General features: G+C 64.2%; 212 protein-coding genes, 7 tRNA genes, 1 other RNA gene and 1 pseudogene (2 of these 221 running past the window's edge). 66 read left to right on the forward strand and 155 right to left on the reverse strand.

The features are described from left to right. The 5 genes from ACOGJC_RS10525 to ACOGJC_RS10545 form a co-directional block, all read right to left on the reverse strand. Nucleotides 1-377, reverse strand: partial view of an N-acyl-D-amino-acid deacylase family protein gene (locus tag ACOGJC_RS10525; RefSeq protein WP_419844955.1) — the 5' end (the start) only. 1,312 nt of this gene lie to the left of the window's left edge; 377 of the gene's 1,689 nt are visible here — the first part of the coding sequence; the start codon lies at nt 375-377; its stop codon lies beyond the left edge, outside the window. A gap of 71 nt (nt 378-448) precedes the next feature. Further along, the gene (locus ACOGJC_RS10530) at nt 449-7,342 is read right to left on the reverse strand and encodes a leucine-rich repeat domain-containing protein (protein WP_419844956.1); all 6,894 of its coding nucleotides are present in this window, start codon (nt 7,340-7,342) and stop codon (nt 449-451) included. 397 nt (nt 7,343-7,739) lie between these two features. Further along, the gene (locus ACOGJC_RS10535) at nt 7,740-7,940 is read right to left on the reverse strand and encodes a hypothetical protein (protein WP_419844957.1); all 201 of its coding nucleotides are present in this window, start codon (nt 7,938-7,940) and stop codon (nt 7,740-7,742) included. An 89-nt stretch (nt 7,941-8,029) separates the two neighbouring features. After that, the gene (locus ACOGJC_RS10540; protein ID WP_419844958.1) at nt 8,030-10,108 is read right to left on the reverse strand and encodes a hypothetical protein; all 2,079 of its coding nucleotides are present in this window, start codon (nt 10,106-10,108) and stop codon (nt 8,030-8,032) included. A 266-nt stretch (nt 10,109-10,374) separates the two neighbouring features. Beyond that, the gene (locus tag ACOGJC_RS10545) at nt 10,375-10,851 is read right to left on the reverse strand and encodes a hypothetical protein (RefSeq protein ID WP_419844959.1); all 477 of its coding nucleotides are present in this window, start codon (nt 10,849-10,851) and stop codon (nt 10,375-10,377) included. A 134-nt stretch (nt 10,852-10,985) separates the two neighbouring features. On the opposite strand from ACOGJC_RS10545, the gene ACOGJC_RS10550 reads away from it, so the two are divergent. Genes ACOGJC_RS10550 through ACOGJC_RS10565 form a run of 4 tightly spaced genes read left to right on the forward strand, consistent with a single transcriptional unit; the run spans nt 10,986 to nt 13,298 of the window. Beyond that, on the forward strand, nt 10,986-11,375 hold the full coding sequence (locus ACOGJC_RS10550; protein WP_419844960.1) for a nuclear transport factor 2 family protein: 390 nt from the start codon (nt 10,986-10,988) through the stop codon (nt 11,373-11,375). A gap of 26 nt (nt 11,376-11,401) precedes the next feature. After that, entirely contained in the window at nt 11,402-12,175 is a 774-nt protein-coding gene (locus ACOGJC_RS10555) for an SDR family NAD(P)-dependent oxidoreductase (protein WP_419844961.1), read from the forward strand. A 14-nt stretch (nt 12,176-12,189) separates the two neighbouring features. Continuing rightward, complete coding sequence (locus ACOGJC_RS10560) at nt 12,190-13,032, forward strand: TauD/TfdA dioxygenase family protein (RefSeq protein ID WP_419844962.1); 843 nt, start codon at nt 12,190-12,192, stop codon at nt 13,030-13,032. 38 nt (nt 13,033-13,070) lie between these two features. Continuing rightward, entirely contained in the window at nt 13,071-13,298 is a 228-nt protein-coding gene (locus ACOGJC_RS10565) for a MazG nucleotide pyrophosphohydrolase domain-containing protein (RefSeq protein WP_419844963.1), read from the forward strand. Here the strand turns inward: ACOGJC_RS10565 and ACOGJC_RS10570 are convergent. Then, entirely contained in the window at nt 13,295-14,269 is a 975-nt protein-coding gene (locus ACOGJC_RS10570; RefSeq protein WP_419848225.1) for an aspartate-semialdehyde dehydrogenase, read from the reverse strand. The genes ACOGJC_RS10565 and ACOGJC_RS10570 overlap by 4 nt on opposite strands. Before the next feature lie 86 nt (nt 14,270-14,355). Next, nucleotides 14,356-15,570: an aspartate kinase gene (locus ACOGJC_RS10575; protein WP_419844964.1), complete on the reverse strand. Its 1,215-nt coding sequence runs from the start codon at nt 15,568-15,570 to the stop codon at nt 14,356-14,358. Nucleotides 15,571-15,648: 78 nt separating this feature from the next. On the opposite strand from ACOGJC_RS10575, the gene ACOGJC_RS10580 reads away from it, so the two are divergent. Together ACOGJC_RS10580 and aat are read left to right on the forward strand one after the other, a co-directional pair. After that, on the forward strand, nt 15,649-17,040 hold the full coding sequence (locus ACOGJC_RS10580; RefSeq protein WP_419844965.1) for a peptidylprolyl isomerase: 1,392 nt from the start codon (nt 15,649-15,651) through the stop codon (nt 17,038-17,040). A gap of 34 nt (nt 17,041-17,074) precedes the next feature. Next, nucleotides 17,075-17,749: a leucyl/phenylalanyl-tRNA--protein transferase gene (aat, locus tag ACOGJC_RS10585; protein ID WP_419844966.1), complete on the forward strand. Its 675-nt coding sequence runs from the start codon at nt 17,075-17,077 to the stop codon at nt 17,747-17,749. Here aat and ACOGJC_RS10590 read toward each other — a convergent pair. Continuing rightward, nucleotides 17,746-18,312: an MOSC domain-containing protein gene (locus ACOGJC_RS10590; protein ID WP_419844967.1), complete on the reverse strand. Its 567-nt coding sequence runs from the start codon at nt 18,310-18,312 to the stop codon at nt 17,746-17,748. The genes aat and ACOGJC_RS10590 overlap by 4 nt on opposite strands. Before the next feature lie 205 nt (nt 18,313-18,517). Then, the gene (locus ACOGJC_RS10595) at nt 18,518-20,059 is read right to left on the reverse strand and encodes an acyl-CoA carboxylase subunit beta (protein WP_419848226.1); all 1,542 of its coding nucleotides are present in this window, start codon (nt 20,057-20,059) and stop codon (nt 18,518-18,520) included. A gap of 66 nt (nt 20,060-20,125) precedes the next feature. Between ACOGJC_RS10595 and ACOGJC_RS10600 the strand changes: the two genes are divergently transcribed. Further along, nucleotides 20,126-20,701: a TIGR00730 family Rossman fold protein gene (locus tag ACOGJC_RS10600; RefSeq protein ID WP_419848227.1), complete on the forward strand. Its 576-nt coding sequence runs from the start codon at nt 20,126-20,128 to the stop codon at nt 20,699-20,701. Here ACOGJC_RS10600 and ACOGJC_RS10605 read toward each other — a convergent pair. Then, nucleotides 20,683-21,819, reverse strand: a complete 1,137-nt coding sequence (locus tag ACOGJC_RS10605) for a nitronate monooxygenase (RefSeq protein WP_419844968.1) — start codon at nt 21,817-21,819, stop codon at nt 20,683-20,685. The two genes, ACOGJC_RS10600 and ACOGJC_RS10605, sit on opposite strands and share 19 nt — an antisense overlap. 14 nt (nt 21,820-21,833) lie before the next feature. Beyond that, nucleotides 21,834-22,709, reverse strand: coding sequence for a 5'-3' exonuclease (locus ACOGJC_RS10610; protein WP_419844969.1), 876 nt, complete (start codon nt 22,707-22,709; stop codon nt 21,834-21,836). A gap of 52 nt (nt 22,710-22,761) precedes the next feature. Here ACOGJC_RS10610 and ACOGJC_RS10615 point away from each other — a divergent pair, with 52 nt between their 5' ends. After that, nucleotides 22,762-23,940, forward strand: a complete 1,179-nt coding sequence (locus tag ACOGJC_RS10615) for an acetyl-CoA C-acetyltransferase (RefSeq protein WP_419844970.1) — start codon at nt 22,762-22,764, stop codon at nt 23,938-23,940. A 146-nt stretch (nt 23,941-24,086) separates the two neighbouring features. Here the strand turns inward: ACOGJC_RS10615 and recR are convergent, their stop codons facing one another. The 3 genes from recR to ffs form a co-directional block, all read right to left on the reverse strand. Then, on the reverse strand, nt 24,087-24,698 hold the full coding sequence (recR, locus tag ACOGJC_RS10620; RefSeq protein WP_419844971.1) for a recombination mediator RecR: 612 nt from the start codon (nt 24,696-24,698) through the stop codon (nt 24,087-24,089). A gap of 11 nt (nt 24,699-24,709) precedes the next feature. Beyond that, the gene (dnaX, locus tag ACOGJC_RS10625) at nt 24,710-26,644 is read right to left on the reverse strand and encodes a DNA polymerase III subunit gamma/tau (RefSeq protein ID WP_419844972.1); all 1,935 of its coding nucleotides are present in this window, start codon (nt 26,642-26,644) and stop codon (nt 24,710-24,712) included. A 133-nt stretch (nt 26,645-26,777) separates the two neighbouring features. After that, nucleotides 26,778-26,876, reverse strand: an RNA gene (gene ffs / locus ACOGJC_RS10630) — signal recognition particle sRNA small type. Nucleotides 26,877-26,973: 97 nt separating this feature from the next. On the opposite strand from ffs, the gene ACOGJC_RS10635 reads away from it, so the two are divergent. Continuing rightward, nucleotides 26,974-27,058 (forward strand) — tRNA-Ser (locus ACOGJC_RS10635). Between the two features lie 168 nt (nt 27,059-27,226). Here ACOGJC_RS10635 and ACOGJC_RS10640 read toward each other — a convergent pair. The 6 genes from ACOGJC_RS10640 to ACOGJC_RS10665 form a co-directional block, all read right to left on the reverse strand. After that, a complete protein-coding gene (locus ACOGJC_RS10640) occupies nt 27,227-34,099 on the reverse strand; it encodes a leucine-rich repeat domain-containing protein (protein WP_419844973.1) in 6,873 nt (2,290 codons plus the stop codon). 395 nt (nt 34,100-34,494) lie between these two features. Further along, on the reverse strand, nt 34,495-37,578 hold the full coding sequence (locus tag ACOGJC_RS10645) for a hypothetical protein (RefSeq protein ID WP_419844974.1): 3,084 nt from the start codon (nt 37,576-37,578) through the stop codon (nt 34,495-34,497). 246 nt (nt 37,579-37,824) lie between these two features. Further along, nucleotides 37,825-39,114 carry an IS256 family transposase gene (locus tag ACOGJC_RS10650; protein ID WP_419844975.1) on the reverse strand — a complete coding sequence of 430 codons (1,290 nt, stop codon included), beginning with the start codon at nt 39,112-39,114 and terminating at the stop codon, nt 37,825-37,827. A 283-nt stretch (nt 39,115-39,397) separates the two neighbouring features. Next, nucleotides 39,398-41,338, reverse strand: coding sequence for an ABC transporter ATP-binding protein (locus ACOGJC_RS10655; protein ID WP_419844976.1), 1,941 nt, complete (start codon nt 41,336-41,338; stop codon nt 39,398-39,400). Continuing rightward, entirely contained in the window at nt 41,335-43,068 is a 1,734-nt protein-coding gene (locus ACOGJC_RS10660; RefSeq protein WP_419844977.1) for an ABC transporter ATP-binding protein, read from the reverse strand. Before ACOGJC_RS10660 ends, ACOGJC_RS10655 begins: the two co-directional genes overlap by 4 nt. A gap of 63 nt (nt 43,069-43,131) precedes the next feature. Then, nucleotides 43,132-43,902, reverse strand: a complete 771-nt coding sequence (locus ACOGJC_RS10665; protein WP_419844978.1) for an SDR family NAD(P)-dependent oxidoreductase — start codon at nt 43,900-43,902, stop codon at nt 43,132-43,134. A gap of 282 nt (nt 43,903-44,184) precedes the next feature. On the opposite strand from ACOGJC_RS10665, the gene ACOGJC_RS10670 reads away from it, so the two are divergent. Beyond that, complete coding sequence (locus ACOGJC_RS10670; protein ID WP_419844979.1) at nt 44,185-44,448, forward strand: response regulator transcription factor; 264 nt, start codon at nt 44,185-44,187, stop codon at nt 44,446-44,448. 44 nt (nt 44,449-44,492) lie between these two features. Here ACOGJC_RS10670 and ACOGJC_RS10675 read toward each other — a convergent pair. Together ACOGJC_RS10675 and ACOGJC_RS10680 are read right to left on the reverse strand one after the other, a co-directional pair. Next, a tRNA-Ser gene (locus tag ACOGJC_RS10675) sits at nt 44,493-44,579 on the reverse strand. 43 nt (nt 44,580-44,622) lie between these two features. After that, nucleotides 44,623-45,267 carry a nitroreductase family protein gene (locus ACOGJC_RS10680; protein ID WP_419844980.1) on the reverse strand — a complete coding sequence of 215 codons (645 nt, stop codon included), beginning with the start codon at nt 45,265-45,267 and terminating at the stop codon, nt 44,623-44,625. A 93-nt stretch (nt 45,268-45,360) separates the two neighbouring features. On the opposite strand from ACOGJC_RS10680, the gene ACOGJC_RS10685 reads away from it, so the two are divergent. Further along, nucleotides 45,361-45,451, forward strand: a tRNA-Ser gene (locus ACOGJC_RS10685). A 54-nt stretch (nt 45,452-45,505) separates the two neighbouring features. After that, nucleotides 45,506-46,261: an SDR family NAD(P)-dependent oxidoreductase gene (locus ACOGJC_RS10690; protein WP_419844981.1), complete on the forward strand. Its 756-nt coding sequence runs from the start codon at nt 45,506-45,508 to the stop codon at nt 46,259-46,261. On the opposite strand, the gene ACOGJC_RS10695 is transcribed toward ACOGJC_RS10690, so the two are convergent. Continuing rightward, complete coding sequence (locus ACOGJC_RS10695; RefSeq protein ID WP_419844982.1) at nt 46,258-47,388, reverse strand: hypothetical protein; 1,131 nt, start codon at nt 47,386-47,388, stop codon at nt 46,258-46,260. The genes ACOGJC_RS10690 and ACOGJC_RS10695 overlap by 4 nt on opposite strands. A 105-nt stretch (nt 47,389-47,493) precedes the next feature. Here ACOGJC_RS10695 and ACOGJC_RS10700 point away from each other — a divergent pair, with 105 nt between their 5' ends. Then, the gene (locus tag ACOGJC_RS10700; protein ID WP_419844983.1) at nt 47,494-48,858 is read left to right on the forward strand and encodes a KamA family radical SAM protein; all 1,365 of its coding nucleotides are present in this window, start codon (nt 47,494-47,496) and stop codon (nt 48,856-48,858) included. Nucleotides 48,859-48,870: 12 nt separating this feature from the next. Here ACOGJC_RS10700 and guaA read toward each other — a convergent pair whose 3' ends face one another. The 11 genes from guaA to ACOGJC_RS10755 all read right to left on the reverse strand — a co-directional run bounded on the left by guaA (nt 48,871) and on the right by ACOGJC_RS10755 (nt 59,325). Beyond that, entirely contained in the window at nt 48,871-50,424 is a 1,554-nt protein-coding gene (guaA, locus tag ACOGJC_RS10705) for a glutamine-hydrolyzing GMP synthase (protein WP_419848228.1), read from the reverse strand. Between the two features lie 29 nt (nt 50,425-50,453). Beyond that, entirely contained in the window at nt 50,454-51,617 is a 1,164-nt protein-coding gene (locus ACOGJC_RS10710; protein WP_419844984.1) for a GuaB3 family IMP dehydrogenase-related protein, read from the reverse strand. A gap of 91 nt (nt 51,618-51,708) precedes the next feature. Beyond that, the gene (locus tag ACOGJC_RS10715; protein ID WP_419844985.1) at nt 51,709-53,103 is read right to left on the reverse strand and encodes a pyridoxal-dependent decarboxylase; all 1,395 of its coding nucleotides are present in this window, start codon (nt 53,101-53,103) and stop codon (nt 51,709-51,711) included. A 66-nt stretch (nt 53,104-53,169) separates the two neighbouring features. Further along, a complete protein-coding gene (locus ACOGJC_RS10720; protein WP_419844986.1) occupies nt 53,170-53,733 on the reverse strand; it encodes an NUDIX hydrolase in 564 nt (187 codons plus the stop codon). Between the two features lie 163 nt (nt 53,734-53,896). Then, nucleotides 53,897-55,552 (reverse strand): chaperonin GroEL, encoded by a 1,656-nt coding sequence (groL, locus tag ACOGJC_RS10725; RefSeq protein ID WP_419844987.1) that lies wholly within the window; start codon nt 55,550-55,552, stop codon nt 53,897-53,899. 5 nt (nt 55,553-55,557) lie between these two features. Beyond that, nucleotides 55,558-55,848, reverse strand: coding sequence for a co-chaperone GroES (gene groES / locus ACOGJC_RS10730; protein WP_419844988.1), 291 nt, complete (start codon nt 55,846-55,848; stop codon nt 55,558-55,560). 152 nt (nt 55,849-56,000) lie between these two features. Beyond that, the gene (gene tsaD / locus ACOGJC_RS10735) at nt 56,001-57,029 is read right to left on the reverse strand and encodes a tRNA (adenosine(37)-N6)-threonylcarbamoyltransferase complex transferase subunit TsaD (protein ID WP_419844989.1); all 1,029 of its coding nucleotides are present in this window, start codon (nt 57,027-57,029) and stop codon (nt 56,001-56,003) included. Beyond that, a complete protein-coding gene (rimI, locus tag ACOGJC_RS10740) occupies nt 57,026-57,520 on the reverse strand; it encodes a ribosomal protein S18-alanine N-acetyltransferase (RefSeq protein WP_419844990.1) in 495 nt (164 codons plus the stop codon). Before rimI ends, tsaD begins: the two co-directional genes overlap by 4 nt. A gap of 8 nt (nt 57,521-57,528) precedes the next feature. After that, on the reverse strand, nt 57,529-58,236 hold the full coding sequence (gene tsaB, locus ACOGJC_RS10745) for a tRNA (adenosine(37)-N6)-threonylcarbamoyltransferase complex dimerization subunit type 1 TsaB (protein ID WP_419844991.1): 708 nt from the start codon (nt 58,234-58,236) through the stop codon (nt 57,529-57,531). Then, a complete protein-coding gene (gene tsaE, locus ACOGJC_RS10750) occupies nt 58,212-58,715 on the reverse strand; it encodes a tRNA (adenosine(37)-N6)-threonylcarbamoyltransferase complex ATPase subunit type 1 TsaE (protein WP_419844992.1) in 504 nt (167 codons plus the stop codon). Before tsaE ends, tsaB begins: the two co-directional genes overlap by 25 nt. 37 nt (nt 58,716-58,752) lie before the next feature. Beyond that, the gene (locus ACOGJC_RS10755) at nt 58,753-59,325 is read right to left on the reverse strand and encodes a uracil-DNA glycosylase (protein ID WP_419844993.1); all 573 of its coding nucleotides are present in this window, start codon (nt 59,323-59,325) and stop codon (nt 58,753-58,755) included. A 153-nt stretch (nt 59,326-59,478) separates the two neighbouring features. On the opposite strand from ACOGJC_RS10755, the gene ACOGJC_RS10760 reads away from it, so the two are divergent. From ACOGJC_RS10760 to ACOGJC_RS10775, 4 genes are all read left to right on the forward strand, one after another. Then, the gene (locus ACOGJC_RS10760; RefSeq protein WP_419844994.1) at nt 59,479-60,606 is read left to right on the forward strand and encodes a DUF1295 domain-containing protein; all 1,128 of its coding nucleotides are present in this window, start codon (nt 59,479-59,481) and stop codon (nt 60,604-60,606) included. Between the two features lie 39 nt (nt 60,607-60,645). Further along, nucleotides 60,646-61,782: an ergosterol biosynthesis protein gene (locus tag ACOGJC_RS10765; RefSeq protein ID WP_419844995.1), complete on the forward strand. Its 1,137-nt coding sequence runs from the start codon at nt 60,646-60,648 to the stop codon at nt 61,780-61,782. 54 nt (nt 61,783-61,836) lie between these two features. Further along, nucleotides 61,837-62,721, forward strand: coding sequence for a P1 family peptidase (locus tag ACOGJC_RS10770; RefSeq protein ID WP_419844996.1), 885 nt, complete (start codon nt 61,837-61,839; stop codon nt 62,719-62,721). Between the two features lie 82 nt (nt 62,722-62,803). Next, nucleotides 62,804-63,667, forward strand: a complete 864-nt coding sequence (locus ACOGJC_RS10775) for an SDR family NAD(P)-dependent oxidoreductase (protein ID WP_419844997.1) — start codon at nt 62,804-62,806, stop codon at nt 63,665-63,667. A gap of 9 nt (nt 63,668-63,676) precedes the next feature. Here the strand turns inward: ACOGJC_RS10775 and alr are convergent, their stop codons facing one another. From alr to rplC, 36 genes and pseudogenes are all read right to left on the reverse strand, one after another. After that, complete coding sequence (gene alr / locus ACOGJC_RS10780) at nt 63,677-64,786, reverse strand: alanine racemase (protein ID WP_419844998.1); 1,110 nt, start codon at nt 64,784-64,786, stop codon at nt 63,677-63,679. Further along, the gene (locus ACOGJC_RS10785) at nt 64,783-66,195 is read right to left on the reverse strand and encodes an NAD(P)H-hydrate dehydratase (protein ID WP_419844999.1); all 1,413 of its coding nucleotides are present in this window, start codon (nt 66,193-66,195) and stop codon (nt 64,783-64,785) included. Before ACOGJC_RS10785 ends, alr begins: the two co-directional genes overlap by 4 nt. A gap of 23 nt (nt 66,196-66,218) precedes the next feature. Beyond that, a complete protein-coding gene (locus ACOGJC_RS10790; RefSeq protein WP_419848229.1) occupies nt 66,219-69,620 on the reverse strand; it encodes an SIS domain-containing protein in 3,402 nt (1,133 codons plus the stop codon). Nucleotides 69,621-69,766: 146 nt separating this feature from the next. Next, complete coding sequence (gene glmM, locus ACOGJC_RS10795; RefSeq protein ID WP_419845000.1) at nt 69,767-71,077, reverse strand: phosphoglucosamine mutase; 1,311 nt, start codon at nt 71,075-71,077, stop codon at nt 69,767-69,769. Nucleotides 71,078-71,120: 43 nt separating this feature from the next. Then, nucleotides 71,121-71,513 (reverse strand): 30S ribosomal protein S9, encoded by a 393-nt coding sequence (gene rpsI, locus ACOGJC_RS10800; protein WP_419845001.1) that lies wholly within the window; start codon nt 71,511-71,513, stop codon nt 71,121-71,123. Next, nucleotides 71,513-71,971 (reverse strand): 50S ribosomal protein L13, encoded by a 459-nt coding sequence (gene rplM, locus ACOGJC_RS10805; protein WP_419845002.1) that lies wholly within the window; start codon nt 71,969-71,971, stop codon nt 71,513-71,515. The genes rpsI and rplM overlap by 1 nt, the downstream gene beginning before the upstream one ends. Before the next feature lie 92 nt (nt 71,972-72,063). Beyond that, on the reverse strand, nt 72,064-72,813 hold the full coding sequence (gene truA, locus ACOGJC_RS10810) for a tRNA pseudouridine(38-40) synthase TruA (RefSeq protein ID WP_419845003.1): 750 nt from the start codon (nt 72,811-72,813) through the stop codon (nt 72,064-72,066). Nucleotides 72,814-72,829: 16 nt separating this feature from the next. After that, a pseudogene (gene rplQ, locus ACOGJC_RS10815) lies at nt 72,830-73,180 on the reverse strand (50S ribosomal protein L17); the annotation flags it as partial. Nucleotides 73,181-73,193: 13 nt separating this feature from the next. Further along, nucleotides 73,194-74,135, reverse strand: a complete 942-nt coding sequence (locus tag ACOGJC_RS10820; RefSeq protein WP_419845004.1) for a DNA-directed RNA polymerase subunit alpha — start codon at nt 74,133-74,135, stop codon at nt 73,194-73,196. 79 nt (nt 74,136-74,214) lie between these two features. Next, a complete protein-coding gene (gene rpsD / locus ACOGJC_RS10825) occupies nt 74,215-74,832 on the reverse strand; it encodes a 30S ribosomal protein S4 (RefSeq protein WP_419845005.1) in 618 nt (205 codons plus the stop codon). Between the two features lies 1 nt (nt 74,833). Then, nucleotides 74,834-75,232 carry a 30S ribosomal protein S11 gene (gene rpsK / locus ACOGJC_RS10830; protein ID WP_419845006.1) on the reverse strand — a complete coding sequence of 133 codons (399 nt, stop codon included), beginning with the start codon at nt 75,230-75,232 and terminating at the stop codon, nt 74,834-74,836. A 37-nt stretch (nt 75,233-75,269) separates the two neighbouring features. Next, nucleotides 75,270-75,650, reverse strand: a complete 381-nt coding sequence (gene rpsM / locus ACOGJC_RS10835) for a 30S ribosomal protein S13 (protein ID WP_419845007.1) — start codon at nt 75,648-75,650, stop codon at nt 75,270-75,272. A gap of 3 nt (nt 75,651-75,653) precedes the next feature. Beyond that, complete coding sequence (rpmJ, locus tag ACOGJC_RS10840; protein ID WP_419845008.1) at nt 75,654-75,767, reverse strand: 50S ribosomal protein L36; 114 nt, start codon at nt 75,765-75,767, stop codon at nt 75,654-75,656. A gap of 34 nt (nt 75,768-75,801) precedes the next feature. After that, the gene (gene infA / locus ACOGJC_RS10845) at nt 75,802-76,026 is read right to left on the reverse strand and encodes a translation initiation factor IF-1 (RefSeq protein WP_419845009.1); all 225 of its coding nucleotides are present in this window, start codon (nt 76,024-76,026) and stop codon (nt 75,802-75,804) included. 112 nt (nt 76,027-76,138) lie between these two features. After that, on the reverse strand, nt 76,139-76,696 hold the full coding sequence (locus ACOGJC_RS10850) for an adenylate kinase (protein ID WP_419845010.1): 558 nt from the start codon (nt 76,694-76,696) through the stop codon (nt 76,139-76,141). Further along, complete coding sequence (gene secY, locus ACOGJC_RS10855; RefSeq protein WP_419845011.1) at nt 76,696-78,045, reverse strand: preprotein translocase subunit SecY; 1,350 nt, start codon at nt 78,043-78,045, stop codon at nt 76,696-76,698. The genes ACOGJC_RS10850 and secY overlap by 1 nt, the downstream gene beginning before the upstream one ends. Before the next feature lie 36 nt (nt 78,046-78,081). Next, a complete protein-coding gene (gene rplO, locus ACOGJC_RS10860; RefSeq protein ID WP_419845012.1) occupies nt 78,082-78,567 on the reverse strand; it encodes a 50S ribosomal protein L15 in 486 nt (161 codons plus the stop codon). Next, nucleotides 78,564-78,749 (reverse strand): 50S ribosomal protein L30, encoded by a 186-nt coding sequence (gene rpmD, locus ACOGJC_RS10865; protein ID WP_419845013.1) that lies wholly within the window; start codon nt 78,747-78,749, stop codon nt 78,564-78,566. Before rpmD ends, rplO begins: the two co-directional genes overlap by 4 nt. A 5-nt stretch (nt 78,750-78,754) precedes the next feature. Beyond that, entirely contained in the window at nt 78,755-79,348 is a 594-nt protein-coding gene (gene rpsE / locus ACOGJC_RS10870; RefSeq protein ID WP_419845014.1) for a 30S ribosomal protein S5, read from the reverse strand. Next, on the reverse strand, nt 79,348-79,710 hold the full coding sequence (gene rplR, locus ACOGJC_RS10875) for a 50S ribosomal protein L18 (RefSeq protein ID WP_419845015.1): 363 nt from the start codon (nt 79,708-79,710) through the stop codon (nt 79,348-79,350). Before rplR ends, rpsE begins: the two co-directional genes overlap by 1 nt. A gap of 15 nt (nt 79,711-79,725) precedes the next feature. Then, nucleotides 79,726-80,265 (reverse strand): 50S ribosomal protein L6, encoded by a 540-nt coding sequence (gene rplF, locus ACOGJC_RS10880; RefSeq protein ID WP_419845016.1) that lies wholly within the window; start codon nt 80,263-80,265, stop codon nt 79,726-79,728. Between the two features lie 10 nt (nt 80,266-80,275). After that, entirely contained in the window at nt 80,276-80,680 is a 405-nt protein-coding gene (rpsH, locus tag ACOGJC_RS10885; protein ID WP_419845017.1) for a 30S ribosomal protein S8, read from the reverse strand. Nucleotides 80,681-80,692: 12 nt separating this feature from the next. Then, entirely contained in the window at nt 80,693-80,878 is a 186-nt protein-coding gene (locus tag ACOGJC_RS10890; RefSeq protein WP_419845018.1) for a type Z 30S ribosomal protein S14, read from the reverse strand. A 4-nt stretch (nt 80,879-80,882) separates the two neighbouring features. Beyond that, complete coding sequence (rplE, locus tag ACOGJC_RS10895; RefSeq protein ID WP_419845019.1) at nt 80,883-81,452, reverse strand: 50S ribosomal protein L5; 570 nt, start codon at nt 81,450-81,452, stop codon at nt 80,883-80,885. Continuing rightward, nucleotides 81,452-81,760 (reverse strand): 50S ribosomal protein L24, encoded by a 309-nt coding sequence (gene rplX, locus ACOGJC_RS10900; protein WP_419845020.1) that lies wholly within the window; start codon nt 81,758-81,760, stop codon nt 81,452-81,454. Before rplX ends, rplE begins: the two co-directional genes overlap by 1 nt. Nucleotides 81,761-81,765: 5 nt before the next feature. Beyond that, nucleotides 81,766-82,134 carry a 50S ribosomal protein L14 gene (rplN, locus tag ACOGJC_RS10905; RefSeq protein WP_419845021.1) on the reverse strand — a complete coding sequence of 123 codons (369 nt, stop codon included), beginning with the start codon at nt 82,132-82,134 and terminating at the stop codon, nt 81,766-81,768. Continuing rightward, nucleotides 82,131-82,433, reverse strand: coding sequence for a 30S ribosomal protein S17 (gene rpsQ, locus ACOGJC_RS10910; RefSeq protein ID WP_419845022.1), 303 nt, complete (start codon nt 82,431-82,433; stop codon nt 82,131-82,133). Before rpsQ ends, rplN begins: the two co-directional genes overlap by 4 nt. Further along, nucleotides 82,426-82,650 carry a 50S ribosomal protein L29 gene (rpmC, locus tag ACOGJC_RS10915; protein ID WP_419845023.1) on the reverse strand — a complete coding sequence of 75 codons (225 nt, stop codon included), beginning with the start codon at nt 82,648-82,650 and terminating at the stop codon, nt 82,426-82,428. The genes rpsQ and rpmC overlap by 8 nt, the downstream gene beginning before the upstream one ends. A gap of 2 nt (nt 82,651-82,652) precedes the next feature. Continuing rightward, nucleotides 82,653-83,069, reverse strand: coding sequence for a 50S ribosomal protein L16 (gene rplP / locus ACOGJC_RS10920; protein WP_419845024.1), 417 nt, complete (start codon nt 83,067-83,069; stop codon nt 82,653-82,655). A gap of 6 nt (nt 83,070-83,075) precedes the next feature. Then, nucleotides 83,076-83,978, reverse strand: a complete 903-nt coding sequence (rpsC, locus tag ACOGJC_RS10925; protein ID WP_419845025.1) for a 30S ribosomal protein S3 — start codon at nt 83,976-83,978, stop codon at nt 83,076-83,078. Then, nucleotides 83,978-84,781: a 50S ribosomal protein L22 gene (rplV, locus tag ACOGJC_RS10930; RefSeq protein ID WP_419845026.1), complete on the reverse strand. Its 804-nt coding sequence runs from the start codon at nt 84,779-84,781 to the stop codon at nt 83,978-83,980. Before rplV ends, rpsC begins: the two co-directional genes overlap by 1 nt. Beyond that, a complete protein-coding gene (gene rpsS, locus ACOGJC_RS10935; protein WP_419845027.1) occupies nt 84,781-85,059 on the reverse strand; it encodes a 30S ribosomal protein S19 in 279 nt (92 codons plus the stop codon). The genes rplV and rpsS overlap by 1 nt, the downstream gene beginning before the upstream one ends. A 28-nt stretch (nt 85,060-85,087) precedes the next feature. Beyond that, complete coding sequence (gene rplB, locus ACOGJC_RS10940; protein WP_419845028.1) at nt 85,088-85,924, reverse strand: 50S ribosomal protein L2; 837 nt, start codon at nt 85,922-85,924, stop codon at nt 85,088-85,090. 8 nt (nt 85,925-85,932) lie between these two features. Next, a complete protein-coding gene (rplW, locus tag ACOGJC_RS10945) occupies nt 85,933-86,223 on the reverse strand; it encodes a 50S ribosomal protein L23 (protein WP_419845029.1) in 291 nt (96 codons plus the stop codon). Beyond that, a complete protein-coding gene (rplD, locus tag ACOGJC_RS10950) occupies nt 86,220-86,885 on the reverse strand; it encodes a 50S ribosomal protein L4 (RefSeq protein ID WP_419845030.1) in 666 nt (221 codons plus the stop codon). Before rplD ends, rplW begins: the two co-directional genes overlap by 4 nt. Continuing rightward, a complete protein-coding gene (gene rplC, locus ACOGJC_RS10955; RefSeq protein WP_419845031.1) occupies nt 86,882-87,526 on the reverse strand; it encodes a 50S ribosomal protein L3 in 645 nt (214 codons plus the stop codon). Before rplC ends, rplD begins: the two co-directional genes overlap by 4 nt. A 246-nt stretch (nt 87,527-87,772) precedes the next feature. On the opposite strand from rplC, the gene ACOGJC_RS10960 reads away from it, so the two are divergent. Continuing rightward, entirely contained in the window at nt 87,773-88,936 is a 1,164-nt protein-coding gene (locus ACOGJC_RS10960) for an AI-2E family transporter (protein ID WP_419845032.1), read from the forward strand. A 14-nt stretch (nt 88,937-88,950) separates the two neighbouring features. On the opposite strand, the gene tpx is transcribed toward ACOGJC_RS10960, so the two are convergent. The 21 genes from tpx to ACOGJC_RS11065 all read right to left on the reverse strand — a co-directional run bounded on the left by tpx (nt 88,951) and on the right by ACOGJC_RS11065 (nt 108,888). Continuing rightward, nucleotides 88,951-89,451, reverse strand: coding sequence for a thiol peroxidase (gene tpx / locus ACOGJC_RS10965; protein ID WP_419845033.1), 501 nt, complete (start codon nt 89,449-89,451; stop codon nt 88,951-88,953). 75 nt (nt 89,452-89,526) lie between these two features. After that, nucleotides 89,527-90,396 carry an HpcH/HpaI aldolase/citrate lyase family protein gene (locus tag ACOGJC_RS10970; RefSeq protein WP_419845034.1) on the reverse strand — a complete coding sequence of 290 codons (870 nt, stop codon included), beginning with the start codon at nt 90,394-90,396 and terminating at the stop codon, nt 89,527-89,529. Nucleotides 90,397-90,407: 11 nt separating this feature from the next. Continuing rightward, complete coding sequence (gene serB, locus ACOGJC_RS10975) at nt 90,408-91,580, reverse strand: phosphoserine phosphatase SerB (protein ID WP_419845035.1); 1,173 nt, start codon at nt 91,578-91,580, stop codon at nt 90,408-90,410. A gap of 25 nt (nt 91,581-91,605) precedes the next feature. Then, nucleotides 91,606-91,926, reverse strand: coding sequence for a 30S ribosomal protein S10 (gene rpsJ / locus ACOGJC_RS10980; protein WP_419845036.1), 321 nt, complete (start codon nt 91,924-91,926; stop codon nt 91,606-91,608). A 5-nt stretch (nt 91,927-91,931) separates the two neighbouring features. Continuing rightward, complete coding sequence (gene tuf, locus ACOGJC_RS10985) at nt 91,932-93,122, reverse strand: elongation factor Tu (protein ID WP_419845037.1); 1,191 nt, start codon at nt 93,120-93,122, stop codon at nt 91,932-91,934. 38 nt (nt 93,123-93,160) lie between these two features. After that, complete coding sequence (gene fusA, locus ACOGJC_RS10990) at nt 93,161-95,239, reverse strand: elongation factor G (protein WP_419845038.1); 2,079 nt, start codon at nt 95,237-95,239, stop codon at nt 93,161-93,163. Between the two features lie 21 nt (nt 95,240-95,260). Beyond that, nucleotides 95,261-95,731, reverse strand: coding sequence for a 30S ribosomal protein S7 (rpsG, locus tag ACOGJC_RS10995; RefSeq protein WP_419845039.1), 471 nt, complete (start codon nt 95,729-95,731; stop codon nt 95,261-95,263). 2 nt (nt 95,732-95,733) lie between these two features. Next, the gene (gene rpsL / locus ACOGJC_RS11000; protein WP_419845040.1) at nt 95,734-96,105 is read right to left on the reverse strand and encodes a 30S ribosomal protein S12; all 372 of its coding nucleotides are present in this window, start codon (nt 96,103-96,105) and stop codon (nt 95,734-95,736) included. A 66-nt stretch (nt 96,106-96,171) separates the two neighbouring features. Continuing rightward, nucleotides 96,172-100,104 (reverse strand): DNA-directed RNA polymerase subunit beta', encoded by a 3,933-nt coding sequence (locus ACOGJC_RS11005; protein ID WP_419845041.1) that lies wholly within the window; start codon nt 100,102-100,104, stop codon nt 96,172-96,174. Further along, nucleotides 100,105-103,689, reverse strand: a complete 3,585-nt coding sequence (locus ACOGJC_RS11010) for a DNA-directed RNA polymerase subunit beta (protein WP_419845042.1) — start codon at nt 103,687-103,689, stop codon at nt 100,105-100,107. A gap of 208 nt (nt 103,690-103,897) precedes the next feature. Further along, nucleotides 103,898-104,290, reverse strand: coding sequence for a 50S ribosomal protein L7/L12 (rplL, locus tag ACOGJC_RS11015; protein ID WP_419845043.1), 393 nt, complete (start codon nt 104,288-104,290; stop codon nt 103,898-103,900). 68 nt (nt 104,291-104,358) lie between these two features. After that, nucleotides 104,359-104,940 carry a 50S ribosomal protein L10 gene (rplJ, locus tag ACOGJC_RS11020; RefSeq protein ID WP_419845044.1) on the reverse strand — a complete coding sequence of 194 codons (582 nt, stop codon included), beginning with the start codon at nt 104,938-104,940 and terminating at the stop codon, nt 104,359-104,361. Between the two features lie 188 nt (nt 104,941-105,128). After that, nucleotides 105,129-105,830 (reverse strand): 50S ribosomal protein L1, encoded by a 702-nt coding sequence (rplA, locus tag ACOGJC_RS11025; RefSeq protein WP_419845045.1) that lies wholly within the window; start codon nt 105,828-105,830, stop codon nt 105,129-105,131. A 99-nt stretch (nt 105,831-105,929) separates the two neighbouring features. Next, nucleotides 105,930-106,355, reverse strand: a complete 426-nt coding sequence (rplK, locus tag ACOGJC_RS11030; RefSeq protein WP_419845046.1) for a 50S ribosomal protein L11 — start codon at nt 106,353-106,355, stop codon at nt 105,930-105,932. Nucleotides 106,356-106,395: 40 nt separating this feature from the next. Beyond that, the gene (nusG, locus tag ACOGJC_RS11035; RefSeq protein ID WP_419845047.1) at nt 106,396-107,325 is read right to left on the reverse strand and encodes a transcription termination/antitermination protein NusG; all 930 of its coding nucleotides are present in this window, start codon (nt 107,323-107,325) and stop codon (nt 106,396-106,398) included. Then, nucleotides 107,322-107,627 carry a preprotein translocase subunit SecE gene (gene secE / locus ACOGJC_RS11040; protein WP_419845048.1) on the reverse strand — a complete coding sequence of 102 codons (306 nt, stop codon included), beginning with the start codon at nt 107,625-107,627 and terminating at the stop codon, nt 107,322-107,324. The genes nusG and secE overlap by 4 nt, the downstream gene beginning before the upstream one ends. A gap of 45 nt (nt 107,628-107,672) precedes the next feature. Continuing rightward, nucleotides 107,673-107,745, reverse strand: a tRNA-Trp gene (locus ACOGJC_RS11045). Nucleotides 107,746-107,817: 72 nt separating this feature from the next. Beyond that, complete coding sequence (locus ACOGJC_RS11050; RefSeq protein ID WP_419845049.1) at nt 107,818-108,003, reverse strand: hypothetical protein; 186 nt, start codon at nt 108,001-108,003, stop codon at nt 107,818-107,820. Next, nucleotides 108,000-108,605 (reverse strand): RNA polymerase sigma factor, encoded by a 606-nt coding sequence (locus ACOGJC_RS11055; protein WP_419845050.1) that lies wholly within the window; start codon nt 108,603-108,605, stop codon nt 108,000-108,002. The genes ACOGJC_RS11050 and ACOGJC_RS11055 overlap by 4 nt, the downstream gene beginning before the upstream one ends. A 91-nt stretch (nt 108,606-108,696) precedes the next feature. Continuing rightward, nucleotides 108,697-108,773, reverse strand: a tRNA-Met gene (locus tag ACOGJC_RS11060). A gap of 42 nt (nt 108,774-108,815) precedes the next feature. Beyond that, a tRNA-Thr gene (locus ACOGJC_RS11065) sits at nt 108,816-108,888 on the reverse strand. Nucleotides 108,889-108,987: 99 nt separating this feature from the next. On the opposite strand from ACOGJC_RS11065, the gene ACOGJC_RS11070 reads away from it, so the two are divergent. Next, nucleotides 108,988-109,497 carry an N-acetyltransferase family protein gene (locus ACOGJC_RS11070; RefSeq protein ID WP_419845051.1) on the forward strand — a complete coding sequence of 170 codons (510 nt, stop codon included), beginning with the start codon at nt 108,988-108,990 and terminating at the stop codon, nt 109,495-109,497. 34 nt (nt 109,498-109,531) lie between these two features. Here ACOGJC_RS11070 and ACOGJC_RS11075 read toward each other — a convergent pair whose 3' ends face one another. From ACOGJC_RS11075 to ACOGJC_RS11100, 6 genes are all read right to left on the reverse strand, one after another. Then, nucleotides 109,532-110,776, reverse strand: a complete 1,245-nt coding sequence (locus tag ACOGJC_RS11075; protein ID WP_419845052.1) for a DUF222 domain-containing protein — start codon at nt 110,774-110,776, stop codon at nt 109,532-109,534. Between the two features lie 311 nt (nt 110,777-111,087). Continuing rightward, a complete protein-coding gene (locus tag ACOGJC_RS11080) occupies nt 111,088-114,156 on the reverse strand; it encodes a type I restriction endonuclease subunit R (RefSeq protein ID WP_419845053.1) in 3,069 nt (1,022 codons plus the stop codon). Next, nucleotides 114,153-115,025, reverse strand: a complete 873-nt coding sequence (locus ACOGJC_RS11085) for a restriction endonuclease subunit S (RefSeq protein WP_419845054.1) — start codon at nt 115,023-115,025, stop codon at nt 114,153-114,155. The genes ACOGJC_RS11080 and ACOGJC_RS11085 overlap by 4 nt, the downstream gene beginning before the upstream one ends. Nucleotides 115,026-115,438: 413 nt before the next feature. Next, the gene (locus ACOGJC_RS11090) at nt 115,439-117,547 is read right to left on the reverse strand and encodes a type I restriction-modification system subunit M (RefSeq protein WP_419845055.1); all 2,109 of its coding nucleotides are present in this window, start codon (nt 117,545-117,547) and stop codon (nt 115,439-115,441) included. A 61-nt stretch (nt 117,548-117,608) separates the two neighbouring features. Then, nucleotides 117,609-119,768: an N-6 DNA methylase gene (locus tag ACOGJC_RS11095; protein ID WP_419845056.1), complete on the reverse strand. Its 2,160-nt coding sequence runs from the start codon at nt 119,766-119,768 to the stop codon at nt 117,609-117,611. Beyond that, nucleotides 119,765-120,235, reverse strand: coding sequence for an NYN domain-containing protein (locus ACOGJC_RS11100; protein ID WP_419845057.1), 471 nt, complete (start codon nt 120,233-120,235; stop codon nt 119,765-119,767). The genes ACOGJC_RS11095 and ACOGJC_RS11100 overlap by 4 nt, the downstream gene beginning before the upstream one ends. A 315-nt stretch (nt 120,236-120,550) precedes the next feature. On the opposite strand from ACOGJC_RS11100, the gene ACOGJC_RS11105 reads away from it, so the two are divergent. The 4 genes from ACOGJC_RS11105 to ACOGJC_RS11120 all read left to right on the forward strand — a co-directional run bounded on the left by ACOGJC_RS11105 (nt 120,551) and on the right by ACOGJC_RS11120 (nt 124,040). Next, on the forward strand, nt 120,551-122,194 hold the full coding sequence (locus ACOGJC_RS11105; RefSeq protein WP_419845058.1) for a hypothetical protein: 1,644 nt from the start codon (nt 120,551-120,553) through the stop codon (nt 122,192-122,194). A 117-nt stretch (nt 122,195-122,311) separates the two neighbouring features. Then, a complete protein-coding gene (locus ACOGJC_RS11110; protein WP_419848230.1) occupies nt 122,312-123,076 on the forward strand; it encodes a TIGR04255 family protein in 765 nt (254 codons plus the stop codon). Further along, nucleotides 123,073-123,645: a hypothetical protein gene (locus ACOGJC_RS11115; RefSeq protein WP_419845059.1), complete on the forward strand. Its 573-nt coding sequence runs from the start codon at nt 123,073-123,075 to the stop codon at nt 123,643-123,645. Before ACOGJC_RS11110 ends, ACOGJC_RS11115 begins: the two co-directional genes overlap by 4 nt. Then, on the forward strand, nt 123,642-124,040 hold the full coding sequence (locus ACOGJC_RS11120) for a hypothetical protein (RefSeq protein WP_419845060.1): 399 nt from the start codon (nt 123,642-123,644) through the stop codon (nt 124,038-124,040). The genes ACOGJC_RS11115 and ACOGJC_RS11120 overlap by 4 nt, the downstream gene beginning before the upstream one ends. A 30-nt stretch (nt 124,041-124,070) precedes the next feature. Here the strand turns inward: ACOGJC_RS11120 and ACOGJC_RS11125 are convergent. Together ACOGJC_RS11125 and ACOGJC_RS11130 are read right to left on the reverse strand one after the other, a co-directional pair. Further along, nucleotides 124,071-124,153: transfer RNA gene (locus ACOGJC_RS11125), tRNA-Tyr, on the reverse strand. A 75-nt stretch (nt 124,154-124,228) separates the two neighbouring features. Continuing rightward, nucleotides 124,229-124,417, reverse strand: coding sequence for a hypothetical protein (locus ACOGJC_RS11130; protein ID WP_419845061.1), 189 nt, complete (start codon nt 124,415-124,417; stop codon nt 124,229-124,231). A 117-nt stretch (nt 124,418-124,534) separates the two neighbouring features. Between ACOGJC_RS11130 and ACOGJC_RS11135 the strand changes: the two genes are divergently transcribed. Together ACOGJC_RS11135 and ACOGJC_RS11140 are read left to right on the forward strand one after the other, a co-directional pair. Next, on the forward strand, nt 124,535-125,023 hold the full coding sequence (locus tag ACOGJC_RS11135; RefSeq protein ID WP_419845062.1) for a YajQ family cyclic di-GMP-binding protein: 489 nt from the start codon (nt 124,535-124,537) through the stop codon (nt 125,021-125,023). Between the two features lie 88 nt (nt 125,024-125,111). Beyond that, entirely contained in the window at nt 125,112-126,248 is a 1,137-nt protein-coding gene (locus tag ACOGJC_RS11140; RefSeq protein WP_419845063.1) for an SGNH/GDSL hydrolase family protein, read from the forward strand. 54 nt (nt 126,249-126,302) lie between these two features. Here ACOGJC_RS11140 and ACOGJC_RS11145 read toward each other — a convergent pair whose 3' ends face one another. The 4 genes from ACOGJC_RS11145 to acs form a co-directional block, all read right to left on the reverse strand. Further along, entirely contained in the window at nt 126,303-127,163 is an 861-nt protein-coding gene (locus ACOGJC_RS11145; protein ID WP_419845064.1) for a M48 family metalloprotease, read from the reverse strand. Between the two features lie 68 nt (nt 127,164-127,231). Further along, the gene (locus ACOGJC_RS11150; protein WP_419845065.1) at nt 127,232-129,256 is read right to left on the reverse strand and encodes an RCC1 domain-containing protein; all 2,025 of its coding nucleotides are present in this window, start codon (nt 129,254-129,256) and stop codon (nt 127,232-127,234) included. A gap of 110 nt (nt 129,257-129,366) precedes the next feature. Next, a complete protein-coding gene (locus ACOGJC_RS11155) occupies nt 129,367-129,855 on the reverse strand; it encodes a hypothetical protein (RefSeq protein WP_419845066.1) in 489 nt (162 codons plus the stop codon). Beyond that, nucleotides 129,852-131,810, reverse strand: a complete 1,959-nt coding sequence (acs, locus tag ACOGJC_RS11160; protein WP_419845067.1) for an acetate--CoA ligase — start codon at nt 131,808-131,810, stop codon at nt 129,852-129,854. The genes ACOGJC_RS11155 and acs overlap by 4 nt, the downstream gene beginning before the upstream one ends. Nucleotides 131,811-131,925: 115 nt before the next feature. Between acs and ACOGJC_RS11165 the strand changes: the two genes are divergently transcribed. Next, entirely contained in the window at nt 131,926-132,339 is a 414-nt protein-coding gene (locus ACOGJC_RS11165) for a DUF6941 family protein (protein WP_419845068.1), read from the forward strand. 6 nt (nt 132,340-132,345) lie between these two features. Here ACOGJC_RS11165 and ACOGJC_RS11170 read toward each other — a convergent pair whose 3' ends face one another. After that, nucleotides 132,346-133,263 (reverse strand): SAM-dependent methyltransferase, encoded by a 918-nt coding sequence (locus ACOGJC_RS11170; RefSeq protein ID WP_419845069.1) that lies wholly within the window; start codon nt 133,261-133,263, stop codon nt 132,346-132,348. 166 nt (nt 133,264-133,429) lie between these two features. Between ACOGJC_RS11170 and ACOGJC_RS11175 the strand changes: the two genes are divergently transcribed. Next, on the forward strand, nt 133,430-134,194 hold the full coding sequence (locus ACOGJC_RS11175) for an acetoacetate decarboxylase family protein (protein ID WP_419845070.1): 765 nt from the start codon (nt 133,430-133,432) through the stop codon (nt 134,192-134,194). Between the two features lie 5 nt (nt 134,195-134,199). On the opposite strand, the gene ACOGJC_RS11180 is transcribed toward ACOGJC_RS11175, so the two are convergent. The 22 genes from ACOGJC_RS11180 to ACOGJC_RS11285 all read right to left on the reverse strand — a co-directional run bounded on the left by ACOGJC_RS11180 (nt 134,200) and on the right by ACOGJC_RS11285 (nt 159,789). Beyond that, nucleotides 134,200-137,724 carry an ABC transporter ATP-binding protein gene (locus ACOGJC_RS11180; RefSeq protein WP_419845071.1) on the reverse strand — a complete coding sequence of 1,175 codons (3,525 nt, stop codon included), beginning with the start codon at nt 137,722-137,724 and terminating at the stop codon, nt 134,200-134,202. A 37-nt stretch (nt 137,725-137,761) separates the two neighbouring features. Next, a complete protein-coding gene (locus ACOGJC_RS11185; RefSeq protein ID WP_419845072.1) occupies nt 137,762-138,232 on the reverse strand; it encodes a hypothetical protein in 471 nt (156 codons plus the stop codon). Between the two features lie 15 nt (nt 138,233-138,247). Then, entirely contained in the window at nt 138,248-139,198 is a 951-nt protein-coding gene (locus ACOGJC_RS11190; RefSeq protein ID WP_419845073.1) for an SDR family NAD(P)-dependent oxidoreductase, read from the reverse strand. A 93-nt stretch (nt 139,199-139,291) separates the two neighbouring features. Beyond that, entirely contained in the window at nt 139,292-140,764 is a 1,473-nt protein-coding gene (locus ACOGJC_RS11195) for a sulfatase (RefSeq protein ID WP_419845074.1), read from the reverse strand. A gap of 108 nt (nt 140,765-140,872) precedes the next feature. Next, nucleotides 140,873-142,120, reverse strand: a complete 1,248-nt coding sequence (locus ACOGJC_RS11200) for an alkyl sulfatase dimerization domain-containing protein (protein ID WP_419845075.1) — start codon at nt 142,118-142,120, stop codon at nt 140,873-140,875. Between the two features lie 35 nt (nt 142,121-142,155). Further along, nucleotides 142,156-143,421, reverse strand: a complete 1,266-nt coding sequence (locus tag ACOGJC_RS11205; RefSeq protein WP_419845076.1) for a sulfotransferase family protein — start codon at nt 143,419-143,421, stop codon at nt 142,156-142,158. A 76-nt stretch (nt 143,422-143,497) separates the two neighbouring features. Beyond that, entirely contained in the window at nt 143,498-144,397 is a 900-nt protein-coding gene (locus ACOGJC_RS11210) for an Fpg/Nei family DNA glycosylase (RefSeq protein WP_419845077.1), read from the reverse strand. Nucleotides 144,398-144,448: 51 nt separating this feature from the next. Next, on the reverse strand, nt 144,449-145,663 hold the full coding sequence (locus tag ACOGJC_RS11215; protein WP_419845078.1) for a cytochrome P450: 1,215 nt from the start codon (nt 145,661-145,663) through the stop codon (nt 144,449-144,451). A 10-nt stretch (nt 145,664-145,673) separates the two neighbouring features. Further along, nucleotides 145,674-147,173, reverse strand: a complete 1,500-nt coding sequence (locus ACOGJC_RS11220) for an NADH-quinone oxidoreductase subunit N (protein WP_419845079.1) — start codon at nt 147,171-147,173, stop codon at nt 145,674-145,676. A gap of 9 nt (nt 147,174-147,182) precedes the next feature. Continuing rightward, complete coding sequence (locus ACOGJC_RS11225; RefSeq protein ID WP_419845080.1) at nt 147,183-148,754, reverse strand: complex I subunit 4 family protein; 1,572 nt, start codon at nt 148,752-148,754, stop codon at nt 147,183-147,185. 15 nt (nt 148,755-148,769) lie between these two features. Next, entirely contained in the window at nt 148,770-150,974 is a 2,205-nt protein-coding gene (locus ACOGJC_RS11230) for an NADH-quinone oxidoreductase subunit L (protein WP_419845081.1), read from the reverse strand. A gap of 7 nt (nt 150,975-150,981) precedes the next feature. Next, entirely contained in the window at nt 150,982-151,281 is a 300-nt protein-coding gene (nuoK, locus tag ACOGJC_RS11235; protein ID WP_419845082.1) for an NADH-quinone oxidoreductase subunit NuoK, read from the reverse strand. Continuing rightward, nucleotides 151,281-151,796, reverse strand: a complete 516-nt coding sequence (locus ACOGJC_RS11240; protein ID WP_419845083.1) for an NADH-quinone oxidoreductase subunit J — start codon at nt 151,794-151,796, stop codon at nt 151,281-151,283. Before ACOGJC_RS11240 ends, nuoK begins: the two co-directional genes overlap by 1 nt. Then, nucleotides 151,793-152,326, reverse strand: a complete 534-nt coding sequence (locus tag ACOGJC_RS11245) for a NuoI/complex I 23 kDa subunit family protein (protein ID WP_419845084.1) — start codon at nt 152,324-152,326, stop codon at nt 151,793-151,795. The genes ACOGJC_RS11240 and ACOGJC_RS11245 overlap by 4 nt, the downstream gene beginning before the upstream one ends. 9 nt (nt 152,327-152,335) lie before the next feature. Next, nucleotides 152,336-153,370 carry an NADH-quinone oxidoreductase subunit NuoH gene (gene nuoH, locus ACOGJC_RS11250; RefSeq protein ID WP_419848231.1) on the reverse strand — a complete coding sequence of 345 codons (1,035 nt, stop codon included), beginning with the start codon at nt 153,368-153,370 and terminating at the stop codon, nt 152,336-152,338. A 14-nt stretch (nt 153,371-153,384) separates the two neighbouring features. Further along, on the reverse strand, nt 153,385-154,530 hold the full coding sequence (locus ACOGJC_RS11255) for an NADH-quinone oxidoreductase subunit D (protein WP_419848232.1): 1,146 nt from the start codon (nt 154,528-154,530) through the stop codon (nt 153,385-153,387). Nucleotides 154,531-154,559: 29 nt separating this feature from the next. Beyond that, nucleotides 154,560-155,213 (reverse strand): NADH-quinone oxidoreductase subunit C, encoded by a 654-nt coding sequence (locus ACOGJC_RS11260; RefSeq protein WP_419845085.1) that lies wholly within the window; start codon nt 155,211-155,213, stop codon nt 154,560-154,562. Continuing rightward, entirely contained in the window at nt 155,200-155,658 is a 459-nt protein-coding gene (locus ACOGJC_RS11265; protein WP_419845086.1) for an NADH-quinone oxidoreductase subunit B, read from the reverse strand. The genes ACOGJC_RS11260 and ACOGJC_RS11265 overlap by 14 nt, the downstream gene beginning before the upstream one ends. A 50-nt stretch (nt 155,659-155,708) precedes the next feature. Beyond that, nucleotides 155,709-156,074 carry an NADH-quinone oxidoreductase subunit A gene (locus tag ACOGJC_RS11270; RefSeq protein WP_419845087.1) on the reverse strand — a complete coding sequence of 122 codons (366 nt, stop codon included), beginning with the start codon at nt 156,072-156,074 and terminating at the stop codon, nt 155,709-155,711. Nucleotides 156,075-156,118: 44 nt separating this feature from the next. After that, nucleotides 156,119-156,958, reverse strand: a complete 840-nt coding sequence (locus ACOGJC_RS11275; RefSeq protein WP_419845088.1) for a DegV family protein — start codon at nt 156,956-156,958, stop codon at nt 156,119-156,121. A 10-nt stretch (nt 156,959-156,968) separates the two neighbouring features. Continuing rightward, a complete protein-coding gene (locus ACOGJC_RS11280; RefSeq protein ID WP_419845089.1) occupies nt 156,969-159,074 on the reverse strand; it encodes a DUF6049 family protein in 2,106 nt (701 codons plus the stop codon). Then, nucleotides 159,064-159,789 carry a GNAT family N-acetyltransferase gene (locus ACOGJC_RS11285; RefSeq protein WP_419845090.1) on the reverse strand — a complete coding sequence of 242 codons (726 nt, stop codon included), beginning with the start codon at nt 159,787-159,789 and terminating at the stop codon, nt 159,064-159,066. The genes ACOGJC_RS11280 and ACOGJC_RS11285 overlap by 11 nt, the downstream gene beginning before the upstream one ends. Before the next feature lie 86 nt (nt 159,790-159,875). On the opposite strand from ACOGJC_RS11285, the gene ACOGJC_RS11290 reads away from it, so the two are divergent. Both ACOGJC_RS11290 and ACOGJC_RS11295 read left to right on the forward strand, forming a co-directional pair. Then, nucleotides 159,876-160,874, forward strand: coding sequence for a histone deacetylase (locus ACOGJC_RS11290; protein WP_419845091.1), 999 nt, complete (start codon nt 159,876-159,878; stop codon nt 160,872-160,874). Continuing rightward, complete coding sequence (locus ACOGJC_RS11295; RefSeq protein ID WP_419845092.1) at nt 160,871-162,097, forward strand: CCA tRNA nucleotidyltransferase; 1,227 nt, start codon at nt 160,871-160,873, stop codon at nt 162,095-162,097. The genes ACOGJC_RS11290 and ACOGJC_RS11295 overlap by 4 nt, the downstream gene beginning before the upstream one ends. Here the strand turns inward: ACOGJC_RS11295 and ACOGJC_RS11300 are convergent. The 3 genes from ACOGJC_RS11300 to ACOGJC_RS11310 form a co-directional block, all read right to left on the reverse strand. Beyond that, on the reverse strand, nt 162,090-163,169 hold the full coding sequence (locus ACOGJC_RS11300; protein ID WP_419845093.1) for an inositol-3-phosphate synthase: 1,080 nt from the start codon (nt 163,167-163,169) through the stop codon (nt 162,090-162,092). The genes ACOGJC_RS11295 and ACOGJC_RS11300 overlap by 8 nt on opposite strands. A gap of 43 nt (nt 163,170-163,212) precedes the next feature. After that, on the reverse strand, nt 163,213-163,803 hold the full coding sequence (locus ACOGJC_RS11305; RefSeq protein ID WP_419845094.1) for a PadR family transcriptional regulator: 591 nt from the start codon (nt 163,801-163,803) through the stop codon (nt 163,213-163,215). Between the two features lie 67 nt (nt 163,804-163,870). Next, on the reverse strand, nt 163,871-164,392 hold the full coding sequence (locus ACOGJC_RS11310; protein WP_419845095.1) for a nuclear transport factor 2 family protein: 522 nt from the start codon (nt 164,390-164,392) through the stop codon (nt 163,871-163,873). Between the two features lie 25 nt (nt 164,393-164,417). Between ACOGJC_RS11310 and ACOGJC_RS11315 the strand changes: the two genes are divergently transcribed. Then, the gene (locus tag ACOGJC_RS11315) at nt 164,418-166,115 is read left to right on the forward strand and encodes an N-acyl-D-amino-acid deacylase family protein (protein WP_419845096.1); all 1,698 of its coding nucleotides are present in this window, start codon (nt 164,418-164,420) and stop codon (nt 166,113-166,115) included. Nucleotides 166,116-166,124: 9 nt separating this feature from the next. On the opposite strand, the gene ACOGJC_RS11320 is transcribed toward ACOGJC_RS11315, so the two are convergent. The 3 genes from ACOGJC_RS11320 to ACOGJC_RS11330 are packed head-to-tail and all read right to left on the reverse strand — an operon-like array spanning nt 166,125 to nt 167,266. Then, the gene (locus ACOGJC_RS11320; protein ID WP_419845097.1) at nt 166,125-166,529 is read right to left on the reverse strand and encodes a PIN domain nuclease; all 405 of its coding nucleotides are present in this window, start codon (nt 166,527-166,529) and stop codon (nt 166,125-166,127) included. Beyond that, a complete protein-coding gene (locus ACOGJC_RS11325; RefSeq protein WP_419845098.1) occupies nt 166,526-166,750 on the reverse strand; it encodes a type II toxin-antitoxin system VapB family antitoxin in 225 nt (74 codons plus the stop codon). Before ACOGJC_RS11325 ends, ACOGJC_RS11320 begins: the two co-directional genes overlap by 4 nt. A 54-nt stretch (nt 166,751-166,804) precedes the next feature. Next, a complete protein-coding gene (locus ACOGJC_RS11330; RefSeq protein WP_419845099.1) occupies nt 166,805-167,266 on the reverse strand; it encodes a nuclear transport factor 2 family protein in 462 nt (153 codons plus the stop codon). A gap of 264 nt (nt 167,267-167,530) precedes the next feature. Here ACOGJC_RS11330 and ACOGJC_RS11335 point away from each other — a divergent pair, with 264 nt between their 5' ends. After that, on the forward strand, nt 167,531-169,009 hold the full coding sequence (locus ACOGJC_RS11335; protein WP_419845100.1) for an acetyl-CoA acetyltransferase: 1,479 nt from the start codon (nt 167,531-167,533) through the stop codon (nt 169,007-169,009). Here ACOGJC_RS11335 and ACOGJC_RS11340 read toward each other — a convergent pair. From ACOGJC_RS11340 to ACOGJC_RS11360, 5 genes are all read right to left on the reverse strand, one after another. Further along, nucleotides 168,902-170,059 carry a mechanosensitive ion channel family protein gene (locus ACOGJC_RS11340; RefSeq protein WP_419845101.1) on the reverse strand — a complete coding sequence of 386 codons (1,158 nt, stop codon included), beginning with the start codon at nt 170,057-170,059 and terminating at the stop codon, nt 168,902-168,904. The genes ACOGJC_RS11335 and ACOGJC_RS11340 overlap by 108 nt on opposite strands. 53 nt (nt 170,060-170,112) lie before the next feature. Next, nucleotides 170,113-171,282 (reverse strand): amidohydrolase family protein, encoded by a 1,170-nt coding sequence (locus tag ACOGJC_RS11345; protein WP_419845102.1) that lies wholly within the window; start codon nt 171,280-171,282, stop codon nt 170,113-170,115. A gap of 25 nt (nt 171,283-171,307) precedes the next feature. Further along, complete coding sequence (locus ACOGJC_RS11350) at nt 171,308-172,444, reverse strand: acyl-CoA dehydrogenase family protein (protein WP_419845103.1); 1,137 nt, start codon at nt 172,442-172,444, stop codon at nt 171,308-171,310. Nucleotides 172,445-172,454: 10 nt separating this feature from the next. Then, on the reverse strand, nt 172,455-173,276 hold the full coding sequence (locus ACOGJC_RS11355) for a methyltransferase domain-containing protein (RefSeq protein ID WP_419845104.1): 822 nt from the start codon (nt 173,274-173,276) through the stop codon (nt 172,455-172,457). 100 nt (nt 173,277-173,376) lie between these two features. Further along, complete coding sequence (locus ACOGJC_RS11360; RefSeq protein ID WP_419845105.1) at nt 173,377-174,294, reverse strand: 3-keto-5-aminohexanoate cleavage protein; 918 nt, start codon at nt 174,292-174,294, stop codon at nt 173,377-173,379. Nucleotides 174,295-174,318: 24 nt separating this feature from the next. Here ACOGJC_RS11360 and ACOGJC_RS11365 point away from each other — a divergent pair, with 24 nt between their 5' ends. From ACOGJC_RS11365 to ACOGJC_RS11375, 3 genes are all read left to right on the forward strand, one after another. Continuing rightward, the gene (locus ACOGJC_RS11365) at nt 174,319-175,665 is read left to right on the forward strand and encodes an MFS transporter (protein ID WP_419845106.1); all 1,347 of its coding nucleotides are present in this window, start codon (nt 174,319-174,321) and stop codon (nt 175,663-175,665) included. A 67-nt stretch (nt 175,666-175,732) separates the two neighbouring features. After that, nucleotides 175,733-178,216, forward strand: coding sequence for an ATP-dependent chaperone ClpB (gene clpB / locus ACOGJC_RS11370; RefSeq protein ID WP_419845107.1), 2,484 nt, complete (start codon nt 175,733-175,735; stop codon nt 178,214-178,216). 60 nt (nt 178,217-178,276) lie between these two features. Next, the gene (locus ACOGJC_RS11375; protein ID WP_419845108.1) at nt 178,277-179,587 is read left to right on the forward strand and encodes an N-acetylmuramoyl-L-alanine amidase family protein; all 1,311 of its coding nucleotides are present in this window, start codon (nt 178,277-178,279) and stop codon (nt 179,585-179,587) included. 22 nt (nt 179,588-179,609) lie between these two features. On the opposite strand, the gene ACOGJC_RS11380 is transcribed toward ACOGJC_RS11375, so the two are convergent. Then, the gene (locus tag ACOGJC_RS11380) at nt 179,610-179,975 is read right to left on the reverse strand and encodes a carboxymuconolactone decarboxylase family protein (RefSeq protein WP_419845109.1); all 366 of its coding nucleotides are present in this window, start codon (nt 179,973-179,975) and stop codon (nt 179,610-179,612) included. A 22-nt stretch (nt 179,976-179,997) separates the two neighbouring features. Between ACOGJC_RS11380 and ACOGJC_RS11385 the strand changes: the two genes are divergently transcribed. The 9 genes from ACOGJC_RS11385 to ACOGJC_RS11425 all read left to right on the forward strand — a co-directional run bounded on the left by ACOGJC_RS11385 (nt 179,998) and on the right by ACOGJC_RS11425 (nt 188,161). Further along, nucleotides 179,998-180,642 carry a histidine phosphatase family protein gene (locus tag ACOGJC_RS11385; protein ID WP_419845110.1) on the forward strand — a complete coding sequence of 215 codons (645 nt, stop codon included), beginning with the start codon at nt 179,998-180,000 and terminating at the stop codon, nt 180,640-180,642. A 61-nt stretch (nt 180,643-180,703) separates the two neighbouring features. After that, a complete protein-coding gene (locus tag ACOGJC_RS11390; RefSeq protein WP_419845111.1) occupies nt 180,704-181,885 on the forward strand; it encodes an imelysin family protein in 1,182 nt (393 codons plus the stop codon). 51 nt (nt 181,886-181,936) lie between these two features. Beyond that, nucleotides 181,937-183,280, forward strand: a complete 1,344-nt coding sequence (locus ACOGJC_RS11395; RefSeq protein WP_419845112.1) for a di-heme oxidoredictase family protein — start codon at nt 181,937-181,939, stop codon at nt 183,278-183,280. 14 nt (nt 183,281-183,294) lie between these two features. Beyond that, on the forward strand, nt 183,295-184,323 hold the full coding sequence (locus ACOGJC_RS11400; protein WP_419845113.1) for an imelysin family protein: 1,029 nt from the start codon (nt 183,295-183,297) through the stop codon (nt 184,321-184,323). After that, nucleotides 184,295-185,707, forward strand: a complete 1,413-nt coding sequence (locus tag ACOGJC_RS11405; protein WP_419845114.1) for an HTTM domain-containing protein — start codon at nt 184,295-184,297, stop codon at nt 185,705-185,707. Before ACOGJC_RS11400 ends, ACOGJC_RS11405 begins: the two co-directional genes overlap by 29 nt. A 115-nt stretch (nt 185,708-185,822) precedes the next feature. Further along, nucleotides 185,823-186,125: a hypothetical protein gene (locus tag ACOGJC_RS11410; protein ID WP_419845115.1), complete on the forward strand. Its 303-nt coding sequence runs from the start codon at nt 185,823-185,825 to the stop codon at nt 186,123-186,125. Further along, the gene (locus tag ACOGJC_RS11415) at nt 186,125-186,322 is read left to right on the forward strand and encodes a (2Fe-2S)-binding protein (protein WP_419845116.1); all 198 of its coding nucleotides are present in this window, start codon (nt 186,125-186,127) and stop codon (nt 186,320-186,322) included. Before ACOGJC_RS11410 ends, ACOGJC_RS11415 begins: the two co-directional genes overlap by 1 nt. A gap of 46 nt (nt 186,323-186,368) precedes the next feature. Further along, nucleotides 186,369-186,839, forward strand: coding sequence for a bacterioferritin (bfr, locus tag ACOGJC_RS11420; protein ID WP_419845117.1), 471 nt, complete (start codon nt 186,369-186,371; stop codon nt 186,837-186,839). Between the two features lie 59 nt (nt 186,840-186,898). Next, nucleotides 186,899-188,161, forward strand: coding sequence for a glycerophosphodiester phosphodiesterase family protein (locus ACOGJC_RS11425; RefSeq protein ID WP_419845118.1), 1,263 nt, complete (start codon nt 186,899-186,901; stop codon nt 188,159-188,161). A 15-nt stretch (nt 188,162-188,176) separates the two neighbouring features. On the opposite strand, the gene ACOGJC_RS11430 is transcribed toward ACOGJC_RS11425, so the two are convergent. The 6 genes from ACOGJC_RS11430 to ACOGJC_RS11455 all read right to left on the reverse strand — a co-directional run bounded on the left by ACOGJC_RS11430 (nt 188,177) and on the right by ACOGJC_RS11455 (nt 193,899). After that, nucleotides 188,177-189,091: a TIGR03619 family F420-dependent LLM class oxidoreductase gene (locus ACOGJC_RS11430; protein ID WP_419845119.1), complete on the reverse strand. Its 915-nt coding sequence runs from the start codon at nt 189,089-189,091 to the stop codon at nt 188,177-188,179. A 53-nt stretch (nt 189,092-189,144) separates the two neighbouring features. Continuing rightward, complete coding sequence (locus tag ACOGJC_RS11435; RefSeq protein ID WP_419845120.1) at nt 189,145-189,939, reverse strand: ABC transporter permease; 795 nt, start codon at nt 189,937-189,939, stop codon at nt 189,145-189,147. Beyond that, nucleotides 189,936-190,745 (reverse strand): ABC transporter ATP-binding protein, encoded by an 810-nt coding sequence (locus tag ACOGJC_RS11440; protein ID WP_419845121.1) that lies wholly within the window; start codon nt 190,743-190,745, stop codon nt 189,936-189,938. The genes ACOGJC_RS11435 and ACOGJC_RS11440 overlap by 4 nt, the downstream gene beginning before the upstream one ends. Continuing rightward, a complete protein-coding gene (locus tag ACOGJC_RS11445) occupies nt 190,742-191,524 on the reverse strand; it encodes a nucleoside phosphorylase (RefSeq protein ID WP_419845122.1) in 783 nt (260 codons plus the stop codon). The genes ACOGJC_RS11440 and ACOGJC_RS11445 overlap by 4 nt, the downstream gene beginning before the upstream one ends. Nucleotides 191,525-191,608: 84 nt before the next feature. Continuing rightward, the gene (locus ACOGJC_RS11450; RefSeq protein ID WP_419845123.1) at nt 191,609-192,709 is read right to left on the reverse strand and encodes an ABC transporter substrate-binding protein; all 1,101 of its coding nucleotides are present in this window, start codon (nt 192,707-192,709) and stop codon (nt 191,609-191,611) included. A 47-nt stretch (nt 192,710-192,756) separates the two neighbouring features. Next, complete coding sequence (locus tag ACOGJC_RS11455; protein ID WP_419845124.1) at nt 192,757-193,899, reverse strand: substrate-binding domain-containing protein; 1,143 nt, start codon at nt 193,897-193,899, stop codon at nt 192,757-192,759. 136 nt (nt 193,900-194,035) lie between these two features. Here ACOGJC_RS11455 and ACOGJC_RS11460 point away from each other — a divergent pair, with 136 nt between their 5' ends. Continuing rightward, entirely contained in the window at nt 194,036-195,565 is a 1,530-nt protein-coding gene (locus ACOGJC_RS11460) for a class I adenylate-forming enzyme family protein (RefSeq protein WP_419845125.1), read from the forward strand. Here the strand turns inward: ACOGJC_RS11460 and ACOGJC_RS11465 are convergent. Further along, nucleotides 195,562-196,572 (reverse strand): DUF445 domain-containing protein, encoded by a 1,011-nt coding sequence (locus tag ACOGJC_RS11465; protein ID WP_419845126.1) that lies wholly within the window; start codon nt 196,570-196,572, stop codon nt 195,562-195,564. The two genes, ACOGJC_RS11460 and ACOGJC_RS11465, sit on opposite strands and share 4 nt — an antisense overlap. Then, entirely contained in the window at nt 196,548-197,279 is a 732-nt protein-coding gene (locus ACOGJC_RS11470; protein ID WP_419845127.1) for a hypothetical protein, read from the reverse strand. The genes ACOGJC_RS11465 and ACOGJC_RS11470 overlap by 25 nt, the downstream gene beginning before the upstream one ends. Here ACOGJC_RS11470 and ACOGJC_RS11475 point away from each other — a divergent pair. Beyond that, a complete protein-coding gene (locus ACOGJC_RS11475; protein ID WP_419845128.1) occupies nt 197,260-198,183 on the forward strand; it encodes a formylglycine-generating enzyme family protein in 924 nt (307 codons plus the stop codon). The genes ACOGJC_RS11470 and ACOGJC_RS11475 overlap by 20 nt on opposite strands. Before the next feature lie 28 nt (nt 198,184-198,211). Beyond that, nucleotides 198,212-199,345 (forward strand): LLM class flavin-dependent oxidoreductase, encoded by a 1,134-nt coding sequence (locus ACOGJC_RS11480; RefSeq protein WP_419845129.1) that lies wholly within the window; start codon nt 198,212-198,214, stop codon nt 199,343-199,345. 195 nt (nt 199,346-199,540) lie between these two features. On the opposite strand, the gene ACOGJC_RS11485 is transcribed toward ACOGJC_RS11480, so the two are convergent. Then, nucleotides 199,541-200,953, reverse strand: coding sequence for a hypothetical protein (locus ACOGJC_RS11485; protein WP_419845130.1), 1,413 nt, complete (start codon nt 200,951-200,953; stop codon nt 199,541-199,543). Nucleotides 200,954-201,067: 114 nt separating this feature from the next. Between ACOGJC_RS11485 and ACOGJC_RS11490 the strand changes: the two genes are divergently transcribed. The 3 genes from ACOGJC_RS11490 (at nt 201,068) to ACOGJC_RS11500 (ending at nt 202,816) form a co-directional block, all read left to right on the forward strand. After that, nucleotides 201,068-201,385 (forward strand): hypothetical protein, encoded by a 318-nt coding sequence (locus ACOGJC_RS11490; protein WP_419845131.1) that lies wholly within the window; start codon nt 201,068-201,070, stop codon nt 201,383-201,385. Between the two features lie 431 nt (nt 201,386-201,816). After that, nucleotides 201,817-202,167 carry a hypothetical protein gene (locus ACOGJC_RS11495; RefSeq protein ID WP_419845132.1) on the forward strand — a complete coding sequence of 117 codons (351 nt, stop codon included), beginning with the start codon at nt 201,817-201,819 and terminating at the stop codon, nt 202,165-202,167. 28 nt (nt 202,168-202,195) lie between these two features. Further along, on the forward strand, nt 202,196-202,816 hold the full coding sequence (locus ACOGJC_RS11500; RefSeq protein ID WP_419845133.1) for a hypothetical protein: 621 nt from the start codon (nt 202,196-202,198) through the stop codon (nt 202,814-202,816). 135 nt (nt 202,817-202,951) lie between these two features. On the opposite strand, the gene ACOGJC_RS11505 is transcribed toward ACOGJC_RS11500, so the two are convergent. The 6 genes from ACOGJC_RS11505 to ACOGJC_RS11530 all read right to left on the reverse strand — a co-directional run bounded on the left by ACOGJC_RS11505 (nt 202,952) and on the right by ACOGJC_RS11530 (nt 208,120). After that, nucleotides 202,952-203,347 (reverse strand): type II toxin-antitoxin system VapC family toxin, encoded by a 396-nt coding sequence (locus ACOGJC_RS11505; protein ID WP_419845134.1) that lies wholly within the window; start codon nt 203,345-203,347, stop codon nt 202,952-202,954. Next, complete coding sequence (locus tag ACOGJC_RS11510; protein WP_419845135.1) at nt 203,344-203,580, reverse strand: CopG family transcriptional regulator; 237 nt, start codon at nt 203,578-203,580, stop codon at nt 203,344-203,346. Before ACOGJC_RS11510 ends, ACOGJC_RS11505 begins: the two co-directional genes overlap by 4 nt. Nucleotides 203,581-203,683: 103 nt before the next feature. Continuing rightward, on the reverse strand, nt 203,684-204,865 hold the full coding sequence (locus tag ACOGJC_RS11515) for an amidohydrolase family protein (protein WP_419845136.1): 1,182 nt from the start codon (nt 204,863-204,865) through the stop codon (nt 203,684-203,686). Nucleotides 204,866-204,914: 49 nt separating this feature from the next. Next, the gene (locus ACOGJC_RS11520; protein ID WP_419845137.1) at nt 204,915-205,298 is read right to left on the reverse strand and encodes a hypothetical protein; all 384 of its coding nucleotides are present in this window, start codon (nt 205,296-205,298) and stop codon (nt 204,915-204,917) included. A gap of 12 nt (nt 205,299-205,310) precedes the next feature. Beyond that, nucleotides 205,311-206,555, reverse strand: a complete 1,245-nt coding sequence (locus ACOGJC_RS11525; RefSeq protein ID WP_419845138.1) for an acyl-CoA dehydrogenase family protein — start codon at nt 206,553-206,555, stop codon at nt 205,311-205,313. Between the two features lie 8 nt (nt 206,556-206,563). Further along, entirely contained in the window at nt 206,564-208,120 is a 1,557-nt protein-coding gene (locus tag ACOGJC_RS11530) for a class I adenylate-forming enzyme family protein (protein WP_419845139.1), read from the reverse strand. Between the two features lie 61 nt (nt 208,121-208,181). On the opposite strand from ACOGJC_RS11530, the gene ACOGJC_RS11535 reads away from it, so the two are divergent. Both ACOGJC_RS11535 and ACOGJC_RS11540 read left to right on the forward strand, forming a co-directional pair. After that, nucleotides 208,182-208,628, forward strand: a complete 447-nt coding sequence (locus ACOGJC_RS11535) for a VOC family protein (protein ID WP_419845140.1) — start codon at nt 208,182-208,184, stop codon at nt 208,626-208,628. After that, entirely contained in the window at nt 208,625-209,671 is a 1,047-nt protein-coding gene (locus tag ACOGJC_RS11540) for a phosphotransferase family protein (RefSeq protein ID WP_419845141.1), read from the forward strand. The genes ACOGJC_RS11535 and ACOGJC_RS11540 overlap by 4 nt, the downstream gene beginning before the upstream one ends. Nucleotides 209,672-209,698: 27 nt before the next feature. Here ACOGJC_RS11540 and ACOGJC_RS11545 read toward each other — a convergent pair whose 3' ends face one another. Then, entirely contained in the window at nt 209,699-210,898 is a 1,200-nt protein-coding gene (locus ACOGJC_RS11545) for an LLM class flavin-dependent oxidoreductase (RefSeq protein ID WP_419845142.1), read from the reverse strand. A gap of 2 nt (nt 210,899-210,900) precedes the next feature. On the opposite strand from ACOGJC_RS11545, the gene ACOGJC_RS11550 reads away from it, so the two are divergent. From ACOGJC_RS11550 to ACOGJC_RS11575, 6 genes are read left to right on the forward strand one after another with little or no spacing between them, the layout of a single operon-like run. Continuing rightward, the gene (locus ACOGJC_RS11550; RefSeq protein WP_419845143.1) at nt 210,901-212,589 is read left to right on the forward strand and encodes a class I adenylate-forming enzyme family protein; all 1,689 of its coding nucleotides are present in this window, start codon (nt 210,901-210,903) and stop codon (nt 212,587-212,589) included. Then, nucleotides 212,579-212,995 carry a hypothetical protein gene (locus ACOGJC_RS11555; RefSeq protein ID WP_419845144.1) on the forward strand — a complete coding sequence of 139 codons (417 nt, stop codon included), beginning with the start codon at nt 212,579-212,581 and terminating at the stop codon, nt 212,993-212,995. Before ACOGJC_RS11550 ends, ACOGJC_RS11555 begins: the two co-directional genes overlap by 11 nt. Further along, entirely contained in the window at nt 212,992-214,116 is a 1,125-nt protein-coding gene (locus ACOGJC_RS11560) for an isochorismate synthase (RefSeq protein WP_419845145.1), read from the forward strand. The genes ACOGJC_RS11555 and ACOGJC_RS11560 overlap by 4 nt, the downstream gene beginning before the upstream one ends. Beyond that, complete coding sequence (menD, locus tag ACOGJC_RS11565) at nt 214,113-215,774, forward strand: 2-succinyl-5-enolpyruvyl-6-hydroxy-3-cyclohexene-1-carboxylic-acid synthase (protein ID WP_419845146.1); 1,662 nt, start codon at nt 214,113-214,115, stop codon at nt 215,772-215,774. Before ACOGJC_RS11560 ends, menD begins: the two co-directional genes overlap by 4 nt. Next, nucleotides 215,771-216,523 carry a 2-succinyl-6-hydroxy-2,4-cyclohexadiene-1-carboxylate synthase gene (gene menH / locus ACOGJC_RS11570; RefSeq protein WP_419845147.1) on the forward strand — a complete coding sequence of 251 codons (753 nt, stop codon included), beginning with the start codon at nt 215,771-215,773 and terminating at the stop codon, nt 216,521-216,523. Before menD ends, menH begins: the two co-directional genes overlap by 4 nt. Continuing rightward, on the forward strand, nt 216,508-217,494 hold the full coding sequence (locus ACOGJC_RS11575; protein WP_419845148.1) for a mandelate racemase/muconate lactonizing enzyme family protein: 987 nt from the start codon (nt 216,508-216,510) through the stop codon (nt 217,492-217,494). The genes menH and ACOGJC_RS11575 overlap by 16 nt, the downstream gene beginning before the upstream one ends. Here ACOGJC_RS11575 and ACOGJC_RS11580 read toward each other — a convergent pair. Continuing rightward, on the reverse strand, nt 217,491-217,853 hold the full coding sequence (locus ACOGJC_RS11580; protein WP_419845149.1) for a hypothetical protein: 363 nt from the start codon (nt 217,851-217,853) through the stop codon (nt 217,491-217,493). The two genes, ACOGJC_RS11575 and ACOGJC_RS11580, sit on opposite strands and share 4 nt — an antisense overlap. A gap of 77 nt (nt 217,854-217,930) precedes the next feature. Between ACOGJC_RS11580 and ACOGJC_RS11585 the strand changes: the two genes are divergently transcribed. The 9 genes from ACOGJC_RS11585 to ACOGJC_RS11625 form a co-directional block, all read left to right on the forward strand. Then, nucleotides 217,931-219,121, forward strand: a complete 1,191-nt coding sequence (locus ACOGJC_RS11585) for an MFS transporter (RefSeq protein ID WP_419845150.1) — start codon at nt 217,931-217,933, stop codon at nt 219,119-219,121. Nucleotides 219,122-219,214: 93 nt separating this feature from the next. Beyond that, a complete protein-coding gene (locus ACOGJC_RS11590) occupies nt 219,215-219,406 on the forward strand; it encodes a hypothetical protein (RefSeq protein WP_419845151.1) in 192 nt (63 codons plus the stop codon). After that, nucleotides 219,403-220,098, forward strand: a complete 696-nt coding sequence (locus ACOGJC_RS11595) for a hypothetical protein (protein ID WP_419845152.1) — start codon at nt 219,403-219,405, stop codon at nt 220,096-220,098. The genes ACOGJC_RS11590 and ACOGJC_RS11595 overlap by 4 nt, the downstream gene beginning before the upstream one ends. A 164-nt stretch (nt 220,099-220,262) precedes the next feature. Beyond that, nucleotides 220,263-220,604, forward strand: coding sequence for a hypothetical protein (locus ACOGJC_RS11600; RefSeq protein ID WP_419845153.1), 342 nt, complete (start codon nt 220,263-220,265; stop codon nt 220,602-220,604). Between the two features lie 7 nt (nt 220,605-220,611). After that, complete coding sequence (locus ACOGJC_RS11605; protein ID WP_419845154.1) at nt 220,612-222,648, forward strand: ATP-binding protein; 2,037 nt, start codon at nt 220,612-220,614, stop codon at nt 222,646-222,648. Beyond that, complete coding sequence (locus tag ACOGJC_RS11610; protein ID WP_419845155.1) at nt 222,645-223,985, forward strand: DNA cytosine methyltransferase; 1,341 nt, start codon at nt 222,645-222,647, stop codon at nt 223,983-223,985. The genes ACOGJC_RS11605 and ACOGJC_RS11610 overlap by 4 nt, the downstream gene beginning before the upstream one ends. Before the next feature lie 116 nt (nt 223,986-224,101). After that, nucleotides 224,102-226,483 (forward strand): N-6 DNA methylase, encoded by a 2,382-nt coding sequence (locus tag ACOGJC_RS11615; RefSeq protein ID WP_419845156.1) that lies wholly within the window; start codon nt 224,102-224,104, stop codon nt 226,481-226,483. Beyond that, on the forward strand, nt 226,476-227,666 hold the full coding sequence (locus tag ACOGJC_RS11620; RefSeq protein WP_419845157.1) for a restriction endonuclease subunit S: 1,191 nt from the start codon (nt 226,476-226,478) through the stop codon (nt 227,664-227,666). The genes ACOGJC_RS11615 and ACOGJC_RS11620 overlap by 8 nt, the downstream gene beginning before the upstream one ends. Then, nucleotides 227,663-230,158: the 5' portion of a type I restriction endonuclease subunit R gene (locus ACOGJC_RS11625; RefSeq protein WP_419845158.1), read on the forward strand. Its footprint extends 744 nt past the window's final position; only the first 2,496 of its 3,240 coding nucleotides appear in the window; its start codon is at nt 227,663-227,665; its stop codon lies beyond the right edge, outside the window. Before ACOGJC_RS11620 ends, ACOGJC_RS11625 begins: the two co-directional genes overlap by 4 nt.

Here is a 230,158-nt window from a genome sequence, read left to right on the forward strand (position 1 = left end):
TCCCATTCGATGCCCTCGGCGAGGGCCGCACCGGGGATGTCCTCCACGCCTTCCATCAGGCCGATGAGCCACTCCTCGGAGCCGGGGCGCACCGGGGCGAAGCCCACACCGCAATTGCCCATCACCACGGTGGTCACCCCATGCCACACCGACGGGGTCATGTCGGGGTCCCAGGAGACTTGGCCGTCATAGTGGGTGTGGATGTCGACAAAGCCGGGGGTTACCAAGAGGCCGTCGGCGTCCAGTTCCTGACGAGCTGGGCCGACGTTCTTGCCGATATCGGTGATGATGCCGCTATCGATGGCGATATCCGCGGTGAACGGTGCCTGGCCGGTACCGTCGACGACTGTTCCGGCGCGGATTGCGAGGTCGTGCATGTGGTGAGGTTAGTTCGTTTGCCGTTACCGGCCTTCGGTGTGGCGGCGAGCTGTTGCTTTTGCCCGCGGGTTTAGGTGTAGAGGAATTTGAGGGTGGGGTGGTTGTTGAGGGGTGTGGTGTCTGCGATGGGGTTGTGGGTGATGTGGAGGAACCAGAGGCGGGGGAGTGTGGCGATGGGGGCGATGTTTTTGATGTTGTTGTGGGAGAGGCGGAGGTGGGTGAGTTGTTGGAGTCCGGCGAGGGGGGCGATGTCTGTGATGTTGTTGAGGGTGAGGCGCAATATGGCGAGTTGTGTGAGCCCTGAGAGGGGGGAGATGTTTGCGATGTTGTTGTGGGACAGGGTGAGGCGTTTGAGGTTTGTGAGCCCGGCGATGGGTTCGAGGTCTGTGATTTGGTTGGAGGAGGCGCTGAGGCGTTGGAGTTGGGTGCGGTTGCGGAGCGGTTCGAGGCTTTGGATGCGGTTGATGTCGATGAACAGGGTTTCGAGCCGGGGCAGTGGGGGCAGGTCGGCGATGTCGGCGAGGTCGTTGAGGATCAAGTTGAGGTGCTCGAGGCGGCTGAGGCCCGCAAGGGGGGCGAGGCTTTGGACGCGGTTGGATTGGAGGTCGAGTTCGCGCAGCTGGGCGAGCGCTGAGATGGGGGCGAGGTCTGTGATGTGGTTGCCGGGCAGCTCGAGGGTTCGAAGGGCGGTGGCGTGTTGGAGGCCGTCGAGGCTGCGGATGGGAGCAGGGTCGTTTCGGCGGGCGGCTCGTTTGAGGGTTTCGAGTCCGGCGAGCTGTCCGGCGGTGGGGTGCTGGTCGGGGCGCAGGCCCAGCGCGTTCCGGACCGCGGCGAGAAGCGACGCGTCGGCGATCAGCGAAGGCGCGAGGCTCTGGGGGCGGGCATGCACGGTGCTGGTCAGCGCGTCGAGGGGCGAGGTGTCGGCGATGAGGTTGTAGCGCACGTCCAGATAGCCCAGCCCCGACAAGCCGCCCAGCGTGTTGGCGGCGGCGATCCGGTTGCCGTCGGCCCACAGGCTGCGAAGGCCCGACAGGCCGGCGAGGGGCGAGGTGTCGGCGATGTCGTTGTCGAACACATACAGCGCCCCCAGCGCCGACAGGCCGCCCAGCGCCGACACATCGGCGATCCGGTTGCCGCCCAGGCCCAGCGAAGTCAAACCGCTCAGGCCCCGCAAAGGCGAGACGTCGGAGACCTCGTTGAACGACACGTCCAAACCGGCCAGCCCCGACAGGCCCGACAGCGCCGAGACATCGGAGACCTCGTTGGCGTGCAGCCGCAAAGACCGCAGCCCCACCAGACCCGACAACGCCGACACATCCGAGAAGTCGTTGCCGCCCAGGCCCAGCGCGGTGAGTCCGGTCAGGCCCCGCAGAGGCGACACGTCTGAGATCCGGTTGGCACCCAGCTCCACCGCCGCCAGGCTCTCCAGACACGACAGCGGCTCCAGATCGGCCACGTCATGGCCATACAGGTCCAGCACCCGCAGGCCCGAGGCGTGCTCGAGCCCCGACAGATCCGACACCCGCCCCCCGCCGGAGGCAGACGACAGCCCGCCCGCGGGAAGCGACAGCTCACCGAGCGCGCCCAGCTCCGCTGCGGTCACCGCCTCGCCCGCCGCCTTGCCCAAAGCCCGCTCGATCCCCGCCCGCAGAACCGCGTCGCCCACCGCCACCGCCTCGGCGCCGCCGACCGCCCCGGGGCAGGCGAACCCCCCGCCGCCGGGCCCCGCAACCGCGCCCGGCGCGCCGCCCTGCTGCGGGGCGCCGGCCCCGGGCGGCCCGCTCACTGTGTCGGCCAGCGGGTAGGCCCGGGCCGGGGGAATATAGCCGCGGGGCTCTTCTTGCCGGTCGAGCAGGCGCTGCTGCTCTTCCTCGAAGCGCTGCTGCTCTTCGAGCAGGTGCTGCTGCTCGGCGCCGGCTTCGGAGTCCTCGGCCTGCCCGCCGACACTGCCGGACCCCCCACCGGCACCGGTTGTCTGGCTGTTCGAAGCGGGACTGCTGGTTTGGGGGCGCGGCGGCCGTGGCCGGACGACGGAAACCACATAGCTGGCTGCGGTGCCGACGCCCAAACGGGAGATCGCAGCAGGGACTTGTGGGCGGACACGGATCGTGACGATGTGCCGTTTTGCGGGTTCCAGGGTGCGAGAGCGGGCCCCCCAGCACACCGCCGCTTGGTCGGCTTTGATCCCGCAGGAGTGATCCTTGCCGGCGGCAACTGTGGTGAACTTGCCGGCCGGCGCGGCCAACTTGCCGGAATCGTGGTCTCCCCAGCACACCGCGCTCTGGTCGGTCTTGATCCCGCACGAGTGGTAACGGCCGGCGGACACAGCGGTGAACTCGCCTGTTGGAGCGGTCAACCGGCCGTAGCTCAACCCGCCGATGGTATTGGGGCCCCAGCACACCGCGCTCTGGTCGGCCTTGATCCCGCAGGTGTGCGAACTGCCTGCGGACACTGCGGTGAACTCGCCGGCCGGGGCGTCGGTTTCACCGTTGGGGTTCCAGCCCCAGCACACCGCGCTCTGGTCGGCCTTGATCCCGCAGGTGTGCGAACTGCCTGCGGACACCGAGGTGAACTCGCCGGCCGGGGCGTCGGTCTGGCCGGAGCGGTTGGAGCCCCAGCAAACCACGCCGGAGTCGCTGGCTTTGATGGCGCAGGAGTGCGAACTGCCCGCCGAGATCGCGGTGAATTTGCCGGGCGGCGCGTCCGACTGGCCGTGGCGGTTGGAGCCCCAGCACACCGCGCTCTGGTCGGCCTTGATGGCGCACGAGTGGACCCCGCCGGCGGACACTGCGGTGAACTCGCCTGCTGGGGCGTCTGACTGGCCGTCGTTGTTGCCTCCCCAGCAGACCGCGCTGCCGCCGGCCCGGATTCCGCACGAGTGCTCATTCCCAGCTGCTATCGAAGCGAGCGGCCCCGACGGCGCGTCCTGCTGCCCCCAATCATCGTCTCCCCAGCACATGACTGCGCTATCGGTCTTGATCCCGCAGGTGTGGGCCCAGCCTGCGGACACTGCGGTGAACTCGCCGGCCGGGGCGTCGGTTTCACCGTTGGGGTTCCAGCCCCAGCACACCGCGCTCTGGTCGGCCTTGATCCCGCAGGAGTGCGAACTGCCGGCGGACACCGAGGTGAACCTGCCGGCCGGGGCAGCGCTCCTCGAGCCGCCGATCCCCCAGCAGACCGCGCTCTGGTCGGTCTTGATCCCGCAGGAGTGCGAACTGCCGGCGGACACTGCGGTGAACTTGCCGGGCGGCGCGTCGGCCTGGCCGGAGCCGTTGGAGCCCCAGCAGACCGCGCTCTGGTCGGTCTTGATCCCGCAGGTGTGGTCCCTGCCGGCGGACACTGCGGTGAACTTGCCGGGCGGCGCGTCCGTCTGGCCGGAGCCGTTGGAGCCCCAGCAGACCGCGCTCTGGTCGGTCTTGATCCCGCAGGTGTGGTCCCTGCCGGCGGACACTGCGGTGAACTTGCCGGGCGGCGCGTCCGTCTGGCCAAGGTGGCCGAGGCCCCAGCAGACCGCGCTCTGGTCGTCTTTGATCCCGCAGGTGTGGTCCCGGCCTGCGGACACCTGGGTGAACGACCCCGGCGGCGCGTCCGACCGCCCATGGCTTTGCCATGAGAAACGCTTGTCCCAGCATGCCGCGGTCTGGTCGGTCTTGATGCCGCAGGTGTGGTAACTGCCTGAGGAGATCTGGGTGAAGCCCCGGTCGGTGCTGAGGGCGATTTGGTGGCCGGGGGTGTCGGGGTCGGCGTCGGGGGGTGTGGTGGTCGCGCCGCCGCCGGTCGCGGTGAGCGACACGGTGATCTGGTTCCAGTGGGCCGGGGCGGTCGCTCTGTAGTAGCCGGTCTCTGAGTCGAATGCGGGGTCCAGTTCCAGTTCGGCACAGGATCCCGCGGCCAAACAGACGGTGCCGTATCCCGGCCCGTAGATCCGCAGCGACTCCAGGCGGGGCGACTCGATGGTGTGGATGCGGTAGGCGCGCTGCTCGCCGTAGCCCCACAGCGACTCGACGGTGATCGTGATCACCTCGTCAGACGGCAGGCGGACCTGGTGGCCCGGCGCGCCCGCATCCGCGTCCCCAGGGAAGATTCTCACCACGTCGGACGCGGCCGCCTTTTGTGCTGTCAGCGTCCCGGTGCCCCGCGGGGTCTCCGCCACATAGTCCGCCTTGTTGGTGTTGAACACCGGCCCGAGCAGTTCTTTGCCGGCTGGGCTGGTCAAAGACAGGTCTCTCAGCGCGGCTGTGGAACCCCGGCCGAAGCTGTGGTCGCCCCAGCACCGCACGCCTCCGGTGGGGTGCCCGATGCGCGACGCCACGAGGCCGCAGGTGTGCGCGAACCCCGCCGACACCTCGGCGAACGATCCGGCGGGCGCGTCGGCTTGGCCGTAGCCGTTGTAGCCCCAGCACACCGCCACGGCGTGCTCGGACCCCGGCAGTATGGTCTGGGTCTCGTTTCGCATCCCGCAGGTGTGCGCGAACCCTGCGTCCAGCGACTGGAACCCCAGCGAGGCGGGCATCCCGGCGATCGCGGCGGCGTCGCCCCAGCACAGCACCCCCGTCAGGTTCGTCACCCCGCAGGTGTGGCGGCCGCCCGCCGAAATGTCTTTGAACAGCGCCCCCGCAGGAACTCTGGCCTGCCCATAGTCGTCGTTGTCGTCATAGTCGTCGTCGCCCCAGCACACCGCGGTGTAGTTGTCCCGCAGCGCGCACCAGTGGTTCCAACCCCCCGACAGCTTCTCGAATTCGCCCGACGGCACTGCGGCCATGCGCACCCCGGTCTTGTTGTGCCAGCACACCGCCTCGCCCCCAGGGCGCAGCCCGCAGGTGTGCGACTGTCCGGCCGCGATCTGGGTGAACGCCCCCTGCGGCGCGAACCTCGCCACCCGCGAGTCCGCTCCCGACCAGCACAGCACCGTGCCCCGCTCGTCGCCGGGCCCAAGCGGTCGCAAACCGCACCCGAAACCGAGCAGGCCCACCGGCGCAGAGATCTGCGAGAACGCCTGGCCCACGGGCACCGCCGCGACCAGATCCCCGTCGCCCCAGCACCGAACCGCCTTGTTCGCGAACAGCCCGCACGAGAACGCACCCCCCGCCGCAACCGAACTGAACCCGCCCAAGTGCTCCGGAACCCGCTGAGCGCCCAGAATCTTGCCCAGCTCGTCCACCGCCCACGCCGGATCCACGATCCCGTGGCCGAACTCCTTTGACGGCGGACCCGCCGCAGGGTCGCCGGCGCGCCGCCGCGGCGTCCATCTCGCCGCATCTTGCGGTGACGGCGGCTGGGAGATGTGGTTGGCGGACCTCTCCAAAGCGGCCCGCACCTGGCCGACCGTCGCCTCGGGATGGCGGTTCAGCATGTGGGCCACCACCCCCGACACGAACGGCGCGGCTGCTGATGTTCCCGATCTTGTCTCTGTGCCGCAGCTGTTGGCGGCGGTGCATTTTTCGGTGGACCGGATCAAATCGCCTGGCGCGGCGATGTCCACCAGCGTGTTCACAGAGCTCATCTCAAGGCGGTATCCGCCGTGTTTGACCGCGGCGACTGAGATCACGTCCTGGTACACAGACGGGCTTTGGACGAAGTTGTGCTCGGGGCAATCCACCCACTCCCACCTTTTCTTCGTCACTTTCTGGGTGACGCCGTCGACCTCTTTATTCCTCGTCTCGTCGCTGTCGTCGCCGCAATTGCCGGCGGAGGTCACCGGCACCACTCCCAGCATCGACGCGGCGCGCAGCGCAGCCTCGAAGCTGTCCTCGCCTTTGGAGCCCGTCGGCACCCCGCCCACATCGACGCCGTCACGCTCACCGGTATTTAAGCGGAACGACATGTTGATCACCCGGGCCCCGGCGTTCACCGCCGCCGCGACCGCCGCCGTCGCCGTCAAACAAGCCCCCCCGGGAATCATCCGCACCGGCAAAAGCCCCGCACTAGGAGCCACCCCGGCCACCCCCACATCATTGCCCGCCTCGGCTGCCACAATCCCCGCCACATACGTCCCGTGCTTTTCTTCGGGGGCGCCTGGATCAGCATGACAGCCCCCCAACCCCGCACCAACACGACCAACAAGATCAGGATGACGCACATCCACAAACTCATCCAACACCGCCACCGTCACCGGATTGGCCACAACCCACCCCTGCCACAAACCGTTCTTTGCCACCCTCACGTTCCCCTGCCTATCCAATTCGAACTCCCCGGTGATGTCGGGGGTGAGGTGCCACTGCCCGCAGCACGGGCCGCTGGGCTCGCGGTCTTTTTCGGTGTCGTCGTAGTGGCCGGTCTGGTCGGTCTTGTCGGGCATATTCTTGGGCGGCGGCGGGTGGGTGTAAGCCGGATCGTTTGTGTCGTGGTCGGGGACGATGCTGCGGATGGGCTCGTCTACGGCGAACACCGTGGGGTCTGAGGCGAGCAGGTCGCGCACCTGGCCGATGGTTCTTCCGGCGAGGTCGGCGTACTCGACGAGCAGGCAGCCGCCGGCGATGCGGACAACCTCGGCCACCGTCAGTTCCGCGTCCGGGTCGCCGAGGTCGGCGGGCGGGGCGACGATGGTGATGCCACCTACATCGAGGGCGGGGGCCGCTTCGCAGTCGGCCCGGCCCGGCGTGATCGTGGCGGCGGCCTGACCGAGGCGCTCGAGGTCGATGCCAGAGCGCGTCGGGGCGGTGAACGGGTCGAACACCGGCTCGGCGGCGTCGGGTTCGGCTGCGAACGCGGGCACGGCGACCTCGAAGCTCTCCGACCACTCCGACAAACCCCAGGGGTTGCGGGCCCGCACCGCGAACCAATACGACCCCTGATCCTGCGGCAGGCCGGCCACCACCGCCGAGGGCCCGTCGAGCTCCACAGCCACGCCGCCCGCGGGCTCGCGCTCTGACAAAAGCGCCCACCCATCGGGGCTGCGCCACATCACCTCGTAGCCGGACGCGCCCGCCGTGTCGTCCCACTCCAGCCACACCGCGCCGGGCACCGCCCACTCGCCGCCCGCCGAAAAACCCCCGGCCAGAACCGGCGCCGCACCAGCAGCGCCGCCGTCTACAACAGCGGCACCGGCCGAACCCGCCAGCTCGGACTCAAACGCCGAAGACGCCGGGACTGCGGAAGATGGGGGGGGGTGACTGCGGGCCCTCGCCGGGCAGGGCCTGCACAGACTCCGGCGCCACCAGCCCCGCCGACAACACCGCAGCTGCGAGAACAAGACGAACAACCGCCCGCCCGCGCCGCCCAAACAGCCCGACACCTCTTCGACACAACCCACTCATAGTCAGCGCAGATGCTGGCCGCCCCAACCAGAGTGCGCCAAATCGCCCGATCACAGACAAGGCACTCCGCCGGGCCGGGCCCGGCGCTCAGGCTCGCTGTCTGGCTCAGTCGGGTCGGTCGGTTTCCGGCTGCTCTACCGGGGCAGCAGACGGCTCAGGCATCACCTCGATCCCGCCGGGCGCGGCCGGTGAGATGGTGTCGCCACCATTATGCTGCACCACCCGTATCGCCGCAGCTGCGCACTCAGCAGCGATTATCCGCCGCTGGGTTCCCGGCCGAGCAGTTGTGAATGACGACCGCTGCATAGCCGGACCGGACCGTGGCGGCGGTGGGCGGGCTGGTTCGAATCAGGTTTTTTGGCGAATGGTTCCGGCCGGTGGGAGGGTTCGTTGGCTCAGCCGGGGCATCCTCCGTGTTTTTCGACGGTGCAGACCCGGTCTATGTCCCAGTGGTAGGGCTGGTCGTGGCTGTGGCCCCAGCACACTGCCCGGCCGGTTGCTGTGATGGCGCAGGCGTGCCGCGGGCCCACGTCCACGGCCGTGTATTGGCCCGCGGGCGGATCGACTTTGTCGCCGGCTCCGTGGAATGGCTCCCCGCCGAAGCCAAGGCCGACGGGATCCCAGCCGCTGTTGACCACATAGTGCCCTGACCAGAAGTCCTCGCCGACATCGGCGAAGCGGCCCGAGCAGACCATGTCCCGTCCGGTGCCGATCGCGCACACCGCCCCGCTAGGGCCCACCGCCACGTCGGCGAATCCCGACTCGAATCGGCTGTCTAAAGCGATGGCCGCCCGGCGGTCCCAAGGCCAGCACACCACCGCCCCGCCCGCCGCCGAGACACCGCAGAACACCCCGGCGCTGGCCGACACCCGGACCAGCGGCAGAGCGCTTGCAGGCGGATCCCCGACCAAACCGGTCATGTCAAACGACCAGCAGGAGACCTCGCCGCCGTCGGCCGACACCCCGCACCGCCCACGGCCGTCGACATCTGCGAACCGGCCATCAGGACTCGACATCGTCATCGGTCCGATCTGGGTCGTCTGTCCGGTCATGGAATCATCGCTGAGGCGGTCATAGGCCCAGCACTCCACGGATTGGTCGGGGCGCAGCCCGCAGAACTCCAACTCGTGTTGGTGCTTCCAGGGCCTCCCGTCGAAGAGCCGGGCGAATGTTCCCTCGGGGACATCCGACAACTGGCCAAAGAACTTGCCCCAGCACACCACGGATTGGTCGGGGCGCAGCCCGCACACCAATTCTTCGCCGAACGCCACGATGTGGGCGAGTTGCCTGTCGCCATGGCTCGCACCCAGGTCCCCGAAGTCTCCGTTGGCCACGGACAGATCAGCGTCCCAGCACACCTGCTCATCGTGGCGGCGCTCGCAGAACTGGTGGATGTCGGCCGGTATCTCATACAGCCGTTTTGACCCTCCCCAGCACACCTGCTCGCCGCCGGGACGCAATCCGCACGAACTAACCGACCACCGGGCCGACACTTGGGCGAACTCCCCGTTTGGAGGGTCGGCTTTGCCGTAGCTGTTGTCGCCCCAGCACACCGCCTGGCCGCCGGTGTCGAGGGCGCAGGCGTGGTCCACGCCCGCGGATACCTGGGTGTAGCGGCCTTCGGGGGGGTCGGCTTGGCCGTGTTGGTTGTCGCCCCAGCACTCCAGCTCGCCTCCGGGTCGCACCCCGCAGCCGTAGGCCAAACCGGCGGACGCGTCGGCGAACGCCCCTTGGGGAAGCACGGCGGCGGGTTCTCCCCCGGAGCAGTCGAACCCGCCTCCGGGGTGCAGCGCGCACACCTCGTAGTCCACCACGAGCGAGGCGACTCGGCCCTCGGCCGGCTCTTTGCCGCTCCAGCACGCCGCCAACCCGTCGGCTCGCATCCCGCACACCCCTGCTGGGCCCGCGGCGATGTCGACGAAGCCCTCCGACCAGGCCGAACCCCCGGCGGTGCGCAGCTCCCATCGGCGGGCCTCGCCGCTGTCGGCCGCCGCCACCACTTGCGCGGCGCCCGCGTCGTCGAGCCTGAGACCCCAGCACACCACCACCTTGTCGGAGCGCAGCGCGCACACATGGTCTTCGAGGTAATAGCTGTCGGGGCTTTGCCACACCTCCACCGCCAAGAACTCCCCATCCAAAGGCGCGTAGTCGACAGCCCGGTCATATCCCCAGCACACCACCCGACCGTTGTCGCGTATCCCGCAGCTCGAAAAGCCGCCCACCGCGACGTCCACAAACACCCCTTCGGGCGCGTCCAACCGGCCCAAACCCGGATACAAGCTAGCCGTGGACACCACCGGCTCAGGCGACACCGTCGCCTCAACACCGCCCTCAGGTTCCACCGACCCGCCAACACCGTCCTCAGGCTCCACCGACCCGGCCGGGGACCCCCCGCCGCCCCCGCAGCCGCTGGCCACCACCGCCACCGCCAACACCACCGCGGCCAGCCAGACCTGGTGCCTAACCGAACTCAACCACACCACCCCCACAAACCAAACACTCCGCAACCATCACCGCCCGATCCTAACCAGACGCCCGACACCCGCACGATCGGCACAACATCCGAAGACGGCGCGCAGACCGCACTCTGGCCTGTCGTAGCCGCCTGTTGCGAAGAATCGGGTGTACGCGCCGTGCTTTGGACAACGCCCCGGCCAAATCGTTCTTCTCCACACTCCAACATGAGTTCATCTCACACCGGGCCCGGACCACCAGAGCCCAAGCCCAACGAGAAATCTCCCTATGGCTCCACATCGGGGGCGTAGCCGTATGCGGGCTCGGAAACGGCGAACACGGTGGGGTCTTGTGCGAGGAGGTCGCGGAGTTGGGCGATGGTTCTTCCGCCGAGTTCGGCATATTGGACTAGCAAGCAGCCGCCGGTGATGCGGACTACCTCAGCCACCGTGCCGGCGTCGGCCGAATCCGGCGGCGCGTCGGCTAAGGCGATGCCGGCCACATCGGTGGTGGCGGCCGCGGCGCAGTCGGCTTGGCCGGGGGTGATCGACGCGGCGGCCTCGCCGAGGCGCTCCAAATCGATGCCGGAGCGGGTCGGAGCGATGAACGGGTCGAACAGCGGCTCAGGCGACACCGTCGCCCCAGCACCGCCCCCAGGTTCCACCGACCCGGCCGGGGACCCCCCGCCGCCCCCGCAGCCGCCGGCCACCGCAGCCAACGCCACCACCGCGGCCAGCCAGACCCGGCGCCTAACCGAACTCAACCACACCACCCCCACAAACCAAACACACCGCAACCATCACCGCCCGATCCTAACCAGCCGCCAAACCCCGACGCACAGCACCCGCCGCCCATCCCGGGGGGAACCTCAAGAAGCTCAGTGGTTAGTCTCTCGGCATGAGTGATGATGCTGCGATCAGGAATGTTGTTGCCCGGTTGGCGATTTTGGCGGATGAGGGGGATTTGGAGGAGTACGTGGACTTGTTCACCGACGACGCTCGCTGGGATATGCCGGGGGGAGAGTTGCAGGGCCGGGACAACCTCTTGGCCGGGGCAATTGAGCGGCGCGCCGCAGGCACCGTGGGGCCGGGGAGCAATACGCGGCACGTGATCACAACTCAGGCGGTGTCGGTGGACGGCGATGAGGCTGCTTCTGATGCCTATTTCCAGTTTTGGGTGAACACGGCCGCTGAGCCTTCGATCGCGTTGTTTGGGACGTATCAGGATCGCTTGGTGCGGACAGGCGGCGGGTGGAAGCTGGCCCACCGCACGATCTCATTCGGATAAGGCTCATTCGGCTAGGGGTGCCAAAAATGTCTGTGCTTGAAGACCGGGTGGCGGTGGTCACCGGTGGGGGTCGGGGGATTGGGCGGGCCATCGCGGTGGGCATGGCCCGGGAAGGGGCGACGGTGGTGGTTTCGTCCCGGACCCGACAGCAGCTTGACGCGGTTGTTGCCGAGATTGAAGCCACAGACAGCCAGGGGCTGGCGGTGGTGGCGGATGCGTCCGATGAAGATGATGCACGGGCGCCGGTGCGGGCGGCGATGGCCGAGTTCGGGCGCGTCGACGTGCTGGTGAACAACGTGGGGGGCTCGTCGGGAGGCAACCATGATCCGTTTTCAGGTGACGCCGAGGCGTTCATGGGGACTTTGCGGCTGAACCTGATTTCGGCCTTTTGGACCAGCCAGGAAGCGCTGGCCCCGATGCGAGAGCAGGGCTATGGCCGCATTATCAACATCGGCTCGGGTGCGTCCAAGCGGGCGGCGGCCAGCGTGGCCTACACCGCGGCCAAGCACGGACTCGTAGGCCTCACCAAGCAGCTGGCCATGTCGGCGGCACCGCACGGGATCACGGTGAACTGCCTCTGTCCGGGATGGACCAACACGGCGCTAGTGGACTTCGAAAAGCTGGCCTCGGCCAAGGGGATCACCGCGGCCCAGGCCGAAGCCGACGCCCATGCCGACAGCGCCCAGCGCCGAGTCTTGGAGCCCGAAGAGCTGGCCCCAATGGCCGTGCTACTGGCCTCAGAAGCTGGCGCCGGCATCACCGGACAGGTGATCAGCGTGGATGGCGGCTACCGTCTCTAAGGAGAGGTGGTCATATGGCCTTAATTGAGGTTGTCGATGATCTGAAAGTCACGCCGATCACTGGGGTGGTGGGTGCCTATATCGAGGGCGCGGATCTGGTCCAATGGCTGGAGGATACGGCCGGGCCAGACCGACTGAGGGAGTTGCTGTTCACCTATGGGGTGATCGCTATTCGGGATCAGAGCCTTTCACCTGTCCAGCACAAGGCCATTGGAGAAATATTCGGGCCTCTGCACACTCATCCGTTCGCAGTCAACATGCCCGAACATCCCGAGATCCTCGTCTTGGAAACCACCAAGATGAACAAGGTGCTGAAATGGCACGCCGACGCGTCTTTCGAAGCTGCACCGCCACTGGCGTCGTTCCTCTATGCCTTCGAAGTGCCACCGGTGGGTGGGGACACCCTGTTCACCAGTGCTCAGGCGGCCTATGAGGGCCTGTCACCGGAGTGGCAGCAGCGCTTGGAGGGGTTGCGGGCGGTTCACTCCAGCACGGCAACCTTCGGGCCCAAGGGCACATACAAGCGCCACTGGGACAAGCCCCGCCACGAACATGATGACGTGGAGAACTTCCACCCGATTGTTCACACCCATCCCTACAACGGCCGCCGAGGGCTCTACGTGAACTCGCAATTCACCGTGGCCATTGAAGGCATGGACCCGGCGGAGAGCCAGTGGCTGCTTGAGTTCTTGTGGGATCACATCGCCAGCATTCAGTTCCAATGCCGGGTGAATTGGGAACCAGGAACCCTCACCATCTGGGACAACCGGGCAGTACAGCATGCCGCGGTTCCCGACTGGAGCGAGGGGCGTCGTTTCATGCAACGGGTCACCGTGATCGGTCCTCCAATCGAGTAAACAGAGCCGCAGTGGAGATTGCGGCGTTCCAACATCTCATGGATGACCTTTACGGTCCCCAAGACCGCGAGCGGGGCATCCCGGCAACTGTGGCTTGGCTGTGCGAGGAGTTGGGGGAGCTAGCGCAGGCGGTGCGCAAGGGCGATGACGCGGAGCGGCTGCACGAGCTGGGCGATGTGCTGGCCTGGTTGGCGTCGTTGGCGAATCAGTTGGGGCTGAGCTTGGAAGAAGCCGCCTTGCGATACCGCGACAACCCGCCCCGCTAGGCGGGGAGCAACGCTTCCGCGATCTGGATGGCGTTGAGGGCGGCGCCTTTGCGGAGGTTGTCACCGGCTACGAAGAGGGACAGGCCGTGTCGGACGGTGGGGTCGACGCGGATACGGCCGACCAAGGTGGGGTCGATGCCGGCGGCGGCCAGCGGGGTGGGAACGTCGTCGACCACCACGCCGGGAGCGGCCGACAGCAACCCGGTGGCCCGCTCGGGACTGATGGGGCGATCGAACTCGGCGTTGATGGTCAGGCAGTGACCGGTGAACACCGGCACCCGCACGCAGGTGGCGCTCACCGCCAGATCGGGGAGCTCCAGGATCTTGCGGCTCTCCTCCACCAGCTTGCGCTCCTCGGAGGTCTCCCCGGAATCGTCGTCGATCCAAGAGCCGCATTCGGGGACCACATTGAAGGCGATGGGGGCGGCGAACACCGACGGTGCTGGGAACGAAACCGCTTGGCCATCGTGGGTGAGGCCAATGGCATCGTCGGCCACCTTGCGCACCTGCTCGTCCAGCTCGGCCACGCCGGCCAGACCGCCTCCCGAAACCGCCTGATAGGACGAGATCACCAGACGGCGCAACCCGGCCTCGATGGCCAACGGCTTGAGCACGGGCATGGCCACCATGGTGGTGCAGTTGGGGTTGGCCACGATTCCCTTGGGAATGTCAGCCAGGGTGTGGGCATTGACCTCGGGCACCACCAGGGGCACATCGGGGTCCATCCGCCAGGCCGAGGAGTTGTCGATCACCGTGGCTCCGGCTTCGGCCACTCGGGGGGCGAGTTCCCGAGAAGTAGCTCCGCCCGCGGAGAACAAGGCGATGTCCACCCCTCGGTAGTCGGCGATAGCGGCATCCTCTACGACGAGGTCTTGATCCCGCCACGACATGGTGCGGCCCGCGGAACGGGCCGAGGCCAGCACCCGCAGCTCGTCAACCGGGAAATTGCGCTCATCCAACAGGCGAAGCATCACTCCGCCCACCTGACCGGTGGCCCCGAATACTGCGACTCTCACCGCGATAAGCCTACTTTCGGTGCGGCAAAAAACCGGTGCCGTTATCGGGACAGGCCGAACGCCTCGTGCAGCGCTTGAGTGGCCTTATCAGCATGTTCTTGGCGGATCACGCAGCTGATGCGGATGGGAGACGTGGAGATCATCTCGATGTTGACCTGGTTTTCCGACAAGGTCTCGAACATGGTGGCGGCCACGCCGGGGTGCGACTTCATTCCCGCACCCACCAGGCTGATTCGGGCGATGTCTCGGTCGGCGGTCACGCCGGTGGCGCCGATCTCGGCGGCCACTGTCTTGGTGATGTCAGCGGCCGTGTCGACATCACCGTCGGGAACGGTGAAGGAGATATCGGTGATGCCGTGCTCAGAGGCATTCTGCACGATCATGTCCACGTTCACGCCGGCGTCGGCCAGCTGACGGAACATGGCCGCGGCCACACCGGGACGGTCGGCCACACCGGTCACGGTGATCTTGGCCTCGGAGGTGTCGGGGGTGACTGATCGGATGATGGGTTGCTCCATGGAGGGCTCCTCTTTGACCACCCAGGTTCCCTGCTCCCAGGTGAATGCGGATCGGATATGCAGCTTGACCCCGTAGTTCTGGGCGACCTCGACGGAGCGCATCGCCGGCTTGGGGCAGCCCACCGCGGTCATCTCCAGCAGTTCGTCGAAGGAGATGCTGCTCAACTTGCGGGCGTCGGCGCATACTCGGGGATCGGTGGTGAACACCCCGGACACGTCGGTGTACAGCTCACAGGCGTCGGCGCCCAGGGTGTGGGCCAGCGCCACCGCGGTCGTATCGGAGCCGCCCCGGCCCAAGAACGTCACGTCGTTCTCGGTGCTCACCCCTTGCGACCCGGCCACCACCGGCACCCGGTTGGCCTCCAGCGCGGCCTGAACCCGTTCAGGGGTGATCTCCAGGATCTTGGCGTTGCCGTGATTGGTGTCGGTGATGAAGCCGGCCTGGCTGCCGGTGAAGGAGTCGGCGGGCACTCCCAAATCGTGGAGAGCCATACATACCAGGGCGCAGGCCTTGCGCTCGCCCGCGGTGATGAGCATGTCCAATTCCCGGCCCGGCTGGGTGTCGGACACCGCCGAGGCCAGCCCCAGCAGCTCGTCGGTTTCCTTGCCCATGGCGCTGATCACCAGCACCACGTGATCGCCTCGAACCCGGCATCGGCGCACATGGTCGGCCACCTCGCGGATGCGGTCGGCGTTGGCCACCGACGTCCCGCCGAACTTCTGTACCACTAAGGCCACGACATAAAACGCTACCGGCCCTTAGTGGGTACTTCGGTGGTTGTATTGCGAGTTTTTGGGACCGCTAAGTTTCTGGCAATGGCCACGAGCAAGAGGCAGCGCCAGCGTGATCGTCGGCAGGTGGCCCAACAGCGGGCCAAAACAACTGCAGTCCGCGGTCGGATTCGCTCTCGAGGAGCGCGGATCGCCCTGATCACCGCGGCGATTGTGGTGGCCGTGGTGATCCTGTGGCTTTGGGCTCGAGGCAGCGACGACGAGAGTGCCCCAGATGTGGGCGAAGACGTGGTGTTTCCTGAACTTCCCCCGCCCCCGGCTCCCGGTGGAGAGCGGACACTCGCATCGGCTCCAGAGCAGTCCCTTGATCCGAGTATTCGGTATTCGGCGGTATTCGATACCAGCGTCGGGATAATCCGAGTGAGGCTCGACCAAGGGCTGTCCCCGGAGGCGGTGAACGCCTTCGCAGCCTTGGCGGAGGAGGGCTATTACGACGGAACGGCCATCTTCTACACCGATGACGTCGGCGGGTACATCCAGGGCGGATCGCCCCACACCAACTCCGCCGACGATCCTGGCCCAGGATTCACGGTGACGCCGAGTGGGTCGGCCGACTACGAAGCTGGCCAGCTTCTGTGGTCGGCCGAGGGTAATTCGACCGGACAGTTCCTCTTCTTAGCCCGGGACGGGTTTCAGCCTTCCCAAGCGGTTTCCGGCCTTACGGTCGTGGGCGAGATCGAGGACAATAGCCTGAATTTGGTCCGGACCATTTTGAACAGCCACGTTGACAACCCCGACACTGCTTTCGGCGGACGGCCGGCGGAATCGGTCATCGTCAACTCAATCGACATACAATCCACCGACTTCACCCCTGAAGGGAGCATTGACTTGAGCGGATGTCCGCCAGCAGACGGTTCGGGACCCCAGGTTCTGGATTTCGACGGTCCCCACCCCATGTGCCTGGACGTGTCCAAGCAGTACACCGCGGTGTTCGACACCACCTCCGGTGAGATGCGGATCGACCTCGACGTGACCAACACGCCGATCACGGCCAACAACTTCGCGGTGTTGGCCCGATACCACTACTACGACAACACGCTGTTGTTCCGGACCGATCCGAGCATCGGCATTATCCAGGGCGGGGCGCCCCACACCAACTCCCCGTCTGATCCCGGCCCGGGCTACACCATTCCCGACGAAGGCTCGGGGTTCACCTATGAGCCGGGCCAGATCGTGATGGCCCGCACCGCGGCGCCCAACAGCGCCAGCGCCCAGTTCTTCTTCGCCGTCAACGAGAACACCGCCCTGCTCAACAACCAGGGCACTTACGTGGTGTTCGGCCAGATGGACGATGCCGGCCTGGCGGTGGCGGAGGCCATTTTGGCCAGCCACGTTGACCAGCCCGGCAACCGGCTGGGCGGGGGTCCTGATCCCCAGGTGATTGTCAACTCGGTCACCATCGAAGAATCCGGCTAGCCCCGCAGCCCCGTCTTTCTCGGTGGGGCAGAGTATGGGGGTGAGGCTTGTTCCCGAGCCCAGCCAGTGGGAGTTTCCTCCTGCGGAGTCGGCTGATGAGCATGGCTTGGTAGCAGTGGGGGCCGACTTGGCCCCGGGCACGCTGCTGGCCGCCTATCGATCCGGCTTGTTCCCGATGCCATTGGGGCGCACCGACAAGCTGGGATGGTGGTCGCCCGATCCTCGGGGAGTGATCCCGCTCGACGATCTCCGGGTGACCCGCTCGCTGCGGCGGTCGCTGCGGCGCTATCGGATCACCACCGATGTTGCCTTTGCCGATGTCATCGACGCTTGTCGAACCATCGAGCGGCCCCACGGATGGATCTCGCCGGACATCCGGGATGCTTATGTGCGGTTGCACGGCCTGGGTTGGGCACACAGCGTGGAGGCGTGGTCGGAGGATGGGGAGTTGGTGGGCGGGCTCTATGGGGTGTCGATCGGCGGGCTATTTGCCGGGGAGTCGATGTTCCATGTGGATCGCGACGCGTCCAAGGTGGCGCTGGTGTCTTTGGTGGGGAGGTTGAATCACGGTGGTGTTGCTCGGCTGCTGGATGTGCAGTGGGCGACGGAGCACATGCAGAGCTTGGGTGCGGTGGAGATTCCTCGGAGTGAGTACCTGGCGCGTTTGAAAACCGCGATAAAGCAGCCTTCGGCGCCGTGGGGGGGTTAGTTGAGGCGGGTAACTGTGTTGCCGGTGTGGATGGGGCCGGGGGTAACTACTCGGGCGTTTATGCCGCGGAGGTTTAGGGCTCGGCCGGTGGGGGAGTTGACGAATCGGAGGGCGTCGAGGCCGAATCGGCTGGAGAACTTGCCACAACCTGTGTGGGGTTCGGCGGTGACTTCGATGACGGCTTCGCCGATGGCGAGCTGGGTGCCAGCCGGGAGGGTTTCCAAGCTGATGTCGAGGTCGATGTAGAGCTGGTCGCCAGCGAGGGCCCACCGTTCAATGGGCCCGGCCACCGCGGCCGCGGCTCGGGCGTTCATGATGTTGAGCTGGGCGTCGAGGAGGGGACCGCCGTCGGGGGTCTTGGTTGAGCTCCGCTGGTTCCAGGTGTCGCCGACCAAGCCTTCGTCCAGGCTGAGCATCCCGGTGTCCAACACCTCTCGCTCGTCCACTGCCGGTCGGCGCACGATCAGCTTCAGCGTGCCGTGGTCGGCGGGGGCTTGGCGTATGTGGTCGAGCGCGCCTTCCAGCTCTTCGGGAGTTCGGTGGCGGGCGGGATCGGCGGTCATCGTTTCAGAGTCAGCCGCCGTCTGCGGGTTGCTGCGGGTGCGCTCCACCAGCGACCGCTGAACCGCCAGCGGGGCGCGTGAACAGCGGGCGGCTCGTCGGTGGCGGGACGGGGCCAAAGAGCTTCATGGGCCGCCAATATGGCAGCCACCTCGGCTTCGGTTGGCTGAGGAGTGATCTGGATGATGCTCATGTCTTCAAGGATCGTTACAGCGGGATAACCCCGTGCTTGCGGGGCAGCAGCTCCTCCCGCTTTGAGCGGAGCATCTCGAATCCGGCGATCACCAGCCGGCGGGTGTCGGCGGGGTCGATCACGTCGTCGATGTAGCCCCGCTCAGCGGCGATGTAGGGATTGGCGTAGCGCTCGGTGTAGTCGTCCACCAACTCGGCCCGTCGAGCGACGGGGTCGGCGGCCGACTGGAGTTCGCGACGGTGGATGATCTCCACCGCCCCCTGCGGGCCCATGACGGCCAGCTCGGCCCCTGGCCAGGCGAACGACAGGTCGGATCCCACCGATTTGGAGTCCATCACCACGTAGGCCCCGCCGTAGGCCTTCCGGGTGATGACCTGGATGCGGGGCACGGTGGCCTCGCAGTAGGCGTACAGCAGCTTGGCCCCATGGCGGATGATGCCGCCGTGCTCCTGGTCGACGCCGGGCAGAAAGCCGGGGACGTCCACAAAGGTCAGAAGCGGGATGTTGAAGGCGTCGCAGGTCCGCACGAAGCGAGCCGCCTTGGACGACGACTCGATGTCGAGCACCCCGGCCAGCACCATCGGCTGATTGCCCACCACACCGACGGTGTAGCCGTTCAATCGGGCGAAGCCGCACACGATCGACTGGGCCCAGTGGGCGTGGTACTCCATGAACTCCCCGTCGTCCACCACGGCACCGATCACTTTGCGCATGTCATAGGGCAAGTTGGGGCTGTCGGGCATGATGTCCCGCAGCTCAGGGGCCAGCCGCTCGGGATCGTCGGTTGCGTCAACCTGGGGAGGTTCCTCGAGGTTGTTGGCCGGCAGGTGGCTGACCAAAAAGCGGACCTCGTCCAGCACCTCCTCCTCAGTCTGGCCCACGAAGGTGGCCACCCCCGACTTGGTGGAGTGGGAGCGGGCCCCACCCAGATCCTCCAGGGTGACCTCTTCGCCGGTGACCGTTTTCACCACGTCGGGGCCGGTGATGAACATGTGCGACTTCTCGGCCACCATGAACACGAAGTCGGTCATGGCCGGGCTGTACACCGCCCCCCCTGCGCACGGACCCAAGATCACGCTGATCTGGGGGATGACGCCCGAAGACTTGACGTTGCGGTGGAAGATGCCGCCGTAGGAGTCGAGCGATACCACCCCCTCTTGAATGCGTGCGCCAGCGCCGTCGTTAAGGCCGATCATGGGCGCGCCCACCGACAGGGCCAGGTCCATCACTTTGTGGATCTTCTCGGCGAACACCTCCCCCAGCGCCCCGCCGAACACGGTGAAGTCTTGGGCGAACAGGAACACCTTGCGGCCGTCGATGGTGCCCCAACCGGTAATCACGCCATCGGTGTACGGGCGTTCCTCGATACCGCTGTCCAGCGCCCGATGGCGGGCCAACATGTCCAGCTCGTGGAAGGAGCCGTCGTCGAGGAGGTACTCGATGCGCTCCCGAGCCAGCATCTTGCCCTTGTCGTGCTGGCGGTCGACCGCTCGCTGGGGTCCAGCGTGGAGCGCCTCGTACTTGCGACGCTCCAAGTCGTTGAGGCGGTCTTTCATCGAGTGCTCGGCCATTGTGGTGACAGGCTACATGGGGTTCGGGTCGGTAGCCTCGTTCTCATGTCGATGGATTCCGGGCCGGCACAGAGGCGCGTGGCGGTGTTTTGCAGTTCTTCTTTGGGTACTGAGGCGGGGTTTTCGGAATTGGCGGCTGATTTGGGGCGGCGGTTGGCTGACGAGGGCATTGGGGTAGTGTTCGGCGGGGGTCGGGTGGGGCTTATGGGGGTGATGGCCGACGCGGCCATGGCCGCGGGCGGTGAGGTGATCGGGGTGATCCCGAACTTTCTGGACGAGATCGAAGTGGCCCATCAGGGGCTGACCGAGCTCCACCTGGTGGCCGACATGCACGAGCGCAAGCAGCTCATGTATTCGCTGTCCGACGGATTCTGCGCGCTGCCGGGCGGGTTGGGGACCCAAGAGGAGCTGTTCGAGGCCGCCACCTGGACGCAGCTGGGGCTGCACGAGGGCGGGCGGTACAAGCCGGTGGTTCTTCTGGACCGAGACGGGTTCTGGAAGCCGTTGGCCGCGTTTCACCGACAGCTTGTCGATGTTGGGTTCATAAAGCCGAGCAAGGCCGAGATCATCAAACGGGCTGAGTCGATCGACGAGGCCCTGGAGCTGCTCTACCCGTCTTCGAGTTGAGATTGGAGGCCTTCCACGGCCTCGATGAACTCTTCAACGAGGTTGTAAACCACTTGGCGGGCGGGGAGGGATTGGTTCATGGCACCCACGATTTGGCCGACGAAATAGTTCGTCAGCTTCTCGGCACCGCTGCCGGGGTGGTGGGCCACCCGGTCGATGCGGCGGCGGGGCTCGCCGGTCAGCATGATCTGAAGCGGCATGGGGAGAGGGTCGGGGGTATCGGACCGGTTCCACTCCTCGGTCCAGGCCGAGCGCAGCATCCGGGCCGGCTTGCCGGTGATAGTGCGGGACCGCTCGGTGTCAGACGATCCAGCAGCCAGGAACTTCTGCTTGACCGCGGGGTGGGTTTCAGCCTCCTCGGTGGTAAGCCACACCGAACCGCACCATGCCCCCTGGGCACCGAGGGCCATGGCTGCGGCCATTTGGCGCCCTCGGCCGATACCCCCCGCGCCCAACACCGGCACCGGGGCCACTGCGTCCACTACCTCGGGGATGAGAACCATCGAGCCCACCTCTCCGGTGTGGCCGCCAGCCTCGTATCCCTGAGCGACAATGATGTCCACGCCGGCGGCCACATGGCGCTCGGCGTGGGCGGCCCGGCCAGCCAGGGCGGCTACCCGGGCGCCGGCGGCGTGGCTCTGGGCGATCATCTCGGGGGGAGGCGGGCCCAGCGCGTTGGCCACCAGGGCAGGTTGGTAGGCCAAGGCGATCTCGAGTTGGCGACCGGCGCGGCGGTCCGACAGCGGGGCCGCGGGACCCCAGTCCCGGGGTGAGCTGTCGTCGGGTGGTAGCGGCGGCACTTCATAGCGCTCGAGCATCTCGTCGAGAAATCGCCGGTGCTCGTCAGGGATGAGTGCGTAGGCCTGCTCGACATCCAGCCCGCCCTGTTCGACACCCTCGTAGCGAGCGGGAACGACAAGATCGACGCCGAAGGGGCGGTCGCCGACCTGCTCTTGGATCCAAGCCAGGTCGGTTTCCAGATCTTCCTCGGTGTGTCCGACAACGCCCAGCACACCCAATCCACCGGCCCGGCTGACCTCGGCGGCCACATCGCGGCAGTGGGTAAAGGCCAGGATCGGGAACTCGATGTCAAACATCTCGGTGACCGCAGTACGCATATCTGGTCTTCCTTTCAGGTCTTTCCCAATCGGCGCTTCAAGTTGTCGGCCCGCTCAACAAGATGGTCGCCGCCCAATCTGCCTATCAGCTCGGGGAACTCCGGGGTGGGGCCGGCCCACTCTAATTCGTCGAGGCCATCAAACGTCGGGGCGTCGTCGGCGATGGTAGCCACCTCCCGGAAGAGCATGGCCAGGTCCCGATTCTCGGTCAAGGTAGCGGCCAGCTTGGCCGATCCCCGCACGCTCACTTCCCACTGGCCCACGGCGTCGGGGATGTTCTCCAGGTGTATGTAGTGGGACAGCACCGTCGCGGTGGAGCGGGCGCCCCAGCCGGGCAGGCCGGGGAAGCCGTCGGCGGTGTCGCCCACCAGGGCCAGGTAGTCGGGGATGGATTCGGGCGCCACGCCGAATTTGTCCACCACCCCTTGGTGGTCGATGAGCTTCTGTTGGCGGCGGTCGTACTGCACGATGCGCCCGTCAGCGGTGACGCATTGGGCCAGGTCTTTGTCGGGAGTGCAGATCAGCACCTGCTCAACGCGTGGATCGAGGGCGGCCTTGCGGGCGGCGGCGCCCATAGCGTCGTCGGCCTCGTGGCGCACCATGGGCCAGACGCAGAAACCGGCGGCGGCCAACGCCTCCTCCACCAGGGGAAATTGGCCCATCAGCTCAGGGGGCACTCCCTCACCGGTCTTGTAGTCGGGCCACAGCTCATTGCGGAACGACTCGATCACTTGGTCGGTGGCCACCCCGATGTGGGTAGCTCCGTCGTCGACCAGCTGGAGCATGCTGTGGACCACTCCTCGGGCCGCACCGTGCTCGGGGTCGCGGTTGCCGGGGGAGAAGTGATAGCGGAACAGCTCATATGTTCCGTCAACAAGGTGGACCCGCACATCGCGACCGTATCCTGTTCGGCATCGAAGGCGAACAGGCAAAGGGGAAGCAATGAGCGAGACGGTGATCTTGGCCGGGGCCCGCACGCCCATCGGGAAGATGTCGGGCGGGCTGGCGTCGTTTCGGGGGACCGAACTGGGGGCGCTGGCCATTCGAGCCGCGCTGGAACGGGCGGGGGTGGTTCCCGAGCAGGTGGATTACGTGTTCATGGGCCAGGTGCTTTTGGCCGGGGAAGGCCAGGCCACGGCCCGTCAGGCCGCGGTGGGGGCGGGCATCCCCATGACGGTGCCGTCCACCACGGTGAACAAGGTGTGCTTGTCGGGCATCAACACCATTTATCTGGCCCACCAGATGATCTCGGCGGGCGATGCCGAGATCGTGGTGGCCGGGGGGATGGAGTCGATGACCAAGGCGCCCTACCTGTTGACCAAGGCCCGGGAGGGGTATCGCCTGGGCGACGGCGACTTGGTGGACTCCATGATGTACGACGGGCTGTTCTGCGCCTTCGACCACTGCGCCATGGGTACCGGTACCGAGAAGTACGCGGCCTCCAGCGGGCTGGCCCGCGAGCCTCAGGATGCGTTCTCGGCTCAGTCGCACCAACGGGCCGGGGCCGCGGCGGCTGCGGGGCTGTTCGACGATGAGCTGGTGATGGTGGAGGTGCCTCAGCGCCGGGGCGATCCGGTGCTGGTTTCGGCCGACGAGGGAGTGAGGTCGGACGCCACCGCCGAGTCGCTGGGCCGGCTCCGTCCGGCGTTTGCCGAGGCGGGCAACATCACCGCGGGCAACGCCTCGCAGATCTCCGACGGGGCCAGCGCCCTGGTGGTGGCCAGCCGGGAACGGGCCGAACAGCTCGGGGTGACGCCGCTGGGAACCTATGTGGGCTACGGACAGGTGGCCGGGCCTGACCCATCGCTGCTCACCCAGCCGTCGCGGGCCATCTTCCAGGCGCTCAAGTCGGCCGAGTTGGGCCTGGGCGACGTGGACTTGTTCGAGATCAACGAGGCGTTTGCCGCGGTGGCGCTGGCATCGATGGCCGATCTGGGGATCTCCGACAACGTGGTGAACGTGAACGGCGGCGCCATCGCCTTGGGCCATCCCATCGGCGCCAGCGGGAACCGCCTTGTCCTCACGCTGTTGCACGAGCTGCGCCGCCGGGGAGGCGGTGTGGGCGCGGCCGCGTTGTGCGGGGGCGGAGGCCAGGGCGATGCGCTGTTGGTTCAGGTTTGATTGTTACAGTTCAGTAATGACTTGACTTTGTTTCGTCATCTTCGTAATGTAAATGCAACAAACAAGCACCGCCTCATGTGCGTCGGTTCCATTGCCCCCCGCCCGACTCGCTGAGGCGGTGTCTTGCTTAACGGGATTCAGCTAGCTCAGGTGGCGGAGATCCGCTGGCGTCCCTCCAATGCCCGGCTGAGGGTGAGCTCATCGGCATACTCCAAGTCGCCACCCACCGGCAGGCCGCTGGCGATTCGGGTAACGGCCACACCCAGCGGCTCGATGAGCCGGGCCAGGTACATGGCGGTGGCCTCGCCCTCGATGTTGGGGTTGGTGCAGCAGATGACCTCGGTGACGTTCTCGTCGTCGATGCGGGCCAGCAGTTCTTTGATGCGGAGCTGATCGGGTCCGATGCCTTCGATGGGGTTGATGGCGCCGCCGAGCACGTGGTAGCGGCCTCGAAAATCCCGGGTCTTCTCCAGGGCCACGATGTCGCGGGGCTCTTCCACCACGCACAACAGGGCCGGGTCCCGCCGATGATCAGAGCACAATTCGCATTCGGAATGCTCGCTGAGGTTGAAGCACCGCTGGCAGAACTGGATTCTGGCTTTGGCCTCCTTTATGGCATCAGCCAGGCGCACGGCGTCGAGCTCGGGCAGTTTCAGGAGGTGGAAGGCGATGCGCTGGGCCGACTTGGGGCCAATGCCCGGCAAGCGTCCCAGCTCGTCGATCAATACCTGGACCGGGGCGGAGTAGACGCTGCTCACGCGGGGCCCGACTATCCCTGTTGGCCGGAGGCGGTGGGCGGATCGAAGGTGACCAGCTCGGAATCAGGGAAAGCCGCCATGATGTTGGAGATGGCCTCCTGGGTAACGGTTTCCTCGTCCACGAGTTCTTTGGGGTCGATGGCCTCCTGGTGATCATCGGCGGCCGGAGCGGAGCGGGCGGGTGTGGGCTCAAGGTCGGGGGGCGGGGCAGTGCTTTCGTCGTCAAGAGCCAGCCGCAGGGGCACAGCCCGGCCGAAGTGCTTACGAAGGGCGGTGTCCACTGCGTCGCGGACTTCCTCGCATCGGTCTAGCTGGATTTGATTGGGGAGGGCGAATACCGCAGTGCTGGGATCGTTGGTCAAGAATCGACCGGCCTGAAATCGGACTCGGGCCCTGTTCGGGAGATTGGCCAATATGGAGTCTGCCCAGGCCAGGACTATCTCCTCGCGGCTGGGCAGCGACGCCTCGCTCTCGACGGGGGCGCCATCAGGTGGGGCCGGGGAAGCCGTCTCCGGTGGGGTCGGGGAAACGTCTGGCGAAGCCGCCTCCGGGGCTGGGGAAACGTCTGGCGAAGCCGCGGTGGAGGCCTTTTGTGCCCGCATGGCCCCCAGGGTGGGCCGCGGGGCCCGGTCTTGAGCCGGGGGTGCATCGGCTTCGGCGCTGGGGGCGGGCTCGGGCGCAGTCGGGACGCGTCCTTCCGCTCCCGCCGTTCTAGCCCTAATTTCGGCGGCCGCGGCGAGGGCCCGCTCATGCCCGCCGGTCGGTGCGTCGGCCTGCCGGGGAGCAGACGAGGCCGCAACGTCTCCCGCCGGTTTGGAGCCAGCACCAGAATCGGCCGGCGCGCGGATGCCGCCACGCTCCAGGCGTTCGATGCGCTCCAGCAGCGCGCTGACGTCGGTGTCGAGATCGCGGCGGGTGAGCCGGGCCAGCGCCACCTCCAGGTCCACCCGAGGGTCGGGGGCTTGGCGCATGTCCACCAAGGCGGTCCCCAGGACCTCGAGGGCTCGGGTGAGCCCCGCCGGCGGGATCTGATCGGCGGTGGCCCGGGCCTCAGCTTGCTGGGCATCGGTGAGATAGCTCAGATCGGCGCCCATGGCGCACAAAAAGGCGTTGCGCAGGCGGTCGAGCAGGGCTTCGCCGACGATCCTCGGCTCCCGCCCCGACCGCAGTGTCTCGTTTACGGCGACGAGGGCGGGGCCGTAGTCGTGGCTGCCCAAGGCCTCGACGATGGTGTTGACCTCTTCGAGCCGGTCGGCCACACCGCCGGCTGCGGCGATCTGGTCGAGAGCCGACAGGGTGTCGCGAGCCGACCCGGCCCCCCGGTGGACCGCGTGTTCGATGGCGTCGTTGTCCACCTCCAGTTCGGCCTGCTCGACCACCCATCGGACATGGTCGGCCAGCACGTCGCCGTCGATGAGGTTGAACTCCAGGTGCTGGGTGCGGCTTCGAATGGTGGGCACCACCTTGTGGGGCTCGGTGGTACACAGCACGAACACCACATGGTCGGGGGGCTCTTCGAGCGTCTTCAGCAGGGCATTCTCTGCGCCGGGGGTGAGCATGTGGACCTCGTCGAGCACGTACACCTTGGCCTTGCCGGGCGAGCCCATCGCCACCCGGGAGATGAGGTCGCGAACATCGTCCACCTTGTTGTTGGAGGCGGCATCGAGCTCGATCAAGTCGTAGGAGGTGTTGTTGGCGATGTCCAGGCACGACTGGCAACGACCGCAGGGCTCCCCGTCGTCGCCCAGATCGGTGCAGTTGAGGGCCTTGGCCAGGATGCGGGCGGTGCTGGTCTTGCCGGTGCCCCGCGGGCCGCTGAACAGGTAGGCATGGCCGACGCGCCCCTGTTGAACCGCATTCTGAAGGGCCCGGACCACGGGTTCTTGCCCGCGCAATTCGGCGAAGCGACCCGGTCGGTAGCGTCGATACAGTGCCTGGAGGGCCATTGCGCCGACTTTACTCAGGCTGAGCGACAACAAGGCTGAGCCAGGCGATGCAGTCCCGGTCTCGATGTACCTATTGCAGCCGGCAAGCTTCACCAGAGAGTCAAGCTGGCCTCACAGTCCCGGTCTCGAAAGTGATGGCCAGGCGATCTGCGGCACACCCCAGGATCCGCTGAGAGCTGCTGCCTCCCGGCCCTGACTCGGTTCACGGGCTGGCGTTGCACAGGACCCGACCATCACATTCCAAACCGGGCACACGGCCCGGATGCAGTCAGGATAGCGCCAACCGGTGCGGGACCGCCCGTCGGTGTGCGGTAAATTCCCTAACTCCCGGAGGGGTGCGAGAGCGGCCGAATCGGCACGCTTGGAAAGCGTGTGTGGCGCAAGTCACCGTGGGTTCGAATCCCACCCCCTCCGCAAATTTGTATGCGCCTTGGCCAGGTTCTCAGACTCGATTCCTTTCACCATCCTTGAGAAGCAGCAAGATCGGTTGCTGGGTCGTCGCATTGGAAGGAAGGCCAAGTGAAGGTGCGGGTGGCTGATAGATGCGTCATCAGGTCCCAATTGGCTGAGAAGCCTGCGGGTTTAGGTGTAGAGGAATTTGAGGGTGGGGTGGTTGTTGAGGGGTGTGGTGTCTGTGATGTTGTTGTGGGTGATGTCGAGGAACCAGAGGCGGGGGAGTTGGGCGAGGGGGGAGATGTCGGTGATGTTGTTGTGGGCGAGGCGGAGGTCGGTGATCTGTGTGAGCGGGGCGAGGGGGGAGATGTCTGCGATTTGGTTTTGGGTGAGGCGGAGTATGGAGATTTGTGTGAGCCCTGAGAGGTGTTGGATGTTTGTGATGTGGTTGTGGGACAGGGTGAGGCGTTTGAGGTTTGTGAGCCCGGCGATGGGTTCGAGGTTGGAGATTTGGTTGGAGGAGGCGCTGAGGCGTTGGAGTTGGGTGCGGTTGCGGAGCGGTTCGAGGCTTTGGATGCGGTTGATGTCGATGAACAGGGTTTTGAGTTGGGGCAGTGGGGGCAGGTCGGCGATGTCGGCGAGGTCGTTGAGGATCAAGTTGAGGTGCTCGAGGCGGCTGAGGCCCGAAAGCGGGGCGAGGCTTTGGATGCGGTTGGATTGGAGGTCGAGCTCGCGCAGCTCGGTGAGCGCGGTGATGGGGGCGAGGTTTGTGATGTGGTTGCCGGGCAGCTCGAGGGTTCGAAGGGCGGTGGCGTGTTGGAGGCCGTCGAGGCTGCGGATCGGGTTGGGGTCGTTTCGGCGGGCGGCTCGTTTGAGGGTTCGTAGCCCGGCGAGTTGTTCGGCGGTGGGCTGCTGGTCGGGGCGCAGGCCCAGCGCGTTCTGCACCGCGGCGAGAAGCGACGCGTCCGCGATCAGCGAAGGCACGAGGCTCTGGGGGCGGGCGTGCACGGTCCCGCCGAGCGCGTCGAGGGGCGAGGTGTCGGCGATGAGGTTGTAGCGCACGTCCAGATAGCCCAGTCCCGACAAGCCGCCCAGCGTGTTCGCGGCGGAGATCTGGTTGCCGTCGGCCCACAGGCTGCGAAGGTTCGACAGGGCGGCGAGGGGCGAGGTGTCGGCGATGTCGTTGTCGAACACATACAGCGCCCCCAACCCCGACAGGCCGCCCAGCGCCGACACATCCGAGACGCCGTTGCCGCCCAGGCCCAGCGACGCCAGACCGCTCAGGCCCCGCAAAGGCGAGACGTCGGAGACCTCGTTGAACGACGCGTCCAAACCGGCCAGCCCCGACAGATGCGACAGCGCCGACACGTCGGAGACCTCGTTGGCGTGCAGCCGCAAAGACCGCAGCCCCACCAGACCCGACAGCGCCGACACATCGGCGATGTTGTTTCCGCCCAGCCCCAGCGCGGTGAGTCCGGTCAGGCCCCGCAGCGGCGACACGTCTGAGACGCGGTTGGCGCCCAGCTCCACCGCCGCCAGGCTCTCCAGACACGACAGCGGGCCCAGGTCGGCCACGTCATGGCCGAACAAATCCAGCACTCGCAGGCCCGAGGCGTGCTCGAGCCCCGACAAGTCCGACACCCGCCCCCCGCCGGAGGCAGACGACAGCCCGCCCGCGGGAAGCGACAGCTCGCCGAGCGCGCCCAGCTCCGCTGTGGTCACCGCCTCCCCCGGCGCCTTGCCCAGAGCCCGCTCGATCCCCGCACGCAGGACCGCGTCGCCCACCGCCACCGCTTCGGCGCCGCCGCCCGCCTCGGGGCAGGCGAACCCCCCGCCGCCGGGCCTCGCCACCGCGCCCGGCGCACCTGTCTGCTGCGCGCCGGCAGGGGGCGGCCCGCTCACCGTGTCGGCCAGCGGGTAGGCCCGAGCCGGGGGAATATAGCCGCGGGGCTCTTCCCGCTCCTCCAACAGGCGCTCCTCCTCCAACAGGCGCCGCCGCTCCTCCTCAAAGCGCTGCTGCTCTTCGGGCAGGCGCTGCTGCTCGGCGCCGGCTTCGGGGCCCTCGGCCTGCCCGCCGACACCGCCGGACCCTCCGCTGGCGTTGCTGGTTGGGGGGCGCGGCGGCTGCGGCCGGGCGACGGTCACCACATAGCGGGCCGCGGCGGCGCCGATGCGCGAACCGGAGATTCCCGCGGGGATCTCTCGGCGGACCCAGACCCAAACGGTGTGCGGCCCCGCGGGCTCCAACTCGGGAGAGCGGGCCCCCCAGCACACCGCGGCCTGGCCGGTGGTGATGGCGCAGGTGTGGTGTTCGTTGGCGGACACTGCGGTGAATCTGCCGGGCGGGGCGTCCAACTGGCCCCAGTAGTTGAAGCCCCAGCACACCACGCCGGAGTCGCCGGCTTCGATGGCGCAGGAGTGGTAGCGGCCGGCGGACACTGCGGTGAACTGGCCGGCCGGGGCGTCCGACTGGCGAGAGTTCTTGTCGCCCCAGCACACGACGCCGGAGTCGCCGGCCTTGATGGCGCACGAGTGCGAACTGCCGGCGGACACTGCGGTGAACTGGCCGGCCGGGGCGTCCGACTGGCCGGAGCGGTTGGAGCCCCAGCACACCGCGCTCCGGTCGACCTTGATGGCGCACGAGTGCGAACTGCCGGCGGACACTGCGGTGAACTGGCCGGTCGGCGCGTCGGTTTCACCGTTGTTGTTCCTGCCCCAGCACACCGCGGTGTGGTCGGTCTTGATGGCGCAGGAGTGCAACCAGCCGGCGGACACTGCGGTGAACTGGCCGGCCGGGGCGTTCGACTGGCCGTTGGAGTTGGAGCCCCAGCACGCCGCGCTCTGGTCGGTCTTGATGGCGCATGAGTGGCGCCCGCTAGCGGACACTGCGGTGAACGCGCCGGCCGGGGCATCTGACTGGCCGTCGTCGTTGCCTCCCCAGCACACCGCGCTGCCGCCGGCCCGGATCCCGCACGAATGCGCATCCCCAGCTGCTATCGAAGCGAACAGCCCCGACGGCGCGTCCTGCTGCCCCCAGGCATCATCTCCCCAGCACACCGCCGCACCGCCAGATCTCACCCCGCACGAGAAGCCGAAACCGGCCGACACCGAGGTGAACGGCCCCGACGGCGAGACAGCCTCACCGGCGTAGTTGCCGCCCCAGCACACCGCGCTCTGGTCGGCCTTGACCCCGCAGGAGTGCCAAAAGCCTGCGGACACTGCGGTGAATTTCCCGGCCGGGGCAGAGATCCTCGAATCGCCGAGCCCCCAGCACACCGCAGCACCGCCGGTTTTGACCCCGCAGGAGTGGTGGTCGCCGGCGGACACTGAGGTGAATGTGCCGGCCGGGGCGTCCGCCCGGCCGCGGCTGTTGTCGCCCCAGCACACCACGCTCTGGTCGGCCCTGATCCCGCAGGAGTGGTTACGGCCTGCGGACACTGCGGTGAACTTGTCGGCCGGCGGGTCCGACTGGCCGTTGGAGTTGTCGCCCCAGCACACCGCGCTCTGGTCGGTCTTAACCCCGCAGGAATGGTCCTTGCCGGCCGATACCTGGGTGAACGAACCCGACGGCGCTGTGGTTTCCCCATAATAGCCCGAACCCCAGCACACCGCAGCCCCGTCGCTCCTCACTGCGCAGAAGTGGCCTTCGCCCGCCGACACCTGGGCGAACGACCCAGAAGGGGTTCGATCCCGGACCCACGAGTACCGGCCCCAACAGGCCACCTCGCCGCCGGTCTTGATCCCGCACGAGTTCGAACTACCGGCATCGACCGACACGAACCCCCGGTCGGTGCTGAGGGCGATCTGGTGTCCCGGGGTGTCGGGGTCGGCGTCGGGGGGCGAGGTCGTCGCGGTGCCGCCGGTCGCGGTGGGCGACACGGTGATCTGGTTCCATTGGGCCGGAGCGACCGCCTCATAGTCGCCGGTCTCCGAGTCGAACGCGGGGTCCAGTTCCAGCTCGGCGCAGGATCCCGCGACCAGACAGGCCGCGCTGAATCCCGGCCCGTAGATCTCCAGCGACTCCAGGCGGGGCGACTCGACGGTTTGGATGCGGTAGGCGCTCCGCTCGCCGTAGCCCCACAACGACTCGACGGTGACCGAGATTACCCTGTCAGACGGCAGGCGGACCTGGTGGCCCGGCGCGCCCGCATCCGCGTCCCCAGGGAAGACTTTCACCACGTCGGACGCGGCTGTTTTTCGCGCGGTCAGCGTCCCGGTGCCCCGCGGGGTCTCCGCCACATAGTCCGCCACGTCGGCGTCGAACACCGTGCTCAATAGTTCTTTGCCGGCCGGGCCGGTCAAAGACAGCCCTCTCAGCGCGGCTTTGGAACCCTGCCCGAAGCTGTGGTCGCCCCAGCACACCACCCGTCCGGTGGGGTTTTCCTGCTCGGCGGGGTTTTCCTGCTCGGCGGGGTTTTCGGCGGGCAGCGACTCGAGTCCGCAGGTGTGGCGCCATCCGGCTGACACCTGGGCGAACGGTCCGGCGGGGGCGTCGGTTTGGCCGTGGCCGTTCTCGCCCCAGCACACGACCACGGTGCGCTGACGCCCCGAGAACCTGGTCCCGGTCTCGTCTTGCACCCCGCAGGTGTGCGCGAACCCGGCGTCCAGCGACCGGAACCCCAGCGCGTTCGCGGGCGGCGCGCCGGCGATCGCGGCGGCGTCGCCCCAGCACAGCACCCCCGACAGGTTCGTCACCCCGCAGCTGTGGCGGCCGCCCGCCGCGATGTCGGTGAACAACTGCCCCGTAGGAGCAGTGGCCTTGCCTTGGGTGTTGTCGCCCCAGCACACCACGGTGTAGTTGTCCCGCAGGCCGCACCAGTGGTTCCAACCCCCCGACAGCTTCTCGAATGTGCCCTCGGGGACTGCGGCCATGCGCGCCCCGGTCTGGTTGTGCCAGCACACCGCCTCGCCCCCAGGGCGCAGCCCGCAGGTGCGCAAACGGCCCGCCGCGATCTGGGTGAACGCCCCCTGCGGGGCGAACCCCAACACCCGCCCGGGATCGGCCGACCAGCACAGTACCGTGCCCCGCTCGTCGCCGGGCCCAAGCGGCCGCAAGCCGCACCCGTAATCGGCGGTGCCCGACACCACATAGCCCACCGGAACAGAGACCTGCGAGAACGCCTGCCCCTCGGGCACCGCTGCGACCAGATCCTCGTCGCCCCAGCACCGAACCGCCTTGTTCGCGAACAGCCCGCACGAGAACCGGCCCCCCGCCGCAACCGACATGAACCCGCGCCGCTGCCCCACAACCCGCTGAGCGCCCAAGATGTCGCCCAGCTCGTCCACCGCCCCCAGCGGATTCACGATCCCGTGGCCGAACTCGTCGTCGCGGCCCGGGCTGCCCCCATCGTCAGCCGACCGCTCCAAAGCGGCCCGCACCTGGCCCGGAGTCGCCTGCGGGTGGCGGTTCAGCATGTGGGCCACCACCCCCGACACGAACGGCGCCGCCATCGACGTGCCCGACTTCTCCGTAGTGCCGCACACCAAAGCAGCGGGAAGAACCGGCGCCAGCTCGCACCGGTCCGTGGACAAAACGCCCTCGCCGGCAATCTTCTCCCGTTTCTCGTTGAGGTTCCCGCCGGGGGCGGCGACGACCACATAGCCGTTGGCCGTGCTGAAGCCGCTGCGCGTTCTTTCGTGGGACACCGACGCGACCGCGATCACGTCGCCAGCGACCAAGGCGGGCTCCGCGGTGCCCGCCAACTCGAAACTCCCAGAAAACCCGGCCGGCAGCCGCACCGCGTTGTGGCTAGGACAGTCGCTCTCTTTCCAATTGGGAGTCCCGTCGCCGTCGCCGTCGCGGTCGTCGCCGCAGTTGTCGGCCGCGGCGACGGCGACTGCGCCGAGCATCGACGCGGTGCGAAGCGCCGTCTCATAGGTATCCGCCTGGGGGATCTCTATGCCGCCGGCGTCGAGACCCGCCGTGTTGTGGCGGGAGGTGCCTGAGAACGACATGTTGATGACCCGCGCCCCCCGGTTCACCGCCTCGGCCACCGCGGCGGGCGGCGACAGCGGCCCCAGGCCGGCCCCGGAGTCGGCGCAGGTGTTGCCGTCCATGGCGACGCTGACCGGCAGGATCCGCGCGTTCGGGGCCACGCCGGCTGTGTTGATTCCGTTGTCGGCCTGCGCGGCCACGATCCCCGCCACATGGGTCCCATGGCCATGCGGGTCTTTGCCGTGGCAGCCGCCCGCCCGGCCCGCCGCGAGCTGGTTTCGCAGATCGGGATGGCGCACGTCCACCCCGGTGTCCAACACCGCCACCGTCACCGTATTCCCAGGCAACCACCCCTGCCACAAGTCCCCGGTGATGTCGGGGGTGAGGTGCCACTGCCCGCAGCAAGCGCCTTTGTTTGGGTTTGGCTTGTGGTCGTCGGTTGTGTCGTCGTAGTGGCCGGTGTCGTCGTCGTTGCCGGGGTGGGTGTAGTTCGGATTGCTGGTGTCGTGGTCGGGGGAGTAGCGGTGGGCGGGCTCGGAGACGGCGAACACGGTGGGGTCTTGGGCGAGGAGGTCGCGTAGTTGGTCGGTGGTTCTTCCGTCGAGCTCCGCGTATTGGACGAGCAGGCAGCCGCCGGCGATGCGGACAACCTCGGCCGCTGTCGGTGCCGCGTCCGGGTCGCCGAGGTCGGCGGGCGGGGCGACGATGGTGATGCCGGCTGTGTTGAGGGCGGGGGCTGTTTCGCAGTCGGCCCGGCCCGGCGTGATCGTGGTGGCGGCCTGGCCGAGGCGCTCGAGGTCGATGCCAGAGCGCGTCGGGGCGGTGAACGGGTCGAACACCGGTGCCGCGTCGTTGGGGGAGGACGCGAAGTCGGGCACGGCGACCTCGAAGCTCGCCGACCACTCCGACAAACCCCAGGGGTTGTGTGCCCGCACCGCGAACCAATACGACCCCTGGTCCTGGGGCAGGCCGGCCACCACCGCCGAGGGCCCGTCGAGTTCCACAGCCACGCCGCCCGCGGGCTCGCGCTCTGACAAAAGCGCCCACCCGTCGGGGCTGCGCCACATCACCTCGTAGCCGGACGCGCCCGCCGTGTCGTCCCACTCCAGCCACACCGCGCCGGGCACCGCCCACTCGCCGCCCGCCGAAAAACTCCCGCCCAGAACCGGCGCCGAACCAACAGCACCGCCGTCTACACCAGCAGCACCGCCCGGACCCGCCGCCCCGAACTCAAACCTCGGAAACCCCGGAAACCCCGGAAACCCCGGGCCTGCCGAAGCTGCCGGGGGGGGGGGGTAACTGCGGGCCCTCGCCGGGCAGGGCCTGCGCCGACGCCGGCATCACCACACCCGCCGACAACACCGCAGCAGCGAAGACAATACGAGCAGCCGCCCGTCCGCGCCGCCCGCCTATCTCAACACCTCTTCGACATAATATCCTCATAGCCGGCCCAGATGCTGGCCGCCCCAACCAGACTGCGCCAAATCGCGGGCCGGCCTGTGCCGTGTGAACCCGGGGCCGCTTACTCCAAAGGGGTGGGCATCCAATCGTCTTCGCTGAAGTAGCGGGAGCGAGCGCCGGCGCCGTCGTGTTCGTGGCCCCAGCACACCGCGCCCCCATCGGTTCGGATACCGCAGGCGTGGTGGCGGGCCACGACCACCTGGGCGAGCTCCCCGCCGGGCGGCGCGATCGGCCCGGCGACGTCGAGCGCGCGGCCGAAGTTGTCGAGCATCTGGGTGGACTCCCCGCCGGGCGGCGCGATCGGCGCCGAAAGGGCGCCCTCCAAAGCGACGAAGTCCCCCCAGCATCCCAGGGTGTGGTCGGCGCGGATCGCGCACCCCGACCCGTTGGGGGCTACCGACACGTCTGAGAACTCGCCGGCGAACCCCTCGCCCAAATCGAGGGGTTGTTGGGTGTGGGTGTGCCAGCACACTAGCGATCGGTCGGCTGATCTGATGCCGCAGCCGCGGCCGCCGCCGACCGACGCGGCGGCCAGCGGCCCGGCGCTGTGGGGCGGCCGGGCCGAGACGGTGTGCTCCCAGCAGGCGATTTCACGGGTTGCCGACACGATCCCGCACGGGCCCCGGGCGTCGAGGGCCGCGAACTCCGCTGTCGGAGCGGCCATCGCGGCCCAGCCGGGCCCGTCGGCGGTGTGCCGCCAGCACTCGACGGCGCGGTCGGCCCGCAGCCCGCACACCACGCCGTCGCCGTGCAGGCTCGACGTCGACACCGAGGAGTACCCGCCGCCGGGAACCTCCTCGAGATCGGCCCAGGTCTCCAGCACCGAGGAGTACCCGCCGCCGGGCACTTCCCCCGGGCCCCGGTTCTCGCCCGGGAACCAGCACACGGCAATACCGTCGGCTCTCAGCCCGCACACCATGTCCCCATACGCCGAAACCTCGACGAGGCCCGCTTCGGCGGCCGGGTCAGACGGGTCTGGCCCGCCCGCGCCTTGCGGGCCCGCGTCGGGCGCCAGGACGTGCTCCCATCTGGGGCCCCGGCAGATCGCTGCGCCGTCGCGGCGCAGCCCGCACACGAACATGTCGCCCACCGCTACACGGGGCCGGCCGTCGGGGTTGTGGCCCCGGCACACCGCGCTCAGGTCGGCTCTGACGGCGCAGGAGTGCAGAGCGTCGGCGGACACCGCGGCGAACTCGTCGGGCGGCGCGTCGGCCCGGCCGTCGGGGTTGTGGCCCCAGCACACCGCGCTCAGGTCGGCTCTGATCCCACAGGAGTGCAGATCGCCGGCGGACACCGCGGCGAACTCGCCGAGCGGCGCGTCCCACTGGCCGTCGGGGTTGTGGCCCCAGCACACCGCGCTCAGGTCGGCTCTGATCCCACAGGAGTGGAGATTGCCGGCGGACACCGCGGTGAACTCCCCGAGCGGCGCGTCGGCTTGGCCGTGGGGGTTGTGGCCCCAGCACACCGCGCTCAGGTCGGCTCTGATCCCACAGGAGTGGAGATTGCCGGCGGACACCGCGGTGAACTCCCCGGGCGGCGCGTCCCACTGGCCGTCGGGGTCGCGGTCCCAGCACACCGCGCTCAGGTCGGTTCTGATCCCACAGGAGTGGTTACCGCCGGCGGACACCGCGGTGAACTCGCCGGCCGGCGCGCCCGTCCCGTGGACGTTGTGGCCCCAGCACACCGCGCTCAAATCGGTTCTGACCCCACACGAGTGCAGAGCGCCGGCGGACACCGCGGTGAACTCCCCGGCCGGCGCGTCCGCCTGGCCGGCGCCGTTTTGGCCCCAGCACACCGCGCTCAAATCGGTTCTGACCCCACACGAGTGCAGAGCGCCGGCGGACACCGCGGTGAACTCCCCGGGCGGCGCGTCCGCCTGGCCGAAGACGCTGGAGCCCCAGCACACCGCGCTCAAATCGGTTCTGATCCCACACGAGTGGCCGCGCCCAGCAGACACCGGGGCGAATCCGCCGGCCGGCGCGCCGGTGAACACCTCCCCGAGGAACGGCGCCGGCGACCGGTCCTCGTTGCCCCAGCACACCACAATCCCGCCGACGCGCACCCCGCACGAGTTGGACCAGGCGACAACAACCTGCTCGAAGCGGCCCTCAGGCGCATCGGCCCCGTCACCCCAGCACACCACCTCCCCGCCGCCGCCCGCTTTGACGCCGCAGCCGTGTCCAAAGATCCCATACCACCCGCTGGTCACCGCGACCTCGGAGAACCCGTCGTCCGGGACATCCACCCTGGCCGAGACCGGCTCATACACCTTGGACCGCCGGTCCCAGCACACCGGCTGCCCGCCGCCGGCTCTGATCGCGCACCCACCCCCCGCCTCGGCCGACACATCTGAGAACACACCGCCGGGCAAACCCGAACCCTCCCCCGACACAACCCGGGCCCAACACCCGAACCCCGCCCCAGAACCCACCCCGCACACCTCGCCGTCCCCCACCACCAAACCAGACAACCCGCCCGGCACACCCGCATCAACCCACCGCCGCCCATCCCAACACGCCACCGACCCGCCGGCCCCCAAACCGCACACCCCGCCTGCGCCCGCGGCGATATCCACAAACCCCTCCCCACGCTCATCAGAATCGGCCCGCAACTCCCACACCAGCGGATAACCGAATTCGTTGACTGAGACCGCCACCGCATCGCCCAACCCCGAAAAACCCTCGCCCCAGCACACCACAACCCCATCGGAGCGCAAACCGCACGCATGGTCCCCTTCGATATTCCAATCGGGTGCACTGCTGCCCGCGCTGCTCCACAGTTCCACCCTGGAGAACTCCCACTGAACCGGCGCATTGCGAACCACCCACCCCCAGCTCGCCGCCTCTGCATCCTCTTCGCCCCAGCACACCAACTCCCCGCCGGCCCGCACCCCGCAACTCGCCAACGTGCTCACTGCGATATCGACAAACACCCCGCCAGGCGCATCCAAACGCCCCAAACCCGGATGCCAAACCACCGGCTCAGACACCACCGGCTCAGGCGACACCGTCGCCCCAACACCGCCCCCAGGCGGCGCCGCCCCGCCCGAGGACCCCCCGCCGCCCCCGCAGCCACCGGCTACCGCCGCCAACACCGCAACCGCGACCAGCCAGGTCCGGCGCCTACCCGAACGCAACCACATCATCCCCACAAATCAAACACACCGCAACCATCACTGCCCGATCCTAACCAGCCGCCCGACACCCACAGCACCCGGCTGGTGGCCATGGCTGCGATCCCAACTACCCCACCCGCCCCCGACTAAAGCGCGGTTAGGGCACAAATAGCGGGACAGCGGTCGGGCCATCGCACCGATGGCGGCCACCACCCCAGGCGGGACTGTCAGATTTTGGGTCTGTCAGATTTTCTGTGTAACCGGCCGTGATGGTTTTCATTTGATGTGGTCGGCGATTCTGTCGCCGTAGTGGACGGTCAGTGTGTTCAAGATGGCTTTCCAGCCGTTGGTCTTGCCGGTGAGGTTGCTGCGGTTCTTGCGCCTGGTGGTGGCGACAAGATAGAGGATCTTCATGGCGGCCTGCTCGTTGGGGAAGTGCCCGCGGTGTCGCACGGCTCGTCGGAACCGGGCGTTGAGGCTCTCGACGGCGTTGGTGGTGTAGACGACCCGGCGCAGCTCGGCGGGGAACTCCAGGAAGGGTGTGAACTCGTCCCACACGTTGCGCCATGAGCGGATCATGGCCGGGTAGGTGTCCTCCCAGTCTTGGGCGAACGCCTCGAAGCGGGCCTCGGCGGCCTCGACGGTGGGAGACGTGTAGATGTCCCGCATTGATCGGGTGATGGGCCCCCAGTGGGTTTTGGACGCGTAGCGGAGGCTGTTGCGGACCATGTGAACCACGCAGGTCTGCACCACGGCGTCTGGCCAGGTGGCGCGGATCGAGTCGGGCAGGCCCCTCAGCCCGTCGCAGCACACGATCAAAGCGTCGGCCAGGCCCCGGTTGCGGAGCTCGCCCAACATGGCCGCCCACTGCTTTGCGCCCTCGCCGCCCGTGGGGCCCAGCCACAGGCCCAAAACGTCGCGCTCGCCGGCCAGATCGACGCCGATGGCGACGTAGACGGGCCGGTTGGCGACCTGGGAGTCGCGGACCTTGATGGTGATCGCGTCGATCAGCAGCACCGCGTACACGGCATCGAGGGGCCGGTTCTGCCACACGGCCATGTCGGCGACGATCTCGTCGGTGATCTTGGAGATCGTCTCCCGGCTCACCGACGTGTCGTAGATCTCGGCGAGGTGAGCATGGATCTCGCCGGTGGTGAGCCCCTTCGCGTAGAGGCTGATCACGTTGCCCGAAAGGCCGTCGAGGCGGCGCCGGTGCTTGGGCACCGTTACGGGCTCGAACGTCCCCGCACGGTCACGGGGCACCGCCAGATCGATCTCGCCGATCTCGGTGGTTACCCGCTTGGGCGACGAGCCGTTGCGAGAGTTCCCCGACCCGCGGCCCCCCGGATCGTGGCGCTCATAGCCCAAATGCTCGGTCATCTCGACCTCGAGGCCGGTCTGGAGCACCTGGCGCACCAGCCCGGTCAACAAGCCGCCGTCGCCGGTCAGCTCCACTCCCTCGGCCCGGGCACGCTCAACGAGGAGCTCAGCCCAGTCCTGCATCGCCGCCTCGCCGGCGGCCTCTTCCGCCGGCACAGCCGGCATATCCTGATCAGTCACAGACATGATCCTTCCCGGCCCGCAGCACCCGGCCGCGGACCCTCAGATCACGCCCGATACACAAAATTCCTGACAGACCACCCCAGGCGCTTTGCCGGTGCCACAACGACGAAACTGGTGTGGCTGGCCCGCCCGAAGGCTGTCGACTTGAGCGCTGTTTAGTTACATGATGTGTAGCCATATCGTTATGCAACCAACTGCCATATTGTTAGATAAAGCCCGCTGATTACATCATCAGACACTTCGGTGCCGGTCGGGTGGGACGAGTGCTGATGCGGCCGATCGAGAGTCAGGTGGTTTGGCCGGCGAATTGGGCGGTGTGGAGGTTGGCGTAGGGGCCGGCGCGGGCTAGGAGTTCGTCGTGGGAGCCTTGTTCGGCGATGCGGCCGCCGTCCATGACCACGATGGTGTCGGCGCCGCGGATGGTGGAGAGGCGGTGGGCGATGACGAAGCTGGTGCGTTCGGCTCGCAGGGCGTTCATGGCCTCTTGGATGAGCACCTCGGTGCGGGTGTCCACCGATGAGGTGGCCTCGTCGAGAATGAGGATGGCCGGGTCGGCGAGGAAGGCCCGGGCGATGGTGAGAAGCTGCTTTTGGCCCGCGGAGATGTTGTCGCCCTCGTCGTTGATGACGGTGTCGAAGCCGTCGGGCAGGGAGTGGACGAAGCGGTCCACGTAGGTGACCCGGGCGGCTTCGAGGATCTGGGCGTCGGTGGCGTCGGGGTTGCCGTAGCGGAGGTTCTCCCAGATGGTGTCGCCGAACAGCCAGGTGTCTTGGAGCACCATGCCGAACTTCGACCGCAGCTCGTGGCGGGGCAGGGAGGTGATGTCGCGCCCGTCGAGGGTGATCTGCCCCCCGTCGAGCTCGTAGAACCGCAGCAGCAGGTTCACCAGCGTGGTCTTGCCCGCCCCGGTCGGCCCGACGATGGCCACCGTCTGGCCCGGCTCCGCGACCAGGTCGAGCCCGGTGATGAGGGGCTTTTCGGGTTCGTAGGAGAAGTGGACATCGTCGAACACCACCCGTCCCCGGGTGGGCGGTGGGTCGGGTACCGGCTCGGGATCAGCGCTGATCTCGTCCACATCGAGCAGCTCCACCACCCGCTCCAGCGAGGCGATTCCCGATTGGAAGGTGGCCGCCATCGAAGCGACCTGCTGGACGGGCATGGCGAACTGCCGGGTGTACTGGATCATGGCCTGCATGTCGCCGATGGTGATCGCCCCGCTGGATATGCGCAGCCCGCCGACCACGGCGACAGACACGAACTGGAGGTTGCCCATCAGCATCATCACGGGCTGCATGGCCGACGACAGGAACTGGGCGGCCCGACTGGAGTCGTAGAGCTTGGCGTTCTCCTCGGCGAACCGCTGGCGCTCCTGGTGCTGGCGGCCGAAGGCGGTGACGATGGCGTGCCCGCTCACCACATCCTCGGCCTGGGCGTTGAGCGTGCCGGTGGTGCGCCACTGGCGGAGGAACCGGGGTCGGGCCCGGGTGGCGAAGATCCGGGTGGCGAACACCGAAAGGGGCACGGTTATGAAGGCCACCAGCGCCAACAGGGGAGAGACCGTGAGCATCATCACCGTCACGCCGACGAGGGTCAACACGGCGGTGAGCATCTGGTTGATGGTCTGCTGGAGGCTCTGGGAGAGGTTGTCGATGTCGTTGGTCACCCGGCTGAGCAGATCGCCCCGAGCGTGCTGGTCGACGTAGGACAGGGGAAGGCGGTGGAGTTTGGCCTCGATGGTCTCTCGCAGTCGGAACATCGACCGCTGGAGCGCCCCGCTGAGGAGGTAGTTCTGGACATGGCCCAGCGCCCACGCCACAGCGAACACCCCGCCGATGAGGAGAAGCCGATCCCGGAGCCGGTCGGTGTCGATCCCGCCTTGGCTCACGCCGCTCACGATGATGTCGGTGGCCCCGCCGAGGAGCCAGGGGCCGATCACCGTCAGGCTCACGCTCATCACCGCCAACACCATCACCAAGATCAAAACCGGGGTCTCCCGGCCGGTGATCTTGGCGAGTTGGCGAACGGTGCCCCGGAAGTTGCGGCTCGTCTCCACCGGCAGCGGTGCGCTCATGCGGCCCGAGAAGCGCAACGCCTCGCGGCCGTAGGTCTGAAGAGCCTCTTGATCCTCGTCTTCTTGGCTGTCGTCGCCACCGACGTCGCCGCCCGGCTGGGGGTCCTTCGGCCCGGTACTTTTCGGCTCAGGGTCGCCCGGAGTGCGCTGGTTCATGCCGTCTCACCTCCTCTCTGGGAGGAGACGATCTCGGCGTAGGTGGGGCAGGTGTCCACCAACTCGTCGTGGCGCCCTTGGCCGACGGTGATGCCGCCTTCCAGCACGATGATCTGATCGGCGGTCTCGATGGTCGAGATCCGCTGGGCAACGACCAAAACGGCGGCGTCGCGGGTGCGGGGTTCGAGGGCCTGGCGCAGTCGGGCCTCGGTGGCCAGGTCGAGGGCGGAGAAGGAATCGTCGAACAGATAGACCGCCGGTTGGGCCACCAAGGCCCGGGCGATGGACAGCCGCTGGCGCTGGCCGCCCGACACGTTGGTGCCGCCCTGGGCGATGCGGCTCTCGAGCCCGTCGGGCATCGATTGCACGAATCCCGCGGCCTGGGCCACTTCCAGGGCCTCCCAAAGTTCCTCGTCGGTGGCGTCGGGGCGTCCGTAGCGGAGGTTGGAGGCCACCGTGCCGCTGAACAGGTAGGCCCGCTGGGGCACGTAGCCGATGGCGCCCCACAGCAAGGCCTGGTCGAGTCGGCGGACATCGATGCCGCCCACAAAGACCCGCCCGGAGGTGGCATCGGCCAGGCGGGCGGCCAGCGTCAACAGCGTGGTCTTGCCCGCGCCGGTCGACCCGATGATGGCCGCGGTCTCGCCGGGCACGGCGGTGAACGACACGCCCTCGAGCACCGGGTGGTCAGCGCCGGGATATCGGAAGCCGACCTCTTGGAACTCCACCGCCCCGGGCCGAGTGAAGTCGCGGATCGGGGTGCTCGGGGGGCCCACCGATGATTCGGTGTCGAGCACTTCCATGATGCGTTCGGCGGCCACCGCAGCCCGGGGGATCATCGACACCATGAACGCGGCCATAGTCACAGCGAGGAGAATCTGGAGCAGATAGGTGAGATAGGCCACCAGCGACCCGATCTGGGTGGACCCGGCTTCGATCCGGTCGGCGCCGATCCACAGCAGCGCCACGCTGGACAGGTTTACCAGCAGCGTGACCGCGGGGAACACGGCCGCCATGAGCCGCGCCGCCCGCAGCGAGGATTCGGTGAGGCGGTGGTTGGCCTCGGCGAACCGGGCGCTCTCGGTCGGCTCCCGGGTGAAAGCCCGCACCACTCGCACGCCGGTGATCTGCTCGCGCAGCACGGCGTTGATCCGGTCGATGCGCTCCTGCATCTGCTGGAACGCCGGGGACATGGCGGCGATGATCGCGCCCGTCACCACGATCTCGAGGGGCACGACCACCAGCAGCAGCACCGACAAGCCGGCGTCGGTGCGAATGGCGAGCACCGTGCCGGCGATCATGGTGAGCGGAGCGGTGATCATCATGATCACCACCAGGGCGGTCAATGTCTGGATCTGGTGGGTGTCGTTGGTGATGCGGGTGATGAGCGAAGGGGTGCCGAATCGGCCGACTTCCCGGGTGGAGTAGCGGGTGACCCGGTCGAACACGTCGCGCCGGATGTCGCGGCCGAACGCCATGGCCACCTCCGACCCGTACCAGACCGCCACGGTGAGCAGCACCACCTGGATGAACGAGACCAACAGCATGATCCCGCCCATCCGCCAGATCACCGACTGGTCGCCGAGCAGGACGCCGTCGTCGATCAAAGTGGCGTTCAGCCCCGGCAGCAGCAGCCCGGTGGTGGTCTGGCCGGCCTGGAGGATCAAGACGAGCACGATGGCCCGGCGGTGGGGGGCCAGATGGCTCTTGAGGAGTCGTCGCAGGCTCATGGGTAGATGTGGCGGCGGCTCGCTGCCGCGAACTTCAGGTTATTGCCCGGTGTGGTTGCGGGGTCAGACGATGACCCGTCCGCCGTTGACCCCGAGCACCTGCCCGGTGATGTAGCCGGCGTCGTCGCGGCACAAAAAGGCGCAGGCCGCGGCGATGTCGGCGGGCTGGCCCACTCGGCGCACGGGGGTGGTGGGGATGTGCTGATCGATTCCGCTTCCGAGTTGGCCGCTATCGGCAGCCCGGTGAAGCGAGGGAGTCTCGATGAAGCTGGGGGGGACGGCGTTGACGGTTATGCCCTTGTGGCCGAACTCTTTGGCCAGCGACCTGGTCAACCCGATGACCGCCGCTTTGGAGGCCGAGTAGTGCGTGTGGCCGAAGTTGCCGGTCTGGGCGCTTGACGACGAGATGTTGACGATGCGACCCCAGCCCTCTTCGATCATGTGGGGGATGACCACCTGGCAGAACTCGAAGGTGCCTCGCAGGTTGACGGCCATCACTTGGTCGAAGGACTCCCGGGAAATGTCCAGGAACCGCCCAAACGGTGTGATGCCGGCATTGTTGATCAGAATCGTGGGGCGGCCGAGCTTTTGGACTGTCTCATCGACTCCCGATTCGATCGATGTTCGATCGGCGACATCGCAGGCTATTGCGATGGCGCTTCCCCCGTCTGCTTCGATGGCCGTTGCGGTTGCTGTGGCCCACTCGTCGTTGAGGTCAAGAACGGCCACGGCGGCGCCGTCGGCGGCCAATCGCCGGCTGACGGCCGCGCCGATGCCGGATCCGCCGCCGGTCACGATGGCGACGCGCGGTTGGGACCAAGCAGAAACGGTCATTGTCTTGGACCTCTCCTTCTTCGCAGTTTCGCCAATGTTACGTGATTGTTTGTGAAGGGCATCACTGGATAGATCGAGCTTATGACATGCTCATAGAAACATCATTTTGCACTTATTAGTAGACTGCTTGATTGATTTGTCCACGGAGCAGTGAATAAGAGTCGAAATTGTTTTTTTACCAACGGATATCGCAGAATTCAAGCGTCAAACTTCTATTTCATCAGCACCTTTTGGTTAACATCTTTCTTTTTTCATCTTATAGTTCTTCGTAGGTGAGTACCCGTGGCCATTGATGACGCGTCCCAATCTGACGATCCGATGATCATTGCCGACCCATCGGGAGCGGGGAAGCTCACACCGCGGGAGGTGGAGGTATTGCACTTGGTGTCGCTCGGTTGGGAAACCGCCAAGATTGCGGAAGAACTCGGCGTCAGCGAGCACACCGTGCTCAACCACATCCGCAATTTCCGCCAAAAGCTCGATGCTCAGAACAAACTGCAAGCCGTGATCGCCGCGGTGCGCCTCGGCATACTGAAGTGGCAGTAGGCGCAGATCTTGCCGCTTAGGCCCCATTCTTGACACGCCACTTGCGGAGGGAGGGGGATTCGAACCCCCGGGACCCCGGAAGGCCCTACGGCTTTCAAGGCCGCTGCAATCGTCCGCTCTGCCATCCCTCCGAGGGGGAGGATAGTGGTGGGCAGGCGGTGCTGAGGAGGCGGTTTAGGTCCAGGTGTTCCAGGCGATGATCTCGTCGGGGTCCTTGCGGGCGGGGGGTTTGAGGTCGTCACCCCGCAGGTAGGCCACCGGGATGAGGCATGTCTGGAGATAGTCGTCGGGGATGTTCAGCAGAGCGGCAACCTCGCCAGCGGCCAGCAAATGGGCGGTAGTGAAGGTGGAAGCTAGGCCCCGGCTGTGCAGGGCGAGCTGGAAGTTCCACACCGCGGGCAGGATCGAGCCGAACAGGCTGGCGGTCCAGGCGAGATCAAGCTCGGGGTCGAGCTGGCCCCGGATGCAGGGAATGACCAGGGCGGGCACTTCGTGGAATCGTTCGGCCAGGTAGAGCACGGCCTCAGAGTGGCGGACGCCAGCGGGGTCTCCGTCGGCCCGGCGCCGGTCGAGCAGCTCGTGCATGGGCGGCACGATGCCCGCTCGGTAGACCTCGGCGATGGCCGCCCGGGGCTCGGGATCGGTCACAATCAGCCAGCGCCAGTCCTGCGCGTTGGAGGCGTTGGGGGCATAAGCGGCCAGCGTCACGCAATCTCGCAAGATGTTTGGATCCACCGCCCGGTCGAAGTCCAACCGACGCCGCACCGACCGAGTGGTGGACAACAGCCGGTCAATCGCATCGGTGTCGAACGGGGTCATTGCTCACGATCTCCCATGGCCCCGGATGGTAGGCGCGTAGCTGGGCTATCCATGAGGTCGGGACAGGAGCGATTCGCTAGGGTGGGAGGGCCTGGAGAGGTGGCCGAGTCCGGTTGAAGGCGCTTCCCTGCTAAGGAAGTAACTGCCGCAAGGTGGTTCGTGGGTTCGAATCCCACCCTCTCCGCTCATTGCCGGTCGCTCGTGGATGGAGTGGTTTACCGGGATAGGGTTCGACCCCATGGGAATGCTTGACGGGAAGACGGCCATCGTTACCGGCGGGGGCCAGGGAGTGGGCCGGGGGATCGCCTTGGCGCTGGCCGCTGAGGGAGCCGGGGTCACGGTGGCGGCCCGCACCGAATCGAAGGTGCAGGCGGTGGCGGCCGAGATTGCCGAGCGGGGCGGTTCGGCGCTGGCGCTGGTGTGCGACGTGAACGAACTGGACGACATCCAGGCGTGCGTTGACCGCACAGTGGAGCACTTCGGCACCGTCGACATCTTGGTGAATAACGCCCAGCAGGTGCCCCACGGGCACTTGCTGGAGGTCAGCGATGAGGCCTGCATTGCGGCGTGGACCTCGGGGGCGCTGGCCTCCATCCGCTTCATGCGGCTGTGCCACCCCTATTTGAAAGATGGTGGGGTCATCATCAACCAGGGCTCGGGGTCGAGCCTCAAGACCGACCCCAGCGGCATGGGGGTGTACGCCGGGGTGAAGTCAGCCATCCAGTCGATCACCCGGGCCGCGGCCATGGAATGGGGCGCCGACGGCATCCGGGCCATCACCCTGATGCCGGTGGCCATGTCGCCCGCCATGGAGGATTGGAAGGGATTCAACCCCGAGGGCTTTGCCGCGCTCCAAGAGCGCTTTGCGCTGAAACGAGTGGGAGACGCCGAGATCGACATCGGCCGCGTCGTGGCCTTCCTGTGCAGCGACACCGCCAGCTACATCACCGGCACCACCGTCAACATCGACGGCGGCGACGCCTACCTGCGCTAGCCGGCCGGGGCTATGTGGCCTTCTAGGTTGTAGGGGCGGTAGGGGCCGAAGATGGACTGCTCTAGGACGCCGATGCCTTGGCGGTCGCCCATGCGGACCTTCATGAGGTGCTGGACGTGTTGGTTCTCGAAGGCGGTCTCGTCGATGTCGGCCAGCTTCCAGCGCTCGGAGTCCATGGCTAGTTCGCCCTTCCAAGTGCCGTGCGACCAGGTTGGGTGGCTGTAGCCGATGCCCTTCATGCGGTAGGTGAACTGCTTGTCGAAGGTGATCTCGTGGCGGGTGTCGTCTTCCAGTGAGGTCATGGCCAGCGTGGCGCTCTTGATCATGCGGCTGCCGGGTTCGAACTCGAGCTGGTGCTCGAGGCGGTGCATGGGCTCCACGCCGGGGTCCTCCACGCCGGGGTTGTCGGCGAGGGATTCGTAGGCGGGCAGAAAGGCGCCCACGTGGAATCGGGGCCGGCCCAGAGTGTCCTCGAACAGCTGGTAGTGGCTGCACATGTCGTCCCAGTGCAGGGGGGCCCATAAGAAAAACAGCCCCATGGCCCGCGGCGCCTGCGGAGCGCCCCGGTTGTCGCCGCCGGCCACCGGGCGGACGCCCCAGGAGCGGTCCTTGGTGCCATAGGTCTCTGTCCGGTCGATCTCCATGCGCTGGCCGTCGTATTCGATCCAGCCGTGCCAGCGGCCGAACTGGGTGAACCGGGTGGTGTCCATGATCCGGCGGCTGCCGTCGGACCAGTGATGGCGGGGCTCCTCGATGGCCGCGGTGCGGGCCTCGAAGGTGAGATCGGCGGCGAAATCGGTGTCGTTTGGTTCCAGCACCACCCGACAGGCCTTCATGGGCTCGGTGATCTCCAGGTTGAACGGGCCCACGCTGAGGTCGGAGGGCTCGGGGTTGGCCCGGGCCGAGGCGTGGAAGGCGTGCTGCACCCCGTTGTGGACGATGCTGATGCCGCAGTCCTGGATGTCGAGGTGGGGATAGCGGGCGGTGCCCACGCCGAGGTACATGTCGCCGATCTTGGAGTAGCCGTTGAACCAGTAGCGCTCGTAGAAGTCCTTCTCCCCGGTGGAGGGAGTGGCTATGGGGTCGGGAGTCTGGTGGATGGGGAAATCGTCGAATTTGGTCAGCACGTGCCTATGGTGGCAGACCGCGTCTTCCCGACGATTGTCGGAGGGGCTGGTATCATCGGCTGTATATCGAAATCTGGCTGAGCATTCGATTGTGAGGACCCCACTATGAGTACCGGCAACGGCGAACAGCACACCTTCCGCACCTTCCAGCTCCGCAACCTGGAAGACACCCCCGGCTTCGACCGCCTGAGCGACCACCAGAAGATGGTGACCCGCGTGGTGGGTTCGGTGCTCCCGTTCAAAACCAACAACTACGTGTGCGAGGAGCTCATCAACTGGGACAACGTGCCCGACGACCCGATGTTCCAGCTCACCTTCCCCCAGGAGGGCATGCTCGACCCCGAGCACTTCTCCCGCATTGCCGATCTGATCAAGGCCGAGGTGCCGGCCGCCGAGCTCAAGGCCGCCGCTCGGGAGATCCAGCTGAGCCTCAATCCCCACCCCGCCGGGCAGGTGGAAATGAACGCCGGATACCTGGAGGAAGAGGTGGTGCAGGGCGTGCAGCACAAGTACCGGGAGACGGTGCTGTTCTTCCCCACCCAGGGCCAGACCTGCCACGCCTACTGCACCTACTGCTTTAGGTGGCCGCAGTTCGTGCAGCTCGACGATCTCAAGTTCGCCAGCAAGGAGATCGACCGGCTGGTGTCCTACCTCAAGCTGAACCCGACGGTGTCGGATGTGCTGTTCACCGGGGGCGACCCGATGATCATGCGCACCGAGCTCATCCGCCGCTACGCCGAGCCGCTGATGGACGACGACCTTGAGATCAGCACCATCCGGTTCGGCACCAAGGCGCCGGCCTACTGGCCCTACAAGTTCACCGAGGGCGAGGAGGCCGACGACCTGCTGCGGCTGTTCGAGGAGATCGTGGCCTCCGGGCGCCACCTGGCCATCATGGCCCACTACTCGCACCCGGTGGAGCTGGCCACCGACGCCTCCCGAGAAGCGCTGCGGCGCATCATCGAGACCGGCGCGGTGGTGCGATGCCAGGCCCCGCTGATCCGCCACGTGAACGACAGCGCCCGGGCCTGGGCCGACATGATCACCACCGAGGTGTCCCTGGGTGCGGTGCCCTACTACATGTTCGTGGAGCGCGACACCGGGGCCAAGCGGTACTTCGAGGTGCCGCTGGTGGAGGCCTACCAGATCTACACCGACGCCTATAAGCAGGTGTCGGGGCTGGCCCGCACCTGGCGGGGGCCGTCTATGTCGGCCACTCCGGGCAAGGTGCTGGTAGACGGCATCGTCGAGGTCGGCGGCGAGAAGGCGATCGCCCTGAAATTCGTCCAGGCTCGCGACCCCGACTGGGTGAACAAGATCTTCTTCGCCGCCTACGACGAAGAGGCATCGTGGCTCGACGAACTGCGCCCGGCGTTCGGCGAGGAGAAGTTCTTCTACACCGACGAGCTGAACAACATGAAGACCGACACCCCCCAGCGGGTGCAACTCATCACCACCCGGGCTGCCTAGTTTCGGCTGAGCTCACTCCCACTCGATGGTGCCGGGGGGCTTGGAAGTGATGTCGTAGGCCACCCGGTTGATGCCGTCCACCTCGTTGATGATGCGGCTCGACATCTTTTCCAGCAGATCATAGGGAAGCCGGGCCCAGTCGGCGGTCATGGCGTCTTCGCTGGTCACCGCTCGGATGACCGCGACCTGGCCATAGGTGCGCTCGTCGCCCATCACGCCCACGGTGCGGATGTCGGGCAGCACGGCAAAGGTCTGCCAGATCTCCCGTTCCAGCCCAGCGGCGGTGATCTCGGCTCGAACGATGGCGTCGGCTTTGGCCAGCAGGGCCACTTTGGCCGGGGTGACCTCGCCGATCACCCGCACACCGAGGCCGGGGCCGGGGAAGGGGTGGCGCCACACGATCTCATCGGGCAGTCCCAGTTCGTGGCCCACGGCCCGCACCTCGTCTTTGAACAGGTCGCGCAACGGTTCGACCAACTCGAAGTCCATCTCCTCGGGGATGCCGCCCACGTTGTGATGGCTCTTGATTTTGGCCGCGGAGTCGGAGCCCGACTCGATCACATCGGGGTAGAGCGTGCCCTGCACCAGATAGGCCGCCCCATCCACCTGATTGGCGGCCTCCTCGAAGATGCGGATGAACAGCTCGCCGATGATCTTGCGCTTCTCCTCGGGGTCGATCACCCCGACGAGGGCGTCGAAGAACCGGTCGGCGGCGTCCACCGCGATCAGGTCGATGCCCTGGGAACGGCGGAAGGTGTCGATCACCTGCTGGCCTTCGTTTTGGCGCATCAGACCAGTGTCCACGAACACGCAGGTGAGCTGAGGGCCCACCGCCCGGTGCACCAAGGCAGCGGCTACCGCGGAGTCGACCCCGCCCGATAGGCCGCACACTGCTCGGCCGTCACCGATCTGAGTGCGGATGGCGGCCACCGCCTCGTCGATGAACGACTCGGTGGTCCACGACGGAGCCAGGCCAGCACCCTGGTACAAGAACCGCTCCAGCACCGCCTGCCCGCCGGGGGTGTGGGCCACCTCGGGGTGGAACTGGACCCCGAAGATGCGCTGGGCGGGGTTCTCCAGGGCGGCTACCGGGGCTTGGGGGGTGGAAGCGGTGACCACAAAACCGTCGGGCGGGGTGGCGATGGAGTCGAAGTGGCTCATCCACACCGGGCGCTCGGTGTCTTCATCGGGGCCGAACAGCGTGCCGGGATCGCTGACGCTCATGGCGGTGCGGCCGTACTCGCCGATGCCGGTTCGGGACACTTCCCCGCCGAGCTGGGCGGCGATGAGCTGGGCGCCGTAGCAGATTCCCAATATGGGAATACCCAGTTGGTAGATGTCGGGATCGATACGAGGCGAACCCTCGACGTGAACCGACTTGGGCCCGCCGGAGAAGATCACCGCCCCAGGCCGGCGGGCCTCGATCTCGTCGGCGCTGATGGAGTGGGGGACTATCTCGCTGTAGATGTGGGCCTCGCGTACCCGCCGGGCGATGAGCTGCGCGTACTGGGCGCCGAAGTCAACCACCAAGACCGGGTGGTCTCGGCTGGCGGTGGCGGTGACGATGGCCGCCGATAATCCGTCGGCGCTGGTATTCAACGGCCCATTCCGATGCCCTGGGAGCGCTGGAGGGATTTGCCCTCGGTTTGCAGGGCGGGGGCGATCATGATGTCGGCCTTTTGGAACTCTTTGAGCGTCTCGTATCCGCAGGTGGCCATGGAGGTGCGCAGGCCCCCGAACAGGTTGAGGCGGCCGTCGTTCTCCCGGGCCGGACCCACCAGAATCTCCTCCAGGGTTCCCCGGGGGGTGGTCTCTACGCGGGCGCCTCGGGGCAGGGTGGGGTGGAAGGTGGCCATGCCCCAGTGGTGACCTCGCCCGGGCGCCTCGTGAGCCGCAGCCAGCGGAGAGCCGATCATCACCGCGTCGGCCCCGCACACGATGGCCTTGGCGATGTCGCCGCCGGTGGCCATTCCCCCGTCGGCGATGATGTGGACATACACCCCGGTTTCATCGAGGTGGCGCATCCGGGCGGCCCGGGCGTCGGCGATGGCGGTGGCCTGGGGCACGCCGATACCCAGCACGCCCCGAGTGGTGCAAGCCTGGCCCGGTCCGACGCCCACCAGGATGCCGGCGGCCCCGGTGCGCATGAGGTGAAGCGCCGCGTCGTAGCTGGCGCAGCCGCCCACTATCACCGGAATCTCCAGGCGGCGGACGAACTGCTTGAGGTTCAGCGGCTCGTGGTTCTTGGACTTGTGCTCGGCGGTGACCACCGTGCCCTGGATGACCATGAGGTCAAGTTCGGCGGCCAGCATGTGGGGGGCCAGTTGCTCGGTGCGCTGGGGGGTGACCGACGCGCAGGAGATCACCCCGGCGTCTTTGATCTGACGGATGCGTTCGCCGACCAATTCGGGCTTGATCGGCTCGGCGTACAGCTCCTGCATCCGCAGCGTGGCCTTTTCCGGGGACTGGGCGGCGATCTCGTCGAGGACCGGCTCAGGGTCCTCATAGCGGGTCCAGAGCCCCTCGAGGTTGAGCACTCCCACCCCGCCGAGCTGCCCGATAGCGATAGCAGTATCGGGGCTGACCACGCCGTCCATGGCTGAGGCCATGAGGGGAAGGTCGAAGCGGTAGGCATCGATCTCCCAGGCGATGCTCACGTCCTCGGGGTCGCGGGTGCGGCGGGTGGGCACGATGGCGATGTCGTCGAACCCGTACGCCCGCCGTGCGGTCTTGCCCAGCCCGATGTCAATCTCGGCCATCACGACGCCCCTTTTGCTTGGAAACCAGGAATTCTAAAGCCTTCAGGCTTGCTATAGGGGGATTTACTCCCTCACCAGGAGGTTGGCGAAATCAGGCGGCCGATTGGATCAGATTCCAGAGCTCTTGCACGTGATGGCCCTCGGTTTGGGGACTGCCGATGGCCACCCGGAGGGTGAGCTGGCCGTCGAGAGTGGTCGAGGTGAGATAGGCCCGGCCGGACTGGTTGACCGCCTCCAAAACCCGCTGGGAGGCCTTGTTGCCGTCGGCGTGGCGGAAGCACACCAGGCTGACCACGGTGGGGGCGGCCAACTCGAACCGGTCGTCGGCCTCGACCCACTCGGTGAGTTCGGCAGCCCAGGCGATGTGGCGGCGGATGTGGGCCCGCAACCCCTCGAGGCCGTAGTGGCGGAGCACGAACCACAGCTTCAGGGCCCGGAACCGCCGGCCTAAGGGCACTTGCCAGTCGCGGTAGTCCACCACCGCCCCCGACTCGCTGGCCGGGTTGCGCAGGTACTCAGGAGTAATCGACAAGGCGTCGTTGAGGTTGGTTCGATCGGCCACGTAGAACGCCGAGCAGTCGAAATTGGTGAGCAGCCATTTGTGGGGGTTGAACACATAACTGTCGGCGGTCTCCAAACCGGCATTGAGAAACCGCATCTCCGGGCACAGGGTGGCGGACCCGGCAAAGGCGGCGTCCACGTGCAGCCAGGCCTCGAAGTTGTTGGCCACCCAGCCCACCTCGGTCACCGGGTCGATGGCGGTGGTGGAGGTGGTGCCCACGGTGGCGGCCACAAAGAACGGGATCAGATCGTCGTTCCTGTCCTTGACGATCTCGAAGGCCAGGTGGTCGGCTCGCATGGCGAAGTCTGGGGTGGTAGCGATGGAGCGCACCCGCTCGTCGGGGATTCCGGCCACTCGCAGCCCCTTGGCGATGGACGAGTGGGCCTGCTCGGAGGTGTAGGCCACCAGATTGGGGAGGGCGTCGATGCCGCCGGCCCGGTGCCGGGCGGCCAGGATGGCGCACAATGTGCTGCTGGACGCGCTGTCCTGGATGACGCCGTTGCCCCGGAACTTCTCGGGCAGGTCCATCTCAACAGCCAGCCAGTCGAGCACGTGCTGTTCCAGCTCGGTTACCGCGGGGCCGGTGTCCCACAGCATGCCCTGGGCGCCGAGGCCCGACGACACCAGGTCGGCCAGCGCGGACGGTCCGCTGGCGTTGGCCGGGAAGTAGGCGAAGAACCCCGGCGCCTGCCAGTGGGTGATGCCCGGCAAGATCACCCGGTCGAGATCGGCCAGCACGTCGGCGAAGTCTTCGCCGTGGTTGGGGGCCGCTTCCGGCAGCATGGCCCGGAGATCGCCCGGCTCGACCGAGGCCTTTACTGGGAGATCACCGAGGCGGGCCATGTAGTCGGCCACCCAGTCCACCGCCTGGTACCCCCGCTGCCGGAACTCCTCGGAGCTCATGTGGTTCGGTCGCTCAGCCATGGGTGTCATTGTGGCCGACAGGTCTCAGAGGAGTTGCGGCGGAGACTCGTGAAGAGGGGGATTTTCTCAGAGGGTGGTGGCGATGGTCAGGAGCTGGCGGAGCATGGCGGCGGTGGCACCCCAGACGGTGTCGCCGTGGAGTTCGAAGAAAGTGATAGCCCGATCGGCGCCGTTGATGGCCCAGATCTCCTCCCGCCAGGCTTCGTCGGAGAGCAGCTCGGCGGTGGATACCAAAAGGATGCGTTCCACTTCGGCGGGATCGGGGACCAGTCCAGTGGGTGGGCCGGGCAGGATTCCGACGAAGGGATGGACCAGCGATCGGCTGCCCACGGTGACGTAGCGGTCGAGCTGGCCGATGATGTCCACCTGGCCGGTGTCCAAGCCGATCTCCTCGCGGGTCTCGCGTTGGGCGGTCTCGAGCAGGGTGGCGTCGCCGGGTTCTTGGCCTCCGCCGGGGAAGGCCACCTCCCAGCTGTGGGAGCGGAGGTGCCGGGCGCGGCGGATGAGAAGAACGAAGACGTCGCCGTGGTCGGGATACAGCAGAGCGAAGACCGCGGAGCGCCGTTCCTCTCCAGTGGGTGGAATGTCGCCCCAGGTGGCCTGCGGTCGGCAATCGAGCGCGGTCCGCAACCGGTTGAGGTCAACCCGTCGGCCAACTGGGTCGAGGCCAACCCACGGGGGCGGCCCGCCGGGGCGCCACTGGTCGGGGCGGGGAATGAACTGGGGGCCACCCCGCTTGCTTGCGATGGCGGCCCCCAGGCTCGGTTCTTGGGTTGTTGATGCGGCCGGTCGGCTACATCATGCCGCCCATGCCGCCCATTCCTCCCATGCCGCCCATGGGGTCGCCACCGGGGGGCATCGGGGGGCCGGGGGGCTCGGGCTTGTCGGCCACGAGGGCTTCGGTGGTCAGCAGCATGGCGGCGATGGAGGCCGCGTTCTGCAAGCCGGCTCGGGTCACCTTGGCCGGATCGATGACGCCTGCGGCCACTAAGTCTTCGGTGACGCCGGTGGCGGCGTTGAACCCGATGGTGCCTTCGGTTCCCTCGATGTCGCGCACCACGATGGAGCCCTCGAATCCGGCGTTGGAGGCGATGAGGGAGCAGGGCACGGTCAGCGCCTCGAGCACGATCTTGGCCCCAGTAGCCTCGTCGCCGCTCAAATTGTCGGCCGCTTCGGCCACCGCGGGGCGGGCCCGTAACAGGGCGGTGCCGCCGCCGGCGACCACGCCTTCTTCGATGGCGGCCCGAGTGGCGGAAAGCGCATCCTCGATGCGGTGCTTCTTCTCCTTGAGCTCCACCTCGGTGGCCGCGCCAACCTGGACGACGGCCACGCCGCCAGCCAGCTTGGCCAAGCGCTCTTGAAGCTTCTCCCGATCCCAATCGGAGTCGGTGTTGTCGATCTCCTGGCGGATCTGGGCTACCCGGCCATCGACGTCGGCCTTGGTGCCAGCACCCTCCACGATGGTGGTGTCGTCTTTGGTGACGATCACCTTGCGGGCGGTGCCCAACAGGTCGAGGGTGACGCCCTCCAGGTTGAGGCCGACCTCCTCGGCCACCACCTGGCCGCCGGTGAGGATGGCCATGTCTTGGAGCATGGCCTTGCGACGCTCGCCGAAGCCGGGGGCCTTGACGCCCACCGAGTTGAACGTGCCCCGGATCTTGTTCACCACCAGGGTGGCCAAGGCTTCGCCCTCCACGTCCTCGGCGATGATCAAAAGCGGCTTGCCGGTTTGCATGACCTTCTCCAGCACGGGGAGCAAATCCTGCACCGAGCTGATCTTGCCCTGGTTGAACAAGATGTAGGGCTCGTCGAGGACGGCCTCTTGGCGCTCGGCGTCGGTCACGAAGTAGGGAGACAAGAAGCCCTTGTCAAACTGCATGCCCTCGACGAAGTCGAGCTCCATGCCGAAGGTGTTGGACTCCTCCACGGTGACCACGCCGTCTTTGCCCACCTTGTCGATGGCGTCGGCGATCACATTGCCGATGGCCTGATCGGCGGCCGAGATGGAGGCCACCTGGGAGATCTCCTCTTTCTGGGAGATGTCCTGGGCCTGGTCGGCCAGCGAGTCGACCGCGGCGGCCACTGCCTTCTCGATGCCCCGCTTGAGGCTCATCGGGTTGGCGCCGGCAGCCACGTTGCGCAAGCCGTGGCGGACCATGGCCTGGGCCAGCACGGTGGCGGTGGTGGTGCCGTCACCGGCGATGTCGTTGGTCTTGGTGGCCACCTCTTTGATGAGCTGGGCGCCCATGTTCTCGAACTTGTCGTCGAGCTCCACCTCGCGGGCGATGGACACGCCGTCGTTGGTGATGGTGGGGGCGCCGAACTTCTTGTCGAGGACCACGTTGCGGCCCTTGGGACCAAGGGTCACTTTGACCGTGTCGGCTAGCTGGTTGACGCCGGCTTCGAGGCCCTGGCGGGCATCTTCCCGGAATTTGAGGATCTTCGTCATCGTGGCTACTTGACGATGGCGAGCACGTCGCGGGCCGACAGGATCAGCAGATCCTCGCCGTCAACGGTGATCTCGGTGCCGCCGAACTTGCTGTAGACCACGGTGTCGCCGACGGAGACGTCCACCGGGATCGCTTCGCCGGTGTTCTCCGACCGCTTGCCGGGGCCAACGGCGAGGACCTCGCCCTGCTGGGGCTTCTCTTTGGCGGTGTCGGGGATAACCAAGCCGCTGGCGGTCATCTCTTCGGACTCGCCGGGGCGGACAACAATCCGGTCATCAAGGGGCTGTAGAGCCATCTTGGCCTCCAAGGGGTTGATATTTGAGCGTTAGCACTCTCGATAGGCGAGTGCTAAGAGTAGGCCGTGAACGGCTCGGAGGCCAATTCAGGCTGCCGGTTCGCCGGGCAGAATGCCTCGGTCAAAAGACAGGCCGACCGCTGTCTGGGCCCTTAGATGAAGGGAAGGGGGAGGTTGGGATCGGCCCCGACTTCCAGGGAGGAAGGGCCGTCGAGCTGGAGCCGCTGCCAGCCGGCCGCGGCCACCATGGCCGCATTGTCGGTACACATGGAGCGGCTGGGCAGAAATCCGCTGATGCCCGCGGCCACGCAGGCATCGAGCAGGCGCTCCCGCAGTGAGGAGTTGGCCGCCACTCCCCCGGCCAAACAGAGCCCTTTGGCCCCGAATTCCTCGGCGGCCTTGCGGGCCTTGTGGACCAGCACATCCACCACCGCTTCTTGGAAGGAGGCCGCGATGTCGGCTACATCATCGTCGGGGTGGGCTCGAACGTGGTTTACCACCGCGGTCTTGAGGCCGCTGAAGGAGAAGTCGTAGCCGTCGTTGCGCATGGGGCGGGGGAATGCCACCGCCTCGGAGTCGCCGGTCATGGCCAGGCGGTCGATGACCGGGCCGCCGGGGTAGCCCAAGTCCATGAAGCGGGCCACCTTGTCGAAGGCCTCGCCCGCGGCGTCGTCCAGGGTCTGGCCGATGAGCCGGTACCGGCCGAAGGCCTCCATCAGCACTAACAAGGTGTGGCCGCCGGAGACCAGCAGCACCACCACCGGCAGCTCCAAGTCAGGCTCCTCCAGGAACGAGGAGTACAGGTGGGCCTCCAGGTGGTTCACCGCCACGAACGGCACGTCCCAGGCCAGGGCCAGAGACTTGGCTGCGCTCACCCCCACGAGTAGGGCACCGATGAGTCCGGGTCCGGCGGTGGCGGCCACCGCCTCCACATCGTCGTCTCCCAAGCCGGCTTCGATCACCGCTTGGGCGACCACCGGGGTGAGCATCTCCACATGGGCTCGGCTGGCGATCTCAGGGACCACCCCGCCATAGCGGGCGTGTAAGTCTACCTGGCTGCTGACCACCGACGACAAGATGTCGGAGGGGCCTGACACCACGGCCGCCGCGGTCTCGTCGCAGGAGGTTTCGATGCCCAAGATGATGGCGGGAGTCTCTGGGGGAACTTCCTGGGTGGTCATGCGTAATCCAGTTCTACCGCGATGTTGATGAGGCGGTTGGCGTAGTCGGGTTGGTGGATGCCGTCGGCTCGCATCACGATGGCATCGGGCGACAGGCCCATGTCGGCGTAGTACCCCCGTTGGATGCCGACGGGAGCCAGTCCGAAGCGCCGGTACAGAGACTGAGCGGCGGGATTGTCGACGGCCACTTCGAGGGCCAGGCTCGTGTTGCGGCGGCGGGCGGCCAATGCGAGGGCCAGGAACAGCCGGGCGCCGATGGCTTGGCCCCGGCAATCGGGGGCCACCGTCACGGTGGTGATGTGGGCTTCGTCCTCCTCGAAGGCCACGCCGCCGTGGCCGGCTATCCGGTTCTTCTCGGCAGTGAGTCGGGCCACCAGATAGAGCCGGTCGTCGGGACGGGACAGTTCAGCCTGGTAGACCTCCCGGGACCAGGGAATGGGATAGCACTGGGCGTCGATGGCCATGACTTCGGGCAGGTGATCGGAGGTCATGGGAACGATCATCGGGTGTTCCAGTTCACATCGGCGTCGGGAATCCGCAAGTAGATCGGCCGCAGTTCCCACGGCTTGACGAACTCCTCCCGCAGCGCCCGGGCATGGGCCAGTTGTACCAGCGATGCGGCCGAGGGATGGGCCAGGCCCTGCTCGGCGATTTCGGTCTTCTGGAGCCCGGCGAACACATCGGCGTAGCGGCGGGCCCCGTCGCCCACCAGCAGCATCTCTTCACCGGTGGCTAGCAGCTCGGAGGCCAGATCGTCGGGCGTGCCCACTTGGGCCTCGGACACCCGCTGGACCCCGCCGGGCACTTGGCGGTAGAAGGCATAGAAGAGCTCGCTGCGCCGGGCGTCGATGGCGGCCACGATCAACCGGTTGGTGTGGCGCACCGCGAAGGCCAGCAGGTCGAGGCTGGACACCCCGATCATCGGGACACCCAAGGCGTAGGCCATGGCCATGGCGCTGGAGATGCCCACCCTCAGACCGGTGTACAACCCGGGGCCGAGATCCACGGCCACACAACCCACATCTTTGAGGTTGATGCGGGCTTGGCGAGCCACGAACTGGATCTGCGGGGTGATGGACTCCGCGTGGCGGCGGCCCCGGGCGCTGTGGGCCGAAGCCAGCACCCCCTCGTGTCCGCCGAGAGCGCATCCCACCTGCTGGGTGGCCGATTCGATGCCCAAGATCAACACGGGGTCTTCTCCACCCACGGTTCGACCGCGGCGGCCAGCGTCTCGTTTCTGGCTTGCCAGCGGGGTCCAACTGGAGTCAGGACCACTACCCGCTCGTCGGGAGGGCTGGGCTGACCATCGACAAAAGTCAACGCCACTTCGAGACAGTCATTGGGCAGGGCTTGGCGAATGGCATCGCCCCACTCGATGAGGATGACCCCCTCGCTGTCAAGCAGTTCGGGAAGGCCCAGGTCGAGCACTTCGGAGATCTGGTCGAGCCGGAAGACGTCGAGGTGATGGAGCAGCAGCCGTCCGTGGTATTCCCGGGCCAGGGTGAACGTGGGGCTGGTCACCTGCTCGCTGATGCCCAAGGCGGCGGCGAATCCCTGGGCGAAGGTGGTCTTGCCGGCACCCAAGTCGCCCACCAACAACAGCAGGTCGCCCGGTCGGGCCAACTCGGCCAGGTTGGCGGCCAGGTTCTTGGTGTCCTCGGGTGAGCGAGTGCGGGCTTGAATCATGGGGATGTCGGGGCGTCTTCAGGCGGATTTGCGAGAATCATCCGGAAATCGCCATGCGGGCTCGAACCAGGTCGGAGCGCATCTGGGCCTCTTGGAGGCCTCCGCCCCGCAACACCGCGGCTGGGTGATACGTGGGGATGATCACCGTGTTGACGCTGATCATGCCTTCCATCGGATAGCTCTGACCTCGCAGTTTGGTGATGCCGGTCTTGGTGTCTATGAGCAGCTTGGAGGAGAAGTTGCCCAGGGTGACAATAACCGTGGGGGCAATGAGCTGAATTTGGCGCTCCAGCCACGGACGGCAGGCGGCCACCTCCTCAGGCTTGGGGTCCCGGTTGTCGGGAGGACGGCACTTGACGACGTTGGCGATATAGCACTGATCGCGGGCGAGCCCGATCTCCTCGGCCATCAGCCGGTCGAGCAGCTTGCCCGATCGGCCCACAAATGGAAGCCCCTGCTTGTCCTCTTCGGCACCCGGTCCCTCCCCCACGAACATCAGGTCGGCGCTGGGGTCGCCCATGCCAAACACCACCTGGGTCCGCCCCTGGGCCAGCCCGCACTTGGTGCAGCCCGCCGCCTCAGCGGCCACCTCGCCCAACGTCGAACTCACAGGCCAAGAATACGCCCCCCACCTGCAGATTCGATAGGGGAATTGCAAGTTATGGACTTGGGCGGGTGCTGCGCCGCCGGAGCGCCTCGGTCCTAAACCGCTGACGGCAATACTGGTATTCTGCGGAGGCAGGCGCGGGGAGGGGTGCAGATCATGATCGACTGGCTTGGCATCGACCATCTGTTCAAGTTGTCCGGCGGCGAGGTGGTGCTGGGATTCCTCACGCCGCTGTTCGTCTGCGTTGCGATCTTCGTAGCGCACATGATCTTGCCCGGGAGGCGGGTGCCCGGCTACGCCACCGACCGCGAGACCGGCGAGCCCCGCAAGTACCGGCTCAACGGAGTGGCGGTGTTCGTGCTTGCGCACATCGTGTGGGCATTCGCGATGCCGCGCGACTGGTTCTACCGGTCGACCATGTATGCGATAGCGGGCGGCGTGGTGATCGCGATCATCGCCAATACCATCGTGGTGTTCTCCCAGCCCGAAGGCGAACAGAAGAACCCCCTGCTGGCCTGGTGGTTCGGACGGGCGCAAGAGCTGCAATTCTTCAACGGCCGCCTCGACCTCAAGATGTACTTCTACATGGTGGGCGGCACGATGCTGTCGCTCAATGCGTGGTCCGCCGCCGCATGGCACAACGACAACGTTGCCGATGCCAACCCTGGCCTGTTCCTCTACGCCGCCATCAGTTGCTTCTACGTCTTCGACTACTTCGTCTGGGAACGAGTGCAGCTCTACACCTACGACCTCATCCACGAGAACGTCGGATTCAAGCTCGTTTGGGGCGGGCCGTTCGTGTGGGGCTGGATGTTCGTGCTGCCGCTGTGGGGGTTGGCGCCAGTCGCCGACCCAGGCATCTCAGGCGGCTGGATGTACTTCTGGCTGATCGGCAGCGCAGCACTGTTCTTGGTGGGCTGGACGATCTCCCGCGGCTCCAACATGCAGAAGTACACGTTCAAGCGCTGGCCCGAGCGCAAGTTCCTCGGCATCATCGAGCCGGAGTACATCGAAGCCGGCGAGCGCAAGATTCTGGTCAGCGGGTTCTGGGGGAAAGCACGGCACTTCGGCTATTTCGGCGAAGGCCTGTACGGAATTGCCGTGGCGCTGACCTTTGGGCACTTCTCCGACCTGTGGGCCTGGACGTACGGGGTGTTTATCGTTGCGTTTTTCGTTCCCCGTCAGTTCGAAGACGACAAGGCCTGCGCCGAGAAGTACGGCGAAGAGAAGTGGGCCGAATACCAGGCTCGGGTTCCGTACCGGATCATCCCCGGCATCTTCTAGCGTCGAGCGGCTGAAGCGGTATCGGAGAGGAGGCCACTGATGTTCGAGTGGCTCGGTGTCGGGCACCTAACTGAGTTGACTGCGGGCGAGGCGGTCCTGGGGTTCTTCACGCCGCTGTTCGTGATGGCCGCCTTCCTAGTGCTCCAACTGATCCTGCCGGGCAGGCGCGTGACGGGCTACGTCGTCGACACGGCCACCGGCCAGCCCCGCAGCTACCGCCTCAACGGTCCGCTGGTGTTCGCCGTGGCCCAAGTGCTGTGGTGGTTCGAGCTCACCGGCATGCCGCGGGACTGGTTCTACCGGTCGTCGTTGTACGCCGTGGCCGGCGGAACGGTGCTCGCCGCCATCCTGACCGCGATAGCGGTGTTCACCCAGCCCGAAGGCGAGGTCAAGAACCGTCTCCTGGCCTGGTGGTTCGGGCGGGCCCCCGAGATGCAGTTCTTCAACGGCCGCCTCGACCTCAAGATGTACTTCTACATCGTCGGCGGAACCATGCTGTCGCTCAACGCGTGGTCCGGCGCAGTGTGGCACCACGACAACATTGCCGACCTCAATCCGGGCGTCTTCGCATTCGCGGCTTTCGTCACCGTCTACGTGCTCGACTACTTCGTCTTCGAACGGACGATGCTTTATACGTACGACATCATTCACGAACGGCTCGGCTTCAAGCTGTTCTGGGGCGGGCTGATCGTTTACGGCTGGGTGTTCATCATTCCGATGTGGGGTTTGGCGGCTCACCCCGACCCAGGGTTCTCGGGCGGATGGCGCGTGTTGTGGCTGATCGGTGTGCCTGCGCTGTACGCCGCAGGATTGTGCATCACCCGTGGCGCCAGTTTGCAGAAGTACACGTTCAAGCGCTGGCCCGACCGCACGTTTCTCGGTGTGTTCGCGCCGGAGGTCATCGAGGCCGGCGATCGCAAGATTCTGTGCAGCGGCTTCTGGGGCGCTGCCCGGCATTTCAACTACATGGGCGAGTGGTGCTTCGGCCTCGCCATCGCCCTGGTCTGGGGTCATTTCGGCATCTTGTGGGCATGGGTCTACTTCGTCTACGTCATCGCGTTGTTTCTCATCCGCCAGAGGCAGGACGACCGGCATTGCGCGGTCAAGTACGGCCCTGAGAAGTGGGCCGAATACCGGCAGCGAGTTCCCTACCGAATCGTTCCCGGCATCTACTGATCCAGCTCGCGAGCCGATGCGCGGTTCAGTGAGGGTGCGGTACGGTCGGCGGTGATGTTGGGAGTCGGCGAGGGTGTGTTGGTGGGGCACTGGACCGACGAGGTGGCCCGCACGGGGTGCACGGTGGTGGTGTTTCCCGAGGGCACAACGGCGTCGGGGGAGATTCGGGGGGGCGCGCCGGCCACCCGGGACTTCGGGTTGCTGGCCCCGGAGCGGACGGTGAGCCAGGTGGACGCGGTGGTGCTGTCGGGGGGATCGGCGTTCGGGTTGGCAGCGGCTGATGGGGTGATGCGGTGGTGCGAGGAACAGGGCCGGGGGTTTGAGACTCGGGGCGGCCGGGTTCCCATCGTGGTGGGTCTGTCGCTGTACGACTTGACCGAGGGCGACGGTTCGGTGCGGCCCGGGCCCGAGGCCGGTTACGCCGCGGCTCAGGCAGCCCGCGAGGAGGATCTCCCGCGGGGGAGGGTGGGGGTCGGCACCGGGGCCACCATGAACAAGTGGCAGGGCGCGGAGAACCGCCAGCCGGGTGGACTGGGAGGCGCCCTGCTTCAGGTGGACGATGTGCTGGTGGGCGCGCTGGTGGCGGTGAACGCCTCGGGGTCGATCAACGACGGTGGGGTGCAACAAGCGCTGACCGATGGCACCTATCAGCACCAGCCCGCCGATCCGTTTGCTGGCGAGGACGATTCCCAGGAGTTGGCCAACACCACCATCGGCGTGGTGGCCACCAACGCGGCCCTCGACAAGCTGGGCTGCTACCGGGTGGCCCGCAGCGGACACAGCGGCATGGCCCGAGCCCTGTTGCCCGCCCACACCGACGGCGACGGGGATGCCCTGGTGGTAGGGGCCACCGGCCAGGTTGAGGCCGATTTCGGGCTGGTGCGGCTGATGGCCGCAGCCGCCGTGGAGACAGCAATCCGCTCGGTGGGCCGGCATTGATTGCGTTTGAGCGCGATGGGAAAAGAAAGATCTCGGTGGGCCATGATGTCGGTGACTGATTGCGATCAAAAAGGGGGTTGACATGAAGGACTTGGCCGGGAAGGTGGCGGTGATCACCGGGGCAGCCAGCGGCATGGGCCGGGCCATGGTGCGCAAAGCCGCCGCCGAGGGGATGCACGTCTTAGCCGGTGACATCGACGAGGCCGGTTTGGCCGAGACCGTGGGGGGCCTGGAGAACGCCCAGCTCATGTTGACCGATGTGACCAGCCCAGATGCCAACGAGGCGCTGGCCAACGCGGCCCTGGAGCGGTTCGGCGGCATCCACCTGGTGCACCTCAACGCCGGAGTGCTCACCGGTGGATTCACGTGGGAGAACACGGTGGACGATTGGCGCTGGGTGCTGGACGTGAACCTGTGGGGCGTGATCCACGGCGTGCGCAGCTTCATTCCCCGGATGTTGGAGAAGGGCGAAGAGGGCCACGTGGTGATCACCGCCTCGGTCGGCGGGCTCACCTCCGGGGGCCTGCTCGGGCCTTACAGCACCTCGAAGTATGGAGCGGTGGCCATTGCCGAGTCGCTCCATCGAGAGTTGGACATGATCGATGCGCCAATCGGGGTGTCGTGCCTGTGCCCCGGCCCGGTGGCCACCGGGATCTTCCGGGCGGAGCGCAACCGACCCGACACCTACGACGACACCTGCGGCCCCATGTCGGCCGACGCCGAGGCGGCCGCCTTTCACACCGCCTTGATCAATGCCATTGACGAGGGCACCGACCCGACCGAGATTCCCGAGCTGGTGTTCGAAGCAGTGCGTGACGACAAGTTCTGGATCTTCCCCCATCCCGATTTCAAAGAGAGGATCGCAGCCCGCACCGAGTCGATCATGAATGAGACCAATCCCGAGTACACCGTGGGGCTGCCGAACGCAATACCGCCGTCTCGGTAGAGCTTTCCGTTACTGATAGCGCAGGGTAACGCGGCGACCGAGGTTGCAGACTACCTCGTAGGCCACGGTATCGAGGCGCTCGGCGATCTCGGTGGCGGTGATCTCGTCATCGCCTTGTCGGCCCAGCAAGATCACCTCGTCGCCGGGAGACACCGGATAGTCGAGGCCGCAGTCCACCATTGTTTGGTCCATGGTCACTACCCCGGCGATGGGCCGTCGGTGGCCGCCGATCAGCACTTCGCCTCCGGTCATGCCGAGGCGGCGGGTCCAGCCGTCGGCGTAGCCGATGGGGATGGTGGCCAACTGGGTGTCGGCGGGGGTGGTGTAGTGGTGGCCGTAGGACACGGGGGTGCCGGCGGCGATGGTCTTGACCATGGCCACCTCGGTGCGCAGGGTCATGGCCGGCTGAAGCGGTAGGCAGCCGGCCAAGGCCGGCGACGGCGGAATGCCGTAGATGGCGATGCCGCAGCGCACCATGTCGAAGCGCCCGGCAGGGTGGGCCATGGCCACCGCCGAGTTGGCCAAGTGGCGGCTGAAGTCGTGATGGCTAGCCAGCCGTAGCCGGGACAGCAGGTGGTTGAATTGCTCGATCTGGTAGGCGGTAAACGGGTTGTCGGGCTCGTCGGCCACCGCGCAATGGGTCCACACTCCGGCCAGCTCCAACGTGTCCCGGTCGGCAATGGCATCGGCCAGCATCATGACTTCAGCCGGTGGCGCGCCTACTCGGGCCATGCCGGTATCGACCTTGAGGTGGACGGGTAGCCGCTGGTTGGCTGCGGCGGCCGCGGCTGCGGCGGCCGCCAAGCCCACGCCCTGGTACACGGTGGGGATAAGCCCGAATTCGACCACCTGGGCAAACTCATTGGGCCGAGGCTCCGACAACAAAAGGATGGGGGTGTCGATGCCGGCTTCTCGGAGGTGGACGCCTTCGTCCACCAGCGCCACGGCCAAGGTGGTCGCGCCCGCGTCCACCGCGGTTCGGGCCACCGGGATCATGCCGTGCCCGTAGGCATCGGCTTTGACCACCGCGCAGAGCTCGGCCGGTTGGGCGAGTTCAGTCAAGAGCCTCACATTGTGGGCGATGGCAGAAAGATCGATGTCAGACCAGGTTGGCCTCATCTCACCGCTCTTTGTTGGACGACGGCTTCCCAAACTCTGGGCAGGGAAGAAAGCAGATCGGACGCCGCCATGGCGGCCAGTGGGCAGGCGGTGGCCGCCTGGCCGTGGAGCCAGGCGGCGGTGGCGGTGGCGTGCATGGGCTCGGCACCGGTGCTGAGCAGGCCGCAGATGAGACCGGCCAACACGTCGCCCGTGCCGGCGGTGGCCAGCCGGGCGTCACCGCTGGTTACGGCTAGTGCGTCTCCGCTGGGATGAGCCACCACGGTGGTGGGGCCTTTGAGCAGAACGAGGGCGCCGGTGGCGGCGGCCAGCGAGCGGGCGGCGGCGAATCGGTCGGCATCGGGCGCCGTACCGGTGAGGATGCGGTATTCCCCATCGTGGGGGGTGAGCACGGTGGGAGCGGTGCGTTGGGTCAACAGATCGGGCGCGTCAGGACCCAGGGCGCTGAGGCCGTCGCCGTCCACTACCAGAGGGAGCGGAACTTGGGCAACGAGGTCGCGGACTGCTTGGACGGTGCTGGGGTGTCGGCCTAATCCGGGCCCGACCAGCACGGACTTGAATCGGGCCAGTTCGTCGGCGTCCACCACCGAGGCCCAATCATCGGCCGGCAGGGGCCAGCCGACGGCCTCGGTGGGGGCAGCGGAGCCGGCCAGAAGATCAGCAGCGTCGAGGCCGGGCGTGCTGAGCCGAACGTAGCCCGATCCGCCTCGCAGGGCGCCGGTGGCGGCCAAATGAGCGGCCCCGGTCATGCCCGGCGACCCCGCGATGACCCAGCAGGCGGTTTTCCACTTGTGGGCCACCGCGGGCCGCACCGGCAGCCAGCGGCCCACATCGTCGGCGGTCACCAGATGGGTTCGGGCTCTTGACACGTCGAGGCCGATAGGAGCCACCGTGATTCGGCCGCAGTGCTGTGCGCCGGGATGAAGGATCAACCCCGGCTTGAGTGCCCCGAAAGTCACAGTTTGGGCCGCAGCCCAGGCGTGCCCGGGAATCTCACCGGTCAAACCATCTACTCCCGAGGGGATGTCGGCGGCCAGGATCGGAGCAGCCTGATCGGGGTTGTCGAGCGAAGACGCTGGTTCGGGTGGGGAATAGGGCCGGCGCAAGCCGGTGCCGTAGGCGGCGTCTATGGCCAAGTGGGCCGCGGGCAGCGAGTCGGGGGCGTCGGCGGCATCGACCACCGCCACTCGGACACCGCGGCGGCGCAACCGCTGGGCTGCGGCCCGTCCGTCGGCGCCGTTGTTGCCCTTGCCGGCCAGCACCGTCACCCGTCGTCCGTATCCTCCCCCCATCATGTCCAGCGCCGTTCGGGCCAGTGCGGCCCCGGCCCGCTCAATCAACTCCTCGACCGGCTCCGGGGCGGCCGCATCGATGACGGCCATCTCAGCCGGGGTGACGATGGGGGTCATGTCAAAGGCGTACCTGAACACCACTAAGGCCGCCAGCGATCGGCCAGCTCGGCCATTGGCTCCAGCAGGAGGTCTTCGGTGCTGATATCGCCCAGTCGGTCGAGGCGGAAGTCGGGTTCGGTCTCGGTGACCTCGTCGCGCAGGGCGGCGAATCGGTTCCGATAGCCCTCCAGCACCTGTTGGGCCGTCTCTGGTGAGAGGCTGGGCCGGAACCGCACATGCAAGAGGGTGAGGCCAGTGGTCTGGCGGTCTTTGACCTCGGGGATCAGCACGATGGTCCGGCCGTCGGAGCGCCCTCGAGCAGCTTGAACCTGGCGCTCGATTGCCACCAAGTGCTTGCTGCCTCGCAGGGTGGGATCGCGTTCGGTGCGGGAGGCCAGCCCCACGGTGATGCCGCCCCGATCGATCACATGGATGGTGGTGCTGGGTACTTCGGGATCGCCGTTGATGCTGTAGCGGATGTACCCGGTGACCTCGGCCACCGCGGGGTCGAGAGCGGTCAATGTGCGCAGGGTTTGGTAGCTGAGCTGGTGGCGGGAGGCCCCGGCGTCGAGGACGGCCCGGATCAGCGGCAGCTCCAGCAGCGACTCCTCGGCCCGGGAAATACCCACCGTGACGGTCTTGGCCTGATGGCGGATGGCGTCAACCGGTCGGGTCAGCTCGCCCACCGCCACGGAGAGCATGGCGGTGAGGTCTTCCAGCACCACGGCGGGCGTGCCCACCCGACCCCGTTCGAGTTGGTAGGCATCCAGCGGGGCGATTCCCAGCGCGTAGCGATACATGGAGGCCATTTCGGCCGCGGTACCGGCTTCGAGGCATCCGTTGTAGCGGCCTTGGCGCAGATCTTGGAAGAACTGCTGGGCCGCGGGGGTGAATTGAGAGCGGAGCTTTTCCAGCATCTGCTGGCTGTCGGTGCCCGCGCCGCCATCAGCACTGCTGCTAGCCACCTCGGCTTCGATGGCCGCCCGGGTCTCCCGCAGAGGCTGGGCCAATTCGTCGATGGCCAGCGCCGACTCGTAACCGAATAGGTGGCCCACCATGGTGGCCAGAACGAAGGCCAGTTCAGGCGAGGCAGTGGTGGGGGTGGCGATGACTTCGGCGGCGGCATCGAACCGGGCTTCGGTTCCGCTGGTGATCACGATGGGAGCGGCCTTGTGGGCCCGGAAGATGGCCACTTCTTTGGCCACGTCGTGGGCTGTGGAGTCGAGCAGCCCGGCGGCGCACACAAGGATCATCGGCTCTGAGGACAGGTCGATGTGCTTTTTGTCCTCGGTGGTATCGCAGGCGATGGACTTGTAGCACAGCTCCGAGAGCTTGATCCGGACTTCCTCGGCGGCCACCCGGTTGAGGCCGTTGCCCACCACGGCCCAGTACGTGCGGCCCAACGCGTGGCGCCGGACAATGTCGGCAATGCGGGTGTGCAGGCCGAGCACCTCGGCCATGGCATCGGGAAGATCGCGCAGCGAGGTCAACAGCTGCTGGCGGCGCTCGTGGTGGCGGCCAACGGTTGGACGATCGCCGTTGGCGGCGTCGGCTAGGGCCACGGCCAGCAGGACCCCGGCGGCCACTTGGGCATAGAACGCCTTGGTGGAGGCCACGCTCATCTCCACGTCTCGGCCGTCGGAGGTGTAGAGCACCCCGTCGGCCTTGTCGCAGAGGTCGCTGTTGCGCCGGTTGACGATGGCGACGACTGCTGCTCCCCGGCGTCGAACGAGATCGACGGTGCGATTGGTGTCGGTGGTGGTGCCCGATTGGCTGATGGCGATGACCAGGGTGTCGCTCATATCGGTCTGCAAGCCGAACCCCGACAACTCGGTGGCCTGAACCGAGCTGACGTGGCGGTCGGGCAGCTCGTGACGCAAGAAGTGGGCCAAGCTGTGGGAGGCCACCGCGGCGGTGCCCTGGCCGATGACGATGAAATTGGCGATCTGCCCGTTGGCGAGCCGCTGCACCAGGGAGTCGGGCAGTGTCTCGGTCCCCAGCTTCACCGCCAAGCTCGGGGAGCCCTGCTCTCCCTTTGTGGTGACGATTCGACCCCGCAGGGTTTTGCGGAACGACTCCGGCGACTCAGTGATCTCCTTCAACAAGAAGTGGGGGAAGCCTCGGCGGTCGACGTCCCGGGTAGTGATTTCGGCGTCGACGACGTCGGTGTCTCCTACCGGCAGCGGTGTGCCGTCATAGGAGTAGCGCTTGGCAGCAGTGAGATCTCCGGCGTGGTCGCGGTTGAGAACCACCACTTGGCCCCGGCTGGCGTCGGCGTTGTTGGGGTCGGATGGAGTCTCGCCGTCCATGCGCAGATAGCGGTTGGATTGCTCCACCAGGCCGTAGGGCTCGCTGGCCACCACGTAGGCATCCTCGGCGGTGCCGATGTAGAGGGCCTGGCCGCTGCCCCGCAAGGCCAGCAGAAGCTGGCTGGCGTGCGCTGCGGTCTGACCGGCGATGGCCACCGAGCCGGTGAGGTCGGCCACCGTCCGGCGAAAAGCATCGATGGTCGTCTCGGGACTGTCGGAGCCTCCAAGGCGAGCCGACCAGAGGGCGGGTATGACCTTGGCGTCGGTCGTGATGCCGGTGTGCCAGTCCAGGTTGTAGTCGGCCACTAGATCAGTGTGATTGTCCACGTCGCCGTTCAGCGCGCCGATGGCGTAGGGCAGGGAGGGGTTATCGGCCAGTTCGGAGTTGAGCGGATGGGCGTTGGCCTCGTTGATCATGCCCACACTGGCCCAGCGGGTATGCCCGATGACCACCGCAGAAGCATCCGGGGCGTCCACCGCGGCGGCCAACAGCTCGTCAGCGGCGATGGCGGCTCGCAATGCAGCGGTATTGTCGCCGAGTTCTCCGATCTCCGCGGCCGCCTTGTACACGAAGCTCAAGCAGTTGTCGGCCCAGCGCACCGAACCCGTCCGGAACTGGGGATCACCGGCCCGCTCGGCCAGTGCGGCGGCTACCGCCGGGTCGGCAGGGTCGAGGGCGTGTCCGCTGACCATCACATGTAATCCGGCGGAGTCCCGGCCCCGAACTTCCAGCCGATCCAGCGCCGATAGGGCGATCTGCACCGAGCTGAATGCCGACAAGGTCGCCACACCGGCGTTGGGTCCGGCCAACTCGGCCACCGCATCGGCGGTGTTCAGCCGGTCGTTGCCGATGGCCCACACGGAGTCCTTCATCTGAATCAGCGCGGCGTTGACCGCTTCGGTGGCCCAGTCGCTTCCCGACCGGTCAAGATCGGCTTCCAGTTGGCCAATCAGCCGGTCAATCTCGCTCAACGTGGCTCGGATGGTGGCTCGCAGCGGCTTTTCGGCCAACAGCGCTTGAAGCCCCGCGGTGCCCTGGAGCAGGCGGTCGGCCTGAGTCAGGTTGGCCGCCGCGGCCCCGATTCCCCCCGCCAGATCACCGGTGCTGCTTAAGTCGCGCAGAGACACGACCACCGGGCTCAAAAGGTCAAGGACCTCGGCCGAGGTCGGGGGAACACGCCGTGACCAGCGCCGGACCACCGCGACAATGCCGCACATCTCTCCCCAGGTTAGTGGCCAACCCGTGAAATGACTTGCCGAGCGCCCTCAGGCCGCAGGGTTCAGGTGCCTATCGCCTTGGCGACGTTGGCGGCGATGGATTCTGCGATCTGCGAGGTTTCGGCTTCGACCATTATTCGGATGACGGGTTCGGTGCCGGAGGGGCGGACTAGGACTCGGCCGCCGGTGCCGAGTTCTTGTTGGGCGGCGGCGGCGGCGGCCGACAGGCGCTGCTCGTCGATGGAGTCGGGGTCGATGGCCACGTTGTGGAGGACCTGGGGCATCTTGGTCATGGCCTCAGCGGCCAAGTCCCTGAGCGGCAAGCCTCGGCGGGCGACCACGTCGAGGAGCTGCAACGCGGTGACCAGGCCGTCGCCGGTGGTGGCCAAAGCGGGGAAGATCACGTGGCCCGATTGCTCGCCGCCCAGCGCCCAGTCGCCGTCTTGGAGCGCAGCCCAAACATGACGGTCGCCCACCGGGGTAGTCACCACGTTGATGTCCTGTTGGGCCATGGCCCGGTGGAAGCCCAGGTTGGTCATCACCGTTACCACCACGGTGTCGCCTGGCAGCCGACCCTGTTGGTGGCGGTCGGCCGCGCAGATGGCGATGATCTGATCGCCGTCGACCAGTTCGCCAGTGTGGTCCACCGCCAACACCCGGTCGGCGTCGCCGTCGAAGGCGAGGCCCAAGTCGGCCTTCTGCCGGCGAACTGCCTTGGCCACTGTTTCAGGGCGGGTAGAACCGCATCGGTAGTTGATGTTGCGTCCGCTGGGGGATGAGTTGATGACGGTGACGGTCACACCGTGAGCCTGGAGCGGACCGGGGACCACGGTGGTGGCTGAACCGTGGGCCGCGTCCACCACCACACTGAGGCCGCGTCCGTCAAAATCAACGGTGTCGGCCACTGCGTCTTGGTAGTCCTGCAACAGCTTTGAGCCATCGGAGGTTCGCGGCGGAGCGCCGAGCGCGGTCACTGTGCGGCGATCGGAATCGTCCAGGGTGGACTCCAAGGCAGCTTGAGACTCGTTGTCGAGCTTCAGGCCCTCGGGGCCGAATAGCTTGACGCCGTTGTCGTGCCACGGATTGTGCGATGCCGAGACCATGGCCCCGGGGGAGCGGTTTCTGGCCGCGGCCCACGCCACCGCCGGAGTGGGGGCAACCCCCAAGTCAATGGTGGGAACTCCGACCACGCTGAATCCGGCGGCCAAAGCCGCGGCGAAGTCTGGGCTGGACTCTCGGGTGTCGCGGCCGATGATTACCGGGCCAGAAGGATTGAGGACTTCGGCCGCCGCTTGGGCCAGCCGAACGATGTCGTCGGGTAAGAGCTCTTCATAGGCTCGTCCCCGAACCCCGTCGGTTCCAAAGCGCAGCACGGGAGGGCTTAGCTCCTGGAAAGCAGGCCGCTGGCCATCCCGCTTAGCGCTTGGAGTACTGGGGTGCCTTGCGGGCTTTCTTCAGGCCGTACTTCTTGGATTCCTTCTTGCGGTCGTCGCGGGTCAGGAATCCCTCCTGCTTGAGCACTTCCCTCATCTCAGGGTCCAAGGCCACCAGCGCCCGGGAAATGCCCAATCGCAGGGCTCCGGCCTGGCCGTTGGCTCCGCCGCCGTGCATGTTCACGTCGATGTCGTACATCTCGGCGGTGTTGGTGACCCGAAGGGGGGCCATGTACGCCATTCGATGGCTCCGGGAGGGGAAGTAGTCGTCGTCCTTGCGCCCGTTGACGGTCACCTGTCCGGTGCCGGGGCGAAGCCGGACGCGGGCCACAGCTCGTTTGCGGCGTCCAGTGGCCTGGGTCAAAGGGGCGGACATCACGAGTCTCCGATGTGAGATCGAGCACCAGCAATCTCCAAAGGCTGGGGCTTCTGGGCTTCATGGGGATGGAGTGGTCCGGCGTAGACCTTGAGCTTGCGGAGCATTTGGCGGCCGAGACGGTTCTTGGGGAGCATCCCCCGCACGGTGCGGCGCACGGCCTCGGCGGGCTGGGTCTCCAACAGGTGTCCGTAGCTGGTTTGGCGCAGACCGCCGGGAAAGCCGGAGTGGCGGTACACCTGCTTGTCGGTGGTCTTGCTGCCGGTGAGCACCACCTTCTCGGCGTTCACAATGATCACGTGGTCACCGGTGTCGAGGTGGGGCGTGAACCCGGGCTTGTGCTTGCCCCGCAAAACGCTGGCCACCTCGGTGGCCATCCGACCGAGGATGAGACCCTCGGCGTCCACGACGTGCCACGCGCGTTCGATGTCTTTGATTTTCGGGGTGTAGGTGGGCATCGGGTTTCCTTCGGACGCGATCCCGGAAAGGCAATGATACGGCCCACACCGGGAGAGTGACAACTGCCCCAGCGAGGGTTGCGCCCAACGATTTACGGATAGGAGACCGACCACAGGCAGAGGCCGTGAGGCGGGGCCAGGTTGGGGACTTCGGCGCGGTCTTTGGCGGCCAGGATGGCGGCCATGGCTTCGGGGGGGCGGCGAGCGGCGCCGATATCCACCAGGGTGCCGGTGATGGAGCGGACCATCTGGTGGCAGAAGGAGGAGGCCTCGATTTCGAAGCGCACCAGGCCTTGGTCGGCTTTGTGCCACTTGGCCCGACAGACATTGCGCACCCGGGACTTCTCCGTGCCGTCGGCGGTGTGCTGGCGGCGGCAGAACGAGGAGAAGTCGTGCTCGCCCACAATGGCAGTGGCCGCCTCGTTCATGGCGTCGATGTCCAACGGCTGGGGGCAGTGCCAGGCGGTGCCGGCCAGAAACGGATCGGGCACGTCCCGGTTCAAGACGGTGTAGTGGTAGGTGCGACTGTTGGCGTCGAAGCGAGCGTCGAAATTGTCGGCAGCGGCCTCTATGTCGCGTACCACGATGGCCGGGGCCAACATGCGGTTTACCGCGGTATGAGCACGGAGGAGGTCGGCGTCGTCGGGAGCGTCGAAGCTCACCACCTGACCCCAAGCATGGACGCCGGTGTCGGTGCGGCCAGCGCAGGTCAGCTCGACCGATTGGCGCAGGCAGCGGGAAAGGGCATCGGTGAGATCGCCCCCAACCGTGCGGACTCCTTCGTTGACGGCGAATCCGTGGAACGACTCGCCGTGGTAGGCGACCGTTGCTCGTACCCGCACGGCCGCTGGGGAGCTAAACCAGCTCGATGCGGGCCATGGGGGCGTTGTCGCCATAGCGGGGCCCCAGCTTGAGAATGCGGGTATAGCCGCCGGGCCGGTTGGCATAGCGGGGGCCGATGTCCACCATGAGCTTGTCGGCGATCTCCGGGTCCCCCAGGTGGGCCAGGATCTGACGGTGGTTGTGCTGTCCGCCCTTCTTGGCCTTGGTGATGAGCTTCTCCGCCACCGGGCGCATGGCCTTGGCCTTGGCCTCGGTGGTGGTGATGGCCTCGGCGGCGATCAGCGAGGCCACCAAGTTTGCCATCATCAGCTTTTGGTGCTGCGAGCTGCCGCCGAAGCGGCGTCCTTTGCGGGGTCGTCCGGGCATGGTGTTCCCTGTTCTACGACCGGGGGCCGGCCAGGGCGAGGCCCCGCTCGTCCAATTTCTCGTTGACCTCGTCCAGCGATTTCTGGCCAAAGTTGGTGATGGCCAGCAACTCGTCCTCGGTGCGGGCCAGCAATTCGCCGATCATGTTTATCTGGGCTCGCTTGAGGCAGTTGCGAGGCCGTTCGGAAAGCTCCAGGTCTTCGATGGGCAAATCCAGGTCGGGGGCGCCGGCGAGAGCACTGCCCGCTTCTGCCATGCCCAGCCCCTGGGGCTCGTCGCTCATCTCCTCCACCAACTGCACCAGGGTGCGCAGGGTGGCACCGGCCGAGGCCAGAGCATCCTGGGGTGTTATGGAGCTGTCGGTCTCGATGTCGAGAACCAGCCGGTCGAACTCGGTGGACTGCTCCACTCGGGTGGGTTCAACGTTGTAGGTCACCCGGCGCACGGGGGAGAAGATGGAGTCGATGGGGATGACCCCGATGGTGGAGTCCTCCTTGTTGGTCTCGGCTGAGACATAGCCCCGTCCCTGGGAGACGGTGATGTCCAGGGCCAAGCGGGCCTTGTCGTTCAACCGGGCGATGACCAGTTCAGGGTTGAGCACCTCGACATCGGGGTTGACGGCCAAGTCCGACCCGGTGAGCTCGCCGGGGCCCCGCTGGTCGATGCGGAGCTCAACCGGTTCTTCGCTGTGGCATCGCAGGACGAGATCCTTCAGGTTCAAGATGATGTCGGTTACGTCCTCAGCCACACCGGTGATGGTGTCGAACTCGTGGAGGGCGTCGTCGAAACGCACCCGGATCACGGCCGCGCCGGGGATCGACGACAGCAGTGCTCGGCGCAGCGAGTTGCCGAGGGTGTGCCCGAAGCCAGGCTCCAGTGGGCCGATGGCAAACCTCTGGCGATTGTCTTCCGGCTCGGTAACGGACTCCACGGTGGGTCGTTGCATTACCAGCATGATCCGGCTCCCTCAGTTCTTGGGCTTGAAGTAGTGATGGTCAACTTGCTCGGTTATTGGAATGGCGGTCGAATTTGGCTTACTTGCTGTAGAGCTCGACGATGAGCTGCTCTCTCACGGGCACATCGATCTGCTCGCGCAGCGGGGCGTCTCGCACGGTGGCTTCGAGGCCGTCGTCGCTCCGGCTCAGCCAGGCGGGCGGAGTGCGGTCGAGCACATCCAGGTTCCACGTCACCACGATCATCTCCTTGGCCTTGTCCCGCAGCGACAGCACGTCGTCCTTGCGGAGCCGGTAGCTGGGGATGTTGACCCGGCGGCCGTTCACGTTGATGTGGCCGTGGGAGACGAACTGGCGGGCCTGGGGGCGGGTGGCGGCCCAGCCGAGGCGGTACACCACGTTGTCGAGCCGCAGCTCCAAGAACCGCAGCATGTTCTCGCCGGTGACCCCCTTGTGGCGGGCCGCCTCCTTGAAGATGTTGCGGAACTGGCGCTCGTTGAGGCCGTAGGTGTACCGGGCCTTCTGCTTCTCCTGAAGCTGGAGCAGGTACTCGGACACGTTGCCCCGGCGCCGGGACCTTCCGTGTTCGCCCGGGGGATAGGGGCGCCGCTCCAGGGCGATGGTCTCGCCCTTGGTGCCCCATACGTTCACGCCGAGGCGCCGGGACACCCGGGATCGCGGGCCGGTGTAGCGGGACATGTCAGACCCTCCGCCGCTTGGCCGGGCGGCAACCGTTGTGGGGAATGGGGGTGACGTCTTTGATGCCGGTTATCTCGATGCCCACTCCCTGAAGCGACCGGATGGCGGTCTCGCGGCCCGAGCCCGGCCCGCGGACTTCCACGTCTACTTTCCGTACCCCGTGCTCCATGGCCTTGCGGCCGGCCTGCTCGGCGGCCATCTGGGCGGCGAACGGGGTGGACTTGCGGGACCCCTTGAATCCGACATTGCCGGCTGAAGCCCAGGAGATGACGTTGCCCTGCTGGTCGGCAATGGTCACGATGGTGTTGTTGAAGGAGCTCTTGATGTGAGCCACCCCGTAGGAGATGTTCTTGCGCTCTCGACGGCGGGGTCGACGCCCTGCGGCTGATGGCTTGGCCATTAGCGAAAAATCCCTTCTCGTCTCACTTCTTCATCGCTCACTTCTTCATAACCTTTTTCTTGCCGGCGACGGTCTTCTTCGGGCCCTTGCGGGTCCGGGCGTTGGTATGGGTGCGCTGGCCGCGCACGGGGAGCCCCCGGCGATGGCGCAGCCCCTGATAGCAGCCGATTTCCATCTTGCGCTTGACGTCTTGGCTGGTCTCCCGGCGAAGGTCGCCTTCCACCCGGAGACTGCCCTCGATGTAGTTGCGCAGTCGGGCCACCTCTTCATCGGTGAGGTCGCGCAGTCGGGTGCTCTCGTTGATATCGGTCTCGGAGCAAACCTGGCGGGCCAAAGACGGCCCGATGCCATAGATGTAGGTAAGCGAAACCACGGTCCGCTTCTCCCTCGGGATGTCGACGCCGGCGATACGAGCCACAGTTCAGCCCTGCCGCTGCTTGTGTCGGGGGTTGGAGCAGATCACCCGCACTCGCCCATGACGGCGTATGACTCTGCACTTGTCGCAGATTTTCTTGACGCTGGGACGGACTTTCACGGTGTGCCTTTCGATGATCCGTTGTGCTGGCTGGCTATTTGTATCGGTAGGTGATCCGGCCCCGCTGAAGGTCGTAGGGGGTCAATTCCACTTGGACCCGGTCGCCGGGGAGGATTCTGATGTAGTGCATCCGCATCTTGCCGGAGATGTGGGTCAGCACCTTGTGCCCGTTCTCGAGTTCGACCCGGAACATGGCGTTGGGAAGAGACTCGGTAACCGTCCCTTCCATGATGATGGCGTCTTCCTTGTTTTTCGCCAAGGGCGACCTCTCCTGACGTCTTGGCAAGCTGGTGCGGCGAACCGCGCGAATATCGGCCCACTAAGAGAGCCGAATGACTATGCTATCTGGCCCTTTCGATGCGAACAAACTGCTAGAGAGCATCGATGACCTCGGCGAGGCGGGCAAACACCTCGTCTTCAGTGCCCAGCCCGTCGACCACGGTCAAACTCCCCCGCTCCTTGAACCAGGCCAGCAATGGAGCGGTTTCAGCCTCATAGAGCTCCAGCCGGCGGGCGATGGTCTCGGCGGTGTCGTCGGCTCGGCCCCGGGCCAACATCCGCTCGGTGACCTCGTCACTGGGCACGTCGAGGTTGATGGCCAGGTCGGGCCCGTTCCCGCCGGTGATCTCGGCCAGGGCGTCGGCCTGGGCGGTGGTGCGGGGGAAGCCGTCCAACAGCACACCGTTGGCACCGATGTCGTCGTCGGCCAACCGTTCATCGACAATGCCGATCATGATGTCGTCGCCCACGAGGTCGCCGGCATCCATCACCGCCTTGGCCCGCAGACCCAAATCGGTGCCCGCGTCCACTGCGGCCCGAAGCATGTCGCCGGTGGATACGTGGATCACGCCATAGCGTTCCGCCAGCAATGCGGCCTGGGTGCCTTTGCCTGACCCTTGACGCCCCAAAATGACCAAGACTTTGGGCATTACTTCAAGAAGCCCTCGTAGTTTCTCATCATCAGCTGGCTGTCGATCTGTTTCATGGTTTCCAGCGCCACGCCCACCGCGATGAGCACGGAGATGCCGCTGAAGCTATAGGCGGTTGCGCTCTGGCTGGGGATGTACTGGGAGAGGGCGATGGCGGGGATGACGGCCACCGCGGCGATGAACAGCGCCCCGGGCAAGGTGATGCGCGACAGGATGCGGCCCAGGTAGCGCTCGGTCTGGCGGCCCGGTCGGATGCCGGGGATGAACCCGCCCTGCTTGCGTATCTGGTCGGCCTGCTTGACCGGGTCGAAGGTAATGGCGGTGTAGAAGTAGGCGAATCCCACGATCATCAGGGCGAATACGATCAGGTACACCGTGTCGGCCGGATCGCCCAAGTGGGTGTTCACCCAGCTCTGGACGCTTTCTCCCCAGGTGTTGTGGTCGGGGTTGGAATCAGACGGCAGCACCGCGGCCAAAAGGATCGGCAGGTACAAGACCGAGCTGGCGAAGATGATGGGGATAACACCCGACTGGTTCACCTTTAGCGGGATGTAGGTGCTCTGGCCGCCGGCCATGCGCCGGCCCACCACCCGCTTGGCGAACTGCACCGGTATCTGTCGCTGGCCGTTCTCCACGAACACGATGGCTACCAAGAGGGCCAAGTACATGAGGGCGATCACGAACACCGCGCCCCACCCCTCGGACGCCTTCACCAGCGAGAACTGGTTGGGGATGGTGGACACCACCGAGGCGAAGATGATCAGCGACATGCCGTTGCCGATGCCCTTTTGGGTGATGAGTTCGCCCATCCACATCAACAGAGCGGTGCCGGCGGTGAGGGTGAGCACCACCAGGAATACCCGCGGGGCGGTGAAGTTGGGCAACAGGTCGATGGCCTGGTTGGCGTTGCCGCCCGTCAGGCTGAGCCCGCCGCCTCCGTTGTGGAACAGGAAGGAGAACGAGGTGGCCTGGATGATGGCGATGGCGATGGTCAGGTACCGGGTCCACTGGGTGATCTTGCGCTGGCCCACCGCGCCCTGGTTCTGCCACTGCTCGATGCGGGGGATCACCACGCCCAGCACCTGCATGATGATGGATGCGGTGATGTAGGGGAAGATGCCCAGGGCGAAGATGGCGAACTGCGACAAGGCACCGCCGGAGAAGAAGTTCAACAACCCGGTAACGCCGCCGGCATCAGCCTGGTTGCGGAGCTGATCGACGGCGTCGAGGTCGACGCCGGGCGAGGGGATGGCCACGCCGAGTCGGAAGATGACCAGCATCGACAGGGTGAACAGGATCTTGTTCCGAAGATCTGCGACCCGGAACATATTCGTCACCCTGGTGAGCACGGCGTCTCCTACCCCATCGACCTTGTCAGGCTTCGGCTATCGGTTGGTTAGGGCGTTGCCCTTGGCCGGGGGCCGCCCGGTGAAGGGCTTGGGCAACACCTCTACGCTACCGCCTGCGGCGGTGATGGCCGCTTTCGCCGACTCGGAGAATCCGTGGGCCTTTACGGTGACCGCTCGGGTCAGCTCACCTCGGCCCAGCACCTTGGCCAATGCGCCCTTGTGCAAAAGCCCGTGCTCGTGCAGGACTTCAGGAGTGATCTCGTCGAGCCCGGTGGCCTCGATCACGTCCAGGTTGATGGCCTGGTACTCCACCCGAAACGGGTTCTTGAACCCCCGCAGCTTGGGCACCCGGCGGGCCAGTGGCATCTGGCCGCCCTCGAAGCCGACGGGGATCTTGCTCCGAGCCCGCTGGCCCTTCATGCCCCGGCCCGCGGTCTTCCCGCCCTTGCCGGCGATGCCCCGAGCTTTGCGCTGCGGCCGCTTGCGAGAGCCGGGAGCTGGTTTCAGATCGTGGACCTTCATGATTCGTCGGTCTCCTCCCAAGAAATCAGGTGGGCCACCTTGTCGATCATCCCCCTGATCTCAGGGGCGTCCGGCAGGGTGTTGGTCTGCCCGATGCCCCGCAAGCCCAATGCCCGCAGCGTGCCCCGCTGCTTGGGCCGTGTGCCAATCTGCGAACGAATCTGGGTGACCTTGATAGCCATGGCGCCTACTCCTCGTCTTCCACCGCGGCGGCGGCCGCGGCGGCGGATGTGCGCTCCGATTCCCGATAGGCGGCCAGCAGTCCGGCGGGCACGAACTCGTCGGCCGGAATGCCCCGGTGGCGGGCCACCTCGTCGGGGCGCTTGAGGGCCTTGAGTCCGGCAATGGTGGCTCGGGCCACGTTGATGTGGTTGGGCGAGCCCAGCGACTTGCACAGCACGTCGCCGATGCCAGCCTCTTCCAAGATGGCCCGAGCGGCGCCACCAGCAATCACGCCGGTACCGGGGGCAGCCGGCTTGAGCAGCACCCGCCCGGCCCCCATCTCGCCGATAACCGGATGGGTGATGGTGGAGGAGGCCAGCGGTACCCGGAACAGGTTGCGGCGGGCTTCCTCGGTGCCCTTCTGAATGGCCAGGGGCACCTCTTTGGCCTTGCCGTAGCCCAGCCCGACCCGTCCCGCGCCGTCGCCGATCACCACCAGGGCGGTGAAGGAAAACCGGCGTCCGCCCTTGACCACCTTGGCCACCCGGTTGATGTTTATGACCCGAGAGTCGCGCAGCTGGGCGTCGCCGGTTGGAGTTGGGGTTGAGGTATCAGTCATCAGAACTCCAGTCCAGCTTCTCGAGCTGAATCAGCCAGGGCGGCAACTCGTCCGTGGTAGCGGAAGCCGCCCCGGTCGAACACCACCGCAGTGATGTCCTTCTCTTTGGCCCGTTCGGCGATGAGCTTGCCCACCACCGCTGCCCCGGCCATGTTGCCAGTCGGCCCGGACCGCAGCTCAGACTCGGTTGTGGAGGCCGACGCGATGGTGTGGCCCGCACCGTCGTCGATGAGTTGGGCGATGATGTGGCGGTTTGACCGGTACACGGCCAAGCGGGGACGTTCGGCGGTGCCTTGGATCTTCTTGCGGACCCGGCGATGGCGCCGGACCCGGCTCTGGTGCTTGTGCTTGACGCTGCTCATGTCTCTTCCCGTGCCCTACTTGGCCGCTTTACCGGCTTTTCTAATGATCCGCTCTCCGGCGTAGCGGATGCCCTTGCCCCGATAGGGCTCAGGCTTGCGGATGGACCGGATGTCGGCGGCCACTTGGCCGACTGCTTGTTTGTCGAAGCCCAGCACGTGGATGCTCGTCTGGTTGGGCACCTCGAACGTCACGCCGTCAGGCGCCTCGACGTACACCGGGTGGCTGAACCCCAACTGCAACTCGATCTTGCCGGCGCCTTGGGCGATAGCCCGATAGCCCACCCCCACGATCTCGAGTTCTTTGCGGTAGCCCTCGCTGACACCGGTGACCATGTTGGCCAACAGCGACCGGCTCAGCCCGTGCAGCGCCTTGGTATTGCGCTGCTCGTCGGCCCGCTCGACGACGACGAACCCGTCCTCGATTCGAGCCGAGATGGTCTCGGGAAGGTCGTGCTCCAGTGAGCCTCGTTTGCCGGTAACCGTGACATGGGCGCCGTCGATGGCGATGTCCACGCCGTCGGGCACCGGTATGGGGTTCATTCCAACTCGTGACACCGCGGGCCTCCTACCAGACCACGCAGACGACTTCGCCGCCGATGCGGCGGCGGCGAGCCTCGCGGTCGCTCATCAATCCCTTGCTGGTGGACACGATGGCCACCCCCAGCCCGCCGAGCACCCGGGGGATGCCGTCCGACTTGGAGTAGACCCGCAGGCCGGGCTTGGACACCCGGGTGATCCCGGAGATGACCCGCTCCCGCTGGTCGGAGTACTTCATGTCGATGGTGAGGGTCTGCCCGGGGCCGCGCTCGGCCTCGGCCACCTCGAAGTTGTCGATGTAGCCCTCTTTCTTCAGGACGCCGGCCAGCGCCACCTTCATCTTGGAGGACGGCATCTTCACCTCGTCGCGCATGGCGGTGTTGGCGTTGCGGATGCGAGTCAACATGTCGGCGATGGGGTCGGTCATAGTCACAGTCGCATCACCTCACCAGCTCGCTTTGGTCAGGCCGGGGATCTCGCCGGCGTGGGCCAGCTCCCTCAGGCATACCCGGCAGAGGCCGAATTTGCGGTACACAGCCCGGGGGCGGCCGCAACGGCGACAACGGGTGTAGGCCCGCACCTTGAACTTGGGCGTTCGCTGTTGTTTTTGGACAAGTGCCTTTTTTGCCATTGAGTTACTGTTCCTCGGCTTGGAATGGGAACGAGAAGGCCTCGAGCAGCGCTCGGCCCTCCTCGTCGGTGCTTGCGGTAGTGACGATCGTGATGTCCATGCCCCTGACGGTGTCGATGGAGTCGTAGTCGACCTCAGGGAAGATGAGCTGCTCGGTGACCCCGAACGAGTAGTTGCCGTTCCCGTCGAAGGATCGGGGCGAGAGGCCGCGGAAGTCCCGGATGCGGGGAATGGCCAGGTTGATGAGCCGGTCCAGGAATTCCCACATGCGGGGACCTCGGAGGGTGACCTTGGCCCCGATGGGGTTCCCCTCGCGGATCTTGAAGTTGGCGATGGACTTCTTGGCCCGAGTGATAATGGGGCGCTGTCCGGCGATGATGGTCAGGTCGGCCACCGCTCCATCGAGCAGCTTGGCTTGGGCCACGGCTTCGCCCACGCCCATGTTCAAGACGATCTTCTCGAAGCGGGGCACCTGCATGACGTTGTCGAGCTCTAGATCCTCTTTGAGCTGGTCGCGGATCTCTTCCCGGTACAGGGTTTGGAGCCGGGGGGCGGCTGCGGTTGCGGCGGCCATTACAGATCAACTCCGGTACGACGGCAGACTCGGATCTTTCGGCCGTCGGTGTCGAAGCGGTATCCCACTCGGGTGGGGCGGCCGTCGGCGGGGCTGATCACGGCCACATTGGAGACCTTGATGGGCATCTCCTTGTCGATGATGCCGGTCTGCATGATCCCCTGGCGGGGACCCTGGTGCTTGGTGGCGATGTTCACGCCGTCCACGATCACCGTCCCCTCAGTGGGAAAGGCGAACATGACTTCGCCTTCCTTGCCCCGGTCTTTTCCGTTGAGCACCCGGACTCGGTCTCCTTTGCGAATCTTCATGGCAGCTACAGCACCTCCGGTGCGAGCGACACAATGCGCATGAACCGCTTGTCCCGCAGCTCCCGCCCCACCGGGCCGAAAATGCGGGTTCCCCGCGGCTGGAGCTGATCGTTGATGAGCACGGCGGCGTTCTCGTCGAAGCGGATGTAGGAGCCGTCCTTGCGCCGCTTCTCCTTCTTGGCCCGGACCAGCACGCAGCGCACCACGTCGCCCTTGCTGACTGCGGCACCGGGCATGGCGTCTTTGACGGTGGCCACAAACACATCGCCGATGGTGGCGTAGCGCTTGCGGGAGGAGCCCAGCACCCGAATGCACAGCACCTCTTTGGCCCCGGAGTTGTCGGCCACTTTAACCCGGGTTTCTTGCTGGATCATCGTGCCCGCTCCACTACTTCGAGTAGCCGCCACCGCTTGTTCTTGGACAGCGGACGGGTTTCCTGGACCCGCACCCGGTCGCCCACCGCGAGCTGGTTGGTCTCGTCGTGGACGTACAAGCGGGTGGTACGCCGCACGGTCTTGTTGTATCGGCGATGGCGGACGCGATCGGTAGTTGACACCACCGCGGTCTTGTCCATGGCAACCGACACCACCATTCCCTCCCGCACCTTGCGGCCGTTGGGCCGGGGGGCGGGCTGCGCTTCCGTCGTCGGATCAGAAATTGTGGGGTCAGACATTTTCAGCCTCCAGGGCTTCGGCAGCTTCGATCTCCCGCATGCGCAACTCGGTCATGGCCCGGGCCACTTCCTTTTTGGCCTGCTTAAGGCGGGCGGTGTTGTCCAAACGACCGGTGACGATTTGGAAACGGAGCTTGAACACCTCTTCTTTGGCCTCGTCCAGCCGCTCGATGAGCTCGGCGTCGCTGAGGCCTTGCCAGGTCGCTTTGCGGGCCATCGCTACCACCCTTCCCGGCGCTCGACGAAACGAGCCTTGACGGGGAGCTTCTGGATTCCCCGCTCGATGGCCGTGCGGGCCATCTCTCGGTCGTGGTAGGAGAGCTCGAACAGGATGCGGCCGGGTTTCACCACGGCCACCCAGCGCTCCGGGTTGCCCTTGCCCGAGCCCATGCGGGTCTCTGCCGGTTTCTCGGTAACCGGCTTGTCGGGGAAGATGTTGATCCAAACCTTGCCGCCCCGGCGGATGTGCCGGGTGATGGCGATACGGGTGGCCTCGATCTGCCGGGCGGTGATCCACCCCGGCTCCAGGGCCTGAATGCCGTACTCACCGAAGTTCACGCTGGTCGCACCCTTGGCGTGGCCCTTGGTGCGGCCGCGATGGTGTTTGCGGTGCTTGACCTTCTTGGGCATCAACATGGCTCGTCAGTCCCCATCGCCTGGCCGGAAGTGCGGTGTCTCGCGGTGCTCGCGAGTGGTGCGGAGGATGTCCTCCTCCTCCTCGAGCAGCTTCTCGAACTCGGGGTCGGCCTCTTTGATCAACGGGGCGGGCTCTTCGGTTTCCTCAGGGCGGTCCACATCCCCCTGGCGCCGGGCCGCCGCCGACGACACCACAGTCCGGGGCCTCTGCGAGCCGGAGGCTTCCCCGACTGCCATGGCCGCCTCGCGGCTGATCTTGTCTTCGGCCTGAGTCTTGTAGGGCAATATGTCGCCCTTGTAGATCCACACCTTCACCCCAATGCGGCCGTAAGTGGTGTGAGCCTCTCGGAAGCCGTAGTCGATGTCGGCCCGCAGGGTGTGCAGGGGAACTCGGCCTTCCCGGTACCACTCGGTGCGGGCCATCTCTGAGCCGCCCAAGCGGCCCGAGCACTGCACCCGAATGCCGAGAGCTCCGGCCTTCTGGGCATTTTGGACCGCTCGCTTCATGGCCCGGCGGAAGGCCACTCGGTTGGCCAGCTGGTCGGCCACTCCCTGGGAGATGAGGGCGGCGTCCAACTCGGGCTGCTTGATTTCCTGGATGTTGAGCTGCACCCGGTTGTTGCCGGTGATCTTGGCCAGGCCGTTGCGGAGCCGGTCGGCTTCGCTGCCTCGCCTACCGATGACGATTCCCGGCCGGGCGGTGTGGACGTCTACCCGCAGTCGGTCGCGGGTGCGCTCGATTTCGATGCGGCTGATGGCGGCGTGAGGCAGCTCCGACATCAAGTAGTCGCGAACCTTCCAGTCCTCGATGATGAAGTCGCCGTACTCCCGCCGGTTGGCGAACCAACGCGACTTCCAGTCGGTGGTGACCCCGAGTCGGAACCCGTAAGGATTGATCTTCTGGCCCATCAGGATTCCTTCTCGTCTTCTTCTTCGGCTTCGGTCTCGGTCTCGTCGTCTTCTTCGGCGACAGCTTCGGCGTCGGTCTCGGCCTCTTCAGTCTCTTCTTCGACGACAGCTTCGGCGTCGGTCTCGGCCTCTTCAGTCTCTTCTTCGACGACAGCTTCGGCGTCGGTCTCGGCCTCTTCGGTCTCTGCTTCAGAGACAGCCTCGCCTTCATCCTCGAACGCCTCTGCGTCCTCGTCGAGCTCTTCGAAGTCGTCTTCGAAGTCGTCGACGTCGTCGGTCGCCTCGAGATCGTCCTCGTCATGATCTTGGTGTTCGGCCCGCTCGGCGTCGCGCTCTCGGCTGGCCGCCACCCGCCGCCGGCGAGCTTCGGCGGCCGAGCTGCGCCGACCGGTGCCCTTCAGGGCCATGCGGGCGTCGATGGCAGCCAATTCCTCATCGGAGTAGCGGGCCACAACCACGGTGATGTGGCAAGTCCGCTTGCGAATGCGGGTGGCCCGGCCCCGGGCTCGGGGCCGCCAGCGCTTCAGCGTGGGGCCCTCGTCGGCGTAGCAGGCGGCGATGAACAGCTCGTCGCCGTCGAGCTCGTCGTTGTGCTCGGCGTTGGCCACCGCGGAGTCGAGGCACTTGGCGATGGTGTCGGAGATGCGCCGCTCCGAGAAGGTCAGAATCTCCCGGGCTTCGGCGTATGACTTCCCTCGCACCAGGTCGAGCACTTCCCGGGCCTTGAAGGCCGAGGAGCGCACGTACTTGGCCACTGCCCGGCTGCCCGGCCGGGTCTCGGCGCCCACGGTGACCGCGGTCATCAGCGACGGACTCCCCGCTCTTGGCCGGCGTGGGCCCGGAATGTGCGGGTGGGGGCGAACTCGCCCAGCTTGTGACCCACCATCGACTCGGTGATGTAGACCGGCACGTGCTTGCGGCCGTCGTGGACCGCGATGGTGTGGCCCACCATGTCGGGGATGATGGTGGAACGGCGGGACCAAGTGCGGATGACCTGCTTGGTGTTCTCGTCGTTGAGCGCGTCGACTTTGCGCAGTAGGTGGCCGTCGACGAACGGGCCTTTCTTCAAACTCCTGGGCATAAGGGGTCCCTCCTTTCGGTCTCGCGTCCTAGCGACGCCCGCCGCGGGTGCGGCGCCGTCGGATGATCATCTGTTGCGACTTCTTCTTCTTGTTGCGGGTGCGGCCTTCGGGCTGGCCCCACGGAGACACGGGATGGCGTCCGCCCGAAGACTTGCCCTCGCCGCCGCCCAATGGGTGGTCAACCGGGTTCATGGCCACGCCCCGGGTCTGCGGTCGCACTCCCTTCCAGCGGGCGCGGCCAGCTTTGCCCAGCTTGACCAGCTCAGCCTCGGCGTTGCCCACCGATCCCACGGTGGCCCGGCAGTCGATAGGCACTCGGCGCATTTCAGTGCTGGGTAACCGGATGGTGGCGAAACTGCCCTCTTTGGCCACGAGCTGGGCGCTGGCGCCGGCGGAGCGAGCCATGCGAGCACCCCCGCCGGGTTTCAATTCCACTGCATGCACGGTGGTGCCCACCGGGATGTAGCGCAGCGGTAGGGCGTTGCCTGGCCTGATCTCAGAACCGGGGCCATTTTGCAGAACATCGCCCACGCCGACGCCTTCCGGGGCCAACACGTAGCGCTTTTCTCCGTCGTGGAAGTGGAGCAACAGGATCCGGCAGTTGCGGTTGGGGTCGTACTCCACCGAGGCGACCGTGGCCGGGACGCCGTCTTTCGTCCGCTTGAAATCAACGATCCGGTAGCGCTGCTTATGGCCTCCGCCCCGATGGCGGGCGGTCTTGCGACCATGGTTGTTGCGACCGCCGGTGCTGGACTTCTTGGCCACCAACGACTTCTCGGGCTTCGAGGCGGTGATGCTGGAGAAGTCCGACACCGTCTGAAAGCGGCGTCCGGGGCTGGTGGGATTGCGTCTACGTACTGCCATGGCGTTCCCTAGAGGTCGAACAACTCGATTTGGTCGCCTTCAGCGAGGGTGACCAATGCCCGCTTGGTGTCGGGCTTGCGGCCGAAGGTGGGACTGCGCCGATTGCGGCGGCGCTTACCCTTGCGATTCATGGTGTTGACCTTGACGACGGTGACATCGAACAAGTTCTCAATGGCGTCTTTGATCTCAGGCTTGGAGGAGTCGGGGTGAACCCGGAAGGTGTAGACGTTGGACTCCAGCAGCTCGTAAGACTTCTCGGAGACCACCGGGGCCAACACGACGTCGCGGGGATCCTTCATGATTCATCCCCCTCGTCGGCGACGGGTTCGCCAGCCTCGACCTCGGCTGGCGCAGTGGAGGGCAGGGTGTCGAGGGTGAACACGACCACATCGGACACCAACACGTCGTAGGCGTTCAGCTCTTCGGGGCTGATGAGGTGGACTTGGGGCAGATTGGCGAAGCTCTTCCACACTTCCCGCTCATCGCGTTGGGCCACCAAAAGAACCCGTCCTTCGGCCTTCAACGCCGCGAGCGCAGCGACTGCGTCCTTGGTGCGTGGGGATTCGAACCGCCAGCGGTCCACCACCACCACCTTCTCGTCGCGGGCCCGATCAGACAGTGCCGATCGAAGAGCTAGGCGGACCATCTTCTTAGGCGTGCGCTGGCGGTAGCTCCGCGGCTTGGGTCCGAGGGCAACGCCCCCTCCCCGCCATTGGGGATTGCGAGTCGAGCCGTGACGGGCCCGGCCAGTGCCCTTTTGACGCCACGGCTTGCTGCCACCGCCCCTGACCTCAGATCTGGTCTTGGTGCTCTGGGTGCCCCGGCGCCGGGCCGCCAACTGGGCGGTGACCACCTGGTGCATCACGTATACGTTGGGCTCGATCCCAAATACCTCGGGGTCCAAGTCCACCGACCCGGTTTTCCGCCCAGAAGAGGGGTTGCGAACGGTGACGGTGGTCATTTCGCTCCGTTCTTGATTGCGCTGCGGATCAACACGGTGGATCCTCTTCGCCCCGGAACCGACCCCTTCACCAGGATCAAATCGTTCTCGCTGTCTACCCTCACCACCTGGAGGTTGAGCGTGGTGACCTTCTCGGCGCCCGCCCGCCCGGGCATCTTCTTGCCTCGGAAAATCCTGGACGGCGTGGCGCACTGGCCCACGGCGCCGGGCTTGCGGTGAACTTTGTGGGCACCGTGGCTAGCCTTTTGACCGCTGAAGTTGTGCCGCTTCATCACGCCGGAGAAGCCCTTGCCCTTGCTGACGCCGGTGACATCCACCAGCTCGCCCCCGTCGAACACGTCGACCCCGATCTCCTGGCCGGCTTCGTAGGTGCCCACGTCGTCGAGTCGCAGCTCAACAAGCGTGCGGCCCGGGGCAACCCCGGCCTTGGCCAAGTGGCCTCGCTCCGGTTGGGTCAGCCGATCGGGACTCTGGGTTCCAAAGGTCACCTGAAGGGCGGAGTAGCCATCGGTCTCCGGCCGTTTGACCTGCACGATGCGGCAGGGCTCCACCCGCAGCACGGTGACGGGAACGACGCGGTCGTCCTCGTCCCATACCTGGGTCATTCCTAGTTTTTCGCCGACAATCGCCTTGGCAACCATCGCGACCCTGCCTTCACGCGAACGCTCCGCACGGGTGCAGACCCATCATGTGGGACTTTCCGGCGGAGCGGGCTTCGGTTGTGCCGTCCGGTTCCCCGAGCAGGGTGATTGTCCCTGCAGGCCTAGACGGACGTCGTTTGACACGAACAGTGCCGACCGAAGCCGGCACGAAATAGAAATGATAGCGGTCGCTGGTGGAATGGCCAAATCCCCGATTGGGCAAAAGGCGACGATTAGCGTGAAAACGTGGACGAAGTTTCGTCCGAGGAGACACCGTCCCAGAAAGTCCCGCCGTGGCTGTTTCGGGCGATCCTGACTGGTGCGGCAGCTCTCGGTGGGCTGTACGTGCTCGCGTGGCTCGTCGAGCAGTTGAGGACGCTCATCGTGATCGTGCTGGTGTCGTTCTTCTTGTCGTTCGCCCTAGAGCCTGCGGTGAACCGGATGGAGAGAACGGGCCTTCGCCGGGGGGTGGGCACCGGCGTCATGTTCGTGGCATTGCTGGCCGCGGTGGGGTTGTTTCTGTGGGCCATTGGCACAGTTCTGGCCGACCAAATCGGTGAGTTTGCCGACGACGCCCCCGGCTACATCAACGACATCGAAGACTGGGTGGAGGACGCCTTCGATATCGAGATTGACGCCCAGGGGCTGCTTGATGAGTTTCAGGAGGGTGGAGCGGTCGCCAATCTGGCCACCCGGTTAGCCGACAATCTGATCAACCTTGGCGCCACGGTGCTTCAAGTGCTGTTCCAGATCCTGACCATCGTGCTGTTCACGTTCTATCTGGTTGCTGAAGGACCGAAGCTGCGGCGCAACATCTGCTCCCTGCTGTCGCCCGAGCATCAGCGTCAAGTCCTGAGCATCTGGGATCTGGCCATTGACAAGACCGGGGGGTACATCTACAGCCGACTCATCTTGGCGGTGATCTCGTTCTTGGTCCACTGGCTGGTGTTCTGGCTGGTGGGGGCGCCCTTCCCTGTTCCCATGGCTATGTGGGTGGGGCTGGTTTCGCAGTTCGTCCCCGTCATCGGCACCTATATCGCCGGAGCGCTGCCGGTGCTGATCGGGCTGTTGGACAAGCCGTCGATCGGTTTGGCCATCCTGATTGCCATCGTGGTCTACCAACAGGTGGAGAACTACCTGCTCCAGCCCAAGGTGACCGCCCACACCATGGAGATCCACGTCACCGTGGCCTTCGGCGCGGTGATCGCCGGCAGCCTGCTCTTGGGAGCGGTGGGGGCGCTACTGGCCCTTCCGGCCGCCGCCACCATCCAGGCCTTCTTGTCCAGCTACGTCGAACGCCATGATGTGGTGCAAGAACTCGAAGACGCCGAGGCAGCCCAGCATCCTGAGCGCGATCCCATGAGTCAGCGCATCCGTCAAGTGGTGCGCCGGGTGTTCACTCCCAAGTAGCGAGTTGACTCCGCTCAGGAGCAGGCGGTGAGAGCGGCGTCGTAGTCGGGTTCGGTGGCGATGGCGCCCACCAGCTCGGTGTGGGCCACGGTGCCGTCGGGGGCAATGACCACCACGGCCCGGGCGGTGAGCCCGGACAGGGGGCCGTCGACCATTTCCACCCCGTAGTCGTCCAAGAACTCCCGGTTGCGGAAGATAGACCCGATGGTCACGTTCTCGATGCCCTCGGCACCGCAGAAGCGGGAACCGGCAAACGGCAGGTCCATCGAAGCGCAGACCACGGTGGTGTTATCGAGACCGGCGGCCCGCTCGTTGAAGGCCCGCACGCTGGCCTGGCACACCCCCGTGTCGATGCTGGGGAAGATGTTGAGCACCACGTTGCGGCCCGCCAAACCTTCCAGCGTGACGTCTGAGAGGTCGCCGCCGGTCAGCGTGAATGCCGGTGCCGCCGACCCCACCGCCGGGAGGTCGCCGCCGGTGTTGATTGTCGTGTCTCCGAATGTGGTCTGTCCCATAGCCGTTTTGTACCACTTCGGTGGCTTGTTTCTGCTGCCGAGGAGCGAATCCCCTTCGTTAGATGAGATTGAGCGTTAGATGAGATTGAGTCGCTCAGCGCGGGTGAGGTTTTGTTGGGCGGTTAGGAGGTGGGCGTGGTCGATGAGGCGGCCTTGGTGGCGGAAAGCGCCGATGCCTTGGGCCTCGTGCTCCTCCACGGTTGCGATGAGTTGGCGCCAGGCGGCGATCTCTTCGGGGGTGGGGGAGAAGATCTGGTTGATTATGGGAAGGTGGCTGGGGTGGATCGCCATCATCCCCTCATAGCCGAGCTGGCGGGTTTGGGCGGCGAACGTGGCGAGGCCGTCGAGGTTGTTCACGGAGCCCCACAGCCCGGACAGTGGGTTGGGCACCCCGGCGGACCGTACGTCGATCAGCACCTTTTGGCGCAGGTACAGAGTCTCGATGCCTTCGGGAGACCACTGGAAGCCAACGGAGCGGCCCAGGTCGCCCTGTTGGGACGTGGCGCCGCCCATGTAGGCCACTCGGTCGGAGGCAGTGGCCAGCTCGTAGGCCATGCGAACGGCAGATGCGGTCTCCACCAGCGGCATGATCCGGGCTTCAGTGCCCGCTAAGGCGGCATCGGCAGCAGCCACTTCTTCGGGTCCGGTGACCTGGGGCAGCATCAGCGTGGTCAGCGATGGGTGTCGGCAGGCGTCGGTGTCGAGGGCGAAGTCGGCCGTTCCCACGGCGGAAACCCGCACGAACACCGCCGGTTGATCCGGAGTGTGGGATTCCAGGGCGTGGCGGACGTAGGCTCGGGCCTCTTCAGCCGCTCCCCGGGGGATGGCGCTCTCCAGGTCGAACACCACCCCGTCGGCCTCGGTGGCCAGTGCCTTTTGCATTCGGTCGGCCCGATTGGCGGGGACGAACAACAAGCTGCGGATCGGGGGCGGGTCGGTGTTCATCGCAGCCGCAGTCAGATTCCCTCGGCTTCGACTTCCTCGCGGCTCACGCCCAGAAGGAACAGGACCGCGTCCAAGTAGGGGACGCTTACCGCGGTCTCGACTTCTTGGCGCACCTTGGGCTTGGCGTTGAAGGCGATGCCCAGCCCGGCGGCGGTGAGCATGTCGATGTCGTTGGCGCCGTCGCCCACCGCCACTACCTGCTCGGAAGACACGCCCTCGGCGGCCGCCACTTCGTGAAGGATTTCGGCCTTGCGGCTGCGATCCACGATTGGGCCCTCCAGGTTGCCGGTGAGCTTTCCGTCGACCATCTCCAGGGTGTTGGCGAAGGCATAGTCGAGGTCGAAGTTCTGCTTGAGTCGGTTGCAGAATCGGGTGAAGCCGCCGCTCACGATGGCGATGGCAAAGCCGAGCCGCTGGAGGGTGGTAAGAAATGTCCGAGCTCCGGGGGTGAGGGTTACCTGGTCCCATACCCGTTCCAACGCCGCCTCGTCTAAACCGGCCAAGAGGCGGACGCGGTCCCGCAGGGCGGTCTCGAAGTCGATCTCGCCGCGCATGGCCTGATCGGTGAGCTTCTGGCACACCTCGCGGCATCCCGCCTCGGCAGCCAACAGGTCGATCATCTCGTCTTGGATGAGGGTGGAGTCCACATCGAGCATGGCCACCCGCTTGGCTCGCCGAGCCAGACCTTCACGCTGGATGGCCACATCGAACTCGGGGTTGGCTCCGGCCACCGACAGCAGATTGCGCCGGATGGCGTCGGCGTCGCCGCCCTCCACCAGCAGCTCATAGCTGTAGATGGGATAGCGGGACAGGCGCACGATGCGGTTGATGTTGCCCCCGCCTTCGGCGATGGCGGTGGCGGTGGTGGCCAGCATCGCCGGGGTCAGCTCTTGGCCCAGCACGGTGACGGCATAGGCGCCCATGTGGGCAGAAGGGGTGGGGTCGACCACGTCGAACTCCACAGTGACCCGTTGCTCCCAGCCGAACAGCAACAGGTCTTTGAGGAGATCCTGGCCGGGGGGAACCTCCATCACAATGCCCAAAGTGAGTTGGCGGCGGATGACCACCTGCTCCACGTCCTGGATGTGGGCGCCGCCCGTGGTCAGCACGCCGAGCAGGGCGGCGAACAGCCCGGGTCGGTCGGGCCCGGAGACCCGGAGCAGGATTACTTGGGAGGAGGCCATGGCTCGCTCCCGCTCCGGTTGGGCCTCAGCCGTGCTGGAGCTTGATCTCGATGTCCACGCCGGCGGGCAAGTCCAACCGCTGGAGGGAATCCACGGTTTTGGGGCCGGGGTCCACAATGTCGAGCAGGCGCTTGTGGATGCGGATCTCGAAGTGCTCGCGGCTGTCCTTGTCCTTGTGGGGCGACCGGATCACCGTGAAGCGGTGCTTCTCGGTGGGCAGCGGGACAGGTCCCCGCAGGTCGGCCTGGGTGCGCTTGACCGTCTCCACGATCTTCTTCGTGGATTGGTCGATGATCTCGTGATCGTAGGCCTTCAGCCGAATGCGGATTTTCTGTCCTGCGGCCATGGGAGCTACTTGAGGATCTTGGTGACGGTGCCCGCGCCCACGGTGCGTCCGCCCTCGCGGATGGCGAAGCGCAGTCCCTCGTCCATGGCAATGGGGGCGATCAGCTCCACGACCATCTCGGTGTTGTCGCCGGGCATGCACATCTCGGTGCCCTCGGGCAGGGCGATGGTGCCGGTGACGTCGGTGGTGCGGAAGTAGAACTGGGGCCGGTAGTTGCTGAAGAACGGCTTGTGGCGTCCGCCCTCTTCTTTGGTCAGCACGTAGACCTGAGCCTCAAAGTTGGTGTGAGGAGTGATCGAGCCGGGCTTGGCCAGCACCTGGCCCCGCTGCACCTCGTCTTTGTCGGTGCCTCGCAAAAGGGCGCCGATGTTGTCGCCGGCGCGGCCCTCGTCGAGCAGCTTGCGGAACATCTCCACCCCGGTGCACACCGTCTCGGCGGTTTCCCGGATGCCGACGATCTCCACCTTGTCGCCGGTGTTGACGATGCCCTGCTCCACCCGGCCGGTGACCACGGTGCCCCGTCCGGTGATGGAGAACACATCTTCGATGGGCATCAGGAACGGCTTGTCCACGTCGCGCTCGGGCTCGGCGATGTAGCTGTCCACCTGCTCCATCAGATCCTGGACTTGCTGGCCGGCGTCGCCATCGCCGTCGAGGGCTTTGAGCGCGGAGACGGGGATAACCGGAATGTCGTCGCCGGGGAAGTCGTACTCGCTTAGCAGCTCCCGAACCTCGAGCTCCACCAGTTCCAGCAGCTCCTCGTCGTCCACCATGTCGACCTTGTTCAGGGCCACCACGATGGCTGGTACGCCCACCTGGCGGGCCAGCAGGACGTGCTCTCGGGTCTGGGGCATGGGGCCGTCGGCGGCCGACACCACCAGAATGGCACCGTCAACCTGGGCGGCGCCGGTGATCATGTTCTTGATGTAGTCGGCGTGGCCGGGCATATCCACGTGGGCGTAGTGCCGGTTCGGAGTCTCGTACTCGACATGGGCCACGTTGATGGTGATGCCGCGCTCCCGCTCCTCAGGGGCCTTGTCGATGTTGTCGAACTCGGTGAACTGAGTGGAGGAAGGATCAGCCTCCGACAGCACCTTGGTGATCGCCGCGGTCAACGTGGTTTTGCCGTGGTCGATGTGGCCCATGGTGCCCACGTTCAAGTGCGGTTTGGTGCGCTCGAATGTTTCCTTTGCCATTTTCTTTCAACCTCCGAGGGTGGGTTGGTTGCCCATGATTATTCGCCCCGTATGCGGGCGACGATTTCCTCCTGCACCTTGGCCGGCGCCTGCCGATAGGTGTCGAACTGCATGGTGTGCGTTGCGCGGCCCTGTGTCCGCGAACGGAGTTCGGTAGCGTATCCGAACATTTCCGAGAGTGGCACATGGGCCTTGACAATTTGTTCGCGGCCCCGCTGCTCCATGCTGTCGATCTTGCCCCGCCGACCGTTCAAATCGCCAATAACATCGCCCATGTACTCCTCGGGAGTCACGACATCAACAGCCATGATCGGCTCCAAAAGAACGGGCTTGGCCCGGCGAGCGGCGTCTCGGAAGGCGGCGGTGGCCGCGATCTTGAAAGCCATGTCCGACGAGTCCACCTCGTGGTGCTTGCCGTCGGTGAGGGTCACTTTGAGGTCCACGACCGGGAAGCCGGCCAGAGGTCCGGTGGTCATGGCGTCTTGCATGCCGCTATCCACCGCGGGGATGTACTCCCGGGGAATGCGCCCGCCGGTGACCTCGCTGGCGAACTCGTAGCCCTTGCCCGGGTCGTTGGGCTCCAGGTTGAAGGTGATCTCCGCATACTGACCGGAGCCGCCGGTCTGCTTTTTGTGAGTGTGGGTGAACTTGACCACCGGGGCAGAGATGGTTTCCCGGTAGGCCACCTGGGGCTTGCCCACCGAGGCGTCCACGTTGAACTCGCGCAGCATGCGCTCTACCAGGACTTCCAGGTGCAGTTCGCCCATGCCGGCGATAAGGGTCTGCGCGGTCTCCTCGTCGGTGCGGACCTGGAACGTCGGATCCTCCTCGGCCAATGCGGACATGGCCTTGCCCAGCTTGTCTTGGTCAGCCTTGGTGCGGGGCTCCACCGCTACCTGGATAACCGGGTCGGGGAAGTCCATCTGCTCCAATTCGAGAGGATGGTTGGGATGGGCCAGGGTGTCGCCGGTGCGGACGTCTTTGAGCCCGATGCCGGCCACGATGTCGCCCGCCCGGACGACGTCGAGGTCTTCCCGGTCGTTGGCGTGCATCTCCAAGATGCGCCCGACCCGCTCCTTGCGGCCGGTGCGGGGATTGACCACCTGGCTGCCCTTGTCCAACTGGCCGCTGTAAACCCGGAAGTACGTGAGTTTGCCGACGTGGGGATCGCTCATGATCTTGAACGCCAGCGCGCTGAAGGGAGTCTCGTCGGAGGTGGTTCGCTCGCAGACCTCTCCCTTGTGAGTGCCCCTCACCGCGGGGACGTCCAGCGGAGAGGGCAGGTACTCGATGACCGCGTCCAGCAAGGGCTGTATGCCCTTGTTCTTGAAGGCCGATCCGCACAGCACCGGCACAATTTCCAGCGACAGGGTGCCGGCCCGCAGCGCGGCCCGCAGGTCGGCCGGGGTGATCGAATCCTCGTCTTCGACGTATTTCTCAAGCAGGTTCTCGTCGAATTGGGTGAGCTGGTCGATGAGCTCGAGGCGGGCTTCCTCCGCCTTGTCTTTGAGGTCGTCGGGAATCTCGGTGACATCCCAGGTTGCCCCCAAGTCGTCGCCCCGCCACACCAGGCCCCGCATCTCTACCAGGTCGACGACGCCGAGAAGGTCGGCTTCGAGCCCGATGGGCAGCTGCACGACCGCGGTGTTGGCCCGCAACCGCTCTTGAATGGTGAGCACCGCTTGTTCGAAGTTGGCGCCGGTGCGGTCGAGCTTGTTGATGAAGCAGATCCGGGGGACGCCGTACTTGTTGGCCTGACGCCAAACCGTCTCCGATTGAGGCTCAACCCCGGCGACGCCATCGAACAGGGCCACTGCGCCGTCAAGCACCCGCAGGGAACGCTCCACCTCCATGGTGAAGTCCACGTGGCCGGGAGTGTCGATGATGTTGATGCGGTGTCCGGCCCACTCCGCGGTGGTAGCGGCCGAGGTGATGGTGATGCCCCGCTCCTGCTCTTGCTCCATCCAGTCCATGGTGGCGGCGCCGTCGTGGACTTCTCCGAGCTTGTATGCCTTGCCGGTGTAGTAGAGGATTCGCTCGGTGCAGGTGGTTTTTCCCGCGTCGATGTGGGCCATGATGCCAATGTTGCGGGTCTTTTCCAACGGGTGACGAGACATGGTCTTTAGGGATGGGACCGCTTACCAGCGGTAATGAGCAAAGGCCCGGTTCGACTCAGCCATCTTGTGCAGGTCGTCGCGCCGTTTCACCGACGCGCCCAGACCATTGGAGGCGTCCAGGATTTCGTTGGCCAGACGATCGATCATGGTGCGCTCGCGCCGCTCTCGGGCGTGATTGACAATCCAGCGGATGGCCAGCGTGTTCGCCCGTCGGGGGCGCACGTCTACCGGAACCTGGTAGGTGGCTCCGCCGACGCGTCGGCTGCGGACCTCGAGTTGGGGACGTACGTTGTCCACTGCCCGCTTGAGAGTGCCGATCGGCTCGGCGCTGGTCTTCTGTTCCACAATGCCGAGGGCGCCGTAGACGATGTGCTCTGCGGTGGAGCGCTTGCCCCGTTGCAGCACCTTGTTCACGAACTGTGTGACCAGCAGTTCGCCATAGACCGGATCCTTGGGAAGGTCGCGTCGCCCTGCGGGGCCCTTGCGAGGCATCGCTAGCCTTCCTTCTTGGCGCCGTAGCGGCTGCGAGCTTGGCGACGCTCGGTCACGCCTGATGTGTCGAGCGTGCCGCGGATGATCTTGTAGCGCACCCCCGGCAGATCCCGAACACGACCGCCGCGCACCAAGACGATGGAGTGCTCTTGGAGGTTGTGCCCTTCTCCGGGTATGTAGGCGGTGACCTCCATGCCGCTGGTCAAGCGGACGCGGGCCACCCTTCGCAGTGCCGAGTTCGGCTTCTTCGGAGTGGTGGTGTAAACCCGAGTGCACACTCCCCGCCGCTGGGGCGCGCCCTTCAGAGCCGGCGTCTTCTCCTTGCGGAATTTGGACTGGCGACCCTTGCGCACCAGCTGCTGAATCGTGGGCACAGCACTTCCTAGGGCTGATTGAAACAAGATTGAGAGCGCAGCAAATCCCACGCTCCGGTGATCAGTCTACGCCCCTATCGTTCCCATCGGCAACACGTCGGCGTCGGTGGCCTCGGGCGGTGAGTCCCAGTGCGCGAACTGATCTGCCAGGTCAACATCGTCATCAGTCGAGGTGTAGTACTCCATCGGCGTGTAGTCGGGGGCATGGGTGGCGATCTCCCGATACATCTCCATACCGGTCCCGGCTGGGATCAGCTTGCCGATGATGATGTTCTCCTTCAGGCCGATGAGCCCGTCATGGCGAGACTCGATGGCCGCTTCGGTGAGCACCCGGGTGGTCTCCTGGAACGACGCGGCCGACAACCAGGAGTCGGTGGCCAACGAGGCCTTGGTAATGCCCATGAGCTCGGGCCGGCCCTCGGCCGGGCGCTTGCCCTCTTGGGCCAGCGAGCGGTTCACGTTAGTGAACACCTGGGAATCCACCCGCTCGCCGGGTAGGAAGTCGGAGTCTCCCGGCTCCTGGATGGCCACCCGGCGGGTCATCTGACGCACGATCAGCTCGATGTGCTTGTCATGAATGGACACGCCCTGGTCTCGGTACACCCGCTGGACCTCGTCCACCAGGTATTGCTGGGTCTCCCGCACGCCGCGGATCTCGAGGAGCTCCTTGGGGTCGCGAGGCCCGTCGGCTTGGGCCACTGGATCGCCGGCGGCCACCTCTTGGCCTTCGACTACAGCCAGCTTCCACGCCGGGTCGATGACAGTGGACCACTCAGACCCGTCGTCGCCTACCACCGACAGCCGGCTGACCTTGCCGTCTTCTTCGTTGATGCGGACCACGCCGGAGATCCGCGTCAATTCAGCCTTGCCCTTGGGGGTGCGGGCTTCGAACAGCTCGACAACCCGGGGCAGACCGCCAGCGATGTCCTTGCCGGCCACACCGCCGGTGTGGAAGGTGCGCATGGTGAGCTGCGTGCCCGGCTCGCCGATGGACTGGGCGGCGATAACGCCGACCGCCTCGCCCACCTCGATGGACTGCCCGGTAGCCAGGGAGAGCCCGTATGAAGCCCGGCTGATGCCCACCTCGGAGTCGTCGGTGAGGGGGGACAGCACCCGTACCCGGGTCACCGTTGGGTCGTCGCGCAGCAGGGCCAACTCCTGGTCGCCGACGATGGTGCCCCGCTCCAGCACAGTGCCGTCGCCCAGGGTCACATCGTCTCCCAGGGTGCGGCTGAAGAGACGGGTTTCCAGATACGTGCGCTTGCCCGGCTCATCGGACACGATGTCTTCGATCCAGATACCCCGGACCGGCCCTCCGGACTCGAACGGATCCCGATCGTTGATGATGACCTCTTGGGCCACGTCCACCAAGCGGCGCGTGAGATAACCAGAGTCCGCGGTGCGAAGGGCGGTGTCCACCAGACCCTTGCGGGCGCCGGGGGTGGCGATGAAGTACTCCAACATCGCCAGGCCCTCGCGGAAGTTGCTCTTGATGGGACGGGGAATCATGTCGCCACGGGGGTTGGCCACCAGGCCCCGCATGCCCGCGATCTGGCGGACCTGCATCATGTTCCCCCGGGCACCGGAGCCCACCATCATGTCGATGGGGTTGAACTTCTCGGACTGGAGCACTGCCTCCATGCGCTGGCGCACCATCTCGGTGGCCTCCGTCCAGATCTCAACCTCTTTCTGGCGACGCTCACCGTCGGTGATGATCCCCCGCCGGAACTGGTTCTCGACCTTGTCGGCTTCCTTCTCGTACCGGTCCAGGATGCTCTGTTTGTCATGGGGGACTTTGATGTCGTCCACCGACACGGTGAGCCCGGATTGACTGGCGAACTCGAAGCTCAGGTTCTTCAGGGCGTCGAGGCTGCGGGCCACCACCTCTTTGGTGTACTGCTGGGCCAGCCGGTCGACGATTGCGGTGATGTCCCGCTTGGTGGCCACATGGTTCACATACGGGAAGTCGTCGGGCAGGGTGCTGTTGAAGAACACTCTGCCCACCGTGGTGGGGGTATAGGTGGCCGCGTCGCCGTTGGCCGGGGTGTCCACCAACTGCGGGATGCGATATTCGATGCGGGCGTGCAGTTCGACCTCGCCGGATTCGAAGGCCCGCTCGATCTGGTGCTGATGGCGGAAAATCCGCCCCTCGCCCCGAGCGCCCTCCACTTCCTCGGTGAGGTAGTAGGCCCCGATGATCATGTCCTGGCCGGGAGTGACCAAAGGCCGCCCGTGAGCGGGGCTCAGCACATTGTTGGCCGACAGCATCAGCACCCGGGCCTCGGCTTGGGCCTGGGCCGACAGCGGCAAGTGGACCGCCATCTGGTCGCCGTCGAAGTCGGCGTTGAATGCGGTGCACACCAGCGGGTGGATCTGGATGGCTTTGCCCTCCACCAGCACCGGCTCAAAGGCCTGGATGCCCAGACGGTGCAGGGTGGGGGCCCGGTTCAACAGCACAGGGTGCTCTTGGATGACCTCGTCGAGCACGTCCCACACTTGGGGGCGACGGCGCTCGACCATCCGCTTGGCCGACTTGATGTTCTGAGCCAAGTCCTCTTCCACCAGCTTCTTCATGACGAAGGGCTTGAACAGCTCCAGGGCCATGAGCTTGGGCAGGCCGCATTGGTGCAGCTTGAGAGTGGGGCCGACCACGATGACCGAGCGGCCGGAGTAGTCGACCCGCTTGCCCAACAGGTTCTGGCGGAAGCGGCCCTGCTTGCCCTTGAGCATGTCGGACAGCGACTTGAGCGGCCGGTTGCCCGGACCGGTCACCGGGCGTCCCCGGCGACCGTTGTCGAACAGGGCGTCCACCGCTTCTTGGAGCATGCGCTTCTCGTTGTTGACGATGATCTCGGGCGCGCCCAAGTCGAGCAGCCGCTTGAGGCGGTTGTTGCGGTTGATGACCCGGCGATAGAGGTCGTTCAGGTCAGAGGTGGCGAACCGGCCGCCGTCCAGCTGCACCATGGGGCGCAACTCCGGAGGGATGACCGGAACGGCGTCCAGGATCATGGCCCGGGGGTCGTTGACCCGCCGGCCGTGCTGGTCGCGGCGATTGAAGGCCGACACGATCTTCAACCGCTTGATGGCCTTCTGCTCGCGCTGTTGGGACAGCTTCTTTTGGCCTTCGGGAGGATCGAGTTGCTCTCGGAGCTTGCGCTCCTCTTCGTCGAGGTCAACGCTGTCGATGAGCGTGGCGATGACCGCCGCGCCCATGCCCCCGGAGAACAGATCGCCGTAGCGGTCTTCCATCTCCCGCCACAGTTCCTCGTCTTCGATGATCTTGCGGGGGAACAGGCTGGAGAACTCTTCGAAAGCCCGTTCGACCAGGTCGATCTCGTCTTCGTATTCCTCGTCGAGGGCCAGCAGGTCCTTCTCGGCCGCCTTCTGCCGGGAGTTCTTCTCCGAGTCCTTGGCCTCGGCGGCCTCCAGCTCGGCCAATTCAGACTCCAGCTCGGCCAGACGCTCGTTTCGGCGCTCTTGGTGCTCTTCGCGGATGGCTTGGATTTCCTCGTGCATCTCCCGTTCGAGCTCGGGAAGCCGCTGGTGGCGCTCATCCTCGTCCACCTCGGTGACCAGGTTGGCCGCGAAGTAGATGACCTTCTCAAGTTGCTTGGCCTTGAGCTCCTCCTTGGGCTCGGTGCCCATCAGCAGGTAGGCCAGCCACGACCGGGTACCCCGCAGATACCAGATGTGCACGGCCGGGGCGGCAAGCTCGATGTGCCCCATCCGATCACGGCGCACCTTGGAGCGGGTCACCTCCACGCCGCAGCGCTCGCAGATGATGCCCTTGAAGCGGATGCGCTTGTACTTGCCGCAGTAGCACTCCCAGTCTTTGGTGGGCCCGAAGATCTTCTCGCAGAACAGCCCGTCCTTTTCCGGACGGAGCGTGCGGTAGTTGATGGTCTCGGGCTTCTTTACCTCGCCATTGGACCAAGTCCGAATGGCATCGGCGGTGGCCAGCCCAATGGAAAGCTGATCGAAAGCGTTGACGTCCAACATTTAGAACGGCCTCCCTGCGACACGGCGCTCGTCTTCATCATCTGATCCCCGTTCGGGGCGCGAAATGTCGATGCCCAGCTCTTCAGAAGTGCGGAAGGCATCGTCGTCTAGTTCCGTGATCTCCACTTGCTGTCCCGCGGTGTCCCTGACTTCTACGTTCAAGCACAGGGCCTGCATTTCCTTGATGAGCACTTTGAAGCTCTCCGGAATGCCCGGCTCGGGGATGTTGTCGCCTTTGACAATGGCCTCGTAGACCCGTACCCGGCCGAGCACGTCATCGGACTTGATGGTGAGCAGTTCTTGGAGGCAGTAGGCCGCCCCATAGGCCTCTAGGGCCCACACTTCCATCTCGCCGAAGCGCTGGCCGCCGAACTGGGCCTTGCCGCCGAGGGGTTGCTGGGTGATCATCGAGTACGGACCGGTGGACCGGGCGTGGATCTTGTCGTCCACCAAATGGGCCAGCTTCAGCATGTACATGTAGCCGACCATGATCCGGTTGTCGTAAGGCTCGCCGGTGCGGCCGTTGTAGAGCACGGCCTTGCCGTCGGACCCGACGAGGCGCTCCCCGTCGGAGGTTTCGGGCTTGATGTTCTCCAGGAGCTGCTGGATGGTGGGATGCTGCCCGGAGTGGCCGGCCTCGTCCCAATGGGCCCCGTCGAAGACCGGAGTCGCCACCAGGGTGGCAGCTCGGGTGGCGGGGCGGGTCTTGCGGCCGTCTCCCCGTTCGGGCTCCTCACCCACTTGGCCGTTTACATCCCAACCCCAGCGGGCCGCATAGCCCAAGTGGGCTTCCAGCACCTGGCCCACGTTCATGCGGGAGGGGACCCCGAGCGGGTTCAAGATGATGTCCACAGGGGTGCCGTCGGCCAGGTAGGGCATGTCCTCCATCGGGAGGATCTTGGAGATGACCCCCTTGTTGCCGTGGCGGCCGGCCAGCTTGTCGCCGACGGAGATCTTCCGCTTTTGGGCCACGTACACCCGGACCAGCTGGTTGACTCCCGGAGGGAGCTCATCGCCGGCATAGCGGTTGAACTTCTTGACGTCGATGACCTTGCCGTTCTCGCCGTGGGGGACTTTGAGGCTGGTGTCGCGCACCTCCCGGGCCTTCTCCCCGAAGATGGCCCGCAGCAGGCGCTCCTCGGGGGTCAGCTCCGTCTCTCCCTTGGGAGTGACCTTGCCCACCAGCACATCGCCGGGACCGACCTCGGCGCCGGGGAGGATGATGCCCTCCTCGTCGAGGTTGGCCAGGATCTCCTCCGACAAGTTCGGGATGTCCCGGGTGATCTCCTCGGGACCGAGCTTGGTGTCCCGGGCATCGATCTCATGCTCGTGGATGTGGATGGAGGTGAGCACGTCGTCGCGCACCAGCCGATCGCTCAAGATGATGGCGTCTTCGAAGTTGTAGCCCTCCCAGGCCATGAACGCCACCAGCAGGTTCTTGCCTAGGGCAATCTCGCCGTTATCGGTGGACGGTCCGTCGGCCAGGATGTCGCCCTTGCGGAAGCGGTCGCCCGTGTGCACCAACGGCTTTTGGTTGATGCAGGTGTCCTGGTTGGACCGCTCGAATTTCATGAGCTTGAACTTGGACGGGCCGGAGTTCTTGTAGTCGACCGTGATGCTCTCACCGGCGACATCGGTGATCGTGCCGTCCTCTTCGGCGATGATCATGTCGGCTGCGTCCCGAGCGGCCTTGCCTTCGATGCCGGTTCCCACAAACGGCGCTTCTGTCCGAATCAAGGGCACGGCCTGGCGCTGCATGTTGGCCCCCATGAGAGCCCGGTTGGCGTCGTCATGCTCGAGGAACGGGATGAGCGCGGTGGCCACTGAGACGATCTGCTTGGGGGAGACGTCCATGAGCTGGACCTCGTCGGGCGGCACCGATGAGATCTCGGTGGTGGCCCCGAAGAACACCTCTTGCTCGAGCTGAGCCTGCAACCCCTTCATGGTGGCTGCCTGGGGAGAACGCCGAACCAGAACCCGGTTGTTGACGAACCGGTTCTGCTCGTCGAGGGGCGCGTTGGCCTGGGCCACCACGTACTCCTCCTCGTCGTCGGCGGCCAGCCAGACGATCTCATCGGTTACCTGGCCGTCGATCACCTTCCGGTAGGGGGATTCGATGAAACCGAATTCGTTGACCCTTCCGTAGGAGGCCAGCGCGCCGATAAGGCCGATGTTGGGACCCTCGGGTGTCTCAATGGGGCACATCCGGCCGTAATGGGAGAAGTGGACGTCGCGCACCTCGAAGCCGGCCCGCTCCCGGGACAACCCGCCCGGACCGAGAGCCGACAGACGGCGGCGGTGGGTCAGCCCCGAAAGGGGGTTTACCTGATCCATGAACTGGGAGAGCTGGCTGGTGCCGAAGAACTCCTTGATGGCGGCGGCCACCGGCCGGTTGTTGATGAGGGACGTGGGGGTGATGGCCTCCACGTCTTGGGTGGTCATGCGCTCTCGCACCACCCGCTCCATGCGGGAGAGGCCGATGCGGACCTGGTTCTGGATCAGTTCGCCCACCGAGCGGATGCGGCGGTTGGCAAAGTGGTCTTGATCGTCGAGGCGGTAGCCGGCCTCGAACTTGACCAAATGCAGAAGATACGTGCAGGTAGCCAGTACCTCCGCGGGGGAGAGCACCGGCTGGTCGGCCTCCGGGCGCTCCAGCGTCAGGCCGAAGAGCTCTTCGATGCGGTCGAGCTCGGGCCCCAGCTTGCGGTCGAGCTTGTAGCGGCCCACTCGGGACAGGTCATAGCGGCGGCTCTCGAAGAAGGCGTTGCGGAAATAGTTCCGGGCCGCTTCCACCGATTGGGGCTCGCCGGGACGGGCCCGCTTGTAGATCTCCAGCAAGGCCTCGTCTTGGGTGGTGTGCTGGTGCTTGTCGCTCTCCCACTGGTCGGCCAAGAAGTCGAAGTGGCCCACGAACCGGTCGAGAAAACCGGGTTCGGTCTCCTCGTCGTACCCCAGGGCCCGCAACAGCGTGAACAGGCTCATGCGGCGCTTGCGGGCCACTCGGGCGCCCGCGGTGGGGTTGCGGCCCGGCTTGTGCTCGACGTCGAACTCGATCCACTCTCCCCGGTAGGGGTGGATGGTGCCGGTGACCAGCTGGTGCTTGCTCAGATTGCGGAGCCGGAATCGCTCACCCGGCTGGAAGATCACTCCTGGGGAGCGCACGAGCTGAGAGACCACGACCCGCTCGGTTCCGTTCACGATGAACGTTCCCTTGTCGGTCATGACGGGGAAGTCGCCCAAGAAAACGACCTGCTCGATGATCTCCCCAGTGAGGCGGTTTGAGAACCGGGCCTGCACCAGGATGGGCGCCGAGTAGGTCATGTCCTTCTCTTTGCATTCCTCCACCGAGGTGCCCCAGCGGGGGCCGGGGTTCAGGTCTTCATCGTCGGGGTCGAACTCCAGTTCGAGTTGGAGGTTTTCCGAGAAGTCTTTGATGGGGCTGATGTCGCGGAAGGCATCGGCCAAGCCTTGGCGGATGAACCACTGGAAGGAGTCCTTCTGCACTGCGATGAGGTCGGGTAGAGCAAGCACCTCCTCCAGATTTCCGAAGGAGTAGCGGTCGCGGGTCGCCAAACGGGGGGCCAAGGTGAGCTCCTGAGGTGGTGTGGTGGACGGGCAACGCCGGTAGGCTGCACGGACCCCTAAACGTCAACGGGAGGGCGGAATCCCGAATACGCGGCCGCGACAAAAGAGAATGCGTGGCCAGGGGGACGAGCGAGCACGTATCTAGGAATGATACGCGGCGCGGGCATGGTTTACAAACCATGCCCGGTTGGATTGTGCCAGCAGAGCGCTACTTGAGCTCGACAGCCCCGCCAGCCGCCTCGATGAGCTCCTTGGCCTTGTCGGCGTCTTCTTTCGAGACCTTCTCCAAGACCGGATTGGGAGCGTTGTCCACCAACTCTTTGGCGTCTTTGAGGCCCAGGTTGGTGAGGGTGCGCACCTCTTTGATCACCTGGATCTTCTTCTCGCCCGCGCTGGTCAAGACCACGTCGAACTCGCTCTGCTCCTCAGCGGCGGCCTCTCCGCCACCGTCGGCGCCGGGGGCAGCCATCATCATGGGCATGGCCGCGGCAGGGGCCGCTGCCTCCACGTTGAAGCGCTCTTTGAACGCCTCTTTGAGCTCGGACAATTCGAGCACGGTCATGGACCCGATGGAGTCCAGAATCTCGTCAACCTTGGACATGGCAGTACCTCATTCCTTTGTCTGTGGTTCGTGGTTATCGATCGTTTGCGCTGATGCCGATGAGCGGGTCATGCGGCAGCGCCGCCCTTTTCGCTCAGCGACTCCAACAGCCCGGCGGTCTCGACCAGCGGGGCATCAAGCAGGCCGGCCATCTCGACGAGAGGAGCCTCCAGCAACCCGGCCATCTCGGCCAAGGGGGCTTCTAGCAGTCCGAGGATCTCGGCCAGGATCTCGGTTCGGGTCCCGAGCTTGGACAAGGCGCTCACATCGTCGGCCGAGAGCACCTGTCCGTCGAGCACAGCCCCCTTGATGGACAGGAATTGGGAATCCTCGGTGTACCGGCACAGGGCCTTCGCCAACGACACGGCGTCGCCGGGGGAGCCATCCTCACGGGTGCCCGTGAACGCCAAGGCGGTTGGGCCCAACAAGAACTCATCGAGATCCAGTCCCAGCTCTCGGGCGGCGAAGCGGGTCAGGGTGTTCTTGTACACCTTGTACTCGCCGCCGACCTCGCGCAACTGGTGACGGAGGTCGGCCAGGGCCGGCACGTCCAAGCCGCGGTAGTCGGTGATGACCACCGCTTCGGCCGCGGAGATGCGCTCGCGCACCTCGTTGACGACGGCCACTTTTTCGGGGCGGGGATTTTCCATCAGGTTGCCGAACCCTCCGTGAGAACCAGCAATGGGGCGCCGCCGACATGCGAACGCCCCAATTGTCTCGGGAGGGTTCACCTCGTCAGGCCAGCTTCAGCTGTTTTGCAACTTCAGCCAATTAAGCGGGCACTGCGCCTGATGTCTGCGGCAAATCGATTAGTTGTAAGCCGGAAAAAGCTACCAGATCAGGTGCTGGCGCCCAAGTCGGCGGGATCCAGCCGCACGCCGGGTCCCATGGTGGAGGAGATGGTGACCTTGCGGATGTACCGGCCCTTGAGGGCCGCGGGCTTGGCCCGGTTCAGCTCCTCCATGACCGCCCGGATGTTGGCCACCAGGGCATCGGCCTCAAAGCTGATCTTGCCCACCGGCACATGGACATTCCCCTGGCGGTCGGTGCGGTACTCCACCTTTCCGCCCTTGAACTCGCCCACTGCCTTGGCCACGTCATCGGTGACGGTGCCCGTCTTGGGGTTAGGCATGAGTCCTCGGGGACCCAGGACCTTTCCGAGCTTGCCAACCACCGGCATCATGTCAGGGGTGGCGATGGCCACGTCGAAGTCCATCTTGCCGGCCTGCACCTGCTCGGCGAGGTCGTCGGCACCCACCACGTCGGCACCGGCTTCGCTGGCTTGCGCGGCCGCCTCGCCCTGGGCAAACACCGCCACCCGAACGTCGGTGCCGGTGCCCGAGGGCAGGCTGACCGTTCCCCGGATCATTTGCTCGGACTTGCGGGGGTCGACCCCCAGCCGGGCCGCCAGCTCCAAGGTCTCGTCGAATTTCGCCGCGGTCAAGCTCTTCACCAGCTCAACACCCTCATTTGCGGTGTGCGGGTGCTGCTTGTCGTAACGCTGGGCGGCATCGTTGTACCGCTTGCCATTTTTCGCCATGTCGGCTCCCTCAGTGTTGTAGGCCCGCCGGGCGAGGTCGTCCCGTCGGGCGGTTGGATATGACTGCTGTGTTTATGTTGATCGTGAATTGTTGTTCGGTTATTCCACTCGTATGCCCATGCTGCGGGCGGTTCCGGCCACTTGCAGCTTGGCCTGCTCGAGGTCGTCGGTGTTGAGATCGGGCATCTTGATCTTTGCGATGTCGGCGCACTGGTCGTCGGTGATGGCACCGACAACCTCGCGGCCCGGTTCCATGGAGCCCTTCTCCAAGCCGGCTGCTTCCCGAATGAGGAAGGAGGTGGGCGGAGTCTTGGTGATGAATGTGAACGTGCGGTCTTCGTAGATGGTGATCTCAACCGGGATGATCTGGCCCCGCTTGTCCTCGGTTTTGGCGTTGTAGTCCCGGCAGAAGTCCATGATGGCCACGCCGTGGGGGCCGAGGGCAGTGCCCACGGGGGGTGCCGGCGTGGCTTGCCCCGCAGGAATCTGGATTTTGATTGTGGTGGCTACCTTCTTTTGAGCCATGGCAGTGCCCCTTTTTGGCTAGGTCCTCTTTAGAGCTTGTTCAGAGCTTGGCGACTTGGGAGAATTCGAGTTCGACCGGCGTTTCTCGGCCGAAGATGTTGACCAAGACCTTTACTTTGAGCTGGTCTTCGTTGATCTCGGCCACTTCGCCGGAGAAGTCGGCAAACGGACCCTCTTTGACCCGGATGGTCTCGCCCACCTCGTACAGCAGGCGGGGCTTGGTGCGGCGAACGGTCTGCTCGCCATCCGTTTTGACCTGGAGGAAGTTCTCGACGTCCTTACGCTTGAGGGCCGACGGCTTGCTGCCCCGCTGGCCGTGGCCGACGAATCCGGTCACGCCCGGGGTATTGCGAATCACGTCCCAGGAGATGTCGTTCATATCGGCTCGAACCAGCAGATAGCCGGGGAACATCTTCTTCTTGGTGGTGACCTTTTTGCCGCCCTTGAACTCCACCACATCTTCCATGGGTATGACCGTCTCATGGATGTGGCCCTCGGTGTCCATGGTCTTGCGACGAGCCTCAATGTTCTGCTGGACCTTGTTCTCGTAGCCCGACTGGGTGTGGACCACGTACCACTTCCCCGGCATGTCGTAGGGGCTGATGGTCTCGGCTTCTTCCTCGGCCTTCTCATAGACCAATTCGTCGGCGTCGATGAGGTGGTCGGCTTCGCCCTCCGTAGCGATGTCCTCCGCGGCGATGTCCTCCGCAGCGATATCGCCGATCAGTGCGAGATCTTCGGCCTGGTCGCTGGCGAGGGGGTCGGGCAGTGCGAGTTCTTCGGCCTGGTCGCTACCGACGGGTTCGGGTTGGGCAACTGGTCCGGTGGGCAGCAGGGCCGCGGCTGCTTCTGCCGCGTCGACGGCCTCGACAGCATTGTCGGCACCGTCAGCATCGGCCTCGGGCGCGACGGGGTCGGCGCTTGCGGGGAAGAGGTCTGTCATCTCGCTCTCGTCTACTTCAGGGCTCATCGGTCGAACAACTTCAAGATTGCCTCGCTGAAGCCCCAGTCGAGCAGGCCGATGGCGGTGGTGAGCAGCACCAAGACCACCAGCACCACGATGGAGTAGTTGACTACTTCCTCTCGTCGGGGCCAAGACACCTTGCGGAGCTCACCGCGGACCTCGCGCAGGAACTGGGTGGGCCCGACCCGCTCCTCACCGGGGCGGGGCTGGTTCCGCTGCTGGCGGCGCTCGCGGACTGGGTCGCCTTGCTCATCGACGAAGCCCTGCTTCTTGGCCATCCTCTTCTGTTGTCTATTCAGGTCGCTCATGAGGACTCCAGTGCACCTGGCACTGCGGAGACGGAATTGCTTGCGCAGGGCAGGAGGGACTCGAACCCCCAACCGCCGGTTTTGGAGACCGGTGCTCTACCAATTGAGCCACTGCCCTTTGTCAGGGGTTGTCCAAGGCTACCGTGCCGAGGGTTGCAACCCGCAATGCAAAACTGTGGTCTGGGTTCCGCTATCGCCGGGTGCGGCGGCGGAAAGCGACGGTAAGCACAGCCAGGGTGGTCGCGGCCAGGAAGCGCCTGATGAGCTGGCGGCGGCGGTCGTACTGGTCGAGGCGGGCCATAACTTTCCACACGAGGGTGGGAGGCGCCTCGGCCGGGGCCTGGTGATCGAAAGACCGAGAGGCGTCTTTGATCATGAGGCCTCCTCGTCTTTCGTCGGCTTGTCTTTGATCGGCTCGTCTTTCATCGGGGGTGCCGCGAGACCGGCACCCAACTCGGTGGTGCGCTGCAACACGGAGCGAAGCCGTTGTCGGGCCCGATGGAGTCGGACCTTGGCCGCGGAGGTGGTGATCCCCAATTCGGCGGCTATCTCGCTGTGGGACAGATCGTGGAGATCGCGCAGCACCACCACTTGGCGCAGACGCTCGGGCAGCGATCGGACTGCCCGGTCGATGTGGTGGCGCAAAATCGCTGCCTCGGCCCGCAGGCTCGGGTCCTGCTCGGGACGGAGGTCGACGATGGGGGCGTCGTGGCTCAGCTCCTCGGTGCGCTGTCGGGTTCGGCGGCTCAAATGGGTCGACGCACAGTTGCTGGTGATGCGGTACATCCAGGTGGAGAAGCTGGAGTCACCCCGGAATCGGCGGATCGCCCGGTAGGCTCGAACGTAGGCGTCTTGCACCACGTCTCCCGCGTCGTCCCGGTTGCCGGTGAGTCGATAGGCCAGGGCGAAGGTGTCGCGGTAGGTGGACCGAACCAGCTCGTTGAACGCATCCCGGTCGCCCCGACGGGCGGCTTCCACCAATTCGGTGTCTTCGTAAATCGGCTCGCGAGATGCTGCGGGTTCGATGGGGCCAGCCTATAGCCGCCCCGCCGGGAGGCGAAAGAGTGGGTGGTAGCGGCGGCCAGACTCGAACTGGCGACCTCTCGATTATGAGTCGAGCGCTCTTACCAACTGAGCTACGCCGCCTCGGAGCCTCCTGAGCGGTGGAAAGCCGCCTGAGAGACCCTGAGCCTCCTGAGAGAATCGAACTCTCGACCTTTTCCTTACCATGGAAACGCTCTGCCGACTGAGCTAAGGAGGCGGGCTGGGAACTCTATCCCTCTAAGAGGAAAATACTGCCACTTCGTGCCTCCGACGGGAAAACCGGTTTGGGGCGATTTCGGGCGGTACGGTGCAGCCGGTGACGATTCGAGCGGCGAGGCTGGCTGATGCCGAGGGCATTCGGGAGATCGTCAACCACGAGATTCTGAACGGGGTCAGCATCTTCGAACTGGAGCCCCGCACCCTGGCCGCCCAGCGCAACTGGTTGCAGGATCGCAGCGGGGTTCACGCGGTGCTGGTGGCCACCCCCGATGACGACGATGACACCGTGCTGGGCTTCTCGTCGCTGTCGCCCTTCCATACCCGGCCCGCCTACAACACCACCGTGGAAAACTCGGTGTACGTCCACCAGGACCACCGGGGCAAAGGCATCGGCCGGGCTCTCCTGGTGGAGATCATCGGACTGGCCCAGAACCACGGCTTTCACACCATCATCGCCCGGATCTCCGGAGGTAACCAGGCCTCGATAGCAGTCCACCAATCCGTAGGATTCGAAATAGCCGGAACCGAACGCGAAGTAGGCCGCAAGTTCGGCCGCTGGATTGATGTAACCGTGATGCAGCTCATGCTGCAAGAGTGGAATATCTGACCTAGCCAGATTTCGTTGCGGGTCCCGGGTCCGCTCAGGCGGCGGTCAGCTGTTCAACGGGCGGCGGGTGGGTTGTGGGGCGGGGCAGGCTGGGGCGGGGCGGGGGTTGGAGGCGGTATCGGCTGGCTTCGGTGTCGTGTTCGATGGTGTGGCCGTGTTTGTGGACTTTCTTGTGGCAGCGGGGGCACAGAAGCACCAGGTTGGTGATGTCGGTGGGCCCGTTTTGGTCCCATGGGATTATGTGGTGGGCGTCGCACACCTGAGGTCTGAGGCCGCAGCCCACGCAGCGGCGGTCTCTTTTGTACAGGGCCAGCTTTTGGGCCTTGGTGACCGCCCTTTGGGCTCTGCCCACGTAGAGGGGCTGCCCTTCGGCGCCGAAGATCATCGGCACGATGTCGGCGTCGCAGGCTAGGCGGCGGAGCTCGTCTAGCTCGATAGGAGTGCCGTCGATGAGCCCAGCGTTCTTCAGCCGGCCCTCGATGGCGTCGTAGTCGGCGGAGATCACCAGCACAGTCTTCTGCGGGCGGGTCCCGCCGCCCGGCGCAACCACTGCGGGGTTGGCGTTGTCGGCGGGTTGTTGGGTGATGAGCGCTACCAGTGCGTCGGCGTTGCGCTGCTCGAAGGTGCGGATGGGGTCGTAGGCGATGTCGTCGACGAGCATTTTGTCGCTCATCGCGCCAAGAGCAATCTTGACCCGATCGCCGGATACTTGGTCGATCTCGGCGTGCAACACGACCATGCCGTCGGTGCCGTCGAATACCTTGAAGGATCGGCGGGCCCGCTGGCGTTCGATTCGACCCATGCCGTCGTCGGCGCGGCGCTGGTCCTCGCGGACGGCGACGGTCTTCTTGAACTCGTCGTGGTCCTGCAATCCGCCCAAGTCCAAGAGCTCTTGCTGGTCTTGTTCGCTCATCGGCGCCCGCTTGTGCGACTCGGCCACCATCCCACCCTGATCGGCGGAGATGCGCCCGTCGCGCACCGCGCCCAAAACCTCGGGCATGGCCGCGACGCCCTGGGCCGTCCTGGCCAACTGGCGGGCCCGATACGCGCTTATGCCGAACTGATGGCACACCGTCGCAGCCGCGCCCGGCCCCTCCAGCTCGCCATAGCGGGCGACCAGCCCGACCAGATAGCCCTCGGCCCGACGGCGCAACAGATCGGCCTGCCCCATCAAACCCAACAACTCCGAAGTGCCCGCCTCAGAGAAATCCGGGAACCCGAAGCCCGCACCGACACCAGCGCCAGAGCCGTTTGTGCTGGGTTTCAACGTAAATTCCATAAATGAGATTATACCAACCCCAGTGACACAATCCGCCTTGAAAATGATCAGAAAATCCGAAAAGTAGGCACGCGCAGCCAATGGGGGTTGGCGGTGTCTCGTTGATGTCCGGGCGTTCTCGCGCTACCCTTCAGCCATCATTCCCCGCCCGGTGGACGGATCGCTTCGATCCATCCCCGGGCGGGTGTTTTTTGTGCGCACCATTGTGCTGATCGACAGCCAGAACCTCTTTCACCTTGCCAAGCGAGCATGGGCACCCGCTGATGTGAGTCCTTCGCCTTGGTCGCGGTGACTCGCTAGGTCACCTGTTCTTACTGGGCAGTGACTGTTTCGTAGATGCCTCTGGCTAATCCGGCGAACACTATTTCTCGGAAGTCGGGGTCATTGAGGCAGCGTTTGACGATTTCGTCGTTGTCGGCCATGCGCTCGATCATCAGTTTCGGCAGTTCTTGGCGCATGGCGAGTTCGAACTTCTCGAAGGGGTTGGCTTCGGCAGTCTGGCTGATGTTCTCGTTGTTGACCCCGTCTTCTTGTATCTGCTCGAAGAACAGCCGGTCTGAATCGTCAAAAGCCGTGCCGAATCGGTCGTTGAGGTTGGCGATGATCTCTGAAAGCGGGGCCTCGTCTTCCTCGGTGCGGCCGGTGCCCACCTCGATAGGGCTCCTGACCGTTGTTCCCTCGTCGTCGAGGTCGATCGCCCCAGTGGAGACATGCTGTAGGCGGTAGTACTCCAACTCAACCTCGTCTTCAAGGCGCAGCTGCTCCATCATGTCGTCGCGGAGGCTGGGCAGCAGCCTTTTGGCGAATGCTGCGAGCTGTTCGAGGTCGCTGTCGGCATACGGGATGATCTGGCTGATGAAGGCGTAGAGCCGGACGAACGCTCCGAGCCGGTCGCGGAACCTAGCTTGCTCGTCCTCTTCGAGGTGCCTGAACCTGCCGACAGCGGGCTGAAGTTCCAATACCAACCGCGCGTGGTCGCCGTCTTGGCGTTTGTCGAAAGGCTGAAAGTACACCTGGGCGAACCGCTCCACTTCGTCGTGGTGGTACACCTGCATCTCATCGAGTTCGTACTTGAGGCCGTCGAGCAGAATCGGGTCTGATTGGGTTTCTAGCTGGGTCTGGTCGTAGTAGGGGGCGAAAGCCGCGCCAATGTCTTCGGGATCGTTGACAAAATCCAACACGAACGGGTCGCTCTTGCCGGGAGCGACCCGGTTGAGACGCGACAAGGTTTGCACGGCCTGAACTCCATCGAGGCGCTTGTCGACGTACATCGCCTGCAACAACGGCTGGTCGAAGCCTGTTTGGTACTTCTCGGCCACGAGGAGAATCTGGTAGTCGGGCGAGTCGAAGCGGGCCGGCAGCGCTGACTCGCTGATCGGCTTGCCGCTCACGACGTCGGTGTTCATGCCAGACTCGGTGAAGTCCTCACCGGTGTCGGGATCGGTGACGGTGCCGCTGAACGCGACCAGCGGGCGAATGTCGGTGTATCCCTTCTGACCGATGCACTCCTCGAAAGCCCGCATGTAGCGCACGGCGTGGAGCCGCGACGACGTAACCACCATCGCCTTGGCCTTGCCGTTCATGCGGTGCCTGACGTTGGCGCGGAAGTGCTCGATAATGACCTCGGTCTTCTGGGCAAGAGTTTCGGGGTGGGTTAGCGCATACCTATTGAGGATCCTGGCCGCGCGGCGCACCGGATATTCGGGATCATCGGGGGCACTACTAACGATCCTGTAGTAAGTGTCGTAGTCGGTGTAGTTCCGCAGCACGTCGAGGATGAAACCCTCCTCGATGGCCTGACGCATGCTGTAAACGTGGAACGCCTCGGGATTGCCGCTGGCTCCGTGCCGTCCAAAAAGCTCAATGGTCTTGCCCTTGGGGGTGGCGGTGAACGCGAAGAAGGACAAATTCGGCTGCGGGCCGCGGGACTCCACCACAGCATTTAGTCCATCCTCCCAGTCCTCAACGCTTTCCAAAGCTGCTCGTGAGCGCTTGCCCAGGACCGCCTTCATGTTGCGGGCACTCTCCCCGGTCTGACTGGAATGCGCCTCATCGACGATCACCGCATAACGCCGCCCTGCGATGTTTTGTCTCCACTCTTCTGCTTGGAACTGCTCATCTCGATTGAGTTCTTCGGGAGACCCAGCGCCGGCGATGGACAGCAGGCCCTGCATGACGAACGGGAACTTCTGCAAGGTTGTAATCACGATCTTCGTCCCGTCCACAAGAGCCTGGGCCAGTTGCTTTGAGTCCTCGTCGATGGCCTGTACGACACCCTGGGCGTGCTCGATCTGGTAGATGGCGTCTTGAAGCTGCCGGTCGAGGATCCGCCGATCCGTGATGACCAAGACGCAGTCGAACACCTTGTCGTCGGTGTCGGTGTGCAGGCTCGCTAGCCGGTGCGACAGCCACGAGATGCTGTTTGTCTTTCCGCTACCCGCCGAATGTTGGATCAGGTAGTTGTTCCCAGCCCCTTCTAATCGAGCCGTCTCCACCAGACTGTCTACTGAGTCGAGTTGGTGGTAGCGGGGGAACACCAACGTCTCCCGCCTCATGGTGCGTGCACCGCTCTCGCCGTAGATTTTCTCGTCGCGGTGCTCGATGAACACGTAGTGGCCCAAGATGTCTAGGAAACGGTTGCGTTCAAGAACCTCCTGCCAGAAGTAGCTACTGCGGTAGCCCGACGGATGCTCTGGGTTGCCTGCCCCGCACCTGATATCGCCGGGGGCGCTGCCCCGGTTGAATGGCAAGAACCGAGTCTTGTTCTTTGCCAGCCGCGTGGCCATGTGAACTTCGTCGGTGTCGGCCGCGAAATGCACCAGGGCGCGCTTGGAGAACTTGAACACAGGAGCGTTGGGGTCGCGATCTTCCTTGTACTGACGAATGGCATTGCGCCACGTCTGACCCGTCATCGGGTTCTTCAGCTCGCAGGTCGCTACCGGCACGCCGTTGAGAGCGAACAACAAATCAATGGTGTCGCCCTTGCCGGGATGGCACCGAACCTGGCGCGTCACCGTGAGCTCGTTTAGGTCGAACTGTGCCATGGCATCAGGGTTGAGCTTGTTGGCCGGCTTGAAGAACGCCATCCGCAACGTCTTGCCCTGGAACTTGAAGCCCTGGCGCAACACCCCAAGAGTCCCCTTGATGTCAAGCTGCTTCGCCAACTGGTCCACAACCATCTCAGCCAGACTCTCACCGTGCTGCGCCGCCAACTGGCCCCACAACTCAGGCTGAGCGGCCCGCAGGAATCCGACCACGCCGACAGGGAACACAGCCCGCTCCTCATCCCACTCGCCAACATCGCCCTTGTGCCAGCCACCCTTGACCAGCATCGACTCAATCGTCGATTCAAAGTCCCTCTCGTCCGTCTGGCTAGTCACGCTGCGCTGCCTTCTGTCTCGACTGCGGCGAAGTCTCTCACGTCGATCTTCCCAGTCACTGCAGCTGTGACGAGTGCGCTCCGATACTCCTGCAACCGCTCAATTGCTGTACAAACCATCTCGCTGAGTCGTTCAAGCCGCGCCTCAACAGCATCAACATGCGCGATGATCGCCTCCTGCTCCCGCAAGGGCGGCACCGCGGTGACGAGCGATAGAAAGTGCTGGGGATACAACCTTAGCCTCGAACTCCATATACCCCTCGATTCCGAAGTCATCCCAAGCACATACCTAGATGATCGGTAGGCCAGGTCGACAAACCTCGGCAGCAGCCTCCGGTGGTCCGGTACGTACACATTGTATGAGGGGCTCACGAGGCCCGGTTCCTTCGCCGTGCCAGCAGCGCCCATCCACGCCCACATGGTGTTGATGACCAAGTCTCCGGCGTAGCAGCGCTTATAGTCCTCCAGGCTCTCAGCCATGAACATGCCAACATCCGGCTTCTCCGACCGTCTCGTGACACCCGTGATGTGAGAGACAGTCAAGAGTTCACCTTCTCCGTCGTCTGATCGCTCATCGCGCTCACGGAATAAGCGGCGATTCTCGACGACATCCCAGTGCTGAGGCACGTCTCCCAACCATTCCACTCCTGAAGGTATGAGTGGCGGCGGCAGGTCGAACCCTTCCGCCTCGGCCACATCAGGCGGCAACCCCCTGGTCACCGTCCGGGTGATGAGCGCTGTCCGATACTCGGCGAGCCGCTCGATCAACTGCTGCTTCTTCGCTGCTAGAGCATCCACCTTCGCAGTCTCTTGGTCAAGATAGGCAGTTATCGCGACCTGGACATCGTTCTCAGGTATGCGGAGCGACATCTTCAATAAATGTTCAGGTCGTATGCGCTGGTGGCTTCTCGTAGCCGATTGCACACAAGAATGGAGATGTTGTCGGACTTCCTCTGACAACAGCAAGTACACCAAGTAGTCAGCATCTACGGCGGTTGCATTCATTATGACGAACTCGCCACTCGCTATTGCAGGATAAGTCAAATGATGAGGAACTCGTAGAACACGAGCCTTACGGGGGTTGAGCCTTGACACCATGACCTCGCCGCCTACAAGAAGTTGCTTGTTGCTCAGAATCTCATCTGGAGGAATCAGGTCTGGTCGGCCGGTTTCTTCCAGGGAGGGGATGCTGTAATGCTCGATAATGGGATGATCTAGTTCGCGTGGGTCGATAGCTTGCCGTACTGGTTGTACGACGTGCTCAACTCGGACTTCGCGCCAAGTCATGCGGTGACCTCTGCGAGCATTCCGACGATTTCGTGTTCGAGTGCTTGCAGGTCGGCTTCGATATCGTCGAGCGGGCGGGGTGGTTCGTAGACGTAGAAGTGCCTGTTGAGGGGGATTTCGTACCCGAACTTGGTTTTGGAGTGGTCCACCCATGCATCGGGAACGTGGGGCATCACTTCTCGGGCCATGTAGTCGTCTACTTCCACTCCTAGCGGCACGGTCTCCGTGTCTCGCAGCTCGGTGTCCGGTTCGGGATTGCCCTTGCTGTCATTGCAGATCGCTGCGCCAGGGTCTCGTCTTCCGAGTGCTGATATGACGGCCTTGCGCTCCGGCGCTGACAGTCGGATACCGGCAGCGCTCGCTTCGTTTTGGAGGACTTCGAGGAACTCGTCTCGGTCGTCGATGACCTCGCCGTCCGTCTCCTCTGCGATTGCATCCAGCAACGCTCGGATCGACTCTTGGCGGCGTTTGCCTGCCTCTACTTCGTCGTCATGCTGCTGGCCTGGACGCTTCTTGCTAGTGGCCAGATTGGCGAACGCTTTTTCGTCTTCTAGTTGGGCAATGCGCTCCGGGGTGGCGGCGAAGTTCAGTCGCAGTGGCCGCTCTACAGTGATTTTCTGATAGCCGAAGTCGCTGTTGTCGAAAACCTTGCTCACGGCGAGAGAGCGGGTGCGCGGTTGATGCGTAACGGGGTCTTCGTCGGTGAATTCGCGGGTCTCGCCATGGGTGAAGTTGCCGTGGATTCGGGTCAGGTCGTCAACCTGATATGGGGAGAGCTCTTTGCGCTTTTCGCCAAGGTTTCTACGCATCTTCACGAAGAACTGGCGACCGTCGATGAGTTGCACCCTGCCCTTGCGGTGCTGTTCCTTGCGGTTAGTCAGAATCCAGATGTAGGTGGAGATGCCGGTGTTGTAGAACATCTGGTCGGGCAGGGCCAGGATCGCTTCCAGCCAGTCGTTCTCGATGATCCAGCGTCGGATATCGCTCTCTCCGCTTCCAGCGTCTCCAGTGAACAGCGGCGACCCGTTGAACACGATGGCGATGCGGCTGCCGCCCGCACCGTCCTCGTCGACAGGCTGCATCTTGGACAACATGTGCTGAAGGAACAGCAGCGACCCGTCGTTGATCCTCGGCGTGCCAGCGCCGAAGCGCCCGTCGTATCCGAGTGTGTCGTGCTCACGTTCGATGACTTGGCGCTGCGGTTTCCACTCCACTCCAAAGGGCGGGTTGGCGAGCATGTAGTCGAATTTCCAGGGCTTCCCGTCGGGATGCCGCTGGAAACCGTCGCTGGTGAACGTGTTCCCACGAATGATGTTGTCCGCGTCCTGCCCTTTGAGCAGCATGTCGGACTTGCACACGGCCCAGGCTTCGTCGTTGTGGTCCTGTCCGTACAGGATCGGGCGCGACTCCCGGTTGTGCTCCAGCAGATACTCCTCGGCTACCGACAGCATCCCGCCGGTGCCGCAGGCGGGGTCGTAGATCGTCTTGACGACATGGCTCTTACCCAGGTCGCGCTCGGGCGACAGCAAAAGGCTGACCATCAGCCGGATGACCTCTCGTGGTGTGAAGTGCTCCCCGGCCTCCTCGTTGGACTGCTCAGCCCCGATCCGAATGAGTTCCTCGAACACGTAGCCCATCTGCATGTTGTCGACGCGCTCTACCGACAGGTCCACCCCGGCAAATGCCTTGACCACTTCGTACAGCAGGTTCTTCTCGTCCATGCGGGCGATGTGGTCGACGAACCCGAATCGTTCGATTACCTCCCGAACGTTCTCCGAGAAGCCGCCAATGTAGGCGTTGAGGTTCTGAGCCAGCAGATTCGGGTCGTCCAGCAGCCGGTCAAAATCGAGTTTGGACGTGTTATAGAACGGAAGCCCCGAGGCCGCCTCCAAGAGCTGCTCGCGGACAGTATCCGGCTGGCCGGCGTGCTGCTGGTGGGCGGCGAGCACAGCCTGCTTGGTGTCCGCGAGAACGCAGTCAAACCGCCGCAGCACTGTCAACGGCAAGATCACCTTCCGATACTCGTTGCGCTTGTAGGGCCCTCGTAGCAAGTTGCATATCTTCCAAATGAAGTTCGCTAGCTGCTGGTGCGTACTGGCATTCACAGGGTTCTACCTCCCAACCCAAGGGGGGATGCTATGGCCAAGGACAACGCTGCACACCTCGTCATTCAGTGCCACTTTCTTGAGGGATCAGAAGGTCGACCTCAAGTCTCCGAAGTGCCGTCAGGTCCGACTGCAACTCGCCAACCCATTTCAGAGCCTCGTCGAACCGGCCCAACAGCTGTTCAGCCTCGTCTAGCTGTTCAGCCGAGGGAATAGGAATTGCGAGGTCGGCCAACGCTCTAGAACTGAGAAATGGCGTAGTCGCGCCGGTTGAAGCTCGGGAAACTCGATCTCTGAACTGCTGGGACTGTGTCCAGAGATAGACCCACGGAGCAGTGACCTCCTCGTGATTCGGGCGTATCAGTGCACACCCTTGGTCGAGGACCGCTCCCTGGTGATGCCTAGTGGCCAGGATCGAACCTCCGACATCGCCCCTGAGGGCTACGACTACGTCACCCTCTCGAATTTCTACAGGCGGCCTAGTCGAGCTCTCCTTGTCGACATACCTGGCCGTGCCTGTGCCGCCAGAAGAAACTTCTCGGAGGCCGATCAATAGGGTTCCGTGTTCTGGGTCTTCCAACTCAGGTGCGTTTGTTCCCATGTATATGTCCGCAACCTCCTCCAGAGCACGGGTAATCGCCGAATCCCTGCTTCCTGACTTTTCGTTCGAGAATGGGAGTCGCTCAATTGCTGACGTTGCGATTTCGGTGGTTTCCGGCAGCTTCTCTCTCAACTCCCTGGATCGACGCTGGGCATCCTCGGTGTCGAACTCGGGAATGGGCCGGTACTGCTTTGGTTCGAGGATCGCATCGTTATTGATTATTTCGGCGATGCTCACTACTTGAGCAATCTCGTCGTTTTCAGTTGTGCCTGCTTCAAGTGCTTGAAGTGTTCGTGCGATTCGATGAATGTCTTCCGAGTCGAAGTTGTGCCGGGAACGACTGGCTGTGCCAAGAGTCGAGGCGTCAACGAGCAGCACGCTGTCAGCACCGGGTCGCGGGGGTTGGAGAACCCATAGGAATATGGGGACTGATGTCTCAGAGCGCATTCGACTTGGTAGTTGGATGACAGCCTTGATGGCTCCCTCTTCAAGCATCGCCTTGCGAATTCCTGCCTCAGGTCCGCTGCGATGGCTTGCTGTTCCAGTAGAGGTGCCCACTACCGCGACTCCACTCTCTGAAAGACATTGAATGGCAAGCTGCAGCCAGGCAAGGTCTGCGTTGGATCTCGGGGGGGCTCCGAACCTCCACCGCTTGTCCATGTAGATGTCCGCATCTCCCCAGCTGGAGAGGCCAAGGGGTGGATCGAGGAGAACGATGTCGGCTAGGGGTAGCTCCTCTTGGGGTACCCGGAAACTGTCGCTCAAGCGAAGGTCGGCGGTTACGCCTTGAATGAGGAAGCGAGACTTAGCGACCCTTAGAGCACCTTCATCGACATCGAAGCCAACCAGATTGATTGGCTTCGAGTTTCTTGGCTGAAGGCTGAGCGCCGCAGAAGAGAGCAGACCGCCTTCCCCACAGGCCAGATCGCACACCGTATTGGCATTCTGGCCAGCCAACTGAATCATGAGCATTGCAATGTCGGCTGGGGTTGAGTGCTCACCCCGAAAGCGGTCACGCTTACCAATTCGGCTGACGACATCATCAAATTGGGAAAACCTGGGAGTGCCTTCCCTGTTTGTTGCGTCAAAATTCTCGATCAGCGACACCAGGAGTGTGCCAGGTAATTTTGGAGCTGCAGAGAGGCCGTCTGCGAGCAGCCCCTTGAGCGCTCGGTTCTCCTCCTCGATACTCCTCGCGGCTTCGCACAACTTCTCACCGACTTCATCTGCTGGAAACTGACGCAATCGCGTCCAGCGGTCGTTCTCGCTGACGGTCACCTCAACAGAGGATTGATGGCTCGAGCGATACGATGTATCGCTTGCTTCCAGGTAGACAAGCACTGACACAAGGAGCTCGGTTATCTCGTCTGTGTGCAGGCCGGACATTTGCAAGCTGTCGATTAACGACCGCCGAGCGAATGTGGCAGGCACACGAGAATCGATCTTCCCGTTCTCAATCAGCCATCGCTCGACCTCGCTGAGGTCAAATCTGCCGCTGGAGTCTGCGACTGGAAAATCCGAGTGTCTCTTGCGCCAGTTGCCCACGGCAGAAGGCCTAAAACCAGTGATTTCTGCAATGTCCCTGATGTTGACGGTGGTGCGTGAAGGGAGGTCACTCATGCGGGGGTCCCGAGCATGTCAAGTTCGATTGGGGGATATGGGAAAAGTATGTGGTGACTGGCAGCCATGCGCAGAGATCTGGACAGGCTCTCGGGTCGCGACACCACGGTGACGTCCACTTCTTGTTCTCCAAGCCTTGCTATCGCGTCGGCGAAGATTCCATCTCCTGATGCAAGAATCACCGAATTGAAGCATTCGGCCACTCGTTCCTTTTCGATGACTGCAAGGAGAGCGAGGTCTGCGCCGTTCTTTCCTGAACGCCACAAATGGCGCCCTCCCTGCCACCCAAACCGAACGTTGGGTGCTGCTCTGTGGCTGCAAGCTACGACGACTTGGTCAACAGGACCAATATGTAACGCTTCGTATGCAAGCTGGTACCACCGGACACCTTCACGGGAAGGGCTCGGTGAGCCAGTCAGGTTTTCTATGTCTATGAGATGAAGCGATCGCTCGCCTGTGCTGTTCATGGGAGGATGTTTATCACGCGGAGTATGTGTTGTCAAGTCACAAGACTAGATAATAAAATCACACGGGGAATCTTGTTCAGTATCACAGGGGGAATTCCACCGAGAATCCGCGCGCGGAAATCTGCACCGAATCACGCGGGGGAGTTCCACCGAGAATCCGCGCGCGGAAATCCGATCGCTATCTATTGCCGCACCGAGAGATCGAATACTGATCGTGTGGGCCTGATTTCTGCGGGGAATGGTGCATCAGCAATTTCCGCCTGGTCAGCACCCATGGAGGGCCGAACTGTCACACCTGCTGCTTAGGCTGTGCTGGTGACCACTATCGAATCGTTGCCCTCGGACGAACTCCACCAGGAGCGAATACTGCAGGACTTTTTTGCTGACGACGAGGGTTCTTGGACCACCGTCTACCGCGGCGGTGACCTGGCCCTGTTTGCCGGATTCGCGCCACTGCCCTCCGTGCCCGATCTATTGAAGAAATGCGACTGGGATATCCATTTGGCGCGAGGCGGCCCGTCGCTCTGGCGGGATGCGGATGATGAGGTCTACTACGACTGCTCTTTCGGAGACCACGGCGTCAAGCCAATAGCCATCATCCAAGACCACCTGGGAGTCCTGCCTGAAATGCTCCCTCAGCTGCTCCAAGAGTTCTGCCTGTATCACAACCTGTGGCACACCGACGGGAGGGTCTACAAGAAGCTGCACCGTGACGGGAGCGAGGAAGTCGCATGTGAAGTGAGCGTGGATCTAGTTCGGATACGCACAAAGCTATTGAGGCAGTTTCAAGCGGCGGTCCAGCTCGTGCTCGTCAGGTACATAGATTCGACTGTTACCACTTCCCAATATTGCGATGACCCCGTGCTGGACCATGAGATCAAGGGCGAAGACCACTATCTGCGTCTCTCTATACGCAAGAACAGACGGACTAGTGGCAAGTTCTCCTGGCTGATGGGTAAGAAGCTGATATTGCCTCCGCCGCGGTCCGAGTGTGGACAGTGGCCGTTCGACAAGCAGGATGATGAGGATTTTCAGGAGTTCGTCATTGGCGAGACTCCAGAGGGCCATCTCATCAAGAGCACCTGCGACCCTGATGCCCTGGACAATTACTTTGACCTCAATCCCGGTGCACCCCAATATCTGACGCCCGTGTACTTCAAGCCAGAGGTTCTTGACCGTTACTACTCCGACCCCAAGTACGAAGTGCGCGACGGCCTTCTTGCCTGCGGAGGCCTGTGGGGTGTGAGTGTGGACAACAACCATCCCGAACATGTGACGGTGTGGCTGGGCGACCTCGGGCGCGATCTGCCTGAAAAGGAACGCCACCACTGGCTCACCCACAACATCTTCGTGCCCGATGGGACCCCCAGCGAGACTGCAATCAGACGGCAACTCCTGGGGCAATGGGCCGAAGCGGACTCCCCGGCCTGGCGGCTACAGGCGGCATACACGAGATTCCGGGACGACTGGGCCATGGATTGGGGCTGGGACTTGTTCAGGGACCCAGACGACGATGACCCCCAGCTCCTCGCGTGTCTCCGTGTCCCATCCCGAGGAGGGGACACAGAATTTGGCGAACAAATCAAGGCACTTCACCGGCTGTTGGTAGAGAGCATCAACACCCCGCAACTGAAATCGGAATTGCCGAAGGGCGAGAAGGACGAAAAATCCATTGCCCTGCTCGAACGGTGGCTCGCCCACAAGGGCCACCAGCAACTAAAGGAAGTCATCGGCTTGCTGAGAAAGATCAACGACCTCCGCAACGTCAGCGAGCACCGATCTGGGCGCAAGCGCACACAGGTCTTTCAGAAGCACCAAATCGCCGACGACAGGCGTGAGGCGATATCCGCCCTCTTCGAAGAGGCAATCTCACTTTTGGATTCCCTCAGGGAGACTCAGGCTAGGGCGACCACTGGCCGACAGGTCGCAGGTGCGAGTGACTATCCATTGCCTCCGTAACGAATTTTGACAGAGAGTGGTAGCATTTACTAGTAAATCCACCGTCCATGAATGACTCTGTGCGAGCATGTCAGCGCATGTGCGCAGTTCGTGCAGCGAAAGGACTCTGCGTTGGCGATGTCTGAGTTGCCGGATTTTAAGCAACCGCCAGTCATCGAGGTAGCACTCTCAGTTCAGTTCGAAGAATCGCTGGACATCCAGACTGTCGGTGAGGACGCTCTAGCAGCAGCATGGCCCGGATACGACCTCGAAATGCGTCCAGTCCTGACGACGATGGGCCTGGAACCGGGCGCGTTCGATCGGACAGACGATGAAGCGGGCAACCTTAGGTTGTGGCTTTCCAATCCCGGCGGCAGTCGCGTGGTTCAGGTACAGCATGATCGGCTCGCGGTTCATTGGACTCAAGACGAATCGGAGGAGGCATATCCTCGGTTTGCTTCGTTGCGGGAGTTCTTCGTAGAGGCATGGCACAGACTCGACGTTGCTGTCGGCGATCAGTTGGTGCCGGACGTTTGCCAAGTTCTCTATGTGAACCACATCGGCGCGGAGAGCGGCTGGCAAAGCGCTGAGGACACGCCCGAGATACTGGCTCCTTGGGGTGGCATCATGAGCGACGACTTTCTTCCCGAACCCGGGATCGCTGCCACTTACCTGCACTTCCACATACCTGATCCAGGGGAGTGGCTCGACATCCAAGCAGGCCCCGTCGGAGTCAATGACGAAAGCGTCCTCGCGGTTTATCTCGCAGCTAGGGGACTTGCGTCATCACCTGATTTGGAAGGCGCTCTCGAATTCATGGACCTCGCCCATGAGTGGATCGTTCGAGGATTTGCTTCATTCACCACACCATCAGCACACAAGACTTGGGGGCGAAGACGATGAATAGCCAAGCAGCAGGTCTCCTAGTCGAAACGCACCCCGTTGACGACTGTGAAAGCGGGTACTTTCCGTGGGGCCTCGAGACCATTACTGACCCCTTCAGAATTGTGGTCCCTGCGGCATTCAATTTGTGGTTTCCCTTTGCCGTGCGCAGGAGAAGCCGTAGAGACGCTCTGGTGAGGATTCCGATCCTTTTGGAGCCCATCAGCACTTTGCATGAGGAAATCGAAAAGCTCAAGGAACTTGACGACGGCTGGTACGACACTGACGGCGAGGCGGGGACGGCACCGCATGAGAAAGCGATCCAAGGAGTTTGGAAGCTCGCGTCAGCTGTCCGATTCTACGGGCTGCCTCAGCCGCACGTGTTCCCGTGCGTAGATGGCGGAGTCTCTATGGAGTGGTCGCTAGGCGAGGTCGAAGCGTCCATTGAATTCGGCGACTCGTCCGAATACGCAACATTTGCCTCCTGGGATGCGACAACGGACGAACACCGGTATGAGGAAAACGTCCGAGTTGACAGAAAGTACATGAGGGATTGGTTGGGTGGTCTCACAGGCACACCAGTGAAGTGAGCTGGCCCGAACTGGCGGATGGGGAAGTCCAGATCACGGATCTCGCCGAACAACTGAGGCGTCAGATAAATCCTAGATTCTTGGGCGAAGATGGGAGGACGATCACGTCCGAGGTCTTCAAGCCTCGAAGCAAGATGGTGTCCACGACTAAGGATTCCATTATTTCTAGGGAGGAGGCTCATTCCCGCTATCCGAATGAGACCGTTGGTAGCTGTTTCGTCACTGTGTCCGAAATCGAAAGTCTCGGGCTTCGCGCCATAGACGACTCTTGTGCCGATGACGTGCCGTACGGCCATGCCTATATCGACCTGCGAATCTTCGGCAGAAGTGCAATCGACAAGAAGGCCAAGCAACTCAAGAAGATTGCGATGGAAAACGGGATATGGCGTCCCTAGCGAGGCCCTCTGAATGAAGCTGTTGACTTGTGGGCCGGGGAGGATTTGAACCTCCGAAGGCTAATGCCGACGGGTTTACAGCCCGTTCCCTTTGGCCGCTCGGGCACCGACCCAACGGGGCACAACCCTACCGGCCTGTGAAGCGGGGACCCTACTTGTTTCGGGTGTGATTCCAGGACCGACGATGTCTAGCCGCGGCCGAGCCCGGCAACCACGAACCATGTCCGTCGGAGCTTGTCCGATTCGAATCTGCCGAGTTGGGCTTGGCGGCGCAGTTCTTCTAATTCAACCCCGGCATCTTGCAGAGTCGCCTCGATCAACACATCAAGCTCCTCGTCGGTGATGTGATACACCTCTGATTCAGGCACAGACGTCATGGTCGTCTCCCCTCGGTGACCCTGTACGGACGTGGTCTCGGAACAGACGACAGTTTCTCAGGTTGTCGCCCCGTGCTGGCATGAATATCTGGGAGAGGGGTGCGGTAGGTTCGGGGGGTGCCTACGTTTGATGTTTCTTCTGAGTTGGACATGCAGGAGGTCCGCAATGCGGTGGACCAGGCCGCGAGGGAAATCCACAGTCGCTATGACTTCAAGAACACCGGTAGCGAGGTTGCGCTGGGCGACGGGGTAATCACGCTGCGGTCGTCCAACGAGGATCGGCTGGCTGCCGCCCGCCAGGTGCTGGAGGAGAAGCTGGTGCGCCGCAAGGTCTCGCTCAAGGGGGTGAACTACGGGTCGGTGGAAGACGCAGCCGGCGGGACTGTTCGCCAAGAAGCGGCGCTGGCCGCGGGCATCTCGGCCGACAAGGCCCGGGAGCTGAACAAGTTCATCAAGAACCTGGGAATGAAGGGCATCTCATCGCAGACCCAGGGCGGTCAGCTGCGGGTGAGCGGCAAGAAGCGGGACATGCTCCAAGATGTGATCGCCGCCCTCAAAGAAGCCGACTTCGCCATCCCCTTGCAGTTCGGCAACTTCCGAGACTGATTTTGCTCGAATTCGGTGTCGCAGCGTCGCACCTGGGAGCTGATGAGAGGGCCATTATCCGGCCTACCGAAGAGAAAGGGGGAGAGTGATGAAGGACATAACCCGGCATCCCGCCGTCTGCTGGCTGGGGGCAACGGATTTGGTCGCCGAGGGCGATGGAATCCGGCCTACTCGAGTTCCTCGGGAGTCTGGCTACCAACTGAGCCTCCCCACGGCCTTCACAGCCGGAATGTGCTCGGGCGTTCGGCTGGCGTTTCGTACCGACGCTGAGGAACTGCGGCTTGTCGTCAATACCATCCGGGTGCAAGTGGATGGAGCCGATCCCCACCCGGCCTGTTTCGATCTCGTCGTAGAGGGCGAAACTGTCGCAGAGCGAGACTCGGAGGACGGAGTCTTGCTGGTGGTGGACAGAAACGACATCAATTCGCTGCGAATGGAAGAGGGCGGGCCGGCCACTTTGGAATTCAAGGATCTGGATCCCGCTATGAAGTCGGTAGAGATATGGCTTCCCCACACGGCTCAAGTGACGGTGTCACAGATTGCTGTCGACGCCGACAGTGCCGTAGAGCCGCCGCACCGGGGTCCTTCTTGGATCCACTATGGAAGTTCGATCAGCCATTGCATGGATGCTGACCGGCCGGGAGACGTCTGGCCCGTAGTCGCGGCCCGAAATAGCCGAAAAGGGTTCGAGGTCACGAACCTGGGTTACTCCGGTGAATGCCATATAGACCAGTTCGTGGCCCGATACATACGCGACAGCAATCCTGCGCTCATCTCGGCGAAGCTCGGAATCAACACCCTCACCACCCTGGTGGAGCGAACTTTCCGCTCTGCGGTGCACGGATTTTTCGACACAGTGAGAGACGGCCACCCCACGACGCCATTGGTTGTGTGCTCGCCGATATTCTGTCCCGACTTTGAGACCGACCCGCACACCTCTCTCGAAGGCGATGGTCTGTCCGAAACGATGAGTCAGCACTTCAACGCCACTCTTACCGCCACTCGTATCCGCAGCATCCTGGAGGAGGTGGTTGCCTCACGCAAAGAGAGGGGAGACGAGCACCTCCACTACTTGCACGGTCTTGAGCTCCTTGGACCTGATGACGCGTCCGATCTCCCCGACGGCATTCATCCCAACACGGCCGGATACGCGCGGATGGGCCAGCGATTCGCGCGCAAAGTTCTGGGAGAAAACGGCCTTCTTGCCCAATACCAGTTCAACTAGGGGAATTTGGGAGATGAATCGAGGTGGCCTAGACCACTAGGTTGCCCGGGCTGATCAGTAGGCCTGGGGGACCCACTCGCCGGCGCGGAGGCGGCGGATGCGCTCTTCGGCGGGGGGGTGGGTGCTGAACAGGCTGCGGAAGCTGGCCCGACCGGTGAGGGGGTTGACGATGTAGTGCGACGCCTGCTCCACCGGCACGTTGACCGGGATGCGCTGGGAGGCGGCGTTCAGCTTTTCTAGCGCCCGGGCTAGAGGCTCCCCGTCGCCGACGAGGCGGGCGGCGGAGGCGTCGGCCTGATATTCCCGAGTGCGGCTGATGGCCATCTGGAGCAGGCTGGCCGCGATGGGGGCCAAGATGGCGGCCAGCAGCACGCCAACGAGATCACCCATGCCCCGATCGCGGCCCCGGCCGCCGAAGAAGATCATGCCCCATACCGCGATGCGGGAGGCGAAAGTGATGGCCATGGCAATGGCGGCGGCCACCGAGCCGATAAGGATGTCGCGGTTGCGGATGTGGGCCAGCTCGTGGGCCAACACGCCTCGGATCTCGTCCCAGGTCAGGTGGTTGATGAGCCCCTCGGTGATGGCCACTGCGGCGTGCTTGGGATTGCGGCCGGTGGCGAAGGCGTTGGGCTGGGGATTGGGGCTCACATACAGCTTGGGCATTGGCATCTGGGCCTTGGTGGTGAGCTCTTCCATGATGGCGTGATACTGGGGAAGCTGCGCAGAGGTGACCGGCACAGCCCGGGCCGAGGCAATGGCCAGCTTGTCGCTGAACCAGTACGACCCGCCCACCACGATGACCGCGAGGACGATCCCGATGGCCAGCCCGCCGCTTCCGCCCAGCAGTCCGCCGACGGCCACGAACAGCGCCGCCATCAGCACCAGCAGGAGGATTGTCTTGATCGTGTTCATGCCCAGTGCCACTCCTTTAGCAACTCCTTGAAGGTTACCGGAGAGCGGCCGATGTGCGACACGCCCAATCAGGGGTTGTGCCAGGTGACGGCATCGGGCATCAGCACGAGCCCGTAGCTCTGGTCGCCCCAGCAGGTGATGGCCTGGTTGGCATCGATCCCGCAGGAGAAATTGCCGCCCGCGGTGATGGCGGTGAAAGTTCCTTCGGGTGGGTACAGTTGGCCGAAGCGATTAGTACCGCCCCAGCAGGCGGCGGTGCCGTCAGACCTGATTCCGCATGCATGGCTATTGCCAGCATCAAGGGCGGTGAAGAGGCCAACTGGTGGTGTCCCAATTGTGCCCCAGCAGGCGACCGTGCTGTCCGTTCTCAGGCCACATGTGAACGAGTGGCCCGCCGTGACATCGGTGAAGGAACCACTCGGGGCCGTGGACTCATTGTGCCAATTGTCTCCCCAGCAGGTGACCGTGCCGTCGGTTTTCAGACCACAAGTGTGGTAGTAACCAGTTGCCACCGCATCGAAAGTGCCACTGGGTGCACTTCGCTGTCCAGAGCTGCTGTCACCCCAGCAAACAATGGATTTATCGGGTCTAACCCCACAGGCATGGTCACGCCCGGCGGCAACCGAAGCGAAGACTCCGCTCGGAGCAATCGCCTGACCGGCCCAGTTGTCACCCCAGCACACGGCGGATTGGTCAATTCGGAGGGCGCATCCATGCCCAAGCCCTATAGACACCGAGGTGAATTCTCCGGTGGGTGGATCTTCGCCGAAGACGCTGGTGTCACCCCAGCAGACGATGGTCCTGTCGGATTTAAGCCCACAGGCATACTTCCGAGTGGATTCGAGAGCGGTAAAACTCCCATCGGGGACCGTAGTACGTCTGAATGGGTTGTTGCCCCAGCAATGCACAGCGCCGTCAATTCTCAATCCGCAGGAATGGCGATAGCTGGAGTCGAGTTGGATAAAGCTGCCTTCTGGGGCATCGACTTGGTTAAACCGATTGTCACCCCAGCAGGTGACCGTGCCAGTGGTTCTGATGCCGCAGAAAAAGTCGCGACCGGCCGATAAGGCAGTGAATGTGCCCACTGGAGGGCTTGTCGGCCTTCCGTGGAGATTGCTTTCCCAGCAGGCAATAAAGCCATTGGTTCTCAGCCCGCATGTATGGGATTCACCCGCAGTGATGGTAGTGAAGGTGCCTGACGGCGGGCTTTGCCTCGAATAGAAGTCTGAACCCCAACAGGCGATGGTCTGGTCGGTTCTGATCCCGCACGCGAAATAATCGCCTGCGGTGATGACGGTGAAGGTTCCAGCTGGTGGCTCCTCCAGTTGGTAGAAGTGCTCATTGCCCCAGCATTCAACAGTGCTGTCGGTTCTGATTCCGCACGCGTGAGTGTTGCCTACTGCGATTTGGGTGAACGATCCATCAGGGATTGGATTGTCATAGTCGGTGATTCCCCAGCAGGCGATGGTGCCGTCGGTCCTGATTCCGCAGGAATGATTCGTGCCGGTCGTCAAATGAGTGAATGTGCCGTTGGGAGCCCGAGTTTGTTTGCCACCCCAGCATTCGATGGTTTGGCGAGTTGTCAACCCACAAGAGAAGAGTCCGTCTGCCGAAACGGTGGTGTATTTCCCTAAAGGTGAGATCGACTCGCCATAGTTGTTGCCACCCCAGCAGGCGACTGTCTGGTCGGCCCTAATGCCACAGGCGTGTTCGCTGCTGACAGACACCGAGGTGAATGGGTTGTCTGGAGGCGGATCGGGGCAGCCGCCGGGCACTATGTGGGTGTCTACGTTGAACAGGCAGCGGTAGACGTTGAGCAGGGCTTCTTGGTTGTCGACCAGCCGGTCGCGCACGTTGAGCTCGTGCTGGGTGGGGGTGCCCTCGAATGGTGTGGGCTGGATTGGGCCTGCGGTGGGGGCACCTTCTGCACAGCCGCCCTTGACGATATGGGTATCGATGTCGAACCGACAGCGGTACGCGTTGAGAAGCGATTCCTGAGCGGCGATTAGCTGGTCGCGCAATTCGATGTTCTCTAGGGGAACCTCATTGCTAGCCGCTTCCTGAGCGCTGGCGACAGCTGTGCCAAGGGGCACCAGTAGCAGGAAAGCTGCAAAGGCGGCGGACAAGACATAGCAACGGCGTGTTGAAGGCACGATCGTGGAGTGTAGATGCTACTGGCACCTTCTGAGCATCGGAGCGTGCCCTATCCGTAGTAGCCGGAGTAGACGTAGACGCAGGGAACCTCGGCCTCGGCGTACATCTCCACGTTGCGGGGGTCGTCCTCGAGGGCGTAAAGCAATTCGAAACCGTGGCGGCGGAGGTTGTCCACCTCGGTGGCCTTGTAGGACCGCGACGGGCCGCCGCTGTTGGGGGGTCGCAGGATCAGCAGATCCCAGCGGATCTCGTGCATCTTCAGCCAGGTCAGGGTGGTGTCGAGCAGGTGCCAGGGGCGGGCGGTGAGCAGCACCACGGCGACGTCAGGGGACAGCGAGTCGACCAGGGCCACCGCCGCCTCCAGCGGGGGGTCGTCGGGGCAGCCGGCGAAGAACTCGTCCCAGCGGCGGGCTTGGGCCAAGTGCTGGCGACTGCTGGCATCGGAGATCACCCCATCCACGTCCACGATCACCGCGGGACCGCCGTCGATCGGCCCGTCCCGCCATCTCCAGTGGGAAGGGCCGCCTTTCTCGCTCAATCTTCTTGGGGGGATTCGGCGGCCCGGGTGCGGATCTCGTCCACCACCGACTGGTCGGCCAGGGTGGTGGTGTCGCCCAGGCTGCGGCCCTCGGCGACGTCCCGCAGCAGGCGGCGCATGATCTTGCCTGAGCGGGTCTTGGGCAGGTCGGGAACCAGCACCACCGTCTTGGGCCGGGCAATGGGGCCAAGCTTGGTGGCCACATGCTGGCGGACCTCCTCGCCCAACTCGTCGGTGGCGTCGTGGCTGCCCCGCAGGATCACGTAGCCGATGATGGCTTGGCCGGTGGTGTCGTCGGCCGCGCCCACCACGGCGGCTTCGGCCACCGCGGCGTGGTCTACCAGAGCTGATTCCACCTCGGTGGTGGAGATGCGGTGGCCGGAGATGTTCATTACGTCGTCCACCCGACCGAGGAGCCACAGGTAGCCGTCGTCGTCCACTTTGGCCCCGTCTCCGGCGAAGTAGCGGCCCTCGAACCGGCTCCAGTACGTCTCCCGGTAGCGCTCGGGGTCGCCCCAGATGCCCCGCAGCATCGACGGCCACGGGCGGGTGATGGTGAGGTAGCCGCCGCCCCGCTCCACCGGGCGGCCGTCGTCGTCTACCAGTTCGGCGAACACCCCGGGAATGGGATGGGTAGCAGAACCCGGCTTGGTGGTGGTCACGCCGGGCAGCGGGGAGATCATGTGGCTGCCGGTCTCGGTCTGCCACCAAGTGTCCACGATGGGACAGCCCTCGCCGCCGATGTTGGTGTGGTACCACATCCACGCCTCGGGGTTGATGGGCTCGCCCACCGTGCCCAGCACCCGCAGGCTCGACAGGTCGTGCTTGGCGGGCTCCTGGGCGCCCCATTTCATGAAGGTGCGGATGGCGGTGGGGGCGGTGTAGAGCTGGGTGACGCCGTAGCGCTCCACTATGTCCCACAGGCGGTCGCGGCCCGGGGTGTCGGGGGTGCCCTCGTAGATCACCGAGGTGGCGCCGTTGGCCAGGGGTCCGTACACGATGTAGCTGTGGCCGGTGACCCAGCCGATGTCGGCCGCGCACCAGTACACGTCGGTGTCGGGTTTGAGATCGAACACGTACTTGTGGGTGAACGCCACCTGGGTGAGATAGCCGCCGGTGGTGTGCATGATGCCCTTGGGCTTGGCAGTGGTGCCCGACGTGTAGAGCAGGTAGAGAAGCGCCTCGGAGTCCATGGGCTCGGGAGGACAGTCGGCTGAAGCGTCGGCCATGAGGTCGTGCCACCACAGATCCCGGCCCTCGGCCATGTCGACGTCGGTGTCGCAGCGGTTGACCACCACGACGTGCTCCACCGAGGCCGCCCCCTGACTGAGGGCGGTGTCCACGTTGGGCTTCAGCATCGACGGAGCGCCCCGGCGGTAGCCGGCGTCGGCGGTGATAATGAGCCGGGCCTCGGCATCCTCGCAGCGGTCGACGATGGCATCGGGGGAGAAACCGCCGAAGATCACCGAATGGGCCACGCCGATGCGGGTGCAGGCCAGCATGGCCACCGGCAGCTCGGGAATCATCGGCATGTAGATCGCCACCCGGTCGCCCGCGCCCAGTCCCAGGCCTTTGAGCACGTTGGCAAATTTGGACACCTCGGTCAATAGATCGGCGTAGGTGATGGTGAGGGTGTCGCCCGGCTCGCCCTCCCAGTGGAAGGCGATCTTGTTGCCCTGGCCGGCTTCGACGTGGCGGTCGAGGCAGTTGTACGACACGTTGAGGGCGCCGCCGATGAACCACCGGGCGAAGGGCAGATCCCACTCCAACACCGAGTGGAAATCGCGGTCCCAACTCAGCAGCTCGCGAGCCTGGCGGGCCCAGAACGCCTCGTAGTCAGCCTCAGCCTCGTCGTAGAGCGAGCGGTTGCTGGCCAGTGCGGCGGCGGCAAAATCGGGGGACGGGGCAAAAGTACGGTCTTCGACGTAATAGTCCTCGATGGTGGCGTCGGCCATGGTCGATCCTTTCCGATGCTTTCGCGAGACTGCGCGGCGAGCCTACATTCTGTCGTCCTAGAAGGGTTATGGTCAGGTAGTGGAGCTACTTCGGGCCGGGAGTTGATCGGCGATTATGGACATCAGGGTTGCCACGCTGTGTGATTTCGCCCAGGTGCGGGAGGGGCTACTGTTTGTGAGCTCGGCGGGCATCACCCGGGTGTATCGGGAGTCATTTCCCGCGCCCATCGGAGTGATGCTGGCCTTGGTGCTGGAGATGTCGCCGGTGGAGGCGGCCGCGCCCAACAAGATCACCGTGAGGGTTGAGGATGCCGACGGGAAGAAACTGGCCGAAATGGTGGGTGAGGTGCAGGTGAAGCTGGGCTCGGGCCATGATCCCGGCGAGCTGGTCAACGTCCCGTTCGTGGCCGATTTCCGGGCGATGAAGCTGCCGACGCCGGGTCGATATCAGGTGGCTATCCATCCCGAGGTCGATGGCGCCAACCCGGTAGCACTGGGGTTTCGAGCCGCGGTTCGAAACAAGACGTGATCCGAGTCACTCCGGTGGAGGCACGTCCCATTCGGCCACGGTGAAGCCGCCTAGACCGGCGGGGTCGAGCAGGGCTTCGGCTTCGATGACCCGGCTGCGGCCGGCCAGTGCGGCCAGATCGCCTTGGGCGGCTCCCGCCCGCCAAGCGGCCGCCCCCTCGTCCACCAGCTCGTCGATGCTGTGGACCCGCAGCCAATCAGCCTGTGTGGAGACCCTGGTGGGTGGGCGCACCGCGGCGAGCTGATCGAGAGCTACCTCACAGGTGATGTCCTGGGTGCCGGGGGCGGTCCACGGGTCGTCGCCCCGCTCATGGCCCCGATAAGTCCGCAGCCACTCGGGCCAGGGCCGGGAAGCCATTTTCTCGGTGGTGCTCATGTAGTCGATGATCACCACGGTGCCCTGATTCAGGATCGACAGGGCCTGGGCCAGCCATGAACAGGCCTGGCTCTGACGGGGGGTCAGGCGGGTCTCGGGGTTGGGGCGGTGGTCGCCCACCTCGTTGCCGTCGGGGTCGAAGAGGTGCAGCGGCAGATTGTCGAGCAGCTCGTTGGCCACGATCACTCCGGTGATCGGGCCACCGGGCATGGCGGCTTGTGAGTCGCCGATGGTGTGGGCCGCGCGCCCCGCGGCACTGCGCTCCACGTTGATCCAGCGCAGCGCGGGTGCGCAGCCGGGCTCGGCCTTGGCCACAGTGCGGGCCAGGGTGCCTGGTCCGGCCCCGGCGTCGATCACGGTGAACGGGTCGGGTTGACCCAACTCGCTCCAGCGGCGGTCCAGCACCCGGGCAACGACGGCACCGAACAGCGGCCCTACTTCTGGGCTGGTGATGAAGTGGCCCCCCCGGCGTCCGGCTTGGCCCGACTGGTAGAACCCGTGCTCGGGGTCATACAGCGCCCGTTCCATGAACTCGGCGAAGTTGGTCATCGCAATGGGCGAGACTCGTCGATGCTCGCAGCAAACCCCACCGCTCCAGTATGACGATGTAGGCAGCCGGGAACCCCAGCGGTGCGCGCCATTGGTGGTGTCAATACACTGTGGCCATCGAACGAGCGGAACCGCGTGAATCGCGGCATCCGGCACTGGAGGCACCATGACTGACACCCCGATGACCCGACCCGGCGAGGTTGCCGGCTGGCCGAAGCTGACCGTCGAGTACCGGACCGATCCGGCCGGCATTGAGCAAATCCTGCCGCCGGGGCTCATTCCGGGCGATCCGGTTGTCACCGTGGGCGTGTACTGCGTGCCGGTGATGGGCGAGCCGGAGTACGGCGTCAGCGTGAAGGTGCCGGCCAGCTGGAACGGCGTGAGCGGTCAATACAGCCTGGGTTTGGGTATCGACCAGGAGGCCGCCATCTTCATCAGCGGTGAGACCAACGGCCAGCCCAAGTACCCGTGCGACATCCGCTTCTATCGCCTGGGCAACCGGGTGGAAGCCCGGACGATCCATCAGGGCTATACGTTCATCGAGTTCGAAGGCGATGTCACCGGGGCAGTGGAACCGAAGGCCGGAGAGTTCACCGAGCACGAGTGGTGGACCAAGTACTCCCGGGCCATCGGCGGCGCCGAGAAAGAGTACGACTTCGCGCCCCACGTGGTGGATGTGGCCACCACCTTCGAGCAGGTTCACGTCGAGGACATCGACGGCGAGTTGCGGTTGTTGGACAGCCCCTGGGATCCCGTGGCCCGTTACTTCCCCATCGTCGAGCAGCTCTCGGCCCAGCTGGTAACCAACCGGATGATCGACCGGCAGATCACCAACGCCGGCCCGCTGGACCCCGATGCCTTCTGGCCCAGCGCCGACGTCATCGGTGGGTCCCGTTGGCCGGGCACCCGGGGCGGCCCTCGTCGCCCGTAGGTCTTTTAGGAAGCTGGCTCAGGTTCGACGGCATACCAGAGGCGGTCAAACGCGGTTCCCGCACCGGCCAGTTGGCTAGGCGGACCGTTCTCGACCACCCGGCCGTCTTCCACCACGACCGCGAAATCGGCCTGCAAGGCGACGTTTTGCCGATGGGTCACAATGAGAGTGGTGGCTCCGAGCGACCTCACCGCATCCAGCACCGCCTGCTCAAGCGGCCCGCCGAGGCTTGATGTTGCCTCATCGAGAACCAGCACGTCGGGCTGAGCCAACCACGCTCTGGCCAAAGCGACGAGTTGCCGCTGGGCCGCGGTGAGGTTTCGACCCTCTTCATCCACGGGATGGTCCAATCCGTCTTCCAGTTCTGAGATGAGGGAATCGGCACCGATGGCCCTTGCCGCAGCCATCAGCTCGTCATCCGAAGCCTCGGGTCGCCCATAGGCGATATTGGTGCGAATCGTTCCTTTGAACAGGAAGGCATCCTGGGGCACGATTCCCAGACGGTGCCGCAGCGACTGGGCGCGGTAGTCCCGGATGTCGATTCCATCGTGGGTGATGCGACCCGAGTCGGGGTCATAGATCCGAGTCAGGAGCTTGGTAATCGACGACTTCCCGGCACCAGTGAACCCCACAATGGCGGTCACCGAGCCAGCCCGTAGCGCGAAGGACGTATCGCGCAGAACCGGCTGGTCGGTTTGGGGATAGGTGAACGAGACCGACTCGAACGCGAGGTCGCCGGTGAGCGGACCGACCTCTTCGGCGTCGGGCCGTTCGATCGGCCAGATCGGGGCCTTGAACGGGTGTCCGAGGCGGCGCCACGAGACTCGGGAGTCGAGGAAATACGAGTACAGGCCGCCAACAATGGCCAGTGGTCGCAGGGCCTGGTCGACCACCAGTCGCGCCGCCAGCGCAGTACCCACGGCAACAGTTCCGGCTATGGCCGCGTTTCCGGCCCGGGCCAGCACGAAAGCGCCACCGACTAGAGCGATGAACTGCATTGTCTCGGCATAGAGATTTGCCGCTGAGGTCGCCCAGCGCCGACTCTGGCGGAGTTCCCAGGCATCACCCACGAAGCGGCGATTGGCCTTCTCCTGGGCACCGCACCCCCGTAGTTCCGACCGTCCGGCGAAGTGCTCCTCGAAAACGGAAATCGTTCGCCCTAGATCGGTTCGGGCTCGTTCAAAGGCTCGATGTCCGACCACCAGCTGGGCGTAGGTGGCGGCCAGCATCAATACAGCCATGACGACGACCACCGGTGCGATCTGGGGCACCAAGATCACGGCCACCGTGAGTCCGATCACGAGGCTCGCGATGGTCGAGATGAATCGGAAGATCGGCTCTTGCAAAAAGTTCAGAACGGTGTCGAGATCATTCACAACTCGGGCGGCAACCTCACCGGGCAGTTCGCGGTCGTAGAAGTCGATGCCGAGCTTGGTCAGACGCTGGAAGACTCGACGGCGCATGAGGTAAACGATGGACTGGGCGATCTTCATGGCGATGATTCGCAGGAAGTAGCCGCTGAGCGCGAAGACAATGCCGACGCCGACGGCGGCGGCCCCGATGACGTAGACGATCGACGAGTCGCGGTCTTCGGCCGCATCGGCGGCCTGGCTGAAGAGCAGCTCCGGTCCGATCTTGGCCAGGGTGTTGACCACGAGCAGCACCAACAGCACCACCAGCGCCGCCGCGGTGACGCGCGCCAGGAATCGCGCACGAGGCAGCTTGTCGACGCGGCTGGTTTCGTCGTCGACCAGCGGCTCCTCGTTGCTGACGTCGAGCGAATGCACCACATTGGCCAACGATCCATCAACGTCGGCGTCGTCTAGTGCGAACGGATCTGCCGCGCCCGCACTCGTCGTGGTCCCGGGGCGGTCGGGCAATTCGATGACGATGTCGGCCAGTTCAACTGGGTCCGGGCGCCGGCTGATGGCCACCACGATTGTGTCGGGAAGCACTTCGGCCATCTGTTTGAGGATCCGAAGCTCATGGGCAGGACTCACCCCCGAAAGTGCGTCGTCGAGCACGATCACTCGAGGACGAGCGATGATCGCCCGGGCCAAGGCGAGGCGCTGGCGTTGGCCCCCTGAGAGCGTCAGCCCGCGGTCACCGATGGTGCCATCGAGCCCATTGGCGAGGCGCTCTGTGATGTCATCAGCGCCGGCAGCATCGAGAGCGACGGTGATCTCGTGGTCAGAAACCTCCCAAGGAGCACCGAGGTCGAGGTTGTCCCGAAGCGTGCCCGAGAACAACACCGGCTCTTCGGAAACAACGCGCACCACCCTTCGGATGGTGGTGATGTCGAGTTCTGAGAGAGGTCGGCCATCGACGAATATCTCTCCAGACGTAGGCGACAGCAATCCGCCCATCAGGTTGGCCAGTGTGCTCTTGCCCGAGCCGGGAGGGCCGGTGACAACCACGAGATCACCGGGTCGCACCGAAGCCGAGACATTGTCGATCACGATGTGTCCTTCGAAATCGACCTCCACGTCTTGGAGCTCGAACCCCTCGAATGTTTCGGCCAGCGGACGGCCTTCGGTCGGGCGTTCACCGAGGGCGAGAACCTCGGTGAGTCTCAATTGAGCGCTGCGAAGGTATTGCCACCGGCTGGCCAGTTCATCCAGCAGTTGGGCCAGAGTGGTGACAATGCCCGCGGTCTGAAATGCGACCAGGAATGTGCCCACCGAAAGGTTGCCAGACACGACGAGCCTGGCCCCCACGACCAAGACCGCGGCGTTGACCAGCAGGGGAACTGCTTTGAGGAAGATGTCATAGCGAGCGAGGAGCCGGACGCGGGTCATCGAATAGCGATAGGTCCGCAGGGCAACGTCGCTCAACCGCTGTCGCTCTTCGTTCTCCCGTCCGAATGCCCGCATCACCCGGACCCCGCGAACCGGCTCGTCAATGGCGGCGGCCACTTCGGCTCGCTCGTTGAGCTCAGCCCAGCTCAGTCCCCAGAGACGCTTCCGAAAGAGCGACAGGAGCCAGAAGTTGAGCGGGATGGACAGGAAGGTGATGAGGGCCAAGGCAGGACTCAGGAAGGCCAGATACACCAAAAGAGCGATGGTTGCCGGCGCCAAGGTCACGATTGTTGGCAAGAGCTGGAGTGTCCCTTGGACCAGATTGAGGTCGGTCATCGACCGCGTGACCAACTGCCCTCCGGTGACTTTGTCGAGGGTTCGGAGGTCGGCCCATTGCACTCGGGTGTAAAGCCAGGTTCGCAGGTCGAACTCGAGCTGATAGCCCAGCCGCTCAGTGAGCTGCTTGAAGGCAAAGCCGAAGGCGAATCCAAGCAGGGCGAGTCGGAAGATATAGGAGACGTATTCCTGGAGAGGGATCGCCTGGTCGACAATTCCGTTGTCGACCAGGGCCACCGTGGCGCTGGCGATCAGCAGGTTGACGACGATGCTTCCGCCCATTGCGCCGACAAGCCAGCGGACGATCCCCTTTTGTCGGGCGAGCAGAATCCACAGCAGGCTTCTTCGAACGGCGACGCTCTTATCGATCATCCATGTCGAGGACGTGGACTTCATCGGAGGACATCCGCCATTGCCATGGCCTGCATTGGGGTCAACAGATTCCTACCAATTCTTCGTATTCGTCTTCGCAGGCCAGTTCGGGTTCTCCCCGCAGGGTGAGCACGCATCCCCGCGATGCCATGGCTCCCTCTTCGTTCACCCGGAATGGGGCAGACGGCCACATTGAGTCGTCGCGGGCGTTGTCATCCACCGAGGCAAAGTCGCCGCTGTCCTCATCGGCGGTGTACCAGGTCAAAATGTCGCCGTCGTAGTCCTCGTCTTCCCCTTCCGGCAGCAGCTCGGCGCTCAAGAAAACCGTGTCGTCATCCCGCTGGTGGACTCGGGCGTGGCGGAGGGTTCCGTCGGTGGTCAACCCTGCTTGCAGCGTCTCAACAGAGGTGAGCTTCGCCGGGACACAGAGACCGGCGTCGACCGAGGGGCTGCTGCACGCGACGAATGCTGGGGCGATGAGACAGAGGCACGCGGCCGCTCGCAACGCCCTGCGGGAAAGCTGCGGCGCCAAGGTGTTCGGTCCCTGCTAGGTGTCGAACTTCAGCCCGACCAGTTGTTCGCTGAGCTCCCAGAGCGCGGCCTCAATGGGCGGGTTGTAGATGTGAGGGGCGTAGCCGATTTCGCCTGTTCCCGGTTCGGCCACGTTGCAGTCGGCCAGGTACTTGCCGTTGTGGTCGGCCAATTCCGGGGCGGTTGCGGCCCAAACTTGGGTGGCGGCGCCGGATTCCAGGGTCTTGTATTGGAGGCCTTGGCCTGAGGACGAGCTGGCCTTGGCTCGCTGTCTCATGCCTTCGATCATCTCTTTGGTCATGTGCCGGCCCAGCTTGGTGGGGATTGCTCCGGGATGGACCGACAGCGAGACCAATTCATCGCCGCAGCGCCGAGCCAACTCGGCGGCGAAATGGATGTTGGCGGTCTTCGACCGGCCGTAGGACACCCAGGGGTCGTAGGGAGTGGTCTCGAAGTTGGGATCTTCGAGATCCACGTCGGAGATGCGGTGGCCCCCCGACGACAGGGTTACCACCCGAGGACTCTCGGCTTGGCGCAAGAGCGGCATCAGCCGGGCCGTTAAGGCGAAGTGGCCCAGATGGTTGGTGCCGAACTGCATCTCAAAGCCATCGGCGGTTCGGCCGAATGGGCAGCACATCACGCCGGCGTTGTTCAGCAGCACGTCGATGCGGTCGAACTGATCGGCGGCCTCGGCGGCGAAGCTCTCCACGCTGGCCAAGTCCGAAAGGTCCACCTGGTGCATCGACAGATCAGCCTCGGGAACTGACGAGTGGACGCGATCGGCGGCCTCAACGTTGGCCTCGGCGTTCCTGGCCAGCATGGCGACCCGGGCCCCCCGGGCGGCCAGCACCCGGGCCGACTCTTCTCCCAACCCGCTGGATGTGCCGGTGATCATGAAGATCTGCCCCGACAGGTCGAGCCCGTCAACAACCTCTTCGGCGGTGGACTCTCGACTGAACGAACTCATGCTGTGGCCTCCTAGTCGACACCGGGAACATAGTTCGCGGCGGAAAAAGCTGCTGATAAGTCTTCAAGGTCTTCGATGCTGAGGGCCCGGTGGTCATTGGCCCTTGGCGACGAGGAAACCAGATGACTCAGCGTCATGGGGGGTCAGTACCTTTTCGGCGTCGAGCATCTCGACCAGCAACTGGAGAAGGTCCTTCGCGACGGAGGGCTCAGAGTCGATCAAGTTTGTGGTCTCGTCAGGGTCTTCGAGCAGGTTGTAGAGCTCGTGAGGGTCGTCGGGTGATTGGACATTGTGTATGTATTTCCATTGGTCGGTGCGGACCGTTCGATGCTGGTGCTCGGTGCAGGTCGTCGCACTCCGGATTTGAGTCTCGGGTTGCTCGAGGATCGGGCGCAGTGAGCGACCGTCGATCCCCGCGATATCCGTGCCGGTGTAGTCGAGAATCGTGGCCGTCACGTCGATGAGTTCGGTTAGAGCCTCGCTGACCCCGGTGGAGATTCCCGGTCCGGCCGCGATCATCGGGATCCGCATCGACGGTTCGTAGCCGTAGTGCTTCTGGAAGAGTCGGTGATCGCCCAGCATCTCACCGTGGTCGGCAGTGAACATCACTATCGTGTCGTCGGTCTGCCCGATCGCGTCCAATGCAGTCAGGATTTCGCCGATTTGGATGTCGATGGCGGCCAACTCCGCTGTGTACTGGCGGCGGGCTTTCATCAACTCATCCGGGGGGAGAGCAGACTGTGACTGGCCGAACCTCTTGGCCCGAGGCGTGCCTTCGTCGAGCACCGGTTCAGGGACTTCAGCGTCGCGAAATTGCTCTCCGAACTCCCTTGGCGGGTCGAACGGATCGTGAGGTCCGCAGAAGCTGACATAGAGGTGCCAGGGGAAACCACTGGGAACTTCTTCGAGCCATTCACACGCCTTTTGGCCGATCCAGTGGTCCATCCATGCCTCGGTTGGCAGCACTGAGTCTCGGTACCACAGATCGGACAGTGATTGCTCGTCGCCGAACCCCGGGCGTCCGGCAAAAATCTCCTGGACCCGGGCGGTGTAGTCATCTCGAAAGCCCTCCCATAGCCCTTGTTCTCGAAGCCACATCCCGTATGGACCAGAAGGTGCGTCGCCGAAATCGAGGCCAGCGATAATCTTGCCCAGTGTCTCGATGGGGTGGGTGAATCCCCAGCGGTATGCCTTGGGACGATCGCCGCGGGGACCATGTTGAAGATCTCCCTTGTCGAGGTCGAGCTTGCCGACTACACCGACCTTGTAGCCGGCATCGCGAAGCTGTTGGTAGTACGTCGGCAGGGAGGAGTCGAGTACGTCGTTGTTGGACTGCGTCCCGATTGACAGCGGGGTCCTCCCAGTTGCCAGCCCGATCCGCGCCGGTACACATACCGACGAATTGGTGACATGGCCGGTGATCCTCGTTCCTCGCCCCGCCAATGCATCGAGGTGAGGGGTCACAACCCCAGGAGTGCCGTGGCACCCAAGCCAATCCCAGCGATGTTGATCCGTAGTGATCAACAAGACATTGGGCGCTGCGCCGTTTCCATCTTGGTCAGCCATTTGTGGCCCCTCCCCTGAATGATCCCATCCCCTTGCCTCCTGGAGTATGGGTGCGGCCTAAAAGTGCGTTGCGATTAGGAAACCGAGCTACACGGTGACGGTTGCCAGTCAGTCGGCCAGCGATTCCAACTGGTATTTGAGCCACCGTGTCAGCCACATGTTCTCAGACTTGTCCAGCAGTCGCTGGTGGGCTTGTCGAGACAGCTCTCGGGCTCCGGCATGATCGGGCCGGTGGCCGAGAACGATCTCGAGCAAGTGGAGCGCTTCTTCGGGGCGGTCGGCCGCCAGCTTCTCGCCGGCTCGTTCCACGATCCGCTCCGCGCCGGCCAGTTCCACCAAGTCGGCGTCCACCGACCGAGGGCCGAAGTCGTAGAGTTCCGTGGTGGATTCGGCGTGGAACCAGCCGCTGTAGTGCTCCCAGATGGAGCGCACCCCCCACGACACCTTGCCGTAGCCCTCTCCCAGCTCCAGCTCCGGAGGCAGAGAGATCTCTCTCATGAGCGTGCGGACGTCTTTGCCCTCGTTCATCCCCTTCACGGTCTCGTCGTGTACGTAGAGGGTTCCATCGCGAAAGGCGGTCAACTCGGCTTCGATCACGTCCTCGCCGACAACCGGAGCGTGATGTCCGTAGAGGATCATCGCCGGAGCGAGGTCGAGCACCGTCTGAGCCGCCTGAGCGCAAACCAGGGCATCGCGGTAGCGGTCGCCCCGAATGGTGGACAGATTGGGAAAGTGGCCGAACGGGCAGCCGAACAGGTTGCCGGTGAGGCAGATGCGGTGTTGCGGGAGCCAGACGATCAGTGAATCGTTGGTCTCCGCGCCGGGGCATCCGACGAGCACAACCTCCAACCCGCCCACGTTGAGTTCCAGCCGGTCGTCGAAGAGCACATCAGGAGTGGGGGCATCCTGCGGGTTGAAGTGGGTGTACCCGTGGTCGCGGTAATGGCGGTTCATGACCGCGTACTCATCGTCAAAGGCGAACCCGGATCGTTGGGCCCGAAACCAGGCCAGGCGGTTGTCGTAGCTCTGATGTTCGGGGTTCCCGCTTTGGGCAATCACCTCGAGGCCGGGGTAGAGCTCTCGAAAAAAGGCCGTCCCCCCGACGTGGTCCACATGCCCCTGGGTGAAAACCAGATGTCCGATGGGGGCATCTGAGTGGGTGGAGAGGTTGTGATGGTGGACCGGTGCTTCGATCCCCATGCCCGAGTTGACCAGCACGCTGGGACCCCCGGTTTCCAGGAGATAGACGTTGGAGAAACCCTCCGACATCACCACGAAGTCGTTGATCCGCTCACAGCGGCCGAATCTTGCCGGTTTGGGATCCACCGGACGAGAGCGATAAATCGGTGTACGCATTCAGGGATCCCTTCGTTCATGTTGGTTCATGTCGCTCATCCCATCTCTCCTTCGGGCTGCACGCCGAACGCATCGAAGTAGAACTTGAAGCGCTGGCGCATCATCGACGGATTGACCCCGAAGTCGCCCTCGAGGTCGTAGACGATTTGGCCGTGTTTGCCTCGGGGGTTTGCCCCCACGTAGTCAGCTATCTCCCTTTGAGACTGCTCGGTCCCGGGAAGGCCGGCAGTGTCGTGGACCCGTCTGACCACCGCGGCGTTGTCGGCCATGAATTCGTGGAAGTGGACGTCGACCCGCTGTTCCGGCGGCAGCAGGTGGAAGTGCTCCACCATCCGCCGTAGGAGCCGCTCGATCCGGTCGGGCCAGTACTCGGCCAACTGGGCGATCCTTACCGACTTGCGGGTCATGCGCTGGCCGTAGGCCAGCATGGTTATGGCCGATTGGATGACCGATACCGGATCCCGGTAGGTCATCACGTAGGTGGCATCGGGGAACATGGCCCTGAGCTCGGGAAGATTCTCCAGGTGCATGGGTGACTTCAGCACCCAGCGGGTTGGCGCATCGGGAGGCTGACGATGCAACAAGAGCTTGAGCATGGTCTTCAGGTACTCGTAACGGGGCAGTTGGTCGCTCGCGTAGTAGTGGTCCCGAAAGCGGGGGGCAAAGCTGTTCCATTCGAAGCTGTAGGTGGAGAAGTCCGAGTACATGAGCGAGATTTCCTCGTCGATGGTATCGGGGGCCATGTCGTGCATGGCGGCGATCAAGGGCGCAGACTGCACCGACATCTCCCACCCGTCCGCACTGCGCTGGTACCGGGGGTCTGTGCCATCGGGGAGCATCTCGTCGTCGGGTCGAGGCAGTGGCTCACTCGCCTCCCAGCAGGGCAGTGAGCGCATTCTGGAGTCAGCGGCCAACAGGTTCACCAGATGGGTTGTCCCGGTGCGAGGGAGTCCGACAACGATGATGGGCTGTCGAATCTCGATGTCGTGCACATCGGGGTGGTGCTTGAGATAGCCCATGACCAGCAAACGGGTTCGGGCATAGCCAACGAGTTGTGTCCGCAGAATGAACCGCCCCAGACCATTGATAGTTGGGTCGGTGCCCCAGTCTTCGCAGACGAGGTCGAGGCGCTCGAGAAAATCATCGGGGCCGTAGTCGCTCATCCCAGTTTCGGCACAGGCTTCGGCCAAGATCTCATCTCGGTCAAAAGAGACGGTGAGCTCGTCACCGAATTCTCGGGCGCTGATTTGGAACTCTGTCAACTTGGGCTCGGCGAGGTCGGAGATTCGGATTTCGTTCATGGGCACTCTCTCAACAGGCCATCCATGGGAGTCGGTTGATCATTCTAAGTTCCGGAAGTGGAGTCAAAGATGGGAGTCAGTCTTCGAGGTCTTCGATGCTGCGGGGCCAGTCGTCTTTGAGGAGGCGGGATAGGGAGCGGTCGGCCAGGATGCGACCGTCGGTTTGGCACTGGGGGCAGTAGTTGACCTCGTTATCGGCGTACACGATGCGCTGGACGGGAACCCCGCATACCGGACAGGGCTGGCCGAACTTGCCGTGGACGGCCATGTCGTCGTGGAAGGCGGTGACCTTGTCGGGGAAGCCGCCGCCCACCGCTTGGCGATGGCGCTCGGTCCAGTCGACCAGCGTGGTTCGAGTGGCCTCGTAGAGGCGGGCAATCTCGTTGTCGTCGAGGTTGCCGGTGCGCTGCACCGGGGACAGCCCAGCGTGGAACAAGATCTCGTCGCTGTAAGCGTTGCCGATGCCGCTGAACACGGTGGGGTCGCAGAGGGCCCGCTTCAGAGTGCGGTTGCGGCCCGTCAGGGCGTCGCGAAACTCGACCTCGTCCACTTCCAGTGGTTCCACTCCGCCCCGGTCGTGCTGCTCGACCAGCGCGTCGGCCCCCCGGACCAGCCACAGCGACGCCTTCTTGCGCTTGCTGGCTTCGGTGAGCACCAAAGTGCCGTGGTCGAAATCGAAGGCGGCCAACCCGATCTTCCCCGGTGGCTTGGCCCCCACCTCATCCCGCCACCGCAACCGCCCCGCCACCATCAAGTGGATCACTAGGTACAGATCATCAGATCCGTCCAGCCCTAGTACCAGCCGCTTGCCCAACCGCTTGGTGCCGACCACCGTTCGCCCCTCAGCCTCGCTAATCGGAGGGTCAAACGTCTGAAGCAGGCTGACCCCGACTATTCGGATCTTGCGCAGCTCCCGCCCCACCACATACCGGTCCAGCGACTCCAAATAGACCACCACATCAGGCAGCTCAGGCATATCAGCAATGCCGTTCTGTCTGGGCCATCAGCCAGAGACTACGGCTTGGGCTTAGGGTTCGTAGCGGTAGCGGATGGGGCATTGGTCGACGTGGTTGACCATGACCCGGGGTAGCCAGTGGGGTTCGGCGGTGAGCTCGAGGTCGCGGGTGTGGCGGGCGATAACCGCGGCGGTTTCTTGGAGTTCGGCCCGAGCGAGCGCCTGGCCAAGACAGAAGTGCGGGCCCATGCTGAAGGTGAACGACCAAACCGTTGGGTCGCGGGTGATGTCGAATCGGTCGGGTTCGGAATAGCGGGCCGGGTCGCGGTTGGGGCCGCCGATGATGATGCTGAGCGGTTCGCCAGCCTCAAAGTGAAGCCCCGCGGCCTCCGCGCTGGCGTTGGCCTTGTTGCCGCTGGCGTAGAACGCGGGCTGGTAACGGAGCACCTCCTCCACTGCGCCGCGTTTGAGCCCTTCGGGATCGCGGCGCAGCAATTCCAGCTGGTCGGGGTGGCGGGCGAACTCGAGGAACGTGCTGGTCATCATGCTGGCGGTGGTCTCAATGGCGCCGCCGAAGATGTTGGTGAACAACACGATCAGCTCGTCATGGCTCAGCCGATGGCCGTCCTCTTCGGCTTCGATCAACCGGGTGAGCAGGTCATCGCGCGGGTTTGACCGTCGGCTCTCCACCAATTCGCCAACGAACGCCATCAATGCGGCGAATGTGTCGTTGGCCCGGTCTCGGATCTCTTGAGTCACATTGGGGCCGAAGGCATCGGCCCCCGCTCCCGCCATTTGCTTTCCGATGTTGGCTGCTTCGTCCATCTCAATGTCGAGGAAAGCAACCACCGACATGAATGGGATGGCGGTGATCTCCTTTCTGACGTCGAACTCGCCTGATTCTGCATGCCGCTCAAGAAGCGCCCGAACGTGCTCGCGGGTCACCGGGCGGACCTTCTCCACCGATTTCGGAGTCAGGGCTCGGTTCACCAGGCTCCGGAGTCGGCGGTGGTCCTCGCCATTGCGGGCCCCAATCGAATAGCGCCGCCACTCATACAGCGGGTCACCGGGCTTGAAGCCCCGCTTTTCGATGTACTCGAGGCCTTCGTTCTCAAACTCCGGACGCTTCTTGATCTCCTCGGCATCCGACCAGCGCAGAATCGCCTTCATGCCATCGGGGGTTACGGCGGTGCGATGGCGGTCACGGTGCTCGGCAATGATCGGGTAGGGATTGTCCCAATAGGCGTCGTCATCGAGCGGGATGACCGGAGCGGTGTTCAGTGGCATTCCCCTGATGCTAAGGCAATGCGATGAGGGTGCCTTCGGTGAAGTGGGTGATGACGGCGGGGTAGATGCCGAACAGGAGGGTGGCCGCGGCGGTGAGCCCGAGGGCGGCCACCAGTGAGGGGGGTACCCGCAGAGACGATGTTTCGGCCTCTTCGGGGGCGTTCTCGAACCACATCATGCGGGCCACCTTGGCGTAGTAGAACAGCGCGATCACCGAGTTGACCGCGGCGATGGCGGCTAGGGAGTAGCCCCAGCCGGTGTCGGCTTCCACCACGGCCCGGAATACGGCGAACTTGGCGAACCAGCCGCCCAGCGGGGGGATGCCAGCCAAGGAGAACAGGAAGATGGTCATGAGAATGGTCATGCCCGGGGCATATTTGAACAGCCCGGCATAGGAGCTGATCTGGCCGGAAGCGGTGCGGCGAGCCACCGCAATGATTACCGCGAAGGCGCCCAGGTTCATGGCGGCGTAGATCAGCACGTAGATGATCACCGCGGAGAGGGCTTCACTGCCGATATCGCCGGCCACCGCCAGGGGGGCCAGCATGAACCCGGCCTGCGACACCCCGGAGTAGGCCATGAGGCGCACGATGTTCTCTTGGCGCAGGGCGATGAGGTTGCCGGCGGTCATCGAGCCCACGGCCAGGATCCACAGCAGCGGTTGGTAGACATCGTCCCGCCCGGGGAAGCCGGCGTACACCAACTGCATGAGGGCCACGAACCCGGCTGCTTTGGAGGCCACGGCCAAAAAGGCGGTCACCGGAGTGGGCGCGCCCTCGTAGGTGTCGGGGGCCCAGGTATGGAAGGGGAAGCCCGACACCTTGAAGGCGAACCCGACGATCACGAAGATGATGCCCAGGATCACCACCGGGTTGGCATCTCCGCTCGACACTGTGTCGGAAATGACCGACAGACGGGTGTCGCCGGCCAGCCCGAACAGCAGCGACATGCCGTACAGCATGATGGCCGAGGCGAACACCCCCATCAGGTAGTACTTGAGCCCGGCCTCATTGCTCCTGGGGTCGGCCTTGCGCCACGCGGCCATCAAATAGGCGGGGATGGACAGCAGCTCCAAGGCCACGAAGATGGTGACCAGATCGCGGGCCGAGGCCATCAGCACCATGCCCATCACCGATGCCAGCAGAAGGCCGTAGTACTCGTTCTCCCAGTAGTCGCCCTCGGCGATGTAGTTGGTGGACAACAGCACCACGATGTAGGCGACCACGATGAACATGGCCTTCAAAATGAGCGCGAAGTCGTCCACCACGAAGGCGCCGCCGAACATCTCCCGGGTGGTCCCATCGGCGGCCAGGGTCACGATGGGGATCAGCGCCACCAGCAAGCCGATGCCGGCCAGCGCCGAGGTGTAGGCCCGTCCCCGCTCCAACAGCACGATGTCGATCAGCGTGACCACCGCGCCCACCCCCAGCAGGGTGAGCTCGGGCGCGACGGCATGCCAGTCGATGTCCGGTCGAACGAAGCCGACAATCGAGGGCAGGGACGAGAGCACCGGTGTGGCCTACTTCCCGGCCGCCGCGTCGAAGCAGGCGCCGCTAGTGGCCGAGTCCAGGCACTCGCTGAGCGAGTTGACCACTGCGGGATCGGTGGCCCCGAATAGCAGGTGGGGGTACACGCCCAGCACCAAGATCAGGATGAGCAGCGGGGCCCAGGCCAGGTACTCGGACACGGTGGCGTCGTGCACGTGGGGGTCGTTGGCGAACTCCTCTCGGGGATTTCCGAAGGCGGTCTTCTGGAGCATCCACAGCAGATAGCCGGCGGCCAGCACTGTGCCCAACGCGGCGATGACCATGTACGACCGGAAGGTTTCCTCAGCCAGCACGGCCGCGGGATTGTAGGAGGCCAAGATGGCGGGGAACTCGCCCCAGAACCCGGCCAGACCGGGCAGGCCCAGCGAGGCCATGGCGCAGAACCCGAGGATCCAGCCCATGCGGGGCGCCTGCACCAAAAGCCCGCCCAGCCGGGACATGTCCAGGGTGTGATAGCGCTCCTTGACCGATCCGGCCAAGAAGAACAGCATCCCGGTGATGAGCCCGTGGGCCACCATGCCGAATACTGCGGCGTTGATGCCGAAGTCGGTGAGGGTGGCGATGCCCAGCATCACGAAGCCCATGTGGGCCACCGAGGAGAACGCCACCAGCCGTTTCAGGTCGCGCTGGGCCAAACAGCCCAAGGCGCCGTAGATGATCCCGATCACCGCCAACAGCCCGATGAACGGCGCCCACTCGGCGGCGGCCTCGGGCAGGATGGGGATGGCGATGCGCACGAAGCCGTAAGTGCCCAGCTTCAACAGCACCGCGGCCAGAATCACCGAGCCCACCGTGGGGGCTTCGGTGTGGGCGTCGGGCAGCCAGGTGTGGAACGGGAACATGGGCACCTTGATGCCGAATCCCAGGAACATGCCGCCGAACACCCAGACCTGCGACGACTTGGCGATGCCGGCCGCTGCCTCGGGCAGCAGCCGCATGTCGAAGGTGCCGGCATCGGCCAGGAAGTACAGAGCCAGGAAGCTGACCAGCATCAAAGCCGAGCCGAACAGGGTGAATAAGAAGAATTTGATGGCGGCGTATCGCCGGTTCTCGCCGCCCCACACCCCGATCATGAAGTACATGGGCAGCAGCACGACCTCGAAGAACACAAAGAACAGAATCAGGTCTTGGGCCGCGAAGGTGCCGATCATCCCGGTTTCCAGGATGAGCAGCAGCATCAAGAACGCTTTGGGGTTGTGCGGCTCGGGGAAGTGGTTCCAGGAGTAGATCACGCACAGGGGCACGATCAGCATGGTGAGCAGCATCAGCGGCAGGGAAATGCCGTCGACGCCCATGATGTAGCGGGAATCGATGACGTCGATCCAGCCCTTGTCCACCACAAAGTTGAGGGCGCCGTAGTTGTCGTTGTCGATGAACTGGATCAACAGCAGCAAGCCGAAGACGGCCACCGCCATGGTGGTGGCCAAGGCGATCAGCTTGTGAAGCTGCTCTCGGTCCTTGGGGATGAGCAGCATGACGGCCGCGCCGATGATCGGCAGGAACGTCGCGATGCTGAGCCCCCAGTCGTTGAGAAATTCACCCATGTGTATGTGTGCTCCCTAGATGACGATGATGAAGATGCCGGCCAGGATGGTGGCGGCGGCGAACATGATGGCGGCGTACTGCTGAACCTTGCCGGTTTGGATGCGGCGCAGCTCCTCCCCCGAACTGTCGGAGATCTTGCCGGTGGCGTTGACGATGCCGTCTACCACCATCTGGTCCACCTTGTGGTAGACGATGTTTCCGGCCTGTACCGACCGCGTGCCGGCCTCGTTGACCACCCGGTCGATGACGTTCTGGTTGGTCCAATAGGCCGCCCGGGCCAATGGCCCCTTTACGAAGCCGACGATCACCGTGGTGTACAGCCAGTCGAGGTAGTACTTGTTGACCAGGATCCGGTGGCCGAGACGGGCCACTGCCGATCTCGACGTGGGGCCATCGGGCAGTTCGGTGGCTGTCGGGCTAACCGCCCGGACCCGGACGAAGTAGTAGTAATAGGCGGCGCCGATGCCGATGAGCGCCACGATCACCGACACGATGGCCAGCGTCCACGACGGGGTGGCGTGCTTGATGGCCGGGAAGTAGCTCACCCCGACGGGCTCCACCCACTGGAGGAACTTCTCCTCCCACGACGCGGGAACGAGCTGGAAGCCAGCCGGGAAGTTGATGAATCCGGCTACCACGGCCAAGCCGCCCAGGATCCACAGCGGCACGGTGATCCGGGGGCCGGACTCATGGGGGGTGCCGTGGCCCCGGAACTCCCCGAAGAAGGTGAGGTACACCACCCGGGTCATGTAGGCCCCGGTGAGCGCGGCGGTGATCATGCCCATGGCCAGCATCACGGTGTAGGCGCCGTTGCCCCCCGTACCGCCGAACAGACCCCATCCGCCGGTGCCCACCAGAATCTCGTCCTTCGACCAGAACCCCGACAGGATGGGCAGGCCGGCCAGGGCCACTGTGCCGATCATGAACGTCCGATATGTGTGGGGCATGACCTTGCGCAGGCCGCCCATGTCCTTCTTCATGTCGAAGGAGTGGACGGCGTGGCTGACCGAGCCCGATCCCAGGAACAGGCAGGCCTTGAAGAAGGCGTGGGTGAACAGGTGGAACAGGGCCGCGGTCCATGCCCCCACGCCCAACGCCAGCACCATGTAGCCCAGCTGGGAGACGGTGGAATAGGCCAGCACCCGCTTGATGTCGTTCTGGACGAAGGCCAGGGTGGCGCCCACCAGGGTGGTGATCCCGCCGATCAGGGCCAGCGTGTTGATGCTGGAGCCGCCGATGGCGTAGCCCTCGAAGAACACCCCATAGAGCCGGGCCACCATGAAGATGCCGGCCACGACCATGGTGGCGGCGTGGATGAGGGCCGACACCGGGGTGGGCCCGGCCATGGCGTCGGGCAGCCAGGTGTGGAGGAAGAACTGGCCCGACTTGGACATGACCGCAGCGGTGAGGCACAGCGCCGCGGCCAGGGTGACCGTGTGGCTCATGGTGCCGTTAATGGCAGCTTCGTTCACACCGATCACGTCGAAGGTGCCCGCGCCGAAGAACAGGATGGACACCCCGATGATGATGCCCATGTCGCCCACCCGGTTGGTGAAGAAGGCCTTGAGGGCGGCGTCGGAGTTGTCCTTTTCCTCCCACCAGTGGCCGATGAGCACGAAGGAGCACACCCCCACCAGCTCCCAACCCACCAGCATCTGGATGGTGGTGGATGCGGTGACGAAGAAGAGCATCGACGCGGTGAACAGGCTCAAGAAGGCGAAGAAGTGGGTGTAGCGGCGGTCGCCGGCCACGTAGTCAGTGGAGTAGATGTGCACCAGCAGCGACACCACCGTGACCACGAAGATCATCATCACGGCCAGGCCGTCGATCATGATGCCCGCTCCGATGGCTTCGGCCCCGTTGGTGAGCCAGGTGATCGACCGGGTGAGCGCGCCCACCCCGCCGGAGGCCTCGCCCTCGGCCGCGACGACCAGGCCGCCTGCTCCTAGGGCGTGCTCGCCTTCGGCGCCCCCTCCGCCGGCGCCCTCCACTTCGCTGATCCACTGGATGGCGGTGATCAGGCCGAACACGAAAGAGGCCCCGACCGCGGCGATGCCGATCTCGGAGCCCCCCCGTGGGAACCGCTTGCCGAACAGCAGGATCAGGAGGAACGACACTGCCGGGAACAGCCAGATCAGCCAGGCGTTCTCCAGGAACCAGCCGGAGGCGGCCACGGCTTTGCCCGCGGTCTCGGCGGCGGCGATGTTCGCGCTCAGCACCGACCCATCACCCCTTCATCAGATCGACTTGGTCCAAGTCGATGGATCGGCGGTTGCGGTACAAAAGCAGCACGATGGCCAGGCCGATTCCCACTTCGGCGGCGGCCACGGTGATCACGAACAGGGCAAAGATCTGGCCCTGCACCGTGTCGTGGAACGCCCCGAAGGCCACCAGGTTGATGTTCACTGCGTTGAGGATGAGCTCGATGGACATGAGCACCAGCACGCCGTTGCGGCGGGCCAGCACCCCGTACACCCCGATGCAGAACAACACCGCGCCCAAAAAGAGCATCTCGTTCAAATACATCAGCCGCCCTCCTCTCGGCGGGCGATCACGATGGCGCCGATGAGGGCGGCCAGCAGCAGCACCGACACCGCCTCGAAGGGCACGATGTACTGGGAGAAGAGTTCGTCGGATACCTGGGCGGTGGTCTGGGGGGTCTGACCGCCGGGCAGGTTGGCGTCCAGCTTCACGTCTTCGAAGCGGTCCACTAGCGCGCCGATCATCACGGCCAGCAGCAATAGGGCGGTCAGTATCGCCGGGAACTTGCGTTTGTGGTCGGTCTCCTCGTCCTGGTCGAAGTCCGACCGGGTGAGCATGATCCCGAACAGGAACAGCACGATCACTGCGCCGATGTAGATGAGCACCTGGGTGATGCCGGTGAACTCGGCGCCTACCAGCAAGAACAGGGCAGCCACTCCGGCCAGCACGATCACCAGGTACAGGGCGGCGTGGACGATGTCGCGGGTGGTCACCACCCGCAGGGCGGAGGCCACCATCACCGCGGCGATGATCCCGAAGGCGACGTGCTCGGCGATCACCGGGGAACCTTCAACACCTTCTGCTCCGATCCGGACTCATAGGCCTCGAAGTCGGGCACGGTATCCATCCACTCGCTGAGGCGCTCCTTGTCGTGGAGCAAGTCGGCGATGCGGGGCTCGGAGTACTCGTACTCGGGGCTCCAGAACAGCGCCTCGAACGGGCAGACCTCCACGCAGATGCCACAGTACATGCACAGGCTGTAATCGATGTCGAAGCGGTCGAGCGCGTTCTTCTGGCGGGGCTTGCCCCCTTCGCGGCGGGGCGGGGCCAAGTACTTGTGGCCTTCGATGTAGATGCACCAGTCGGGGCACTCCCGGGCGCACAGCATGCAGGCGGTGCAGTTCTCCTCGTGGAGGGCGATCACCCCTCGGGCCCGGTCGGCAGGCATCTCTTTGACGTGGGGGTACTGCACGGTATGGGAGTGCTTGGAAGGGGCGGGCACTACCGGCAGGCCGTCGCCGAACAGGGTTCGGAACATGGTGCGGGCGGTGACCTTCAGCCCTGTGATCAATCCTGGTACCAGTGCCATGGCGAACTCCTACAAAACGACCTTGAAAATGCCGGTGATAACGATGTTGACCAGCGACAACGGGATGAGGAACTTCCAGGCGAGGCGCTGGAGCTGATCCTCTCTCAACCGCGGATAGGTGAAGCGGAACCAGAAGATCAGTGCGGCCACAGCCAGAACCTTCACCAGCATGATGACGGGCCCGGCGATGTTGAACGCCCAGTGGCCGAGGTCGCCCCACGGCAGCGCCCAGCCGCCCAGGAACAAGACCGCGGCCAGCGCGGCGAAGGCGAAGGCGGTGCCGAACTCGCCCATGAAGAAGAACAGGAACCTGAAGCCGGTGTACTCCACTTGGTAGCCGCCCACGATCTCCGACTCGGCCACCGGCATGTCGAACGGCGGCTGGGTGGTCTCGGCCTGCACCGCCACCAGGAAGATGAAGAAGCCCACGAACTGGGTGAGGATGAACGGGTTGCCGATGCCCCCCCAGCCGAAGATTTCACCGTTGGCCTGGGCAGTGACGATCTTTTGCAGATCCAGGGTGCCAGCCTGGATCACCACGCCCATCACCGCCAGCACCAGCGGCAGCTCGTAGGCGATGAGCTGGCCGGCGGCCCGCAATCCCCCCATCAGGGCGTACTTGTTGGCCGAGGCCCATCCGGCCATCAAGATGCCCACCACCGATAGCGACGACACCGCCAGGGCGTAGAAGATGCCCACATCCAACTGGGCCACCACCGCGTCGGGGCCGGTGGGGATTACCACGTAGATCAAGAAGGTGGAGACCAGCACCACCAGCGGGGCCAGGGCGAACACCGTCCGGTCGGCCTTCTCCGGAAAGATGTCCTCTTTCTGAATGAACTTCAGCCCGTCGGCCAGCAGTTGGAGACTGCCGTAGGGGCCGGCCTCCATGGGGCCCAACCGGCTCTGCATGAAGCTCATCATCTTCAGCAGGAACACATAGCCCAACACCAGCGCGGCGGTGGGGACGACCAGGGCGACCACTCCCAATTTGATGATGGCCGACGCCCAGTAGGGCACTTCCACAGCCAGCAGGCCCGACATCACGGTTGCCGCGGTCACCGGTCGATGTCTCCGAGGATGAAGTACAGGCTGGCCAGAATCGTGATGATGTCGGGCACGTACACGCCCTTGAGCAACCACGGGGTGATGGAGATGTTGGAGAAGCTGGCCGAGCGGATCTTCACCCGGAACGGTACCAAGTCGCCCTTGCTCACGATGTAGTAGCCCATCTCCCCCAGCGGGTTCTCGGTGGCGGCGTAGGCCTCACCAGCGGGTACCTTGATGATGCGGGGCACCTTGGCCATGATCGGGCCCGATGGCAGCCCGTCCAAGAGCTGATCGACGATGTGGGTGGCTTCTCGGGTCTCCTGGAGCCGTACCCAGTAGCGGGCGAAGGAGTCGCCGTCGGGGTGCGTCCACACCTTCCAGTCCACCTGGTCGTAGGCCAGGGCCTCATGGCCGTCGCGGCGCAGGTCCCAGTCAACTCCGCTGGCCCGGATGTTGGCGCCCGACAGCCCGTAGGCCAGGCCCACTTCGGCTGGCACGATGCCGATGCCCCGGCTGCGGGCCTGGAAGATCTCATTGCCCAGCACCAACTCTTCGAACTCGTCGCAGAAGTCCCGTATCTTCTCCATGGCCTGCTTGGTGTCGTCGATCCAGCCCTTGGGCAAGTCGTCTTTGACGCCGCCGATGCGGTCGAAGTTGGGGTGGAAGCGTCCGCCGGTGACCGCCTCGATCTGATTCAGCACGAACTCTCGGTCGCGGAAGGCCATGAACACCGGGGTGAGGGCCCCGAGCTGCACCGCCATGTCGCCCAAGAAAAGGGTGATGTTGGCGATCCGGCTCAGCTCGAACAGCGCGGTGCGGATCCATTGGGCCCGAGGCGGGGCCTCGACCTCCATGAGCTTCTCGGCGGCCAGGATGAACGGCACCTCGTTGGCGAAGCTTCCCAGCCAGTCGATGCGGTTGATGAGCGTGGTGACCTGGGGATAGGTCCGCACCTCGGCTAGCTTCTCGTAACCCCGGTGCATGTACCCCATGATGGGCTCGGCCTCCACCACCTGCTCGCCGTCGAGGCGGGCTACCAGCCGGAGGGTGCCGTGGGTGGCCGGGTGCTGGGGGCCGATGTTGAGGGTCATGCCCTCGGTCTCGATCTCCACGTTCAGCCGGGCGTCGGCGGCCTGGGTGGCCACATAGGCCATCTGCCGGCGCTGGTCGGTACTCGTCGCGGTCACGAGTCCTCCTCGCCGGGGAACAGCTCCACGTCCACGATGCCGGGCCACGGCTTCACCCGGCGGGCGAGCAGCGGGAAGTCCTTGCGGAGGGGGTTTCCCTCGAACTCGCCGGGAAGGTAGATGTGTCGGAGATCGGGATGGCTGTTGAACTGGATCCCGAACATCTCCCAGGCCTCCCGCTCATGCCAGTTGGCCCCGGGGTACACCTGGATCAGGGTGTCGATGCTCAGATCGTTATTGGGCAGATCGGCCTTGATGGTGAGGCCCATGTGCTCGGTGATCGAATAGAGGCGCATCACCATCTGGAACCGGGTCTCGCCCCCGCCGTGACCCTGTTCCATGGGGTCGGCTGCCTTGGGCTCGGGGTTGTCCTCTTGGGCGTCCATGTCCCGCCCGTAGGGGGAGGGCAACCAGTCGATGGCCGACAGCCAGTCGAAAAACTGGCAGTCAAGCTGGTCGCGGGCGGCGGTAGCCGCATCGACCCACGAGTCGCGGGCAACCCGAACCCAAAGATCGCTGTTAGGGATGATGTGGTGCTCCACGAAACCGTCGCCCAGGGCATCGGCCAGTTGAGCTGCCCAAGCTTCCCGGCGCTCGTCGGGCTGCGGGCCGGCTTCGGCGGCGTCGTTGTCCATCTCAGTCGACGACAATGGGGTCACCTCGCCACCGCGCAGCCGGGTCCTCGTTGCCGATGCGCTCCTGGAGCAGCACGATGCCCTCCAGCAATGCCTCGGGCCGGGGCGGACAGCCGGGCACATACACGTCCACCGGGATGATCTGATCGACGCCCTTGGTCACCGAATAGGAGTCCCAGTAGGGGCCTCCGCAGTTGGCGCAGGAGCCCATCGAGATGACGTATTTCGGGTCGGGCATCTGCTCGTAGAGGCGGAGAATCGAAGGGACCATCTTGTCGGTGACCGTGCCCGAGATCACCACCAGGTCGGCCTGCCGAGGGCTGGCGGGAAACGGGATCACGCCGAGGCGCATGACGTCGTAGCGAGGGGATCCGATCACCGCGCCCATCTCGATGGCGCAGCAGGCCAGGCCCCACTGGTACATCCAGATGGAGTACTTCCGCCCGAGATTGAGCAGCATGGTCAGGGGTTTTGGAGCCTTCCCGCTAGCGACCAGTCCCACTGACTACCTCAGATCCACCGAAGGACGCCTTTACGCCAGGCGTACACCAAGCCCAGCGCAAGGATGAAGATGAAAATGGCCATCTCGACCAAGCCGAATGTTCCATAGGCCTCCAGCCGGGTGGCCCAGGGGAAGATGAACACCGCCTCGACGTCGAACATCACGAAAAGAAGGGCGAACACGTAATACCGGATGTTGCTCTGCGACCAGCCCAGTCCCACGGGGTCGACACCGCTCTCGTAGGTGATGTATTTCTGGGGCTGCGACCGGGTGGGCCGCAGCAGGCTGCCGAGCCCCAGCATCCCGAACACCAACGCGCCGGCCAGCACGAGGAATAAGACAACGAGGAGGTAGTCGCGGAGGAACTCCGACACGGCTCGAAGGTTACCGACGGCGTTTTCTGCGGGCCAAGACGTACTTAGGGGGCGGGAATATAGGCCGCGGCTATAACCCCTGGTCCGGCGTGGGTGCCCACAACGGGGCCGATGAGGGTCACGGTCAAGGGGTTGTGGGCGGGGGCGTCGCCCAGGCTGGCGGTGAACGCGTCGATGTCATCGGCCGCACCGTGGGCCAGAGCCAATTGCTCCAACTCTCCGGCTTCGCTCACTTGCTTGGTCAGCCAGGAGCGGGCCTTGCCCCGGGTTCGCTGCTTGCCAGCCTCCTCCACGACGCCTGAGGTGAGATCCAGGCAGGGCTTGATCGACAGGGCACTTCCCAGGAGGGCCTGCGCGGTGCCGATGCGCCCGCCCTTCTTGAGATTGTCCAGGGTGTCCAGCACGGCATAGATGAAGACCCGGTCTTTCAGTTGGGCCAGTTGGGCTTCGATCTCATCGGCGCGGTGACCGGCTTCGGCGGCGGCGGCCGCAGCTTTCACCATAAGGCCCAGGCCTACCGAGACCTTGCCGGAGTCCACCACCCGAACGTCCACCTCGCCCTCCAATGCTCGAGCCGCATTCTGGGCCGACTCCCCGGTGGCCGAAAGGGCGAACGACAGATTTATGCACACCACTGCTTCGGCTCCGCCCGCGGCCAGCTCTCGAAACACTGTTTCGAAGGCACCCGGTGCGGGGGCGGCGGTAGACGGCAGATCGTCGCTGGCCGCCATCTTCTCGTAGAAGTTCTCAGCCGAAAGGTCCTGGCCATCGGTGAACTCCTCGTCGCCGAAGCGGATGGTGAGGGGGACCACGGTGATCTGGTAGCGCTCGATATCAGCGGCGCTGAGGTCGCAGGAACTATCGGTCACAATGCGAACGGTCATGGCTTCGACACTACTCCTGTTGCGGGGTGGGCATCCCCTCGCCGTTTTCCGATTTCGTGGGCTCCGGGGGCGGTGCCACTTCCATACCGACTACCGATACATGCCGGGCTCGGGCCGCCTGTCGTCGGCGGGACCACCAGTTTCTGCCCCACCACACCATCAAGATGGCCAGCGCGGCGGCCGCGATCCCCACCCCCGCGCCCGACAGTGAAGTTGCCCGTACGGTGAGCTGGGATTCGCCCAAGGCCAGCAGCCCGGTGGGCGAGTTGACCCGGATTTCCAACACCGCGTCGCCCGAGGTCTTGGCCCGAACCGGTACTTGGACCTGGTTGACGCCGGGGGACAGGCGCCACAGCAGGGAATCACCGTCGGGAAAGTCCAGCTTGTCGCTGTTGAGGTCCAATCGGACGATGACATCGTGGTTGAGGCTGTTGCGAATGATCATCGGAATGCTTCCCGAGCGGCTGGTCAGGGTGATCCGCTGCTGGCTCGGGGGCTGGATGGCGGCCACAGTGTCTCGCACGGTCTGAGCCACCACGGCCAGATAGGCGTCTCGCTGGGTCTCGGTCAGGCCATAGGCGCCCGACAGCAGCAAAGCCCGCTCCAAGGTCTCGATCAACTGCCGCTCGGGGGTGCCCACAGTGGCGATTGGGTCCACCATGTTCTGGTACGACCGGGCGATGCGCTGTCCGTTGGTCAAGGCGGCCTTGTAATCCTCTCCGAAACTGTCCTCCTCGGCGGGGCGCACCTCTCGAAGGGCGTCCGGTTCGAGCCTCTCGACAATGGTGGCGGGGTCGATGGGCGAAAGGATGGGGCTGACGCTGATTTCGTCTAGCAGCACCCCTAGCCCAGTGGAATCCGGCAGTGAGGCCAGGGGTGGCGCCAGAACGATCCCCCGGAGCCTCTGGGGGTCTTCAAACCAGCGGACGGCCAGATCGGCCAACACCAAGTAGGGGGCGGCCTCGGTGCTGCTGGCTCGGGTGAAGTGAGCGGTGGCGCTGCTGTCGATAGCCACTGCTCGAGCCGGTTGGTCGATCGCCGGTAGCAGGAACGACGTCTTGGCTGATGTGCTGACCAGTTCATCAGCCGGATTGAGCAGGGCATCGGGAACCAGGACCAGCTCCACCTGCTCTCGTTGAAGCCGTTGGAGCAACTCAGGGGAGGCCGATGTGGTCAGCACCATGATGGTGCGGTCGGGCTGAGAGCCGAGATGCTCGTCCAATACCGCCGCCCCCGCCTCGATCTGCCAGCCGATCTGGAGACTGAGGTCTTGGTCGATCCACGCATCGCTGTCCAGGGGCACGTAGGTGTTGCTCGCGATCTGTCGGCTGATCATGGCTTGTTGGAGTCGGGCCAGCAGCTGGGCGTGCTCAGGGCGATCGCTGAGGGCCAAAGCGTCGATCAAATGGGGATCGAGCGAGACTGTGACGGGGGGTTGGGGGCGAACCCGGGGATCGAGGACCTCGGCTAGCGTTTGCAGGCTCTGGCCGGCGGGACCCAGATCCACGTTGCCTTGTTGGTCGACGGCCGGTGGCCCGCTCACCGACAGCACAGTGCCCACCATCAGGGGAGGCTGGTTGGAGTCCGGCATGGGGGTGCGGACCAGGAAGGTGTGGACAATGTCCAATCGGTTGCCGTCGGAATCCCGAAGAACGAGGCCCACCGGGTATACCCCTTCGGCGGGCAGTGGGAGCAGCAGTTCATCCGCCTCTGGCTCTTGGCCGCTGGTGGTGGCGATTTGCAACGAAGCGATCCCGTTGGCATCAGGCTGAGGGATGGCCAACCGGGAAATCTGATGGTGACCCTGTCCGGTGGAGGGTTCGGCCAGCCGATCCAGAAAAGCGGAGCGAGACCGGATGGGCACGCCGATGTTGACGTCAACGGTGGACTCGTCAGGAACATTGAGAAGTCGGAAGGAGACCCGGAAGAGATCCTCCTCGGCGATCCACATGCTTTGGCTGACCAGCTCGATGGCAGGGGTGGCGTCGCCGGAGAGGCTGGTGCCGTTCTGGGCGGATGCCGCCGGAAGCGCGATGGCGGGCGCGGCTAGGAGCACCAGAGCGAATACCAGGCCGAGGGTCCAAGGTCGGTGTCGCGAACCGAACTCAGGGCTCAAGGACTCTCTCCAGAACTTGCAGACCGGGGGGAACCTGCTCGAAGCCCAGCCGCTCGTAGAGCCGCAGCGCCCCGGTGTTGTGCTGGGGCGTGTTGACCCAGGCCTGAGTCACCCCCCAGCGGGCCATCCACCTCAGTCCATCGATCACTAGGGACGCTCCCGCGCCCTGGCCTTGTTGGCTGGGCGAGATTGCCAAGCGCTGGAGGTAGCCCGCCGGACCGCTGCGCCCACAGATGGCATACCCGGTCAATGCCGTGTTGGTGCCTTGGCGAGCGACGCGAAAGCGTCGGAAGGGAGTGGCCCACAGGGCGTCGTGCAACCCAGGTTGGTCGAGCTGCCAAAAGGGCTCGAAGGCGTCACGGTCTACAGCCAGTACCGATGAGTGGTCGCGGCGGCGAGCCCGTTTTATGGCAATGCTGCCATTTCGATCAGGAAGTCCGCCTTGAATCGGCCTGTGCAACAAGGCGAGTTGCTGGCAGGGCTTGAATCCAGCCCGCAAGAAGGGCTCCGCCTCGACACGCGAAAGCGCGGAGGTCCGCAGGCGCTGGTAGCCCTGGGTGATCGCGGTTTCAATCGCCGCGGTGGCCGTGGTATCAGACACCGCCGAACCAGGAGTCAATTGGATGAGCAGGCCAGTCCCGGCCTCGCCGGCCCAGTTCCTAAGCCGCAGGCGATCTCCCCCGAGCCGGAGTACCTCCGACCGTCGGCCCAACATTTCAGTGAGGCTAGTGGTGTGTAGGAGCAATGGCCCTGCGGGGATATTGGAGGGGGCGGCCGAGGCAGCGGGGGTACCGTGGGGTTGTGTCGGTTCTGTGGATCACCGACGAGCGCTTTCTCGACCACGACACCGGGCGTTCCCATCCGGAGCGGCCGGCCCGCCTGCGCGCCGTGATCGACGGTGTGCAGCGGGCGGGGCTGGCCGATGCGCTAATCCCGACCGAGCCCCGGATGGCCACCGATGCCGAACTGCTTGCTGTTCACCAGCGGGCAGTGCTCGACTTGGTGCACCGGGTGGCCCAAGCCGGCGGCGGTCGGCTAGACCCCGACACTGTCCTGTCCGCTGAGTCGGAGGCGGCGGCTCGGCTGGCCGCAGGGGCGGGGATGGCGGCCATCGACGGATTGGACGGCGGGGAGGCCGATGCCGCGTTCTGCGCGGTGCGTCCGCCAGGGCATCACGCCACCCCGGTACGGTCGATGGGATTCTGCATGTTCAACAGCGCAGCAGTCTGTGCCCAGGCACTGGCCGACCGGGGCGAGCGGGTGCTGGTGGTGGACTACGACGCCCACCACGGCAACGGCACTCAAGATGTTTTCTGGGAGGACAGCCGGGTGATGTACGTGTCGTGGCACCAGTACCCGTTCTATCCGGGCACCGGGGGGTTGCTGGAGCGGGGCGAAGGGGCCGGGGCGGGCACCACCATCAACCTGCCCATGCCCATGGGGGCGACCGGCGACGTGTACCGCCGGGGCTGGGAGGAGGCCGTGCTGCCCGCGGTGGAGGAGTTCAACCCCGATTGGCTGGTGCTGTCGGCCGGATTCGACGCCCACCGGGCTGACCCGCTGACCAATCTGGGTTTGGCCGCAGGAGATTTCGCCGATCTCACCGAGGCGATCATCGAAGTGGTGCCCACCGGCCGACGCATCGCCTTTCTCGAAGGCGGCTACGACTTGGATGCGCTGGCCGACTGCGCCGCGGCCACAGTGGCCGTTTTGGCCGGTACGACGTGGCGACCGGAACCAGCCACGGGGGGCGGGCCGGGGGCCGACGTGGCCGCGGCCGCGGCTGCTTTGCTGCCGTGAGCCTCGATCGTCTGGACCCGGTGCGGGAAGAGGCCCGCGGGCTGGCTGAGCGGTTTGCCGCCGGTGGCTACCGGATCTATCTGGTTGGCGGAATCGTGCGGGACGCTCTACGCGATCGACCTCTGAACACCGCTTTTGACCTGGATCTCACCACCGACGCCCAGCCGGAGGCGGTGAAGTCGATCTTGGACGAGTGGGCCGACACCCTGTGGACCCAGGGAGAGCGCTTCGGCACCATCGGCGCTCGTCGCGGCGATCGCCGGGTTGAGATCACCACCCACCGCACCGAGCGGTACCGCCCCGACTCTCGCAAGCCCGAGGTGGTCTTCGCCGATGCCATCGAAGCCGATCTCTCCCGCCGCGACTTCACAATCAACGCCATGGCCGTCGAGCTTCCCGATGGGGAGTTGGTCGATCCCTTCGGTGGTGCCGATGACTTGCATGTCGGCCGCCTCCGCACGCCTCTGGACCCTGAGGAAACGTTCAGCGACGACCCCCTGCGCATGTTGCGGGCGGCCCGGTTCTTGGCCCAGTTCGATCTGACCGCGGAACCCAACCTGGTGGCCGCCATGACCGCCATGGCGGACCGGCTCGAAATCGTGGCCCACGAGCGGATGCGCGACGAACTGGACCGGCTCTTGGCCCTCCCCGATCCTGGGCCAGGCTTCGAATTGCTCTTTGAGACCGGACTGGGAGAACGGGTGTTGGGACTGGTCGGCGATGGCCATGCGGCTCTGGCCCTTCTTGACAAGGTCGGCGACGATCCGGTTGTCCGCTTGGCTGCATTGCTGGCCGATGCCGGAACTCCAGCCGATGTGCAGTCGGCATTGTCGGAGCGACGAGCAACCACCGCGGTCAGCCGCGCCGTGTTTGCCGTGTTGACCGCGGCGCGCCGAGCCGTCGAATTTCCCCCCCAATCCCTTGCCGAGTTACGTCTTTGGGTGGTCGATGCCGACCCTCATCTGCCCCAAGCGGTGATGTTGGCCACAGCTCTTGGTGCGGTGAACACGCTGACCGCCGATGTGGAAGCCCTGATCACCGCAGAGCCCGATCTATGCGGCCCCCCCGTGCTTGACGGCGACGAAATAATGGATCTGCTCGGTCTGGAGCCCGGGCCTGAAGTGGGCGCGGCCGTGAGCGAACTACGCCGTCACCGCCTCGACTCCGGTTTCCTCACTCCCGAAGAGGCCCGCCAACACCTTTTGAGGTGGCGTTCTAGCTGACGTCGCCTCGGGCGTAGGCCTCGACCATTTCGCGGGCGGCTTCGTCGCGATACTGGATGGGGGGGCTCTTCATGAAGTAGGCCGACGGGCCGAGCAAAGGGCCGCCGACACCGTGGTCCAAGCCGAGTTTGGCGCAGCGCAGAGCGTCGATGATGACGCCGGCGGAATTGGGGGAGTCCACCACTTCCAGCTTGAGGTCGATGTTGAGGGGGACATCGCCGAAGCCCCGGCCCTCGAGGCGGATGTGGGCCCACTTCCGGTCTTCCAGCCAGGGAACATGATCGCTGGGGCCGATGTGCACATCATCGGCGGCGATGCCCTTGTCGAGCTGGCTGGTGACCGACTGGGTCTTGGAGATCTTCTTGGACACCAGCCGGGACCGCTCCAGCATGTTCATGAAGTCCATGTTCCCGCCGAAGTTGAGCTGGTAGGTGCGGTCGAGTTCCACGCCCCGGTCCTCGTAGAGCCGGGCCAAAGTACGGTGCACGATGGTGGCGCCCACCTGGCTCTTGATGTCGTCGCCCACCACGGGGACACCGGCATCGGTGAAGCGCTGGGCCCACTCTGGATCGGAGGCGATGAACACCGGGATGGCGTTCACAAAGGCCACGCCGGCCTCCAGGCAGCACTCGGCGTAGTAGCGCTGGGCCTCTTCGGAGCCCACCGGCAAGTAGGAGATGAGCACGTCGGCGCCGGCCTCCCGAAGGGCCTCGGCCACGTCCACCGGCGCGGCCGGGGACTCCTCGCACTGGGTTCGGTAGAACTCGCCGAACCCGTCCAGGGTGGGGGCTCGCTGCACCCGCACGCCCAGATCGGGCACGTCGCAGAACTGCACGGTGTTATTGGGTTCGGCCCCGATGGCCTTGCCCAGGTCGAGACCGACCTTGGAGGCGTCCACGTCGAAAGCGGCCACGGGCACCACGTCGTTGATGTGGTAGCCCCCCAGTACCACGTGCATGAGGCCGGGTACCTGGTCGTCGGGTTCGGCGTCGGCGTAGTAGTGCAGCCCCTGCACCAGAGAGCTGGCGCAGTTGCCGACACCGGCGATTGCGATGCGGATTGGATTGCTCATCGTGATTGCCCTCCTTGGGCGAAGAAGTATCGATCAGCGCTGATCATGGGTCGGTGGGGTCGGGACTCGGCCGGTTGTTGCGCTCGTCGGCGATCAGCTGATCGAGCCAAACCAAGTCGTGTTCTCGGCGTTCCTGGTCCCGCTGGAACAGGGAACGCACATAGGGATCGTTGGAGTGCACAGGATCGCGGCGGGCCATGGCTTGCAGGCTCACCAAGTGGGCCCGGCGCAGCTCGAAGAGCGCCAGCCGCCGGTCAGGGGGAAGGAAGCGGCAGAAGGCCAGCTGCAAGCGGAAGCGCCGCTCGTTGTTGGCGTCCTCTTGAAGCAGCTCCAGCAGGTGGTCTTCGCCGGCCTCGGTGATGTGGTACACCTTGCGAGTTCGGCCTGGTTTGGACCGAGTGCTGCGCTTCCGGTTGCGACGAGCGTGCCCCTCCAAATTCTGCTCATCGGTGACGAGCTCAGGGGCAACGGCAGCGGAGCTCACCCAGCCGCGGCGCTCCAAGCGGGCCAAGGCGGGGTACAGGGCACCGTACGAGTTGGCGTATCCGCCGACCAGAGACTTGAGGCGCTTGTTCAGCTCATAGCCGTGGAGGTCGCCCTCCTTGAGCAGTCCGAGCACCGCGAGATCCAACATTGGACCGCGATTATATCGATTCGCTATATCAGGTCAACTTGTTGGTGCGCGATAGACGTTGGGGTAGTCAGCCGAACAAGGCGACTGAAGGATCCTCTGGGCCGCGGATCGACCGGGGATCGTGGGGGTCGGGGTTGGAGTTGGGCACGGTCACGGAGTGGTCGGTGATGTAGTTGCGGTGGTCGATGGCCCATTTGCCGTCTCGACGAGACCATTGGTCCACGTAGCGCCCTCGGCTGAAGATGTCGGCCACGTCGGGGCCGTCCCCGAAGGGCAGGGTTCGCAGCGCGACGGTGACGTAGGCCTCGCTGACGGCTCGGTCGCCGTCCACCTGGATCAAGACGTTGGTGATCTGATGGGAATGGGTGGACATTCCGGCGTGAGCGGTCCAGACCCAGTCCACGAACTCGTGGCCAGTGCCCTGGAAGATGTCCTCGCCGTAGTCGGCGGTTCCATCGGGATGCCACACCGCGTAGGCCGCCGGCATGTCCATCCGGTCGAGTGCCCGGCAATAGCCGTAGATCACCTCGGTGATGGCCTGCTTGGCTGCCAATGTCTCTAGATCTTCCGTGCTGATGGGGTCAGTCATACGCCCATTCTCTATCGTTTCGCCCATGTCAGACCTCATCATCCGCGGCGGCAATCTGATCGACGGCACCGGGATCGCGGCCCGGCCCGCCGATGTGCGCATCAATGGAGGGGTTATCACCGAGGTGGGCCCGAACCTGGTTCCTGACGGCGAAACCGATTTGGACGCCGGTGGCTGCTATGTGACCCCCGGGTTCATCGACTCCCACACCCACTTGGACCCTTCCATGTTCTGGGACCGGGGGTGCGACCCCATGCCCCAGCACGGGGTGACCACCGCGCTGATCGGCAACTGCTCGCTGTCGCTGGCCCCGGCCAAGGCCGAGAATCTCGATGAGCTCATCGACGTGTTCTGCTACATAGAGGACATGCCGGTGGCCGACTTCGAGTCGGCCATACCCTGGTCATGGGGGTCGTGGCGCCAGTACCGCGATGCCATGAACGAGGGCGGGATCGCGCTGAACATGGCCTCGCTCATCGGCCACTCCATGCTGCGGATCTACGTCATGGGCGACGACGCCTGGACCCGGGAGGCCACCGAAGAGGAGATCGCGGCCATGGCCGCCGAGATGGCCGACGCCATGGATGCGGGCTGTTATGGCTTCAGCACCTCGTTCTTCGACTTGGACCGCCGCAGCCGCCCGGTGCCTAGCCGGTTGGCTTGCGACGGGGAGCTGACCGCGCTGGCCGACGTGCTGGCCGCCGCGGGCCACGGCCTGGTGGAGTTCATTCCCAACCTCACCGGCGAGGATCCCGAAGCCGACATCCGCCGGATGGCCCGGGTGCTCGGACCCCGGGGGGTTACCTCCATCTGGAACGGGGTCTCTCACAGCGACATGGCCCCGCACCGCCCGGATGAATACATGGCCTTTACCCAGGCGATCCGCGATGAGGGCTGCGACATGTGGCCCATCTCCTCGCCCCGCACCGTGGACCTCAACGTGAGCTGGGACCAGACCATGGTGTTCATGATGCTGCCCAAGGGCTGGAACCAGATCATGGGGGTGACCGGGCACGCCCGACGGGAGATGCTGGCCGACCCCGGCTGGCGGGAGATCGCCCGCAACGAGTGGGACGCCACCGAGAAATCGCTGTTCCCCATCAATCGGCCCGACTTCGCGCGGTTCACCTCGGTGACCCGCGCCGACAACGAGAGTTGGCTGGGGCGTTCGCTGGCCGAGTTGACCGAGGCTCGGGGCGGCCACCCCTCAGATGTGTTCGCCGACTGGATTCTGGAAAACGACCTGGAGCCCGGCGTGGTGGCCATGGGGGTGAGCAACAGCAACATCGACGGGGTGGCTCAGATGATCGCCGACGATCGCTGTCTGATCAGCGCCTCCGATGCCGGGGCCCACGTGCAGATGATGTGCGCCGCGGGCGACACCACCCTGCTGTTGACTCGCCACGTGCGGGAACGGGGAGACCTCGAGCTGGAGCACGCGGTGTACGAGATCACCGGCCGACAAGCGGAGATCTTGGGATTCAACGACCGGGGACGCCTTCTGCCCGGCTATGCCGGCGATGTCACGGTGTTCGACTTGGACGAGCTGTCGTGGGACACCGACGGGTTTGTGTCCGACCTGCCCTCGGGTGCTCCCCGCCTGCGCCGCCCGGTCGGCGGCTATCGGGCCACCGCGGTCAACGGCGTGCTCACCCAGGTGGAGGGCTCGCTCACCGGCGCCAACCCCGGGGCGGTCCTCGACGCCAACACTCCGGTGCCCTGAGCCCGACCGCTAGGACGTCGCGGCGATCTTGAGGGGGAACAGCTCCGCCACGCGGTGAAAATCCTGATCAGCGGTCAAGATCTCTGATCCGGTACGCAGCGCGATGTTGGCGATCATGCAGACGATGTATCCCGGTGGGGTGACGCCGTTGGCTCGGCAAACCCGGTTGATTCGAGCCGCGCCCTCGAAGTCGGCGGTCGGGTTGGCTCCCAGCCAGGACACCGAGGTCATCAAATTGAAGAGCCGGAGGTGGTTTTGGTCGTCTTTGGCCCCTCCCAGTACCTCCATCAGAACCGGCTCGGTGACGGCGACGTTGTGACCGCCTTCGGCGATGAGTGCGGCTAGCCGGGCATGAACCGGGGAGTTTGTACCTCGGTCGTACTCCATCCAGGCAGAGGTGTCGGCCAGGATCATCCGATGGGTTGGAGTCCGGTATCGGGCGGGATTTCGCCGATGAGCTGTGCCCCCTGCATGGCTAGCATCTCCTCGGTGGTCAGGGGTAGCCCGGCCAGGCGGCTCAGCGCGAGGTGTACGGCCTCGGTCTTGGTGCGCACGCCGTATCTGCGCATCACCACTTCGAGCAGACGGTCGTCAAGCTCGATATTGGTGCGGGTACGAGGGTTGACCTCGTTCATCGCCACAGTTTACACCTATTAGGTGTATTACTTGTGGTTTATGTGTAGAGATGGTCAATAGTCCTGGCCTTTGGAGGCATTGTGGGCGCCCCAGCCATCGGGAATGTACCCGTCCATGGTCACTGAGCGTTCGGTGAACAGCCAACGGCCGTCCACAACGCCATAGCAATCGATGTAGCGGCCCCAGTGGTCAAGGCCGTGCTCCATGATCACGTGGTAATAGCAGCGGCCCCTGGCCTCGGTGGGTGAGAGCAGGTCGATCTGGTGGGTGGCGGTGTGGTGGCGGATGTACTTTGGGGTGCCGCCGCCGATATCGGACAGAGTGTCCTGGGCGCCGGTGAAGATGGTGCGGATCTCGTCGATGCCGTACTTATCGGGTTGCGTCGGGGTCCGCATTATGGCGTCGGGGGCGAATAGGTCCATGACTTGGTCGAACCGGCCCGAGTCTCCGTTGGCGTTGTACCGGGCTACTAAGTCCCGGATCGATTCCCGAGCGATCAATTCCCACTGCTCCATCGTCTGACCGTACATCGTTTCTGCTTGCGCGGCGGGTCCTGTCGTTACCATCCCCCGGCGTGGTGGCGGGTCCTGTCGTTACCATCCCCCGGCGTGGTGGCGGGTCCTGTCGTTACCATCCCCCGGCGTGGTGGCGGGTCCTGTCCCGGCCCAGCCCGCCGTCCTCCATGGAGTCCGGGCGGCGGGCGCCCTGAGCCGGGCCACCCACCACCACGCCTACCTTTGGGGCGGGGCACTCCATTTGAGAGGGGTTAGGGTGCGGGCGTGAGCTTTGACGAGAGAACTCCGGTGCTGGTGGGAGTGGGGGCGGTTGCTCAGCGGCTTGAAGACCCATCTGATGCCGTGGAGGCAGTGGGATTGATGGCCGAGGCGCTGAGGGGGGCGGCCGATGATGCTGGAGCTGGTGAGCTGATTGGTCGGTTGGATCAGGTGAGGGTTACCAAGGGGACTTGGGGGTATTCGGATCCGGCTCGCTGGGTGGCTGATGCGGTGGGGGCGTCTCAGGCTCGGAGTTTTTTGGCTGATGTGGGGATCTTGCAGACGGCGGTGATGGGTGATGCGGCGGCTGCTATTGCGTCGGGTTCTGCCGACGTGGTGGCGGTGGTGGGCGGAGAGGCCAAGTACCGGGGATTGCGGGCGTCGATCGCCGGCGTGGACGCCCCCGACACTGACCAGGGTGGGGCCGAGCCGGATGATTTCGTGACACCTCACGGGATGATCATCAGCCGGGCCGAGATCGACACTGGGTTGGTGATGGCTACCCACCACTACGCCATGATCGAGAATGCCCGGCGGTTCGCCGATGAACAGACCATCGACGAGCACCGCGATGAGGTGGCTGGACTCTGGTCCCGATTCGCGCAAGTGGCCGCATCGAACCCCGACGCCTGGTTCCGGGACGGGCTGGACGCGGCCGCCATCGCCACTCCGGAAAACGGCAACAGGATGCTGGCGTGGCCGTACACCAAATGGCACAACTCGCAGTGGAACGTTGACCAGGCCGCGGCGCTGATCTTCTGCTCGGCGGGCACTGCCCGGGCGCTGGGCATCGACTCGGATCTCTGGGTGTTCCCTTGGGCCGCCGCGGAGTCCAACCACATGGTGCCGGTGACCGAGCGGCCCGAGCTTCACCGCAGTCCGGGATTCGCCCATGCCGGACGCGCCTTGAGCGGCCATCTGGGGATGGCACCGAGCGATGCCGACCACGTGGATCTGTACTCCTGTTTCCCCATCGCGGTGCGCACCCAGGCTCTCGAGCTGGGCCTCGATCTTGAACGGGATCTCACCGTGACTGGGGGTATGACCTGGGCTGGAGGACCGCTCAACAACTATGTGATCCAGTCCGCGGTAAAGCTGGCCCAGGTGCTGAGGGCCGATCCCGGGTCCACCGGGCTGCTGACCTCGATCAGCGGCATGATCACCAAACAGGGGGCCAGCGTGTGGTCCACTGAGCCGCCGGCGCAGCCATTCGCCAACATCGACGTGACCGATGCGGTTGCCGCCGACCTCCAGCCCCAGCCGTACCGCACGGGCGACAACGAGCAGGCCGAAGTGGTGTCCTACACCGTGATCTGGGGCCGGGAAGGCCCTGAGCGGGCGGTGGCCATCGGGGAATTTCCCGACGGCGCCCGGACGCTACTCGTCTCCACCGCCCCCGCCGTCATGGCCGCCGCCGTCGCCGGAGAGTTCTGCGGGCGCGGCATCATCGCCAGAGCCGACGGGTCGTTCACGCCCACCGACTGAGTCAGGTGCGGGCGGCTGCTCGGCATCGTCGTCTTGGTCGTTCTCGTTGCGGATCCATACGGTGCGCTGCGGGAAGGGGATCTCGATGCCGGACTCGTCGAAGGCCTTCTTGATGCGAGCCCGTAGAACGCGTCCGACCGCCCATTGCTCGCTGGGGTCGGTCTTTACCACCAGGCGGATGACCACGGCATCGTTGCCCAGTTCTTGAACTCCCCACACCGAGGGCTCCTCCAAGATGGTGAGGTCGGGGTCGTTCTCGTGCCACAGGTCGTCGGCCACCGACTTCATGATCTCACTGGCCTGATCGATGTCGGTGTCGTAGCTGACCCCGATGTCCAAGATGGCCCGCGACCACAGCTGTGAGTGGTTGGCCGTGCGGTGGATTTCCCCGTTGGGAACGGTCCACACCACACCGCTCACATCCCGCAAGGTGGTGGTACGCAGGCTGACTTTCTCGATGGTGCCCGACGTGTCGCCCACATCCACGACGTCGCCCACCCCGAACTGGTCTTCGATCAAGATGAACATTCCGGCCAAGAAGTCCCGCACCAGCGACTGAGCCCCGAAGCCCACCGCCAGGCCGGCGATACCGGCACCGGCAATCAGGGGGGCTAGATCGATGTTGAGCTCGCTCAGGCACAGGAGCGCGGCCACCGCCAAGATGAGCGCGGTGGCCAAGCTCTTCAACACTGCGGCAATGGTCTCGATCCTCTGGGCGCTGCGGACTTGGCGCTCTTGGATGCGGTTGATGGCCTTGGCCGCCCGGGCGCCGAAGTCCAGCTTGCCGGCGTCTTCGAGCTGCTCCTCGGTATCGGTCTCGCTCTGGCGCACCAATCGAGAGACCGCCCGGTCGACCACCTTGTGGGCAATCTTCTTGATGATCCAGGCCGCCAGCAGGATGAGGATGATCCGCAGCGGCCGCTCCACCAACCACCCGACGATCTCAGCCAGCCGCTCGTTCTCGGTGTTGTCGAAGATCAGCTCACAGAAGAATCCCGGATCAGGACCGCAGGCGTCGTTGACGGTGGTAGCAGGAACGACGAGAGCCATCGGGTTAGCGTACCGGCGCCCCCGTGCCTTGGGTCAGTTTTGGGTGCCCGGGATCAGTCCAGGCGATACACCCGGGCGGCGTTGTCGTGGAGCACCTTGGCCAACAGGTCGTCGCTGAGGTCGCCGAGAGCCCACTTCGCGTAATCCCGGGGGTACTGCGCCGGAGTAGCCGGGCCGGGGTGCTGGCACGTGGGGTGGGGGTAGTCGGTCTCGTACAGGATGTTGTTGGGGAACCTCTCGATGGCGGCCACCGCGCCAGCCTGCTCGAACCAGAAGCAGCCGTAGATCTGGCGCTCGAAGTACTCGCTGGGCAACAGGTCGTATTCGGGGTGCTCGAGATGCACGCCGCCATTGCGCCACTGCCAGTCGAACGCCTCCAAGGCCGGGGGAATCCAACCGGCCCCGCTTTCCACCGACACCAGTTGCAGTTCGGGGAACCGGTGGCACACCCCGCCGAAGATCAGGTCGGCGATGCAGCGCATGTTGTCCAGGAAGATGAGAGACGACACCTTGGCGAAGTTGGTCATCCACCCCATCTCGGCCTCGTCGGCCATCAGTGTGCCCATGTTGCCGCCGCCCACATGGAAGCTCACCGCCAGTTCAGCCTCTTGGGCCAGCGCCCAGATGGGATCCCAGTGCTGGTGGCCGAGCGGGGGCTGGCCGTAATCCTGGGGCTGGTTGCAGAAGTTGATGGCCCGATGCCCCAGCCCGGCGCACCGCTCGATCTCGGCCAGCGACAGTTCGATGTCCCAGAACGGCACCGCGGTGATGGGGATGAGCCGCGCGGGGTCGGCGGAGGTCCAGTCGGACAAGAAGTCGTTGTAGGCGGCCACGCACTGGGCCACCACCTCCCGGTCGCCGAGGCGCAGAAAGTAGCCGTTGCCGAACCCGCCGACGTTGGGGTAAAGGATCTGGGCCCAGATGCCCTGGCTGTCCATGAACTCCAGCCGGGCCTGGGCGTCGTACATAGACGGGGCGATCTCGTCGTAGGTCTCGGGGATCTTCAATGGCATCAGCCCGTCGAACCCGGCCATGGAGTAGTAGCCGGGCGAACCCAGCGACTCCCCATTCACCATCCAAGTGTCCCGCCCGTCTACTCGCTCAATATGGGGCACCTTGTCGTGCAAACTGGCCGGCATCCGCGCCGTCCACACATCAGGCGGCTCGGTCAAATGCGTATCTACATCAATAACCTTGAACCGCTCAAACAGATCCATGCTCATGGAATTGCCTTCTTTCTCTGGGCTTTCAGGCGTCGAGGGGGTTGTCGGGGGCAGCATCGAGGAGGGCGCGGCCGAGTTCTAGGGCGGGGCCGGTGCCGGCGAAGACGTGTTGGGTGCCGGCGTGGATGTCACGGAAGGCCCGCTGGAGGCCGCCGGAGCGGAGAGCGTCGGTGCCGGCCAGAAGATAGGCGCGGCGCAGGATGTCGGCGCCCTCCTGGGTGACGAACACTGTGGCCTGGCGGGTGAGGATCACGTCCATCGGATCGACCACGCCGGTTTCCACCACATTGCGCTCGGCGGTGGCGAAGGTGTCGTGGAGCCAGCCTCGGGCCGCCCGGAAGCGGGACTCCAATTCCCCGATCTCATGAACGAAGCGGTCATTTTGGGCCAGGGGGGTGGCGTCTCCCATGCGATGTTTGGAGCGGGCCACGGAATACAGCTCGTCGAGACCCCGTTGCACCACCCCGATGGCGAATCCGGCGTGGCCGGCGGCGGTGAGCGGCATTACGCCGAGCTTGTAGAGGGGGCCGCCCCGGTACACGGTGAGATCGAACATGTCGAAGGTGGAGGTGGCCGGCACGTACACGTCTTCGAGGGTGTAGTCGTAGCTGGCGGTGGCCTGGAGGCCCATCACGTCCCAGTTGCCGGTGATCTGGGCCTTTTCCACCGGGTAGATGGCGAAAAGAAACCGGGGGTCCACCCCCTCGGGCTCCTCGGTGAACACCCCGGCGCCGGCCCACTGGGCGTGGTTGATGCCGCTGCCGAACGAGTAGCGGCCATTGAGGCGAAAGCCGTCGTCATCGGGAGTGGCAGTGCCGTTGGGGGCGAACTGCCCGGCAGACAGAGGCACCCCGTCGGAGAACATGCGCTCGATGTGCTCATCGGGGCACCACGCGGCGAAGTAAGCCGTGGCAGCGCAGCTGGCCATCAGACACCAGCCGACCGAGCCGTCAGCCCGGGAAATCTCGGTCCAAATGTCGATGCACTCGTTAACTGGTAGTTCGAGCCCTCCCACCGCGTCCGGCACCATCACCTTGTGCAGCTCGGCATCTTCCAGCGCATTGACCGTCTCCTGGGGGATAGGCAGCCCGTCAGTCTTGGCCGCGTTCTCGTCGATCAACGAGCGAAGCTCTCGGGCACGATCCAGATAGATGCTGGCCATACCCAGCATCCTAGGGAATAGCTGGAGGGCGGGGTTTGACGGCGACAATTGCCACCGCACCGAGATGGCGGCTGTGCTGGCGAAACGTGCGTCGCATGGCCCGGACGCGTTGACGAGCTGCTGGTGTCCTGATGATGTTCAAGACGATTTTCGCGGTACCAACCAATCCCTCGTCTTTGATCAGGTGAATGGGCTCAAGAATGCGCATTGCCACTGTGGACTCGTGGCGGACCTGGAACCCGGCGCGTTTGAGCATGGCGACCCAGTCGGGAGCAGTGAGGGGGCGAACACCGACCTGGGTAGCGCGTGCCAAGTCGCCGCGAACCTCCCTTTGCGTCTCAGCCTCAAGCGATTCGGGCCGAAGACAGAGCTCGTGGATGCCGAAGCGTCCGCCGGGGCGCAGGATTCGGAATGCCTCGTCGATGACCTTCTTCTTGTTCTCCTCTGACTGCATCGTAAGGAGCGCCTCGCAGAGCACGACATGTGAGGAATTTGCTGAGAGGTGTGTTTCTTGAGCAGTGCCGACGATGCACTGGTAGCGGTAGTTCTTGGCCTTGGCATTGACTTGGGCTGCGGCATCAACGTCCCGTTCGATTCCGGTGTAGCCAGAGGGGTTGCGCTCGAAAACGAGTTTGGCGGTCGCACCCACTCCGGGGGCGAGTTCCACAACATGGTCGCCGGGACCGACGTCTAGTTCAGAGAGCAGTTCGTCGGTGAGCTCTCGGCCCCCAGGTCGGAGCACCTGCTTGCCCATTCGGGCCAGCAGCCAGTGCCCGGGCATCTTCTCGAGGCTCTGCCGACGATTAGCAGAGGTGTCGTCGGAGTCGCTCATGATGGCTCGGAATGGAGAATATGAGTCATACCTAACAAAGCGAAATCAGGATTGATGTTCGTTCCCCGGAAAGCTGACTCTGTATTTCAAGAGTGGCTGGCTAGGCGCTTGCCATACGGCGGGCGGGGAGGCCGAGGATTTCGACGGCTTGGGAAGAAGTGGCCGCGGGGCGGCCCATGTCGGCGGCCAGGGCGGCGACTTCGGCCACCAGCACATGGTTGGGCCGGGGGCGGTCGCCGGCGTAGTCCTCGTGGCCCACTCGGAGGTGGCCGCCTCGCTCCAGGGTGAGTTGGGGGATCGGGGATTCGATCAAGTCGCCCCCCACCACCGCGGCGAACCAAGGCAGGTCGCAGCCGACCAGCTCCAGCATCTCCAGGTAGGCGTCCAGGGCCTTCTCGGTGGGGGGCAGGCCGAAGCTCACGCTGTCGCCGATGGCGAAGTAGCCGCCGGGGCCGCCGAAGTAGAACTTCACGAATGATCCGGGGGTGAGCTGGCCGAAGCGCCAATACGACAGCACGTTGCGGAGGAAACCGGGCTCGAAGATGGCGAAGTGCATACCCAGGCCCAGGCGGTTGCACTGCTCGATGGCCACTTCCATGTCGGCGAAGGAGTTGACATAGACAAAGCTGTTGGGATCGGGCAGGCCGTTGGCCCCGGCCTTGCCCAGGATCATGGAGCCAGGGTCGATGAACCCCAGCCGCTGTAATCCCCCCTCGGCCAGATATTCCAGATGGCCGAGCTTCTCGGCCATGTTCTGGCCCCACCCCAGGGTGGGCAGCACCAGCACGTCGGGGTCGGCGGCCACCCACGGCTCGAAGGTCGCCCGATACTCGGCGGCCGCCTCGGCTGCTGGCACCCGCATGTCGGCGATGTGGCAATGGACGATGGTGGCTCCCGCCTCTATGCAGGCCAACCCCTCCTCGATGAGCTCTTCCCGGCTGAGTGGGACGTGGGGATTTCGGTCGCGGGTGGTGGTCCCGTTGAGGGCGACTTCGATGATGACGGGCGTGGTGTCCATGACCTGAGAGTACCGTCGGGAGTCGTGAGCCGGGAGTGGAAAGCGTTGTGGCTGGTGTCGCTGGCTTCGGCAGCCAGCTCCTTGGACGTGACGCTGATGTTCGTGGCCTACCCGGAGATCATCGACACGTTCAGCGGTACCCCGGCCACCCAGGTGTCGTGGGTGATCAGCGGCTACAACATCATGGTGGCGGCCCTGCTCATCCCCGCGGGCCGCCTGGCCGACCGCATCGGCCACCGACGGGTGTTCCTGTGGGCCATCGCTATTTTCGTGACCGGCTCGGCTGCTGTGGGTTTGGCGCCCAACGCACCGGCCATGATCGCGGCCCGGTGCTACCAGGCCTTCGGCGGTTCCAGCCTCATCACCTCGGGTCTGGCCCTGGTGATGTCCACCCTCGGCCCCCAGCGTCGGGCCATTGCGGTGGGGGTGTGGTCCACCGTGGCCGGGGTGGTGGCCTCACTCGCCCCCACGCTGGGGGCGCTGGCCATTGAGTTCGCCTCATGGCGAGCCGGCTTCTTCCTGGTTGCGCCGGTGGGGATAGCGGTGCTGGCTCGTCGGAGCCTTATCTCTGAGTCGGCGGCGGACGAAGATGCTGAACTGCCCGACATGGTCGGGGTGGTCTTGGCCGGACTCAGCACGGCTGCGCTGGTGCTGGGCATCGTGCAGTTCAACGAGTGGGGATCGGACGATCCCCGGGTCATCGGAGCATTCGCGGCAGCCGTTGTGGGAATGGCGGCATTCTTGATTCGCTGCGGTCGACATCCTTCGCCAGTCATCGATCTCGCTCTGTTTCGCCACCGGGTATTTGCGTCAACTGCGGTAGTGGCGGTGCTGGTGGGGGTGGCGTTCTTCGGCATCTTCCTAGCCCTGGTGCAATTCCTCCGAGGGCCGTGGCAGTACAGCACGCTGGAGGCCGGATTATTGCTGACGCCGCTCACCGCGGCGTCCAGCACGGTGGGCTATGCCACCGGCCGGGTGATGGAGCGGTTCGGACACCGGGTGGTCATGGTTCCCGCGGCCGGCTGCATCGCCTTGGGCTGCCTGTGGGTGGCGGCGTTCGCCGGTCCGGAGAGGGAATGGGCGGCAGTGTGGTTCCCGGCGGCCTTGTTGATGGGATTCGGCGTGGGCACCACTTTTCCGGGAGTCAACAGCGCGATTGCCTATGGCGTGCCCCCCGGCCAACTGGGACTGGCCGCGGGCACTGTGCAGACCGTCATCCGCATCGGGGGCGCGGTGGGTGTGGCTGCTGGTGTGGCCATGCTGGGAGGCGACCTCGCCGACTACGAGACGTTTTTCACCGTGTTGGCCATCATCTGCGGAGTTGCCGCGCTGGCGTCGCTAGGCATGGCAACCCACAAGAAAGAAAATTGAGTGGAATACCCTCAACTTTTGGCGGTTATCAATAGAAGAAAGAGAGAATTAACGCAGAAAGAGGAGCATGTCGATGCTTGATCCCAACCGGTGGACCCTGAAGACCAGGGAGGCGTTCAACGACGCCACCGCCATGGCTCAGTCGAAGAGCCATCCCGAGGTGACCCCCGACCACCTGTTGCTGGCTCTGATCGGCCAGACCGACGGCGTGGTGCTGCCGGTGTTGCAGCGCACTGGGGTGGCGCTGCCCGATCTGCGGGCCCAGCTGGAGGCTGCGCTCAGCCAGCTGCCGTCGGCCTACGGCACCGAGGTGCGCACGTCTCGGGACCTGGTCAAGTCGATGGAGACCGCCGACGCGGCCCGCACCGAGTTGGGCGACGAGTACCTGTCCACCGAGCACCTGCTGGTGGCCATGGCCGACCGGGTGGGGATAGGCCGCAACCGCCTGATGGAGGCGCTGGCCGAGGTGCGGGGATCGCACCGGGTGACCTCGACCACGCCCGAGGATTCCTATCAGGCGTTGGAGAAGTACGGCCGGGACCTCACCGTTTTGGCCCGTGACGGCAAGCTCGACCCGGTGATCGGCCGGGACGAGGAGATTCGCCGCACCATCCAAGTGCTGAGCCGCCGCACCAAGAACAATCCGGTGCTGATCGGCGAGCCCGGCGTGGGCAAGACCGCCATCGTGGAGGGCCTGGCCCTTCGGATCGCCGACGGAGACGTGCCCGAGGGGCTGAAGAACAAGCGCCTGGTGGCGCTGGACATGTCGGCCATGGTGGCCGGAGCCAAGTATCGGGGAGAGTTCGAGGAGCGGCTCAAGGCCGTGTTGAAGGAGATCACCGACGCGGACGGCGAGGTGATCACGTTCATGGACGAATTGCACACCATCGTGGGGGCGGGCGCGGCTGAGGGGGCTATGGATGCCGGCAACATGATCAAGCCCATGCTGGCCCGGGGCGAGCTGCGCATGATCGGCGCCACCACGCTGGACGAGTTCCGCTCCCACATCGAAAAAGACGCCGCTCTGGAGCGCCGCTTCCAGCAGGTATACGTGGGCGAGCCGTCGGTGGAGGACGCGGTGGCCATCCTGCGGGGTCTGAAGGAGCGCTACGAGGTGCACCACGGGGTCCGCATCCAAGACGCTGCCCTGGTGTCGGCCGCGGTGCTCTCGAATCGGTATGTGACCGGGCGGTTCCTGCCCGACAAAGCCATCGACCTGGTGGACGAGGCTGCGTCCATGCTCCGCATTGAAATCGACTCCATGCCCACCGAGATCGATGTGGTGGACCGTCGCATCCGCCAACTGGAGATCGAGCAGGTGGCCCTGGCCAAGGAGTCTGACGCGGCATCGGCCGAGCGCTTGGAGGCTCTGGAAGAGGAGCTGGCCAACCTGCGAGAGGAGCTGGCTGGCATGCAGGCTCACTGGCAGTCGGAGAAGGAGGCCATCGGCACCATCCGAACGCTGAAAGAAGAACACGACGCCCTGAGCACCGCACTGGAACGGGAGGACGACCTGGAGCGAGCCGCCGAGATCCGGTTCGGCAAGCTGCCCGAGCTGGAGCGCCAGATCGCCGAGGCCGACCAACGACTGGTGGAGCTTCAGGCCGACCGGCAGATGCTGAAGGAGGAAGTGGACCCCGACGACGTGGCCGCGGTGGTGTCTCGCTGGACCGGTGTACCGGTAACCCGCCTCATGGAGGGCGAGACCGACAAATTGCTGCGCCTTGAATCGGTGCTCGGTCAGCGGGTTGTCGGCCAATCCGAGCCGGTGCAACTGGTGGCCTCAGCCATCCGCCGCAGCCGGGCCGGACTGTCCGACCCCAATCGACCCATCGGATCGTTCCTGTTCATCGGCCCCACCGGCGTGGGAAAAACCGAGTTGGCCCGCACGCTGGCCGACTTCTTGTTCGACGACGAGCGGGCCATGGTCCGCATCGACATGTCGGAGTACATGGAAAAGCACAGCGTGTCCCGTCTCATCGGCGCACCCCCCGGCTATGTCGGATTCGACGAGGGCGGTCAGCTCACCGAGGCAGTTCGGCGACGGCCCTATGCGGTGGTGTTGCTGGATGAGATCGAAAAGGCCCACCCTGAGGTGTTCAACGTTCTTCTGCAACTGATGGACGACGGCCGGCTGACCGACGGGCAGGGGCGAACAGTGGACTTCACCAACGCGGTGCTGATCATGACGTCCAATTTGGCGGTGGACCCCAAGGAGTACTTCCGCCCCGAGTTCGTGAACCGTATCGACGACATCGTGACGTTCGGCGAGCTGAAGCCCGAGCACCTCGCTCAGATCGTCGACCTCCAGATCGACCGCTTGGCCGAGCGGCTGTCCGACCGCCGCATCCACCTGGTGGTAACCGACGAGGTTCGGGCCAAGCTGGCCGCCGACGGCTACGACCCGGCCTACGGCGCCCGCCCCCTCAAGCGGATGATCCAGCGGGAGCTAGTCGATCGCCTCGCCGAGGCGGTCCTCAGCGGGACCATCGCTGAGGGGACGACGGCAACGGCCACCCTCAACTCTTCCGGGGAGATCGCCATCGGCTGAATGCCGAATCGGCATCAACGGGGATTGGCGGGTTAGTAGCCCGTTCTATACGTTCTCGCGGTGACCGCTTCTGGACGATTCGCCCGGGTGTCGTTCCAAATTTGCCGGGTTGTGGCGGCGAGTCTGCTAGTGCTGGCCCTTGGCTCTTCGGCGGCAAATGCCCAGAGTGCTTCGAACGGTGGCTTTTCCATCGAAGACATTGCGGTGCGCGACAACCTGATTGCCGCTCAGGAGACGCTGCTCAATATCTATCGATGCCAATTCGGCCTCGACATCGAAGCGGTGCCCGGCGGCTGCACCGCTGGCTACCCCACCCTGGGGTTTTCCCAGCCAGCCGAGTTCAAAGGGGTTCCCACCCCCGAGGATATTGCGATTCGCGACCAGCTGATCGCAGTCCAAGAGGCGCTGCTGAACACCTACCGCTGCCGGTTCGACTTCGAAATCGACACTCACATCACCCCCGAAGGCTGTCCTGGCCAAGCCCAGTCGGAGCCTTCTCCGTCTTTGGCCCTCGACGCATTGGTACGGCCCGACGACGTCGAGGGTGATCCCCCGCCGGGGCTGATAACGCCAACCGGCGTGTCGGTTGCCGTAGTGGGGGTGAACGAAGGGAGATTTGTCGTGACAACGCCGTGCGGTTCGATATCGACGGTCAGCGCGGGATTTCCCCTCCAAGGGGTGCGAGTGGTGGTGGATCCAGGTCATGGGGGGTCATACGACGTCGGGGCAGTGGGACCCAACGGCTTGGCCGAGCGCGACCTGAACCTGACCCTCAGCTATTCGGTCTTGAACGAGCTCTCGAATCGGGGCATTCCAGCCGCCTCCACTCGCAATGGCCACTACGGCACAACGCTGTCGGTTCGAGCCGCCTTCGCCGACGCTCTGGGAGCTGAAGCCCTGGTCTCGATCCACCACAACGGACCTACCTACCGCACGGGGAGCCAACCAGGCACCGAGGTGTACGTGCAGTCGGTGTCGGCCCAACTGCCCCGTGCCGATTCCGCTCGCCTCGGCGGGCTGCTCCATCAGGAGATCACCCAGGCGTTGTCAGGCTTCGACAACGTGGCCTGGAGCCGGGTGCCTGACGCAGGGGTAATTCGGGTGCTGTCAACCCGAGGCCGCGACGCCTACGGGATGATCATCCGGCCGAACGTGCCCGCAGTCCTGGTCGAATACGGCTACCTGTCCAACCGTTCCGAGGCCGCTCTCTTTGCTACTGACGAATACATCCGGGTGGCGGCCAAAGCCACCGCCAACGCCATCGAGGCCTATCTGAACACCGACCGCTCGGGCACAGACTCAAACCAGCAGCCGAGGGTGTTCGACCCGGCACGGGCACCCAGCCGATGCAACGAGGTGGTATTGGAGTAGAGCTTGTCGGCGACGAGCTTCGTCACTCGTGGTCGGAGAACTCCAAGCCCAGTTCGGCCGTCAACGTCCGCAGTGTTGTGAAGGCCTGAGCGCTGGCCGGCCAGCCGGCGTAGTGGGCGACGTGGATCACCCACTCCATCAGCTCATCGGGGGTGAGGTCGCCCGTCTCTAGGGCTGGCTTCATGTGGAATGGCAGAATGGCGGCGTTGCCGCTCGCGATGATGCAGGTCAGCGTGGTGATCCGACGTTCCTTTTTCCCCAGACGAGGGCGGGACCACATGTCGGTGAACACCCGCTTGGTGAACTGAATGTACGGGTCATCGCTGTCGGGGGGATCGAACAGCATGATGTTGTTCCAAGCGACACGATCTGCTTCTTTGTTGTTCATCTGCGCAGCGTAGGCTGTCGCGGTGCAGATCGTCTTCATCCGCCACGGCCAGCCTGAACGAGAGTGGAATACCGACAAGGTGGCCGATCCCGGTCTCAGCGAATTGGGCAAGTGGCAGTCGGAGCGATTGGCCGATTGGCTGGAGCACGAGCCCATCGACCACATCATCTCCAGCACCAAGCGCCGGGCTGTCGAGACCGTCGAGCCACTGGCCGCCCGATTAGGCATGGAAATCGAGCTCGAGGAGGACTTCACTGAGATCGATCGCAACTCCAAGGTGTACCTCCCCACCGAGCTGCTGGCCACAGAGGGCGGCGAATACTTCGAGGCCATTCGAGCCCAGGAATACGCCGCCATCGGCTGGGACACCCCCGAGGAGTTCCACAAGCGGGTGATGGCCGCATTCGAGCGACTGTGCGAAGCCCAATCCGGCCAGCACATTGTGGTGGCCTGCCACGGCGGGGTGATCAACCGGGTGGTGTCCGAGGTGGTAGCGGCATCGGAGAGGATCTACATGCAGGTGGCCTACTCCGGCATCTGCCGGGTGTGGGTTGAAGGCGACCGCCGTGTGCTGATGAGCATGAACGAGACCGGCCACTGTTGCGCCACCCGCACCGAGGTCACCGGCTTCATGCGCGACGGGCTGATTTCCGGGCCTCAGTATTAAAAGTCGTTAATTCTGTTTGTTAGGTTGGCCTAAATGAATTAGGTCTACCTAACATTAGTGCATGCCAAAATTCAACTCTCAGGTATTCGTGCGTTTCGTGTCGGTAGTCGCGGCCCTTATGTTGCTCGCGGCTGGCTGCGGCAATGACGATGATTCGTCTTCGGTCGAGGTCTCCCGACAGGACGCGGTGGCCACCTACGCCGCCGGGGTGCATTCGGCTTATGCCTCCAGCTTGATTTCGGCTCAGGCCATGGATGCGGCCATCGACGCGTTCTTGGCCTCGCCCTCGGAAGAGTCCCTGGAAGCGGCCCGTCAGGCTTGGTTGGTGGCCCGTGTGGACTACGGCCCCACCGAGGTATTCCGCTTCTACGGCGGTCCCATCGATGACGAGGCGACCGGCACTGAGGGGCTTATCAACGCTTGGCCACTGGATGAGGCCTATATCGACTACGTGGAAGGCAATCCCGATGCTGGCATCGTGAACGATCCGTCGGGCCATCCAGAGATCACTGCCGATCTGATTGTGGCGCTCAACGAAGTCGGTGGCGAGGCAAACGTCTCCACTGGCTGGCACGCCATCGAGTTCCTGCTGTGGGGACAAGACCTCGATGAGGACGGACCTGGTGACCGGCCGGCGTCTGACTACACCACTGCTGCCAATGCTGATCGCCGGGCCCAGTACCTGCGGGTGGCCAGCGATCAGCTGGTAACCCATCTGCAAGAGCTGGTGAACGCCTGGGCACCCGGTCGCAACAACTACCGGGCTAGCTATGAAGCCTTGGACGCCGACGAGGCGCTGCGATTGGCCTTCACCGGGATCGGCGAGATGTCCCGGGGTGAGTTGGCCGGCGAGCGGATGACGGTGGCCTACGAAGCGCGGTCCCAAGAGGATGAGCACTCCTGCTTCTCCGACAACACCACCGTTGACATCGTCGGCAACGCCTTCGGCGTGGAGATGGTGCTGCTGGGCAGCTATCCCGGTGGCGTGTCCGGTCCGGGATTGTTGGACGTGATTGCTTCTGAAGATGCGGGTCTGGCGCACCAGTTGCGTTCAGAGGTGTCGACCAGCGTCAACGCTGCTCGCCTGATACCGGCGCCGTTCGACCAGCACCTGCGCGACGGGGTTTCCGATAGCGATCCCGGACGGGCCCAAGTGCTGAGGACTATTGAGGCCCTGGAGACGCAGACTGACACCATCGTGGCGGCAGCCGAAAAGCTGGGCATCACGATCAACGTCAGCTAGCAAAGGGAAATGATTCGATGGGTCGCGGCAGCCTTGATCCTGGCTGGGCTCATGGTTGTCGCGACCTGCGGATCGGACGAGTTCACTCTTGATCCGAATCTCGGAGGTGAAACCACTCGGTTTGACGCAACCCGCAACTCATTCAGCCTGCCAGCCCCGGATCTGACGACCGCTGAGCGCCGTGCCTTCGAGGTGGGCGACAGCTTCTTCACCCAAAACTGGGTCACGGCCCCGGCATCCACCGAGGCCAGGGACGGATTAGGGCCGACGTTCAACGCTCAGGCGTGCTCGTCGTGTCACGTCCTAGACGGCCGGGGTGCGCCTTCCCTCCCCTCCCATGAGGAGGCGCATCCCGGTCTGTTGATCAGGCTGTCGATCCCAGGTGCTGATGCTGTGACCGGCGCCCCGGTGCCCGATCCGCACTATGGGGGCCAGCTTCAGGATCGCTCCATACTGGGGGTACCGGCCGAGGGCACGCTGCGGGTGTCCTATGAGATCGTGGCGGGCACCTATGGCGACGGAACCACTTATGAGTTGCGGATGCCGACCTTCGAGATCACCGACTTGGCTTTTGGTCCGCTGGACTCCGAAATCCGAACCAGTCCCCGGTTGGCCCCGCAGGTGATTGGCATGGGACTGCTGGAGGCGATACCAGCCGATGAGATCATGGGCGCGGCCGATCCCAACGATGCCGACGGCGACGGCATCTCCGGACGGGCCAATATCGTCTGGGATGCCCGGCTGGGGGTACCGGCACTGGGCCGGTTCGGCTGGAAGGCCAACGTGGCCACCGTCGAACAGCAGGCTGCCGGGGCGTTCCACGGCGACATCGGCATCACCTCGTCGCTGCATCCCGCAGAGAATTGTCCGGTTGGGCAAACGGCGTGTGCGGACGCCATCAACGGCGGCTCCCCTGAAATCCCAGAGAACATCCTGGGAATGGTCACCATCTACATGCGCACATTGTCGGTGCCGGCGCTGCGTGGGGCCGACGACGACCAAGTCCGATCGGGCGCCCAACTGTTCGAGGAGTTCGGGTGCGCGTCCTGCCACACGGTGACCCATGTGACCGGCCAGACCGATATTGAGGCCTTGTCCGAGCAGACCATCCACCCCTACACCGATTTGCTGCTCCACGACATGGGAGAGGGACTGGCCGACGGCCGGGAGGACTTTGCTGCCTCAGGCCGCGAGTGGCGCACTCCTCCGTTGTGGGGTATTGGGCTGATCGATGAGATCAACGGCGAGCGGTTCCTGCTGCACGACGGCCGAGCCCGCACGCTGCAAGAGGCCATTCTCTGGCACGGAGGCGAGGCAGAAGCGTCAAAAGAGGAGTTCCGATTGGCCGATGCCGAGCAGCGGGCGGCCTTGATTGCATTTTTGGAGGCTCTGTGAAACGAGTATGGGCATTGGCAGTCGCGGCGGTGCTGTTGGCCGCGTGCGGAGGTGGGTCGCCGTCGCGTTCCAGCGTGCTGGGTGACTTGGCCGACGACTACATCGTCCCTACGTACCAGCAGTTCCACCGCGACGCGGTCGCCCTGGAGGACTCGGCGTCGGCATTGTGCGCGTCGCTGAACTCAGGCTCGTTGTCTGATGCCCGAGGCGCGCTCGCCGCAGTCCGCAATAGCTGGTCTCGCTCCCAAGCGGTGTGGGTAGGACCGGTCATGGAGCGAAGGTCGTGGGGATTGGTGCGCTGGCCGGTAGCCCACGACGAGATCGAAGAGCTCATCGTCGACGCATCCATCGAGTTGGACTATGAGCGCCTGTCCAGCCGCATCGGGGCCGACCAACGGGGACTGGGCGCGGCGGACTACCTCTTAGGGTCGGGCGAGGAGGCGTTGGACGCCTTGGGCGAATCCCGTCGCTGCCAGTATCTCGTGGGTGTCGCGGAGGTGATTGCCGAGGAGGCGGCCTTGCTTGAAGCTGACTGGGCGCAGAGTTGGGAGGGCGGCGACCGGTACCGCGACACATTTGCCGATGCCGACCACGGTGATCTCGACCGAGTGGTCAACGACACGCTGTTTTTGCTGGAGAGGATCACCGACTTGGAGCTGGGCAACGCGTTGGGGGTCATGAGCCGTGAGGCCAGCCTCGAAGCCATCGACGAAGGCCCCGCGGGAGCCGGGGTGGACGACCTCCACCAGCGCCTGATCGGGGTCCAAGCGGTGCTGATCGGGCTCGGTGACGAACGAGCGGGGTTGTCGCCGCTGCTCGGTGACGATCTGACCCAACGGCTGGTGGAGCAATTTGAAGTCGCATTTGATGCTGTAGACGCGGTGCAGCCTCCATTACGCCATGCGGTGGACGACTCTCGGCAAACGGTGATCGAGGCCCGAGACGCCATCAAGGTCATTCAGATCACGGTGGCCACCGAAGTGGTGAGTCGCCTGGGGGTGGTGATCGGATTCAGTGACGCTGACGGCGACAGCTCCGGCTGATTCAGAGGCCCAAAACCGGGTTGCACCCCACCCTGCCTGGCCAAAGTACCGTCGCTTAGCTGACGCTGCCCGTCGGCCAGTCGCCGCCGACTCCGTGGCGGTCTTTCGTATCGGCTTCGGGCTGTTGGCGGTGTACAGCTCGGTGCGGTTCCTGGCCAAGGGATGGGTCGACCGGCTCTACCTCGAGCCCGAGCACCATCTGACCTATCCCGGTTTCGGCTGGGTCCAGCCGTGGCCGTCGCCGTGGATGCACCTCCATGTCGTAGTGCTGGCCCTGCTGGGAGCGTGCATTGCCCTCGGCTATCGCCACCGATTGGCCGCTGCCCTGTTTGTGGTCGGCTTCGCTTACGCCGAGCTGATCGATGCCGCTCTGTATCTGAATCACTATTGGTTCGTCACTCTGGCCGGGCTGCTGCTGGTGCTGTTGCCGGTGCACCATCGCTGGTCGCTGGACGCCTGGCAGGGGCGGGTGCGGGCTGCCCGATTCGTGCCTGCGGGGATGGTGTGGGCGCTGCGGGCCCAGCTCGCTGTGGTCTATCTGTTCGCGGGAGTGGCCAAGCTCAACGGCGACTGGCTCCTTCGAGCCCAGCCCATGCGCCTGTGGCTGGCCGACCGCACCCACATCCCGATCGTCGGACCCCTTCTGGACGAGCCACTGCTGGCCTATGCCGCCAGCTGGGCGGGAGCGTTCTTCGACTTGACCATTGTGGGCTGGCTGCTGTGGCGCCGGTCTCGCCCCTGGGCTTATGCCGCGGTAGTCGGGTTCCACTTGATCACCGGTGTGCTGTTCCAGATCGGGGTGTTCCCCTGGATGATGATCCTGGGCACCCTGGTGTTCTTCGCTCCGGATTGGCCATCGCGCCTGCGGTGGGGTTTTTCCCGGTCCTTGAGTTCTTCCACACCAGACTTTGGGAGGGCCGTTGGGGTAGCGAGGCCAGTGGTGGTGCTCCTCATCGTGCTGGCGGTGGTGCAGTTGGTTCTGCCTTTGCGCCACTATGCCTATCCGGGCAACGTGCGGTGGACCGAGGAGGGGTACTACGGGGCGTGGCGGGTGATGGTGACCGAGAAAGCCGGCTATGCCCAGTACCGGATAACCGACCCGACCACCGGAAGCACCTGGCAGGCCCATCCCCGACTGGTGCTGACCGACTGGCAGGCTGAACAGGCCGATGTCCGCCCCGACCTCATCCATGCCACCGCCCACCTACTGGCCCAGCACTACGAGAATGAGGGGAAGCCCGATGTTGAGGTTCGGGCTGATGTGTGGGTGTCCATGAACGGCCGTCCCCCTCGCCGCATGGTGGACCCGACGGTGGACTTGGTCGCCATACCCCGGAACCTGTCCCCGTCAAAGTGGATTCTGGCCAATAGCGCTCCGCCTTGACCCAACCATCCTTTCTACCTATCGTTAGGAGCACTTAACCAACGCTGTTGATGGCATGGAGCACCCAAGGACAAGGCCATTGAATGTTCTGGACACCAAGGAGGACAGGGAGCACATGCGGGGACCGGTAATCCGCATCTCCCCCAACGAGTCCTCTACGGCCTTGACCTACGACTGCGACTGCGGTCATAAGGAGGTGGCCGTCGACGCATTGCCCGATGTCGACCGAGCCAAGGAATGGCACGGGGCGATCCGCCGAATCCACCGGGTGGACATCTGTGTTGATTCCCGCCGGGTGACCTGCACCGTTCAAGGAATGGGACACCGCCTCCCAGTGATCCGGCGGGTTCCGCTGTCGGTGGCTCTCGGTATGGGCCAGATCGGCGATCCTCTTTTTGTTTTGGTGGGAGACGGCTGATGGTCATTTGCCACTGCAAAGCCATCAACGCCGAGTTCATCAAGAACTTGTTCGCCGAGAAGTCGTTCACCGTGTCCGACATCACTGAGGAGTGCGGAGCGGGCGGCGACTGCGGGCGGTGCCTCGATGTGATCGAGTACATGCTGGAGCAGAGCCCGATGGAACGAGAAACGCCTGTCTTGGTCGGGATTTCCTGAACAACCTGCATCCAGTTGACTTTTCAATCTGGAGTAGCATCGCCAAATGCAGGGTTCCCCGGAAATCATCCAACTTCTCAATGAGATCCTCACTGCGGAGCTAACTGCCATCAACCAGTACTTCGTGCATTCCAAGCTGTGCGAGAACTGGGGGTGGAAGCGACTGGCTGACAAGTACCGCGAGGAATCCATCGACGAGATGCGCGACGCCGAGAAGCTGATGGACCGCATCCTGCTGCTGGAGGGCCTGCCCAACTTGCAGCGGCTGGGAACGGTGATGGTGGGTGAGACCGTGCCCGAGCAGTTGGAGCTGGATCTCGCCTTGGAGGTGGCCGCAGTCGACCGGTATCGCCAGGGCATCCAAATGACCTTGGATGAGGGCGATGCCGGTACCCGGGAGTTGCTGGAACACCTGTTGGAGGGCGAAGAGGAGCACCTCGACTGGATAGAGACCCAGCAACGGGTGATCGCCGACATCGGCATCGAGCGCTACCTCCAGTCCCAACTCGAGGAGTAGCCCAAGGCTGAGGGTCAGCCCCGTCTCGCAATCGTCAGAACGCCACTAGGATCCTCAGCGTGCCTCGATTGCCGAGGACGGCGAGGACGCTGCCGCTTGTGCTCCTTTTGTCGATGCTGGGAGCGCTCTTTGCCGCGTGCGGTGACGCAGACGACGCCGAACCGAGCACCGTCCCTGCTCCCGCTACTCCGGTTTCTTCGCCAACAGAGCCAGCTCCAACCGCCACTCCGCTCCCGACCCCTGAGACCGTGGTGACCGACACCGGTGATGCGGAGCCGAGCCCGGCAACGCCGGTGGCCACCGCCCCGCCTGAGCAGCCAGCCGGCGAACCGACGCCGATTGCCGATGACGTCCAAGAGGACGAAGAGGATGCTGGGGGCGAGGAGGCTGTGGTGCTGCCGCCGGTCCCGACTCCGGCGGCCAGCACGGTGCGGGAGTTGTTGGCGCTGGGGCGGCCGTTGGTGATTGGCCACGCCGGGGGCGACCGCTCTTGGCCTCACTCCACCATGTATGCCTTCTCCCAGGCGGCCCATGCCGGGGTTGACGTGCTGGAGATGGACTTGCAGATGACCGCCGACCGCGTGCTGGTGGTGCATCACGACGACACGGTGGACCGCACCACCAACGCCACCGGGCGAGTGCGGGACATGACTTATGAGGAGCTTCAAGCGCTGGACAACGCCTACTGGTGGTCGGAACAATGGCCCAGCCACGATTTGGCTCCCGAGGCCTACTCCTATCGGGGTATCCGCACCGGCGATGTTGCCCCGCCTGAGGGGTACGGCCCCGACGACTTCCGAGTGGAGACGTTCCGGGCGGTGGCGCAGGCCTTTCCCGAGCACGTCCTCGATGTGGAGATCAAGACCCCGGCGGGCGACGACGGTGAGGACGACATCGACTTCATCCTCGAGATGGCGGCGGTGCTGGCTGCGGACATCGAGGAGTTGGGGCGCACTGACTCGGTTGTGGTGGTGTCGTTCAGAGATGAAGCGCTGGTTGGATTCCGAGAGCTAGCTCCTGACGTCATTACGAGTCCGGGCCAGGACTCTCTGCCAGCGTGGGCGTTTGCCTCGGTCCCGCTGCACCCCAACGATCTCATCTTGCAGGTGCCGCCAACCTTTAGCGGCCTAGACGTGCTTACCCCCGACCTACTGGGCAAAGCCGCCGACGAAGGCTTGGCCGTATGGGTGTGGCCCAACGAGGATTGGCAAGAGGACCCCGACTACTACGCCGAGCTCATCGACTTGCCGGTACAGGGTGTGATCGCCGGTCGCCCGGCCGAAGCTGTAGAGCGCTTCCGGGCCGACGGCGACATCCCCTGATCTGTTTGGGCTGCATCAGCCCAGATCGAGCTCAGCCCAGCTCTCGGCCAAGTCGTCGAACCAGCCCTGGGCCCGGTCCATGCGCCAGCAGAACAACGACATCACCACGTTGATGGTGGTTGCGCCGGCCTCTGCCCACTCAGTGGCTGCGCCCATGCTGGCTTTGATGGAGGGGCGGCCATCGTCACCGGGCACCGCGTCTATGTCGCCCTGGACGCCGAAGCCGTCCATGCTCCGACCCGCGGCGGCAAGAGCCTCCCCTAGCTGCCCCACCCCATCGGCCACTTCTTCGAGGTTGCCGTAGGGGGGCGGGATCCAACCGTCGGCGTGCTCCACGAGACGGGCCAGGTTGTTGGAGTGGAGTGCACCGGCCACCCAGATCGGGATCCCACCGGGCTGGGACGGCTTGGGCTCGCACCAGATGTCGTCGAAGTTGACAGTGGCCGAATGGAACGAGGCCGGAGAGTCCCGCCACAGCGCTTTGCAGGCCGCGATGATGTCGGTGAGCCGCCGGCCCCGCTCGCCCCAGGGGATGCCGGCAGCTTCGTATTCCTCGCGCTGCCATCCGGTCCCCATGCCCACCTCCATACGGCCCTGAGAAAGCACGTCCATGGTGGCCAGCATTTTGGCCAGCACCGCGGCGGGCCGAAGGGGAGCGATCAGGATCTTGGTACTGAATCGGACACGCTCGGTGACCGCGGCCATGTGGGCGATGGAGGCCAGCGGTTCGAGCCAGGCAGTGTCAGGAGGAAAGGGGAAGGGGCCGTATGGATACTTGTCGGTATTGGCGCCCATGACCACATGGTCGGTGAGCATGATGCGGTCGACACCGGCGTGTTCGGCCATCTTGGCGAGGTCGGCGATCTGGTGGAAGTTGTTGTCTCTGAAGATGGGGCCGAATGACGGCAAGGTGACTGACAGGGTGGGCATGGCTCTAGTTTGGCGGGTTTGCCATCCTCTGGCGGTTTGGCGGGGCCGCTAGATCATCGATCAAGCCGGGCGTCCGGCCAACGCAGCGCGAGTCGCTCGAGTGCGCCGATGACGTTGAAGAAGAGAACTCCTGCTGCCGAGGAGAGGGCAATCCCGGCGAACATCAGGCGAGTGTCGAGGCGATAGCTGGCCTGGATGATGACGAAGCCGATCCCTCGATCAGCCCCGGTGAATTCAGCGACGATTGCGCCGATTACCGACAGCGATGATGCCACTTTCAGACCAGCGAAAACGTAGGGCAGGGAGCTTGGGATGCGCACCCGCCAAAAGATCGACCACTTGCTTGCCGAAAGGATGCTCATGAGTTCGACGGCCTGAGTGCTGATTGATCGCAGGCCCTTGGTTGTGTTGACGAGTACAGGAAAGAAGCAGATCAGCGCGGCAATCAACACCTTGGGGGTGAGCGTGAAACCGAACCAGATGGTGAGAAGCGGCGCTACAGCGACGATTGGCACCGTCTGCAACACAATCGCCCAGGGAAAGAGCACGCGCTCAAGGAACTTGGCATGGACGAATACGACCGCAGCGAACATGGCGGCCCCGCTGCCGAGGAGAAACCCCAAGACCGCCTCGATCATCGTCCAGCGGAGGTCGTCGACGGCAAGCGACAGGCCTTCGTCCCGCAACTCGCCTCCGATGTCAGATGGGCTCGGGTAGAGATATGCGGGCACATCTCGGACATTGACCCACAATTCCCAAGCGACGAGGCCAGCCACGAAGACCGCGGCTGAAGGCAAGAACCTCAGCAAAGCGTTGGCGATGCTCCTGCGCTCTCGAGTGTCGCTCATGGCTGGTTCATCGCCGACTCAACCTCGTCTTCGACCGTGAGGAGACTCCGCAACTCGCCCGTCAGTGCGGCAAATTCGGGTTCGTAGCGGATTTCCAAAGCTCGCGGTTTGGGCCACGGAACGTCGGCGATCCGAGCGATGCTTCCCGGCCTGGGACTGAGCACCACAACCCGGTCGGCCAGGAAGATCGCCTCCTGGATGCTGTGGGTGACGAAGAGCACCGTTGAACCAGCCTTGTTGCAGACATCGAGAAGTTGCAGGTTGAGGCGATCGCGGGTGAACTCGTCGAGTGCTCCGAAGGGCTCGTCCATCAGCAGGATCTTGGGGCCGTAGCTGAGCGCGCGGGCGAGAGCGACTCTCTGCTGCATGCCCCCAGAGATCTGGCCCGGGTAGTGGTTTTCGAATCCCTCCAGCCCGACATCGCGCAGCAGTTCTCGCGCGATTTCTGCGCTTCCAGGCCCCTTGTTGGGGTTCCTGCGACCGAGAACGCGGCCTGGCAATAGAACATTGCCGAGGACTCGAAGCCACGGGAACAGTGCCGGTTCTTGGAATACGAACCCGAAGTCAACGTCTCGTCTCGCTTGACTCGGAGTTTTTCCGCCGACGTCTACGCGCCCCGCTGTAGGCTCCAAGAGCCCACTCACGATTCGGAGCAGCGTCGACTTGCCGCATCCTGAGGGCCCGACGAGCGTCACGAATTCCCCAGCGGAGATGTCGAGATCGATCCCATCGAGTGCGGTCACGCCTTGGCGGCCGTCGAATTGCATCCCGACGCCGTCAATCGTGATCCCCCCGCTGTTGGTCATGGCATGTTTTCGTCTGCCTCGTAGCGGGCAATCGCCTCTAGCGCCACGGCGATCGCATTGTCCCAACCTGCCACAAGAGCGTGGTTCTCTTTCTCCAAATCGACGTCGTCGGGTTGCATGTAGTTGTAGGACACGGCGCAGACCATCGCAGCGCACAGGCCCCTTAAGTGAGCGATCGTGAAGATCGCTGAGCTCTCCATCTCCACATTGGAGATGCGGTGCTTCTGGAGTTCTTCGATGAACTTTGGCGTCTCGGCGTAGAACGCATCACTGGATGCGTTGACTCCCACATGCACGCCGAACCCGCGTTCGGCGGCGAGGTCGCGAGCGGCATCGATCAGATGTCGGGCGAGGAAGTGATCGGCCACTGCCGGGAATCTCGGGTCCACGTAGGCGGCACTAGTGCCGTCAAGGCGCATTGTCGCGGTGTTGACAATCAGATCGCCCTGGGCGATTTCAGGAACGTAGGCGGCGCTGCTGCCGACGCGAATGAAGTGGGTTGCACCGACGTTGGCCAGCTCTTCAACCGCAATGGCCGCGGATGGGCACCCGATGCCGGTTGACGTGCCGCTTACGTTGATGCCCCTGAAGTTCCCGGTCACAGTTCGGTACTCGCGATGGAAGGCGATCTCGCGGGGGTCTTCCAGATGCTCGGCGATCATGAGCACACGGGCTGGATCGCCGGGCAAAAGCACGTATTTCCCGACATCGCCTGGACTCACATGCAGGTGATACTGCCGCGCGTGGAGCGTCCTTGCGTTCTTGTCCAGTATCGCCACTAAGGCTCCTCTCGTCGGGGCCGGGAGAATTGCGTGGTCGGTGCCGACGCCTGCACCGACCACGCTATTCCCTGGAGGGGAGAATCAGAAGCAGTAGTCGTCGTAGACGGCCTCAAGATCGATGTCAGCCTCGAATCCGCCGTACTGGCGAATGACGCCCTCGACGGTCTGCCACCGCTCGGCCGTCATTGTCCCAATCCCATCGGCAAGAGCGGCCTCAGACAGGACGCTTCGTTGAACCGCCTCGAGGGAGGCCGACTCCTTATCGGCCGTGAGGTTGTCTGGATCGACGGCGATGACGATGTCGACGGCTTCTTGTGGATTGTCGAACGCATACTGCCAGCCCTTTGCTATAGCGCGGACCATCCCGCACACCACCTCCGGGTTGTCTTGCCGGAAATTGGTTGTGGTGAACAGTGCGTTGGCTGACGCCTGAACTCCGTAGTCGAAGGGTATGAAGACGTCCACGGGGAAGCCTTGCTGCACTGCCAGGATCGGTTCGTTGGTGGAGAACACCGTCAGCAGGTCGATGTCACCCTCAAACAACGGTGTGAGATCGAAGCCGACTGCGACCTGGTTGAGTGAGTCGGGATCGATTCCATTCTGAGTGAGCATCGCTTGGGTGAGCTGCCACGGCCCGCCTTCCTGGAAGCCAATCGTGGCACCCACGAGGTCTGACAGTGACTCAAAGCCTGAAGACTCGAGCGCCATGATGGCACCGGGGTGGGCGTGGAGGTATGTGGCCACCGTCACCAGGGGAATCTCCTCCCCAGCCGCGAATAGCAGAGAATTCGTGTCGTGCAAGCCGAAGTCGTCGGTGCCTGCAGCCACAAGCGTGATGCTGTTCACATCGAATCCACCGGGATTGACGGTGACGTTTAGCCCCTCCTCTTCGAAGAAGCCCTTTGCCGCCGCGACATACGTTCCAGCGAACTGAGCGCTGGGGAACCATGGCAGCCGAATCGAGACGTCTCGCAATTCTTGCGGGGTTGGCTCTGGCTCAGGCTCTGAGGTGGGTTCGGGTTCGGGTTCAGGCTCGGGGGATGGCTCAGCGTCGCTGGGGGCTTCGGTGGCTTCCGGCTCGCTTTGAGCTGGGGCATCGTCGTCGTTCCCGCAGGCCGAGGTCACCAAGGCCAACACAGCCAGAATTGCCAGCCATTTGATGAGGACATTTCTCAGGTTCATTGGATTTCCTTTCAGCCCGGCGAAGTCGTTCACTTCACTCGGCACGGTTATCGGCTGCCACAAGACCGCCGAATTGTGAGGGAGGTCTGAATCGGTCCGATCTCTTTGCGTTCACCGTCATCGATGGCATCTCGGAGGGTGGCGACGGCCAGCTCTCCTAGTTCGCGTGCCGGGAGACGAGATGACGAAAGTGGCGGACCTGCCAATGAAGAGAACGGCAACTCGCCGTAACCCATGATGGCCACGTCGTCGGGAACCCGAAGCTGTATGTCCCGCAGATGTCGAAGGGCACCCAAGGCAAGAATGTCTCCAGCGCAAAAGATTGCGTCCGGCGGCTCGTTGAGCAGCATCAGGTCGGCGGCTGCTTTCGCACCGGCATCCAGCGACATGTCGCTCGCGGCTATGACGAGATCGGAATCGAGTTTGAGTCCCGCTTCATCAAGCGCTCTTGCGTATCCGTCTCGAAGCTCGATGCCCGAACTCCATCCGGTCGGGGTTGAGATGAAGGCGACGCGTTGGTGACCGTGGCGGAGAAGGTGCTTGGTTGCCTCCAGCGAGCCCGCGACGCGATCCACGGCAATCCGTGAACCAAAGTCAAGAGGGGCGCTATCGACGAACACCAGCGGCAGGAGTTCAGCCGCCGCCGCCAGCACTGCCGTGGTCTCGGTGTCATCCGGCGTCTCGTAGTGCAGGGCGATCACACCGTCCACGCCGCGGCTCACCATCTGGTCGAGGTATCGGGCCACTGTCCCTGTTTCGTACTGCCGCGTTTGACAGATGACGGGAAGCCAGCCTTCGACTTCTGCTGACTGCGCTATTGCCTGAAGGAATTCGGCGTAGTAGTCGGAGAAGTGGGGCACCATGACGCCGATCATGAATGTGGGGGCACTGGCCCGGCCCGAACGGGCGGTATTGGCGTCATAACCCAGCACGACAGCCCGACTACCCCGCTGCATGGTGATGACGTCGTCGGCCGCGAGCTGGGCGTAGGCCGCGCGAACCGTGTGGACATTGACCTCAAGGTGCTCGGCTACCTCTTTTGTCGCCGGAAGCCGGTCGCCCGCTTCTAGGACTCCGGAGGCGATCCTCGAGGTGAGTTGCTCAGCGATCTGGGTCGCAATCGGTGTCCGTCCTGCTCGATCGATGCCAAGCCGCAGGGCGAGCAGGTCGTTGGCCTCAGCTCCGCTCATGGGTCAAGAATCTATAAGTCATCTAGTTATCTAGTCAACTAGAGAACTTAGTCAACGGGCTGAAGCAAACCATTTATGCATATAGGCCGTCGCCCTGCCTATCGGTCGCCCGCCGGTGTGGGTTTAGAGTCTTGCTGTGCTAAGCGGTGGAACCTTCTGGGGGATGGTGGAGCGGCGGGCGGAGTTGACGCCGGATGCTCGCATGATCATTGACGACCGGGATCAGGAGCTCACTTTTGCGGGGTATCGGGATGCGGCGTTGCGGGCCGCCGCTGGGTTGGTTGAGTTGGGGGTGGGGCCGGGGGTGTCGGTTTCTTGGCAGCTGCCCACTTGGCCGTCGACTTTGGTGTTGCAGGCGGCGTTAGCCCGGCTGGGAGCGGTGCAGAACCCGATCATTCCGGTTTATCGGGAGCGGGAGGTGGGGTTCTGCATACGCCAGACCGGAGCCCGGCTGGTTTTGGTGCCGTCGGTGTGGCGGGGGTTCGATTATCAGGCCATGGCGGAAGGGATCGCTGCCGAAGTCGACGGGCTGGACGTGGTGGTGTGCGACGGTGAGCTGCCTGAGGGGGATGTGTCGGTGCTGGACGAAATTCCTGCTCCCCAGGATCCCGAGGAGATCCGGTGGGTGTACTACACGTCGGGGACCACATCGAACCCCAAGGGCGCCCGCCACTGCGACACTTCGGTCATGGCGTCGGGCATTGCCATGGTGGAGCGCCAGCATGTGACCGCAGAGGATCAGTTCGGGCTTGCCTTCCCGTTTGCCCATATCGGCGGGGTGTCCAACCTGTCGGTGTCGCTGAGCTCGGGCTGCACGCTGGTGATCGCCGAGGCGTTCGATCCGACCGAGACCACTGCGCTGTTCGCTCGCCACGGTGTCACCCTGGTGGGAGGCGGCCCGGCATTTTTTATGGCGTTTCTGGCCGAGCAGCGCAAGCAGCCCGGCGAGCCGATCCTGCCTCGACTCCGGCTCTGCTCCGGGGGCGGCGCGCCCATGCCTGCGTCCCAGCACTACGAGGTGATGGCTGAAATGGGTGGGCGAGGGTGCGGCCACGCCTGGGGGATGACGGAGGCGCCGATCATTGCGCAGAACACTCCCGACGATCCCGACGAGAAACTGGCCGAGACTGAGGGCCAGCCGCTGGCCGGGGCGGAGATCAAGGTGGTGGGCTTTGATGGCGAGCCGGCCGATGTGGGAGTGGAGGGAGAGCTGTGGATCCGGGGACCGATGGTGTGCCGGGGCTACATGGACGATGCGCTGACTGCCTCTGCATTCGACGGCGATTGGTTCCATACCGGGGACGTGGGTTTTCTGGACGCTGGGGGGTACGTGACGCTCACCGGCCGGGTGAAGGACATCATCATCCGCAAAGGAGAGAACATCTCGGCCACCGAGATAGAAGACTTGCTGTTTGCCCACCCCAAAGTGCTCGACGCCGGGGTGATCGGGCTGCCGGATGAGGAGCGGGGGGAGCGGGTGTGCGCGGTGGTGGAGCTGGCTTCCGGCGCCGACGGGCTTACTCTGGCCGAGATCGGCGACTACTTCCGGTCGTCGGGGATCATGCCCCAGAAGATTCCCGAGCAGCTGGAAATCGTCGACTCGCTACCGCGTAACGCCACCGGCAAAGTGTTGAAGCACGAGCTCCGGGCCCAATTCAGCGACTAGAGCAGCTGGCCCACCCCGTGGATGGCTAAGCCGGCGAGGGCGCCGATGAGGGTGCCGTTGATGCGGATGAACTGGAGGTCGCGGCCCACTCGCCGCTCGATGCGGTCGCTGGTGTCGTCGGCATCCCAGCGGGCCACGGTGCTGCCGATCACGTTGGCCACCTCGGCTTGGGCATGGCGGGCCAGCAGGCCCACTGCGGAAATCAGCCATCGGTCCACCCGGTTTTGGAGGGTGGAGTCGCTTTGCAATGACTCACCGGCCCGGGCCAGAACTGCCTCTACCCGGGTTGCCAACCGCTGGTTGGTCTGGAGGCGCTGCGCGTAGCTTCTCAGCCCGGCGTCGATGCGCAGGCGCAGCTCGTGGTTGGGATCGTCGGCCATGTCGGCCAGCACTCCCCGCACCCCCCGGTGAAGGCGGGTGAAGATGTGGTGGTCGAGCACTTTGGGGGTGTAGACGGGGGCTTCTTCCACGATGCGGTCTCTGAGCACCTCGTAGTTGTCCACCAAGAAGCGGTCGGCCCGCTCCACGGCGGCATCCACCATCGAGCGGTGGTGCCCGCCGTCCACCATCGACTCCAGCAGCCGGCCCAGGGCGGGTCCTGAAACCAGCCCGGCATCCCCCTCAGCAGCCAGCCATCGCCCTAGGGCCTCGGCGGGGGCCCGGTCGGCCACCCAGTGAGCCAGGTCGTCGGGGTCGAAGAAGTTGTCCTGCACGAACTCGCCCAGGCTGGCGCCGATGGCATCTTTGCGTCGGGGGATGATGGCGGTGTGGGGGATGGGAATCCCCAGTGGGTGTTTGAACAGGGCGGTCACCGCAAACCAGTCGGCCAAACCGCCGATCATGGCTGCCTCGGCGGCCGCCTCCACGTAGCCGGCCCAGCCGTCGCCCTCGGTGAGCAGGTGCATCACCACGAACAAGGCGGCCGCGGCCAGCAGCAAGCCGGTGGCTCGCCGCTTGGCCCGGCGCAACGAGGCCGGGTCGCTCAGGCGACCGTTTGGGGCATCCATGACCCGCGGATCTGCTCGGCCCACGGGTAGCGCAGCGGCTCGATGAGCTGGAACGGCCCGTCCAGTCCGACGTCGGTGGTGGCGGGCCGGGAGGGGGTGGCGGCCCGCAGAGCGGGGACCACCTCGGCGGGGTCGCCTTCAATCATGTGCAGGTCGATGGCGGTGTCGGGAGCAAACCGGGAGGTGAACGACACCACAGCATGCACGCCCTCTACCGCCACCGCCGCGGGGGCGTAGATGGCATGGTGCCAATGCTGATCGCCCAGACCCCGGCGCAGCACTACGTGGATTTCAGTGTGGGAGATGTGGGGGATGTCGCCGGGATCGGCCTTCAGCGCCGGGTCGGCCACCGCCCAGTCGAGGACCAGGGCATCGCCTAGCCGCACGATCTTCTTCTCGTCGGGAAACATCCGGTCGGCGGCCACCAGAACCTCTCGGTAGTCGGTCATGGTGGCCATCACCCCATCGACATCGCCGCACAGCCAGTAGATGGTGAGAAAGGCGCTGCGCCCGCCCGAGAATGCCTCATCGCAGCCCTCTGGCCGCAGCTCTTGGTGGCTGGGAGGGGCCACGTAGCGGCGGCCGTGCATCACATCGGTCAGGGCGATGTTGGGGGGCAGGTGCTCCAAGTCGTACCAGCGGTTCCAGCCCTCGATGGCGTCGGCGTCGCAATCGAGTCCGGCGAAGATGATTCCGGTTGTCTTCATCGTTTCATGCTATGACGCTGGGGTGGAGTTCGTTTCACTGGGTGGCGGGTCGTTTCTCATGGGCACCGAGGAGGTGTGGTTCGAGGGCGATGGAGAGGGTCCGGTGCGAGAGGTGGTGTTGAAGCCGTACCAGATCGCGGCCACCGCGGTGACCAACGACGAATTCGCCGCCTTCGTGGAGGCCACCGGCCACAAGACCGTCGCCGAGCAGGAGGGGTGGTCGTTCGTGTTCGGCGGGCTGCTACCCGACGACTTTCAGCCCACCCGAGGCGTGGTGGGTGCCGAGTGGTGGCGGCAGGTGGAGGGAGCGTGCTGGTCACAGCCGGAGGGACCCCAGTCGACGGTCGAAGATCGCGGCAACCACCCGGTGGTGCATGTTTCGTGGTTCGACGCCGCGGCCTGCGCCGCCTGGTATGGAGCCCGATTGCCGAGCGAGGCCGAGTGGGAGCACGCGGCCCGGGGCGGACTGGTGCAGGCCCGGTTGCCGTGGGGCGACGAGATGAGCCCCGACGGACAGCCCCGGCTGAACATCTGGGAGGGTGACTTTCCCAGCCACAACACCGCTGAGGACGGCTATGTGGGCACCGCGCCGGTGGACGAATACGAGCCCAATGGGTTCGGCTTATACAACTGCTCGGGCAACGTGTGGGAGTGGTGCGCCGATTGGTTCGAAAACCGATTCCCGCCTGAGCGGCCTTTGGTCGATCCGGTAGGACCACCCCAGGGGAGGGTCAGAGCTATCCGGGGTGGTTCGTATCTGTGCCACGACTCCTACTGCAACCGCTATCGGGTGGCCGCCCGCCATGCCAACGAGCCCTCGTCCACTACCGGGAATATGGGTTTCCGGCTAGCCGCCGATGCCAACGCCGAGGTCGGTCCGGGAGCCGGCTCCAAAGTGCGCTGATCGCAGGGCGGTCGGTAACGTCACCGCCATGAAGTTGGACTTGCTGTACGAAGTGGATGCGCCCAAGCCGTGGGGAAAGCCCCATCCCTGGGGCCAGCGGGAGCGGGAGCAGAAGGCCTACAAGGACGCCGTCGAGCAGATCAAGCTGGCCGACACCTTCGGTTTCAACACCATCTGGGCCGTGGAGCACCACTTCCGGGAGGGACGCTCGCACTGCCCCGCTTCCGAGGTGCTGCTCGGCGCCCTGTCGATGGTGACCGAGAACATCAAGATGGGCTTCGGAGTGACCCTGACCCCGTTCGGGTTCATCCCGCCGCAGCGCATCGCCGAGAAGGTGGCCACTGTAGACATCTTGTCCAACGGCCGGGCGGTGTGGGGCACCGGCCGATCCACCCCCATGGAGCAGATCGCCTTCGGCGTCGACCGGGAGCGCTCCCGGGACGACTGGAAGGAAGCCATCGAGATCGTGTGCGGCATGTGGCGGGAGGAGTACTTCGAGTACGACTCGCCCCAGTTCAAGTTCCCCAAGCGCATGGTCACCCCCAAGCCGATGCAGTACCCCCATCCCCCGGCATGGATGGCGTGCGCCTCGGAGAACTCCGCCGCGGTGGCCGGCAAGGCGGGCATGGGCATGCTGTCGTTCTCCATCATGCAGCCGTTGGAGGCCATGGCCCGCCACATCCGCAACTATCGGGCCGCGGCCGAGAACCCCGAGCCCATCACCGACGTGACCACCAACGCCACCGCGGCCTACACCCTGGTGCACTGCGCCGACACGCCCCAGCAGGTGCTGGACAACGAGGTGTGGAAGTCGGTGGAGTGGTGGTACTCCAACCTGGCTCAGTTCACCCTCGATTGGGAGCTGCCCGAGCTGTCACAGGAAGAGCGGGATGCCACCTTCCCGCTGCTCAAGCCGCTCATGGAGGAGGGGATCGACGATCTCATCCACCACTTCGACGAGGCCGACATGATCGTGGTGGGCGATGTGGACACCTGCTACGAGAAGATGAAGCACTACGCCGACATCGGCGTTGACCAGCTCATTTGCTACGTGCAGTTCGGCTACCACTCCCACGAGTCGATCATGCGCACAATCGAGCTCCTGGGCAAAGAGATCATCCCCGAACTCGAGAACTACACCCCGACGCCCAAGGAGTCCTGATTCTTTTGGCACGCCAGTAGCCCACAGTTGATCGCGGAACAATTCAACAAATGAAGGACGACTCTTTCCACCTGCACTAGGTTCCGATATTCTTTGTCTTCAAATGGAAACTCGGGCCAACTCAGACAAGAGTATGAGTTTATAGATGACTAGCTCTTATGGTCGAAGAAATGAACTATAGGTGCAGCTGTGACACTATGCCCATGGGACTGCTTCAACCTTATTGGATACCCGACTAAAATAGGTTCCTGCATAGTTAAATTCCTTCAGCAGTAATAGCTCCAGATACCAAATGGCGGCTAGGTGAGCTTGGTCCATCAGATAAAAAGTCAACTTTGACCCGGTATCAGGGTGTACGATTTTGTTCCTGACCCAGGCGACGACCTCTGGAAGTTGTCCGAGGTTACGTGAATTTCTAATCTCAAGACCTTTATAACTGAGAACCGTGAGAGGACTGGGAATATCTGGTTCAATGCTTGCGGAGCTCAAGAGATCTCGTATTTTAGTACTCGCTTGTGATTTTCGTAGATCACTTGCTTTGATTGATTGTGCTATGAGTCCAAACTTTATCCAATACATTGTCTCTAGAGTAGAAAATGCTGCTACGAGACCACTGTCGATATATTTGCCGTTAGCAGATGCATATCTGCCAATGAGCTGGGGCAGTGTTGCCCTCCATATTGGGTCATTCCATTTGTCCTTGAAATGGTCGTACAACGAATTCAGTAGTTGTCGTCCCTCGACATCATACTGACTGAACCATGATTGGCGATATGCAGCTGAGTCAATAGGACCGCAACTTTTTGTATACTTTACTTGTTCTCCTGCCGAAGTAATGCCTGTAGGTAACACTATTCCGATATGAGAAGAAGACATGAACGATAGAAACCAGTACAATGATTCTATAATCTCTAGCGCTTCACTAGAAGTGAATGTACCAGTATGGTTTTTTCTAATTCTGCAGACATGGGACAATGCGTACGAATCTCTCATTCGTGTTTCGCCCCAAATATCATAATAGTTCGCTCTTGAATCTATATCAATTTGCCACTCGTCGTCGGAGTCCAAATGTATTCGATTAGCAGTCGTATGATGAGTTTTGTTTTCGGTGTCTATTCGGCTTGTCACAGTGTTTCCGATATCAAAGGGAAAGTTAATCAAATAAAATTGCATTTCAACAATCGGTTTTTCGGTACCGATGATGGTATCTTGATCTAACAATGCTGTAAATTCCAATTTCGTATGATTGGAGTCTGCAGACGACTCGATGTGTTTATCGACCACTCTCATAGGAATAGATGCTGCATGTCCTTCAATATTCATTTGTAGACTGCCATTCAAATGGTAAATATTGAGGAGTGAACCGTCACCGAGAGTTGTAAAATGAACGTTGTATCTTGGCATTGATTGAACAGTGCAGACTATCTTTCCATTTCCTTCACATTTTAGACTTGTGAGTCCATCATCTGTCGCAGTTGACATGGTGCTACTAGGAACCGTTACTGTCATAGGACCGTCATAAAGCAAGACAGATTCACCAATTTCAGTGAATGAGTAGATGGGTTGGATTGCTGGAGGGTGGTCTGTCAGCTCCGGTATCTCTGGCATGTAGAAATAGTAATTCGTAGATGCGACACAACCACAAGGTTCATGAGGGTGTCGTTGTGGGGAGTAGAGTCCGAGGACGGGAATGGTGGTAACGGCACCTGTGCAGGAGTGAGCATGTTGGATCTTGAGCGGCTTGTGAAGGGTGCTCAGGTGCGGTTGCCTGGAGATGACGATGTCGTGACGCTGGTGCAGGTCACGCAGGGGCCATTTTGGGAGATCGTCTACCGGGACGCCGGTGGCGGCTTGGATGAGATAACGCTGCCTGAGGCGGAGTTGGCGAGGATCAGTTTGGTTTCGTCTGCGGGGCCTGTCCGTTTCGGTGGGGATGCGCGTCGGTTCCGGCTGGGAGTGGAGGCGCTGCGTATTCGGAACATGTTCCGCCACGACATGGCTGGGCTGGCGGTGTCGAACATTTCACCGTTGCCCTACTAGCTCAACGTGGTGTACGGATCGCTGCTCCCAGAGCCAATATTTCGGTTCTTGCTGGCGGATGATCGTGGGCAGGAAAGACGATCATGGCTGGGCTGTACATCAAGGAGTTATTGCTGCACTACGCCGCCGACTGCGTATTTGATCGTTATCGTGACCAATCTGCGCCCGCAGTGGCGGCGCGAGCTGGCCCAGCGGTTCGACAAAGAGCACTGGTACTGACGGTTCTTTACTCGCAGCAGGTCTCCTTCATTGAGCACAAACGGACTAGGGCTCGGCTCCAGCTCATTAGCACTGATCTCCGCCCAACCCTCATGGCCGTTGGCTTGTTGTTCGCAATTGAGGCAAGTCTCCAATGTCCTGGGCTTCAGTCAATTGAGTGGGGCAGTATCTTCGTCTGACTGGCTCCTGCCCTATCAGTTACCGTCACGAGTGTGGGCACGCCATGGCGCAAGGTTGCAGGGTGGACACTCGGTCCCCCGTTGCTGGTGGCTTGCCTTGGCGTCACCCTGTGGGCCGCGCTGCAGGCCGCCCTGTTTCTCCCGCTGGTTTTCGGCACGCCGCCCGGAACTGATGAGAAGGTCTGGGTCACATCAAGCTATTGCCGCAAGTACTGGGCTGATGACTTCTCGTGCGCCGAATGGGGCCGCTATCGGACTCAAGTGGAAGTCGGCACCCGTGGTTTCTGTGAAGACCCTTGGGCGGGTGGCTGGGTTTGGGACCTGGTGGCCTGGCACGTAGAGTTGCCGTGGTCGTTCCTCCACGAAACCACCCTCAAATGCTGACTGCAGATTCCCATACCAAAGAGGGGGTATGAAGAAGCTCTTCATCGTGCTGGTACTGGTGGCCGCGGCTTGTGGCAACGCCGAACCGGTCGTCCAATCCAGCCCCGAGTTAGATGAGACTCCGGTGACGGCACCGGTACCTGCCCTAGAATCGGTGCCCACACCGCCGCCTACGCTGGCATCCGAATTCGAGGAGTCATTCTCCGACCTCCTAGCGCAAACAGTGGAAGGGGTCACTCCAGAGGAGGCAGAGGCCATGGCCGCTTGCTCAGCGGCCCACAAGCGGGCGGACTCGCAAGCGGGCATTGTCCTCAATTTGATACAGCTGGTAGTGGCCGACATCAGGGCTGCTGGGCTTGAGCCCTCGGGGCCAGGCTGGGACCAGTACACCGAGTCATTTTTGGAGGCTGTTGAACTGGCCGAAGCCGAAGAGCGGGCGTGGAACGAGGACCCCGAGCACCTATTGATCGGTTTGCTCCACCGCCAGAATCAGGCCTTGGCCCGATCCATGGCCGGGATGGCCATATGGTCTGCTGGGGCGGCTGACGCGATCGAGGACACTGAGCAATCGATGAGCGGAAATAGGCTGGCACTGCTGGCCGAGCAGTCGGCAATCCTGGCCCAACAGTTGTCGCCCTGTCTCTCTTAGGCCGCGAAGGGTTAGCTCTAAAACTGGCGGAGGTTGCTGACAGTCGGGGTCGGTTGTCGCGCATGATCTTGCGCTTCTGCTGCTTCAGCTTGATACGAATCAACAGGTCAATGTGTGCATAGTTGCGCCGCAGCCTTAGGGGCGGACTTCGATGAATCCGGCTGCGGCGAAGTCGCCGTCGAATGCCAGGGCCTCCGTTAGCCGCTCACGTCGCATGATCTCGAAGCTGACCGCGTCCACATAGGAGTAGGCCCGCTCGTCGTGTCGGCGCAGCCATTCCCAAGCCCGCTCGTCGATCTGTGCATCCATCGGGGCTCGGGAAACACGGCCTGATTGGTTGATGGTGTCCAGGAATCGAACAGCCGTGCGGTGATCGGCCCGGTACCTCAGCAAAGTCCACGTCTCACCGAGCACCAGGTTGGAGGTGCGAACAGGTTCGCTGTCCCTAGTCCATAGCGCGGTGGCATCTGGGTGGCGTCGGTCGCGGGGAAGCAGCAAACCAACCCAGAACGAAGTGTCTGCGAACCTCACTGTAGATAGATGGCCGCGTCGATGTCGTCGATGGGGTCAATGTCCACTGACCCGATCAAAGCGTCGATTGGATCAGGATCCACGGTGAGTTTGTGTTCTAGGGACTGGCGCACGGCCATCCTGACAAGTTCGGAGCGGGACCGTCCGGATCGCGCTGCCTCCGCAGTGAGGGCGTGGTCTAGATCGTCATCCATATATAGCTGTATACGCCGCACAATATGAATATACACCATACGTCAAGTCTTCGGGCATTCTGCTGGAAGAACGGGGAAGAAAAAGAAAATGGTGAAGATAGTGAAAACAGTGAAGAAAAAGAACGAAAGGTGCTCGGTGGCGTCAGCTCACCAAGCGGAGGCCGTTGTCGCGCATGATTTTGCGCTGGTCTTCGGCGGGGAGGGTTGCCAGTTGGTGGAGGAAGTCGGCGGGTTGGGGGAGGCCTTCGGCGTGGGGCCAGTCGGAGCCGAGCACGATGGAGTCGGCACCCATGTCCCGCACGATGGCGGCCACGTCGTCTTCTGGATAGGGGGTGACCAGCACGTGCTGGGCGAAGATCTCGGGGGGACGGGCCGGGAGGCGGCCGCCGATCCACGGGCCGTTGCGGCCCATGCCCCGCATCTTGTTCATGAGCCGCACCAGGTAAGGAGCCCATTCGGCGCCGTTCTCCACTGATACCGCGGTGATGCTGGGGAACCGGCCGAAGAAGTTCTCGAACACCAGGGCAGACAGCGTCTCCATGATGGGGCGGTCGCCGTAGCAGTTGGTCCACTGCCAGGCTGACATGGTGAAGTTCGACGGGTTGGGCTCGTAGCCCCAATAAGGGGAGACCATCTCGTTGTAGCCCGACTCGGTGAGGTGGAAGGCCACCGAGCCGCCCGCTTCGTTCAGCCGGGCCCAGAACGGGTCGAAGTACGGGTCGGATGGTGAGCGCCCGTACTGAGGGCCGGGACGCAGGGCGATCACCTTGGCCCCCTCGCTCAGCACCCACTCCAACTCGGCCACCGCGGCGTCGAGATCCCACAGCGACAGCATGGGCGGGGCGTAGATGCGGTTCTGGTAGGCGAAGCCCCAGTCGTCTTGGATCCAGCGGTTGAAGGCGTGGAAGTTGGCGTAGCACTGCTCGGGGGAAGTCATGAAGTGCTCCACGGTGACCCCCACCGACGGGAACATCAGACAGGCCTCCACGTTCTGGGCGTCCATAACATCGAGGCGCAGGTCGCGGTCCAGGTACTCGGGGCGCACCGGTTCGAAGATGGAGAACTCCTCGGCCTCTCCCGTCTTCTTCATGCGGCGCAGCTTCTCTTTGAGCGAGCCGGGCTTGCCCACGTTGTCGTACAGATCGTGGCCAGGCAGGAAGGTGAGCGGCTGCTCGCCGATCATGATCCACTCTTTGCCGTCGTCGCGGATTTCCTGGTGTACGGCCTGATCTCGGAATGCGGGCTCGATATAGCGGGTGAAGGAGTCCCGGGGCTCGAAACAGTGGTTGTCGGCGTCCACCAGCCGGTAGTCGAGCGCGGTCATGGCTACGAGGGTACCCCCCTGATCTGAGGGGGAACCAGAGGGGAGGGGTTCAGCGGGCCTGCCGACCGGCCCGCAGGGCGGCCCGCTGCAAGTGGGCGGCCTCGGCCAGAGCGGCCCGCAGCCGGCGGCGGGTATCGGCATCGTCGGTGGTGGCCATGGTGAGTTCGGCCAGCTCCAATAGACGACGATTCTCGGCTAGGGGGTCGTCATGTTCGGGATCGCTGTCTTCGTGGTCGATGGCCAGGGCCTCGGCCAAGATCTCGTTTTCCCGGCAGAGGGCATCGAGCAGGTAGGGCCAGGCACCGCCGATGCGCTCCAGCATCTGGGCCACGCGCTGGGCATGGAACCGGTCGACATCATCGCCTTGGGCGTTTTGGGTGGCCACCGGGTCGGCCGCCGCCTTCAACAGCGCTCCCATCACCTCATAGAACACGGCTCGCTCCGGTCATCGGGGCACATCTTTCCAGGCGAGGCCCTTGTAGGGGTCGGGTTCGCGGGGCAGGCCCAAGGCCCGTTCGCCCACGATGTTGCGCTGCACCTCGGTGGTGCCCCCGGCGATGGTCTCGGCTCGGCTGTGCAAGAAGTTGAGCACCACGTAGTCGGCGATGTGGCCTTCCTCCCAGGCCATGGCGGGCGATCCCAGCAGGTCGACACCGGTGGTCTGCACCCGCTGGTTGAGCTGGCTGTACATGAGCTTGCCCACCGATGCCTCCGGTCCCGGCGGACGACCCGCTCGCAGCGTGTCGCGCACCCGGGCGTTGGTCCAGCGCACGATCTGCTCGTCGGTCCACAGCCGCATGAGCCGCTGGCGCACCACCCGGTCTCTCCACTGGCCCGACTCCTTGGCCCGCTCGATGAGGCGCTCGGTTCCCGAGCCGATCCGGCTCTGGCCGCCCGACCCCGGCCCCGACACCGCCAGCCGCTCACCGCTCAACGTGGCGTTGGCCAGCCGCCATCCGTCGTTGACCTCGCCCAGCACGTCGCGGTCGGGCACCCGGGCACCGTCGATGAACGTCTCGGCGAAGTCCTCCTCACCGCTGATGGTGCGCAGCGGGCGCACGTCGAGGCCGGGCTGGCGCATGTTCAACAGGAAGTAGGTGATGCCAGCCCTCTTGGGGGCGTCGGGGTCGGTGCGGGCCAGACAGATGGCGTAGTGGGCGACCATTGCCTGGGTGGACCACACCTTCTGGCCGGTGAGCACCCACTCGTCGCCGTCGTGCACCGCCCGGGTGGCCAGCGAGGCCAGGTCGGAGCCGGCGCCGGGTTCGCTGAAGAACTGGCACCAGATCTGCTCGGCGGTGACGATGGGCGGGATGAGCCGGGCCTTCTGTTCGTCGGTGCCGAAGGTCAAGATGGTGGGGCCGGCCAGGGTGAGGCCCAGCTGGTTGCGGCGCACCAGGTTGTAAGGGGCCAGTCGGGTCTCAATGGCCCGCGACACCCGATTGCCCACCCCGAGGCCGCCGAATTGGCGGGGCCAGGTGGGGGCCACCAGACCGCTGTGGGCGAACTGCGGATACCAGGCGTCGTAATCGGCCGGCGTGCGGATCTTGTGCAGGGCGGCTCGGCCGCCGGTGCGGGCCGCCTCTTGCCATACGGCAGGCACCGTTTGGGCCACCCACTCGTCCACGATCTTCTCGGCCTCGTCGACGGCGGTGTCTCGATCGATGGGCAGCAGGTCGAACGCGCTCATGGGTTGGCTCAGGTAGCGGTGGCCCGATCGACCAGCACTCGGCGCAGCACCTTGCCCACCTCGCTGCGGGGCAATGCTTCGAGGGTCTCGAAGGCCACCGGCACCTTGTAGGGGGCTAAGTGCTGGCGGCACAACCCCTCCAGGTCGTCGGGATTGGGAGTGGTGCCGGCTTCGACGGATACCACGAAGGCATAGGGCACCTCTCCCAACCGGTGGTCGGGCACTCCCACCACGGCAACGTCGGACACCGACTCCGACAGCAGCAGCACCTCCTCCACTTCGGCGGGGAACACCTTCAGCCCGCCCCGGTTGATCATGTCCGACTCCCTGCCCTCGATCCACAGGAATCCGTCTTCGTCGAGGCGGGCGATGTCGCCGGTGCGGAAAAAACCCTCGCCGTCGAGCCGGTCGCCCAGCCGCCCCTCCGGGTCCAAGGACGCGGTGTAGGCCGTGCGCACCCACAGCACGCCGGATTGCTCCCGGCCTTCGTTGTCACTGTCGTCGATACGGTGACTGGTGTCGTCGGTCTCGCTGTCAGAGACGTCGGCATCGCTCCTTGAAAACTTAATCTCAACCCCCTGGTAGGGCCGCCCCACGGCCCCTAGCTTCTCGGGGTGCTCCCGGAAGTCTCGGGCGGTCCAGCCGACGATTTCCCCGCCGACCTCGGTCTGGCCGTACCCGTTGAGCACCATGACCCCGAACCGCTGGTAGAAGCGGCGGGCCTGCAGCGGCGACAGCGGAGCGGTAATAGAGCGGACGATTTTCAGCGGATCGAGGCTCTCGATGCCGGGCTCGTCGTTCAGCATGGTGATGGCGGCCGGGGGAATCACCGTGGAGGCGATCTGGTATTGGCCCACCAGACGGGCGTACTCCAGGGCGTCGAACCGGGGCATGAGCAGCGCGGGGCTGCCGGTGCGGACCGCGAAGATCACGTTGTAGATCCCGGCCCACAGCGAGGTGGACACCGGGATGACGTGGGGCATCTCCGGGCGCTTAGTGAGCTGCCTGCCTTTGCGCACTGTGGAGATGATGGTGTCCATAAGCCGGATCACCGCGCTGGACTGAAGTTCGATGGGCTTGGGCCGACCGGTGGTGCCCGAGGTGAACGACACAATGGCGATGCCCGGATCGTGGGAGGCCGATCCGGTGTCCCGGCGCTGGGCCACTGACCAACCCAGCTTGCCGTCGGCTGCGATGCAGGTGATTGGGGCCGTCACCCGGGCGAGCTGGTCGGGCGAGCCGATCACCGCGGCAGGGTTCACGTCGTCGAGGATGTAGGCGATCTCGCTATCGGACAGTCGGGGGTTCACCGGCACGTAAACCCCGTCGGCTGCCCAAGTGCCGAAGAAGGCGGCCACCACATCGGCGCTGGGCGGCAGCAAACAGGCCACCGGGGTGCGAGGTTCCACTCCGGCGTCGCCCAGGATGGCGGCCATCCGCTGGGCCGCGTCCACCAGGTCGAAATAGCTGGTGATCTCGTCTCCTTCGGGGCGGGCGACGATCACACCAGGAGTGTCGGGTCCTGCGGCCAGCTCGGGCTCCAGCAGGAGCGAGGCGAAGCTCATAGCGCTCCGACGATAACCCACCTCGAAGCGGCAATGACCAGAGCCGTTACCCTGTGGTGTCATGCGCATGGACCACCTCATCCACGTCAACATCTGCGTGAGCGACCTCGACCGTTCCCTGGAGTTCTATCGGGACCTGCTCGGCGGGGTGGTGGTGGACGAGTCGGCCAAAGACCGCAGTGAGTTCATGGAGAGCCAGGGGGAGACCGGCGACACCGGCCACCGGGCTGCCTTTTTGGCCTTCGGCGACAACCTGCGCGGCCCCTACATCGACCTGTTGGAGTGGACCACTCCCGATCCAGGGCGGCCGCTCACCTGGAAGAGCATCGGCATCCCCCGCATCGCGGTGGGGGTGGACGATGTGGATGGGTTCTATGAGCGCCTGTCGGCCGCCGGAGTCGACATATTGGGCCCGCCCGGGACACTGAAGGTGGGCCGGTCGTCGATCCGGGCGTTCGCGGTGCGCGATCCCGACGGCGTTTTGATCGAGTTCGTCACCCGACAGTGACGGCACTTACCACCGAGCAAACCGCAGCCCTGGCCGACTGGTTCGGCCGCGGGGTGGCGGGGGTGGAGGCCCGCACCGGAGGACTCTCGTGGGATGTGTTCACCGTGGACCTCGACGACGGCGAGCGGGTGGTGGTCAAGCGGGCACCCTCCTACGGCACCATCGACCCTTACGACGTGCACAAGGAGGTGGCCGTGCATCGGGCCGCCGCCACCGCTGGGATCCCAGTGCCCGAACTCTGGGGGGCGTGCGACGATCCGGCGCTGATTGGGGAGCCGTTCTTCGCCATGGCCCATGTAGACGCCGACTTCCCCCACATTGCCCAGTTGGACGACTGGCCCGTGTGGCAAACCGAGACTGGCCGACGCCGGGCGGCCGAACAGGTCGTTGATGTCATGGGCAAGCTCCATTGCCTCGACTGGGTGGCGGCCGGGCTGCCGGAATTGGTGACCGGCCCTCCGGGGGTCGCTGGCGCTGAGCTGATGGTCGGGCTCATCAACCGGTGGATGGGCAATGTGGAGCGCGACGTGTACCCGGCGTTCGCGCCGCTGCCCATCCTGCGAGACGCCGCCCGGTTCCTGCTTGACCACGCCGCCGAGATGCCCGATGCCCCACCGGTGCTCAGCCACGGCGACTACCGCATCGGCAACCTGGCCTTTCGAGGCGACGAGTTGGTGGCGGTGCTCGACTGGGAGCGGGCTGCGGTGGGGCCGCCGCTGCTGGACCTGGGCTTTTTCTGCCACCCGCTCTCCCGTCGCCGCCAACCCGAGCTGATGGGCATGTTGGTCACATGGGACGAGTTGGCCGCTCTGTACACCGCGGCCACCGGCACCGAGCCCGACCCCAAGTGGGTGCACTACTGCATCATCTACTGGATATTCGTGGAGTCGGCGGTGGTGCCCCGGGGCCTAGCGCTGACCGTGGAGGGCAAGATGCGCTCATGGCCCGCGTTCAGCCAGATCCCCCTCAATACTGAGAATCTGGCCCAGCACCTGGATGCCTGGGAGGCGGGCGACACCAGTTGGATCGAGCAGGTCCTGTAGGTCAGCAGGCCCCGGTCCTGTCTCGGCCTACTGCTGCTCCTGTTTGGCGGCCATTTCGGCCTCGTGGCGCTCCCGGGCCTCTTGGCCAGCCGCCGCGGCCCGGCCTAGGAACTCCTCCCGGTTGGCCGCGGTCCAGGCGTGGGAGCTGGTGCGCCGACGGATCGAACCCTGATATCGGGGGGCCACCTCCTCGATCAACAGCTCGAAGGAGCGTTTTGTGGCTTGCGGGTTGGCCCAGTCGTTGCCGAACACCAACAGCGCGCCGAACCCGCCCGACTGCTCCCACAGACGGTCGACCAAAGCAGCCGCGTCGTCGGGGGTGCCGATCACCGCGAAGCCGCCGTCCACCATGGCTCGGACGAATTCGTCTCGATCGTCGGTGTCGGGGGCACCGGGCAGGGCCACCACCTCCCGGAAATAACGCACCCAGGGCTCGATGCCGTGCTCGACGTCTCTGAAGGCCTGCTCGGTGGTCTCGGCAATATGGACTGGCGCCACGATGCGCCACTTGGAGCGGTCGGCGGTGTGGCCGTGCTCTTGGGCCTTCAAGTTCCAGATGTCCCAGTGGGTGCTCAGTGCCTCGAACCCTGCATCGGTGGTGGCGCTCATCGACAGCACCGCCCCGCCGAATTGACCGGCGCTGCGGGGGCCATTGGGCGAAACCGTGGTGGCCATGCAGATGTCGAACAGCGGGTCGGAGTACGGGGAGAGCTGCAAGCGGGCCTCGCGGAGCTTGAACCAATGGGTCTCCATGGTGAGGGGATCGTCGGAGCGCAGCAGATGGCAGATGGCTTCCATGGCCTGTTCCATCCGGGGCCGGGTCTCTTTGGGGTCCATGCCCATCATGTAGGCGTCCGACGGCAGGGCGCCGGGGCCAACCCCGAACATCACCCGTCCCTTGGTGAGGTGGTCGAGCAGCACCATGCGCTCGGCCACTTGGAAGGGGGTGTGGTAGGGCACCGACACCACGCCGGTGCCCAGCTTGATGCGGCTGGTCCGCTGGGAGGCCGCGGCGATCATAAGGTCGGGTGAGGTGATGATCTCCCAGCCGCCGGAGTGGTGCTCGCCGAACCAGTACTCGTCGAAACCCAGGTGGTCGAGCCACTCGCACAGGTCCAAGTCCCGTTGGAGCTGCAGCGTCGGATTCCTCCAGTGGGCGTGGAAGGGCGCTTGGAACAAGCCGAACCGCAGTCCTCCATGCATGAGGCGAGAGGATAACGTGCCCACCGATGGCGACACCTATGGAGGCCTCTGCTCAGGCTGACTACGACGCCGCTCTGGCTGCCGATCTGATCGCCAACACTCAGCTGTCCACCTGGGAGATGCTGTGGCGCACGGCCCAGCGGGTGCCCGACAACGATGCCTTCATCACCGGGGATGTCCACATCAGCTATCGGGATCTGGCCAGCCGGTCGCTGCGGTCCGCCGCTGCTTTGGCCGAGATGGGGGTGGGCCACGGCAGCCGGGTGGCGTTTCTGTTCCATCCCAATCCCGACTGGGCAGTGCTGCACTATGGGTTGGCCCGGCTGGGCGCCATCGGGGTGCCCATCAACACGTCATACATGGCCGCCGAGTTGGAACACCTATTCACCCTGGCCCAGCCCGACCTGCTGATTACCGTGGACCGGTTCCGAGACGTGGATATGGCGGAGAGGCTGTCGCCGGTGGCCGCCCAGTTCGGTTGTATTGCCGAGACGGTGGTGCTGCCGCTGGACGACGACGGGTGGGTGGACCCGTCGGCGGAGCGAGATCGGGTGTACGGCCCTGATGGAGGAGTCGAACTGGAGCCGGCAAGTGAAGTGAGAGGGGACAACCCGGCCTACATCATCTTCACCTCGGGCTCCACCGCCGCTCCCAAGCCGGCGCTGATCGCCCACCGGGGCATGGTGGGGGCGGCCACCGGCTTGCAGCACGCTCTGGGGTTGGTGCCCGAAGACCGGTTCGTGGCCTCCAACCCGGTGTTCCACACCGGGGGCATCGTGTGGAACCTGACCATGCCCCATTTGGTGGGCATGACCTCGTGTCTGGTGGGGGTGTATGAGACCGGAAAGGTGCTGCGGGAGATGGAGCGGTCGAAGATCACCGTGATGGGGGCGTTCGACACCAAGCTCACCATGATGCGCAACGCCCCCGAGTACCGCACGGTGGACCGCAGTTCGGTGCGCAAGTGCAACGTGGGGGCCACCGGCAGCTTTCTGCGCAGCGTGTTGCCCGATTGGAACTGGGAGACGGTGGCCCAGGTGTACGGCTCTACCGAGTCGGGCGGGCTGGGGTCGATCACTCCCCGGTGCGAGACCGATCCCAAGGTGCGCTACGACGCCAACGGCCGGCCCATGCCGGGCATGGAGTTCGTGATCAAAGACCCCGAGACCGGCCAGCGCTGTGCCCCTGAAGAGCCCGGAGAGATCTGCTTTCGGGGTTGGGGCACGTTCATCGAGTATGTGGGGATGCCCGAGGCCACGGCTGAGGCCTTCGACGACGAGGGGTTCTTCCACTCCGGTGACTACGGCTTCATGGACGAGGCTGGAAACCTGTACTTCCGGGGCCGCTACAAGCTGATGATCAAGACCGGCGGGGAGAACGTGTCGGAGCGCGAGGTGGAGATCTTCTGCGAGGACAATCTGGAGGCGGTGAAGTTCGCCATCGTGGTAGGGGTGCCCGACCCGCTGTGGGGCGAGGCGGTGGTGGCATTCGTGGAGTTGCACGACGGAGCCGAAGAGACCTCCGACGACCTAATGGAAGCGTGCCGAGGCCAGATCGCCAACTTCAAGATCCCCAAGCGGTTCTTCGTGGTGGAAGAGAAGGACTGGCCCCTGCTGGATTCCGGTCGGCCTGATCGCCACGAACTGCGGGCTCGGGCCGCGGCCCTAATGGGGACTGAAGGCGAGACGCGTTTACGCTTTGGGGGTGGAACCTGAGGGGCTCAGCCGGGCTGAGTTGATCGAAGCATCGGGCTTGGCCGCGGAGCAAGTGGACTTGGCCATCGATGCCGGGCTGTTGATCCCCGACCACCACGGTCGGTTCAAAGAGGATGCGGTCACGATGCTGGAAGCCGGTGCCGCCCTCGTTGCCGTCGGGGTTAGCGTGCCCGATCTGGCCGCGCTGGCGGTTCGCCACGCCCGCAACGTGGAGGCGGTGGTGGATGAGGCGGTGGACCTGTTCTTGGATGCCATGGGCACCAACGAATTGACCAGCAAGGACCTGGAGAATCTGACTCCGCTAGTGGAGGCGCTAGTGCCCCAGGTGGTGGCCCTGGTGGGCGAGCACTTCCGCCGCACCCTGCTCAGCAGAGCGGCAGTCCGGTTGGCGGAGCGGGTGAAATGACCCCTCTCGAGGAATTCGCCTCGTGGTCCGGCGACGACCGGGTGTATTGGCGGGCGCCGGGCGCCGACGCGATAGCCGGGTTGGGAGCGGCGCGGTCTGTTGAGGTAGATGGCCGTTGGCGGTTTGAGGCCGCCGCGGCGGCCTCTGCTGAGTTGCTAGCCGAGGGGGAGGTCGCCTTTGCTGGCTTCGGTTTTGCCGATCGGTCGGGAACAGGGGCATGGGACGGATACCCGAGCGGGCGGTTGGTGGTACCGGAGCGGGTTGTTCGGGGGTCGGCACAAGGGGCAGGCCGCACAGACGACGGCAACGCATTGCGGGTTGAAGATGGAACTCGGGCCACCTATCGGGATGCGGTGAAGCAGGCTGCCGACGCCATCGATGCCGGGGAGCTGGCCAAGGTGGTGGTGGCCCGAGAGGTGGAGGCGGTGGGCAGCATCGACCCCGCGGTGGTACTGGCTCGGCTGTCAACCCGTTTCGAGTCGTGTGCGGTGTTTGGTTTCGGCCGGGGGACGTCGTGCTTTGTAGGCGCCAGCCCCGAGGTTCTAGCGGAACTCAACGGCGATGTGGTTACTACCTACGCAGTGGCAGGCACCGCTCCTCGAGGGGCCACACCGGACGACGATGCCGCAATTGCGGAGCGGTTGGCCACCGATCCCAAAGAGCAGGCCGAGCACCACTACGTGGTGGAGTACCTCCGCACCCGTCTAGCCCTGGCCGGCGTGGCGCTAGATCCCACTGGCGATACCGAAGTTCGGACTCTGCCTGGCATACACCACCTGGCCACAACGGTAAGCGGGCGGATCGCCCCTGAGCCTGGCATGGCGCTGCGGCTGGCGGGCGCCTTGCACCCCACACCGGCGGTGGGGGGTACGCCGACCACGTTCGCCCAGCAGTGGATCGCCGAGCACGAGGGGCTTGAACGAGGGTGGTACGCCGGGCCGGTGGGCTGGATCGACCACCGGGGCTGCGGGGCGTTTTACGTTGCCTTGAGGTCGGCGCTTATCGGCCCCAGCGGGATGCGCCTGTGTGCAGGAGCGGGCATTGTGGCTGGATCCGACCCCGAGCAGGAATTGGTCGAAACCGACGTCAAGCTGGCCGCGGTGCTGGATGTGGTCACATGACCGACCTGGCCTACCGGGCCACGGGGCGGTTCTGGGCTGAGTTGGCGGCCTGCGGGGTGACCGATGTGGTGGTGTCGCCCGGGTCTCGGTCCGCTCCACTGGCGGTGTCGGCTCGCAACCAGGAAGGACTGCGGGTCACGGTGCAGCTCGACGAGCGGGTGGCCGGGTTCTGTGCCCTGGGAATGGCCAAGGCGTCGGGGCGTCCGGTGGCGCTGGTGTGCACGTCGGGCACCGCGGCGGCCAACTACCTCCCGGCGGTGGTGGAGGCCCACCACAGCGGGGTGCCGCTGGTGGTGTGTACCGCCGACCGACCGCCCGAGCTGCGTGATGCAGGAGCGGGCCAGACCATCGACCAGCTGAAGCTGTACGGGGACCACGTCCGCTGGTTCGCTGAGATGCCCTGCGACGTCGACGAGCCCGACTACTTCGCTCGCGTGGCCGTGCGGGCGGCCACCATGGCCAGTGCCGGACCCGACCCCGGGCCGGTGCACCTGAACTGGCCGTTCCGCAAGCCGCTGGAACCCCAAGGTCCGGTTCACCGGTTTGAGTCGACCGTGGGTCGGCCGATCGAGCCGGTTCGTCCTCTCTTGGAGGCCGATGTGGATGCCGTAGGCCGACTGGCCGGCCGTCGGGGGCTCATTGTGGCTGGAGCACTGGACGCGGGCAACGCCGACGCCGAAGCCATCGTCGGCTTCGCCGAGGCGTCGGGCTGGCCGGTGGTGGCCGATGCCGGATCGCAACTCCGGGGCCGGAGTCCACTGGTGTTGGACGGCGCGGAGTGGGTGCTGGGCGATGCCGGGCTGTCGCCCGATGTCTTGGTGCGCATCGGTGGTCCGCCCAGCAACCGGATGGTCATCGACTTCGTGGAGGCGTGTGGAGCGGTTGATCGGCTGTTGGTGGATCCCCGTCGCCGATGGGAGGACCCTTCGTCTGGGTGGACCGCCGCGCTGGCCTCCGATCCGGCGACCCTGCTGGGAGCCGCCGCCGATTGGATGACTTCGACTGACGATGCCTGGGCCGTGGCCTGGGTGGAAGCGGCCTCTGATGCGTGGGACCGGGTTGAGACAGTTTTGAACGGCGCTGATCTGCTGGAGCCGTTGCTGGCGGCCACTCTGCTGCGGTCGCTGCCTCCGGAAGTGCCGCTGTATGCATCGAGCAGCATGCCGGTTCGGGACGCGACCTCGTTCTGGCCTCCCGATGCGCTGCCCCGCCGGGTGCTGGTCAACCGGGGGGCCAACGGCATCGACGGTGTGGTGTCGTCGGCTCTGGGGGCAGCCCTCGCCCTCGACCAGCCGGTGGCCGCGTTGGTCGGCGATGTTGCGCTGCTGCACGACATTGGAGGACTGTTGGCCGCATCCCTTTCGGACGCCGACCTCACCGTGGTGGTGCCCAACAACGACGGTGGCGGAATCTTCTCGCTGCTGCCGGTGGCCGAGGGCGGCTCCGACGTCCACTTCGGAGAGCTGTTCCACACGCCCCATGGGGTCGGTCTCGGCAGACTGGCCGCGGGATTGGGCGTCAACTATCACCGGACCGGGCAGGCTGATGACCTGATCGAAACAGTGAACAAGGCCACGGGAGTGACGGTGGTTGAAGTCCCCGTCGACCACGGGACAGCCATGAGGCAGCGCAAACAGCTAGCTGATCTGGCCGAATGAACCAGACAGCCACCGTGGTCCTGCACGGCTTTACCGGCTCGGCCACGGCTATGGCTCCGCTCACCAGCCGTTTGCCCGAGCCGGTATTGGCGCTCGATCTCCCCGGCCACGGTTCGGGGCCGGTCTCCGACGATCCCACCGACTACACCATGGCCGCCGCGGTAAATGGCGTGATTTCGGCCACTGCTCACCTGGAGCGATTCGCCCTGGTGGGTTATTCGATGGGCGGAAGGGTCGCGTTGCACGTGGCGTTGGCCCATCCCGACCGAGTCGCTGCCTTGGTCCTGATTGGCGCCCGAGCCGGGATTGACGATCCTGTTGAGCGGGCCGAGCGCATAGCCGCCGATGAGGAGCTGGCCGACCGGATCGAATCAGAGGGCATCGAGTGGTTCGCCGGCTACTGGGCCGACCGTCCCCTCTTCGCCACCCAGCGGGTCCGCCTATCGGCCAAACAGCAGGCCGATCTGCAAGCCCAGCGACGGTCGTGCGATCCCCGAGGCTTGGCCCACAGCCTGAGGGGTATGGGAGCCGGAGCGGCCGACCCCATCGGTTGTCGCTTGTCAGAGATGTCGATGCCCTGCGCCCTCATCGCTGGCTCGGACGACGCCAAGTTCGCAGCCATCGCCCACCAAATGGCGGCGGTCATGCCCCGAGCAACCGTCACCCTGATTCCTGACTCTGGCCATGCCCCTCACCTGGAAGCCCCCGACGCCACCGCAGCCGCGGTGATCCAATGCGTGTCGAGCTGAGCGAGGTCTCGCTCAAGCTGCGCCTTCCGGTGATGACCGGCCTGGGATCCATCACCAAAAGAGATGGCATTCTGATTCAGATCTCCGATGGCGGCTTCAGCAGCTGCGGAGAAGCCATGCCCCTGCCTGGATGGCCCGGTGCTGATCTGTCGGCCACACGGGAGGCACTAGAAGAGTGGGCGACTGATCCCGATCCCGGAAACCTGCCCTCTGAGCGATTTGCCCACGGTGCGGTCGAGTTGGCTTTGCTGGATATGGAAGCCAAGCGCACCGGTCGGACCCAGGCTGAAGTGCTGGCAGACGGTGGTCCGGTGGTCGACTCGGTGGAGTTGAACGCGCTGGTCAGTGACACCCACGCCGCAGCTGCTGCGGAAGCTGACGGCTACCGCGCAGTAAAGCTGAAGGTGGGAGCATCTGATCTGGATGAGGATGTGGCCTCGGTAGAAGCGGTACGCGGCGCTATCGGTACCGACACTCGACTGCGCCTCGATGCCAATGGGGCCTGGCCCGTGGACCGAGCCGTCGCTGCTTTGACTCAGCTTGAGCAGTACGACATCGAGTACGTCGAAGAGCCAACGTCCGGACTCGAAGCCCTGGCTCAGGTGGCTGAGCAATCCCCGATCCCAGTGGCGGTGGACGACAGTTTGGGCTCGGCGGTGGCTCAGCTCCCTGAAACAATCTCCGTGGTGGTGGTCAAGCCCATGGCCTTGGGCGGCCCCCGCACTGCCTACGCCACTGCCTGCCGCTGGATCAATCAGGGCCGCAAAGTCATCGTCACCAACTACCTCGACTCCGCCATCGGCCAACACGCCGCCTTGAGCGTCGCCGCCGCCCTCCCCAACCCCCTACAAGTCCATGGTGCAATCACGCCCGCCCTATTCGACCGTGATTTCGCCGACCTACCGACGATTGCCGGCGGCCGCTGCCTCATCCCAGCTCGCAGTCCTGCTGTAGCCGAGAAGGGCCTCTAAGGCTCGTAAACGACGGTGTCGGTGTTGGCGTCGATGATGATGCGGTTGTCGAGTGGTTGGTCGAGGGAGATGGAGGCGGTCTGCTGGAGGCCGGAGCGTTCGCACTCGTCAGTGGTCACCAGGGCGTAGATGGTGACCTTGATCTGGGTGATGCCGTAATCGACTTCGGAGTCGCTGAACTCCTCGCACTCGGTGCCCCAGTAGCGGACGGTGAGGGTGCGGTCGTCGTCGGCCACCTCCACGTTGTTGATGATGCGGATCTCGCGGGGCGGCCCTTGGGGGAGCTCCCTGGTCTTGGTAGTGCAGCCGGCAGCGAGCAGCACCACCGCCAGCAATAGAGCAACCCGCCGAAAGCTCACGACTCTTCGGCCCGAGTGGCCACCAACTCCACGCTCAGATCATGCCATCCGAGGGGGCGGGGCAATACCGTCAGGCCGTGGGACTTCGGCGGTCGCAGCTTGTGGTGGTGTGGCTGATCGGTGCGGCGGTGATCCTGCCCAACGCCTCCATTGCGCCAGCCATCCCCGAAATCGCCGACGCATTCGGAATCTCCGACCAGACTTCGGTGTTCATTTTGATGACCGCCCACGCCCCCGGTTTGTTCATGGCCTCAGTGATCGGGGTGGCCGCCGACCGCTACGGGCGCCGCCGCATCATCGTGCCCTGTTTGCTGCTCTTCGGGTTGGCCGGTCTGGTCATCATGGCGTCGACCAACCTGGCCATGCTGCTGACCTTCCGGTTCATCCAGGGGCTGGGCTCATCGGGTTTCCTGAGCCTGGCACTGGTCATCATCGGGGACAACTACGAAGGAGTAGAGCGCACCCGGATCATCGGCCAGAACGCCTTGGCCATGAACTTGAGCGTGGCCGCGCTGCCCGCGGCCGGCGGCCTGCTCACCGAGCTGTTCGGCTGGCGGGGACCGTTCGCCATGCACGCCGCCACCATCGTGCTGGCCCTGTTTGCGGCCACCCTGCTGCCTCCTGACGAGCGGCGCACCCCTGAGCCGTTGCGCCACCAGCTCCTCCAAGCTCGCCCCCATCTGATGCGGCCCGAAGTGGGTGTGCTGCTGCTGGTGGCCCCGTTCACGTTCCTCATCTTCTTCGCCGTCGGGATCACCACTATGCCCATCCACCTCGACAATGAATTCGGCGCTTCGGCTGCGATTCGGGGACTGATCCAGTCGTTGCCCGCAGTGTCGGCGGGACTGGTGGCGCTCAGCATGGGCCGCATCGCCGGCCGCTACTCCACATCGGCCATCGTGCGGGCCGGTTACGTCGGATTCGTCATCTGCCTGACGGGGATGGCGGCGTCGCCCTCCCTGGCGGTGATCATCGCCCCGGTGCTCGTGCTCGGTGCTGCCGATCAGATGGTGGTGGTCCCCCTGCAAAGCCGTGCGGCCTCGTTGGCTCCCAATGAGCACCGGGCCGTGATGGTGGCCGCCTGGGGCACCGCCATCCGCATCGGCCAAGTCGGCGGCCCCGCCGCTGTGGCCGGCCTCCTAGCCATAGGCGACACCCGCCTCGTCCTATGGACCGGCGCCGCCCTCTCCGCCGCCCTCCTCATCCTCGTAACCACAGTCAGGAAACTCGTAGACCGCGACCCCTGGTTCAGGTCAGAGCCTCACTGAGTGAGTAGTGGTTTTGGTTGTCACCGTCGTCGATATGCTCTAAGTGGAAGTGCTCCAGATGTCACAATCTGGGCAAACGCTTAGGAGGTCCCCATGTCGAGTTTGACAGTCCCTCGTGAGGACATCGTTGAGATGTTGAGGAGGAACGCCGACGCGACCGGGTTGGGATTGCGCGGCTTCTACGAGCTCGGCAAAGAAGACCGCCTCGACCATCCTCTCCTGCGGGATCTGTGGCTCATCTGGGGTGATGTTCTGACCGAAGAAGACCTCCCACCCGCAGCGTGAGCGATCTTCTCGAGACAGAATCCAACACCTTCGCCGCCAACCTCACCGATCTTGTCCAGGGATGTGTCGTTGACGCGCCCAGATTTGCAGTCGTCAACGCAAGCAACGACAAGCAGCGTCGGATAGGGCCAGAGCCATTCGAACCCGGCGATGGTTCAGGGGCGGGTTTCGGCTTTGTCTCGCTGGTACGCAAATGCGATGAAGCCGAGCAACCGCGGCTCATGCTCAAAATCGAGTTCCGTGTTTCGCTGGACAGCCAAGCGGAGCATCTTGCTGTCCAGCAGTCCACTTTCGGATTGTGGGTGCGGCCCGATCCCCAGCGCGGACCGCGGCCTGTCTTTCGCATTGAGTATGACCGGGAAGCCACCTCCAAACCGTTGGCCCACATTCATCTGCACGCTGAGTCTGTGGAGCTCGGATGGATCTACGGCACAGCGGGTCTTCCCTTGCCACGGATGCAGGAGATCCATTTTCCGGTAGGTGGTCGACGCTTTCGTCCGACTGTGGAGGAGTTTCTCGGATTTCTGAATCGCGAGAAGCTCTTTACCGATTGGCGGCCGGGATGGAACGCGATCCTCAATAGCTCGCTAGATGCCTGGAACAAGCGACAAGCTCAGGCCACTGTCCGCAACAACCCCGAAGCCGCCATCGAACAGCTCGAGAGGATGGGCTACCAAGTAGTTGCAGCCTGAGCGGTCCAACTAAATGGCGCCAGCGGCGGTGTGCAAGGCGCCTACCACTCTGACAAGAAAGTCATAACCAGCAGCGAGGTCAGCGGGCATGGAGAAATGGACCCGGAGATCAGTGGCGCCAGCATCACCAAATCAGCGGACCCGCCGCCGCCAGCCTGCTAGCCGTGGGCAGCATCCGCATCGGCCAAATCAGCGGACCCGCCGCCGCCAGCCTGCTAGCCGTGGGCAGCATCCGCATCGGCCATGTCGGTGGTCCCGCCACCGCCGGCCTCGTGGCCGTGGGCGACACCCGCCTCGTCCTCTGGACCGGCGCCGCCCTCCTCGTCCTCGTCACCACAGTCAGCAAGCTCATCGACCGCGACCCTTGGTTCAGGATGATGTTTCGAACTCCATCGGTAGCGGGTGGGTACGCTGAAGGCAGATTATGTCATAGCCACATGATTAGCTATAAATGGGTGAAGCGCATCGCAAGGGCAACTCTTGCAAAGCGATTTGTCAAGGAATAATGGAAATATGGGCGATCACAATTCAGATGAAAATGAGTATTCCCTACAGATTTCACCTAGGACGATAGACAAATTAGGGGTGAAATTATACGATAAGGCATCGGCGGCTGTAGCAGAACTCATTGCAAACAGCTACGACGCTGATGCGACAGAAGTCGTCATAAGGATACCAACAGGAACCAAACTTGACCGGTCACGGGATGACGGAACTGACTGGACAATAGAGATCAAAGATAATGGTCACGGGATGACGCCAAGTGAAGCTAAAGCGGAATACCTAGTGGTAGGCCGGGATCGTCGCATTGACAACCCTAATGGTGGCAGATCTAGGTTGGGTAGACAAGTTATGGGTCGGAAAGGAATCGGAAAGTTAGCTCCATTTGGAATATGTAGGCAAATTGAATTAATTTCGGCTGGAGGGGAACGTACCGACAAAGGCTTCTTGGTTACTCATTTCGAAATGGACTATGACACTATCATCAGTACGCAATCTGGCGATGTGCCCCTAAGAACTGGTGAATTTGACGGTACATTTTTAGAAGATTCCGGTACAACTGTAATATTGAAGGGGTTCCGGTCCAAGATAGTGCCCACACGCGAAGTCTTTTATCGTCAGTTGGGAAGAAGATTTAGGAATACAGCTGGATTCGACATATTTGTGGAGGACATTCGCCATAGCGAAGGTGATCTAGATCTATTACCACCATTTGAAATTGAAATAAACGAAAATACTCGAATTGATTTTGCGGGAATGAGCATCCAAGTCAATGGCGGAACGCTTCCCATTGCGGGCTGGATAGCTAAGGCCAAGGAATCATACAAAAACGAGGAAGATCCTGGCGTACGTATTTATGCAAGAAACAAGATCGTAGAAACCACACGTGATTTTGGGCAACACGCAGGCTTTACAGGAGAAATCGTTGTAAGGTCGTATCTTGTTGGAGAGATATACGCTGACTGGTTGGATGATGACGATGGTGAGGATCTAATAAAAACAGATCGTCAGGGAATCATTTGGGATTCAGAATACGGCACAGCCCTGAGTGAATTTGGACAAGAGAAGGTCAGGGAACTTGCAAAGATGGTAGTTGCAGAGCGCCGTAAGGATGCTCGCTTATCATTTATTGATGTATCTCAAATTGAACGAAGAGCACGAGATAAGTACAGAGAAGAATCAATCATTAAGGCAGCTCTCGATATTGCTGGGAGTATTGGCAGCGTAGCTTCGGAGGATGAGATAAGACTCGGGTTGTTCGTGGACGAGATGGCCGAATTCATACTCTATATGGCTCCACATAAAGCACTGTTGGATGCATTTCGAGAATTTGCTAGGGCTTCAAATGTGGAAGGAGGTGACAAATTCGAAGAGCTTGAATCCCTGTTTGTGAAGGCAAGAGTTGCGGAGCTTGCTTCGTATGCGCAGATTATACATGAACGTGTTGAGGTGATTGAAAACTTGCGTGCAGTTCTCAAAGAAGCGCGAGATACTAGGGTATATGAGTCTCGGCTCCAAAAGATGGTTGCAGATGCACCCTGGTTAATCCAACCTGATTGGACACTTTTGACTGCTAATCAACCACTGAAGAGTTTCGAAAAGAGTTTTGTGGAGGAGGTAGAAGAAAGGTTGGTAGCACGATTTCCGGAAGACGTTGAACTGAGACGTCCAGACTTCATAATGATTCAAGTTGGAGGACGCCTTAGTTGCATTGAAATAAAGGCTCCAAAGCACCGCTTGAACAACGAAGACTTCGAGCGGTTGTATTGCTATGTACAAACCTTCAGGGACTTTCAAGAAGAGAATATTGATTTGATTTCGAGTTGGCATGGTTGTACTTTTGTCGTTGTAGCCGATGATGTTAACATTACGGATGAGTTTAAATTGGCCACGTATGATAGTCTGACTTCAGATGAAACTGTGGTACAATACTCTTGGGATCAGGTTCTTAGGAAAACAGAGATAGCACATGAGAGTTTCTTGAATGTTAGAGATTCAACTCGCAAGCAACTTCAAGCTGAAGAATCTGAAAGGACGCTTGAACCATGAATGATTTAGATGCAGTGAGTCTCTTTTCCAATTGTGGTGCTGGTGATAAGGGCTTTGCCCAGGCAGGTTTCACTTTCAGGGTCATGGCGGAGGTTGATGAACGTCGATTGGGAGTAGCTGCATTAAATCATGATAAAGCAGTTTGTGTGTCTGGAGATCTGCGCAACACCTGGCCAGAGGTCGTAAAGTCCTATCGGGTGGGTCAAAGCAAGGGAAGAGTGACACTTCTGTCGGCTTGTCCACCTTGTCAGGGAATGAGCTCGGCGAGAGGACATCGAGGCCAAGAGAGCGATGCGCGTGCTGGTAGTCGAGACCACAGGAATCTGCTAGTAGAAGTTATTGCTCAAGTAGCAAAGGAATTGGAACCGAGACTACTAGTGGTCGAGAACGTCCCGGCCTTCTTGTCACGCTTGGTGTTAGATCCAAGAGACAGACAACCTATTTCCGCAGCGGCACTCTTGGTGGATATTCTGAGGAAGGAATATCAGGTGTATCCGTTCCTGGCCGACCTGGCAGATTTTGGTGTTCCGCAACGTCGGGTACGAGCATTTTTGACGTTTGTCAGGCGGAATGATCTGATGTTGGAGCATCTGGAGGCTTCAGAGGCTGTGCCCTATCCGAGCCTGCAAGGACTTCCTGGTGGTGGTCCCATTCGGAGAACATTGGGCGATGCTCTAGCGGAGTTGAGGGCGCTACCCCTTGATGCCAAAAGCCAGAGTGATGCAAGAGATGAACAAGAACCCATGCATTCGGTTCCAGTGTGGGGTGATGATCATCGGTACCGTATGGTTGCGGCTATTCCGTCGGGTTCGGGGCGTCGTGCATGGCAAAACTCTTGCTGTGATAGGTGTGGCGAAGTGGAGGTTGGTTCAGACGATGCCATGTGTCCAGAGTGCGAGGGTCCGTTGTTAAGGCCTGTAGTCCGCGAGAGGGACGGTTCCTACAGGCTTGTGAAGGGGTTTCGAAATTCTAGCTATTCCCGAATGTCGCCCAATGTACCTGCCGCCACAATCACGACTGCCAGTGGGCATGTAGGTTCTGATTTGACTGTTCACCCATTTGAAAACCGAGTATTGAGCCCACTGGAGTGCGCATATCTTCAGACCTTTCCGGCTGACTTTCAGTGGGGAGATGCTCTTCAGAAGTGGGGCACGACACATGTGCGAGCCATGATCGGAGAAGCTGTTCCCCCACGGTTCACTGAACTTCATGGTCAAGCGCTAGTTGATCTCCTTGCCGGTCATGTTGAGAAATTGGCCAAATCGAATGACCCAATGGTCGGTAAGGCTTGGGAGCGCCTTAACCGTCACCTGTCTGTTGAAGGAGAAATTGTCTAGTCTTGCTATCCGAGCTGCCTTTTAGGTAGGGGTTGGGCGTAGCGAACGGGCATTCTGAATGGGATCAAGGGATCTCTGAACTGACGAAGTATTGCAGAGCCGTCTATTGTCTGCGCATGCTTACGTTGCCCCAGCTTGAGAGGCATTTGTTTGCGGCGGCGGACATCTTGCGGGGGAAGATGGATGCGTCGGAGTTCAAGGAGTACATCTTCGGGGCTCTGTTTCTGAAACGGGCGAGCGATGTGTTCGAGCAGGAGCGGCAGCGCCTTGTTGAGAGGGAACTCGATCGGGGGCGCACCGAGGAAGAGGCGGAGAGGCGGGCGGACGACGCGGATTTCTACCAAGATGCGTTTTTCGTGCCGAAGATCGCTCGGTGGGAGTACTTGCGGGACGAGCTGCATCATCAGGTGGGTGATGGGTTGAACAAGGCCCTGGCTGCCCTGGAGGAGGAGAACCAGGCGCTGGAGGGGGTGTTGCAGCACATCGATTTCAATCGGCGGGTGGGTAATACGACGGTGTCGGACAAGAAGTGGCGTGATCTGATCGACCACTTCTCGAAGTACCGGCTTCGCAACGAGGACTTCGAGTTCCCCGATTTGTTGGGTGCGGCCTACGAGTATCTGATCCGGGACTTTGCTGACTCAGCCGGAAAGAAGGGTGGCGAGTTCTACACGCCCCGGCCTGTGGTGCAGCTGATGGTGCGTCTGGTCGATCCCCAGGAGGGGATGTCGGTGTACGACCCTTGCTCGGGGTCGGGCGGCATGTTGATCTACGCCCGCGACCATGTGGCAGACAACGGCGGTAACCCTGACAACCTCGAACTCGCTGGCCAGGAGAACAACGGCACTACATGGTCGATCTCGAAGATGAACATGCTTCTGCACGGAATCCGGGATGCTGACCTACGCAACAACGACACCTTGACCACCCCCGAGCACACCAAGGGCGGGGAACTGAAGCGGTTTGACTGCGTGATCACCAATCCGCCGTTCAGCCAGAACTATGACAAGGACTCCCTGACGCACGCTGAACGGTTCCGCTACGGGTACACGCCGGAGGGTGGCAAGAAGGCCGACCTCATGTTCTTGCAGCACATGCTGGCCGTACTCAAAGTCGATGGTGTAGTCGCCACCGTCATGCCTCATGGTGTGTTGTTCCGGGGTGGGGTCGAGGGCGAAATCCGCAGGAAGATCATCGAGGATGACTTGCTCGACACGGTCATCGGCCTAGGTCCAAACCTGTTCTATGGCACCGGCATACCTGCCGCCATCTTGATCTTGCGGGCTAAGGGCTCGAAGCCACAGGAGCGGCTGGGCAAAGTGTTGTTCATCAATGCCGATCGCGAATTTGGTGAGGGCCGGGCCCAGAACTACTTGCGGCCACAAGATGAAGAGAAGATCGCCGTCACTTATCAGGACTTCGTTGATGTTGACGGGTTCGCCAAGGTCGTCACCATCGACGAACTGGCCGACAACGACTTCAACTGCAACATCCGCCGTTACGCCGACAACGCACCTCCGCAAGAACCGCAAGACGTTCGAGCTCATCTGCACGGCGGTGTGCCGATGGCCGAGATCGATTCAGCGAAGGATCTGCTGCAACGCGCTGGTTTGGATGCCGAGATTCTCTTTGCCGACAGAGGTGACGGTTATGCCGATTGGTGCCACAACATCACCTCCGACCAGGGGAGAGACGCTGCCCACAGCGCAATCAGGTACGCCGTCTCGCAGAAGGCAGCCGCTGGTCCTTGGCCTCAGTGGTGGTCCGATGTCGTTGAGCCAAGACTCCTGGCCTTGCATGTCGCCGACGACCTTGCTGCTCTGCGTCGCCAATTTGTGGACAGTTTCACGGTCTGTATTGGGTCTGCTGGACTGGACCGTTTTGAGGCTGCGGGGATGGTTGCCACATGGTGGCAGGAGAGCATCAACGAGCTTCAGACGGCAGCCAATCGAGGGTGGAGGGCAGCGATCGAAGCTTGGCTCACTACGGCTGAAGCTAGCCAGTACGAAAAGAGCGCCCCTGACCTGGCCGATCAGACAGCCATCAAACTCCTAGCCGGGAGCCAACTCGCCGTAAGGGCTGACCTCGTACTGGAGCATGCTCGCCTCGTTGTCGAGATCAATGCTGCCGAAGCTTCGGAAGATGACGATGAATCAACCGATTATGTGGCCAGCCCGTCTGAGATCAAGGAATTGAAGGCTGAACGCACCAGGGTCAAAAGAGCGCTCAAGTCTGTCGATGATGCATTACTCACAGCAGCTCATGAAACTCTTGGAGCCCTGAGTATGGATGATGCTCCGGCCTCAGCCGTCGGAGTGCTACGCAGCCGGATTGAGAATCTCTTGGCCGACCATTTTGTCTCCATTGAGCAGAGCACCATTGTCTGGTTTGACAATCTTGTCAGCAAGTACGGCACGACCCTCAGAGAACTCGAAGCCCACCGAGACGAAGCCGCAGCCCGTCTTGAAGAGCGCCTCAAGGTCCTGGGATATGCGTGATCTCTTAGTAGAAGAAGTCGTCGCACAGCGAAAAGGCTCGATCAAAATCGGACCATTTGGAAGCGCCCTGCCTCGTTCGGCAATGGTTCGAGACGGTGTCAAGGTTTATGGGCAAGAGAATCTGATCTCAAGGGATTGGAGCATTGGTGATCGTCGTATCACACCAGAAACATTCGAAATGCTCCGTTCTTGTGAGCTCAATCCAGGTGATGTTGTGATCGGAATGATGGGTTCGCTTGGTCATTGCGAAGTCTTTCCGTCAGGTGCCGAACCTGGCATCATGGATTCACATTTACTCCGTATCCAGACAGATCGTGGGCTTCTAATCCCAGAATATCTCCGACTTCTTCTACTATCTGGAGAGACAATCCAGCAGATTGATCGTCTAAGTCATGGCTCCATCATGGCTGGCTTAAGTTCACGAGTTGTTCGGACGCTGCGTGTATTGGTACCACCGGTGGAAGAACAGCTGCGGATTGCAGAGGCTCTGAACACTATCGACGAAACTATTCATAGCACCAAAAATCTTATTTGCAAGTTGGAATTGCAAGAAAGAGGCATGAAGCAATCACTAATCGGGAGTCATCAGGGTGTTGACGATATTTGGAAGGAAATAAGGGTAGGTGAATTGGGCAGAATAGTTACTGGGACAACACCCCCCACCTCTGATGACCGATATTGGGATGGCGAAGTTCCATTTGTTACGCCTGGAGATATTGATACAGCTGGCAACGTTGTGGCAACTAATCGAACAGTCACTCAGTTTGGTGCGAGTCTCGGTAAGATAGTCCCAGCTGGATCAATTGCCGTGGTTTGTATCGGCTCTACCGTTGGTAAAATGGGTTGGATTACCCAGTCTTCCGTGACAAATCAACAGATCAATTGTATAGTTCCATCAGGTCAATATCTCAGTGAGTTCATATACTATATTTTAGAACTTGTTCGCCCTAATATTGAAGCTGAAGCAGGAAGGCAGGCAATTCCAATTGTCAATGCTAATTTGCTAAGTATGCTACCAGTATTTGTTTGTCCATTGGATATTCAAAAGGAGATCATCATTAACATTACTCCCATAAGAGATCGGATTCGACAAGAACGACAGATGCTCAGCAAGTATGTCAATCTGCGATCTGGTCTTGCTACTGACCTGCTATCGGGGCGGGTTCGGATGGTGGCTGCGTGACCTCTGGTCCTGAGTGGGTAAGGGTCGAGGGGCCTTTGCTTGAACATCTGAGGTTGCTGGGGTGGGAGACGCTGATTTGGAAGGAGCGTCAGGAGGCTGATGCTGTTGGCAGGGTCTCCGATCGGGATGTGTTGTTGGAACAGCGGTTGGGGTCGGCCCTGCGGCGGATCAATGTTGGACAAGGCGGGGAGCCGTGGCTCGACCAGGGGCGGGTCAAGTCGGCGATAGCGGAGTTGCGGGCAGTGTCTGCGGGGGTGGGGCTGTTGGAAGCGAACCAGCGGTCAACAGAACTCTTGTTGGGTGGGTTTGCAGTTCCGGGATTGGATGGGGGACGAGAGCAGATTGTTGACTACATCTGCTGGGACGACTGGTTGGCCAACGACTTTTTGGCAATATCGCAGTTTCCGGTGGCGACTCCTGGGAAGAGGCCGAATATCCGGCCGGATGTGACGTTGTTTGTGAACGGCATCCCGCTGGTGGTGATCGAGGCAAAGCCGCCGGGTTCCGAGAGCGGGATCACAGATGCCATTGATCAACTGCGTCGTTATGCCAACCAGCGAGAAGTAGAGGGTGCAGAGGGCGCAGAGCCGCTGTTTTGGACAAATCAGTTCACGGTGGCTACTACGGGGGAACGGGCTGAGGCGGGGACGTTCTCCGCTCTGCCTGAGCACTACCTGGCTTGGAAAGACCCGTATCCCTCGTCGAGGGAAGAGGTCGCAGAGTCTCTGGGCATGCTTGTTGAGGCGGTCACCCAGCAGGAGGTGCTGACGGCCGGGGTGTTGGCGCCAGAGCGGTTGCTCGACATCGTGAGGCACTTCACCTTGTTCATGGACACCGGCTCGGGTCGCACAATCAAACTGGTGTGCCGCTACCAGCAGTACCGGGGAGTGCAGAAAGCGTTGCAGAGGCTGCTGACCGGCAACACCCGGGGTGAGGACGGCCACGTTGATCGGCGGGGTGGGATCATCTGGCATACCCAGGGGTCGGGTAAGAGCCTGACCATGGTGTTCTTGATTCGGGCGATGCGCAGCCATCCTGAGCTTCGGAAGTTCAAGATCGTTCTGGTCACCGACCGCACCGACTTAGAGGTGCAGTTGCGCGACACAGCGGCCTTGACCGGCGAAACGGTGAAGATCGCTCGCAGCGCGGCCGAAGTGCGGGAACTGCTGAGGCAGCCAGGTCCGGCTGTGGTGATGGCGATGATCCAGAAGTATCGCGACACCGATGGCGGGAACGGCGATGGGCTAACGGATGAGGAGACCTTTGGGATTCTGAATGAGTCGGAGTCGATTCTCGTGATGGTGGATGAGGCCCACCGCTCACAGGCGTCGACGCTGCACGCCAACTTGATGAACGCGGTGCCGAATGCGGCTCGGATCGGCTTCACCGGCACGCCGATCATCATGGGCAAGCGCAAGAAGACGCTCGAGATCTTCGGCGACTACATCGATCGATACACGCTGGCACAGTCGGAGGCCGATAAGTCCACGGTGCCGATCTTCTACGAGGGACGCACCACCGACGCGGCGGTCAGCGGGGCGTCGAGGATGGACGAGGTGTTCTTCCGCTGGTTCCGCGATCTCACCGAGCATCAGCGCGAGATCCTTCAGAAGAAGTACGTCACTACCGCACAAGTGCTTGAGGCACCTGAGCTAATTGCGGCGAAGGCCAAGGACATTTTGCGCCATTACATCGCGACGGTGATGCCCGACCGGTTCAAGGGCATGATCGTGGCCACCAGCCGGGAGGCTTGTCTGCGGTACTACGACGCATTGAACTCGGCACGAGATGAGTTGGTCGTCGAGCTAGAAGGGCGCGGAGGCGAACTGCTGGACGGCTCTAGTGAGGTGATCGATCCTGACGAGTCGTTTCTGCGGGACGCTGCGGGGCAGATCGACTTGATCCGTGCCCTTGAATTCGCTCCGGTCATATCTGGGGATCACAACGACCCGCCGCACTACGCCGAGTGGACCGACAAGCAGCGCCAACAGGCACATATCAACAGCTTCAAGCTTCCGCTAGGAGCTGGAGCTGAGGGCTACAGCCCGTTGGGGCTGTTGATCGTGAAGTCGATGCTGCTCACCGGGTTCGATGCACCTTGGGCCCAAGCCCTCTACCTCGACCGGATGATCCAAGAGGCCGAGCTGCTTCAAGCCGTGGCCCGAGTCAACCGGACCGCTCCGAAGAAGTCCCATGGGTTGGTGGTGGATTACTACGGAGTGTCCTCACAGCTCACCCAGGCCCTTGCCGTCTATGCCGGCGACGACGGGGAGATTGATCCCGATGTCGAGGGTGCGCTGCGGCCATTGACCGCCGAGATCGAGAAGTTGGAACCGCAACGTCAGCGGGTTCGCCAGCTCTTTGTTCAGCGGGGAGTGGAGCCGGCTGCAACCGAAGAGGCTCTGGAGGCATGCGTTTGGTTGCTGAGAGACGAGCGGCTTCGGGCCGAGTTCGACGTGGCGCTGCGAATATTCCTTAGCACGTTTGACATC

The organism is Candidatus Poriferisocius sp. (assembly GCF_965204015.1).
In the GTDB taxonomy this organism is placed as follows: domain Bacteria; phylum Actinomycetota; class Acidimicrobiia; order Acidimicrobiales; family Bin134; genus Poriferisocius.

Bases quoted from the DNA above. Each gene is read 5' to 3' on its own strand.
- ACOGJC_RS10535 (WP_419844957.1), bottom strand. From the start codon at position 7,940: ATGCAGCGGTCGTCATTCACAACTGCTCGGCCGGGAACCCAGCGGCGG.
- ACOGJC_RS10550 (WP_419844960.1), top strand. From the start codon at position 10,986: ATGAGTGATGATGCTGCGATCAGGAATGTTGTTGCCCGGTTGGCGATT.
- ACOGJC_RS10555 (WP_419844961.1), top strand. From the start codon at position 11,402: ATGTCTGTGCTTGAAGACCGGGTGGCGGTGGTCACCGGTGGGGGTCGG.
- ACOGJC_RS10560 (WP_419844962.1), top strand. From the start codon at position 12,190: ATGGCCTTAATTGAGGTTGTCGATGATCTGAAAGTCACGCCGATCACT.
- ACOGJC_RS10565 (WP_419844963.1), top strand. From the start codon at position 13,071: ATGGATGACCTTTACGGTCCCCAAGACCGCGAGCGGGGCATCCCGGCA.
- ACOGJC_RS10570 (WP_419848225.1), bottom strand. From the start codon at position 14,269: ATGCTTCGCCTGTTGGATGAGCGCAATTTCCCGGTTGACGAGCTGCGG.
- ACOGJC_RS10580 (WP_419844965.1), top strand. From the start codon at position 15,649: ATGGCCACGAGCAAGAGGCAGCGCCAGCGTGATCGTCGGCAGGTGGCC.
- aat (WP_419844966.1), top strand. From the start codon at position 17,075: ATGGGGGTGAGGCTTGTTCCCGAGCCCAGCCAGTGGGAGTTTCCTCCT.
- ACOGJC_RS10590 (WP_419844967.1), bottom strand. From the start codon at position 18,312: ATGACCGCCGATCCCGCCCGCCACCGAACTCCCGAAGAGCTGGAAGGC.
- ACOGJC_RS10595 (WP_419848226.1), bottom strand. From the start codon at position 20,059: ATGAAAGACCGCCTCAACGACTTGGAGCGTCGCAAGTACGAGGCGCTC.
- ACOGJC_RS10600 (WP_419848227.1), top strand. From the start codon at position 20,126: ATGGATTCCGGGCCGGCACAGAGGCGCGTGGCGGTGTTTTGCAGTTCT.
- ACOGJC_RS10605 (WP_419844968.1), bottom strand. From the start codon at position 21,819: ATGCGTACTGCGGTCACCGAGATGTTTGACATCGAGTTCCCGATCCTG.
- ACOGJC_RS10615 (WP_419844970.1), top strand. From the start codon at position 22,762: ATGAGCGAGACGGTGATCTTGGCCGGGGCCCGCACGCCCATCGGGAAG.
- dnaX (WP_419844972.1), bottom strand. From the start codon at position 26,644: ATGGCCCTCCAGGCACTGTATCGACGCTACCGACCGGGTCGCTTCGCC.
- ACOGJC_RS10645 (WP_419844974.1), bottom strand. From the start codon at position 37,578: ATGATGTGGTTGCGTTCGGGTAGGCGCCGGACCTGGCTGGTCGCGGTT.
- ACOGJC_RS10650 (WP_419844975.1), bottom strand. From the start codon at position 39,114: ATGTCTGTGACTGATCAGGATATGCCGGCTGTGCCGGCGGAAGAGGCC.
- ACOGJC_RS10655 (WP_419844976.1), bottom strand. From the start codon at position 41,338: ATGAACCAGCGCACTCCGGGCGACCCTGAGCCGAAAAGTACCGGGCCG.
- ACOGJC_RS10660 (WP_419844977.1), bottom strand. From the start codon at position 43,068: ATGAGCCTGCGACGACTCCTCAAGAGCCATCTGGCCCCCCACCGCCGG.
- ACOGJC_RS10665 (WP_419844978.1), bottom strand. From the start codon at position 43,902: ATGACCGTTTCTGCTTGGTCCCAACCGCGCGTCGCCATCGTGACCGGC.
- ACOGJC_RS10680 (WP_419844980.1), bottom strand. From the start codon at position 45,267: ATGACCCCGTTCGACACCGATGCGATTGACCGGCTGTTGTCCACCACT.
- ACOGJC_RS10690 (WP_419844981.1), top strand. From the start codon at position 45,506: ATGGGAATGCTTGACGGGAAGACGGCCATCGTTACCGGCGGGGGCCAG.
- ACOGJC_RS10700 (WP_419844983.1), top strand. From the start codon at position 47,494: ATGAGTACCGGCAACGGCGAACAGCACACCTTCCGCACCTTCCAGCTC.
- ACOGJC_RS10710 (WP_419844984.1), bottom strand. From the start codon at position 51,617: ATGGCCGAGATTGACATCGGGCTGGGCAAGACCGCACGGCGGGCGTAC.
- ACOGJC_RS10715 (WP_419844985.1), bottom strand. From the start codon at position 53,103: ATGGCTGAGCGACCGAACCACATGAGCTCCGAGGAGTTCCGGCAGCGG.
- groL (WP_419844987.1), bottom strand. From the start codon at position 55,552: ATGACGAAGATCCTCAAATTCCGGGAAGATGCCCGCCAGGGCCTCGAA.
- groES (WP_419844988.1), bottom strand. From the start codon at position 55,848: ATGGCTCTACAGCCCCTTGATGACCGGATTGTTGTCCGCCCCGGCGAG.
- tsaD (WP_419844989.1), bottom strand. From the start codon at position 57,029: ATGACCACCCAGGAAGTTCCCCCAGAGACTCCCGCCATCATCTTGGGC.
- rimI (WP_419844990.1), bottom strand. From the start codon at position 57,520: ATGACCTCCGATCACCTGCCCGAAGTCATGGCCATCGACGCCCAGTGC.
- tsaE (WP_419844992.1), bottom strand. From the start codon at position 58,715: ATGATTCAAGCCCGCACTCGCTCACCCGAGGACACCAAGAACCTGGCC.
- ACOGJC_RS10760 (WP_419844994.1), top strand. From the start codon at position 59,479: ATGATCGACTGGCTTGGCATCGACCATCTGTTCAAGTTGTCCGGCGGC.
- ACOGJC_RS10765 (WP_419844995.1), top strand. From the start codon at position 60,646: ATGTTCGAGTGGCTCGGTGTCGGGCACCTAACTGAGTTGACTGCGGGC.
- ACOGJC_RS10770 (WP_419844996.1), top strand. From the start codon at position 61,837: ATGTTGGGAGTCGGCGAGGGTGTGTTGGTGGGGCACTGGACCGACGAG.
- ACOGJC_RS10775 (WP_419844997.1), top strand. From the start codon at position 62,804: ATGAAGGACTTGGCCGGGAAGGTGGCGGTGATCACCGGGGCAGCCAGC.
- alr (WP_419844998.1), bottom strand. From the start codon at position 64,786: ATGAGGCCAACCTGGTCTGACATCGATCTTTCTGCCATCGCCCACAAT.
- ACOGJC_RS10785 (WP_419844999.1), bottom strand. From the start codon at position 66,195: ATGACCCCCATCGTCACCCCGGCTGAGATGGCCGTCATCGATGCGGCC.
- rpsI (WP_419845001.1), bottom strand. From the start codon at position 71,513: ATGTCCGCCCCTTTGACCCAGGCCACTGGACGCCGCAAACGAGCTGTG.
- rplM (WP_419845002.1), bottom strand. From the start codon at position 71,971: ATGCCCACCTACACCCCGAAAATCAAAGACATCGAACGCGCGTGGCAC.
- ACOGJC_RS10820 (WP_419845004.1), bottom strand. From the start codon at position 74,135: ATGCTGGTAATGCAACGACCCACCGTGGAGTCCGTTACCGAGCCGGAA.
- rpsD (WP_419845005.1), bottom strand. From the start codon at position 74,832: ATGTCCCGCTACACCGGCCCGCGATCCCGGGTGTCCCGGCGCCTCGGC.
- rpsK (WP_419845006.1), bottom strand. From the start codon at position 75,232: ATGGCCAAGCCATCAGCCGCAGGGCGTCGACCCCGCCGTCGAGAGCGC.
- ACOGJC_RS10850 (WP_419845010.1), bottom strand. From the start codon at position 76,696: ATGCCCAAAGTCTTGGTCATTTTGGGGCGTCAAGGGTCAGGCAAAGGC.
- rplO (WP_419845012.1), bottom strand. From the start codon at position 78,567: ATGAAGGTCCACGATCTGAAACCAGCTCCCGGCTCTCGCAAGCGGCCG.
- rpmD (WP_419845013.1), bottom strand. From the start codon at position 78,749: ATGGCTATCAAGGTCACCCAGATTCGTTCGCAGATTGGCACACGGCCC.
- rpsE (WP_419845014.1), bottom strand. From the start codon at position 79,348: ATGACTGATACCTCAACCCCAACTCCAACCGGCGACGCCCAGCTGCGC.
- rplR (WP_419845015.1), bottom strand. From the start codon at position 79,710: ATGAGCAGCGTCAAGCACAAGCACCAGAGCCGGGTCCGGCGCCATCGC.
- ACOGJC_RS10890 (WP_419845018.1), bottom strand. From the start codon at position 80,878: ATGGCAAAAAAGGCACTTGTCCAAAAACAACAGCGAACGCCCAAGTTC.
- rplE (WP_419845019.1), bottom strand. From the start codon at position 81,452: ATGGCCGCCGCAACCGCAGCCGCCCCCCGGCTCCAAACCCTGTACCGG.
- rplX (WP_419845020.1), bottom strand. From the start codon at position 81,760: ATGAAGATTCGCAAAGGAGACCGAGTCCGGGTGCTCAACGGAAAAGAC.
- rplN (WP_419845021.1), bottom strand. From the start codon at position 82,134: ATGATCCAGCAAGAAACCCGGGTTAAAGTGGCCGACAACTCCGGGGCC.
- rpsQ (WP_419845022.1), bottom strand. From the start codon at position 82,433: ATGTCTGACCCCACAATTTCTGATCCGACGACGGAAGCGCAGCCCGCC.
- rpmC (WP_419845023.1), bottom strand. From the start codon at position 82,650: ATGGCCCGCAAAGCGACCTGGCAAGGCCTCAGCGACGCCGAGCTCATC.
- rplP (WP_419845024.1), bottom strand. From the start codon at position 83,069: ATGTTGATGCCCAAGAAGGTCAAGCACCGCAAACACCATCGCGGCCGC.
- rpsC (WP_419845025.1), bottom strand. From the start codon at position 83,978: ATGGGCCAGAAGATCAATCCTTACGGGTTCCGACTCGGGGTCACCACC.
- rplV (WP_419845026.1), bottom strand. From the start codon at position 84,781: ATGACCGCGGTCACCGTGGGCGCCGAGACCCGGCCGGGCAGCCGGGCA.
- rpsS (WP_419845027.1), bottom strand. From the start codon at position 85,059: ATGCCCAGGAGTTTGAAGAAAGGCCCGTTCGTCGACGGCCACCTACTG.
- rplB (WP_419845028.1), bottom strand. From the start codon at position 85,924: ATGGCAGTACGTAGACGCAATCCCACCAGCCCCGGACGCCGCTTTCAG.
- rplW (WP_419845029.1), bottom strand. From the start codon at position 86,223: ATGAAGGATCCCCGCGACGTCGTGTTGGCCCCGGTGGTCTCCGAGAAG.
- rplD (WP_419845030.1), bottom strand. From the start codon at position 86,885: ATGACCACCGTCACCGTTCGCAACCCCTCTTCTGGGCGGAAAACCGGG.
- rplC (WP_419845031.1), bottom strand. From the start codon at position 87,526: ATGGTTGCCAAGGCGATTGTCGGCGAAAAACTAGGAATGACCCAGGTA.
- tpx (WP_419845033.1), bottom strand. From the start codon at position 89,451: ATGGGACAGACCACATTCGGAGACACGACAATCAACACCGGCGGCGAC.
- ACOGJC_RS10970 (WP_419845034.1), bottom strand. From the start codon at position 90,396: ATGAACACCGACCCGCCCCCGATCCGCAGCTTGTTGTTCGTCCCCGCC.
- serB (WP_419845035.1), bottom strand. From the start codon at position 91,580: ATGGCCTCCTCCCAAGTAATCCTGCTCCGGGTCTCCGGGCCCGACCGA.
- rpsJ (WP_419845036.1), bottom strand. From the start codon at position 91,926: ATGGCCGCAGGACAGAAAATCCGCATTCGGCTGAAGGCCTACGATCAC.
- tuf (WP_419845037.1), bottom strand. From the start codon at position 93,122: ATGGCAAAGGAAACATTCGAGCGCACCAAACCGCACTTGAACGTGGGC.
- fusA (WP_419845038.1), bottom strand. From the start codon at position 95,239: ATGTCTCGTCACCCGTTGGAAAAGACCCGCAACATTGGCATCATGGCC.
- rpsG (WP_419845039.1), bottom strand. From the start codon at position 95,731: ATGCCTCGCAAGGGCCCCGCAGGGCGACGCGACCTTCCCAAGGATCCG.
- ACOGJC_RS11005 (WP_419845041.1), bottom strand. From the start codon at position 100,104: ATGTTGGACGTCAACGCTTTCGATCAGCTTTCCATTGGGCTGGCCACC.
- rplL (WP_419845043.1), bottom strand. From the start codon at position 104,290: ATGTCCAAGGTTGACGAGATTCTGGACTCCATCGGGTCCATGACCGTG.
- rplJ (WP_419845044.1), bottom strand. From the start codon at position 104,940: ATGGAAAATCCCCGCCCCGAAAAAGTGGCCGTCGTCAACGAGGTGCGC.
- rplA (WP_419845045.1), bottom strand. From the start codon at position 105,830: ATGGCGAAAAATGGCAAGCGGTACAACGATGCCGCCCAGCGTTACGAC.
- rplK (WP_419845046.1), bottom strand. From the start codon at position 106,355: ATGGCTCAAAAGAAGGTAGCCACCACAATCAAAATCCAGATTCCTGCG.
- nusG (WP_419845047.1), bottom strand. From the start codon at position 107,325: ATGAGCCCTGAAGTAGACGAGAGCGAGATGACAGACCTCTTCCCCGCA.
- secE (WP_419845048.1), bottom strand. From the start codon at position 107,627: ATGAGCGACCTGAATAGACAACAGAAGAGGATGGCCAAGAAGCAGGGC.
- ACOGJC_RS11050 (WP_419845049.1), bottom strand. From the start codon at position 108,003: ATGATCAAAGACGCCTCTCGGTCTTTCGATCACCAGGCCCCGGCCGAG.
- ACOGJC_RS11075 (WP_419845052.1), bottom strand. From the start codon at position 110,776: ATGGAATTTACGTTGAAACCCAGCACAAACGGCTCTGGCGCTGGTGTC.
- ACOGJC_RS11085 (WP_419845054.1), bottom strand. From the start codon at position 115,025: ATGTCGCTCCGCATACCTGAGAACGATGTCCAGGTCGCGATAACTGCC.
- ACOGJC_RS11095 (WP_419845056.1), bottom strand. From the start codon at position 119,768: ATGAGTGACCTCCCTTCACGCACCACCGTCAACATCAGGGACATTGCA.
- ACOGJC_RS11100 (WP_419845057.1), bottom strand. From the start codon at position 120,235: ATGAACAGCACAGGCGAGCGATCGCTTCATCTCATAGACATAGAAAAC.
- ACOGJC_RS11110 (WP_419848230.1), top strand. From the start codon at position 122,312: ATGTCTGAGTTGCCGGATTTTAAGCAACCGCCAGTCATCGAGGTAGCA.
- ACOGJC_RS11115 (WP_419845059.1), top strand. From the start codon at position 123,073: ATGAATAGCCAAGCAGCAGGTCTCCTAGTCGAAACGCACCCCGTTGAC.
- ACOGJC_RS11130 (WP_419845061.1), bottom strand. From the start codon at position 124,417: ATGACGTCTGTGCCTGAATCAGAGGTGTATCACATCACCGACGAGGAG.
- ACOGJC_RS11140 (WP_419845063.1), top strand. From the start codon at position 125,112: ATGAAGGACATAACCCGGCATCCCGCCGTCTGCTGGCTGGGGGCAACG.
- ACOGJC_RS11145 (WP_419845064.1), bottom strand. From the start codon at position 127,163: ATGAACACGATCAAGACAATCCTCCTGCTGGTGCTGATGGCGGCGCTG.
- acs (WP_419845067.1), bottom strand. From the start codon at position 131,810: ATGGCCGACGCCACCATCGAGGACTATTACGTCGAAGACCGTACTTTT.
- ACOGJC_RS11165 (WP_419845068.1), top strand. From the start codon at position 131,926: ATGGACATCAGGGTTGCCACGCTGTGTGATTTCGCCCAGGTGCGGGAG.
- ACOGJC_RS11170 (WP_419845069.1), bottom strand. From the start codon at position 133,263: ATGACCAACTTCGCCGAGTTCATGGAACGGGCGCTGTATGACCCCGAG.
- ACOGJC_RS11175 (WP_419845070.1), top strand. From the start codon at position 133,430: ATGACTGACACCCCGATGACCCGACCCGGCGAGGTTGCCGGCTGGCCG.
- ACOGJC_RS11180 (WP_419845071.1), bottom strand. From the start codon at position 137,724: ATGAAGTCCACGTCCTCGACATGGATGATCGATAAGAGCGTCGCCGTT.
- ACOGJC_RS11190 (WP_419845073.1), bottom strand. From the start codon at position 139,198: ATGAGTTCGTTCAGTCGAGAGTCCACCGCCGAAGAGGTTGTTGACGGG.
- ACOGJC_RS11195 (WP_419845074.1), bottom strand. From the start codon at position 140,764: ATGGCTGACCAAGATGGAAACGGCGCAGCGCCCAATGTCTTGTTGATC.
- ACOGJC_RS11200 (WP_419845075.1), bottom strand. From the start codon at position 142,120: ATGCGTACACCGATTTATCGCTCTCGTCCGGTGGATCCCAAACCGGCA.
- ACOGJC_RS11205 (WP_419845076.1), bottom strand. From the start codon at position 143,421: ATGAACGAAATCCGAATCTCCGACCTCGCCGAGCCCAAGTTGACAGAG.
- ACOGJC_RS11210 (WP_419845077.1), bottom strand. From the start codon at position 144,397: ATGCCTGAGCTGCCTGATGTGGTGGTCTATTTGGAGTCGCTGGACCGG.
- ACOGJC_RS11215 (WP_419845078.1), bottom strand. From the start codon at position 145,663: ATGCCACTGAACACCGCTCCGGTCATCCCGCTCGATGACGACGCCTAT.
- ACOGJC_RS11225 (WP_419845080.1), bottom strand. From the start codon at position 148,754: ATGGGTGAATTTCTCAACGACTGGGGGCTCAGCATCGCGACGTTCCTG.
- nuoK (WP_419845082.1), bottom strand. From the start codon at position 151,281: ATGTATTTGAACGAGATGCTCTTTTTGGGCGCGGTGTTGTTCTGCATC.
- ACOGJC_RS11245 (WP_419845084.1), bottom strand. From the start codon at position 152,326: ATGGCACTGGTACCAGGATTGATCACAGGGCTGAAGGTCACCGCCCGC.
- nuoH (WP_419848231.1), bottom strand. From the start codon at position 153,370: ATGTCGGGCCTGCTGGCTGTGGAAGTGCCCTACTGGGCGTCGGCCATC.
- ACOGJC_RS11255 (WP_419848232.1), bottom strand. From the start codon at position 154,530: ATGGCCTATGTGGCCACCCAGGCCGCCGACGCCCGGCTGAACGTGGAG.
- ACOGJC_RS11265 (WP_419845086.1), bottom strand. From the start codon at position 155,658: ATGCTGCTCAATCTCGGGCGGAAGTACTCCATCTGGATGTACCAGTGG.
- ACOGJC_RS11275 (WP_419845088.1), bottom strand. From the start codon at position 156,958: ATGACCGTTCGCATTGTGACCGATAGTTCCTGCGACCTCAGCGCCGCT.
- ACOGJC_RS11285 (WP_419845090.1), bottom strand. From the start codon at position 159,789: ATGTTGGGCCGACGGTCGGAGGTACTCCGGCTCGGGGGAGATCGCCTG.
- ACOGJC_RS11300 (WP_419845093.1), bottom strand. From the start codon at position 163,169: ATGAGCAATCCAATCCGCATCGCAATCGCCGGTGTCGGCAACTGCGCC.
- ACOGJC_RS11305 (WP_419845094.1), bottom strand. From the start codon at position 163,803: ATGTTGGATCTCGCGGTGCTCGGACTGCTCAAGGAGGGCGACCTCCAC.
- ACOGJC_RS11310 (WP_419845095.1), bottom strand. From the start codon at position 164,392: ATGACTGACCCCATCAGCACGGAAGATCTAGAGACATTGGCAGCCAAG.
- ACOGJC_RS11315 (WP_419845096.1), top strand. From the start codon at position 164,418: ATGTCAGACCTCATCATCCGCGGCGGCAATCTGATCGACGGCACCGGG.
- ACOGJC_RS11320 (WP_419845097.1), bottom strand. From the start codon at position 166,529: ATGATCCTGGCCGACACCTCTGCCTGGATGGAGTACGACCGAGGTACA.
- ACOGJC_RS11325 (WP_419845098.1), bottom strand. From the start codon at position 166,750: ATGAACGAGGTCAACCCTCGTACCCGCACCAATATCGAGCTTGACGAC.
- ACOGJC_RS11330 (WP_419845099.1), bottom strand. From the start codon at position 167,266: ATGGAGCAGTGGGAATTGATCGCTCGGGAATCGATCCGGGACTTAGTA.
- ACOGJC_RS11340 (WP_419845101.1), bottom strand. From the start codon at position 170,059: ATGGCTCTCGTCGTTCCTGCTACCACCGTCAACGACGCCTGCGGTCCT.
- ACOGJC_RS11345 (WP_419845102.1), bottom strand. From the start codon at position 171,282: ATGAGCATGGATCTGTTTGAGCGGTTCAAGGTTATTGATGTAGATACG.
- ACOGJC_RS11350 (WP_419845103.1), bottom strand. From the start codon at position 172,444: ATGGCCAGCATCTATCTGGATCGTGCCCGAGAGCTTCGCTCGTTGATC.
- ACOGJC_RS11355 (WP_419845104.1), bottom strand. From the start codon at position 173,276: ATGAGCGACTCCGACGACACCTCTGCTAATCGTCGGCAGAGCCTCGAG.
- ACOGJC_RS11360 (WP_419845105.1), bottom strand. From the start codon at position 174,294: ATGGACACCACGCCCGTCATCATCGAAGTCGCCCTCAACGGGACCACC.
- clpB (WP_419845107.1), top strand. From the start codon at position 175,733: ATGTCGATGCTTGATCCCAACCGGTGGACCCTGAAGACCAGGGAGGCG.
- ACOGJC_RS11380 (WP_419845109.1), bottom strand. From the start codon at position 179,975: ATGAACAACAAAGAAGCAGATCGTGTCGCTTGGAACAACATCATGCTG.
- ACOGJC_RS11390 (WP_419845111.1), top strand. From the start codon at position 180,704: ATGCCAAAATTCAACTCTCAGGTATTCGTGCGTTTCGTGTCGGTAGTC.
- ACOGJC_RS11395 (WP_419845112.1), top strand. From the start codon at position 181,937: ATGGTTGTCGCGACCTGCGGATCGGACGAGTTCACTCTTGATCCGAAT.
- ACOGJC_RS11410 (WP_419845115.1), top strand. From the start codon at position 185,823: ATGCGGGGACCGGTAATCCGCATCTCCCCCAACGAGTCCTCTACGGCC.
- ACOGJC_RS11415 (WP_419845116.1), top strand. From the start codon at position 186,125: ATGGTCATTTGCCACTGCAAAGCCATCAACGCCGAGTTCATCAAGAAC.
- bfr (WP_419845117.1), top strand. From the start codon at position 186,369: ATGCAGGGTTCCCCGGAAATCATCCAACTTCTCAATGAGATCCTCACT.
- ACOGJC_RS11430 (WP_419845119.1), bottom strand. From the start codon at position 189,091: ATGCCCACCCTGTCAGTCACCTTGCCGTCATTCGGCCCCATCTTCAGA.
- ACOGJC_RS11435 (WP_419845120.1), bottom strand. From the start codon at position 189,939: ATGAGCGACACTCGAGAGCGCAGGAGCATCGCCAACGCTTTGCTGAGG.
- ACOGJC_RS11440 (WP_419845121.1), bottom strand. From the start codon at position 190,745: ATGACCAACAGCGGGGGGATCACGATTGACGGCGTCGGGATGCAATTC.
- ACOGJC_RS11450 (WP_419845123.1), bottom strand. From the start codon at position 192,709: ATGAACCTGAGAAATGTCCTCATCAAATGGCTGGCAATTCTGGCTGTG.
- ACOGJC_RS11455 (WP_419845124.1), bottom strand. From the start codon at position 193,899: ATGAGCGGAGCTGAGGCCAACGACCTGCTCGCCCTGCGGCTTGGCATC.
- ACOGJC_RS11465 (WP_419845126.1), bottom strand. From the start codon at position 196,572: ATGGATGCCCCAAACGGTCGCCTGAGCGACCCGGCCTCGTTGCGCCGG.
- ACOGJC_RS11475 (WP_419845128.1), top strand. From the start codon at position 197,260: ATGATTCCGGTTGTCTTCATCGTTTCATGCTATGACGCTGGGGTGGAG.
- ACOGJC_RS11470 (WP_419845127.1), bottom strand. From the start codon at position 197,279: ATGAAGACAACCGGAATCATCTTCGCCGGACTCGATTGCGACGCCGAC.
- ACOGJC_RS11480 (WP_419845129.1), top strand. From the start codon at position 198,212: ATGAAGTTGGACTTGCTGTACGAAGTGGATGCGCCCAAGCCGTGGGGA.
- ACOGJC_RS11485 (WP_419845130.1), bottom strand. From the start codon at position 200,953: ATGCCAGAGATACCGGAGCTGACAGACCACCCTCCAGCAATCCAACCC.
- ACOGJC_RS11490 (WP_419845131.1), top strand. From the start codon at position 201,068: ATGTTGGATCTTGAGCGGCTTGTGAAGGGTGCTCAGGTGCGGTTGCCT.
- ACOGJC_RS11500 (WP_419845133.1), top strand. From the start codon at position 202,196: ATGAAGAAGCTCTTCATCGTGCTGGTACTGGTGGCCGCGGCTTGTGGC.
- ACOGJC_RS11510 (WP_419845135.1), bottom strand. From the start codon at position 203,580: ATGGTGTATATTCATATTGTGCGGCGTATACAGCTATATATGGATGAC.
- ACOGJC_RS11515 (WP_419845136.1), bottom strand. From the start codon at position 204,865: ATGACCGCGCTCGACTACCGGCTGGTGGACGCCGACAACCACTGTTTC.
- ACOGJC_RS11525 (WP_419845138.1), bottom strand. From the start codon at position 206,555: ATGAGCGCGTTCGACCTGCTGCCCATCGATCGAGACACCGCCGTCGAC.
- ACOGJC_RS11530 (WP_419845139.1), bottom strand. From the start codon at position 208,120: ATGAGCTTCGCCTCGCTCCTGCTGGAGCCCGAGCTGGCCGCAGGACCC.
- ACOGJC_RS11535 (WP_419845140.1), top strand. From the start codon at position 208,182: ATGCGCATGGACCACCTCATCCACGTCAACATCTGCGTGAGCGACCTC.
- ACOGJC_RS11550 (WP_419845143.1), top strand. From the start codon at position 210,901: ATGGCGACACCTATGGAGGCCTCTGCTCAGGCTGACTACGACGCCGCT.
- ACOGJC_RS11560 (WP_419845145.1), top strand. From the start codon at position 212,992: ATGACCCCTCTCGAGGAATTCGCCTCGTGGTCCGGCGACGACCGGGTG.
- menD (WP_419845146.1), top strand. From the start codon at position 214,113: ATGACCGACCTGGCCTACCGGGCCACGGGGCGGTTCTGGGCTGAGTTG.
- menH (WP_419845147.1), top strand. From the start codon at position 215,771: ATGAACCAGACAGCCACCGTGGTCCTGCACGGCTTTACCGGCTCGGCC.
- ACOGJC_RS11575 (WP_419845148.1), top strand. From the start codon at position 216,508: ATGCGTGTCGAGCTGAGCGAGGTCTCGCTCAAGCTGCGCCTTCCGGTG.
- ACOGJC_RS11590 (WP_419845151.1), top strand. From the start codon at position 219,215: ATGTCGAGTTTGACAGTCCCTCGTGAGGACATCGTTGAGATGTTGAGG.
- ACOGJC_RS11605 (WP_419845154.1), top strand. From the start codon at position 220,612: ATGGGCGATCACAATTCAGATGAAAATGAGTATTCCCTACAGATTTCA.
- ACOGJC_RS11610 (WP_419845155.1), top strand. From the start codon at position 222,645: ATGAATGATTTAGATGCAGTGAGTCTCTTTTCCAATTGTGGTGCTGGT.
- ACOGJC_RS11615 (WP_419845156.1), top strand. From the start codon at position 224,102: ATGCTTACGTTGCCCCAGCTTGAGAGGCATTTGTTTGCGGCGGCGGAC.
- ACOGJC_RS11620 (WP_419845157.1), top strand. From the start codon at position 226,476: ATGCGTGATCTCTTAGTAGAAGAAGTCGTCGCACAGCGAAAAGGCTCG.